Raw genomic sequence first — 230686 nt, forward strand, 5'->3', positions numbered from 1 at the left:
CAAAGGGATCAGACTGTAAATCTGACGGCTCTGCCTTCGAAGGTTCGAATCCTTCTCCCTCCACCATCATTCAGAAAGCCCGGCCTTGCGCCGGGTTTTCGCTTTCTTGCCCACTCACACTTTCCGCCCTTGTCAGATCTGACAGTTGCAATTGCATCCCACCTTGCTCATCGTGGCATCATCAACATCAGAGTGTTCACATCATGTTTGAAGTCTGGGATGAGCATGGCCACGCAACAGGTCTGACACTGCAGGCACTCAAAATCAGAATCAGCAACGACTATCAGGGCGATCTGATGGTGCGCTACAGCAACAAGCTGGGACTCCCCACGACTCTTTTTCTGACGGTTCACAAGGGAGTGGCCTACCAGCGCTTTAAAGCGGGCTCGCCAAGACTGGACTGGGAGTGGCTGGCTGGGGCTGGTAATGGCCATACACCCCGCGATTTTATGAGTGAGCAGTTCCCCTTATTTCAGTTCTCCCTCGACAACAACTGACTCTTCATACCGTTCGCTTAACCCCCTCAGCTCCCCGATGATTTGCTGTAATTGGGCACGAAATCCGGTCAGCTCATCAGCACAAGATGAGGACCCGAGCTGGCGGATCTTCTCTTCCAGTCGCCATGCCTCTTCAGCCAGCTGCGGCGCCATCATCATGCTGATGGTCCCCGCCTGACGATGCACCCAATTCGCCAGTGCCTTGTCATCCTGTGGCTGCTGCACCATCGCTTGCTCAAGCTCTTGGCGAAATAGCGGAAACATCTGCCGTAACTTGTCACCTTGGCCAAAAAATGCCTCCATGGCCGCGACATCAATCAAGGATGGCGATGGCAGGATACGCCACTTTTGCAGCATCTGACGCAAACCATCCAGCAGCACCGGCTTGCCCAGCAAATCATCCATGCCGGCGGCAAAGCAGCGTTCAGCCTGCTCAGGCATGACATTGGCCGTCATGGCAATGATCAGCAAGCGCTTCTTATCCTCCCCAGCCCGTACCCTGCGCGTGAACTCATAGCCATCCATCACCGGCATCTGACAGTCACAGAGCACCAGATCATAGGGATACTGCGCGACCATCTCGAGGGCTTGCTGGCCGTGCTCAGCCAGTTCGCAGTTCAGCTTGAGCTGCCCGAGCTGGCGTATCACCAGCTGCTGGTTAAGGGGATTATCTTCCACCAGCAGTATCCGACAGGGCAGCATGGACCCACGCGCAGCGCTATTGGGCATCAATTGTGAGGCGGTCTCATCGCTCAAGACCAGCTGGCGATAGCAGACTTCCCGCACTGCATGCCAGGTCATGGGATTGCTGTTGAGAATGTAACCCTTCTCATCACTGCGATAGCCAAGAGGGGTTGCCAGCGGCAGCACCCGGATAACGCCCTCAGCCGCCAGGTCATGGTCACTGAAACGCAACTGAGCATTATCAGGGGGCGACGTTCGCGTGACTCCCAGCGCGTCAAGATGCAGTAACAGGGTGTGACACAGCTTATCGTCATGCAGTTCAATGCTGGCTTGCAGGCCATTGAGACGGAGATCCGGCTCTCGCTTTACCAGAACAGGCAACGTGACTGTCAAGGTGATAAAAGTGCCGAGCCCCGGGGCACTCTCCAGCCGGATCTCGCCCCCCATCAAGGTGGCCAGGGTCTGGCAGATACTCAGCCCCAAGCCAGTACCACCATAACTGCGGGTGGTAGAGCTCTCCGCCTGCTCAAAGGCATTAAAGATCCGGTCACGCGCTTCGGGTGTCATGCCGATGCCACTGTCGCGCACACCGAAGCGCAATTGCTGTTGTCCCTCCCCCTGTGCCAGCAGTTGCACCGAAATCTCGATAAAGCCCCGCTCGGTAAATTTGATGGCATTGCTGACAAAGTTGAAGAGGATCTGACGCAAACGCAGCTCATCGCCGCTTACCCGGGCCGCAACACCGGCATCAGCCCACAAGTAGACACGCAACCCCTTGCGGTGTATCTCGCTCACCGTCATGGTCAACACACTGTCGATCAGCTCACGGAGGAGAAACGGGGTTTGCTCGAGCTGCATCTTGCCTGCCTCCAGCTTGGCATAGTCGAGCACATTGTCGATCAGTGCATGCAGTCCTAGGGCACCGCGGTTGATGATCTCGACCATCTGGCGCTGCTCCTGAGTCAGCTCGGTGAAGGTGAGCTGCTCCGCCATGCCGACGATACCATTCATGGGGGTGCGAATTTCGTGGCTCATGGTGGCCAGAAACTCCCCTTTCATGGTCGCCGCCGATTCCGCCCGCTCTTTCGCTCTGGCCAGTGCCAGCTCCACCTGCCGACGTCTGGTAATTTCCTGACGAAGGCGCCAATACGCAATGCAGATAACCAGTATAAAGAGGGTTATACCCGACCCCAGCGGGATAAGTGTGCGCATCAGTTGCTGCCATGACACCCCCTCGCTGTAGTTCAAAGCCAACCAAGTATTGCGGATCTGCCGTCGCTCCTTGTCGCTCATGCTGGCCAGCACCCGATTGACCAAAGGCAAGAGAGGGGTATAGGGCTCACGTACCGCTACCACCAGCTCATCCTTGAAGGGCGAAGGAGCCGCAATATTAAGCTGGTCTTCAAACTGATCCGCAATGAGTCGCGAGACTACCACCAGGTTGCCGATATAGGCATCCCCCTCACCAGCCGCAACTGCCGCCAACCCTTCACTGGCGTTGCTTGTCACCTTAATCGTCACATCCGGCAACAGCGCCTTGATCTGTGGAATTAACATACCGTCGGTCAATAGCAGTCGCTTGCCTGTCAGGTCCGTGATATCTCCTATGGTGGGCGTACCGCTTGCCGTCACCAATACCATGGGAAATGATGCGAAAGGCTGGCTGGCATGCCAACCCATCAACCTGTCGATGATGCGGGTTGGCAGCACAACAAGATCGACATCATGATGCAGCAACTGTTGTTGAAGATCAGGCCAGCTCTGAACCGGAACCCTGCTGTAAGCCAAGCCAAGCTTCTCTTGCAGCAGCGCCAGATAGTCAACTACCATTCCAACCAGATTGCCATCCCTGTCACGATAGTAGAAAGGCATCCAATTGGGACTCAATCCTAACTTCAATGGTGGCAGAGCCGACAACCATGCTCGCTCATCAGGGCGCAGCAAAAAATTACTGTGCCCCATAAAGTTGGGGACCAGGTTCTCCCCCAACCAGCGCTTCTCAAGCTCGCTGCGGGTCTCGACCGTCAACGCCTGAATGGCAGTATTAAGCTGGGTAGAAAGCGTTTGATTCTGGCTGGCAACAGCAAGATGAAGGGTCTCCATCAACAGGGGAGACTGTGCAACAACCGCCAGCGCAGGGTGACGCTTGATAAACAGGTTGGCTACATACAGATTGCCGATATAGACATCCGCTCGCCCTTGCTCCACCGCCTGCAGTGCGCTGCGAGTATCTACGAAGAGCCGCGGTATGACCTTCGGATAGTGCAGCTTGACCAGCGTCTCGGTCATAAAGCCCTTTTCGATGGCAATGCTCGCAGACTGTAACCGGCTCACGTCGCGAAAGAGGGCGCTGTCCTGACGCACAACTACCACGGTCGGTGAGGTGTAATAGGGCAAACTGTAGGTGACACATGGGCGTCCCCCAGCATTAAAAGCATCGAGCAAGAGATCAATCTTGCCACGGCAAATATCCGCATACATGGCATCCCAGTCAGGGTAGGCATGCCAGGCAATCCGGTAATCCAGTTTTTTAGCTAATTGCTCCATTAATTCCACGCTGAATCCAGCGGCAACCTTACCATCCCATCGCTGAAATGGAGCCCATCCTCCTGCTAATATACCGACTTCAATAGTGGCAACCTCAGGCGGCTCAGAAGCCTGTAACACAGGGGTAAAGAATAAAGAAAATCCAAAAATAATGGTAATTTGACTGAGCAATGACTTTATTGAGCAACATATCGACATAGTGGTTTACATATTTTTACAAATCAGTGTATGCATATAAAAAACAGGGATCGTACGGTAGTATATCAATGTCAGCTTTGATAGCCTTAATTTTACTAATCGCATCAAGAGAGACTCACTTATGACCTTTAGGATTATACTTTCCGATGATCATCCATTGATTTTAGCTGGTATCCGTAGCCTGATTGAAAAAATAACCCCACGCTGTGATGTCGTAGCAGAGGCATATAGGGTTTCTGATTTGTATATTTTATTAAGGCAACAGCCATGTGACTTGCTGATAACGGATTTCAGCATGCCGGGTGATAGTCGCAGTGATGGCCTCGTAATGGTACAGCAATTACGCAGAGAGTATCCCAATTTGGCGATCATTGTACTGACACAACTCCACAACAATGCAATATTACAGGCTCTGCTTCAATGTGGGATTAGTGGCCTGATATTAAAAAAATCTGTTATCACTGAGTTATCAGAAGCCATTCGCCAAGTGCTGCTTGGCCACACTTATATAGGTAAGTCTGTTAAAACCCTGCTGACTGAGGCCGGCATATCTCGTCACACCGATCTCACCCCGCTTACACCAAAAGAGAGCGAGGTAGTGCGTTTGCTGGCCAGTGGCATGTCGGTCACCCAGGTAGCAGAACACTTGAATCGCAGTGTGAAGACCATCAGTACACAGAAAAAGAGCGCCATGATGCGCCTAGGCTTGCAAAGCGATAGTGAACTGTTTTTTTATGCACAAAATAACGGTTTAGTTTAATATTACATACCACCAACAGGTATTGTTGCATCGACAATTAATGTCACAATGCCTTTATATGTAGCTCCTGGTCGCTTCCTCATTTCATCAACTTTAGACTGTTCTATTTCAAATAAGAAAAAATCATTGGCACTTTCTTTACTATTCTTAAATGGCACTTTCACGGATGGACTTAAAATAAACTTCCCATATGCATTATTACGTGAAATAACAATTGGTACTCTATGGCTACCAGAGCGATCTCTTATTTCACATTGCCCGCCCCCCACATGTGTATACTGGCACATCAAACCGATCCAGAAAGGCGTATCACTTGATATTCTCACAGGTAACCTTGAGTTTAATACTGTAGGCAATGTGGAATTCCACCAGCCTTTAGGTGGCGTCAAGACAACTGTATTACTACCATGAGGAAACTCTACTTTCATTTGATTTCTTACAACTAAAGATATATCCATTTCGATAATTGATGGTGCTCTATATGCCGAATTACCAAGATCAAGATCTTTGTTTGATGAACCAATAGTAAGTGTCACTCTTCCTTGGTATCGACCATTCGGAATAGTATCTATGTTATCAGCAGAAAGTTTATAACCAAAATAATATTTACTTATTATCGCATTGATCCTTTTAATTGGGTTTGGATATATTTTCGTGTAACATGAACCCCCATTTTTTTGAGCGTTGGCCGCGATTGAATAAAATACTGTTTTGGTGCTACTCGCGGTATCTCGATCAACTAGGGAACAGTTCGAGTTAGGATGCGCCTGATATGCATCACCAATATCCACCCCTACATTTTTTAGAGTATAGCCGGTATGAGTAAAGGAGAATTTCATGTTCACTTTACTGCCTGTGGGACTAGTCAGTGTGACAGATTTTTCTCTAGGGAAGCTATGGAAAAAAAATCGGTCCCATGCATTACTACCTCTAAATATTGGTTTGTCAATATCTGCATCCACAGCAACCACTCTAGACACATTATCATCACAGAAATAAGATAGTGGTAGTTTTATACAAGGGTCTGTAATTCTAAATTCATTTTTTCCAGGGTTATCCCGTGATTGTGAGTATTCTGCATTGACCTTCAAAACGACGGAATGCGCCATCGTAAATGGCATCATAAATATAAATATAAAAATTAATGTTTTAATCATATTTAACTGAACTCAATTTTGTTTCTAAACTATGACAGGCTAGATCACCTAAAAATAGTATTCTGCTATTTATTGGTAAAGTGGGGACATCGACAACAGTCTCACACTGGCTAATGCCGTTTATCTCCATTTTCAAGATTGGATTGCGGGCGCTCATCTCAACGGCAAAAAAACCATCCACTTCACTCATGGTTCTACCTGCATGATTGACAACCATTGCCCCCTTCAAAGGAGCCCCCTTCTCATCCAACAGACGACCAATGACTGTTACCGTCTTCATGACGTGAACCTGATGATAGGCCACCCCCCCCTTGTTGAGGTGATAAGGCAACACGTTGGGGCGAATGCTCACCGAGGGGGCATCATGGCCAGCCAGATCCAGCTCAACAGCACCGCTGCGATAGGCTGCTACGGGTATTAGGTTGCGCCCTGGCCGCAACTTTAAATTACCACCCTGATCGTCATCGGCACGCAAGATCAGATCAGGCATATCGGACTCCAGATCCACTATCATGCCCGCCTCATACCCCTGAGATTGGCCGGTCATGGTCAGACTGCCCTCATCACCAAACGCCAGGGTGCTGTCAAGATTGAGCCCACCGCTCAGAGTACGGTTATAGGAGGAAGACAGCAGGTAGGCATCACCACTGACCAGATCCCCCTGAAACCTGGCATAGCCTGCTGTGCCGACGCCATAACTGTCAGTTGTCAGATTTACCCCGACGCTCTGCAGGGCCCCCCACTCCAGTAACTGCTGGTAACTGAGAGATCCGTTACGCTCTTGCCCGCCGGAACGGGAGGTTCGACTACCTATACCGACAGCCAATTGACTACGTTCTCCACCCAAGTTCATGCTTAGAGAGAGCATACTCCCCCTGTCCCTCGCGTTATCGGTACTGATGCTACCTGGCCGGTCAAATACCGTCAGGTTCCAGCTCACCGTCTGACCGAGTAGCTCGCCGTTGTAACGCCAGCCCAGATCAACCCCCAACCCACGCTCCGCCTGATGTGCCAAATATAGGTTGGCAAAGTGTCGCTCGTCGAGCCGCTGCTGCAACGATATATTGCTCTGCTTGAGGTCGTGACTCCCCTCCCAAACTGGCCCTTTCTGGTGCTGCTGCTGGTGGCTGAGCACCAAGCTACCCTCGCCATAGTGATACAAGGCCTGCAGATCGAAGCCGCTTCCAAGTTCCTGTGTCGACATCAGGTTACCAAACAGCCGCCACTGATCATTCAGGCTCCAGTCGGCAGAAAGGCCGTGCTGCCAGCGCTGGTCGATATACTGGCTGGATGCCCCGACGATCACGGAGGGAGTGAGCAAATAATTGAGCATGATACCGCTACTTAGAGGACTGGGAGTGTCCTCTTCCAAGTTGCTGAACAGGCGGGTCTGCTGGCCAGCAAACAGGTTGAAACGCCATGCCTCATCAGGGTTTTGCCAGTTCATCGGCTTGTAGATCATCTCGCGCCGCCGTTCGGTAATCTGGCCATCTTCCAGCACACGCAGTTCCACCTCGTAGATCCCAGCAGGAAACACCTTGGTGTCCAGTGCCTGCAGCCCCGAACTCACCTGCTGCGAGTTAATGAGCTGCCCATCCCGATAGATCTCCACCATGCCGGGCCGGCTCGGGGTGACATAGACAGGAGTGGTACTGGCCTGGCCTTGCTCTATCAACAGGGTGTCGGAGTCCCCCAGCATGACACCCAACACGGTCGGGGTTCCCCCGCCAAACAGGGTAGGTTGACGCACCAAACCTTGTGCATAAGGCGAGAAGTAGCCCAACCTATAGAAGTGCCCCTTTCCTTCATGCTCGGCATAAAGTTGCTGTACATGGTGCTGCGCCACCTGCCCATTTCCTGACCGGCTCACTTCTCCCTCAAACAGCGGAGTCCATTGGCCTATGCTTCCCTGTGCAATTAGGTTGTAACGGCCACTACGCAGCTCACCTTCCTCCTGGGTCAGGTTCAACTGATGGCGCAATAGGGCGCCATAGCTGCCCCCACTGGGCAGATTGTAATAACGGTTCTGCGGCTGTCCCTTCTCGGCACCGGCCGTCAGCACCGACAACTGGGAGTTCTCTAGGCTGTACTCCAGCGCCAGCACTTCGTCAGCGCATGGATTCTGACATGGGCCCAGTCGATGGGATGCCTCCAGCGCCTTGGTCCAACGCTGACGGCTACGCTCGTCCAGCTCACTTTCATGGCTGCTGGTCAGAGCCAACAGTTGTACGCTGGTGTCTTTGCCCAGCACTATCTCGCCTTCCCCCAACAACTGCCCATCCACCAGAATGCGCACCGCCAGCGGGACGCCGAAGAAGTGATCGGCAAAGCCATCAGGCAAACCCTCTACTTGTTGCAACAGATCAAGGGGTTGTGCAACATGCCTACCCGTGGCCCAGGCAGGTGCGCAAAACACAACCAGGATCAACAGGAAAGAGAAATACTGCATGTATCTATCCCACTTCTTCTAAGCACAGACAAAAAGGCTCCCTTGATGCAGGGAGCCTCCATCAATCGGTTTATACGCCGCCTTTGGGTGCTTCTCCTTTGGGAGCTTCCGACTCAAAAATCATGTTGACCACACCTTGGTAGTTACCTGGCTTATAACCCGCGACAGGAGCATCCGCCGGGATCACTTCCAACCCGAGCAACTTGCCGGTCTTGGCATCATCCGCCTTCATAACTTCCACGGATGTTGTCCCCAACGTGACCCCACCAATTTTTACGGTCAATGCGATGTTGTCATTACCGCTGGCCATCATGGCCGGATTGGTCAAATAACCGGTAATTGCTCCGATTGTGCTTTTTACATCCAACTGCTTGGTAAGCTTGTCCAACTTTTTGGTATATGGGTTGTAAGCCAGCTTCTGCGGTACGTTCATCCAGTTGTCACCGCCTGTCGGCTGTACATAGAAAGCCTCACTCGGGATCTGAGCCGTCACTGTAACCTGATGCTCAAGACGTTCAGCAGCAATCAAATTGGCTGACACCAGCATGGCCAAAGGGACTGCTATCCATACTTTCATTACTCTCTCCTTTTTGGGAATATGAAACATCAGTGACCAATCACGATGCTTCTGCTCTTATCACCCTCTATCAATGAAAACTGATAGAGGTGATTACTCTTTTTGACTAATTGTTTAGACATGTTTGGCAACAAATGAATCTTGCTTGGCGTTGAACAGTTTTTTCCCCGTGAATCACATTCTTCAAAAAAATCCAACACTATAGTGGTATTTCCTTTATTAATGACTGTTGTCGTGGAATCCTCTTTTATAAATTGGGTATCAAATAGACTTTCTTTAGGCATGACAAAGACAATTGTGCCAAAGCCAGTCAATATATTTACACCCGCAGAAACTGCCTGCTGACTCTCTGAATCTATATTGGCCCCCAAGTCAAATCCATCCTCCTGTTTTGGCAAAACAGGAATGAAGCGAATTCTGAAGTAACGTTCCTTGTCCCGCCCCCCCATATATAATAGTCGGGTAGCCTGCATGCCATTGGCCGGAATAATCATGCGAGAGGGGCTAGCAATCAGCGGCCGAGGCCCTTCGGTCAACTCAGCCAACTCTGATGGTTTTCCCATCTCATCGTAGATGATCTCGTGGATTGCCACCTTAATAAAGGCAGTGCTATCGCCCTGATTACGAACCCGTTTTAAATAGGTACTTTGCTGGCCATTCATATAGTCATACAAAGTTCCTATATTTATTTCAGCAGAAGCAAAAACATCTTTATTAAAGAACATCAAAATAATGAATGCAGAACATATTTTTTTCATGAGCCTTCCACTAATTTTTAATGCAGCATGATTCTTAACTCTTCGATTTCGAAAAGAAAAAGCATATAACTGTATCTAGTCTATTGAAGTTCACAAATTACGTTAATAAGAGAATTCCTATTTTGATTACAGGCGCACTCTTATTATCAGATGATTCCTACAGGTCATTCTGCTATCCCTGTTGTATTATGCGCCCCTATGTCTATCAACAGGTAAGCGCCATGTTTGCGTTCAAAGAAGAGTTTTCGGTCGGTGACGTGGCATCCCTGGCAACAGCGGATATTGCCATCCCCTTCTATCAGCCGATCGTTGACCGGAACAGCCAGATCATCGGCTTTGAAGCGCTGGCCAGACGCTGGGAACCCCGCCAGCAGCGCTATCAGGGGATCGACTTTCTCTCCCTCAGCGATGAGGAGTCCCTTCATCTGGACATCGTCATGCTCAGAGCGATTCTGCGCGACCTGCCGACGCTCGCGCAGAGCAGCACCAGTCTGCTCTCAATCAACCTCAACCCGACTCTGAACAGCCCCACCTACCAGAACCTGTTGTTGCTGGTACTGATCCAGGCGCGCAAGGTAGGGCTCGACATCTGGTTCGAGGTACTCGAGCACGCCCCGCTACAGCACAAGGAGCTGGCCCTGATTGAAGTGTTGCGCAGCCACGGCGCCCATATCGTCTGCGATGACTTTGGCACCCAGGAGTGCAACTTCCAACGGGTGCTGGCGCTGCCCTACGAGATCATCAAACTGGATCGCTCCCTGTTGCTGCAAGCGACCAAGAGTAGCCATGCACTGCGGATGCTCACCGGTCTGGTAGAGTACCTGCAGCGGCTCGGCACCAAGGTGGTGTGCGAGGGAGTTGAGACCCAGCAACACATCGAGGTAGCCAACCTGCTCGGCTGTGACTATCAGCAGGGTTATGCCCATGCCATGCCATCTCCCCTCTCCCGCTGGGCCTGAGCGGCTGTTTCATTTCGGCATCCTGTCGGCTCGCGCAGCCAACAATTTCCTGCCAAATTGCATGATGACGTGGGGGCGAGTACAATCTCGCACCCCGAATATCCGGCGCATCTTCTTTCGATAACCCCGGATATGCCGTCATCGGGTCGCGCTGCATTGAGCATCCTCTCGGAGGGCATCTTGCACCGCAACTCAACCACTACGACGCCATCAGGTGGCGTTGTCCTGATTTGCAATCAGACATAAAGAGTCCGACATGTTTAAACCAGAATTGCTCTCCCCCGCAGGTTCCCTCAAGAACATGCGTTACGCCTACGCCTATGGCGCCGATGCAGTCTATGCCGGCCAGCCCCGTTACAGTCTGCGGGTGCGTAACAACGAATTCGATCACGAGAACCTTCAGCTCGGCATCAACGAGGCTCATGCCCTCGGCAAGCAGTTCTATGTGGTGGCCAACATCCAGCCCCACAACTCCAAGCTCAAGACCTTTATCCGCGACATGCGTCCGGTGGTGGAGATGAAGCCGGATGCGCTGATCATGTCAGACCCCGGTCTCATCATGATGATGCGCGAAGCTTTCCCTGATATGCCCATTCACCTCTCGGTGCAGGCCAACGCGGTCAACTGGGCCACGGTGAAGTTCTGGCATCAGATGGGCTTGACTCGGGTCATCCTCTCCCGCGAACTGTCGCTGGACGAAATCGAGGAGATCCGCATGCAGGTGCCGGAGATGGAGTTGGAAGTCTTCGTTCACGGCGCTCTGTGCATGGCCTACTCCGGCCGCTGTCTGCTCTCCGGCTATATCAACAAGCGCGACCCCAACCAGGGCACCTGCACCAACTCCTGCCGCTGGGAGTACAAGGTTCACGAAGGTAAAGAAGATGACGTGGGCCAGATCGTCCACCGTCAGGAGCCCATCGCCGTGCAGAAAGTTGACCCGACGCTGGGCCTCGGCAAGCCGAGCGATGCACTGGTGCTGCTGGAGGAGTCCAACCGCCCGGGCGAGTACATGAGCGCGTTCGAGGACGAGCACGGCACCTACATCATGAACTCCAAGGATCTGCGCGCCGTCGAACATGTCGAGCGCCTGACCAAGATGGGCGTCCATTCGCTGAAAATCGAAGGGCGCACCAAGTCTTTCTATTACTGCGCCCGTACCGCCCAGGTCTATCGCAAGGCCATCGACGATGCGGTTGCAGGCCGTCCGTTCGACCGCAGCCTGATGGGCACCCTCGAAAATCTGGCCCACCGCGGCTATACCGAGGGCTTCCTGCGCCGTCACAACCACAGCGAATACCAGAACTACGACTACGGCTACTCCGTCTCCGACACCCAGCAGTTCGTCGGCGAGATCACCGGTCGCAACGGTGACATGGTCGAGGTCGAGGTAAAGAACAAGTTCCTGGTGGGCAACAGCCTGGAGCTGATGACCCCGCAGGGCAACCTCAGCTTCAATCTGGAGCTGATGCAGAACCGCAAGGGCGAGCTGATCGACACCGCACCGGGCAACGGCCACGTGGTCTATGTGCCGGTGCCGAAGGAAGTGGACGTGAACTACGGCATCCTGCTGCGCAACCTCGGTGAGCGTCAGGATACCCGTCAGCCCCACTCGGCCGCCTGAGATGGCACTGCTCATCACCGACAAGTGCATCAACTGTGACATGTGTGATCCCGAGTGTCCGAACCAGGCCATCAGCCTGGGTGAGGAGATTTACGAGATCGACCCCAGTCGCTGCACCGAGTGCGTCGGTCACTATGAGAAGCCGACCTGTATCAGTGTCTGCCCTATCGACTGCATCATCTGGGATCCCGCTCATGTGGAAACCGAAGATCAGCTGATGGAAAAGTTTGTGCGGATGCATCGGCAGTAACCTCGGTATCAGCATCAGCAACTCACAGGCTGCATCCTCCGGGAGCCCGTCCATATGATGAAACCGCAGCGCTGCTGATGAAGAAGTTTGTACAGATGCACCGACAGTAAATGCAACAAGGCCGGGAAATCCCGGCCTTTTTTGATCCCGCCATCATCTCCATGATGGCTATTTTTTGTTTACCAACCGGTGCAATTCATCCAGTTCCCGCTGCGCCGTCAGCAAGTCGGTCTGTGCCTGCTCCAATTTGCTCTGCTTGTCGGCAATCTTGTCCGGCTTGCCACTGACTCTCGCCTCCTGCAGCTCGAGCAGACGCTCGTCCACCTTGCCACGCAGCTTGTTAACCCGCTCTTTCTGCTCCTTGAGCAGACCTTCATCGGTACAATTGGCCTTGATATTGCGTGCGGCCTGTTCCAGCCCGGCAATCTGCCCGGCGTTGTTGTGTGCTTTGGCAAACACCAGCTGGTCGTTGACGGCCTGCAGACGGGCCTTGCAACCGACCGCCTCACTGCCAAAGGCCTGACCCGCCAACAGCAGCAAGCCGGCTCCCAATACTTTCCACATCTCGATTCATCCGGTCTTGTTTGCGAGCTGACCATAAAAACCTTGATCGGCAGCAGGGTCAAGCAAGCGGGAAAAAGGTGCGACAGAAGTTGTGCGACATCACGCAATTGCCACCCTGTTGGTTCTACAATAGCGCTCTTTTCAATCGGGAGTCTGTTATGAATCAACAAATTGTGGTCATTGCCAACGGTGCCCCCTATGGCAGCGAATCCCTGTTCAACGCCCTGCGTCTCGCTATCGCCCTCAACGAACAGGGTGGTGCCAGCCTCAAGCTGTTCCTGATGTCCGATGCGGTGAGTGCAGCACTGGCCGGTCAGGCACCGGCCGAGGGGTACAACCTGCGCCAGATGCTGGAGATCCTGCTGGCGCAAGGCGTCACCATTCGCCTGTGCAAGACCTGCACCGATGCCCGTGGCATCACCGCCCTGCCGCTGATCGAGGGCATTGAGGTCGGCACCCTGCCGATGCTGGCCCAATGGACCCTGGCTGCCGACAAGGTGCTGACCTTCTGAACCATAAGGGGCTGGCCAGCGGCGAAGTCAGCCCGGTTAGCCTATCACCGACTCCTGCCGGGCACTTCGCCGACCATGATGTCGGGCGCCTGCTTCATAAAGCGCAAAGATCGCCACACAAAGCAGCGCCATCAGCACATAGAGCCACTGACCGCTCCACTGCTCGAGGATCCAGCCTCCCAGCAGCGCGCCGGCGGCCCCTCCCAACCCGGCCAGTGCGCTGGCACCAAAGTAGCTCCCCTTGAGGTGGGTAGGAGCCATCTGGTCGATCAGCACGTTGAGCAGGGGGAAGAGGATGGTCTCGCCGATGCTGAGCAGCAGAACAGCGCCAAACCAGTGGCTGCGCACCGTCGGGTCCCCCAGCGCGAAGAGCAGCTGGGCCGCCAGAAAGAGCGCCATGCCGATATGAAGCCGTACCCGCACCGGCCAGCGTGACAACAAGCGCAGCAGCGGAAACTGCAGCAGCACCACGGTCAGGGCATTGGTCGCCACCAGCAGAGCAACCAGCTCGGCCACCTGCGGCATACCGGCCCGGGTCAGGTACTGCACCAGCGGCGAGTGAAACTGGGAGTAGACCAGCACCATCAGGAGATTGGCCATCACCAGCAGCAGGAAGGCGCGATCCGCCAGCAACACCTTGATGGCATCCCGCAGTCCGGGGCCAGCAGCACCCGGCTTGCCTGTGCTGCCAGCCCGGCGAAATCCCCAGCCAAAGGCCAGCGCCAGCAGCAGATAGCTCACCACCAGAAACAGGAAGGTCTCCTGCTGGGCGTTGATCCCGAGGGTCACCCCCAGTAGCGGCCCCAACGCCGCCCCCAGGTTGAGCAGAAAATAGCGCAGGTGCAGTGCCAACTCCCGCGCCTTGGCCGAGGCCAGACTGTCGGCCATCAGCGCCTTGCCGGGGGCATCGATGAGCCCTGACGAGAGACCGCTGCCCATCACCCCGACCCCGAGCCAGAACACCTCATGGGAAAAGCCGAGCAGGCCGAAACAGATCATCGCCACCAGACAACCGGCCAGCAGTATGCTGCGCCGTCCGAAGCGATCAGAGAGCCAGCCGCCGTAAAAACTGACCAGGGTAGAGAGGGCCATCGAGCCACCCAGCAACAGGCCGATGAAGGTGGCCGATAGGTCATACTCCCGATAGAGCAGAATGGAGAGGAAGGGCCACACCATGTAGTAGCTGGTACGCACCATGAAGGTACCCAGAATGACGATCCAGACCAGCGGGGTAAATTGCCTGAAGGTGCTCCATGACATCGCTATGCTCCATGCCCCGCAGCTCTTACCACAAGATCCTGTCATAAACGGGGAAAGCATTCAGTTGTAACAGAGGGCCTCAATAGAAACAACCCTCGCTCACCAGCAAGGTGCAACCGGATGCAAAAAGGCCAGCCGATGGGCATCGGCTGGCCTTTTATCACGGGATTTCCCTCGAGCTAGCGCCAGGGGCTCTGCTGCCACAGCCGCCCCAGTCCGGCTTCCAGCGCTTGAGCGCCCTGCTGTCCCAGCTTCTGGGTCAGACTTTTAGGCTTGCGATAGCTGATGCCGATCACCTTGTGGTGGCTGGCCTGCGCCAGCAGATAGTCATCACTGGTGCAGAGGGTATCCACCAATCCCAGCCCCTTGGCCTGACTCGCCAGCCAGTGTTCACCGGTCGTGACCTGATCGATATCGAGTTGCGGGCGGTGTTCGGCCACAAAGGCCTTGAAGCGCTCGTGGATCGCCGCCAGCTCCTCGCGAAACTTCTCGCGCCCCAGATCGTCGTTCTCGCCAAACATGGTGATGGTGCGCTTGTACTGACCGGCGGTGTGCATCTCGAATTCGATATCGTGCTTTTTCAACAACTTGTTGAAGTTCGGCATCTGGGCGATCACCCCGATGGAGCCGACGATGGCAAAGGGGGCAGCCAGGATCTTGTCCGCCACGCAGGCCATCATGTAGCCGCCACTCGCCGCCACCTTGTCGATAGCCACGGTGAGCTTGATGTCACGATCGCGCAACCGCTGCAACTGGGAAGCGGCCAAGCCATAGCCATGCACCACGCCGCCACCGGATTCGAGTCGCAGCAGCACTTCGTCGCCGGGCTGGGCGACGCCAATCACCGCGCTCACCTCTTCGCGCAGGGAGGCCACCTCTTTGGCATCCATGCTGCCGTTGAAATCGAGCACAAACAGGCGACTGCGCTCATCCCCCGCCTTGGCGCGCTTCTTCTGCTCCTCTTTCTGCTGCTTTTCCATCACCTTGCGCTCGGCCTTGCTGGCAAGCGCGCTCTTGAGGGCAAATTGCCCCTGCTCCAGCTCGCTCGAAAGATCGGTCACCACCAGCTCACCCTTGCGCGCTTTCGGCTGACGAGTGCTCACAATCATCAGGATGATGGCGCCGATGGCCAGCAGGAAGGTCACTGTCTTGGCCAAAAACAGGCCATATTCGGTCAGAAATGTCACGATGGACTCCAGAATGGATCGGTTTTCGTCACATTCTAGGGAGTTTGGTGAATGCGCGCAAAAAATCGCAGCCAGTGCCCGGAAAAACCAACCTGAGCATCACAACCTCTCTATTTTCTTCACATTTTTCTTGCCGCTGGCTGGTCAAACAGGCGCGCGGATCAGTACACTTGGCGCCGATTGCCATGCACTTATGGCCGGAATTTGTTAACAGGAGTTGTCATGCTCGATTATCAGGCACCCCGCGATCTGCTCAAGGATAAAGTCATTCTGGTCACCGGTGCCGGCGACGGGATCGGCCGCGAAGCCGCCCTCACCTACGCCGCTCACGGTGCCACCGTGATCCTGCTCGGCCGCACCAGCGCCAAACTCGAAGCCGTGTATGACCAGATTGAAGCGGCCGGTTATCCGCTGCCCGCCATCGTGCCGGTGGATCTGAAAGGGGCCACCGCCGCCCACTACCGCGGCATGGCCGAAACCTTCGCCCAGCAGTTTGGCCGCCTCGACGGCGTGCTGTTCAACGCCGGTCTGCTTGGCACCCTCTCTCCGTTTGAACACATTCAGGAGAAGGAGTGGGACGAGGTGATGCAGGTCAACGTCAAATCGGAATTCCTGCTGACCCAGGCGCTGCTGCCGCTGCTGCGCCAGACTGCCAAGACGCAGGGCGATGCCTCCATCGTCTACACCTCCTCCAGCGTGGGACGCAAGGGGCGCGCCTACTGGGGCACCTATGCCATCTCCAAATTTGCCATCGAGGGGATGATGGAAGTGCTGGCCGACGAGCTTGAGAACACCGGTGTGCGGGTCAATACCCTCAATCCGGGCGGCACCCGCACCAAGATGCGCGCCAGCGCCTTCCCGGCGGAAGATCCCATGAACCTCAAGACTCCGGCCGACCTGATGCCGCTCTACCTCTACCTAATGGGGTCGGACAGCCGCGGCAAAACCGGCCAGACCTTTGTGGCTCAGCCAAAATAAACAAGTTGCGTGGCCCAGCCCAAATAAATCAATAAAATACCCAGAGTGTTGTGCGGCAGGGGTTAAATTGAATAGGGGGCACAGGCACCCTGTTCGAACCACTGACCATCCTATCTCCAATCAGGTTGAACTATGTTTCGTCCCAAGAGCACGTTTGAGCAATGGCGGATCTTTCAGGCGGTGGTCGACTGCGGCGGCTACGCCCAGGCGGCCGAGGCGCTGAACAAGAGCCAGTCCTCCCTCAATCATGCGGTTGCAAAGTTGCAGCAGAGTCTGGGGGTGCCCTTGCTGGAGGTGCGCGGCCGCAAGGCGGTGCTGACCCCAGCGGGCGAGATCTTCCTCAAGCGGGCCCGTCAGTTGAGCCAGCAGGTGGAAGAGCTGGAGAATCTGGCCAACAACCTGGAGCGGCAGTGGGAGCCGCAGATCAACCTCTATGTCTCGGCGCTGCAGCCAAGGGCTCGCCTCTATCGGGCGCTAGCCAGCTTCTACCCCCGCAGCCGGGGTTGCCGGGTCAACCTGCACGAACGCATTCACTGCCACTTCAACGCCTTGCAACCGGGGGATCTGATGCTCTCCGAGCACCTGCCCGGCGATCGCACCGGTCTGCTGCTGGACGAGGTGTGCCTGCTGCCTCTCTGCGCCGCCAGCCATCCGCTGGCACAGGAGGAGGGGCCCATCCGCAGCGATGTGCTGACCAGCCACAACCAGATCAGCCTTCATCCCCCCATTCACCGCTCGGTGGACTGGAACGATGCAGATGACACCGGCTGGAAGGCGACCCACTACCACGAAGTGCTCGCCATGCTGAGCCTCGGCCTCGGCTATGCCTGGCTGCCGCGCCATCTGGTAGAGCGGGAGCTGGCGGAAGGTTCGCTCATACAGCTGGATCTGGAGAGCGGCAACGAGCGCCACCTCTACACCTACCTGCTGACCCTCTCCCCCGAATCCCTCGGCCCAGCGACCGAGCTGCTGCTGCGCTGCCTGCGCAACGAATATCAGGGCGAATCATCGCCTCTCCCGCACGCCCAGCCCCGGCACGACAAATAACAGCCAGCCCCCCGTCAGACGTTGGGCACCCGCCAGCTGGCGGCCAGTGCCACCAGTGCCAATCCCAGCGCCACCATAAAGACCCCGTGGAAACTCCACACCTCCGCCACCACACCGGCGATGGCCCCTGCCATGATGGAGCCGGTGCGGATGCTGTTGGCAAACAGGGTGGTCGCCACCCCGGCCCGCCCCGGCATCAGATCCTGAAAATAGGACATGCCGATCCCCGCCACGATACCGATGAAGATGGCGTTGAACAGCTGCAAAGCGATCAGGGCGTATTGATCGGTGAGGGTCACCAGACCTGTGTAAAAGGCCGCGCCAGCCAGCACCGCCAGCAACATCATGGGGCGCTTGCCAAAGCGCGCCGTGTAGTAACCCGCCAGCAGCATGAAGGGGATCTCCAGCGCCGCTGCCGTGCCCATCAGGATACCGGCAAGCTTCTCATCCATCCCGAGCTCGCGAGTGATGTAGAGCGGCATATTGATGAGGTACATGCTGTTGCAGGTCCACATCAGGGTGGAGGCGATAAAGAGTGCCCGCACCGCCGGATCCCGCCAGCTGCTGACCCGCTCGATCTCTTCAGCCAGCTTGGGCAGTGGCAGAGAGGGCAGCCAGCGCCACACCACCAGCGCACAGAGCAGGTAGGCCAGTGCCGAGGCCAGGTACATCAGCTCGAAACCGTAGCCGATGGCCAGCGCGAAGGCGATGGGCGGACCTATGACCCAGGCCAGCGAAAACTGGGCCCGCATCACCGAGCTGAACATGTCAGCCCGCCGGTTGCGGCTGTCGGAGTACTCCCGCGCCAGCGCAAACAGCTGGGGACTGGCCGTGGCCGCCAGCGCCGCCAGCATCACCCCCAGACTCGCCAGCAGCCAGTAGTTGCGGTTCCAGGCAAACAGCAAGGAGAGCGCCACTCCGGCAAAACAGCAGCGCAGGATCAGTCGCTTGCGATCCCCCTTGTTGTCGGAGCGGTGGCCCAGCCACTGGCTGACCAGAATGCCCACCACAGCATTGATGGTATAGAAGAGCCCGACCAGAAAGGGGCGCACCTGCACCTCCTCGGCCAGAAACAGACTTAAGGTAGGCACCTGCAGTGCCACCGCGACGCCGGTCATAAAGGTCACGGCAAGAAATGAAAGAGAGACGGGGTCAGGGCGTTTGACCGCCGCTATCGACAAGCTCATAGGTTTACCACTGATTGGAGGGACGATACGGGCTAACGAGCGGCAGCCGTATGAAAATTCGGCGCCTATCTTATGTCACTATCAAGAGCGGGCTCAAGGATGCATAAGCAGGTGTGCGCCTTGCGAGGGAGGCCGCGACCCCGTAGAGTGAAAGCCCATCCTGCCAGCACAAGGAGTTCGCATGTTTGATTTTGATCAGGAAGTAGACCGCAGTGGCACCATGAGCCTGAAATGGGACAAGTACAAGGGTCAGGATGTGCTGCCCATGTGGGTTGCCGATACCGACTTTGTCTCCCCCCCGTCCGTGATTGAGGCGTTGACCAAACGGGTTGCCCACGGCATTTTCGGCTATTCACGCCCCTCGCCGCGCCTGATCGAACTCATTATCGAACGGATGGCGACCCGCTATGGCTGGGCCATCGAGCCCGAATGGCTGGTATTCCTGCCGGGCGTGGTGCCGGGGCTCAACCTAGCCTGCAAGGCGTGGAGCCAGCATGGCCGCGGTATCATCACTCCCAAGCCGGTCTACTACCCCTTCCTGCAGGCGCCGGGCTTCAATGATCGTCCCCTGCTCACCGTGCCGATGATTGAAGAAGCCGGTCGCTGGGTGCTGGATCTTGAAGAGCTGGAGCGTCAGGCCCCCGCCGCAGATCTCCTGCTGCTCTGCAATCCCCACAACCCGGGCGGCACCATCTTCACCCGTGACGAGCTGCTGGCCATCGATGCCATCGCTGCGCGCCACAATCTGGTGATCTGCTCCGATGAAATCCACTGCGATCTGCTGCTGGATAAGAATGCCCGCCACATTCCCTACGGCGCCATCAGTGCACAAGCAGCCGAGCGCTGCGCGGTGATGATGGCCCCGAGCAAGACCTTCAATATCGCTGGTCTCTGTTGCTCCTTCGCCATTATCCCCAACGCCCGTCTGCGCTTCAGGCTGCAACAGGCGATGCGCGGCATCAGCGCCGACGTCAATCTGCTGGGCTTTGTCGCCGCCGAAGCGGCCTATGAGGGTGGCGAACAGTGGCTGACCGAGCAACTCGACTATCTGGCGGCCAATCTGGACCTGATCCAGCAGGCGGTTGCCCGCTGGCCCGGCGTCAAGCTGGCCAACCATCAGGCGACGTATCTGGCCTGGATTGATGTGAGCGGCCTTGGCCTTGCCGATCCCATCGCCTTCTTCGAGCAGGCCGGCGTTGGTCTCTCCCCCGGCGCCCAGTTTGGCGATGGTCAGTTTGTGCGGCTCAACTTCGGCTGCACCAGGACACGACTGACCGACGCACTGGCGCGGATGGAGCGGGCAATCCTCAACCACAACAAGCCCTGATCAGCCAGCAACGGGATGGGCAAGCCCCATCCCTTTTCCCCTGTGTCATCAGCCAGCGGTCAACTCAGTCAACGGTCAATTATGTCTCTACGGATCTTGCATCACCTTCTGCTCCCCCTCTGTGCACTCTCTGCGCTGCTCCCCTTTGGCAGCCAGGCGCTGACTATCGGAACGGGCCCGCTCAACGGGGTCTACTACCCGACCGGTGGCGCCATCTGCCGGGTGCTCAATGCCGGCCATGCCCTGCATGGGGACAGCTGCACCGTGCAGAGCACCCGTGGCTCGATGGCCAACCTCAAGGCACTCGACAAGGGGGACGTACAGCTGGCGCTGGTGCAGTCCGATGTGTTGCACCACGCCCTGCACGGCACCGGCCCCTTCAGCGGGCAGGGGGCCAACAATGAGCTGCGCAGCCTGTTTCGCCTCTATCAGGAGTCGCTGACCCTGCTGGCTGCCCCCAATAGCGGCATCACCACCCTGGCAGATATCGAAGGGAAGCGGGTCTATCCCGGCAACAAGGGCGCCGGTGAGCAGATCACCAGCCAGGCCCTGATGGCGGCCATGGGATGGCAACCCGGGCAGTTTGCTGCCTATCAGCTCAAATCGGACAGCGAACCGCTGGAAGGGCTGTGCGATGGCTCGCTGGATGCCGCGTTTGTGGTTGCCGGTCACCCCAGTCTGGCGGTCGGCGATCTGATCAGCCGCTGCAAGGTGCGCCTCATCCCCATCGAAGGGGAGCAGATCGACAGGCTGCTCAAGCAACACCCCTACTACCAGCGCAGCCGCATCGCCGCCAACCTCTATCCGGGGCAGACCACCGCCATCAACAACATCGGGATGAGTGCCGAACTGGTGGCGCTGGCCAGCCTGCCGGACCCCATCGTCCGTACCGTGCGCGATACCCTGCTGGCCCGAGTCAAACAGTTCAGTCGGCTGCATCCTGCCCTGAGCAAGGTGACCCCCGAGCAGTTGCAGGCGCAAACCGAGCTGCCCCTCCATGCTGGGATGTCGGATCAACCGCCAGCTCCCTTGTCACTGACCCCCGAGCAGTTAACCGCGGAACAGCTGACGCCGGAGCCGTTAACACCAGCGCCATCGGCCTCGGAGGCGGCACCAACGGCAGAGCAGGTGAGTGCCGCCAACGGGACAACTGCGCCCCTTGAAGCGCCCTCTGACGCGACCACCACCAGCAGTGCCACAGTGGCCACAGAAGCCACAGAAGCCACAGAAGCCACAGAGGTTAATCCCTTGCCCGAAGAGGCGCTCGAGGTCACCTCTGAGCTCACTGCGCCAGCCTCCGAGGGTGAGAGCGGGGCCCCTTCGGCCTCTTCTGCAGTGTCAACGGTTCCATCACCATCGGCTGCCGTGTCGACTCAGTTGCCACAGAGCGCCTCGGCGGCAACTGCGCCGCAAGAGCAGGCAGCCGAGCCGGCCAGCAGCGCGGTGAGTGGCGAAACCCCACCGCAGGATAAAACCGATATACTTCCCTCCCCTGCCACCAGCGCAGCCACACCGCTGCAACCCTGAATGGTCAGCTCCCACAAATGCATCAGGGCAGCCGAGGCTGCCCTGATTGTTTACGCGCGTTCGATAGTGACGCAATTGAGAGCGGCACAGTCTCCCCGATAGGCCTGCTCACCTTGCCGCCCCGCTACGGCTCTATCACCCGGGTCAGATAGGGATTGGGCTTCTGGATCTCCTCCTCCACCCAGTGCAGCAACTGCTTGATGGCCCGCGACAACACCTGATTCTGGCGCACCACGTAGCCCAGACTGGTACCGGGAAAGTCGCCGAGGCTGGTGACCGGCGCGGTGAGGTTGAGGCGCGGATGCAGGGAGAAGTCCGGCACGATGGCGACACCAAAGCCCGCCTCGGCCCAATCGAGCTGGGCGTCCACGCTGCCCACCTCCATGATGCGGCAAGGGGGGAGCGCCAGCAGCGGCAGGGACGGGTCGATCAGCGCCCGGGTGCGGGTGTCGTGACCGAGCAGGATCAGGGTCGGCTCGTCGAGGGGGTCGCTCTCCCCCGCCACCGCCCGCGCCTGCCAGCGGGCAAGGCCGTGCCCCAGCGCGCACCAGGTCACCTGTTGCAGCTCGGTATAGAAGAGCGGCTCGCTGCGCTTTTGCGCCATGACAAAACCCAGATCCGCCTTGCCCGCCTTGACCAGCTCGGCGGCCTGATCCGAAGTGGTGTTGAACAGGGTAAGGTCGATGCCGGGGAACTCCCGCTTGAAGCGCTGGAACGGCTGGATCAGCAGCAGGCGGGAGATGATGTCGCTGGCGGCGATGGCCAGCGTCCCCTGACTCAGCTGGTTGAGGGCATTGAGATCGGACTGGCAGAGCTGCAACTCGGCAATGGTGCGCTCGGCGCTTTGCAGCAGCCGCTCCCCCGCCTGCGTCAGGCGAAACGGGCTGCGCTCGATCAGCCGCACCCGGGTCGCCTGCTCCAGCCGCTTGATATGCAGGCTGACATTGGGCTGGGTCATGTGCAGCTCGGTGGCGGTCTGGCCAAAATGTTGTAATCGGGCCAGGGTGACAAAGGTTTGCAGCCAGTGAATATCCAGCATAAGAGTCCCTCAACCCGCGATGCGCGGGGCTTGCCAGGCAAAATCGGACGGTTTGCCGCTTAATTGGCCATAATTATATGGTTCTCTTATCGGAATTATAAAGATAATTAATTTTTCTAATCCGCATCAGGCTCCTAGGATGGACGCCTAACGTCTTAGGAGAAAGAGTCATGTCGTCTATCGTAGTCGTAGGTGCTAACTGGGGTGATGAAGGCAAAGGCCGCATCGTGGATTATCTGGCAGGTCAAGCTGGCGCCAGCATTCGCTTCCAGGGCGGCAACAACGCTGGCCACACCGTGGTCAACGACCTTGGCACCTTCAAGCTGCACCAGGTTCCGAGTGGCGTATTCAACCCGGATTGCCTGGTTGTCCTCGGCCCGGGCATGGTGATCAGCCCCGAGAAACTGACCGTCGAGCTCGAGGAAGTCAAAGCCTCCGGCGTGACTCCGAAGCTGGCCATCTCTGACCGCGCAACCCTCTGCCTGCCGCTGCACGCACTCGAAGATACCCTGGAAGAGCAACGTCTGGGTGACGGCGCCTATGGCTCCACCCGTCAGGGCATCGCTCCTGCCTACGGCGATCGCGTGATGAAGAAAGCGATCCTGGTCGGCTGGCTGAAACAGCCGGACGTGCTGGTCGAGCGCATCCAGTTCATGCTGGACTGGAAACTGCCGCAGATGAAGGCTATCTACCCCTCCTTCGAATTCACCCAGACTGCCCAGGAGATGGCCGACTGGCTGCTGGAAGTCTCTGCACCCTGGATCGACGCAGTGTGCAACGTCAGCATGCCGCTCAAAGCGCTGCAGGCCGAAGGCAAGACCCTGCTGTTCGAAGCGCAGCTGGGCGCTGGCCGTGACCTGATCTACGGCGAATACCCCTGGGTGACCTCCTCCCACGTATCTGGCGCCTACGCCGGTATCGGTGGCGGTCTGCCGGGTCTGCGCCCGGAGCGCGTCATCGCTGTGGCCAAGGCATTCAGCTCCTCTGTCGGTACCGGCACCCTGCTGACCGCCATGGAGAACCAGGACGAGTTCCGCAAGATCACCAACGAGTTCGGCGCCACCACTGGCCGTCCCCGTGATGTCGGTTACTTCGATGCCGTCGCCACCAAGAACGGTGTCGAGCTGCAAGCCGCCACCGAAGTGGCACTGACCAAGCTGGACTGCCTGACCGGCCTGCCGGATCTGAAGATCTGCGTGGCCTACGAAGGTGCCCACACCGAGAACCCGATTTGGCCGCAAACTGCAGCCCTGAAGCCGGTTTACGAGCAGATGGAAAGCTGGAGCGAAGACATCACCGGTTGCCGCACCTTCGAAGAGCTGCCGCGCGCTGCCCAGCAGTACGTGCTGCGTATCGAAGAGCTGCTCGGCGTACCAGTTCCGATGGTTTCCGTCGGCCCGGGCCGTGACGAGATGATCCTGCGCTAAGCCGCATTTCTCATCGTCAAACAAAAAACCGGCATCCCTGATGCCGGTTTTTTTTATGGCTGCCGTTTACCTTCTTGCCATAAAACCACCAAAAGGCTCAATTAACTCACCAATCGACCTCACATTGAGCAGTTATGCAATAACATTCTACCCTGCCCTCGTTAAAGTGAACCCGTTACCACACGAGGAGTCACCCGATGAAATTGCTCAAACAGAGTGCCCTGTTGCCACTGCTCTGCCTGACGGCCATGCCAGCCTTTGCCATGACCCTGAAGAGCACGGATATTCACGAAGGCCAGCTGATGGCCAAACAGTTCAGCTTCAACGGCTTTGGCTGTAGCGGCGACAACCACTCGCCCCAACTTAGCTGGCAGGATCTGCCGGCAGGCACCAAGAGTGTTGCCATCACCGCCTATGACCCCGATGCCCCTACCGGCAGCGGTTGGTGGCACTGGCTGGTGGTTAACCTGCCTGCCACCCAGAGCGAACTGGCCAGCAATGCCTCCGGCAAGCTCAAGCAGGGATTGGAGATCCGCACCGACTTTGGCAGCCAGGGTTACGGCGGCCCCTGCCCGCCCGCTGGTCACGGCATGCACCGCTATCAGTTCACCGCCTGGGCCCTGCCCCATGATCTCGAGGTGAAGGCTGATACCCCGCCCGCTATGGTAGGCTACATGCTCAACAGCATGGCGCTCGGCAAAGCCACCCTGACCGCCACCTTCGTCACCCCCTAGGAGCCAACCGGATGAGCACTTCCCTGCTGCAACAGAGCCACTATCTCGGGATCCGCCAGCAGCCCCTGCACCGGGTGCTCATCTACGCCCCAACCCTCATCTGGGTCACCCAGGGGAGCAAGCAACTGTGGTGGCGCGAGCGGCGTCTGTCGTTTGACAGGGAGCGCTGGCTGCTGATCCCGGCAGGCCACCAGCTCACCTTCGTCAATCAGCCGGAGCAGGGCAAGTTTCGCTCCCACGCCATCACGCTGCTCACTCCGCCGCCACCAGAATGGCTGGCCGAGTCAGCCCCTTACCACGCCGATCTGGAGGAACCCACCGTCAAGGTCACCCCCGGGCTCGCCTTCTGCTTTGAACTCATCAGCACCATGGCCGAACGGGGACTGAGCGAAGCAACACAGGCCGAACTGCTGCGCGGCTTCTATGCCGAGCTGCGGGCCGCCAACGCCCTCGGGTTGCTCTTTCCCGCCAGCACCATGACCCTCGCAGAGCGGCTGGCACGCTACCTGGCGGTCGAACCCGGCATCGCTCACACCCTGGAGGCGGTGGCCCCCCACTTCTCCATGAGCCGCGCCTCCATGGTGCGCAAGCTGGCCGTCGAAGGTCGCAGTTTTCGCCAGTTGCTGGCTCAGGTACGCATGAGCCACGCCCTCAACCTGTTGCAACAGGGCCTGACCCCGCTGGAGGTAGCCCTCGCCTGCGGTTATGACTCCCCCAGCCGCTTTGCCGCCCGCTTCAAACAGGAGTTTGGCCTGACGCCCCACCAATACCTGCACACTTGCCCTGCCAGATTGGCGAGCAACGGCAAGTAAAATATTACTTAAAACCAATTCTGTGTAACCTGATGTAACCCGGTGATCCCGCTCACATTGCCACCTCTTCAGAGTGTGATCTCGCGCCAGCGCTCCCTTTTCCCTTGCCATACAATGGCTACCGAACACCTTTTCACTAAAAATAAGCGTAAAAAATCTTCCTTTTAACCTACATAAACGGAATTGGAGCGAGAAATGTTTCGTAAAACTTTACTCTCGGTAGCCCTCGGCACCGCCCTGTTCGGACTGACCGCCTGCAACGATAACCAGACTGAGAGCAGCACAGTCGCCAAACCGGAGCAGGCCATCCAGTACAAGGACGTTATCGACCGTCGGGGAACACCGACCCAATTCCGCGACTTTGACAGCTACTCCAACCTCAAATACAACCCGCTGCTCGATCTGGGGGCATGGCACGGTTTCCTGCTGCCTGCCAGCGACAAGGAGTGGGGGGGCTTTACCGGCCCCATGGTCATCTCCGAGGAGTACAGCCTCTTCTTTGCCAGCGAGCTGGACAAGCTCACCCTCAGCGATGCGAGCGGCCGCCCGTTCCCGCTCACCAGCGCCCGCAAGCAGGAGGTGTACGCGATTCCGGGCGCACTGGTGCAACGCTTCGAGTTCGAGCCCTTTACGCTGGAGCTGGAGCTGCGTTATGGCGATGCCCGCACCGCCCTTATCCGCACCCGACTCATCAACCAGACCGATGCACCGCTCACCCTCAACCTCAACTGGCAGGGCGAGTTGCTCAATCAATGGGATGCCAAGGATACGATTGCCAGCAAATATCCAGGCTGGACTCGCACCATCAGCGAGAGCGACAAAGGAATCGAATTCCAGTTCGGCAAACTGCGCAGCACTTGGAACATCATGCAGAGCGGCAGCGCCCGCTATCGCATCGACCGCACCCTGCCAAGCCGCACCACCCTCGACCAGAAGACACTGGGCTACCAAAGTGACGCCAGCATTACCCTGGCCGCCAAGGGGAGCCAGGATATCTACACCCTGCAGAGCTATCTCCACTCCGCAGATGACGCCAGCCGCCATCAACAGAGCCGTCAGGCCCTGCTGGCTGACCCGGCCAGCTATTTTGCCGACTCCATCCGCCGCTGGGAGGGCTACCTTGCCAAGGGTCTCTCCAATCAGGGGATCCCCGAGTCGGAGCGTCGCATCGCCGTCAAGGCGATGGAGACCCTCAATGGCAACTGGCGCTCCCCGGCTGGCGCCATCCTCCACGACGGGGTAACCCCCTCCAATACCGCCCGCTGGTTCGACGGCGTCTGGGCCTGGGATAGCTGGAAGCACGCCTATGCCATGGCGCACTTCAACCCTGAGGTGGCCAAGAACAACGTGCGCGCCATGTATGACTATCAGGTGCAGCCGGATGATCCGGTGCGACCGCAGGATGCGGGCATGGTGATCGATGCCGTCTTCTACAACAAGCTGGCGGATCGCGGTGGCGATGGCGGCAACTGGAACGAGCGCGACACCAAGCCGCCCCTCTCCGCCTGGGCCATCTGGGAAATCTACAACGCTACCAAGGACAAGGCCTTTATCGCCGAGATGTATCCCAAGCTGCAGGCCTACCACGACTGGTGGTACCGCGCGCGGGACAACAACCGCAACGGCATCATCGAATATGGCGCCACCAAGCATGTGGAGCACAATGACGAGTACGGCAATATCACCTTCAAGGTGCAGTACTCCAACGGTATTCCCGCCGGGCTGGATCTCTCAAGCTGTACCAGTGAGGGGGATGGCTGGTATGCCTGCGCCGGTATGCCGCTCTATCAACAGGTGTTGAACGTGGGCGGTTACAGCGACATGGATATCGGTGCCCAGCACGGCGCCGGTTGGGAGTCCGGCATGGACAACGCCGCCCGCTTCGGCTTTATCGAACCGGGCCAGCTGCAACGCTATGCCGACAAGACTTATGGCGGAGATTTGGCCAAGGCACGTCAGGACTGGAACGTCGCCTTCTTTGAAAACCATCAGGACAATGGCGATTTGATCGGCTTCTCCATCGATCAGGAGTCAGTGGAGCTCAACGCCTTCCTGGCCAAGGAGAAACGCATTCTGGCAGACATGGCCGACCTGCTTGACAAGCCGGACGACGCGAGCCGCTACCGCGATGGCGCGACCCAGCTGGCTGGTTACATCAACAGCTGCATGTTCGATGAGGCATCAGGCTTCTATTACGATCGCCAGATTGCTCAGGGGGATGTTGCTGACGGCAACGGCTGCGTCGGCAAATTGCTGACCGCCCGCGGCCGTGGCCCGGAAGGGTGGAGCCCGCTCTGGGCTGAGGTCGCCGACAAGGAGAAAGCGGCGCGGGTGCGCGAGGTGATGCTCAACGCCCAGGAGTTCAACACTAGGATCCCGCTGGGCACCGCCGCGCTGACCAACCCGGCCTACGACCCCAATATCTACTGGCGAGGCCGGGTATGGCTCGATCAGTTCTACTTCGGGGTGAAGGGGCTGGAGAACTACGGCTATCGCAGCGATGCCGAGGCTCTGGTCAACAAGCTGTTCAACAACGCCGAGGGCTTGGCGGGCAGCGGCCCCATCCGCGAAAACTACAATCCGGAGACCGGCGCCATGCAGGGAGCCAGCAACTTCAGCTGGAGCTCGGCCCACCTCTACATGCTCTATCGCAACTTCCTCAAGCCACAGGAATAAGCCTCGAGAGAGGATGGCTTGATGCATCAGGTGGCCTTGTAGAGTGTTGCCATACTGATTGAGCAAACTGAGCACTCGGGAAATATTGCTCAGGCGCTTGCTGCTCCCCCGCAAAAAATGGTGATAGCGGGGGAATAAAAAACAACCCGGCACGAATGCCGGGTTATTTTTTTATCAGAGAGACGAACTCAGCTCTGACCTTGCAGCGCCTGCTGCAACTCCTCTTCGCTCCAGATGGTAATGCCAAGCTCCTGTGCCTTGGCCAGCTTGGAACCTGCCGCCTCCCCCGCGACCAGCACATCGGTCTTGGCAGATACCGAACCCGCCACCTTGGCCCCCAGCGCCTGCAATGCCGCCTTGGCGTCGTTGCGCGACAAGGTGGTCAGGGTGCCGGTCAGCACGAAGGTCTTGCCGGCAAAGGGTTGCTCCGCGGCCTCTTTCTTCTCGATGGCCGGCCAGTGGATGCCGGCAGCCAGCAAGGCTTCCAGCACCTCCACGTTGTGGGGCTGACGCAGGAAGTAGTAGACATGCTTGGCCACCACATCACCCACATCGGCCACTTCGAGCAGTTGCTCCACCGAGGCCGCGCGCAGGGCATCCAGGGTGAGGAAGTGGTTGGCAAGGTTGAGCGCAGTCGCCTCCCCCACTTCACGGATCCCCAGGGCAAACAGGAAGCGCGGCAGGGTGGTACTGCGCGCAGCATCGATAGCAGCCACCAGATTGAGGGCCGATTTTTGCCCCATCCGCTCAAGACCGGCCAGCTGGATGGCATTGAGGCTGAAGAGATCGGCGGGGGTCTTCACCAGCCCCTTGTCCACCAGCTGCTCGACAATCTTGTCGCCAAGGCCGTCCACATCCATGGCGCGACGGGCGGCGAAGTGCTTGATCGCCTCCTTGCGCTGCGCCTCGCAGAACAGGCCACCGGAGCAGCGGGCAACCGCTTCCCCTTCCAGCCGCTCCACTGCCGAACCACACACCGGGCACTCGGTCGGGAAGAGAATTTCACGCGCATCAACAGGGCGCTGTGCCTCCACCACTGCCACGATCTGCGGGATCACGTCCCCTGCCCGGCGCACGATCACGGTATCGCCGACCATCACGCCAAGGCGCTCGATCTCGTCGGCATTGTGCAAAGTGGCATTGGAGACGGTGACGCCGCCAACAAACACCGGTTTAAGCTTGGCCACCGGCGTCACGGCGCCGGTGCGACCAACCTGAAACTCGACGTTCTCAAGCTCTGTCATCTCCTCCTGCGCCGGGAACTTGTGGGCGGTCGCCCAGCGCGGGGCGCGGGCCACAAAGCCCAGCTCCTCTTGCAGAGCGATAGCATCCACCTTGTAGACCACGCCGTCGATCTCGTAAGGGAGCTCGCCACGGCGGGCCAGAATGTCGTCGTGGAACGCCTGACAACCGGCTGCCCCCTCTTTGAGCTTCACCTCGGGACTGAGCGGCAGCCCCCACTCCTTGAGCTGGGTGAGACGGCCAAAGTGGGAGTCGCCCAGTTGCTCGCCGCCAACACCGACACCGTAAGCGTAAAAGCTCAGGGGACGGCTGGCGGTGATACGTGAATCGAGCTGACGCAGGCTGCCGGCGGCGGCGTTGCGCGGGTTGACGAACACCTTCTCGCCTGCGGCCAGCGCCTTGGCGTTCATCGCCTCAAAACCGGCCTTGGGCATAAAGACTTCGCCACGCACTTCCAGCCGCTCTGGCCAGCCAGTGCCACGCAGCGCGAGCGGAATGGCCTTGATGGTGCGCACGTTCTCGGTGATCTCCTCACCGGTGGCGCCATCACCCCGGGTGGCCGCCTGCACCAGCTGACCATTTACATAGAGCAGGCTCACCGCCAGACCATCGAGCTTGGGCTCGCAGCAGAAGGTGAAACGCACGTCACGCTTGAGGCGATCGCTCATCCGTTGTTCGAACGCCAGCAACTCTTCGCTGCTAAAGACGTTATCCAGACTCAGCATGGGGATCTCGTGGCGCACCTGTTTGAAGGCGGTCAGCGGCTGACCGCCGACCCGCACACTCGGCGAAGTCGGGGTTTTCAGCTCGGGGTGGTCAGCCTCCAGCGCGATCAATTCGCGCATCAGACGGTCGTATTCGGCATCCGGCACTGTAGGGTTATCCAGCACATAGTACTGGTGACCATATTCGGTAAGCAGTTCACACAATTGACGGTGGCGGGAGAGGGTGTCGCTCATGAAAAAGTCTCGAAGTGTGATTGAACATACGGTCGGGGTAGAAACAAAAATGCGGTACCTGGGTACCGCACTTTTTCTTCACTCGACCCGCATGGCGTATTAGTCGCGACTGGCCTCGTAGGCAGCCAGCTCGTGACGGTAACGGGCAATGGTCTCGTCGCTCAGCGGGCTGCGATCCATATCGGTCAGCATGGCATCGAGATCGCTGGCCAGCTGATCGGCAGCCTGCAACATATCCTCGAAGGCAAACGCGGCATTGCTGCGCAGCGGCAGTTGCATGAACAGGGAGACACCCGGCGTGGTGAACTGCTCCATCCGGTACGGGTTGAAGGTACCCGGCTTGACCATGTTGATCATGGAGAAGAGCACTTCACCCTTGCCGTTGGGATCTTCGTGACGGTGGAAAATATCCATCTCGCCAAACTTGAAGCCCAGCGCCATCAGGGATGAGAGCAGGGTCGCACCTTGCAAGTCGTGACCCGGACGGCCCATCAGGTTGATGACATAGACATCCTGCCAGATCTTCTCGACCGGCTGGGGCGCCATGCGCGGCTCTTCAACCACAGGTGCAGGTGCCACATAGGCCGGCTCTTCATAAACAGGCTCGGGAGCCACATGACGGGGCTGCGGCTGATATTCCGGCTCGGGTGCACGCACCGGTTCGGCACGAACGGTGTCGGCGGTACGGACTGTCTCTGCACGGGCACCAAAAGTCGGGGCGGTCGCGTAAGCGGGCTCGACCAGCGGCTCGTCATCCAGCGACTGCATCATGGGCTCGCGCTGGGGACGGGAACGGTAGACCGGGGTACGACGATTGACCTGAGCTGGTTTGCGCACCGGCGCGGCGGGCGCCTCGTCGATCTCCTCGGGCAGCTGTTCGTCGAACGCTTCCTCCTCTTCATAGACAGGAGGCGGCGGAACCGGGCGGGCAGCAGGCTTGCGCACTACGGGCGGCGGCAGATCGTCCTCGTCATCTTCATCATCAAAGGCGGGGACGGCAGGGCGACGACCGAGTTCCGGCTGGCGGCTCTCTTCACTGCGCAGCTTGGGCTCGGCACGACGGCCACCACTGACCACACGTACCTGGCCGATGCCATCGCTGTCGAAGGCGTCGTTATCACGATCCCGCGACTTGGAGTCCATCCGTCCAATCGGTTTCTCTTTGATCGGTGCCTGACGATTCTTTTTGTTGCTCCACAACCCGTGAATGAGCAATGCCGCAATAGCAATACCGCCCAGGGCAACCAAGATGTAACGCAATTCCTGCATTAGCTGCTTCTCTTTCTAGTTTTGCTCAGCCAAAGCGACGGCTTCACCGATATCGACCGACACAATGCGAGAAACCCCGGGCTCTTGCATCGTGACGCCAACCAGCTGCTCAGCCATCTCCATGGAGACCTTATTATGACTGATGTAAACGAACTGTACTGTGCTCGACATCTCTTTGACAAGAGAACAGAAGCGACCGACGTTCACTTCATCGAGCGGTGCATCCACCTCATCCAGCAGACAAAAAGGTGCTGGGTTGAGTCTGAAGATGGCAAAAACCAGCGCAAGCGCGGTTAACGCCTTCTCCCCCCCGGAAAGCAGGGCAATGGTAGCATTCTTCTTACCCGGAGGTCTCGCCATGATGCTCACTCCGGCCTCCAAAAGATCATCAGAGGTGAGCTCAAGCCAGGCACTGCCCCCACCGAACACTTTCGGAAACAGGGATTTTAAATCTTCGTTGACCTTATCGAAAGTGTCCCGGAACCGTATTTGTGTCTCTTTATCAATTCTTTTAATGGCTTGGCTCAAGGTTTCCAGCGCTTGCTCGAGATCCTGACACTGATTTTCAAGATAGGTTGCCCGGGTTTTCGCCTCTTCGTACTCCTCCAGCGCCGCCAGGTTGATGGCGCCGAGCGCCTCCACTTGCCCCTCCAGGGTCTGGATCTCCTGCCGCAACTTGCTGCGATCAGCGGCGATGAGCACCGCCTGATCGAGATCGACCAGTCGAACCCCCAGCTCTTCGAACTGCTCGTGCAGCCCCTGTCGACGGGTGAGGTTGCGTTCGCGCTCAAGACGTAGGGTCGCCAGCTTCTCTTGCAACGTCACCAGCTGCTTGTGATCGGCACTTCTGGCCTGTTCCAGCTCACCGAGCTGGCGCTCCAGCTCCGCAAGCCGTTGATGGCAGGCAAGCTGCTGCGCCTCCAGATTGCGCTGCTCGGCCAGCAGGGGCGCCAGATCCGGCACTGCCTCGCTATCCGGCCCTTTCAACCCGGCCAGCTCCAGTCCGAGCCTCGCCAACTCCTCTTCGCCCAAGGTAATGAGTTGGCGCAGATTGCCCAACTCCAGTTGCAAACGCTGGCAGGTCGCTTGTTGCTGTTCGCGGCGCGCACGGGCCTCGTCGACCGCCCGCTCGCAGCGAGTCAGCAGCTCCTGCGCGAGCTGCACCCCTTGCGTCAGCGGCTCCCCCTGCTCCTGCAGCTCGGCAAGGCGCGCCTCATCGAGTTCCAGTTGTTCGCGGGCGCTGGCCAGTCGCTCTGCCTCTTCGGCCTGCTCCTGATCAAGCCGGATCAGCTCTTCGCCGAGCTGACCGAGCCGCTGCAACCGCTCCTGCCGCTGACCCTGTTGCAGACTCCAGGCTTCGCGCAGTTGTTGCCATTTCTGCTCTTGCTCGCGCAAGGTTCGCTGCGACAACTCCTGCGCACTGGCAAGCTGGGCACGCCGGGCATCGGCAGCCACAAGTTGCTCGCTCAGCTGTGCCAGCCCCGCGGCAACCTTCTCCTGCTCGGTATGCAACCGCTCACGCTCACCCAGCAGCGCCATGGTGCCAAGCGCCGCGCCATGCCCCAGATCTGCCCAGTTTGGCCCCAGCCAGTCGCCAGCAGGAGTCAGTACCGACTCACCGGCCGCAAGGCTTGGCTGGCGGGCCAATGCGGCCTCCCGGCTCTCGACCAGCCAGATGGCATTGAGGAAGGCAGGAATGTGCTCGCCGCCCAGTTGCGCCGCCAGCGTACCGGCAACCGCCGGTTGCGCCGGGCCAATCCAGAGCCCATCTTGCATCAGATCGCACTCGTCCGCCGGCGTTGCGGTGAGCCAGCGACCCAGCACCTTGTCGAGTGCCTGTGCCCACTCGGGGGCAACCTGCAGTCGATCCGCCAGGGTCGCCCCCTCCATCTGTTCGCCGAGGATCTGATCCAGGGTCGCCAGCCGCGCCTCCAGCTCCCGTTGCAGGCTCAACTGCTGGCCATGCTGCTGCTTGAGTTGTTCATGGGCGTCGACCGCCTGTGCCAGCTGCTGGGTTAGCTCGCCATTGGCCGCCCGCGTCAGCTCCAGCTCACCACTCAGGGCATCGAGGGCCGGTTGCAGATCGTCGGCCTCTGTGCCGAGGGGGCCAGCGCGTTCATCTTCCAGCTTGAGGCGGGCCAGCCGGGTCTTGGCCTGCAGCTCCTGCAGACCACCCAACCGGGTACGGGTCTGGTTGAGCTGCCCCTGCAACCCGGCCAACTGTTGCTGCCACAGCTGCTGGCGCAAGCGGGCCTGTTCCAGCTGCTCGCTGGCGTGCTGGCGGGCCTCCTGCTGCTCGGTGAGCAACTGCTCACACTGCTCCAGCCGGGCGCTCTCCTGCTCGGCGCGCAATACCCCTTCGGTCAGTTGATCCTGCTGGCTGGCAAGCTGCGCCTTGCGGGTAGCAATCCGCTCACCGAGCGCCTCTGCACGGGCCTGCCAGTCGCGCCCCAGTTCACTCTGGTGCAGTTGCTGTTGCTCGAGACGGGCGATGGCCTGCCCGCCGAGAAAAATCTGTTGCTGGCGGCTCGCCTGTTCGGCTTGCGCCTCTTGTCTGGCGACCGACAGGGTGACGTGGCGCCCCTCATCAGCGGTGCGCTTGGCATCGAGCGCCGCCAGCGCCTGCTCGGCCTGCGCCAGTTCGGTTTTAGCCTCGCCAAGGCGCGTCTCCAGCGCCCACAACTCGGAGCCAATCAGCTCGGCACGAGCGGCGCGCGAACGACTCTTGAGCTGTTTATAGCGCTCGGCCGTTTCGGCCTGGGCTTTGAGGTGGTCAAGGCGCGAACCCAGCTCGCCGCGAATATCGCCGAGGCGCTCCAGGTTCTCCTGAGTGTGGCGAATGCGCTGCTCGGTCTCGCGGCGCCGCTCCTTGTAGCGGGAAACCCCGGCGGCCTCTTCCATAAAGAGCTTGAGATCGGCCGGACGTGACTCCACCAGTCGGCTGACGGTGCCCTGTTCGATGATGGCGTAGCTGCGGGGGCCAAGACCGGTGCCGAGGAAGAGGTCGGTCACATCCTTGCGGCGGCACTTCTGGCCGTTGATCTGATAGTGGTTGGAGCCGTCGCGCAGCACTTCGCGGCGCACCGAGATCTCGGTAAAGCGGCCGAACTCGCCGGGCACCCGGTTATGGGGATTGTCGAACACCAGCTCCACCGAGGCGCGCCCGTGCGCACTGCGATTGATGGAGCCGTTGAAGATGACATCGGTCATGTTCTCGCCGCGCAGATGGCGAGCGGAGCTCTCCCCCAGCACCCAGCGCACCGCGTCGATGACGTTGGATTTGCCACAGCCATTGGGGCCCACCACGGCGGTCATGTCTGCCGACAGTTCGATGCGGGTCGGCTCGACGAACGACTTGAAGCCGGCGAGTTTGATCAGTTTCAGACGCATGGCGACCTGTATCAGTGGCTAAATAAAGAGGATGCGGGCAGGTGACTTTACCAAATCCAGACCCGGCTTTGTTTGTAATATGCAGGCATCATCCCCATTCATGCCCGATTTTTGGTCGCCACGGCACGAAATAAGGAATAGTCGGCGACTTTACCAAATCAAAGGCTTGTTTGTAATATGCTGGCAGTTCTCCCATGCATAGATGGAGCTCACATGAGCCAATCACCCCATATGGTCAAAGATTCAATCAGCGGTGCAGACTACTTTCTGCGCGGTTTTTCCCTCATTCGCCAACCGGGCATCCGCACCTTTGTGCTGATCCCCCTGCTGGTCAACTTCGTGCTGTTTGCCGGGGCCTTCTATGCCCTGCTGCTGCAACTGGACGGCCTGTTCGCCTGGCTCCACCAGCAGATCCCCGCCTGGCTCGACTGGCTGGACTACCTGCTGTGGCCCATCGCTCTCATCACCATACTGGTGGTCTTCTCCTTTATCTTCAGCTCGGTTGCCAACTGGGTAGCCGCCCCCTTCAACGGCCTGCTGGCGGAGAAGGTGGAGCAGATCCTCACCGGTCAGCCCGCCAATGACGGCAGCATGCTGGATATCGTCAAGGATGTGCCACGCACCTTCGGCCGCGAATGGACCAAGCTGAAGTATTACCTGCCCAAGGCCATTGGCTGCCTGATCCTGTTCCTGATCCCTGTGGTGGGCCAGACCCTGGCGCCGGTGCTCTGGTTCCTGTTCAGCGCCTGGATGATGGCGATCCAGTATGTGGATTATCCGTTCGACAACCACAAGATCGACTTCATCACCATGCGCGACGCCTTGAAGCAGCGCCGCGGCAAGTGTCTGAGCTTCGGCGCTTTGGTGACCCTCTTCTCCGCCATTCCGGTGGTGAACCTCTTCGTGATGCCGGTCGCCATCTGTGGCGCCACCGCCATGTGGGTCGATCACTACCGGCAGGAGCAGTTGGGACGCTAACCCTTGAACATTGATTAGAAAAAGGCACCCGAAACGGTGCCTTTTTCGCATTTAGCATGAATTAAATTAATGCATGCATTCGATAGCTTGTCCGATATGACACGAGTTGGTAGGATTCTGGCCTTTCTCGTTCCCTGGGATAACTCATGTTACATGCACTCTTCTTGGTGGGCCTGGTGGCCGAAGGGATGACCGGCGCGCTGGCCGCGGGTCGGCGACGGATGGATCTGTTTGGTGTGGTGATCATCGCCTCGGCGACGGCCATCGGTGGTGGCACCATCCGCGATGTGCTGCTGGGCCACTATCCGCTGCTCTGGATTGAGCATCCGGAATACGTGCTGCTGGTTGCCGCAGCCGCGATGGCGGGTGTGGTCTCCGCCCCCCTGATGCGCTACCTCGGCAAGCTGTTCATGGCCCTTGATGCCCTGGGACTGGTGGTCTTCTCCATCTTCGGTGCGGCCCGGGCGCTGGATATGGGCCACGGCGCCGGTATTGCCTGCATCATGGCGGTGGTGACCGGGGTCTTTGGCGGTGTGCTGCGGGATCTGCTCTGTCAGCGAATTCCGCTGGTGTTTCGTCGCGAGCTCTATGCAGCCATTTCGCTGATCACCGCAGCGCTTTACTGTCTGGCGCTGGACCAGGGCTTGCCGACCAACTGGGCCGCGTTCGGTTCCATCGGGATCGGCTTTGTACTGCGGCTGCTGGCGGTTCGCTTCAAGTGGGGTCTACCCACCTTCAACTACCAATACGCGACCCACTGAGTACGCCAGCTTCTGGCGAGGCGGGTTGGATTGCGAGCAACAAAAAAGCGCCCGAGCGGCGCTTTTTTCATGGACGGTCTGCGACTCAGTTAATCCCTTCCGAGCTGAAGAAGGTCGCCTTGTCGGCGATAAAGCGGATCTTGATGTTCTTCCCTTCCCCACCCCAGAGGCAGCTGGTGGTGCCCAGCGCATCGTCACAACGCTCCGCCTTGCCCAAAATGGTGCTGGCCTCGGCGTAACTCATCCCCATCTTCAACTGGTCGTAATTTTCACGGTTGAGCTTGCTGCAACCGGTCAACAACAGGGCAATCAGGCCGCCAATCACTATCTTTTTCATCGCAATCTCCTCTCTGGTGGGAAGAGCTTGGCAGTTTGCCAACCCCTTTACCAGCTGCGCACCGGGCCGGTATCGAGGTGAACGAAGTTGTCACGGGGATAGTAACCAACCCCACCCACCTTGAGCTGGAGCGCCGCCTTGCGCAGATGGGCCAGCTGTACGCCGGGGATCCGCACATCCACCGCCTGCCCCAGGGTGTGGTAGCTGTGCTTGGCCACGCCGCGGCTCTTGTGGCGCTTCTGACGATTGGTCGCCGGGGCGCGATAGCCGGAGATCAGCTGAATTTCACTGCGCCGCCCCAGCTTGTGCTGCAACAGAAACAGCTGATCAAACAGCTTCTTGTCGATGTTGAACACTTCGTTGCGCCGGTAATCGCGGAAGATGTGGTTGAGCTCGGCCAACCCGTCGCTCAGATAGTGGCCATTTTCCCAATAGCTGGCGCGCACCCGCTCGCCGGTATTGAGATTGAAGAAACTGAGTTCACGCCCGGTGGTACTGCGGCTGGCCAGTGCAGGGAAGGAGATCAGCGAGCTGCCCAACAGGCAACCGGCTCCCAGCAACAGGCGACGTCGACTTATCTCTTGTTCCAGCATAAGGGGTTCGTCCATCGCAGATTCAAGCGAAAATAGTTGAATAAGATCACTGATTGAATGTGATACAGGCGCTTGAAACTACCCTCCGGCGGGGGGCCCTGTCAAACCGCAATCGCCCATAGAAAAGCCCGGCACAGGCCGGGCTTTTCACTCTGTGGCAGGGATCACAGCAGGCGACTCTGGAAGCTGACCCGATCAAATCCGTAGATGTCGTTGCGCAGTTGCTGACGACCATTTTCGTCGATCCAACTGCTCCAGTAGACGGTAAAGACCGGGATCGGCGTGGTGAGCGGCAACCATTTGGTCTGGCTCTCCTTGAGGATATTGGCCACCTTGTCCGGCTGATAGCGGGAATCTGCCAGCAACAGCTCGGCCAGATCGTCCGCATGTTCCACCCGGATGCAGCCCGAACTGAAGGCGCGTGCCCCCTGCTCGAACAGCGCCTTGCGCGGGGTGGAGTGCAGATAGATGGCGTCATTGTTGGGCAGGTAGAACTTGTAGCGCCCCAGGGCATTGTGATCACCCGGCTTTTGCCGCAGGCGATAGGGGAAACCGGCGGCCAGCGCCTGATGCCACCCCTCTTCGGTGAACTGCACCGGATTACCCTCGCTGTCGATCACCTCGAACTGCTCGCGACTCAGATAGGCGGGATCGCGACCCAGCTTGGGCAGGATGTCCTTGCTCAGGATGGAGCGCGGCACATGCCAGGAGGGATTGAGCACGATGGAGCGAATTTCGCTGGCGAGGATGGGCGTGGCGCGCTGCTCCTTGCCGACGATGACCCGGCTGGTGAATACCTCGTTGCCGGACTCCACCACGCTCAGACGGTAGTCGGGAATATTGACCAGCACGTACCGGCCACCGGCGAGCTGATCCACCAGATCGCGACGCCACAGGTTGCGCAGCAGCAGGCTGGCGCGCACTTGCGGGCCGGTATTGAGCCAGGAGCGGGTCTGACGACCGATAATGCCGTCCGCGGTGAGACCGTGACGACGCTGGAACTGCTTGATGGCCTGCTCGGTATCACCATCGTAAATCTGATCACCATGGCTCGGGGCGCTGTCGCCCAGCTCGTTGAGCATGGCGCGGATTTGGCCGAGCTCGGCGGAGCTCTCTCCGGCACGCAGGGTCGGCATATCGAGGGTTGGCCACTTGCTGGCCATCGGCATCGCCAGCAGTTTGTGCACCTTGGCCCGCACCGCCTCGTATTCCGCCACCTGAGGGCGCAGGGATTTCACCTGGGTGAGCAGGTCATCATCGCTGGGTGGGGTCACTACAGGGCGGTTCAAATCGAGCTTGAGGGTCTTCATCTGCTCGCGCGAGACCAGATCCATACCCCGCCAGGCGTGCTGGAAACGGCTCAACTTGGTAAAAATGTCGTCATAGATGGCACCACGCTTGTCTGCAGGGGTGGCCTGCAGACGCTTCCACAGCGTGAAAAAATCGGGATGCAGCTGGGCAAGCACAGCCTCTTGCAACTGCTGCTCCAGCTCGACACGGGCCTGTTCGGCCTGACTGCCCTGATACCAGTCGTGTCCGGTTTCACTGGCCGACACCACAACTTGTGCTTCGGTCGCATGTACCGCGCCAGCGGGCAAACATCCCAGCCACACCAGATTGGCAAGGGCCAGCCAATACTTCATCCCCATGGGTACCTCAAAACGGTTTGTTCACTCTGTCGGGCCTGACAAGCTGACCCGATGCTCAGGCCGCTCATGATGCGTGAACGGCCAATACTTTGCTAGCGCCCGGGGGCATAACGCTGCCAGATAATGTCATACGCATCTGTCTCCTTGAACCGCGCCAACGCCTGATTGAATTGTTGCAAGAACTGCGGCGAAAAGCTGCGCTTGCCCAACATAAAGAAGCTCGGCGATTCAGATACCACCATGGGGTGACTGGTGAACAGACCGCTCATCCCCTCCTTGTTAAGGGCGCTGGGGGTAGCCAGCATGTCACCGAGGAAACCGTCGATCCGCCCGCGGGCCAGTTTCTCAAAATTTTGCTGGTCGCTCACCGCACTCACCTGTTTGGCATAGCGAGCGAGCAGCAACATCACTTCCTCACCATAGAAGTACTCTTTGGTAACGCCGAGAGAGTAACCACTGGCCAGCCAGCTCGTCAGATCCTGTTCGGGATAGTGGCTGCCCTTGCGGATCCACAGCAAGGTGCGCCCCGGGTTGTAGGAGTCGGAAAACCAGGCATAACGAGCGCGCTCATCATTGATATTCGCCTCCATCGCCATGTCTATCTCACCATATTCCATTTCGTGCAGTACCCGCTTCCAGGGCAGCTCCACATAATGGACCTTGCAGTGCATGGAAGTGAGCACAGCCGTCAGCACCTCGGCGGCATAACCGCGCACCTCTTGCGGTGAATCGGCTTCGTAATAATGGTAGGGGGGCCAGTTATCGTAACCGACCTGAATGGGCTCGGGACACAGGGCCTTGGCCAATGCCATTGGCGCCCATAATCCAAGCAACAGACAGCAAGAGATCCACTTCATATGTCATCCTTGACGAATAAGTGAGTCATCATAAATCGCCCCCTGCAAAATGGCGATAGAGGCCAGATGACTATCGCATCCGCTAGAAAATGACGCAGCAAAGCACGTCTATTTGCCAATTGCTCCGCCGGAGCGCCACTGGCAACCTGCACCCCGCGAGACCTGTTTAACCGGGAAACAGCAACGTTTGGAACAGGGGTAAAAAGGGGTTAATATGTGACCAAATATTTTTTTGTGATCCACTATGCTTTTTTTGCAATTGGATTAGCATATGCGCGACATCGGCCTACCCATTCTGTCAGGCATAGAGAGTGATATGACGTACAAAAAGTTCGGTTTTTTGACTGCCATTCTGGCGTTAAGCGGTTTTTATCTTTACACCCTCTATCTGGCTGCTCACCCCAACGTGAGCCTGGCCTACAAACTCTATTATCTGGAAGGCAAAACCCGCTTCTGGGAACACAACTCCAGCATGACCTATCAGCCGGGTAACGAGCTCAATCTGACCAAGCCGAGCCGCTTTCTCTCCAGCGAAGGCTGGGCCAAGAAGCCGAGCGATGAAGGTACCCTGCTCAGCGGTCAGGGCGGCCTCTATTTTGTGCTGCCCAAGCAGGCGGCCAATCCGGATCAGTTGACCGTACAGGCCCGCATCAACAGCCCGGAAGCCGGAGCCCTGTTGAAAGTAGCGCTGGGTCACGACTTCACCACCACGGTGAAACTGGCCAAAGCGGGCATCAACGAAATCCGCCTCAGTCTGCCCGGTGACTCGCTCACGGCAGATCCCAAGCACCCCAATTTTCTGGCGCTCTCGGCACCTACTCCCATCAATGTGCAGTCGGTACGTTTGACCGTAGCCCAGTGATCCTTGCCCCGAATACCATTTTATAAAAACAACTATCCCAAATAAGGACGTTCTTATGTCGCATCCAGATTTTCGACTCTCTCTGGTCGTTCCCGTTTACAACGAGGAAGAGAGCATCGATGCCTTCATCAACGCGATAGACAACGAACTGGCCCTGCTGAAAGACCAGCTTGAAATTGTATTCGTCAACGATGGCAGCCGTGACCGCACCCGTGAAGTGGTCGAGCAGGCCATCGCCCGCGATCCGCGCGTGACCCTGGTCAACCTGGCACGCAACTTCGGTAAAGAAGCGGCCCTGACCGCAGGTCTGCATCAGGCCAAAGGGGATGCCATCGTGCCGATGGACGTGGATCTACAAGATCCTCCTGCCCTGATCCTGGAGTTCGTCAAACTGTGGCAGACCGGTGACTATGACACCGTCTACGGCATCCGCGTCGATCGCAGCGCCGATACCCCGATGAAGCGCCTGACTGCCGGTGGCTTCTACCGCTTCTTCAACGCCCTCTCCACCAGCACCAAGCTGCCGGAGAACGCCGGTGACTTCCGCCTGATCGACCGTCGCGTGGTCGAGGCGATCAAGCTGCTGCCGGAGCGCAACCGCTTTATGAAGGGGCTGTTTGCCTGGGCCGGTTTCCGTGCCGTTGGCGTCCCCTACGAGCGCCCGGCTCGTCACGCCGGTGAAACCAAGTTCAACTACTGGAAACTGTGGAACTTCGCCCTCGACGGTCTGCTCAGCTTCTCCAGCTGGCCGCTGCGGGTCTGGAGCTATGTGGGTGTCAGCGTCTCGCTGGTGGCCTTCCTCTATATCCTGAAAATCATCACCCAGGTGATCTTCTTCGGCATCGACGTGCCCGGTTACGCCTCCCTGATGTCCGTGGTGCTGTTCCTCGGCGGTATCCAGCTGTTGTCACTCGGCATCATCGGCGAGTACATCGGCCGCATGTTCGTGGAAGTGAAACAGCGCCCGGTCTACCTCATTGAAGGGGTCTATGGCCAGTATGCCAAGCAGGATGCGGCCAAACCGCAGAGCGCTGACAGCAACCCGCAAGAGCAGCAGGAGCAGGCGCCTCAATGATCTCCCGCGAGGAATTCTGGCGGCTGGTACGTTTCGGTTTTGTCGGCGGGGGGGCTACTCTCGTCGACCTTGGCACCTCCATCGCACTGTTTCATACCTGGCCCACCATCTCGGAGCACCTAGTTACCACGCTGGCTTTTGCCATCGCATTCTGGTTCTCCTTCTTTGGTCACCGCTACATTACCTTCCAGAAGCAGGGAGCCGCCAGCAAGTTTCTGCTGGTCGCCCTCTTCTCGCTGGCGGTGCGTAACCTGATCCTGAGCGGCCTGCTGTTTACGGGGCTCTCCGGTCTGCTGCCGGTGGTCATCGCCACCCTGACCGTTACCGTCCTCACTTACGTTCTCTCTCGCGTCTGGGTTTTTGCCTGATGAATGATATGACCAATACTGCCCCGCTAACCGGGGCTGCACTCCCGTATCGCCCGTCACTGCGCATCAGCGGTCGTGACTGGCTGATGATCATCGCCGCCTTCATGCTGAGCCGGGTGGCGCTGTATGGCATGGGCTACTTCGGTGTCCAGCTCTATGGCTCCCCCGACATCGGCCCGCTGCAGGCCTATTGTCAGTTCGACTGCGTCTGGTTCCAGCGCATCATCGAAAACGGCTACGACCTCTACCCCCGCTGGCTGAGCAAGGGCAATGCGGCCAACTGGGCCTTTATGCCGCTCTACCCGATGGTCTCCGGTGCCATCTCCAACCTGTTCAATGTCGAGAGCCTGATCGGCCTCATCATTGTTACAAATCTCTCCTTCTTCGCCAGCTTGCCGCTGATGCTGCTGGTGTTGCGTCAGCTCAAGCTGGGGGACGATACCGCCCGCTTCGGCGTCTGGCTGCTCGCCTTCTCCCCCTTCTCCGCCTACTTCGTCTCCGGTTATACCGAGTCGACCTTTATGGCGCTGATGCTGGGGATGTTCCTGTTCGCCTATCGGGAGCAGTGGCTGATGGTGGCCGTGCTGGGGGTCTGTATCTCCGCCACCCGCAACCTGGGGGTAATGATGGTCTTCCCGGTGCTGATCCTGGCGCTGCAGGCTTACGGCTGGCGGGAATTTTTCCGCTTCACCGAGCGCGCCTTCAAGGTGGTCTTCACCCTCTGGATGATCCCCTTTGGCCTGTTTGCCTATATGGTCTATCTCTATCACCTGACCGGCGATGCCTTCGCCTTCAAGCACATTCAGGTGGCCTGGGGTCGCTACATGGACAGCCCGCTGGACTGGTGGCTGAGTGGTTTCGAGCTGGGCGGCCGCAAGGCTTACCTCTCCATCATGGTGATCTTCGGCTGGTGCCTGAACGGCTACCTGTTCAGCCAGAAACGCTGGGCTGAAGCGACTCTGATGTTCATCTGCTGCACCATCCCGCTGATGACCGGCCTCAACGCCATGCCACGCTACATGTTCGGGCTCTACCCTACCCTGCTGGCCATCATTCTGCTGACCCATCGCTGGCCCGCCATCCGCCCTGCTGTGCTATGCATCAGCGGCATGGTGGCCTCCTTCATCGCGGTGGCCTTCGTCAACTTCAAGTTCTTCACCGTCTGATGTGACGACAAAGCCTGATACACCAAATGCCGGTCACCTGACCGGCATTTTTTATGGGCGCTATTTTTATCGACAGAGCGTCCCATCTCCTCTCCGTCACACTTTCCTCGGCTTGAAAACGTAACCATTTGAACTGATGTCACAAATCGGCATTTTGCCGATCCAAGGCGCGCTTTGCTGCTCCTAGAATGGGCCCTTGTCCGAACTGCCCTGCTCAAGGAATGGCTTATGCGTCGTGCTCATCACTTATCCCCTCTCTGGCTCGCCCTGCTGGCCGCCCCTCTGTTCACCCAACAGGCGATGGCTGCCCCCGAGGTTCGCCTCTATGTAGATGGTCAACCGGTGGCGGCCCCGATCGCGCTGGACAAGGGCACGGTGGAGCTGACTCACCCTCTTGCCAAGGGGAGCCACCAGATCCGCATCAGCGACGCAGACAACAGTTGCGGTACCAGCTTTGGCCCGAGCGAGAGCAAGCCGCTCCCCTTCGGCACCGCCCAGCCCATGGACAAATGCAGCAAGGATCAGAGCTTTACCCTGCGGGTGATGCTGGCCGGGGAGTATCAGTTCACCTTCAACCCGGATACCCCCAGCCTCAAGGTGCTGCGGGCGACCAAGAAGAGCGAATTCAAACGACAGCCACCAGAAGAGCCCTGCATCAGCTGGGATGGCGGCCCGGTCACGGTATCCCTGAAAGGGGTTTGGCCCGAGGGTACCCGACTGAGGGATGCCTACTCGAAACAGGAGGCGGTGGTCAAACAGGGCAAGCTGACCCTGAGCCCGAGCAAAGAGAGCGGCGGCCTGCTGCTGCTCGAGCCGGTCAAGGCAGCCAAGCCAGCACCGTTCAGCTGGGATCAGGCGAGCGTCTATTTCCTGCTGACCGACCGCTTCCACAATGGTGACCCCGCCAACGACCACAGCTTCGGCCGCCAGAAGGATGGTCAAGACGAGGTGGCCACCTGGCACGGCGGCGACTTCAAGGGGCTGACCGAGAAGCTCGACTACATCAAGAGCCTCGGCATGAACGCCATCTGGATCACCCCCATGGTGGAGCAGGTTCACGGCTTTATCGGCGGTGGTGAGCAGGGCAACTTCCCCTTCTACGCCTACCACGGCTACTGGGCGCTCGACTTCACCAAGATTGACCCCAACTACGGCGATGAAGAGAGCCTGAAAACCCTGGTGGACGAGGCCCACAAGCGCGGCATGCGGATCATCCTCGACGTGGTGATGAACCACGCCGGTTACGCCACCCTCGCCGACTTGCAGGATTTGGGGCTCACCGAGCTGACCCAGAACAGCGGCAAACTGCCGACCGTCTGGAACCAGTGGCGCCCGAGCGGTGGCCTCAACTGGCATGGTTACAACCAGTTCATCGACTATCAATCACCCGCGTGGAACAAGTGGTGGAGTGGTGACTGGGTGCGCGCCGGTCTGCCCGGCTACCCGCAGCCCGGCACCGACGATGTCACCGGCTCGGTGGCGGGGCTGCCGGACTTTCTGACCGAATCGACCAAACCGGTAGGGCTGCCGCCGTTGTTGGCCGCGAAAAAAGACACCCTCGCCAAGGCGCTGCCCGACGCTACCGTGAGCGACTACCTGATCGCTTGGCACACCGACTGGGTGCGCCGCTTTGGCATCGACGGCTTCCGCGCCGACACCGTCAAGCATCTGGAGCCCGAGGTGTGGGCCAAGCTCAAGCAGGCGGGCACCGCTGCACTCAAGGAGTGGAAGACCAACAACCCGGGCAAGGCCCTCGACGATCTGCCCTTCTACATGGTGGGCGAGGTGTGGGATCACGGGGTGGCCAAGGATTTCTGGTATCAGAACGGTTTCGATTCCCTGATCAACTTCGACTATCAGCGCGAGTTCGCCCTGCCCCAGGCCCAGTGCATGGCCAGCGCCGAGCCCACCTATGCCAGCTACGCCAGCCGCATCAATCAGGATCCCGAGTTCAACGTGTTGAGCTACATCAGCTCCCACGACACCAAGCTGTTCTTTGGCGACTATCAGGATGTGCCGCTACAGCGCCGGGTCGCCAACAGCTTTATGCTGCTGCCAGGCGGTATCCAGCTCTACTATGGCGACGAGTCCGGCCGGGGGCTGGCCAAGGATGGGGGGGTGTTCGATCAGGCGTTGCGCTCGGACATGAACTGGCAGGAGCTGGCCAGCGGCGACAAGGCTGAGCTAGTCAAGCACTGGCAGCAACTGGGCCAGTTCCGCGCAGCCCATCCGGCCATTGCGGCAGGCAGCCACCAGAAACTCTCTGATGCTCCCTACGCCTTTGTGCGGGAGAAGGGGGATGACAAGGTGGTGGTGGTCTTTGCCGGTCGGCAGAAGTAACTCTTGAGCCACATTGACCAGCAACAGAGAGGGGAGCCACTGGCTCCCCTCTCTCGTTTATCTATCTACCAAGGCTCACTGTGACAGGCGCGCCGCCACCGGCCACTGCAGGCGCGCTTTGACCAACATCTCTTGCCACAGGGGCCAGGCCAGCAGCGCCTGATGATAGGTTCCGGCCTGACCGGGCAACAGGATGCCGTAGCTGGCCAGCCGATAGGCCATCACCGCATAGAAGGCGTCGATAATGCCCGCCTCGCCAAAGTAGAAGGGGCCACGCGCCTGCGACCAGATCTCCTGCAAGCGAGCCAGCTCGCCGACCGCCTCCACCGGGGGATCGATACGGGTTGGCGCCCCAAGAAAGAAGGGGAGCAGAGAACGGATCTGCCGAAATCCGGCGTGCAACTCGGCACAGAGGCTGCGAGCCTGTGCCCGCTCGGCAAGCGAAACAGGATAGAGCTGGCGGTCGGGACAGAGCTCGTGAACATATTCGGCAATGGCCAGCGAGTCATGAACCCGCACGCCATCGTGTTCGAGCCAGGGCACCAGACCGGCCGGTGCCAGCCGCTTGAGCCGCGCCAGCGACTTGGCATCCTCCAGATCGAACACCTGCTCCTGCCACGTCAGCCCGCTCATGGCGAGCACCAGTGCCGCCCGCATCGCCCAGGTGGAGCCGGTGCCCACCGCCAATACCAAGGATCCCATCTGCTGCCTCCTGCATGAGTTGCCTGCGACCGGCCGATCTGCCCTTGATGGCAAAACATCCGATGGTCGCTTCACATTTGCACACCGGCGGGTTTGACCCTCTTGGTGAGCGATGCTAGTTTGATTTTTCAAAACAATCAGTTAGCAACAATGTGAGCCATTAACCGAAATATGGACAGCCAATTTACCATCGTCATCGCAGATGACCACCCCCTGTTTCGGGGCGCCCTTTACCAAGCGGTGCACATGGCCATCAACGACGCTCAATTGCTGGAAGCGGACTCCATCGACAGCTTGACCAGCCTGCTCGGCGAGCATCCCGAAGTTGACCTGTTGCTGCTCGATCTCAAGATGCCGGGGGCCAATGGCTTCGAGGGGCTGGCCCACCTGCGTGGCCAATATCCCGACCTGCCCATCGTGGTGGTCTCCGCCTCGGAAGATGCGGCCATCATCCAGCAGGTGTTGCGGCTCGGGGCGCTCGGCTTCATTCCCAAGTCGGTACCGATGAAGGAGCTGGTCAACGCCCTCAATACGGTGATCGGGGGGGATAACTGGGTGCCGGAAGGCATCTCGCTTCATCCCGAATCGGAAGATGGCCCCGATTTCGCCAGCAAGCTGGCCAGCCTCACCCCCCAGCAATACAAGGTGCTGATCATGCTGCGCGATGGCAGCCTCAACAAACAGATCGCCTGGGAGCTCAACGTCTCCGAGGCCACCATCAAGGCCCATATCACCGCCATCTTCAGAAAACTGGGGGTCAAAAACCGCACTCAGGCAGTCATCGCCCTGCAACAGCTCGATATCAAGGAGAGCTGAAACCCGCGCGCAGTGACACGCGCGAGACGACATAGCCAGCCATGCTGGCTATTTGTTGCTCGACAATTAGCACGATCGTACTTTATGCTGCCAGCGCCAACGAGGAGAGAGTGATGAGCAAAGGGCGCCTGACCCGGGAAAACATTTTGCAGACAGCCTTTGAGCAAGCGAGCCAGCAAGGGCTGGAGAGCCTGACCATCGGCTCGCTGGCCAGCGCCTGCGAGATGTCGAAAAGCGGCCTGTTTGCCCACTTTCAATCCCGAGACAATCTGCAGATCGCCGTGCTGGAGTACGCCGCCGAGGTATTTCGGCTGCGGGTGATCCAACCGGTACGTCAGCAGGAGCACCAGAGCCAGCACGACAAGCTGATCGCTCTGCTGCGCGCCTGGCAGGCGTGGAACCACTGCTTTGCCGGACGCTGCATGTTCCTCGACGCCTGGACCTCGGTGCAGGATGGCCATGAGCAAAAGAGCCAGGTGCAGCAAGCCGCCCGGCAACTGGTGCGCTTCTGGCTCGACTATCTGGCCCGTCAGGTGGTGCAGGGTCAGGCCGCAGGCGAGTGGCGACGCGAGATGGATCCCTGGCGCGCCGTTTATCGCCTCTATGGCCTCTATCTGGCGGATCAGGTGTTCAACGATCTCGAACTGTGTCAGGATCCGGCTCGCCACTTCTGGCCCGAAGTGGATGCTCTGCTCGCCAGCTGGCGCTGATGTTTTAGCATCCGTTCAACAAGACTTTTTAAAAACCGACAAAAAAGCACGACCGTTCGCACATAAAAACCACAGGATGACCATGAGCAGCAAGATCTACTTCAACACCCGCCGCTTCAGCCCGAGCAAATGGCTGCTGGGGATCGGCACCCGGTTGCACCACAGACTCGCCCCCACCCATGCCAAGCGCACCGCCAGCAAGTTGCTGCTCACCCCCCAGCGCAACCAGCGCGGTGGCCACGAACCAGCCGGTCTGGTGAAGCAGGCCGTCCATACCAGCGAAGGGGTATTGATGAGCTATCGGCTCGGTCAGGGGCCGCTGTGGCTGCTGATGCACGGCTGGTCCGGCAGCGCCAGCCAGTTCTATCCGCTGATGAGCCATATCGCCGCGCAGGGTTTCACCGCAATTGCCTACGATCATCCGGCCCACGGCCAGAGCGCGGGCAACACTGGTCACCTGCCCCGTTTCGTGCGCGCCTTCGACGAGCTGGCGACCAAGCTGGCCAGCGAAGCAGGCCCGCTGCACGGGGTCATCGCCCACAGCATGGGAGGCGCCGTCACCCTCTCCAGCCGTCAGCCGGGTATCGATACCCTGCCGCTGCTGTTGATTTCGCCGGTGCTCGACTATGTGCCCCAGCTCTACGGCATGGTGGCGCGCTCCGGCTACTCCATCCGGTTGTTCGATGCGGTGGTCAAGGAAATTGAGCAAGAGTACCAGCACCCCTTGAGCACGGTCGATCCGCTGGGTCGCCTCGCCAGTCGCAGCGGTGCGGCAATGATCGTGCATGACGAGGAGGACAGATTCGCCCCCCATAGCGACTCCTTGCGGGCCAGTCAGGATGGTCATACCCGGCTGGTGAGCACCCGGGGTCTGGGCCACGGTCGCATCCTCGCCAGCGCCCCGGTATTCGCCGCCTTCGATCAGCTGGCGCGGCCGGAAAATCCTCACCGCGCCCTTTGACATGGGGCCATGAAAAAACGGGCGAGCGCCCGTTTTTATATTTGATACAGCGCCTTATAGTTAACTTGTCAGTGGGAACATTCTTGTCAGTACACAATAAGGCGCCAGCATATGGCCAGACCCAATACAGCGTTGTTGCTCACCGGTGGCGGTGCTCGCGCCGCCTATCAGGTCGGTGCCCTCAAGGCGATTGCGGAGCTCTACCCGCGCAATCTCGGCATCCCTTTTCCCATCCTCTGTGGCACCTCGGCGGGGGCCATCAATGTCACTGCACTGGCCTGCTACGCCTCCTGCTTCCATCTGGGAGTGCGCAAGCTGGAGTGGGTCTGGCGCCGCTTCGAGACTCACCACATCTTCGATTTTCACCCGGGGCGCCTGCTGTGGCGGTTGTTGTACGAGGGGTCGGCGGGGCTGATCAACCCCCACACCAACCACGCCTTTCACCTCTTTGACAACGCGCCGCTGCACCGCCTGCTGGATCAGCTCATCGACTATCATCGGATCGATGATAACATCCTCTACGGCAGTCTGGAGGCGCTCGCCATCACGGCGTCGGATTACGATGACGGCCTCTCCACCACCTTCTTTCAGGGGCGTGCCGACCACCATCCGTGGGAGCGGGCCAGACGGCGCGGGGTGCGCACAGTGCTTACATCTGAGCATCTGCTCGCCTCCTCGGCGCTCCCCTTCGTCTTTCCGGCCACCCGGATCGGCGAGAAGTTCTACGGCGACGGATCCATCCACCAGCTGAGCCCGCTCAGCCCCGCCATCCATCTGGGGGGTGAACGGATCCTTCTGATCGCCCTGGATCCGCCAGCGCACTCGGCACCGACCCATCACCACGGCCACCTCACCAGCTCCAATATTGCCAGCCATCTGCTCGATACGGTCTTTACTGACACCCTCAACTCCGATCTGGAGCGGCTGTGGCGCATCAACCAGACTCTGGATCTGATCCCGGAGCGGGAGCGCAACCGCCTCAAGCTGAAGCGGGTGGAGACCTGTGTGCTGAAACCGAGTCAGGATCTCGACACCATCGCACTGGCCTATCTGCGCAAACTGCCGCTAAAGTTGCGCCGGCTGTTGCGGGTGCTGGGCGTGAAGGGGGATGAGACCAGCAGTCTGGCCAGCTTTTTGATGTTCTATCCGGGTTACTGCCAGCAGTTGATCAAGCTGGGCTATCAGGACACCCTGAGGGAGCGGGAGCGGGTCGTCGCCTTCCTCGATATCGAAGGGCTACCAAAAGAGCGGGAGTAAAGGGGGCGGCCGATGAGTGCAAGGGGACTCAGCGCCCCTCCAGCAAACGCTGCTCAGCCTGTTCCATCGCCACCACGGTACCAAACAGGATCAGCCGATCGCCAGCCGCCAGCACCAGCTCGGGTCTGGGCTCCAGACTCTGATCCCCGCGCTGCACCTCCTTGATCCGCACCTCATCAAGCGGCAACTCGCGCACTTCACGGCCTACCGCCCACGCCTGATCGTGCAGCAGCAGCGGGTGGAGACGTTCAAGCAGCTGATCCTCCTCCAGATTGCTGGCACTCTGATCCCCCCAGTAGAAGCCGTGCAGGAAGCGATACTGGCTGCTGCGCTCCAGCTCCATCCGACGGATCACCCGGCCAATTGGGATATCGCAATTGAGCAGCAGGTGGGAGACCAGCATCAGGGCTCCCTCCTGGGATTCGGGAATCACCTCGAAAGCCCCTGCCTGCTTGTACTGCTCCAGAAAACTGTCATCCCGGGTACGCACCAGCACTTTGAGATCCCCCGCCAGTTCGCGGATCAGTGCCAGCATAGCCTCCACCCGCTTGCGGTCATCGAAGGTGATGATCACCAGCCGCGCCCGCAACAAGCCGGCGGCCAGCAGAATATCGCGGCGACTGGCATCGCCGAAGGCCACCTGCTCCCCCGCCAGCTTGGCTTCGCTCACCCGCTCCGGGTCGAGGTCTAGGGCCAGAAAGGGGATCTCCTCGATCTTGAGAAAGCGGGCACAGGTCTGCCCCGCCCGGCCAAACCCGGCGATGATGACATGCTGGTTTTTGCTCAGGCCCGACTGTGCCACCTCGGAGCGGGTCAGCAGCGCCGGATCGGTGAGGCTACGGGCCAGCGAATGGGCCTGGGTCACCAGCCAGGGGGTCATGGCGATGGAGATGATGCCGATACCGATGAGCAGTGAGACCAGCTGCTGATCCAGCAAGCCGTGGTGCAGTGCCAGTGCCAGCAGCACGAAGCCAAACTCTCCCACCTGACTGAGCATGATACCGGCGGCCATGCTGTCGCGCTTTCGTTCCCCCATCAGCCGCCCGGCCAGCAGTACCAGCAGGGATTTGCACAGTACCAGCAGCACCACGCAGATCAGTACCTGCCACCAAGCCCGCGCCACCAGCTCCCACTCCATGGCCATGCCGATGGTGATAAAGAAGAGCCCCATCAGCACATCGCGAAAGGGCTTGATGTCCACCTCCAGCTGATGACGGTAGTGGGACTCCCCCAGCATCATCCCCGCCAGAAACGCCCCCAGCGCCATCGACAGCCCCAGCGAATGGGTCATGTAGGCGGCCAGCAGCGCCACCAGCAGGGCACTCAGCACGAACAACTCGTCGGAGCGAGCTCGCGCCACCTCGTGAAACAGCAGCGGCAGCAACCACTTGCCCACCGCCAGCAGAGTAAAGAGAGCAAACAGCCCCTTGAGGGTGGCCCAGGCGATCTCGGCGGCCAGGGCGCTGCCCTGCACTTCCGGCTGGGCGAGGATCGGGATCATCACCAGCAGGGGCACCACCGCCAGATCCTGAAACAGCAGCACGCTCACCCCCAGCTGGGCGCGGCGGGTATGGAGCTGCTTCTGCTCGCCGAGCTGCTTGATCACCACTGCCGTGGAGGAGAGTGCCAACGTTCCCGCCACCACCAGCGACTGGGCCAGACCCAACCCCCACCACCAGCCGATTGCGAAAAAGATCAGTGACGTGAGCAGCACCTGCAACATCCCGACCCCCAGCACCAACCGGCGCATCGCCAGCAATTTCGGCAGGGAGAACTCCAGCCCCAACGAGAACATCAGAAAGACGATCCCGAGCTCGGCAATGGTCTGCATGATCGACTGGCCGGTGATCACCGCCAGCCCGTGGGGGCCGAGCAAGACGCCGGCAATCAGGTAAGCGAGGATGACCGGCAAGCCGAGGCGCCGGAAAGTTGCCACCAGCAGGACGGCGGCGAACAGCAGGATCAACAGGTCGGTGTACAAATTTTCCTCTCCTTTTATCGACTTAAGCTTAGTCAGCCGATCTGGCGGGCAGGAAAGATATATTGGGCATGCCAATTGCAGGGAGGAGACAGTAGTCAGGTGTTACAGATGGAAGACCATGGAAAATACGTCGTCACTTAATGGCTTTAGCCATGGCATCGAGCAGTGGGTTCGCCAGATGGAGCGGCTCACGCCGTTTCCCAGCATTGAACGCAACCAGTTGCTCGAGCAGTTGTTGGGGCAGAGCGATCTCGGCGGTTTGCTGACAACTTTTGCCGATCGTGCGGCAAGAATTGTCAGGATCCACGGTCTCTACCTCGATTGTGGCCAGCCCCATGTGCTGATCCAGCACCCGCCGCTGGCCACCCTCAACCTGCACAACTATCCGTTCGAGCTGCGCGGTCAGCATGGCCAGCTGCTCGGCCAGCTCCACTACGAGCTGGAACATCCGCTGAGCGGCAGCCAGCAACGGGTCCTGATGCAATACCATCAGCTGCTCTGCCTGCTGCTGCCCCTCTATCTGCGGCTGGAAAAACTGGATCAGCTGGTCCGGCTCGATCACCTGACCGGCCTTGGCAACCGCTCCTACTTTGACGAGGCCATCGGTCGCGCCATCGAGCAGCACAGCCGAGAGCCCCACGGTCTGGTGCTGGTGCTGCTGGATCTCGATCGCTTCAAGCAGATCAATGACACCTGGGGTCATCCGGTGGGGGATCTGGTGCTGAGCCGCTTCGCCCAGCTGCTCAAGGGGTGTATCCGCAGCACGGATCAAGCCTTCCGGCTCGGGGGAGATGAATTTGCCCTGCTGCTGCAACCGGCCGAACCCGAGGCGTGGCGCCCGGTCTGGCTGCGACTGCAGCATATGTTGATGACCAACAAGGAGCTCAGCACCTTCTCGGTCGGATGCAGCCTTGGCGCCGCCAGCTGGCAATCCGGGGTCGATGTGCCGAGCCTCTACGAGGCGGCCGACAGCCACCTCTACGCCCGCAAGAAAGCAGGCAAGGCCAGCCCTAACGAATAATCCCGAACTCTTCTTTGCTCCGGCACATGCGCGCCATGTGACCGGAGCTTCTTTTTTTGAGGTTACGCCGAGATCACCTCAGGCAAGATCCTGCTCGGGCATGATGGGGGCGGCACCGCTTCCCTGCCAGTGGCAGACCAGACCAGTTCCCTCAGCCATAAAGCCGTCGCAGACAAAGAGCCCCACCACCGCCGCCACCTGCTCGCCATAGTAGAGGATGGGGATGCGCCCCCGCTGCCACGAAGGCACGCCATACTCCTGCAGCAACTTTTTCATCCGCCGACTGCCGCTCCGCCCCACCGGTTTGAGGGGGATCCCGGGCGTCACCTGAAAACGCACCGAGAGCGGCTCATCCGCTCGGGGGGAGCGCAGCAGATCCTCGCCGTGCTCCGCCATGCGCACCACCAGCTCGCCCAACCCGTCCGGCAGGGTCAGCGGCTCGCCCACGGTCAGCGGCAATACCTGATGACAGGGTTGCAGGTCAGGGCTCACCAGATAGAGCCGCTCCTGATAACGGCGGCAGCTCTGGCGCCCCCAGTTGAGCTGGGGATTGGCATCGCCGCGCGCCAGCGCTACCTCCTGCCAGAGCCGGGCAAGCTGCTCACGGGATGGCATCTCCCCCCCCTGACGGCGGATCCAGTAGCGCAGCAGGTTGTTGCGCCGGGTGGGTGAAAGGGCGTGCAGCGGGCCGATATGGAGTGCCTCCCCCTCGCCCGCCAGCTGCCAGTCGCTCTCGGCAAGCTCCTCCAGCAGCGCCTCCTGCTCGGCGCACAGGGCCATGCTGCGCGCAGCGGTCTGGGCCATGGCGGGCCAGCGCGCCTTGAGCTGGGGGATAAGCGTCTGGCGCAAAAAGTTGCGGTCATAGCTCACATCCTGATTGCTCTCATCCTCCACCCAGCCAAAGGGGAGGCTCGCTGCCGCCTCGGCCAGCTCGGCGCGACTCATATTGAGCAGCGGCCGCAGCAACAGGCCGCCAGCAAAGGGCTGGCTTGGCAAGATCCCCGCCAAGCCGCGCAGACCGGCGCCGCGCTTGAGGGCCAGCAGCAGGGTCTCCAGCTGATCGTCCTGATGGTGGGCGGTGAGCAGCCACTCCCCCTCCCGCATCCGGGCGGTCAGCCGCTGATAACGGGCGGTGCGAGCCTGCGCCTCCAGACTCTCGCCATTGCCACGGGCCAGAGTCACTCGCTCGACCAGCAGCTCCACCGCCAATTGCTGACACACGGCGTCACAATGAGCGACCCACTCATCGGCATGGGGACTGAGGCCGTGGTGCACGTGCAGGGCGCGAAGTGACAGGCTGTGCTCGCGGGCATACTGTGCCGCCAGCACCAGCAGCAGGGTAGAGTCGAGGCCGCCACTGAAGGCTACCAGCAGACCGGTGGAACCTTCTGGTGCTGGCATAGTCAGACAAAAGCGAGAATAAAGATGAGAAATCATAGGCTTCCCCAAAACGGACCGGCCGATCTTAGCAGAGTCGGGCTTATCAAGCTGCAACCCTGCTGCTAGAGTGAGGCTCGCCCGCCCTCTCCACCAGGCTGGCCGCAAGGCGGTCGCACAACTGATTGGAGCAAGGAAGATGGGCAGGGAAGCAAACAATCCGAATTGGAATCAAACAAGATGAACAATAAGAAAAGCTTACTGGCCGGCCTGATTGGACTGGCACTGCTGGCTGGCTGCAGTCAGGCACCGCAAGACTCCCCCAAACACTCCGGGCTGGCGCTGGCCAATATGGACCCCCAGGTCAAACCCGGCGATGACTTCTTCCGCTACGTCAATGGCAAGTGGCTCGCCACCGCCAAGATCCCCGACGATCGCCCCGCCGATGGCGCCTTCTACATGCTGCGGGACAAATCCCTCGCCGATGTGCGGGTGCTGGTCGAGGGGCTGGCCAAGCAGGAGGCCGCCACCGGCACGCCGACCCAGCAGATCCGCGATCTCTACGCCAGCTATCTGGATCAGGCAGGCCGTGACGCCAAGGGGCTCACCCCGCTGGCGCCGGCGCTGGCCGATATCGACCGGATCGGTGATCAGGCAGCACTGGCCCGTGCCTTTGCCCAGTCGGGCCGCATGGGCGGCGGCGCGCCGTTTGGCATCTGGATCGACGCCGATGCCAAGTCCCCCGACCGCTATGCGGTCTACCTCTATCAAGGTGGACTGGGGCTGCCGGATCGGGACTACTACCTCAAGCAGGATATCGAGAGTCAGGCCCTGCGCCAGAAGTACCAGCAGCATATCGCCGCCATGCTGAGCCGCCTCGGGGAATCTGACCCGAGCGGCAAGGCCAAACGGATTCTGGCCCTCGAAACCCGGCTCGCCACCATCCAGTGGGACAACGTCGCCCTGCGAGATCGGGAGAAGAACTACAACAAGCGCCCCGCCAGCGAACTGGCACGGCTCGCCCCCCACCTCGACTGGCAGGCCTATCTGAACGCCGCGGGCATTGCTTCCCAGCCGGAGCTCATTATCGGTCAGCCGACCTATCTGAGCGCGCTGGATCAGGTGATGGCCCAGACCCCCATCGCCGACTGGCAGGCCTACCTCAAGTGGCAACTGCTGACCGACTACGCCCCCTATCTCGACAGCGAGACCGACCGCGCCAACTTCGCCTTCTACGGCACCACATTGAGCGGCACGCCCAAGCAGCGCGCCAGCTGGGAGCGGGCGCTCGGGGTGCTGAACGATCATCTGGGTGAAGCGGTCGGCCAGCTCTATGTGGCCCGCTACTTCCCGCCAGCGGCCAAGGAGCGGATGGAGCAGCTGGTGGAGAACCTGCGCACCGCCTACGGCCAGAGCATCAAGGAGCTCGACTGGATGTCGCCCGAGACCAAGGCGCAGGCCCTCGAGAAGCTGGCCAAGTTCCGCCCCAAGATCGGCTACCCCGACAAGTGGAAGGATTACAGCGCCATCGCCATCAAACCGGATGATCTGGTGGGCAACCTGCAACGCTCGCAAGCCTTTGAATATGCAGACAGTCTGGCGCGCCTCGGCAAGCCGGTCGACCGGGACGAGTGGCACATGTCGCCGCAAACAGTGAACGCCTACTACAACCCGAGCAACAACGAGATCGTCTTCCCTGCGGCCATTTTGCAGCCCCCCTTCTTCGACATGACGGCGGATGACGCTGTCAACTACGGCGCCATCGGCGGGGTGATCGGCCACGAGATGGGCCACGGTTTTGATGATCAGGGGGCCAAATCCGACGGCGACGGCATGATGCGCGACTGGTGGACACCGCAAGATCTCAAGGAGTTCCGCTTCCGCACCAGCCGTCTGGTGGCCCAGTACAACCGCTTCGAGCCCATCAACGGCCAGTTCGTCAACGGCCAGTTTACCCTGGGGGAGAACATCGGTGATCTCGGTGGTCTCACCATCGCCCACAAGGCCTACGAGCTGTCGCTGGATGGCAAGGAGGCACCGGTGCTGGACGGCTTCACCGGCGAACAGCGCTTCTTCCTCGGCTGGGCGCAGGTGTGGAAGGGGATGTATCGCCCCGAGCTGATGCAGATGCTGCTGCGCTCCGACCCCCACTCGCCCCCCGAGTACCGGGTCAACGGCGTGGTGCCGAACATTCCCGCCTTCTACGAGGCATTCAACATCCAGCCGGGGGACAAGCTCTATCTGCCACCCCAGAAGCGGGTGAAGATCTGGTAACAGCATCAGGGCGGGCTCCCCGGGAGCCCGCCCTCAACAGACAGCAAGAGGTTGCAAGATGAACAGAGCATTGATCATGGCAGGGCTGCTGGCCCTGCCGCTGGCGGCGCAAGCACAAGCCGAAGAGGGATTTAACAAGCAACTGACCCTGCCCTCCGGGCAGGTGATCCGGGTGGCGCAGGGGGTCGGTGAACCTGCCTCCATCGGCAGCTATGACGTGCGACTCTATTCGGGTCAGAACGCCCAGTTTCCACTGGATGAGTTTCAGGATGGCAAGGTGATGGCTCGCAACGGCTTTATCCGGGAGCTGAAACTGGTCGATTTGAATGGCGACAAGCAGCCCGAGCTGGTGGTCATCATCGAGAGCGCCGGCAGCGGCAGCTATCAGGATGCCGATGCCTACACCGTCAGCCCGCAAGGGGAGCTGGAGATCTTCAATCAGGTCAAGGAGCTGGAGCCCAAAGAGGATGTGGTCAAGGCGCTCAAAAGCCCGCAAGACTAAGCCCTCTCCCCGAATCTGAAATATAAAAAGCCCTGATGATCAGGGCTTTGTTGTTTCTGCTGTTGGTACAAACAGCTCAGAGGCGGGTCGCCCGGATGGAGACCTGCGGCAGCGCCATCTCGTGCTGGGCAGCAACCAGTTGCAGCTCGTAGGCCCCCGCCAGCCAGGTCCGGGCCAGTACCGCATCCACGCTGGCGTTGGTAAGTTCGAACGCCGCTACCGGGGTACAACCGGCCAGCAGATTGGCCAGCATGGTGGCGCTCAGCAGATCCCCCACCCCGATGGGATGGCGGGCAAAAGGGTAGAGCGGGCGGGAAAGATGAAAGGTCCCCTCCTCGCACACCAGCAGCATCTCGAAGCGGTCCATGGCAAAACCGGCCTTGCCCAGATGCTTGACCATCACCAGCTTGACCCCTTGCGCGCGCAGCTGCTGGCACGCCTCGATGGCCTCCGGCACATTGCGGATATCGCGGCCGGTGAGCTGTTCCAGCTCCAGCAGATTGGGGGCCAGCATATCGGCGCAGGCCAGTGCCCGGTTTTTCAGAAAATCGGCGACGCCGGGTGCCACTATGCAGCCCTTGTCGGGGTGACCCATCACGGGGTCACAAAAGTAGAGGGCGGCCGGATTGATCGCCTTGAGCCGAGCCACCGCCGCCAGGATCTCCTCCCCCTGTTCGGCCGAGCCGAGGTAGCCGCTCAGCAGCGCATCGCACTCGGCCAGCACACCGATCTCCGCCAGGCCGTTTACCAGCTGACGGATATGGCCGCCGGGCATCACCATCCCCTGCCAGCCTTCACGGTATTGGGTGTGGTTGGAGAACTGCACCGTGTTCATCGGCCACACCTCGATCCCGAGGCGACGCATGGGAAAAACGGCGGCGCTGTTGCCGGCACAGCCAAAGACTACGTGGGATTGAATGGAGAGCACTCGCTTCATGGTTGGCGACTCACGCAATAAGAACAGGAATTCCGGAGGGAAAAACGGGCCTTGCGGCCCGTTGTTGTCACTTTCGACTGTTGTCACTGTCGATTAACGCAGCACCTTGACGGTGTAGCTGCCATCGGCCTGACGATAGAGGCCGTGGATGTCGGTCTCGAAGCCCGGGTAGTGGGCGCCGATCTCGCACAGCATCTCGAGGAACTCGAGCACCGGCAGAGAATCCTGGGTCACCATCTCGCCCGGCAGTACCAGCGGTACTCCCGGCGGGTACGGCAGGATCATGTTGGCGCTGATGCGGTCAACCATGTCACGCAACGGCACCTCTTCCAGATTGCCCGCCAGCTCTTGCTGCCATGCAGCATGCGGGGTCATCTTCATCTCCGGCAGCACGTCGAACGCCTTGAACATCAGCTCCGGCAGACGGTATTTGCAGGTCAGATCGTGGATGCTCTGGGCCAGCTCCTGAATGCGCATCCCTTCGTAGAAGCTAGGGTCTTCACGATAGAGGCTCGGCAGTATGTTCTTGATGGTCAGGTTCAGATCGTAACCACGCTTGAACTCGGTCAGGGCGCGCAGCAGCTGCATCGCCTTGGACTGATCGATACCGATGGAGAAAAGGAACAGCATGTTGTAAGGACCGGTCTTCTCGACCACGATGCCGCGCTCGTCCAGGAACTTGGAGACCAGTGAAGCAGGAATACCCTTCTCCAGCAGCTTGCCATCACGACCCATGCCCGGGGTTAGCAGGGTGACCTTGATCGGATCCAGGTACATGTGGTTGTCATCGATGTCCTTGAAACCGTGCCAGTCATCTTTCGGATCCAGCTTCCAACACTCGACGGTGTCGATGTTGTCCGGCTGCCATACGTCGAAGAACCAGCCTTCGCTCTGATCACGCAGACGCTTGATCTCTTTGCGGAAGGAGATGGCGCGATCGATGGAGTCCTTGATCAGACGCTTGCCGGTGTTGCCACGCATCATGGCAGCGGAGATCTCGGTCGATGCCACGATGCCGTACTGCGGCGAGGTAGATGTGTGCATCATGAAGGCTTCGTTGAAGGTCTCTTCCTCCACGTCACCCTTGATGTGGATCATCGAGGCCTGGGAGAAGGCCGCCAGCAGCTTGTGGGTGGACTGGGTTTCATAGAACACCTTGCCCGGCATCGCTTCGCCGCTCATGCCGCACTTGCCTTCGTAGATCGGGCTGAAGTTGGTGTAAGGCACCCAGGCACTGTCGAAGTGGATGTAAGGAGTATCCAGCGCTTCCTTGATGAAGCCGGTGTTGTAGAGCAGGCCATCATAGGTGGAGTTGGTGACGACGGCGTAACGGGGAGCCTGGGCACCCGGCGTCGCAGCGACTTTGGCAGCGATGGTGTCGCGGCTGAATTCGCTCTGCGGGATACCGCCCAGAATGCCGTAGGCGTTACGGGTCGGACGAAAGTAGATCGGGGTCACGTCGTTCATCATCATCAGGTGAGTGAGCGACTTGTGGCAGTTGCGGTCAACCAGCACAGTGCTGCCAGCCGGCGCGGAGAACATGCCGACGATCTTGTTGGCAGTGGAGGTGCCGTTGGTGACGATATAGGAGCGATCGGCGTTGAAGGTACGGGCGATGTACTCTTCGGCTTCCTTGTGCGGACCGGAGTGATCCAGCAGGGAGCCCAGCTCCGGCATGGAGATGGAGACGTCAGCCTTGAACGCGTTCGGGCCGTAGAAGTCATAGAAGATGCTGCCGGCCGGGCTCATCTGGAAGGCGGTACCGCCCATGTGACCCGGAGTACAGAAAGTGTATTTACCCTCTTCCACGTACTTGAACAGTGCCTTGGTGAACGGCGGCAGGATGGCGTCCTGATACTCCTGAGTGGCTTGACCCATCTTGAGGGCGATGTCATCGGCCATGCCGAGACGGTACTCGAAGAAGTGCACGTTCAGACGCAGGTCGGTCAGGTGAATATCGAGGGTGGACTGGTCGTTGGCGAAGGCGAAGATCGGCAGCTTCTCGTTGCGATCGTGGATCTCCTTGCACAGGCCCAGAGAGTATTTGTCCCAGTCGAAGATGGCGCCGCAAACACGGGGGTTCTTCTCAATCAGTTTCAGCAGGTCGGCGACGTCGACCGGATAAACAACCTCGAAACCCTTGCGCTCGAGGGAGGCTTGCAGCTGGCGAATGGGTTCTTCTTTAAAGAAAACGCCGAGGTGGTTGAGGATGGCAATGATATTCATCGTAATGCTCCACACGTAAAGGGGCGCTCTCCATCAGGGATGGTGAGTGAAGAGCGCTCGGAAGATAAAAGGGGAAATCAGTTGCTGGGTTGTTCGTTCAGCAGGGCATCGTGCTGACGCAGACCCAGTTTTTTGGCGTAGAACATCAGGATGATGAGCGACACCACGAAGGTAGCTGTGAGGTTGGAACCCTTGGCACCCATCAGGGCTACCAGACAGAAGACGCAGGCCACACCGGAGAAGATCATCGCGCCGATGCTGCGGGAGGTCATGCCCTCGAAGCGGATCAGGTTAATGCTGGAGTAGAAGTAGGGCAGCATGGTCAGCAGCACAGCATCTGTGGTCAGCACGTTGAAGAGATCGGCAGCATGAGCGGACTGGGAGGTGAAGGCGGTCAGGCCAACCATCAGGGCAGTCATCTTCAGGGAGCCCAGGATCAGACCCTTCTTGGCTACGCCGTTCTTGTCCACTTCGCCATAGATTTTCGGGAAGTTGCCGTCATTGGCGGCACGCTTGCCCGCCTCGCCCACCAGCATCATCCAGGAGCCCAGCGAGGTGAAGCAGGCCAGGGCGGTGAAGGCAGAGACAAACGGTGCAGACCAGCTACCGAAGATGGCGGAAGAGGCCATGGCAAACGGGGCGCCGGAGGCTGCCACTTCACCGGCCGGGAACATGCCGCTGATCACCTGGGTAGAGAGGATGTAGATAACACCGGCAATACCGGTACCCAGCATGGTAGCGAGCGGTACGGTGCGCTTGGGGTTCTTCACCATGCCGGAAGAGACGGCGGCAGATTCAACACCGACGAAGGACCAGAGGCAGATCAGCACGGCGCTGATGACCGCATGCAGGTCGCTACCGCTGGTGGTGTTCCAGTTCTGGCTGTAAACAGTGGCATCAAAATGACCCCAGCCCATCACCGCAGTACCGACAACCGGCAGCAGGATCAGCACCAGACCCAGAGTACAGAGTCGGCTCACCCAGCTACCGCCAAGCAGGTTGACGAAGGTGAAGATCCAGACGGCAGCGATGGTGGCTGCGGCGGCCGGAATGGGGCTGTTGAGAATGGGGAAGAAGACCGAGAGGTAGGAGACGCCGGTAATGGCGATGGCCAGGTTACCGATCCAGTTGGCATGGTAATAAAGCACACCGGTCTGGAAACCGAACACCGGAGAGATCTCGCCAGCGTAAGCAATGGGGCCACCCTCTTGCGGGTTCTTGGTAGCAAGGCGGGCGAAGACAAAGGCGAGGCCCATGGCGCCTACCAGACAGATTGCCCAGCTAAAGACAGAGATGGAGCCGATGGTGGCCAGTGCCGAAGGCAGCAGTGCGATACCGCTCCCCATCATGTTGCCGGCCACCACACCTGTACAGGCGATAAGGCCAATCTTCTTGCTCGTATCTAGGGACATAAGATCTCCGGTTCTATAAAAGGTCGGGTCGTCACATACACATTTGGCGGAACGCCCCGCCAAAGAATGGGCACAGACTAGGCCTCTCATCCCCGGAAAACATAAAGACCAGCTAACGGATAAAAATATGAGGCAACTTTTTTCGCCGCCTCGTCACTTTTGATAAAAACCATTTAAAAACAGTAAATTGACATCACATCACACAGCCTTCTTGATAAAACCTTGATATCCGGCCAACCCGTTTTTGTCCCTTGATAACTCCCTTATCTCGCCGTCTTGATATTTTTGGTCAGATAAACCCGGGATAAAGCAGCGCCCATTGCGCCCCCCTGCCCTTGCGGCCATTTGGAAGCCCTGCTGATCATCACCCTGAGTGGACACTCACCTCCTGTTCGCCCCTCAGCTCGGCTCATCACAATCCAAACTCAGAGGTAAAGCGCAACGGCGATAACCGGTAAGCAATGAGAAATGGGTCGAGACAGACAGCTTATCCCGCCGCCAACAACGAGCAGATGTCACAAGCTGCGCGCGGCGTGAAGCCGAACAAACGCGAGTGCAGCGAATGCCGCGGGCAAGACAAAGGCAAGTGGGGATAGTGGGGAGCGGCGGGGGATAAATCGGGCCACACCAGAGCAACTATCCCCGGTGACAAACAAGCAGGATTGAAACAAGCAGAAACAGCACAGGCCGCCCGAAGGCAGCCTGTGGATGGGGTCGGCAACCGCACCGACCGGGGGAAAACCAACACTACGGAGTTAGAAGAGCTTCACCTTGCTCTGGCCCAGCGCATTGAACAGGGCCGGGGTGAGGCTCTCCATATTGCTGTAGAAACCGAGCTGCTGGCAGAGCAGATAGGTCTGCTCGGTCGCCTCCATCAGGAAGGCCTGACTGTAGGCATCACCCGCCGCCTCGGGGCGACCGTCCAGCTCCGCCAGCTTGCCCTGCAGTATGTAATAGAGCACAGAGCGGCCGCGACTCGCCGCCTTCTCCAGCAGATAGTTGGCCTGCTGTTGCTGGCCGTTGAGGATCGCCTGCAGGGTCAACGCCTCCCACACCCGAGCAGGGAGAGCGCCGCTGTTTTGCACCACGCGGGCGAGATGGGTGCCAATCTCCTGCAGCCGCTCGCTCTCGGATTTGCCCGCAAGGGTGGCCAGCGCCTCGCCTGCCAGATAGCGCTCCGCCAGCAGCAGCGGCTGATCCGGATGGACAATCAGCGCCTGCTCCAGCAGATCAATCCCACGCTTGAGGGCGACCGGATCCCGGCTGTTGATGTAGTACTGCGCCTCCATCATCGCCATCAGGGAGGCATCATCGGTCGGCCAGCCCATCCCCGGCTCGGCATCGGGTTGGTCGAGGGCGCGCAGCAGATCCTGGCTGCTGGCCTGCAACACACCGTGCACACTGTGGCGACTGAGCTGGTACTGATGGCTGAACAGCACCCGGTTGGTATTGATATTGCGATACTCCAGATCGAGATAGGTGCCACGGGGCTGGCGGGTGACCCGCACACTCAGCTCCTTGCCGGGCATGATGCCCCCCATCAGAGTGGTGGCGCCGTACTGCACCCGCAGCGGCGTAGCCACGGCCACCTCCCCCATCAGGGCGCGGGTAATGCCATCGGCGAGGCGCACGTTCTCGTTGTTGTCATCCATGCCGGAGTGAAAGCGGAACACCAGCAGATTGGGATCCAGCATGGCATGCACCTGGGGGCTGGTGTGCTGGTAGCTGAGCATGCTGACAATGGCGATCAGCACGATGGCAACGAAGATATCGAAACTCACCATCTTCCAGCGGCTGCGAGCATCCTTGGCATGGGTGGAGATGGCGCGGGTCAGGGGCCCGGCGGGAAAAGGGGCGACATTGGGCTGTGCATCATCATCCTGCTCAGCCGCGGGCGGGCTCAGATCGGAGAGCGTCGGGTTGTCGGAGAGAGCGGTATTGACCGCGGGCACGGGTTGCTCGTCCGCCATCACCACGGAAACCACCTGCAGCGGCCGCACCGGTGCCACCAGCTTGTAGCCGCGCTTGGGTACGGTGACGATATAGTCGGTCGCATCGGTGCGACCATCTTTGAGGATCTTGCGCAGTTCGAAGATGGACTGGGTCACAACCTGATCGGTCACCTCGGCGCCATCCCACACCTCGTTGATCAGGGCATCGCGGCCAAACACGGTGCCGGCATTATGGGCCAGAAACCGCAACAGGTTGACCAGTCTGGGTTCGAGGTAGACCTCGCGGTCGGGGCGACACAGCATGTTGTCGTCAACGCTCAGGGTCCAGTCGTGGATCTCAAAAACCGATTCGCTCATGATTCACTCGCTGCAGATGGTGACAATGCACGATGAGAGAGACGCAAAACCCGGGCTGACTGAACGGAACAAGGCGCTATCACCACAGGTGACAGATAAAAAGAGAACCGAAGCAATCACATCTCTGAGAGTCAGTCTGGCCAGGCCATCCTGTTTACGTCTGAAGGGCATCCTTGCGGGCATTCCGACCACCGGGATCGGAAGGGATCACTTTAAGCAAAACGGGAGCTGGATCCCACTTTTTTTGGCTATAAATCGCCGTTGAGTTGATCCGACACCGCACTTTTCGGCAAATAGCGTGCCAACTAGTATTCATATGAACATCACATATACCGGAATCAAAAAGCCCTGAACATCAGGGCTTTCTCATTTCTTCGACTATCGGGGAGACGTTACTTCGCCAGCGGGAGCGCATCCTGCTGACGACTGCGGCGCAGATGACGCCGCCACAACGAGAAGCTGCCGTAGCCAAGACTGAGCACCACCGCATAGAGGACCTGAGTGGCGAGCGCCACCAGCACCAGGGCGCAGAGCAGCACGCTTATCCCTGCCAGCCCCTTGCCCACCCCGCCGAGCAGGCGCCAGCCCGCCGCCATGCAGAGCAGGTAGACCAGCACGAAGTTACCGTTGGCGTAGCGGATCAGCTCATCGAGGGGCAGTCGCAACCAGATGATAAGGGTGATGCAGAGCAGGCAGATAAGCAGTACCAGACCGAGCGCCCGCAGCGGCGCACCCCGAGCGGTAAGCACCGCCAGCGAGGGGGGCAGCTTGCCTTCACGCGCCATGCTCCAGATAAGCCTCGCAAAGCCCTGAATGTAGATGTTGATGCTGGCAAAGCAGGAGAGGTAGCCAAGCACCGCCACCAGCCACTTGGCGGTGGGGCCTAACAGCAGGGAGAGCAGGGCCGGAATGGCGGTGGCGTTGGTCGCCTCATCGCCGTAGAGGCCGTATTTGAGCACCACCAGCGAGTGGATCCAGTAGATAAGCCCCGCCAGCAGCACCCCGCCGAGCAGGGCGATGGGGTAGTCCCGCTCCGGCCGCTTGAACTCCTCCCCCATGTGGGCGAAGGCTTCCAGCCCGACGAAACACCAGAACATCACCGCCAGCGCGGTGGCCATAGGGGGCCACTCATCCGCGCTCGGCAGCGGCCGGGCCGCATCGCGCCAGCTCACCTCTCCCTTGAACCAGATCAGCAGGGTGAGCCCCAGAATAGCCAGAGCTATCAACAGTTGCAGGTTGCCGGAGGAGCGCGCCCCGCGCAGCCCCAGCAGGAATACCCCGAGCAGGGTCAGCAGCTGGATGGCCCAGAGGGTCCACTCCCCCATCTCGAACAGGGCGTGCCAGAAACCGGCGGCAATCATCAGGGCTGCGGGCAGCCCCACCGGCAGCACAGCCAGGAAGAGGAAGGCGGAGAAACGCTCGGCGCCGTTGCCAAAGGCGAGGCCAATCAGGTGCGGCGCGCCGCCCGCATGGGGATAGCGACGACCGAGGCGAGCGAAGGTAAAGGCGATGGGCAGCACCAGCGCAATCAGCAGCAACCAGGCCCAGAGCGAGGCCCCCCCCGCCAGCGAGGCGGCAGTCGCCGGTACCACGAAGATCCCGGTGCCAAGCAGCGAGGTGGCGAGCAGCCCCATCCCCTGCCAGAGCCCGAGATCCTTTTTCAACCCAGACATATCCTTTTGTCCCGACTAGAAAAACATCCCGCCATGTTAGGCCTGCTCCGCCCCTTTGTTAAGCACGATGGTTAATCGCGGCTGCGAGAATATGCAGCCTTTTATTCGGGCTCGGGCCCAGCTTGCAGGGATTCGGCCAGAAAATCCCCCAACAGGGTGATCTTGAGTACCTGCCGCCGCGCCGCCGGATAGATGAAGTAGAGGGTCTTGGCCGGGCTCTGATAGTGGCCAAGCAGCGGCAGCAGACGCCCCGCAGCGATATGGTCACGCACCTGTTCGGCCGGCTGCAAGGTGATGCCAGCCCCCGAGAGCGCCGCCGTCAACAAGGCTGGCCAGTGATTGATGCGCAGGCGCGAGGCGACCCGCACCTCCTCGCTCTGGCCATCCTCACCGACAAACTGCCAGCGCTCGTGCTCGCCCCAGTTGCCGTGCAGACACTGGTGGCGAGCGAGATCGGCCGGATGACGGGGCACGCCGTGGCGATTGAGGTAGTCGGGGGCCGCGCAGAGGCGGTAGTGCTGGGTCAGCAGCGGACGGGCGATCAGCGCCTCATCCTGCGGGCGCAGGGTGCGGATGGCGGCGTCGAACCCCTCCTCCACCAGATCGACCCAGCGCGGGGTGAGCTGCAGATCCAGATCCAGCTTGGGGTAGCGGTCGAGAAAAGCGGGCAGCAGCGGCACCAGCCGGTGGTGGCCAAAGCTGAGGGGAGCGGCGATGCGCAGCCGTCCGGCCGGCTCGGCCAGCAGGTTCTGGGTGAGCGACTCGGTCAGTGCCAGCTCCTCCAGCACCCGCTGGCAGCGAGCCAAAAACAGCTGGCCCAGCTCGGTGAGAGTCTGCTGGCGGGTGGTCTTGTGAAACAGCTTGCCCCCCAGCCACTGCTCCAGCCCCAGCACATGCTTGCCCACCATCTGGGCGCTGATCCCCTCTTCGCTCGCCACCGCGCTGTAGGAGCCGAGATCCACTACCCGGGTGAAGATTCGCATGCTGGTCAATCGGTCCACAACCCCTCCTTTTTGCCCGTTTCAAGGCCGTTTGTCCCGCGACAGGGCCCCTATTCACAACCAAAAGTTTAGTAATAAATGGATTTTAGCCAATTTATTCAACTTTTAGTTACCAATACAGTGATGCCGTCCCTCCCCCACAGGATAAATTCCCATGAAAAGCACCTATCTGGCCGCATTACTGGTCGGTCTGCTGGCCAGCGGCGCCAGTCAGGCTGCCGAGAGCAGCTTTATCAGCAACCACGATCATGCCCCTGCCTCAGCAACTCAAGCCCGGCCCGATATCTTTCGGGTCAGCCTGCTCGGCACCGGCACTCCGGTACCCCAGATCAGTCGTGGCGGTTACAGCACTCTGGTCGAGGCGGGCAACCAGAAGCTGGTGTTCGATTTTGGCCGCAACTCCGCCACTCGCCTGTGGCAGCTGCATATCCCCATCGGCCGGGTCAACGCCTTCTTCCTCACCCACTTTCACTCCGACCACACCAACGGGCTGGCGGATCTCTGGCTGACCGGCTGGCTGCAACCGGCCTATGGCCAGCGCCACGCGCCGATGGAACTCTACGGCCCCAAAGGCACCACAGCTCTCGCCCGTGGCTTGCAGCAGGCCTACGCCACCGACATCGCCACCCGGGTCAAGGATGAGGGTACGCCGCTGGATGGGGTGGAGATCAACAGCCACGAGGTTACCGCCGGGGTGGTCTACAACCATGACGGGGTCAAGGTAACCGCCTTTGACAACGACCACGGGGTCAACATCAAGCCGTCATTCGGCTATCGCATCGACTATCACGGCCATAGCGTGGTGCTCTCCGGCGATACCCGCTACAGCCCCGAAGTGGTGAAGCAGGCCAAAGGGGCCGATCTGCTGGTGCACTGCGTCTCCATGACCTCTGCCGAGCAGATGAAGGCCAACCCCGGCTACAAGGCGATCGCCGGTCACCTCGCCTCCCCTGAGCAGGCGGCCCGGGTAATGAACGAAGCCAAACCGGCGCTGACCGTGTTCAGCCATATCGGCCTCAACGGCAAGATCAGGGTCAAAGATCTGGCGCAGGATCTGCGCGCCCGCTACTCGGGCCCCTTTGTCATCGGCAACGACCTGATGCAGATTGATCTGCCTACCACGGCCTCCGGCAAGGGCTATGCCCTCTGGCAGTCGGAAAATATCGACAATGCCCAATCCTGAATCCCGGCCATAAAAAAGCCGCCTCTTGCGAGGCGGCTTCTTCATTCAACTTGGTAACCGGAGTTATCAGGCAATCAGCTTGTAGATGATACCGGACATGGCGATCAGGCCGATGATGGTCACGAAGCCGTTGCTGATGTTGCCAGCGTATTTGCGCATGGCCGGAACCTTGGTGATGGCGTACATCGGCATCAGGAACAGCAGCATTGCGATGATCGGGCCGCCCAGGTCTTCAATCATGCCGAGGATGCTCGGGTTGATGGTAGCAATGGCCCAGGTGGTCAGGATCATGAACACGGCAGTGACTTTGTTCAGCTGCTTGGTGTCAACGTTCTTGCCCTTCTCGCGCAGCGCCTTGGCCATCAGGCCGTTCATGCCCTCTTGCGCCCCCAGGTAGTGACCCAGGAAGGATTTACTGATGGCAACCATGGCGATCAGCGGAGCCACAGTACCGATAACCGGGTTATCGAAGTGGTTGGCCAGGTAGGACAGGATGGAGATGTTCTGTTCTTTGGCAGCAGCCAGGTCAGCCGGGGAGAGGCTCAGTACGCAGCTGAATACGAAGAACATAACGGTCATCACCATCATGACGTGGGCGCCCAGCAGGATGTTGCTGCACTTCTTCTCGGCACCTTCACCGTAACGACCTTTGTTGTCCACCGCGAAGGAGGAGATGATCGGGGAGTGGTTGAAGGAGAACACCATTACCGGGATAGCCAGCCACAGGGTCTTGATGAAGTCACCGTTGAAGGCGTCGGACAGGGCCGGAGCTTCAGTGATGATGGCACCGTTCCAGTGCGGGATCAGGTAGAACGCCAGACCCATCAGGGTGAGCACGAACGGGAATACCAGCACGCTCATCGCTTTGACGATAACCTGGCCGCCCAGACGAACAACCGCCATCAGACCGAGGATCAGGGCTAGTGACAGAACGGCACGGGGAGGTGCAGACATGCCCAGCTGGTGAACAATCACGCTCTCGACGGTGTTGGTGATGGCGACTGAATACATCAGCACGATCGGGTAGATGGCAAAGAAGTAGAGCAGGGTGATGAATTTGCCTGCGGTCTTGCCGAAGTGCTCTTCTACTACTTCAGTGATGTCGCCATCACGGGTAGAGCCGGACAGCACGAAGCGGGTCAGACCACGGTGAGCAAAGAAAGTCAGCGGCAGCGCCAGGATCAACATGGCAACCAGCGGCCACAGGCCACCTACACCGGCGTTGATTGGCAGGAAGAGCACACCGGCACCGATCGCGGTACCGTACAGACCCAGCATCCAGACCACATCGGCCTTGTTGACGCCGCGGGAGGTGTTGCTGGCTAAACGACCATCAGCTGCAATATTCATGTCAGACATACGTTGTTCCTGTCATCTAGGAAAATGGGATTCTTGTTTGGTCGGGCCTTGGCCCGGTTCCATCTCCCTGGAACGCCTGCTGTCCGTCCTTGATATTAACCTCTCGCCCCCCGGCAACCTGGCCATCACTCCTTGTGACAACAGGATTGCAACAAACAACAGTGCGAGATTTTGACCCTGAGGGTCGGCGCCCGTCTCACTTAACAACCGATTAACGTGCGCCACTCTTGATGGGCTGACTTTAATTAAATGCCCTTATTAATCACAGCGTTTTTTTGAATTAATCAACCAAAGTTTGATTTTGGTCGCCTTTCGGACGACCAAGATCACACTCAAAGCGCCTTATTGTAAGTTTTTTTTAACAATTCAACTTAGTTTCACTGGAATCAATGGCCTGCGAGCAGCTACATATTTGCAACAAGCCACCCGTTTAGCGCGGATTGTGTGCAGCACGGCCTTGGCGTACCCTTGTGACTCACGCCTTTTTGTTGATTGATGATGACCATTACCCGTACCGATCTCGCCGAACTGGCAGTGTTTGCCGCCGTCGCCCGTCACCGCAGTTTCAGCAAGGCCGCCCTCGAACTCGGGGTCTCCGCCTCTGCCCTCAGCCACAGCCTGAAGGGGTTGGAAGCAAGGCTGGGGGTGCGGCTGCTCAACCGCAGTACCCGCGCCGTGGTGCCGACCGAAGCGGGCCAGCGGCTGCTCAAGCAACTGCTCCCCACCCTCAATACCCTGGAAGAGGCGCTTTGCGAGCTGGCCCGCAACAGCGATGAACCGGTGGGTCGACTCAAGCTCTGCGCCCCCCGCGGCGCCATCGACAGCCTGCTGGCACCTGTGCTGATCGACTATCTGGCCCGTTATCCGCGGATGCAGGTGGAGGTAGTGGAGCAGGAGCTGATGCCCCGGCTGATTGAAGATGGTTACGATGCCGCGCTCTTTTATGGCGATCTGCTGCCCAAGGAGATGATCGGCATCCCCCTCGGCCCACCCCAGCGTTATCTGGTGGTGGGCTCCCCGGCCTATCTGGCGGAGCACGGTACGCCGGAGCACCCGAGCGAGCTGAGCCGCCACGCCTGCATCGGCTATCGCCTCACCCCGCACCACCACTATCGCTGGGCCTTTGCCGCCGATGGCACCATGCTGGAGATCGAAGTGACCGGGCCGCTCACCACCAGCACCCCGGCCCTCTATCTGGGCGCCGCCGAGGCGGGGCTGGGGCTCGCCTACTGTCTGGAAGAGGAGGTAAGCCAGAAGGTCGCGGAGGGGAAACTGCTCACCGTGCTGGAGCCCTGGTGCCCCACCTTTGCCGGCTTCTATCTCTTCTATCCCAGTCGGCATCAGCTGGGCAGCGGCCTGCGCATCCTGATCGACATGCTCAAGGCCCACTACCAAAACCCCGGATTAGTGAGTAATACTCAGCAATTCATCAAGTGAAACCCTAATTATCACCAAATAAGTATTAATCTAGACTAGCTGTTCGATAATCGAACTCCCCGAGAGAACAGATATGTCTGCCTATTTAACACTGCGGCAAAGGGCCATGACCCGTCGCTTCTGGGCTTACGCCCTCCCCTCCATTCTTGCCATGCTGGTCTCGGGGGCCTACTACCTCATCGACGGCATCTTCGTCGGCCACTATGTCGGTGCCGCTGGCCTCGCCGGGATCAACCTGGTCTATCCGGTCATCATGGTGCTGATCGGCCTGGCCGCCATGATCAGCATGGGGGCGGCCACCGCCATCTCCTTCCAGCAAGGGGCGAAAAACGACACGCTGGCCCGTCAGGCACTGGTCAACGCCCTCTGGCTGCTGGCCGGTCTCGGGGTAGTTGCGCCGGTGCTGCTCTATTACACCCACACCGATATCCTGCTGGGACTGGGGATTGAACAGGGCACCGAGACCTGGAAACAGGCGAGTGACTACCTCACCTGGATTGGCGGCGGTACCCTGCTGCTGGCCAGCAATCTGGCGGTCCCCTATCTGCTGCGCAACGATGGCCGCCCGAAACTGGCCATGGTGCTGGTGAGCAGCGGCGCCGTGCTCAATATCATCCTCAACTACATCATGGTGGGTCGGCTGGGGCTGGGATTGATCGGTACCGCGCAGGCCACCCTGATGGCAGAGGGTGCGGTGAGCCTGATCGGCCTTGGCTACTTCTTTACCCCCTGGGCGCGGCTGCGCCTCAGCTGGCGGGATCTGGTGCCCAACCTTCCCGCCATGCCGCACCTGCTCTTTACCGGCCTGCCGAGCCTGATTGCCCAGTTCAACCTCGGCCTGCTGCTGATGCTGCACAACAGCCAGCTGATGGTGTATGGCAATGTGAAGGATCTGGCGGGCTTTACCGTGGCCGGTTACACCGAAGCGGTCTTTATCGTCATTCTGCAGGGGCTGGCGTTCGGCATTCAGCCGCTCATCAGCAAGGCGGCGGGGGCCAAGCGCCATCGCAACCTCAAGTACCTGATGGAGATGGGGCTCAAGTTCACCTTTATCTACGGCATGCTAGTGTGGCTCACCATCCAGCTGCTGCCGGGACAGGTCGCCATGCTCTATACCGGCGACAAGGATCCCGAGCTGCTGGCCGCTGCCATCAGCAGCCTGATCCTCAACCTCGGCGCCATTCCGCTGGAGGGGATCATCATGTTCGGCATCGTGCTGCTGCAATCCATGGCGCGTACCCGTCAGGCGCTGGTCATCTCCATCGCCAAAACCGTGTTGCTGCTGCCGCTCATCTTCCTGCTGCCGCAACTGTGGGGTCGTGATGGGGTGCTGATGGCCCAGCCCGCCACCGTGCTGCTGCTCACCCTGCCGCTCTGCTGGCTGCTGTGGCGCGAGTGGCTGCGCCTGAAAATGGCCTGCGCGCCAAAAGCCAAACAGCGCCCACAACCGGCCCGCGCACGCGCCGCCGTCCAGCTGGCCCGTTAAGGCCACCAATCCCGCAAAACAATAAAAAACCGACATCCATTGATGCCGGTTTTTGCTATATGGGCGGGTCTGCCTGCTCTTACACAGGGATTCAGGCCAACACCGCTGCCACACTTATGCCAATACTTCTGGCCTGAGCTGGGCCATCAGCCCCGGGTTGTCGGAGTAATCCACCGGGATCGCCACCACAGCTGGCCCCTCCACTGCCAGCGCGGCCCGCAGAGTGGCGCGCAGCTCGTCGGCCGAACGCACCGCGAAACCGGCCGCCCCGAACGATTCGGCATAGCGTTTGAAGTCGATGGGGCCAAAAGAGACGCCGGAGGTGCGGCAATACTTCTGCTGCTCCTGCATCGCGACCATGTTGTAGCCGTTATCGACCCAGATGATGTGAACGATATTGCTCTTGAGCCGCACCGCCGTCTCCAGCTCCATGCTCGACTGCATAAAGCTGCCATCCCCCGATACCGAGATCACCTTCTCACCCGGCCGCACCAGCGCCGCACCGATGGCCCACGGCAGTGCCACCCCCATGGTCTGCTGACCATTGGAGATCAGCACCTGACGGGCGCGGAAGCTGTAGAGGTAGCGGGCAATCCAGATATGGAAGCTGCCCATGTCGACGCAGAGTGTCATGTCGTCGCGCACCAGATCCTGCAGCTCGCGCACGATACGCAAGGGGTGAACCGGATTGCCGTGCAGATCGTCGGCCCGCATCGCCAGTCGCAGTCGCTGCTGGCGTACCCCTTGCAGCAGCCGATCCACCTCGGGGGGACGGATTTTCGGATTGCCCATGATGCGGGTCAGCTGCAACAGGTTGGCGCGGATCGACCCCACCAGCTCGGCGGTCGGGCAGTAGCTGCTGTCGATATCGGCAGGCAGTACGTCGATATGGAGGATGCGCCGCTCCCTGTCGCCATTCCACAGCACGGGGTCGTACTCGATGGGGCTGTAGCCGATGCAGATCACCAGATCGGCCCCTGCCAGCAGCTGATCCCCAGGCTGGTTGTTAAAGAGCCCCACCCGTCCGGCAAAGTCATCGAAGTGGCAGCTGTCCACCACCCCCGCAGCCTGATAGGTACCGGTCACCGGCAGCCGCGCCTTGTCGAGGAAGGCACGCACTGCCTCGGCATTTTCCGGCCGGCTGGCCATCAGGCCGAGCAGTACCACCGGATTCTCGGCGTTGCGCAGCAGGGTCAATGCCTGCTCCATATTCTGCTCATCGGCGCAGCCCGGCTCCGGCACCTCGTGGGGCACCAGCACATTTCCCTGCACCGGCTTGTTGATGATATCCATCGGCAGGCTGACAAAGGCCGCCCCCGGCCGTCCCAGCTCGGCGGCGCGAAAGGCGTTGGCCATCACTTCCGAGATTGCCGCCCCGCTGTTGACCTGGGCGCTGAACTTGGTGACCGGACGGCAGAGGTTGACCGTATCCATGCTCTGATGAGTGAGTTTGAGGCCATCGGCACGGCGCACCGCACCGCCCAGCGCCACCATGGGGTCCCCCTCCGAGGTGGCAGTCGCCAACCCGGTAATGAGGTTGGAGCAGCCGGGGCCCGAGGTGACCAGCGCCACCCCCGCCTTGCCGGTGAGACGCCCCACGGCGGCCGCCATAAAGGCGGCGTTCGCCTCGTGGCGCACCACTATGGTCTCGATAGGGGAGTCCTCCAGCGCATCGAACACCCGGTCAATCTTGGCGCCGGGAATACCGAACACCTGCTTGACCTCTTGCGCCTCCAGATGACGAACCACCAGCTCGGCACCGCACTTCCACTGTCTGTTTTCCATGATATTGCTCCTTGTCTATCAGCCTTCGGCGGCCTGAATGGCGCGATCGATATCGGCAGGGTTGAGGTCGGCCTGCCGGAAAGCGGGATCCGATGGCAGGGCCAGATTGAGGTGACGCACCACAGAAAGTCGCAGGGTGCCGTGGGCCATGGTGTAGTCGAGCAGATGGCCACCCCCCTTGCGATCGGCGGTGATCATGTGCTCGTGAAAGCCCGCTACATTGACCCCCTGCACGAACGGCGGGCAGCGAAAGCCCACCAGGGTTCCCGCCACCGCGGCAAAGCGGAACAGCGGTTGCTGTTCGATGGCTTCCAGCATGGGGCGATAGGGGGGCTCCTGACGCGGCACGGTACGTACCTTAGCCGTCTCAAACTGGCCGTCGAGGCGCAGGGCGACGAAGACGTTGTCAGAGCCCACCAGCCGATCCACCCACTGGTGGATCTCGTCACGGCTCAGGGGATGGTCGAAGCGACGCTCCAGACAGGGGCGAAAATGGGTCATCACCGCAAAGGGGGTCTTCTGACCGGCGCGGGCGGGCCGGGCCGAGCCATCGGAGCGCAACTGGTGGATCTGCCGCTCGAAGGCGATTAGCTCGCCATCGAGGTGGTTGAAGGTGCCGAGGCCAAAGTCGCCGTGGCGCAGCAGCTCGCTCATGGTGGTCTCCCCTTCGTAGACCCCCGCCAGCAGGGCGCTCATCAGGGAACTCTGGTAGATCTCGCCACCGTCATGCTGCCTGCGCCAGCGGGAAAACTGCTGGCTCACTTCGAGGGCACAGCTGCACCCGGCACTGTCAGATGTTGCAATATGTTCCATTCGGGTTTCACCTCCACCGTGAATCCTGTTAGCGTTCGGATCCAATGGTGACTTGGTTCACATTTCAACACCAATACGCTGATCCCATGACTTTGAGACTCAATCGATATGGAACTTCGTACGCTCCGCTACTTCATGGCCGTTGTTGAAAAGCAGAATTTCACCCGCGCAGCCGAATCACTCAACATGGCCCAGCCGCCGCTGAGCCAGCAGATCCGCAAGCTGGAAGAGACCCTGGGCACCCCGCTGCTGCGCCGTTTGACCCGCAGTGTCGAGCTGACCGAGGCGGGCGAGAGCCTCTATCGGGATGCGGCGCAGATCCTGGCGCTGGCCGATGCGGCAAAACTGAAGGTAAAGCGGATTGCCCGGGGCGAGCAGGGGGCACTGCGGATCGGCTTTGCCGGGTCCACCGTGCTCCACCCCGCGGTGCTGACCCTGCTGCACGACTATCGGGAGCGCTACCCCGAGGTGGCCCTCAGCCCGCAGGAGGGCACCATGCCGGCATTGGTGGAGGCGCTACGCAACGATCGGCTGGATGCGGCCATCTTGCGGCTCCCCTGCCGCGGTAGCGAGGGCTTTGCCCACCACCTTATCGAGCAGGAGCCGCTGCTGATCGCCCTGCCGACCAGCCATCCCAAGGCCAAGCCGGGCCCCTTGCCACTGGCCAGCCTGAAGGACGAGAGTTTTATTCTGTTTCCCCACGCCATCGGGCCCGGGCTCTATGACGGCATCGTGGGTCTCTGCCGGGAGGCGGGGTTCGAGCCTATATTGGGGCCCGAATGCCCGCAGGTGATCTCTACCGTCGGCATGGTGCAGGCGGGCTTTGGCGTGACTCTGGTGCCCAGCTCGGTGGCGGCGCTGCGCCCGCTCGGGGTCAGTTATCACCCCATTGAGGGCAACGGCATGATGACCAGCATCAGTCTGGCAACACGGCCACACCCAAGCAGTGCCGTGCTGCGGCACTTTATCGCCCAGATCCGTGCCGCCCAGATACAACAAGGCCTCCAGAAGGAGGCCCTGTTGAACAAGCTTGAACCGGTTTGATGGCCAGCTTGCCTGATGCGACGGCTTATTTGACGGTACTGCTTATTTGACAGTCACGCGGGCAAACTTGCGCTTGCCGACCTGATAGACGGCGGTACCGGCACCGATGAGTGCCTTGCCATCTTCCAGCTTCTCGCCATCAACCTTGACCGCACCCTGCTTGATCATCCGCAGCGCTTCGGAGGTGGTGGCCACCAGATCGGCCTCTTTCAGCAGGTTGGCAATGGCCAGACCTTCGCCTTCCAGAGCCAGCTCGACTTCCGGCATTTCGTCCGGAATGGCGTTCTTGGAGAAACGCTGGGTGAAATCTTCGTGGGCCGCTTCGGCCGCCGCTTCGTCGTGATAACGGGCGATGATCTCTTTGGCCAGCCAGATCTTCACGTCGCGCGGGTTGAGAGTACCGGCAGCGATGCCTGCCTTGAACTCTTCAATTTCGGCCAGCGGACGGAAGGAGAGCAGCTCGTAGTAGTTCCACATCAGATCGTCGGTGATGGACATGATCTTGCCGAACATCTCGCCCGGAGCGTCGTGGACGCCGATGTAGTTGCCTGCGGACTTGGACATCTTCTTGACGCCATCCAGACCCACCAGCAGCGGCATCATCAGCACGCACTGGGTCGCCATGCCGGCATCTTTTTGCAGCTCGCGGCCCATCAGCAGGTTGAACTTCTGGTCGGTACCACCCAGCTCGACATCCGCCTTCAGCGCGACCGAGTCATAGCCTTGCAGCAGCGGATAGAGGAATTCGTGAATCGCGATGGATTGGCCGCCGGTGTAGCGCTTTTTGAAGTCGTCACGCTCCATCATGCGGGCCACGGTCTGCTTGGCCGCCAGCTTGATCATGCCGGTCGCACCCAGCTCGCTCAGCCAGGTCGAGTTGTACTCGATGCGGGTCTTGGCCGGGTCGAGGATCTTGAACGCCTGCTCCGCATAGGTGAGGGCGTTATGCTTGATAGCCTCTTCGGAGAGCGGCGGACGGGTGGCGTTCTTGCCGGAGGGATCTCCCACCATGGCAGTGAAGTCACCGATCAGCAGGATCACTTCATGGCCCAGATCCTGGAAGGTCTTCAGCTTGTTGAGGATCACGGTATGACCCAGGTGAATGTCGGGGGCGGTCGGGTCCATGCCCAACTTGATGCGCAGCGGGCGCCCTTCCTTCAACTTGGCGACAAGTTCTTCTTCAACCAGAATTTCTTCCGCTCCGCGCTTGATCTCGGCTAGCGCCACCTCGAGCTGGGACATTTTTTGACTCTCCATCACGATTCCACAGGGCCAAACATATTACTGGAATGGCGGGCCAATTGGAAAGGCTGTAAAATCCGTCCATTCTGCCCGACTTCATCTGCTTCTCATGGTTATTTGGCACGCCTTCAACGCACTCCCCCACTGGCACCGCAAGATGGTGCTGATCTTGAGCATCATGATCATGATGCTGGCTGCCTGGCCAAGCGAACAGGCGGTGGCAACACGAGTCGATGAAAACGGCAACGAAATTGCCCTGCGGGAACCGGCCAACGACAACGCGCTAAACAACGAGCTGCCAGCCGAGGCCGCCCAGCCCGTTACCCCGCCCAAGCCGCGCTATATCACCAAGCAGGTGAAGGTGCGCCGTGGCGACAACATGGGGGTGATCTTCCAGCGCATTGGCCTGAGCACCACGGATCTGCACCTGATCGACCAGCTCGAGGGCAGCGATCCCCTGCGGATGCTGCAACCGGGGCAGGAGCTCACCTTCAAGCTCACCGAAAACGGCGAGCTGCACAGCCTCTATTACCCCCACAGTCTGGAGCAGGCGCTCAAGGTGAGCCGCAAGGAGGAGACCTTCGTCGCCCGCAGCGTCAAGATCGCCCTCGACACCCGTGAACAGGTGACCAAGGGGGAGATCCGCTCCAGCTTCTGGAGCTCCGCCGTCGAGGCGGGCATGACCGAGGATCAGATCATGGACTTGGCCGCCATCTTCGGCTGGGACATCGACTTTGCGCAGGACTTGCAGCCGGGGGACAGCTTCCGGGTGGTCTACGAGGACAAGTTCCGCGATGACGAGCGGGTTGCCTCCGGCGATATTCTGGCCGCCGAATTCGTCAACCAGGGCACTGCCTACCGCGCCGTGCTCAATGAAGATGGCAACTACTACACCCCGGAAGGCAAAGCGATGCGCAAGAGCTTCCTGCGCGCGCCGGTCAACTTCAAATACATCAGCTCCAACTTCAACCCGCGCCGCCTCCATCCGGTGACCGGCAAGATCCGCCCCCACAACGGCATCGACTATGTGGCGCCGGTGGGCACCCCCATCATGGCGGCAGGCTCCGGCAACGTGGTGGCGGCGGGTTACAACCAGTTCAACGGCAACTACGTCTTTATCAAACATGCCGGCAACTATGTGACCAAGTACCTGCACCTCTCCAAGCGCACCGTCAACAAGGGGCAGCGGGTCAAGCAGGGGCAGACCATCGGTCTGTTGGGTGGCACCGGTCGCGTCACCGGCCCCCATCTGCACTACGAGTTCGTGGTGGGCGGCGTACACAAAAACCCGCGCACCCTCAATCTGCCGCAGGCGGAGTCCCTGAGCGGACGCGAGCTGGCCAACTTCAGAAAACTGGCGACACCGCAACTGGCCAAGCTCGACAGCCCCGAGCTGCAGCTGGCCCAGAACAAGCGGGAGAGTCGCGGCAACTAAAGCCTTCAGGGCTGGCGGGGGAGCGGCCCCGTTAGCCCTTTTATTTTGCCTGCGCATGGCTCTGCGCCATGCTGCATCGGTGTCGGGAAGCGGACTATCCCGACCAGCGAGTGAGGAGAGCCAATGGCTGAACGCTATATCGGATTGATGTCAGGCACCAGCATGGACGGCATCGACGCTGTACTGGTGGTGATCGACGGGGATCAACTGCGGGTCGAGGCGGCCCTCAGCCACCCCTGGCCCACCGCCGACGAGCTGCATGAGCTCTGCACCCCGAGCGACAACGAGATCGATCGGATGGGGGTGGCCGACAATCTGGTGGCGCGCGAATTTGCCGCCGCCACCCACGCCCTGCTGGCCAAGACGGGCCTCACGCCCGCCGATATTCGCGCCATTGGCAGTCACGGCCAGACCATCCGCCATCGCCCCCAGCTTGGCTTTACCCTGCAGATCGGCAACGCGGCCCTGCTGGCGGCGCTGACCGGCATCGATGTCATCGCCGACTTTCGCACCATGGACATGGCCCTCGGCGGTCAGGGGGCGCCGCTGGTGCCCGCCTTCCATCAGGCCTTCTTTGCCCGCCCCGGCGCCCTGCGGGTAGTATTGAACCTCGGCGGCATCGCCAATATCTCGGTGCTGCCGGGCCATGCCAACGGGGTCTATGGCTTCGATACCGGCCCGGCCAACACCCTGCTCGACGGCTGGTATCGCCGCCATCACCCCAAGGGGGCCGGTTACGATGCCGGCGGCCAGTGGGCAGCCAGCGGCCAGCTCATCCCCGAACTGCTGGAGCAGCTCTTGGCTCACCCCTACTTCGCCGCCCCCCATCCCAAGAGCACCGGACGGGAGATGTTCACCCTCGATTGGCTCGATGGTGAGCTGGCTGGCCGCCCCTATGCTCCGGCGGATGTGCAGCGCACCCTGCAGGCGCTCACCTGCCACAGCATCGCCCGCCAGCTGCCTGCGACTCCCGAGGCGTTCGGGGCCAGCCAACCCAAGACCGAGCTCTTTGTCTGCGGCGGCGGCGCCCATAACGCCCCGCTGCTGAGCGAATTGGCCGGCCTGCTGCCCGGCTGGCGCATCGCCAGCACTGCCGAACTGGGCATTGCGCCCGACTGGATGGAAGGCGCAGCCTTTGCCTGGCTGGCGGAGCGCTTTATCAAGCACAAACCCGGCAACCTGCCCGCCGTCACCGGCGCCAGCCGTCCGGCTGTGTTGGGTGCTCTCTACCCCGCACCCTAGATATCCCCCAGATATGCAAATGACGACAGCACCGATATGGGGCTGTCGTCATGTCACATCATGAACAGTGGCACTTTGGCCAACACCCGTTGTTACATGGCATTGGTGGACTCAAAAATTTTGTCGGCGGACGCTTCGACAAAGCCCGGATAGAGCACGCCATCTGGCTGCGGGTAGCGCAGGGCGAACTCGTAGAAGCAGCTCGGGATGGTACGCACCCCATCGCTGAACGGCACCTCTGCTTTGTCAGCCATGGTGGAGGATTGCTCCAGCATCACCTGCGGATCCCCTTTCACCTCGCCACCCACGCTGTTGAGCACAAAACCCGCCGCCTTCAGCGCCGCATTGACCTGATGGATGGTGTCGAAATCCTTCAACTTGTTGATATTGACCGTGAAGTGGTTGGCACGATAACCCCAGGCTGCCATCCAGGCCGCATACTCGCTCTCCGCCAGCAGAGTCTGATAATCGGCATAGGAGACCTGCCAGGGGGCGCCGGTGTAGAGAAATGCCGGGGTATCGGTCAGATGATCAGGCACCTGATCGGCCAGCTTGTGGATGATGGCCTGGGCAGCCGAAGAGAGCTCTTCCACCTTCAGCTCACTGATAAACACCTTGGGAGCGTCCGGATCCTGATGCTCGAAGTGCTTGGCGTAGAGCTTCTTGGCCTTGAAGACGTACTCGCCCTTCTGCTCGTAACCGAGCGCGAGAAAGTGGGCGGCCAGCTTCTCCAGCCCCAGCTTGGGCAGGTTGTAGGTACGAAACGCCACGTGATCGTTGACGATGGGCTCGCCGCCACCCAGCAGGGTGTGCACCTTGAGGGCGCTCGGGGTCACCTTGATGTAGTTGTCCCACAGATGGCTGAACAGGGTGTCGATATCCTTTTGCATCTCTCTTTCCTTTGATTGCGGGTACAGATGGGGGCACCGCTGGATGCCCCGTGTCGTTATTAGAAGCGCAGGCCGGGCGACAGTTGATCCGGCATCGCGGCTTTGCTGTCTTCGACAGAGGCAACCGGATACGCACAGTAGTCAGCAGCGTAGTAGGCGCTTGCTCTGTGGTTGCCGGAGGCGCCGATGCCACCAAACGGCGCGGCACTGGAGGCGCCGGTGATGGGCTTGTTCCAGTTGACGATACCGGCGCGGATCCGCTTGAAGAAGTGGTGCCAGTCCGCCTCCTTGTCCCCCAGCAGACCGGCCGAGAGACCGTAGCGGGTGGCGTTGCCCTGATCGATGGCAGCATCGAAATCATCGTAACGAATGAGTTGCAGCAGCGGGCCGAAGTACTCTTCGTCAGGCAGCTCGCTGACTGAGGTCACGTCGATAATACCCGGGGAGACAAAGCCTGTGCCCGCTTCCAGGTGCTTGAGGGTAAGCAGGCTCTCGCCACCGAGGCGCTGCAGGTTGGCTTGCGCCTCGACCATGCCCAGTGCTGCCTTCTCGCTAATCATCGAGCCCATGAACGGCTGCTCGGCAGCGTCGTAGAGGCCGACCTTGATCTGGCTGACCACCTCGATCAGTCGATTGACCAGGGCATCGCCCCGCTCACCGCGCTCGACAAACAGACGGCGGGAACAGGTGCAACGTTGACCCGAGGTGATAAATGCCGACTGGACGATGGCATGGACGGCGCCATCGATGTCGCTCACATCTTTCACGATCAGCGGGTTGTTACCGCCCATCTCCAGCGCCAGAATTTTGCCCGGCTGGCCGGCAAACTGTTGATGGAGGAAATGGCCGGTGCGGGAGGAGCCGGTAAAGAAGAGGCCGTCGATATCGGGATTGCCCGCCAGCGCCTTGCCGGTCTCGACCTCCCCTTGCACCAGATTGAGCACCCCCTTGGGCAATCCGGCCTGCTGCCACACCTTGACCATGGCCTCGGCCACCATGGGGGTCAGCTCGGAGGGTTTGAACACCACGGCGTTACCCGCGATCAGGGCCGGGACTATATGGCCGTTGGGCAGATGGCCCGGGAAGTTGTAGGGGCCGAACACCGCCACCACGCCGTGGGGCTTGTGACGGACAAACGCCTTGGCGCCCGGCATGGCATTTTCAACGGTGCCAGTGCGCTCGTCATGGGCGCGGATGGAGATGGCGATCTTGCCCTGCATGGCGGCCACTTCGGTGCGGGTCTCCCACAGCGGTTTGCCGGTTTCGCGGGCGATGGTCAGCGCCAGCGCCTCTTTCTGCTCGCCCAGCAGGTCGGCATAGCGACGCACTATGGTAAGACGATCCTCAAGGCTCATGTCCGCCCAATGGTAGAAAGCAGCGCGAGCAGCCTTGACGGCGGCATCCACTTGCGCTGCGCTGGCGGCCTCCCCTTGCCAGATCACCTGATTCTTGGCCGGGTCCTTTGACTCGAACGGCTTGCCTTCACCGGCAAGCCATTTACCGTCGATAAATTGTACTGACTGGCTCATCCATTCACTCCCTGTCGCTGGCAGACAGCCTCGGCTGCCTGTCTGATAATCGGTTTGCTTGTCCTGTCTGTCTCAGTCGAGGTCAACCACCCGCACCATGTCGCCATCCTGCACCTTGAGTGCCGCCGCCATCTTCGGCGGAATGATGGCTTCGTGCTTGTCGAGATCGACCCGGATATTGCCGTAGCAGGCGCGGTAATGCTCGAAACGGCTGTTGCAGATAAGATGGGTCTTGCCACCGATGGGCTCGCCCACCAGCACCCGCAGCTTCTTGCTGCGGCGCACGCTACGGATATTCTTCACGTCGCACTCGACGGTGGGGCCCGCATCGAAAATATCGACGTAGCCACGGTTCACGAAGCCCTCATCCTGCAGCATCTTGATGGCCGGTCGGGTCTTCTCGTGGGTCTGGCCAATGACGGCTCGCGCCTCTTTGCTCAGCAAATTGACGTAGATGGGGTACTTGGGCATCAGTTCGGCGATAAAGCGCTTCTTGCCGATGCCGGTCAGATAGTCGACGGTGGGAAAATCCATCGAGAAGAAATGGGTTTGTAGCCACTCGTAGAAGGGGCTGTGACCGTTGGCATCGGAGACGCCGCGCATTTCGGCGAAGACGGTCTCGTCAAACAGCTCGGGGTGCTCGGCCATAAACAGAAAGCGGTGCTTGGAGAGCAAGCGACCATTGAGCCCCTCGCGGGCACATTCGCGCAAGAACAAGGTGCAGAGCTCGGAGTTGCCGGTGTAGTCGTTGGAGAGAGTCAGGGTTTCAACGACGTTGTAGATACCGAGCTTGGGTGATGAGTGCACCACCTTGCCGATGTGATAGTTGTAAAACGGCTGGGAGAGACCCACTGCGGCATCGATAGCGCAGGTGCCCACCATCTCACCGGTCTCTAAATCCTCGGCCACGAAAAAGTAGAGGCAATCCCCCTTGCCGGCGGGCTTGTCGGAAAAAGTCTGGGTAGAGGCATCGATCTTGCGCTGCAGCAGTTCATCGTTGACGGGCAACGAGGTCATGCCGGTGCCGGACTCGATGGCGCAGGTCTTGAGCCCGGCAAAATCTTTTTGCTCGATGGGACGGATAACCAACATAAATGACAACTCCCTTTCATTGACGACAGGTGGGGTCCCGGCTCCTGCCGGGAGAGCTCCCCACCTCAATTTGGAATCAGGCGTTAACCACCTGGGCAACCGCCTTCTCGAAGCGGGCCAGCCCTTCCTTGATGTCCGCTTCCGGGATCACCAGTGAAGGGGCAAAACGAACCACGTTGGTACCAGCCACCAGTGCCATCAGCCCTTGGTCGATGGAGGCCAGCAGGAAGTCGCGGGAACGCCCCTTGAAGTCCTCGCTCAGAGCGGCGCCCAGCAACAGCCCCTTGCCACGCACTTCGCTAAAACAGTGGTATTTGGCGTTTATCGCCTCAAGCCCATCTCGGAACAGCTGTTCGCGCCGCTTGACCCCGTCCAGTACCTCGGGAGTATTGATCACGTCGATCACTGCCTCGGCGACCGCACAGGCCAGCGGGTTACCGCCGTAGGTAGAGCCGTGAGTGCCCACTTTCAGGTAAGAAGCGATTTCGTCGGTGGTCAGCATGGCGCCGATGGGGAAACCGCCCCCCAGCGCCTTGGCGCTGGTGAGGATGTCCGGCGTGACGCCGAGCCCCATATAGGCATAGAGATCACCGGTCCGGCCGACCCCTGACTGCACTTCGTCATACACCAGCAGGGCATTGTGTTTGTCGCACAGCTCGCGCACTCCTTTGGCAAACTCGTCGGTAGGACGAATGATGCCACCCTCCCCTTGCAGCGGCTCCATCACCACGGCGCAGGTGTTGTCGGAGATCACCTCGGCTAGTGCCGCCAGATCGTTGTAGGGAACATGGGTAATGTCACCGGGCTTGGGACCGAAGCCATCGGAGTAGGCAGCCTGGCCACCGACGCTGACGGTAAAGAAGGTACGACCGTGGAAGCCCTGATTGAAGGCGATGATCTGGGTCTTCTGCTCGCCAAACTTCTCGATGGCGTAGCGGCGAGCCAACTTGAGGGCAGCTTCATTCGCTTCGGCGCCGGAGTTGCAAAAGTAGACCTTGTCGGCAAAGGTGGCCGCGACCAGCTTCTTGGCCAGACGCAGGGCCGGTTCGTTGGTCATTACGTTGGAGAGGTGCCACAGCTTCTCGCCCTGGGTTTTCAGAGCCTCGACCAGCTTGGGATGACAGTGACCCAGGCCATTGACGGCGATACCACCGGCGAAGTCGACATACTCGCGCCCCTCCTGATCCCAGACACGTGACCCTTCACCACGCACCGGGATGATCTTGGCTGGCGCATAGTTGGGAACCATCACTTCATCAAACACTTCACGTGTCACTGCCAACAACTCTGACATATAGCTCTCCTTCAGATTCGGCGACAGAATAATCCACCGCCTAAAAGTTAAATCCGTGTAAACGTGACGGGATTATCACAGAAATAAAGTAAAAAGTCTGTAACAAGACGACCTATGAGGAACAATGTTCGATTGACCTTGAGATTTTAGGCAACCGCATTGCATAACGACTCAGGGGGGCTTGGCAAGAGATAATTTGGGCTGGAAGGGGGCTGAATAAAGTGTCAGAGAAATATTTTTTACCTTCTTTCAAACTTGAGAAGATGATCACAAATTTTTATGAACAGGACAGAAAATTGGCCAGCAGCAAATGGCCCTGTTCGCTCAAAATACTCTCCGGATGGAACTGAACACCCTCGACAGGAAGTGTCTTATGGCGTAATCCCATGATTTCGTCAAACGAGCCATCGGCATGCTCGCTCCAGGCGGTGACCTCGAAGCAGTCGGGCAGCGTGTCGCGCTCCACCACTAGTGAGTGATAACGGGTCACCCGCAAGGGATCCTTTAGACCGCAGAAGACCCCTTCGCCGCGATGGCGGATGAGCGAGGTTTTGCCGTGCATTACCTGACGGGCACGCACTACGCGGGCGCCGAAGGCCTGCGCCAGCGACTGATGACCGAGACAGACGCCGAGAATGGGCAGCTTGCCAGCGAAGTGGCTGATGGCGTCGAGAGAGATCCCCGCCTCATTGGGCGTACAGGGACCGGGAGAGATCACCAGAAAACGGGGGGAGAGCAGCGCTATGGCATCAAGCGTCAGTTCATCATTGCGCTTGACCACAACCTCTTGTCCCAGGGCGCCGAAATATTGCACCAGATTCCAGGTAAAAGAGTCGTAGTTATCGATCAACAACAGCATGAGATAACCAACAGTGGAGAATTAACGATCGAGATAACGACCCTGTTCCATTTCCCGTTCACGCTGACACTCGGCCAGATAGATGGCGGCAGCGATGGCAGCAGTCTTGTGATGTTTATCGATGGCATTGGAGACCATCAATTGCAGGGTATTGAGGTTTTTCGCCTTGCGGAACTTGCGCAGCCAGTGACCTTTATCACTCAGCTCTTCAATCGAAATATTTGGTTGAACAGACATGCGTACTCTTGGGGATATAACCCGGGTTGAAATAAAGAATTAAACAAAATACAACGTGGGAAAATAAAGAAAGCCAGGCAAATACCCAGCTCTCTTCTACTACACCTTCCCAGTATGTCAGGCTCGAGGAACGAAGCCGACTACATCATATACGCTGGTCAGGGTTTTTTCAGCTCTTTCACGCGCCTTTTGTGCCCCTTCGGCAAGAATCGCAATCAGATGGGCCTCATCCTGACGCAACTCGTGGAAACGAGCCTGGATCGGTTCCAGCAGCGCAACCACGGCTTCGGCGGTCTCGGTCTTGAGGTGACCATACATCTTGCCTTCGAAGTGCTGCTCCAGCTCGGGGATGGAGCGGCCAGTCACGCCGGACATCAGGGTCAGCAGGTTGGAGACACCCGGTTTGTTTTCCGGGTCGAAACGCACCACCGCCGGCTCGTCGGAGTCAGTCACCGCACGCTTGATCTTCTTGACGATCTGCTTGGGATCTTCCAGCAGGCCGATGAAGTTGGCCTCGTTGTCATCCGACTTGGACATCTTCTTGGTCGGATCCTGCAGGCTCATCACCCGCGCCCCTTCGGTCGGAATGAAGGGCTCCGGCATGGTGAACACTTCACCATAGAGGTTGTTGAAACGGGTACAGATGTCGCGGGTCAGCTCCAGATGCTGCTTCTGGTCGTTGCCGACCGGCACCTGATTGGCCTGATAGAGCAGGATATCGGCTGCCATCAGCACCGGATAACCGAACAGGCCGACGTTGACGTTGTTCTCGAAACGGGCGGACTTGTCCTTGAACTGGGTCATGCGCGACAACTCACCCATCTGGGTATAGCAGTTGAGGATCCAGCCCAGCTCGGCGTGCTGCGGCACGTGAGACTGGATGAAGACAGTGCTCTTCTTGGGATCGATACCGACCGCTAGATAGAGGGCGGCTGCGTCCAGACAAGCCTTGCGCAGGGCAGCCGGGTCCTGACGAGTGGTGATGGCGTGCAGGTCGACGATGCAGTAGAGGCAGTCGAACTCATCCTGCATGTTGACCCACTGACGCAGGGCCCCCATGTAGTTGCCGATGGTCAGTTGACCGGAGGGTTGCGCCCCGCTCAATACGATTGGTTTAGTCATGAGAGTGTTAATCCTTGTTATTCAGCCAGCCCAGCTGCGCTATTAGACCAAAAGTGCATCGAGCTGGGCAAACTGCTCGAATACCCAGTCTGGATGGGAGTCGGCAATGGGGCGGCCATAGTTGTAACCGTAGGTCAGGCCCACCACCTTCATGCCGGCCGCCTTGGCCGCCAGCACGTCATTTTCGGAGTCGCCCACCATTAGAGTGCGAGCCGGGCTCACCCCCAACTCCTGGCAAGCGTGCAGCAATGGCTCCGGGCTCGGCTTCTTGACTGGCACGCAGTTGCCGCCAAGCCAAAGTTCGAAACAATCGCTGATGCCAAGGGCATCGAGGATGGGTGCCACGAAATCACTCGGCTTGTTGGTGACGATCGCCTGCTTGTAACCCAGGGTTTGCAGGCGACGCAGACTCTGGGCAACCCCTTCATACATAGCCAGCCCTTGCAGCAGGCAGGCGTTGTAGTGCTGGAAAAAGATCGGTCTGGCCTTGGCAAACAGCTCGGGGTCAGCCTCGCGATAGGCGAGCGCCCGCTGGATCAGCTTGTCGGCACCATTGCCGACCCAGGTACGGATCACAACTTCATCAGCCTGTGCCAGACCGAGGTCTGCCAGAGTCAGATTGACTGCCAGCGCCAGCTGGGCGGCACTGTCAATCAGGGTGCCGTCCAGATCGAACAGCACCAAATCAAATGCGCGCTCAGCGTGTGACATGAGCCAGCTCCGCACGCATCTTGTCGATCACCGCCTTGTAGTCAGGCTGGCTGAAAATGGCAGAGCCGGCGACAAACATGTCGGCGCCCGCTTCGGCGATTTCACGGATATTGTCGACCTTCACCCCGCCATCGATCTCGAGGCGGATATCGCGGCCGCTCTCGTCGATCAGACGACGCACCTGACGCAGCTTGTCGAGGGTGCCGGGGATAAAGCTCTGGCCACCGAAGCCCGGGTTGACCGACATCAGCAGGATCACATCCAGCTTGTCCATCACATACTCGAGGCAGGAGAGCGAGGTAGCAGGATTCAGAACCAGACCCGCCTGGCAGCCCATCTCCTTGATCAGGCCCAAAGAGCGATCAACGTGATCGGACGCTTCCGGATGGAAGGTGATGAGGGAAGCACCGGCCTTGGCAAAATCGGGAATGATGCGATCCACCGGCTTGACCATCAGGTGCACGTCGATGGGGGCCTCGATACCGTAGTCACGCAGCGCCTGACAGACCATGGGGCCAATGGTCAGGTTGGGGACATAGTGGTTGTCCATCACGTCGAAGTGAACCACGTCGGCACCTGCAGCCAGTACCTTGGCTACATCGTCACCCAGACGGGCAAAATCGGCAGAGAGGATCGAGGGGGCAATCAGAAAGTCTTTCATCAGCATCATCCATTGGCAGCCAGGGAGAAAAAGCGGCGCAATTTTAACGTAAAAGGCGGGCGAAAACGACTCGAATGCGGGGTAAATGGGGCAATCGCCTCCCCTCCCCCAGCCACCTAGGTTTTGGGGCATCGGCACGGGCCTAGGCGCGCCCATAAAAAAACGGCGCCCCTGGGCGCCGCATGGTCTGTTACGTCAGCGGCAGCAGTTCACTGTCGCTGGGATAGTAACCCTGCTCAGGTTCGATTCCGGGGGGATAGAGCGCCAGCAACTCGGCCACCTTGTTGCGGGTGCCGCCGTTGCGACTGATGGTGCGCTTGACCAGGATCTCGTCGAGGCGGGCACCGCGATAAAGCTCACGAGTCAGCTCGATATCATGGTTGCTGATCAGCACCGGCACCCCTTTGTGAGCGGCTGTGTGACGGGCCAGTCGCGCCAGGATCGCCTGATCATCCAGGGTAAACCCGCCGGAGGCATAGGTGGTGAAGCTCGCCGTAGTGGAGAGCGGCGCATAGGGTGGATCACAATAGATAACCCAATCCTCTTCGGCACGCTTGATGGCGTCGGCGTAGCTCTCGCAGATAAAGGTCGCCTTCTGCGCCTTTTCGGCAAAGGCCCACAGCTCTTTTTCCGGGAAATAGGGCTTCTTGTAGGAACCGAACGGCACGTTGAAGCCGCCCTTCTTGTTGTAGCGGCACAGTCCGTTGAAACCGTGACGGTTGAGAAACAGGAACAAGAGTGCCCGCTCGAAGGTGGTCTCGGTCTGATTGAACTGGGTACGCAGCCGATAATAGGCCGCCTTGTGGTTGTGCTCTGCCACAAACAGCTTGCGCGCCTCGGCAATGAAACTGTCCGGCGTCAGCTTGAGGTGGTTGTACAGGCAGATCAGATCCGGATTGATGTCGTTGAGCACATACGCGTCGTAGTCGGTGTTGAGAAACACAGACCCGGCCCCGACGAAGGGCTCCAGCAACACACGCCCGGCCGGCAGGCGCTCGGCAATCTCTTCAACCAGGGAGTATTTTCCCCCGGCCCATTTTAAAAAAGCGCGTGTTTTTTTCATGGAAATCCGGTGTGTAAGAAGGCAAGACCCAAAAAGGGGGACGATTCTACCCCCTTATCCGGTATCAAGGCTATTGCTTCAGCTCTTTTTGTACCTGTGCAAACGACTTGGGCCAGGGCTGGCCTTTCAGCAAGGCTGGCGGAAGCTTGCGAATGGCACTCTTGGCCTGGGTCAGACCGGCATAATCTCCTTGCAGCACCACATACCAGGGACTGCCACGGAATTTGGTCTGATAGACCCATACCTTGCCCGCCAGACTATGCTCGGCGACAAATTGATCCACCGCCTTGGTGTTGCTCGCCCCCATCAGCTGAACGCTGTAGTGGTTGCGCGGCTTCTTGTTCAAGGTGGCGACCGGTGTCAGGGCCACTTTGGGTGCTGGCGCGGCAACCGGCTCGTTGCTGGCTGTTTTGGTGGTAGCAGCAGGCGTTGCGGTTGTCGCCGGATTCAGTACTTTGGCGGTACTGGCTGGCACCGTGGTTGCGATTGCACCACTGGGGGCTGTGCCACTCGGGTTCTTGCCGGTCAGCTCGTCCACCACGTCAGTAGGCAGAGCGCCGCTCACCTTGGGTTCGGTCATCAGCTTTTGCACGACCTCGTCAGAGATCACCACCCGACGCCCTTCGTAATTGGTTGATTCGGTGGTCACGGTTTCGCTCTCCACCGATTTGGGAAGCACTTTCGCCTCCGGCTGCCAATCTTTCACTACCCCGTTGGGATTGTTGGCTGCATCGCGGTTTTGCGCGCCTTGTGCAGCGGCATCGGTATTCGAACCGCCTGCGGTGAGGGGATCGCCTCCCGCTACCGGGATCGGCAATGCCGTGTTCTGCGCCGGATCCTGCAGCGCCGGTTTGCTTTCATTGTCAAACAGCGCAGGCAGCAGGTAGCTCAACGCCAGCAGGCCGCCAGCGACCAGCGCGATAGCGGTGGCAATCTTCTTGACGGGCAACTCCGCCTGACGCTTCTTGGGCCTTCTGTCGGTCATGATATCCTCCAGTAACTGCATGATGGTGGACGGATGTCCGTTCGCCGTTTTCAGGATCTCCTCCACTTGCGGCTTGGGCAAGAGGGTCGCCGGGATCTTGAGCTCTTTGGCTTTTTCATACAAGAAGATGCGCTGCTCCGGCGGGCTCAGTGGCGGCACTTCCAGCTCAAGGGCTGGCATGGCTCGCCCTTTGAGCTGCGGCCGTTGGGTACGACACCAGACGTCACTGCCCGAGACGATAATGGCCAGCTGATGGGGCGCCGCCAGGGTATCGTTATGACGGATGATCGCCCACAACTCTCCCAGCAGGTCGGCCGGCAACTGGTCGGCCCGCTCTATCAGTAGCAACAGGGTGGCAGGCTTGCTCCCCTCCAGCATGCGAAAGAAGCTCTCCGCCAGCGCATCCTGTGGATTGAACAGCGGGCGCGCCACCACCTGTGGCAGCAACAGCTGGCGCACATCCACCATCTTCATGGCAGGCGTACCAATCAGGCTTACCACCCGCACTTTTTCCGGCAACACGCCGAGCAGGGATTCGCACAGGGTACCGCGACCACAACCGGGTTTACCGGAGAGAAAAATGAAAGGGTGATTGAATTCAATCAGATGCAGCAGCCGGTCAACCAGCTGCCGCTGGGAAGGAAGTTTTAGCAGTTTATTCGTCACGACCAGACTCGATCACCGCCAGCAACTCGGCATCGGACACATCCCCCACCACCTGCGCATGGCCGATGCCAACCGGCAACACCAGACGCAGCTTGCCTTCCAGCACCTTCTTGTCACGGCGCATATGGCGAATAAAGGCGGCGAAATCCATCTCGGCAGGCGCATGAATGGGCAGATTGGCGGCCAGCAGCAGGGCGCGCACTCGCGCAACGTCCGCTTCGCTCATATCGCCACGTGCCTGCGCAGTCCAGGCAGCCAGCATGGTGCCGGCGGACACTGCTTCACCGTGCAGCCAGTTGCCATACCCCTGCTCGGCCTCGATGGCATGACCAAAGGTGTGGCCCAGATTGAGCAGCGCACGGACGCCGTGCTCGGTCTCATCCTGACCGACCACATCGGCTTTGATCTCGCAGCAGCGTTTGATGGCGTAGGCCAGCGCGGCAGGTTCCAGCTGTTGCAGACGCACCATGTTCTGCTCCAGCCAACTGAAGAAATCAGCATCCCAAATGATGCCGTACTTGATCACCTCGGCCATCCCTGCGGCAAATTCGCGGGCTGGCAAGGTACTCAGACATTCGGTATCGATAACAACTTGTTTGGGCTGATAAAAAGCCCCAATCATGTTCTTGCCGAGGAGGTGGTTGACCGCGGTTTTACCGCCAACAGAGGAGTCAACCTGGGAGAGCAGAGTGGTCGGGATCTGGATAAAAGGAATGCCACGTTGATAGCTTGCTGCCGCAAAGCCCACCACATCCCCGATCACGCCGCCCCCCAGAGCGATCAGTGTCGTATCGCGCCCATGGTTGGTTTCAAGCAGAGCAGACATGATCTGCTCAAAGGTCGCCAGGTTCTTGTACGCCTCGCCGTCGGGCAGAACAAGGTGTTCCACCTGAAAATCCGCCAGCAGGGAAGTCACTTTCTCAAGATAGAGCGGGGCGACGACCGTATTGGTCACTATCATCACCCGCCTGCCCTTGATGCTTGCTGCCAGCACCTCGGGGTGCTGTAGCAAACCGGCAGCTATCTCGATGGGATAGCTGCGCTCACCCAGTTCAACCTTCAACCGTTCCATGGACGTCCTCTTGATTACATACCGATCAGCTTCACAATCTGATTGGCAACGATCTTTGCGCTTTGATCATCTGTCTGGATAACAAAGTCAGCCACTTCTTCATACAGGGCGTTGCGCTCTTGTGCCAGACGTTCCAGCACCTCACGCGGCGGCTCTTCAGTCTGTAGCAGAGGACGGCGTTTGTCTCGCTGTGTACGCGCCAACTGCTTTTCAATGGTGGTTTCGAGGTAGACCACGATGCCACGAGCAGACAACTTGTTGCGGGTTTCCCGGCTCTTGATGGCTCCACCACCGGTTGCCAGCACGATACCCTGCTGCTCAGACAATTCGCTGATCACCTTCTCTTCGCGAATACGGAAACCCTCTTCGCCTTCAACATCAAACACCCAGCCGATATCAGCACCACTGCGGCGCTCAATCTCATGATCTGAGTCGAAAAACTCCATATGCAGTTGTTCTGCCAGATGTCTACCTATGGTGCTCTTGCCCGCACCCATGGGACCTATCAGGAAAATATTGCGTTTCTCAGCCATGTTTTTTCGTTAGTAATTACAAACTGTACGACCCCGATAAATACTGGATCGGGGTACCTATGAACCTTATCTTGCGATGGATCAGGAGGGGGATTATCTCAATAGATATCGGGACTGGCAACCGCAGCCCTTACGCCCCAGCCTCATTGGGGCGTAAGGTTATATGTGTTTTACCTTCACATGTAAAGCCTTCAGAAGGCGTCGGTGACTATCTTGGGGGTCACGAAAATAAGCAGTTCACGCTTTTTGTTCTCGCTGGTGGTCTTGCGGAACAGGGCGCCCAATCCGGGGATATCACCCAGCAAGGGCACCTTGGTCACATCGCTTTTGATAGTCTGCTGATAGATGCCGCCCAGCACCAGTGTCTCGCCATTGTTAACCAGTACCTGCGTCGTGATGGACTGGGCGTTGATGGAGACTGCATCACCGGTACCGGTCGGTACGGTTTCGCCCTTGGTATCCTGGGTCACGGTCAGGTCGAGGATCACCCGGTTGTCAGGGGTGATCTGCGGCGTGACTTTCAAGCTCAGTACCGCCTTCTTGAAGGTGACCGAGGTTGCACCACTGGAAGAGGACTCCACATAGGGGATCTCGGTACCCTGTTCGATCAACGCCGGTTTCTGGTTCGCAGTGGTCACCCGCGGACTGGCGATAATCTCGGCCTTGCTCTCTTTTTCCAGCGCAGACAATTCAAGGTCAAGCAGGGTTCCATCGGCCAGACGGGCAACCTGGAATGCCAAGGTACCGGCAGCATTGGTCACCGGCAGATTGACGTTCATCCGATTATCGACCGAGGGTCTGGTAATCGTTGAACTACCGTCGTTATTACCGGACGAATCATTCCCTTCAATAGAGCCTGAAGTGCTGTTGCCGTGACCATCGTTCTTGGTCACTCCCCAACGTACCCCGAGCGCTTCATCGAAACCGTCATCGATGGTCACCATACGCGCTTCGATCACCACCTGCTTGACCGGGATATCCAGAATATCCAGCATCCGCTTGATACTGCTGATAACCTCAGCCGTATCCTTCACAACCAGCACGTTGGTCCGTTCATCCACACTCACCGCGCCACGTGGCGATAGCAACTTGGTACTCTCGGATGAGAGCAGAGCAGCCACTTCGGATGCTTTTGCATAGTTGATCTGCATATATTCGGTATATAACTGGGCCAAATCAGCCACCTGATTCCGGCTCTCCAGCTGCTGTTTCTCCCGTGCCGCAATCTCTTCAGCCGGAGCAACCAGCAGGATGTTGTTATCAAGCCGCTTATCCAGACCGCGCACTTTTAAAATGATGTCGAGCGCCTGCTCCCAGGGCACGCCATCCAGACGTAGTGTCAGATTGCCTGCCACAGAATCGGTAGTAACCAGATTGAGGTTGTTGAAGTCAGCGATAAGCTGCAACACGGTTCTAACCGGGATATCCTGGAAGTTCAATGAGATGGGCTTGCCCTGATACTGCTTTGAAGACGCAGATGCCGCCGTGCGTTTTTTCACTTCGATAATGAACAGTTTATCAGCCTGATCGTAACGGTAATCAAACTGGCCATTAACCGACAGCTCAAACAGGGTATCGTTGCCCTGCCGGGACACCTCAACCTGAGAGACCGGTGTCGCAAAATCCTGCACATTGATCAGATTAAGCAAACCATCAGGCACGCGAGTACCATGAAACTTGGCCAGCACAGTTTGACCGCGGCTGCTCACATCGACGGCAGCCGAGCTGTTGTCAAGTGTGACCAGAAACTCCCCCTGACCATCCTTGCCACGACGAAAATCCACCCCGGTCACCGAGTTGAAATAGGCTCCACCGCCACTGTTCTGATAGCTGCCGAGCAGTGGTTTGCTGGCAGCAGGCGTCGCAACAGGAGGGGTTACCGGTGCAACAGGCATTGACTTGGCAACAACCTGAGAATTGAGCAGTGCCGAAGGAGCTGGAGTGGCCACCATGGCTGAGGAAGCCGTTGCGGCAGGTGCAATCAGGGCGCTTTCGCCATTAATCAGAGCTGATGAGGTCCCTTCACCAAGGGAAACCAGCAATTTATTACCCTGTTGCTGCACCTGATAGGGAGCCAGCTGATCGAGAGCGATCTTGATATCAAGGCCTGCCCCCTTCCCTTCCACCTTGATGTTGTCTACTCCCTGACGCTGAATAGGCAGCGGGTTCACCTTGAGTGCGCCCACAGCACCGGGGACATGCAACAGGAGCTGGTTAGGTTGATAGGAGAGACGATCGGTAAAGCCACTCACAGGCTCGCTGAAGCTGAGCTCCAGTTGCAACTGGTCTGCCAGCAATGGATTAACTTTTATCTCTTGCAAGGTTGCCACTGCCCACGCCTGACCAAAGGCACTGGCGCAAAACAGCAAAGCCACTTTTGTTACACTGTCTATGGTTGTTCTCATTGCTGTTCGTCCCTGATTATTGTTTTTCTTGCATATTGGCCATCGCCAACTGGGTTTCTCTTGTTACCCAGCACCCCTTCCCGTCCGGAATGGTTTCCAGTAAATCCACTGCCGTAGGAGTAATCTTGATGACTCTACCCTGATCGAGCCCCATATACTGGTTGAGCCCGACCCGTATTGATTTTCCATCAGGTGTGCTGATCAGGGCCCACAACTGCCCGGCCTTTCCCAAGGAGCCGTGCATTGACAAGCTGGCGAGAGAGTAGTTTTCCAATACCTCTTTTTCTCTGTCCATCATAACCTGTGCGCAATCAGGCTTCACCTGGGCACTATTCGCGCGCCCGACACTTGCTTCTGGTTGCGGCATCATGAAGGGGCTACGCAGATCGCGTTGTTGATAGTGCATGGGGGAAAACGGCTTCAACTGGGGTAAGGGTTCAATAGGTACAGGGGGTCTTGCCTTGGTTTCGGCAATATAGGAATCCATCTCCTCCTGACCACCACAGGCCGTCAGCAAGAGGGCAGGTAACAACCAGCAGATGCGTCTCATTGTTTCTGCTCCACTGTTTTACCGTTGTACTTGTAGGTTTTGGCCAGCATCGACATAGCAATCAGGTCTCCCTCATCCTTGCTCTGACTCAAGGTAAAGGAGTCGAGTATGACGATACGAGGCAGGGCTGCCATATCTGCCGTAAACTTGCCGATCTGATGATAATTACCTACCACCTCGATCCGCATGGGCAATTCGGTAGAAAACTCGTGCTTGACCTCAGGTTCCCAGTTGATGCGATTGAGTTTCAAGCCATTATCGGTGGCAATAAAACTGATATCGTCCAGCAAACCGGCGACCTCATGGGTATTGGGCAACTGCTTGAGCTGGGTATCGACCAGTTGCTCGAGCTGGATCATTTGTGCCTTGTAGGCGCCCAAATTGGCTGCCAGCATCGCCTTGCTTTCAAACTGGCCTTTAAGCTCCGTCTCTCTGGCGCTCTCTTTGGTCAGATTGCCTAAGGAATTGGCAATCACGTAGTAATAAATAGCGCCACCAGTCAACACACAGCACAGCAGGATAAAGACAGCTTTCGCCCATTTTGGCCAGCTCGCGATGTCATTCAGATCAAGCTCGTTGAGTTGCTGAAGGTTCATTTGCTCTCCTTGGCCATATCCCCGGCAGCCGCGGTATTATTGGCAATCAGGAACATCATCGAGAATTGACTCAACGATACCGGCGCGACCTCCGCTGCAAAAATGGTGCTTATTTTCGACTGTCCCAGCCAGCCGGAACCATCGATTCGACGCATCATGCTGGCAACTCGACCATAAGCTTCTGTCTTGCCGTTGACATCGATAATATTGTTCTGCAACGAGAGGGTATTGAGGTAAACCCCATTGGGTACCAGAGAGGGCAACTGGTTGAAAAGACGAACGGGCACATTTCGACGCATTTGGAGATGTTCGATGAGTTGCATCCGATCGATCAGCTCCTTGCGACGTTCTTTAAGCAGGCGGATTTCTCCCAGTTGTGCATCCAGGATGGTCATCTCCTGAACCAGACGCTGATTACGCTGCTGCTGGGCGGCAATCTGACGCTCGACCAGCCAGTTGGCAAAGAGGCTCAGTGCGACAGTGACCAACACGAAAAGCCCGAGCAGGGCACCAAACTGTTTCTTTTGCCGCTGAGCACGAGCCTCGCGCCAGGGGAGAAGGTTTATATTTGACATGGTGTAAAACTCCTCAGAGCCAACCCGAATGCCGTCATATATTTAGCGCCATGTACCAGCTCGGCCTCTCCTTTCGGTTTGCCAAACAGGGCGAACAGATCCGGGTGCAACACCTCGCAATTGACCTCTTCTTTTACCTGTACCAACAAACCGGGTAGCAGACTGCCTCCCCCCGTCAGCACCAGTTTTGCGATGTCGCGATAACCGGATGAACTGCAAAACAGCTGGATATTGCGCCGCACTTGCTGCAGCAGCGAGTTGATGTGGGGCATCAGCACATCCAGCTCATGGTCAACAGGCAAGGTACCTTTGGTTTTAGCCTGCTCAGCCTCATCCAGCGTCATGCCATAAAAGGAGGAGAGCGCCTGGCTGTACTGATCGCCGCCGAAGTTTTGCAAGCGGGAGTAGATCACCTCTCCCTTGACCAGCGCCGCGAAGGTCATGGCACTGGCACCGATGTCGATCACCCCGATCGGTCGCTCACTCTCCTGCAACTCGGGCAAACAGGCCACAACGGCCCGCCCCAAGGCATGGGCTCCCACATCCACTACCTTGACGGCAATGCCAGCCTCAGCGAGAGCGCTGACCCGGCCATTGACGCTCTCAGTACGGGCTGCGCTCAACAGGACATCCTGACGATCTTCACTGGCGCTGGTGTCCAGCACCTCAAAATCGAGGCTGACTTCATCGAGGGGAAAGGGAATTATCTGTTCGGCCTCCAGCTGCACCTGACTCTCCAGCTCCTTGTCACCAAGGCGAGCATCAATCTGGATGACCTTGGTGATCACATTGGAACCAGTCACCGCTGTCGCGGCATAATCGCTGTGGCCAGAGATAAGGCGCTTGAGGGTTTTCAAAGATGGGCTGACCCGCTCGATATCCTGTAGCTGGTAATCAACCAGCGTACCTTTCGGGGTGGCGACCTCGGCAACAGATTCAATATGAAGCTTGCCGGGACGACCAGTGAGGGTAACGGCCTTGATGGTCTGGCTACCGAAATCAATGCCCACCAGGGGGAGGAGGGATCCCTTATTAAATAGCCCAAACATATACACATCCATGCGTTATTGGGTTTTATACCTGAATTGAGTGTAGGACACTCTAATCAGATGAGAGCTTGATCCATCCTAAATGCTCTAACTATCAATGTCATAAAGTTTATACCGAAAAGTGACCCACCTCGCTTTCTTGAGATAAAGGGAGGCACCTTGGTTATTGCTCACTGTAGTGCTAACCTCTCGCATCCTGTCGATGGGTGACTTGCCACAGGAAAACCTCGAATTCCAGATGGCAAAAGGGCTATACTCTGCGCCCGTTGGCTAAATTTAAGACGATTGGTAGTTCTTCCATGCTGAAATGGCTCGTTCGCCTGTTTATTGTCATGATGCTGGGTGCTGTGCTGGGTGTTGCCAGCCTCATCGGTATCTACTTCTATATCAAACCCCAACTGCCCGATGTCACCGCACTGCGTGATGTCAAACTGGCAACCCCGATGAGGGTCTACAGCCGAGATGGGGAATTGATCGCCCAATATGGTGAAATCCGTCGCATTCCGTTGCGCTTGGATGAAATCCCCCAACCAATGATCGATGCCGTACTGGCAACCGAAGATGCCCGCTTCTACGAGCACCCCGGCATTGACCCCATCGGCATCATTCGCGCCGCCTCCGTCTGGGCCGTATCAGGTCATGCCCGTCAGGGTGCCAGCACCATTACCCAGCAGGTTGCACGCAACTTCTTCCTGAGCAATGAGAAAACCATCATCCGCAAGATAAAGGAGGTCTTCCTGGCCTGGCGGATCGAGCAGAATCTCTCAAAAGACGAGATCCTCGAACTGTACCTCAACAAGATCCCTCTCGGTTATCGCTCCTTCGGGATCGGTGCTGCGGCTCAGGTTTATTTTGGTAAAGAGGTCAAGGATCTGGGGCTGGACGAGATCGCCATCATTGCAGGTCTGCCCAAAGCCCCCTCCATGCTCAACCCCATCCGATCCCCCGAGCGCGCCTTTGCGCGCCGCAACGTTGTGCTTGGTCGGATGCTGGAGACCGGCAAGATCACCCAGGCCCAGTTTGACGAAGCGTCCAAAATGCCGATCAAGGCCCGTTTTCACGGCGCCGAAGTGACCCTGCACGCTCCCTATCTGGGTGAAATGGTACGCCAGAAGATGGTAGAGCAGTTTGGTGAAGATGCCTACACCATGGGCCTGCACGTCTACACTACCGTCTCTGCCGAACGCCAAAGGGCCGCCAGACAGGCTCTGCTGGATGGCGTCTTTGCCTACGATATGCGTCACGGCTATCGTGGCCCGACGGCCCAGTTGTGGAAGGCAGGCGAAACAGCTTGGGATTACGAGCAGATCGTGGCCCACCTTGGCAAGCAACCCACTTATGATCCGCTGATGGCGGCCGTAGTTACCAAGCTCGGTGACCGTAGCGCCACACTGGTACTTAAAAATGGCAAGGAAGCAGAGCTGGGCTGGAACGGCATTAAATGGGCTCGCTCCTTTATTACCGACGACCGCCAAAGCTATGCCCCGAAATCGGCACGCGATGTACTGAAAGTCGGCGCCCAGATCTGGGTGCGGGAAGAGGGCGAAGAGTTGCTGCTGGCCCAAATCCCGGACGTCAACGCCGCGCTGGTTGCCATGAACCCGAAAAATGGCGCGCTGGAAGCAGTAGTTGGCGGCTTCAGCTTCGAACTATCCAAATTCAACCGGGTCGATCAGGCGCGTCGCCAGATCGGTTCAAATATCAAGCCTTTCCTCTATGCGACCGCGCTGGAGCACGGCTATACCCTGGCGTCGCTCATCAACGATGCGCCAATCAACCAGTGGGATCCGTCAAAAGGGCCCATGTGGCAGCCCAAGAACTCCCCGGCCGTTTATGATGGCCCCACCCCGCTGCGTCTGGGTTTGGCCAAGTCCAAGAACGTGATGTCGGTTCGACTGATGCGCGCCATCGGTCTGGATACCTATATCGACGGTCTGACACGCTTTGGCTTCCCCCGCGACTTCATCTCGCCCCATGAGTCACTGGCGCTGGGCGCAGCCGAATTTACCCCCCTCGAGGTGGTGCGTGGTTACTCGGTACTGGCCAACGGTGGCTTCCTGGTGACCCCATACTTCATCGACAAAGTCACCGACAGCCTGGAGAACACCCTCTATCAGGCCAATCCTGCCATTGCCTGCAACAATTGCGAACAGCAGACGGCGTCCGAGCAGAGCACACTGCCGGAGCCAACTGTTGATGGCGCAGCACAAGATGGCACGCAGACCCCTCTCGCGCCAACCATCGCCCCGCATACCATCAGTGCCCAGAGCGCGTTCCTGATCACCGACACCTTGAGCACAGCCATCTGGGGTGGCAACGGCTGGCGTGGTACCGGCTGGCGTGCAGCCCGTGACCTGAAACGTCACGATATCTCCGGCAAAACCGGTACCACCAACGAATCGCGGGATGCCTGGTTCTCCGGCTATACCCCGGACATCGTAGCTACTTCCTGGATCGGTTTTGACAACCACCAGCGTGGCCTTGGCCGTGCCGAGTTTGGTGGTGGCGCTGCACAGCCTATCTGGATCGACTTCATGAAAGTCGCCCTCAAAAAGCAGCCGGAGCACAAGATGCCGGTTCCCGAAGGGATCATGACGGTGAAGATTGACAGCGAAACCGGACTGCTGGCGACCAGTGGCGGAACCGACGAATACTTCAAGGAAGGGACCGAGCCGACCCGTTACGCCGCGCCCAGTTCGGACGGCAATCAGGTCTACGGTGGCGACAACCCCGATGTGGAAGGGCCTGTCTCTACCGACGATATCTTCTAAGCTGCTCTCGCGGCAGCAACAAAACCGGCAGCCTTGGCTGCCGGTTTTTTTATTGGGCCAACTGCTTGCTCATCAGCGTGGAGATCGAGGCGGCCAGCTCGTTGAAACAGGGGCGACGTACCGAGTAGTGGCGATAGAGCAGCGAGATGGTACGACCCGGCACAGGGTCAACCACAGGACGATAGCTCACCCCTCCCTCATCATGATCGGCGGGTACGGCCAGCTTTGGCACCAGGGTCATGCCGCTACCGGCGGCCACCATGTTGCGCAGCGTCTCGAGACTAGTCCCCTTGAAGCGTTGATCCTCACCTATCCCGCCAGCGAAACAGAAGCCCATCGCCTGATCCCGCAAACAGTGGCCATCGGCCAGCATCAGCAATTTCTTGCCCTTGAGATTGCCGAGTGGCACTTGTCTGGCCTGTGCTTCGGGGTGATGGCAAGGCACCGCCAACCACATCGGCTCATGATAGAGCTGGATTGAACCAAACCCCTCCATCCCAGGCATCTCGGCCAGAATGACGCAATCCAGCTCCCCCTCTTCCAGCCGTTTGAGCAGGGTTTGGGTCTGCTCCTCATAGAGATAGAACTCCAGCTGGGGAAAACGCTCACGCAGGGTCTGGATAATGCGGGGCAACAGGTAGGGGCCCACGGTCGGAATAAAACCGATATGGATCTCCCCTGACATCGGCTCGGAGAAGTGCTGACCGATGCTCTTGAGCTCGCGCACCTCCTTGAGCACCCGACGCGCCTGATGGGCCATGGCATCGCCAGCCGGAGTAAACAGCACCTTGCGCGAGGTACGTTCGATCAGAATGACCCCGAGTTCATCTTCCAGCTTGCGCAGCTGGCCGCTCAGGGTGGGTTGACTGACAAAGCAGCGTTCAGCGGCTTTGCGAAAATGTTTTTCCTCATCCAGCGCCACCAGATATTCGAGATCGCGAAGATTCATACAGCAAGAGTCCTGCCTGGAAAATGGGCCATCAGCATGCACAATATCGTCCGGCGGGACAAGTCATCCACTTGCAGTGAGCCTCTCTGGCTGCCCCTCCAAAACAGAAAAGCCCGATCACCTCGCGGTAATCAGGCTGTTTGACTCGCCGATGGATTACACCCTGAAACGGCGCACCATATCCTGCAGTTGGGTAGCCAGGTGGTTCAACTCGTTGCACGCCTGAGCCATCTGGGTGGCACCGGCGGCCACCTCTTCGGAAGCATGACTGATATTGACCACGTTACGGTTGAGCTCCTCGCTCACCGCGCCCTGCTCTTCGGTGGCCGTTGCAATCTGGATGTTCATGTGGGAGATGCTGCTGACCGAGCCACTGATCTGGGAGATAGACTCGCCCGCTTCCCGCGCGGTAGCTACCGTGGTGTTCATCAGCTCCTGACTCTGTTGCATGGTACTGCCCGCCTGTTCGGCACGCTGCTGCAACTCGGCAATGATGGTATTGATCTGGGAGGTGGAGTCCTGGGTTCGTTTGGCCAGAGTACGCACCTCATCAGCCACCACCGCAAAACCCCGTCCCTGCTCACCGGCCCGGGCCGCTTCAATCGCCGCGTTCAATGCCAGCAGGTTGGTCTGTTCGGCAATGCCGCGGATCACCTCCAGCACCATGCCGATATTGCGGCTATCATCGCCCAGTTGGCGGATCACCACTGCAGTGCTCTCGATGGCCCCCGCCACCCGCTCGATGCGCAAAATAGAGTCATTAACAGTCTTGGCCCCAATCTCTGCTGTTTCGCTGGCCGAGGTGGCGGCACTGGCGGCATCGCTGGTGTTGCGAGAAACCTCCTGAACCGTAGCCTGCATCTCGTTCATCGCGGTTGCCAGCTGATTAAGTTCATGCTGCTGGGCACTCATGTTGGCCGCTGACTGCCTTGCTACCGAGCTCATCTCTTCGGTGGCCGAACTCAGTTGCACCACTGAGCCCGAGACTTCACTGACCAGGGTACGCAAATTGGTCTGCATCTCGCCAAACCCTTTGGCAAGAGTCCCCAGTTCATCATTGTTGAACTGTTGCATATCGATGCGGGAGGTAAGATCACCGGAGGAGACACGGCGGGTCTGCTCCAGCAGGGCCATCACCGGATTGCGGATCTGGGCGGTCAACAGCCAGGCAATCACCACCACAAAAGCCAGCGTCACCAGGCTGACAATAATGCTCATGGTTCTGGCATTGCTATACATGGCCGCAATGTCTTTCACCATCTCATCGGCAATCTCGTTATTGATCTCCCGCAAACGATAAGACTTGGCACCAACCTCTTCCAATGCGGCACGAGTCTCGTTTTTGCGCAGACTTCTGACTTTATCCAGATCGCCAGCAGCAAAGGCATTTAACAGCTGGTCATGTACCGAAAAATACTTGGCCCCCGCCGCAACCACCTGCTCATAAACCTGCTTCTCTTCACCAGTAGTGAAAGGTAAAGCACCATATTTTTGGGCTGCTTGCTCAAATTCCTGCTTGGCCTTATTGAAGGTCAGGGTGCGATCGCTTACCTCTTGCTCATCCTTGTTCAGGCCACCGATGACCTGGGCCAACTCTGAACGACGCGCATCCAGCACGGCAACATGCATCTGGCTCGCCAGACGAGTAGAAGGCAGTAAATTACCCGTGATGGTTTCGGTATCACCATAGAGCTTTGCCAGCTGGCTGATTGAAAACCAGGCCAAGCCCAGTACCAACAAGGCCAGGATGGCAAATCCGGCACTCAGTTTCTGGCCGATGGACATGTTTTTGAACATATAAGGGCTTCCTTGAAATGAGTCTTCACTCCCGCAACATCCACCGGGAATGGTCATATAGAGCATAGCCTGCACCCGGAAAACAGAAGGATTTCATACCGTTTCTGTGATTGTTTGCCTATCGGCCCTGGACACCTTTCCTGAAGCGGTCTCGTGTTCAAATAACAGCCATCATGTCATTAGAGCCAGCAGATGCGTGCTCAGAGCATCCGGCTCCCCCAGAAAATCGGCAACCCGTACAGGCGTGACCCGCCCCTTGTGCATCAGCCCAAGGGTGGGATAACCCTGACCACCCAGCCGTTTCATCCAGCCCTGGCTATCTGCCAGATGTTGCAGCAATGGGGCCTGCAGATAGGCTTGCTGGAACGCGTCTTCACTGACCCCCTGCTCTGCCGCCAGCGTGGCGAGAAATGCCGGCTCACCAATCCAGATCCCGTCCCGATAGTGGGATTGCTGGATCCGGTGCAACATGGCCAACCCATCCCCCCCCAAAGCCGTGACGGCCAAAACCGCACGGATCGGCGGCTCGGAGTCCAGCAGACACCCTTCGCGCAGCAGCAGTTCGTTAAAGTAGCGCTCGCCAAAATGCTGGCCGGTCAGCGCCTCGATCCGCTGATCATGGGGGCGCACATAATCACGCAATGCCTCGCCCATAGGCTGACGGCGACTACCCAGCCAGAGACCGCCCGCATGCAGCTCGATCTTGAGCCCAGCAATGGTGGCTGCCGCCTGCAACAGGGGGGCGGCACCGTAGCACCAGCCACAGAGCGGGTCATAGACATAATGGAGGGTGGTTTGTTGTTCGCTCATCTTCATTCTCACTTCAATCTCGGATAAAAAACCGGGCCCTTAGGCCCGGTAAAAACACAGGGAAAGCAGGCTCAGTGGCTTACCACTTCATCTCGCCGGTATTGACCTTGGCACCGATGGCCAGACCATCGTCAACCGGCAGTGCCGGATAGGCTTTCTTCAGAGCCTCAATCAGCTCACCGGAGTTTTTCGCCTTGGCCAGCTCCTGTTCGAAACGCTCTACATAGTCACGGGTAAAGGTCACAGCAGCAGTGCCTTTGGGAGCAGTGCCCAGGAAGTGGCCCGGTACCACACGCTCGGGTTTCAGGGCCAGCAGGTTATCCAGCGCCTTGACCCAGTTGCTGCGAGCCGCTTTGGTCTGGCTGTCGGCCATCCAGACATGCACCCCGTGGTAGACCGGCACACCACCAAAAGCAGTCTTGATGGAAGGGGCCCAGAGGTAGGCATTCGGGGTATTCATCTCTTTGATTTCAATCTTCTCGCCATCCAGCGTCAGGTGGCTGGCGGTCATCACTTGCGGCACGGTCAGGCTCTTCGGTGCACCCTTGCCGAGGATCGGGCTCCAGTAGCTCAGCTTGGCATCCTTGGTCTTGTTGATATGGTCAACCACATGCTGGTCGGCCAGCACTTTGACATCCGGGAACGCCGCCATGACCGGCTCCAGACCGAAGTAGAAGTCGGGGTCACCGGCACTGATATAGACAGTGGTCAGCTTCTTGCCGCTCTTCTTGATCATGTCGACCAGCGCCTGACCATTTTGCACGTCGAACTGGGCATCGATCAGGATGGCCTCTTTGTCACCGGTCACCAGTGAGGAGGAGACCGGGAAGATCGCCTTCTCGCCAGGGTTGTAGACGGTCACGCTCAGGGGGGCGGCCAGTGCGGCGCCACTCAACAGGGTGGTCGCCAGAGTCAAGTTGCGGATCAGGGTGTTGTTCATCATCTATTCCTCATTAAGTATTCGGGGGTTCATTTGATGGACACAGTGTATTGGATCACTTAAGGTGCAAATACAGCATAAAAAGCGCATCACTGTTGCACATATCGAACATATAGAGAGCCATACATGGATCGACTGACCGCATTGCAGGTCTTTGTCAGCGTAGTCGAACAGGGGAGCCTGAGCGGCGCCGGAGAGAAACTGGATATGTCGCGCGCCATGGTGTCGCGCTATCTGGCCGAGCTGGAGAGCTGGATGGGCGCCCGCCTGCTGCACCGCACCACCCGTCGTCTGAGTCTGACCGGACCGGGAGAGGAAGCGCTGAACCGGGCCCGCGCCATGCTGGCGCTCGGCGAAGAGATGGAGCAGATCGCCGTGAAGGGGGATGACGCCCCCAAGGGACAACTGCGGATCACCAGCAGCTACTCCCTGTCGGAAGCCTTGCTGGTCGGGGCTGCTAACGACTATCTGGCGCAATACCCGGGGACGGCCATCGACATTCTGCTGCTCGACAGAACCGTCAATCTGGTGGAGGAGCGGATCGATCTGGCGGTGCGCATCACCAACGACCTCGACCCCAATCTGGTGGCGCGTCGTCTCGGCACCTGCCACTCGGTAGTCTGTGCCAGCCCGGCCTATCTGGCCCGTCATCCAATGCCACACAAGGTGCAGGATTTGGCGCTGCACAACTGCCTCACCTACACCTACTTTGGCAAGAGCCTGTGGGAGTTCAATGGACCGGACGGTCCCGAGTCAGTGCCGGTCAGCGGTAACCTGAGCGCCAATATCTCCAACCTGCTTCTGGAAGCAACGCTTGAAGGTGCCGGGATCAGCCTGCAACCCCGCTACTCGGCACAACCCTATCTGGAGCGTGGGGAACTGGTGCCCCTGCTGACCGACTGGCAACCCAAGCGCCTCGGGGTCTACGGGGTGTATGCCACCCGCAAGCAGATGTCGCCACTGCTGCGCAGCTTCCTCGATTTTCTGCTGGCCCGCATGGCGGCGGATCCCATCTGGCAGGAGTAAGCACTCCGCACACCCAAACATAACGAAGGGGCCGCTGCGGGCCCCTTCTTCACTCTGATCCCTTGATCAGGCTTCAAATCCGAATGGTTCTGAGTGCGGCGCTTCCGGCTGCGCACTCTCGTCGAGGAAAATATCCCGATAAGCCACATAGATGGAGTAGTTGAGCGCCGGGATCACCACCAGCAGACCTACCAGTAACAGCACAGCGCCAAACAGCAACAACATGGCTGAGAGCAGTCCCCACCAGAAGAAGGGCCACATATTGCGCCAGCAGCCGAAGAAGCTCAGCCGTACCGCCTGGATGATGCCGATATCGTGGTGGTAGATCAGCGCCGGAGCAAAGGTGACCCCCATCAGCACGGGAATGATAAGCAGCATACCCACCAGCAATACCAGCAGCAGTTGTTGCAACTGGCTGGCTGAGACCACCATGCTCTCGGGATCCTGCGTCAGCAGCGGGAGCAGCCCCCACATGGAGAGCAGACCGAGACAGACGAGGCCCACCAGGCTGAACAGCAGCAACACCAGCAGACCGCCTAGCATCAGCGGGGTCAGCTTGTGGCGAAAACCGGCGAAGAGATCGGCAAACTGCAGCGGCTCCCCCCGATAACCCCGAGCGGCGACCGCCACCCAACCCGCGCCCCACACCATGTAGAGCAGCTGGGAGATAAGGCCACCCGCCGGCAGTTGCTCCAGCAGCATGCCCACCATAAACCAGACCAACACCATGGCCACGCTGATCCCCATACCCTTGTTGAAGATATCGAACCCGCTGCGAACCCAGAGCCAGCCACGACCTGTCGTGTACCGGGCCGGAGTGGTGCGCAAAGGGGGTAATCCGTTCATATCGTCTCCTCGGAGTGTCGGTGGCATCAGTGCCGGAAGCCGATTCTAGAGCCAGGGCGGGGGCGACTCAATGGCGAAGCGGCCCGACCACGACATAAAACCTGACGCAGCTATGCACAAAAGGGGCGTCAGCCACGCCCCGCCTCTGGCTGCCCCGACCATAACGAGGCACAATCTGCCCCCTTCCCCAGCCGCGCCTGTCGTGGCCAGCGTGCCGTGATCACCCTTTAGTGATCGACGAATGCCGGACAGGGGGTTGTCATCCCGCCATCCCGGGCGCTTTAACATCGAGTGGTATCGTCATGAGAGTTGTGTGTTGTCTGTTGTTGTTACTGGCCAGCCAGTCGGCCTTGGCCGAGGGTTTTATCAGTCGCCTGCTCAACCATCCGGTACCAGGTGGCGTTGCGGTGATCCCTCTTGGCGCGTCACCCACTGCCCCCACGGCCCGCTATCACGACAAGCCCGTGCTGGTAGTGCGCGAAGACAACCAGTGGATCGCCATCGTCGGCATCTCTCTGAAAAGCACGCCCGGCGCCCAGCAACTGACCACAGGTGATGGCCGTACTCTCGGCTTCACCGTGACCCCCAAGCACTACCGCGAGCAGCACATCAAGCTCAAGAACAGCCGTCAGGTCAATCCGCTCGCCGAGGATATGACCCGCATCAACCGAGAGCTGGCGGAGCAGACCCGGGCTTACCAGACCTTCAGCCCCAACCAGCCGAGCAACCTGCTGTTCGACAAGCCGGTCAACGGCCCCCTCTCCAGCCCGTTTGGCCTGCGTCGTTTCTTCAATGGCGAGGAGCGCAATCCCCACTCCGGCCTCGACTTCGCCGTGGACGCCGGCACCCCGATCAAGTCCCCCGCCGCCGGCAAGGTGATCCTGATCGGCAACTACTTCTTCAATGGCAATACCGTCTTTGTCGACCACGGTCAGGGGCTCATCAGCATGTTCTGCCACATGTCGAAGATCGATGTGAAGCTCGGCCAGAGCCTGCCGCGTGGCGGCATCGTCGGGCGAGTCGGTTCGACCGGCCGCGCTACCGGCCCCCATATGCACTGGAACGTCAGCCTCAACGACACCCGGGTCGATCCCGCCATCTTTATCGGTGCCTTCAAGCCCTGAATCGGCAGAGCCCGTTAACAAAACATCCTCTAACAAAACAGGCAGCCCATGGCTGCCTGTCTGCTATCTGCACGTCGAACCTGATTACCTATCCGGCCAGCGTGTGGGCGCCGGACTCCCGACGCATCGCCCGCCACATCACCAACACCAGCAATGAGCTGCACGTTGGCAATGCCAGCCAGACCCCGGGCACGCCCCACAGGGTCGAGAAACCCCACAAGAAACCGCCAATCAGCACCAGCTTGCCGCCGGTGAGCAGGGAGGCGATGCGGGCCCGATTGATGGCCTGAAAGTAGGTGGCCCCCACCAGCAGCAAGCCCTCCATCGGCAGCCCCCAGAAGTAGAGCCAGATCCCGAGGCTCGCCACCGGCAGCAGGGTGGCGTTGTCGCCGGCAAACAGATAGACCGCCGCCTCCGGCCACAGATAAAGCGGGAACATGGCGCACAGGGCGATCCCCAACGTCACTCCGAGTGCCAGGTTGCGGATCCGCAGCACCCGCCGCCAGTGACCGGCTCCTGCGTTGAAGCTGGCGATGGGCTGGATACCCATGGCGATCCCCTCGAACACCAGATAGAAGAAGGCCTCGGTGTAACTGATCACCCCGTAGGCCGCCACATGCAGCGAAGTGCCGACCGCCAGCAACGCCTTGTTGTGCAGCGCCAGCACTACCGAGAGATAGAGGTACATCAGAAAACTGGAGACCCCGAGGCGCACCGTCTCTCCCATCAGCCGCAGATCGGGGCGCAAGGTGTCCCAACTTATCCGCAGCTGGCTACGCGGTGTGAAGAAGTGCCACAGGCAAGCAAGGCCCGTCACTGCCTGGGAGAGCATGGTGGCCGTCGCCACCCCGGCCAGTCCGAACGGAAACACCACCATCAACAGATAGTCGAGCAGCACGTTGAGCAGCCCCCCGACTACCATGATGAGGGTGACAAATCCGGGGCGGCCATCGTTGCGCAGCAGCGAGCTGAACGCCATCGACAGCACCGCAAAGACGCCAAGCCAGGCGTAGGCCTGCAGGTAGGAGAGCCCGGCGGTGAAGATCTCCCCCTCCGCCCCCATCCAGGCCAGCATGGGCTCGCCATAGCGGATCCCGATAAAACTGAGCAGTGCCGAGGCCAGCAACACCATCACCAGCGCATTGCCGACGATATGGCGGGCTTTGGCCGGGTTGCCCTGCCCCAGATAGAAGGAGACCAGCGACGAGGCCCCCATGCCGATCAGCGCCCCCACCGCATAGAGCACGGCGCAGATGGGATAAGCCAGCATCAAACCGGCCATGCCATCCTGACCCAGCACATGGCCAACGAAGATGCCATCGATGGTGACATAGATACCGGTGATCAGCATGGCCGCCACGGTCGGGGTTACGTAACGCCAGAAAAGGCGAGATAGCGGGGCTGTGCCCAGATCAACAGCTGACATATTCGACTCGGTGGAGAGAAAGCGGCCGGGATCATAGCGAAACGGCAGCACGACTTCCTGTTATTTGTGTTATGAATCATTAATATAGACTGCTTTACCCGCCTCCCTGCCCTGTTTTAGGCTAGGGCCACCTCTTCTGAACGGAAACGAGCCTCATGTTGCAACGCCTGCTCACCCTCTTGCTGCTCTCCCTTATCTTGTTGCCGCCAGCCGTGCGCGCCGACGATGCCATTGCCCAGGCCGAATCCCTGTTGCAGAGCGTGCCCAAGAGCGATACCCCGGAAAACCAGAAGCTGCGGGAGAGCTACCAGCAGGCGCTGCAATTTGCCAGAGAGGCCGAGCGTTACCGGGAGCAGAGCAAAGCCTATCAGCAGATCCTTATCGATTACCCCAAGGAGTCGGCACGGCTCAAGGAGAGCCTGCACAACTATCAGCCCGCCGCTCGCCCGCCGCTGGCGAGCCTCAAGGAGGAGGCGCTGCGCCAGGCCATAGGCCTGAGCAGCAACCGCCAGCTCAACCTGCGCAAGGAGCGGCAGGGGGTGATGGATAGCCTCAACCAGCTAGAGAGTACCGGGCAGGAGTATCACCTGCGGGTGGATGATCTGCGCAAACAGCTGCAACTGACCCGCAGCCAGCTGGAGCGACTGAGCTTCAGCAGCGAATCGGATCGCCAGCAGGAGGCACAGCTGCTGCTGACCAGAATGAAAGAGCAGAGCCTCTCCGACCGGATCCAGATGCTGGAGCTGGAGCAGCTCTCTGCCCAGCAGCGCAACGATCTCGGCAAGCTGAAACTGCAGGAGCTCAATCTGGCCATCGCCGACGAGGATGAGTGGCAAGCCAGCCTGCTGACCCAGCAGAACCAGCTGCGGCGGGAGAAGACCGAGCAGGCGCTGGAGGAGAGCGAACGGCTGCGCAAGCAGCTCACCACCGACATGCCGCTGCTGCTGGAGCAGCAACAGCAGAATCAGGCGCTCTCCATCCAGCTCGGCACACTGGAAGATCAAATTGAGCGGGTGCAGGACGAGCAGCGCAGCGTCGACAAGAATTTGTTTGAACTGAATGAGCTGGTCAACTCGGTACGCGAACAGCTGGAGTGGCTGCAGATCAGTAATGCCTACGGCGAGAACCTGCGCAGCAAACTCTCCGATCTTCCTCCCCAGTTCCCCCTCGACAAGCTGGAGTCCGCCATCGTCAGCGCCCGCATGGCCAAGTACCAGTACGAGAGCGAGCAGGATGGGCTCAAGGATACCCGCCAGCTGCGCGACAAGCTGATGGCCGAAGAGGATGTGACGCTGGATCGGCCGCAGCAAGCTGTGCTCGACAACCTGCTCAAGGCCCGGCGCCAGCTGCTGACCCGGCTCAACGACGCCTCCGATACCCTCATTCAGGAGCAGACCCGTCTCAAGCTGCTCTACAGCCGCCAGAACAGCAAGATCGACGAGATCCGCGAAATAAGCGCCAGCCACCTGTTCTGGATGCCGGATGTGCGCCCCTTTACCCCACAGGTGATGCTCGGTATTCCTGCCGCGCTGACCCTGGCCTTCAACCCGGACAACTGGTTGCAACTGCCCTACGCCATCGTCGAAAACAGCCCGCTGAGCCTCACGCTGGCCGGTATTGGGCTGCTGGTGCTGGCCTGGAGCTGGTTCAAGCTGGCCCGTCACCTGAGCCTCTATTGCGACCATATTGCGCCGCGGATCGGCAAGGTAACTCAGGACAAATTCAGCCTCACCAGCCGCTTGCTGCTGCGCTCCCTGCTTGCCGCCCTCCCCTTGCCCGCCATGGTACTGATGGTGCGCGGCCTGCTCGAAGGGGCCTGGCAATACCCGTTTGCGGTGGCGGTGGCGCGCGGTCTTGGCGAGATCTGGTTTCTGCTGCTGGCGCTGGTGATGGCCCGCCATCTGACGCTGGAGCGGGGGATTTTGATCCACCACTTCCGCTGGCCCCGGGAACAGGTGCAAAAGGTATGGGGGCAGTTTCGCACCCTGCTGCTGGTGCTGATCCCGAGTTTCTTTGTGCAGGGGATGGCCAACAGCTATCAGGAGCACGCCTTCTACGACTCCCTCGGCCGGATGGCCTTCATGATCGGTGCACTCTGGCTGCTGCTCTTCTTTGCCCGCCTCAACCGGGAGCGGCTGCCACTCACCTGGGGCCAGACCGATATGACCAAGCCCCATCTGCTGCACCACTTCATCTGGAACAGCCTGATGCTGGCGCCGCTGCTGGCGGTGATCGGCGCCCTGTTTGGCTACTTCTATACCTCGCGCACCCTGCTGCGCCAGCTGGAGCTTAGCCTGCTGATGGGGCTGGGTTGCCTGCTGGTCTACTATCTAGCCAGACGCTGGATGCTGATCCAGCGCCGCCGCCTAGCCTTCGAGCGCGCCAAGAGCAAGCGGGCTGAGATCCTGGCCCAGCGCGGCCGGGAAGAGGGGCATGACGAGCTCAGCTCCGAGACCCCGGACGTGGTGGAAGAGACTGAGCTGGATCTCGATACCATCAGCGCCCAGTCGCTGGGACTGGTGCGCACCCTGCTGATGCTGGGCTTCACCATGCTGGTGGTGGTGCAATGGTCGGATCTCAACTCCGCCTTCAGCTTCCTCAGCAATATCGAGGTGTGGCAGGTGAGCAGCAAGATTGGCGGCATCGAGCAGCTCTCGGCCATCACCTTGCAGGATCTGATGCTGACCGCCTTCGTCTTCATTCTGACCGTGGTGACAGCCCGCAACCTGCCGGGGCTGATGGAGCTGACCCTGCTGCAGCACCTCAGCCTCTCCCCGGGTACCGGCTTTGCACTCACCACGATCAGCAAGTATCTGGTGATCCTCGTTGGCGCCCTCACCGGTTTCTCCATGCTCGGTATCGACTGGTCGAAGACCCAGTGGCTAGTAGCCGCCCTCTCGGTAGGGCTGGGTTTCGGCCTGCAGGAGATCTTCGCCAACTTTGTTTCCGGCCTCATCATCCTGTTCGAGAAACCAATCCGGCTCGGTGACACTGTTACTATTCGCGATCTCACCGGCACCGTAACCAAGATCAAAACCCGGGCGACCACCATAGTGGATTGGGATCGCAAGGAGATCATCGTGCCCAACAAGGCCTTTATCACCGAGCAGTTCATCAACTGGTCGCTCTCCGATGCGATAACCCGGGTCAAACTGCGGATCCGGATCGGTCTGACCCGTGATCCGAAACTGGTGCAACGTATTCTTGAGGAGGCGATCCATGCCTCTACTCTGGTACTGGAGACCCCCAGTCCGGAAGTATTCCTGATCGAATTCACCGACTCGGCGCTGATCTACGAGATCCGCCTCTACGTCAACAACATGGATCACCGGATGCCCATCACTCACGAGGTTCACTCGCTGGTGCTGGAGAAGATGCAGCAGCAGGGACTTCCCCTGCCCCATCAACAGATCGACATTCACCTGAGCCGCGGCTGATCCCCGAGGTACAAGGAGCAGAACATGCAAATTATTGCCCACCGTGGTGCCAGCGGTCTGGCACCGGAAAACACCCTCAAGGCGATGGCAAAAGCACTGACGCTGGGAGTCAGTGCCATCGAACTGGATGTACAGGCAGCAGATGACGAGTTATGGGTATTTCACGATCGGAGGCTGGAGCGTTGTACCAACGGCAAGGGGGTGCTGACTGAACAATCACGAGCCTATCTGGAGCAACTCGATGCCGGTGAGGGAGAGGTGATACCGACCCTGTGGCAAGTGATGGAGATTATCGCCGGACGCTGCGAGCTGCATATCGAGCTCAAGGGTGCCGATACCGCTGACGCAGTGGCATCCCTGACCCGAAGGGCAGAGGCCAAGCTTGGTTTTACCCCAGAGCAGTGGGTGGTTTCGTCCTTCCATCACCCGGAGCTGGCCCGATTTGCCGCCTTGCGGCCCGATATCCGCCTCGGCGCCCTGACCGCCAATCTGCCACTCAACCTGGCGCTGTTTGCTGATGAGCTGGGGGCCTGGTCACTTAACTGCGACGTGGATTTTGTCGACCGGATACTGGTGGAAGATGCACATCAACGCGGATTAAGGGTTCTAGTTTATACCGTTGATTATCATGAAGATTATGAAAAACTAGCCAGCATGGGGGTCGATGGAATCTTCACCAATCGTCCAGATCGTTTCCTGTAGCCACCTGACAAGGATACACATATGGATAAGCTCTGATTTAGGCACTAACTTTAAATAGCTGATCGGGATACAAAGAGTTCAACTTCAGCCGATAAGAACAGGCACATAACAATAACCAGTTTCCACACACTCAGACTGACGCTCACAAGGATGTAACTATGAACTTATCGATTAAAAACAAGCTGGTCCTGGCTATCGGGGTCATCATTCTGGTGATCACCGGGATACAGGTCTGGTACAACACCTCGCAACTGCGCAGCGAAACCCAGCGGCTGGTCTGGAATATCATCGACGAAAGCTCCATGGCCAACGTCAAGGGGATCTCCCGCTGGGTTGACTCCCGTATCGCCATCGTCAGCACCACCAAGGAGGCTTTCACCAAAGAGGATGAACCCATCAGCCATCTGGCCCAATCCATGAATGCAGGTGGATTCGACCTGGTCTATGCCGGTACTGCCGATGGCAAGATGATCCAGAGCAAGCCCACCAACCTCCCTGCCGGTTATGACCCCCGTCAACGCCCCTGGTACAAGGATGCAATGGCAGCTGGCAAACTGGTCATTACTGCCCCTTATGCGGATATCTCTACCGGACAACTGATTGTCACCATTGCCGAGCCGTTCCAGCGCGGCAACACTCAGGGCGTCATCGCCGGTGACGTATCCATCAGCGCCCTTATCTCGGATATTCTGGCAGTCACCACCGAGGGCACCTACGCCATTCTGGTAGACAGTAATGGCACCATCATCGCCCACCCGGATGCCTCGTTGAGTCTCAAGTCTGCCACCGCACTGGCCCCTGAATTGACTGCTTCTTACATCAACCAGATCGCCCATGACGGCATGATCAACGAGCTGGTGATCAGTGGCAAGAAAGAGGTCTTTGACTTCAACGCAATCCCCAATACCAACTGGTATTACGGCATGATGGTGGATGAGGAAACCGCCTATCAGTCGGTGCGCAGCATGGTCACCTCCTCCCTCATCCAGGGGCTTATCACCATACTGATCGTGGCTGGCTTCTCCTATGTCGCCATCAACGGCTCGCTGGCCCCCCTGAAAACCCTGGGCGAAGCGATTGCCGATCTCTCACGCGGCAACGGTGATCTGACCCGCCGCATCAAGATTGAACGTGAGGATGAAGTAGGCGCGGTTGCCAAACACGTCAACACCTTCATCGAGCGGATCCATGTGATGGTGCAGGATATCTCCAACTCCTCCGGCCAGCTCAACCAGCAGGCCAAGTCGTCCCACAGCATGGCGGAGAAGGCCAATCAGGGTCTGGCACGCCAGCAAAACGAGATCTCCCAGATCGCCACTGCGGTACACGAGATGTCGGCCACCGCAGTCGAGGTTGCCAGCAACGCGGAGCAGACCGCCGAAGCGGCCCGCAGCTCCACCAGCAGTTGCGAGCATGGCAAGCAGGTGATCGCCCGCAACCAGCGCTCCATCACCGATCTGGCCACCCAGGTGGAACAGGCCTCCAACATCATTCAGGAACTGGAGAAAAACGCTCAGGAGATCAACACCATCCTCTCCACCATTCAGGGCATCGCCGAGCAGACCAACCTGCTGGCACTCAACGCCGCCATCGAAGCGGCACGTGCCGGTGAACAGGGCCGCGGCTTTGCGGTGGTAGCCGACGAGGTGCGCGTCCTGTCACAGCGTACCCACAGCTCCACCGTCGAGATCCGCAATATGATCGAAACCCTGCAACGCAATACCCAGGGAGCGGTCAGCACCATGCACGAAGGCCAGCTGCTGGCCCAGAACAGCGTGGATGACGCCAACAACGCCACCCACGCGCTGGAGCAGATCACCACCTCGATCAACCAGATCTCCGACATGGCGACCCAGATCTCCAGCGCCGCTGAAGAGCAGCGGGCCGTCACCGACGAGGTAAGCCGCAACATTCAGGCGGTGAAAGATGTCTCGGACGAACTGGCAGTAGATGCAGACAGCTCACGCCATCTCTCTGAACAACTTAAAAATATTTCGGGTGAACTGAGCAATCAGGTCGGCATGTTCCGCATTTGAGCATGAGCAAAAGGGGCCGTACAGGCCCCTTTTATTTTTCTAAATAGCGCTTAATTTTCAGTGAGTAATCTCACATTACCCGCCAAATACCCCGCCTTGAAATCCTTGTAATTCGTCTGGAATTATCAGATCACCGCCGTGGTCACCGCAGCATTTCGGATTACCTATTTCTATCCGAATAGATAAATGCCAATAATTCTCATTAAAAAATTACAATAAAAAACTTAAAATTTTTTTCGCGAGTACCTAAAAAGAGAGGTGATTCGCATTTTATTGAAAGAAAACTACGTACAATCCAGAAGTTAAAATGCTCGTAGCTAGGTGTTCAACTGCTCAGTAACACCAAAAAATGACGATAATAACGACATTTTCATCCAGGGATTTGGGTGTTTTATAGAAAAATAACCAATAAAAAGGGAATAAAACCTAGCAGTTTGACTTGCATCAAGCCTGAATTTTTTTCATAGAGCAAAATCGTGCCCAGCAAATCTATCCCTAAGGAGGCAGATGTGGATATTATCAAGACCGATGTGGCCATCATCGGTGCTGGCGGTACCGGCTTACGCGCCGCTATCGCTATAGCCGAATCACAGCCAGACCTGGACATCGCCCTGATTTCCAAGGTTTACCCGATGCGCAGCCACACGGTTGCTGCCGAAGGCGGCGCCGCCGGTGTCGTCCGTGATGACGACTCCCTCGAAAACCACTTCAACGACACCGTCTCCGGTGGTGACTGGCTGTGCGAGCAGGACGTAGTGGAATACTTCGTCAACAACGCAACCAAAGAGATGATCCAGCTGGAGCACTGGGGTTGCCCCTGGAGCCGCAAGCCGGATGGCAAAGCCAACGTGCGTCCGTTTGGTGGCATGAAGGTTCCGCGTACCTGGTTCGCCGCAGACAAGTCAGGTTTCCATATTCTGCACACCCTGTTCCAGACCTCCGTCAAATACCCGAGCATCAAGCGCTTCGACGAGCATTTCTGCCTTGATCTGATCGTGGACGACGGCCGCGTTCAGGGCGTACTGACCTTCGACATCCAGAACGGTATCACCCGCTTCATCCAGGCCAAATCCGTGATCGTGGCAACCGGCGGCGCTGGCCGTGTCTATCGCTACAACACCAACGGTGGCATCGTCACCGGCGACGGCATGGCACTGGCCTACCGTCACGGCGTACCGCTGCGTGATATGGAGTTCGTCCAGTATCACCCGACCGGTCTGCCGGGCACCGGTATCCTGATGACCGAAGGTTGTCGTGGTGAGGGTGGCGTTCTGCTGAACAAGGATGGCTACCGCTACCTGCAAGACTACGGCTTGGGCCCGGAAACCCCGATCGGCCAGCCGAAGAGCAAATACATGGAGCTGGGTCCGCGCGACCGTGTTTCCCAGGCATTCTGGCAAGAGCAGCAGAAAGGTCGCGTCATTCAGGGCCCGATGGGCGATGTGGTTCACCTCGACCTACGTCACCTTGGCGAGAAGTACCTGAAAGAGCGTCTGCCGTTCATCTGCGAACTGGCCAAAGCCTACGTCAACGTGGATCCGGCCAAAGAGCCTATCCCGGTACGTCCGACTGCCCACTACACCATGGGTGGTATCGAGACTGACAACAAGTGTGCCACCCGTCTGCCCGGCCTCTACGCCGCGGGCGAATGTGCCTCCGTCGGTCTGCACGGTGCCAACCGTCTGGGTTCCAACTCCCTGTCCGAGATCGTGGTATTCGGCAAGCTGGCCGGTGAGCAGGCAGGTGAGTTTGCCAAGACTCAGAAGCATGGCAATACCGAAGCGCTGGCCGCCAAGGCCGAGGCGCTCATCAAGCAGCACCTCTCCCTGATGGACATAGACGGTACCGAAAACCCGGCCGATATCCGCAACGAGCTGGGCATGTCCATGGAAGCCGGTGTCGGTATCTACCGTACCGAAGAGCTGATGCAGGGCACCATCGACAAGATCAACGAGCTGAAAGCCCGTTACAAGAAGGTCAAGATCAACGACAAGTCCTCTGTCTTTAACACCGATCTGCTGTACGCCATCGAACTGGGCTACATGCTGGACGTGGCTGAAGCCATGGCGCACTCCGCCATCAATCGTAAAGAGTCCCGCGGTTCACACCAGCGTCTGGATGGTTACGAAGAGCGCGATGACGTGAACTTCCTCAAGCACACGCTCTCGTTCTACAAAAATGGCGAAACGCCCTCCATCGATTACTCCGATGTGAAGATCACTAAGTCCCAGCCGGCAAAACGCGTGTACGGCTCCGAGGGTGAGAAACAAGACGAGGCTAAGAAGAATGGCTGAGATGATTGAAATTGAGATCCTGCGCTACCGTCCGGAACAGGATAACGAGCCCTGGATGCAAACCTTTCAGGTGCCATACCAGAGAGAGATGTCTCTGCTGGACGCCCTGCAGTACATCAAGGATCACCTGGACTCTACCCTGAGCTTCCGCTGGTCCTGCCGGATGGCGATCTGTGGCTCCTGCGGCATGATGGTCAACGGTGTGCCCAAGCTGGGTTGCAAGGCGTTCCTGCGCGACTATCTGCCGGGCAAGATGACCGTCGAGCCGCTCAACAACTTCCCGATCGAGCGCGATCTGGTGGTCGACATGTCCGACTTCATCGAGAAGCTGGAGAGCATCAAGCCGTACATCATCCCGAGCGAGCCGCGCAGCCTGTGTGATGGCGAGTACATCCAGACTCCGGCCCAGATGGCGCAGTACAAGCAGTTCTCCCAGTGCATCAACTGTGGTCTCTGCTACGCGGCCTGCCCGCAGTACGGCATCAACAAGAAGTTCACCGGTCCGGCGGCACTGGCTCTGGCCTATCGCTACAACGTCGACAACCGTGATGCCGGCGCCAAAGAACGTATGCGCATCATCAGCCAGGACGAAGGCGTCTGGGGCTGTACCTTCGTGGGCTACTGCTCCGAAGTGTGCCCGAAAGGCGTCGATCCGGCGGCGGCCATCCAGCTTGGCAAGGTCGAAAGCGCCAAGGACTACATGATCGCCATGTTCAAGCCAGATTGAGAGCAGGATTGAGACCATGAACAACACTGATAGCAAACGTAAACCTTACGTCCGCGAAATGAAGAAAGACTGGTGGCTGAAGAACGCCTTCTACACCGGTTACATGATCCGTGAAGGCACCAGTATCTTCGTCTCCATCTACGCCGTTGTGCTGATGTGGGGCCTGATGCGCCTGGTTCAGGGTCAGGAAGCGTTCAACGGCTGGCTGGAATCCCTGCAAAGCCCGATCGCCATCCTGTTCCATGTCGTCGCTCTGGCGGCGTGCCTGTTCCATGCCAAAACCTGGTTCGCCCTGGCGCCGAAAGCCATGCGTATCTTCCGTGGTGAAGACCTGGTACCGGAGAAGCCGATCGTTCTCGCCCAGTATGTGGCGCTGGCGGTGGTGTCCCTGCTTGTCCTGATCATCGTGGCCTGAGGAGAAAACAATGAGACGTTCTGACGAACCAATTTACTGGGGTCTGTTTGGTGCGGGTGGCATGGTCGTTGCCATGCTGCTGCCGGTCATTGTCCTCATCACCGGTCTGCTGGTGCCCATGGGCATCATGGACGTGGAAACCATGAGCTATGACCGCGTGCACGCGTTCGCCAGCTCCTGGTGGGGTGCCTGCATCCTGCTGGTGATCATCGCTCTGCCAGTCTGGCACGGCATGCACCGTATCTACCACGGTCTGCACGATCTGGGGATCCACACCACCAAGCTGCACCACTATGTGTTCTATGGCTTTGCCTTCCTGGTATCTGCCATTAGCGTCGGCTTGCTGATGGTGCTGGTACTCCAGTAATCACATCTGACTGATTGACCAAACCGGGCCTTGTGCCCGGTTTTTTTTGCCCCGCTATCCCGCCCCTGCTTTTTATTCACTCAAACAATTCGATAAAAACCAGATTATCGTCCAATCATATGGCGATCACAGTCACATAACACCAATACATTCGTCATTTGTAGCAAACCATTTTGACCACCATCAATTTAGTGACATCCATATCAATTATAATTATTCAGATTAAATAATTATTCATATGGAGCTAGCTAATGACAGACAAAACACGCTCGGTGAGCATAGGCAGTTACCTGGCACTGGCCTTCGCCGTGGTCTTCTTCTCCGGACTGTTGCAATCCGGCGAGTGGTACGGGGTATTCGATTTCACCACGCTGAACGGCTCGTTCGGCACCATGGTCCAGAGCGTCAGCGAGAATGGTGACGGCATCAAGACCGCCATGACCGACATGCGCGGCAAGGGGGGCAACGGGGCGAGAGACGGCTTTCTGTTCGCCCTGACCCTGATCCCCACCGTGATGTTTGCTCTCGGTATGATCAATGTGCTGGAGCACTACGGCGCGCTGGAAGCGGCCCGCAAGTTGCTGACCCCGCTGCTGCGCCCGCTGATGGGGATCCCGGGCAATACCGGCCTCGCACTTATCGCCTCCCTGCAGAGTACCGATGCCGGCGCCGCCATGACCCGTCAGCTCAAGGATGAAGGGCTCATCACCAAGCGTGAAACCGACGTGTTCACCATGTTCCAGTTCTCCGCTGGTGCCACCATCGTCAACTTCTTCTCCTCCGGCGCCGTGCTGTTTACCCTGACACTGGCAGATGGCAGCCCGGCGGTCAGCTCCTCCATCGGTCTGGCTGTCATCGTGATGTTCGCCTTCAAATTTGTCGGGGCCAACCTGTTTCGGGTCTACCTCAATATGAGCGAAGGCAAGCAGACCGATAACAACACCCAGCAGACCCTCAACACTCAGGAGCAAGCCAAATGAGCCAGGCCAACATCAAGAAACCCATCGTCACCGATATCTTCGTCGAAGGGGCCAAGAAGGGCTGGGTCATCGCCACCACCTCCACCGTTCCCAACGTACTGATGGCCTTCGTCATCATCAAGGCGCTGCAGATCACCGGCGCGCTGGATGCCATGGGCGCCATTTTCTCCCCCGTCATGGCCATCTTCGGGTTGCCCGGTGAGGCGGCAGCCGTGCTGATCGGCGCCTGGATGTCGATGGGCGGTGCAGTCGGTGTGGTCATCACCCTGTTCGATCAGGGGATCCTCAACGGCACCCACATCGCCATTCTGGCGCCAGCCATCTACCTGATGGGCTCCCAGGTGCAGTACATGGGCCGCATCCTCGGCTGCATCGGTACCGAAGGGCGTTACATCCCCATCATGGTCGCCATCTCGGTACTCAACGCCTTCGGCGCCATGCTGGTGATGAACATCCTTCTCTGACCCGAACCTGATAGTGGAGCAAGCAATGACTTTTTCTCTGGATCAATACCTGACCGAACTGGCCCCGCTGATCAATCTGGATTGCGGATCCCTGCACCAGCCGGGCATTGCGGCAGTGGCCGACCTGATGGCTGCCAAATATGAGGCGATGGGCGGCTGGCAGATCAAGCGGGTCGACTGTGGCGCAGCCGGGGTGGGACTGGAGATCCGCAACCAGCCTGATGCGGCGCAGATCGATGTAATGCTGATCGGCCATATGGATACCGTCTTCCCCCTCGGTACCGCCGCTGCCCGCCCGATGAGCATCGATGGTGAGCGCGCTTACGGCCCCGGTGTCTCCGACATGAAATCCGGCCTGCTCAACATCGTCTATGCCCTGCGTGAACTGCCCCGCGAGGTGCGCGATCGCCTGAGCATCTGCGTCTGCATGAACCCGGATGAGGAGATTGGCTCCCTCCACTCCAGCGACTGGCTGGCAACGGTGGCCAAACAGGCAAAGCAGGTGCTGGTGGCCGAAGCGGCCCGCGCCGATGGCTCGCTGGTCAAGGCGCGCAAAGGGATGGCCCGTTATCGCATCGACTTCACCGGCAAGGCGGCCCACGCGGGCAACGAGCCGCAGAAGGGGCGCAGCGCCATCACCGAGCTGGGTCACTGGATCCTCGCCATCAATGCACTGACCAACTTCGAGAGCGGCACCACCCTCAACATCGGCATCGTCGAGGGGGGCAACGGCGCCAACATAGTGCCGGCCCATGCCAGCGCCGTGGTAGACGTCCGTTTCTGGGACAATCAGGAGTACCACCAGATCGACGATCATCTGCTGACCCTGGCCGAGCGTCCCCATCTGGACGGCGTCACCATCCAGCTGACCCGCGAGGCCCACAAACCGGCCATGGTGCCGTCAGAGGGCACCCAGGCACTGATGCAGCTGGTGGAGGAGTGTGGCGCCGAACTGGGGCTGCCGATCAGCTGGCAAGAGGTGGGTGGCGGCTCCGATGCCAACCTGACCGCAGCCCTCGGCATCCCCACTCTGGATGGTCTGGGCCCTATCGGTGCCGGTTTCCACAGTGACGAGGAGTATCTGGATCTGGCCAGCATAGCCCCGCGCATCGAGCTGCTGGTGAAGGTACTGACCCGTCTGGCGGCCTGACAGCCTCTCACGTAAAAAGGGCCAGCCGGTTTGTACCGGCTGGCCCTCTGTTTATCTGCTCCTCCTGAATGACAGCCCCCCTTCGCTATTACTCCATTGGTGGCAAGAAGCGGCGCATCACCTCATCCGTATGCCCCCCTTCCTGAAATGCCACCAGCGACTGATTGAGGATGTTCACCAGCTGGTGACCGCGGGGGGAGCCCTTGCTCACTAGCAGATAGAATCCCTTGCGGCTGGGCAGGGCGAGATTGAGCAACCCGCTCTCGCTGCGGTAAATGCCAAGGCTGATGCCTGCCACCAGAGGTTCGATTTCGCTTGGCAGAAAGTCGCAGCGATCCCGCTCCAGCATGTCGAGCGCCTGCTGCAACTGTTTGACCCGGCGTGGCTCCTGCGCAAGCCCGTAGGGGGTGTAGTTGTAGCCAATCACCCCGCACACCCGGGAACGATTGACCGTCTGCAGATCCGGCGGTTCGGGGTAGCGGCGCTTGAGATAGAAGAAACCGAGGTGGGTGTAGTAGAGGGGAACGCTGTAGAAGGCAAACTCGGCCCGCTCCGGCTTGTAGCTGGCATCCCAGGTCAGCTCGCACAGACCATTCTGGCGATAATCCGCCAGCTCCTGCTGCACCCGCGCCCAGGGCAGATAGCGGATCTGGTGCGAGAGCCCGCTCTGTTGCAATGCATCGAGCACCAGCGTCGTCGCCGAACCGGTCAGGCGGCTGGTATCGGGCACACCGTCCTTGCGCTCCCAGTAGGTAAAGGGGGCCCACTCGTTGCCCTCCCCCAGACAGATCTTCACTGGCGGCTCTTGCCCCCATAGCGCGGGGGACAAGATGGCCATCGCCAATCCCGCCCACCATGTTGCCACTCGTTTCATCTCCCGCTCCCGGACTGTTGATCCCTCTTGCAGCTTAGCCCAGAAGGGATTTTGCTCACTTTGCAGGGGCGCTTTCATGCCACAACGCCAGCAAATTGGCCGGAATGGCACCATAACGAAGCTGCGGTGTCTGGTGCCAATCAGCCAACTTTTGCAGGGCTTTCGCCAGATCCTGTGCAAGCGTGCGGGTCACTCTCACACCAGCTTCCAGATAGAGGCTCTTGATCTCGAAGATCCCCTGCTGGCGATGGGCCTTGGCATCCATCCTGCCCACCAGCTTGCCACGATGGAGCAAGGGCAACACGAAGTAACCGTATTGGCGCTTGGGGGCCGGGGTATAACACTCGATGCGATAGTCGAAGTTGAACAGATCCTTGGCTCGCTTGCGATCCCACACCAGCGGGTCAAACGGCGACAAGGCGGTGGTATGGGTTGCCTTGAGGGTGCCCGCCTGTGCCCTTGCCAGCTCATCGGCCAGCGAGGCGTGCACAAAGGCGCCGTGCTGCCCCCCCTCCACTCGTACCGGCAACAGTTCACCCTCGTCCGCCAGTTGATGGAGCAAGGCGTCATATTTGCCGCGCCGCAGCCGGTAGTAGTCCGCAACCCAGCCAGTTTTGACCAGCCCCAGCGCCCGGCAGCTGGCGCGCACCATATCCCGCTGCGCCTGCTCAACGCTCGGCAGATCCCGCTCGTCACGCCACTCGGGGATGACCCGTTCGGCCAGGTCATAGACACGCTGAAAGTTGCGTCGCTCCCGCACCATCAGCTGACCGGTGGTAAACAATACCTCCAGATGGCGCTTCTCCGGCTTCCAGTCCCACCAGCCATTCCCCTTGCCGGTTGTGCGCTCAAAGTCGGCCGCCCGCACCGGACCATGCTGACGAATGCGCTCGATAAGCCGGTCGATCTCCTGCTGATGGGTGGTGAGCCAGTTGGCCGAAAACTTCCAGCCCATGGCGACGGGGTCGAGCATCCGGTGGCGCAACAGCCGATAATCCTCGCGGGGCACAAAGCAGGCCTCGTGGGCCCAATATTCGAAGATCTCGCCGTCGGCCAACAGCTGCTCCAACCAACGCGGTTCATACTGGCCAAGCCGGCTGAACAGCACCAGATAGGGGCTACGGGCCACCACCGAAATAGTATCGATCTGCAGCAGCGCCATGCGGCGAATGGTGGCCAGCAGATCGGCCGGAGTCGCCTTGCTGCGACGGGGGGCGAGCAGCCCTTGCGCCGCCAGTTGCAGATGACGGGCATCTTGCAGTGACAAATGGGTAATCGACATCAACAACCGCTCCCTGGTATCTGACCATCGCGCGCCCGGCGGATGGCCAACAAAACCGTGGGAGACACCACGCTGGCATGCCTCCCCACCCTTTTTTTGCCTGCGCCGCTATGAGTGGGCCGGGGGCAAGACCAGCTGATTGACCACCAGCATGATCTCTTGATAAGTGGCCTCTACCGTCTCGGGGGTCGGCTCCAGAATAAGGTCATCGGCATAGCCGTTGATGAGCGAGGTGATCTGACGCGCCAGTCGCCGGGCATCGCCCGCCACAAACTCGCCGCTGTCGATCCCCTTTTGCAGGATCTGCTCCAGCACCTCGCGCCACGCCAGAATGATTTTGCGGTAGCTCTCGGCAAATACCGGGTCGCGCAGTGACTCGTTCCAGGCATCCAGATAGATGGCCCAGGAGGCATCCTGACTGGTCGGCAGGTTGTCCCGCACAAAGAGCGGCAACGCTTCGCGGGCCGGCAGCGGCAACAGCCACTCCCGCTGCTCGGCGATCTCCTGACTGGTGAAGCGCTCCACGGCGCAGAGGCAGAGCTCCTTCCAATCCTTGAAGTAGTGGTAGACGTGGCTGCGCGCCAGACCGGTGCGCTCGGCAATATCACGGGTTGACGATGCCGCCATCCCCTTCTCTCGAAACAGGGCCAGTACGGCCTCGATGATCATCTCTTTGCGCTGTTCTGCTGATGGGCGTGCCATCTGACCTCCTGCAATATCAATCGATCTGCTTGACTTTGAGCAGTCGCTCAAACAAACTTTGAGCACTCGCTCAAACTTAGCGTTTCCGACATCTTAGGAGATAACCCATGACAACACCAACCACTTCGGCAGCCAGTTGCGACGAGCAGGCCACGCCGTTGCCACACTCGGCCGGTCGTTCGCTGGGGGCGATTGCGCGGGCCAATCCCCTCAAGCTAGCGGGCACCTTCTCGCTGGTGGCCCTCGAAAACATCCTGCTGGTGGTCTATCCCCTATTCGCCGGCTTTGCCATCGACGCCATCGTCAAGGGCCAGTGGCTGCAGGCCTCGAGCTACGCCCTGATCGTGCTGCTGTTCTGGCTCATCGGCGCCCTGCGCCGGGCGGTCGATACCCGCACCTTTACCCATATCTATGCGGCACTGGCGGTGCCGGTGATCCTGACCCAGCGCCAGCAGCAGGAGGGGCAATCCACCATAGTGGCGAGGGTCACCCTGGCGCGGGAGTTTGTCGACTTCTTCGAGAAACATATCCCGATCCTGGCCACCAGCCTGATCTCCATCGTCGGGGCGGCCGTGATGCTGATGGTGATCGAGTTCTGGGTCGGCATCGCTTGCATGGGGGTATTGCTGCTGTTCGGCCTGCTGCTGCCCGGCTTTTCGCGCAAGAACCAGCTGCTGCACGAGCGGCTCAACGATCGGCTGGAACACGAGGTCAAACTGGTCACCCATGCCCAATCAGCCAGCCTCGCCCGCCACTACCGCGCGCTGGCCTGGATCCGCATCCGGATTTCGGATCGGGAGGCACTCGCCTTTCTGGCGGTCGGCATCAGCGCCTCCCTGCTGTTCCTGCTGGCCATCACCATGCTGATGGCCCAGCCCCAGGTCTCGGCAGGCCATGTCTATGCTGTGATGACCTACCTCTGGAACTTTGTCACCAGCCTGGATGAGGGGCCCGGCCTTGCCGATCAGCTGGCCCGGCTGAGAGACATAGGTCGCCGGGTCAACACAGCCCAACCCGATGAACTGATTTGATATTTTGTATCTGCAACCGGAGTAGAAGATGAATCCGACCACCCTTTGCCAACGAGCGTTGACCATGTGCATCAGCTGTTTCTTCCTCGCCGCCTGCGGCCCCAAGATGAGCGACTTTGAGCCCAACACCAGCTACTGGTTCAAGGAGCAACCGGCAGAGGAGAGTGCCCCGCTGGCGCAAGACCTGAAGGTCGATATCGCCATCATAGGTGGCGGCTACAGCGGCCTCTCCAGCGCCTGGCATCTGGCCAAGGCCAATCCGTCGCTCAAGATCGCCATCTTCGAGGCCAAGCAGGTGGGCAGCGGCGCCTCGGGCCGCAACGGCGGCATGGTGTTGCCGGGCTCCGAGGTGATGGATCTCTACGAGGAGGGGGAAGCGAGCAAGCGCCACTACGATCTCACCGTCGCCAGCATGCGCAAGCTGCAGGCGCTGGTCGCCTCAACCGGCGTCGAGGCCGACCTCAAGCTCGATGGCTATGTAGAGGCAATCCTCGATGAGGAGGATATCGCCGAGTACCGCGACTATGTGAAAACCGCCAATCGCCTCGGCATCCCGCTCCAGTACTGGAACGCCGATACCACAGAGGAAAAACTCGGCACCGATCGCTACGTGGGGGCGGTCTACGACCCCAATGGCGGCCAAGTACACGCCATGAAACTGGTCAATGCCCTGCGCAAGGTGGTGGAGCAGGCGGGCGTCACCATCTACGAGCAGAGCCCGGTAATGGGGATCAAGGAGGGCAAGCAGATCGAGCTCAATGTGGCCGACAAGTACAAGGTGAGCGCCGACAGCATAGTGCTGGCAACCAACGGCTATACCTCAAAACTTGGCTACTTCAGCGGACGGGTCTTTCCGGTGCACGCCCAGAGCGCCGTCACCGAGCCGCTTACCAAAAAACAGCTGGCCGCCATCCAGTGGCAGAGTCGGGTGCCCTACTACGACACCCGCAACATCCTGTTCCATCTGGTATTGACCCCGGATAACCGCATCGTCATCGGTGGCGGCAATGCCGAGTACGTCTTCAACGACGGCCTCAACTACAAAGGCGATCTCAACCGGGTCAGCGAGATGATGATGACCGAGCTGGTGACCCTCTATCCGGCCCTCAAGGGGATCAAGTTTGAACAGGTGTGGGACGGGGTTCTTGGCATGACAGGTGACAACACCGAAGCGGTGGGGGTGATGGGGGATCACAAGAACATCTACTACGCCCTCGGCTACAACGGCCACGGCATCAACCTCTCCTTCCTGTTTGGCGACATCGTGGCCAGCCTCTACCAAGGCAAGGAGCACCCCTGGTTCAACCATGCCGAGCAGAGTCTGCCGATGTGGCTGCCGCCGGAGCCGTTCAAGTCAATCGGCGTCAAATCTGCCCTGATGTACTACCAGTGGCAGGACAAGGGCTACAAGGAGTAACCGAGAGCCGAGCAAGAAACAGCCGAGTAACAGACGAAGGCACTCCTCAGGGCGTGCCTTTCTGCAATACCGCCACATCGGCATGGGGGAAGCTGAGCTCGGCCTGCCAGCGGGCGGCCAGCACCTGAAACGATGCCTCGGCAAAGAAGACAATGTGGGTCGGGTCGTGGCGATAGCGCCAGTTTTTAAACCGCTCGTCACTGAGCACCCGCTGGGTCTGCAGCACCAGCAGGCCACCGGGCTTGAGGCAATCCCACAACTGCGCCAGCACCGTGCGCGGCTCGGCGATATGCTCTATCACCTCGGTACTGGTGATGAAGTCATACTGACGCGTCAGCAACTCGGGAAAGTCGGCATAGAACTTGTCATATCCAACCATGTCGTAACCCGCCTCACGCCCCATCGCCACCAGCGCAGGGCCGGGACCGCAGCCAAAATCGAGACCACTGGCAGGTAGCGGCACTCGCGCTAGTACCTCACCAAATGCCCGCATCAGAAAAGTGCGATAACGGGGATCATCCACCCGATTGTCGTGACCGTCATAGACCGCCTTCTCCGCCGCCTCATCCAGATGATCGGCCTCATCCAGCCAAACCAGCTCGCACGCGAGGCAGCGATGATAGCGCTTGCCCGCCACCGGCAGGGGATAACTGCGATGGCTGGCACACAGGGGACAGCTGACGGTGGATGACATGGCGGTTCCTCTTTGGTGCTTCCTGTTGGATAACAGCGGCGCAGATTGCCTGCCCGCTGCCTCGCTGACAACTTTTTTTGCTCCTTAAGGGTTTCTTAAGTTTGCCCTTTTACTCTCAAACCATCGCAAGAGAAGGAGTCACCCATGACCACCGAGATCCAGGCCCCCTACCGATTGCTGCTAGCCAAGTCCCCGCAGCAGGTCATGGCGCTGCAAACCTATATCCAGGCCGCCTACACCCTCGAGTTCAACGCCCGCATCCCCCATTTCCTCCCCTGTCTGCTGGGGCTCTATCGGGCGGACGGGACGCTGGTCGGTGCCTGTGGTCTCAATCATGCCAGTGAGGGGCCTCTCTATCTGGAGCAGTATCTGGAGCAACCCATCGAGGCCGCCATCAACACCCGCCTCGGGGTCTATCCGGCACGCAACCGCATTATCGAAGTGGGCAATCTGGCCTGCAGCGAACCGGGCAATGCCCGCCTGATGTTTGCGGCGCTGTGTCGTCTGCTGTGTGAAAACGCCCTCGACTACGTGGTCTTTACCGGCACGGCCAAGCTGCGCAACAGCTTTGCCCGCCTGCAACTCAACCCGGTGGAGCTGGCCCCCGCACAGGCCCATCAGGTGGGAGCCGACGCCGATGCCTGGGGTGAGTACTACCGTTGCCAACCCAAGGTGATGGTGGGTGACATCAATCAGGGGCGCGAGGTGCTGGCCCAGAGCAGCCTGCTGCTCAATCTGCTGGCCCCCATGCCAGTGCTTTTTACCGATGCAACCCTGACCAGTGAGAAAAGGTGCGCCCAATGAGCCTGTTCGACGCCATCGCCAAACATGCCCACGAGGATCCGCAATCCCCAGCGCTGCTGAGCAGCCAGCAGCGCCTCGATTACCAGACCCTGTGGCAACAGATCCAGCGTCTGGCCAGTCAGCTGCAACAGCTCGACATCAGCCGTCTGGCGCTGCAACTGGACAACGGCCTGCCCTGGGCGCTGCTGGATCTCGCCTGCACCCGCGCCGGTATCGTGGTCATTCCGGTGCCCCACTTCTTCAGTCAGGCCCAGCAGGCCTGGTTGCTGGAGAGCAGCGGTGCCGATGCGCTGGTGGGCCCATATCATCAGGGGTGGCATGCCGCCGAGCCGCTCTCGCTGATCACCGGCGAGCTGCCGCTCTGGCGCCATACCCCGGCCAATCGACCGGCGCTGCCCAAGGGCACCGCCAAGATCACCTACACCTCCGGCACCACGGGCCAGCCCAAGGGTGTCTGCCTGTCACTGACCCAGATGATGGCGGTGAGCCATGCGCTGGCCGAGCGAGTCGCGTCAGCCAAGGTGGAAAAACACCTGACCCTGCTGCCGCTGGCGACCCTGCTTGAGAACATCACCGGCCTTTATGTGCCGCTGCTGACCGGCGCCTGCAGCCGCATTCCGTCCCTCGGTGAGCTCGGCTTCACCGGCTCCAGTTCGCTCAATCCAGCCATGCTGGGGGAGGCGCTGCTACGCTGGTCGACCCACAGTCTGGTGCTGGTGCCCGAACTGCTGCGCCTGCTGCTGGCGCTCTGCACCAGCACCCCGACGCTGGCCCAGCAGCTCAAGAGCCTGCGCTTTATTGCCGTCGGTGGCGGCAAGGTGGCCCCCGACCTGATCAAACATGCCCGCCAGCTCGGACTGCCGGTATATGAAGGTTATGGCCTCTCGGAGTGTGGCTCCGTGGTGGCGCTCAACAGCCCGGATGCTGACAAGCTCGGCAGCGTCGGCCGCCCCCTGCCCCACAGTCAGGTCACCATCGCCAGCGACGGCGAAATTATGGTGAGCGGCAGTGCCATGCTGGGCTATCTCGGCAGCAACGAACCAACTCCCAAACAGATCGCCACCGGCGAACCTTCTGCCATGCAGATCGCCACAGGCGATTTGGGTCATCTTGATGATGAGGGCTACCTCCATATCACCGGGCGCAAGAAGAATGTCCAGATCACCGCCTTTGGCCGCAACTTCTCGCCAGAGTGGGTGGAAGCCGAGGCCCAGCTCTGCCCCGCCATCGCCCGCATCGTGGTCTTTGGCGATGGTCAACCCGCCAACGTGGCGCTGATCCAGCCCCTGCCGGGCAAAGAGGCGGATCTGCCCCGCCAGATCGCAGGCCTGAACCAGCGGCTGCCCGATTATGCCCGGCTGCACCACTGGTTGCCGGTGGCGCTGGATCAACATCCCGGCCTGCTGACCGCCAACGGGCGCCCCCGTCGCAACGAGATTTACCAACACTTTTCCCGGCAAATCAGCCAATGCCTTACAGGAGAATCGTCATGAGCTTCTACCAGACTCTGCAACAAGCTACAGCCAGTGAGCGCGAGCATCTGTTCAACGCCCCCATTATCGAAGCCTGCCGCCGTGGCGATATCAGCCGTGACACCTATCTCGCCTTTCTGGCGCAGGCCTACTACCACGTGCGCCACACAGTTCCGCTGCTGATGGCAACCGGCGGCAAGCTGGGTCAGGAGTACGAGTGGGTGCGCGGCGCCATTGCCGAGTACATCGACGAGGAATATGGCCATCAGGAGTGGATCTTAAGCGATATCCGCGCCTGTGGCGGCGATGCCGAGGCGGTGCGCCACGGCCAGCCCGGGCTGCCCATCGAGCTGATGGTCGCCTTCCTCTATGACCAGATCCAGCGCGGCAACCCCATGGGCTTCTTCGGCATGGTGCAGGTACTGGAAGGCACCAGCGTCGCCATCGCCCTCACCGTCGCCGACCAGCTGAAAAAGGGTCTCGGCCTGCCACCCCAGGCGATGAGCTACCTGAGCTCCCACGGCGCCCTGGATCAGGAGCACCTCAAATTCTTTGAATCCCTGATGGATCGGGTCGAGAGCCCGGCAGATCAGGCCGCCATCATCCACGGGGCCAAGGTGGTCTACCGCCTCTATGGCGAGATGCTCTACAACCTCACCGCCACACCGTAAGTCGGCAGCAGACAGCAAAAAGGGAATCCATACCATGAACCTTGAAGGGAAACTCGTGCTGCTCACCGGCGCCAGCGGTGGCATAGGTGAGGAGCTGGCACAGGAGCTGGCCGCCCAGGGGGCCCGCCTGCTGCTGCACGGACGTCGCGGCCCGGCACTGGAGCGGCTGTGCAAGTCACTGCCTCATCCCGAGCGCCATCAGGTGGTGCTCGCCGACCTCGGCTCTGCACAGGAGCGGGCCAAGCTGTTGCAACACCCGGCGCTGGAGCATGGGATCGACATCCTGATCAACAACGCTGGCTGCAACCAGTTTGCCTGGCTGGAAGATCAGAGCTTCGAGCAGGTGGAGCGCCAACTGCTGCTCAATATCGAGGCGCCCATCCAGCTCACCCGTGCCCTGCTGCCAACCATGCGCAAGCCGGGGATCATCATGAACATGGGCTCGAGCCTGGGCAGCATCGGCTACCCCGGTTACAGCGTCTACTGCGCCAGCAAATTTGCCCTGCGCGGCTTTAGCGAAGCGCTGGGACGGGAGCTGGAGGGGAGCGGCATCAAGGTGCTGCACTTTGCCCCCCGCGCCACCCGCACCAAGCTCAACTCCGAGGCTGCCTACGAGATGAATGCAGCGCTAGGCACCCAGACCGACAGCCCGCAGGAGGTGGCCGAAGAGGCGGTCATCGCCCTGTGCAACGAAACCCGCCGCAGCTGGCTCGGCTGGCCGGAAAAACTGTTCGTGCGGCTCAATGCCATGCTGCCCGGCATTGTCGACAAGGCGCTGGCCAGACAGCTGCCGATCATCAAACGTTATGCCCGTCATCTTCAGCCAGGGACGGCTGATGCTGGCGCCAACAGCGCGCCACAACCAGACTTGTCCCGCCCGATCCCGACCAAGAAGGAGCATTAATATGAACTTTTTCCGTCAATCAGTGACCTCTTGTGCCATCGCCATCCTGCTGGGATCCACCTCAGTCATGGCCGCGGGTGATGCCCTCGTCCCCATCCAGCAACAGTGGGCCGTCTGCCAGTATCAACAGAGCGGCAAGGCGAAAGAGAGCTGCCTCGAAACCCTGAGCACCCAGGCCGAAGCGGCCAGCGCCAAGGAGCCTTTTCGCGCCGATCTGCTGATCTGGTCGGCCATCGTCAAGAGCACCTGGGCGGGGGCCAAAGGGGGGCTGGGGGCACTGGGTCTGGTGAAAGAGGCCAAAGCCAAGCTGGAGCTGGCGCTCAAGCAGGATCCCAAGGCGCTGGACGGCTCTGCCTACACCAGTCTGGGCTCCCTCTACTATCAGGTGCCCGGCTGGCCGGTCGGCTTTGGCGATGACGAAAAGGCAGAGCAGCTGCTCAAGCAGGCGCTGGCCATCAATCCGGATGGCATCGACCCCAACTTCTTCTATGGCGACTTCCTGCTGGATCAGGGTCGCAAGGCCGAGGCCAAAACCTATCTCGACAAGGCGCTGGCCGCCCCGGCTCGCCCGGGCCGCGAAGTGGCCGACGAAGGGCGCAGAATGGAGATCCGCGATCGGCTGGCCAAGCTATAAAATCCTGATGGATCAAAGAACTATTTAAACTCTGCCCACCAGCTTGCATACTGGTGGGCAGGGTTGTTTATGCCACGGCACGCCCTGGCGCTGAGCCAGATCGCCACACCCAACAAACAGGGAGAAAAGAATGCGGATCCTGCTGGTGGAAGATGATGTGATGCTGGGGGATGGTATGCAGGATGCACTGCGCCATAGCGGCTACACGGTGGACTGGCTGCAACAGGGGTTGCCCGCTCTGGCAGCCCTCAAGAGCGACGAGTTCGCCGCCCTGATCCTCGATCTCAACCTGCCCGACATCGATGGCCTCAGCCTGCTGCGCAAGTTGCGGCGTGAAGGCCACCAGTTGCCGGTGCTGATCCTCACCGCCCGCGATGCGCTGGACGATCGGGTGGTCGGCCTTGATGCCGGCTCCGACGACTACATGGTCAAGCCCTTCGCCCTGCAGGAGCTCAACGCCCGCCTGCGCGCCCTGGTTCGTCGCAGCAAGGGGCAGGCTCAGGCGGTACTGGAGTATGGCGACATCCTCATCTATCCCGAATCCCAGCAGGTCACCTATCAGGGGGAAGCGGTCAAACTCACCCCCCATGAATACAAGTTGCTGCAGGAGCTGATCAGCCAGAGCGGCCGGGTGCTGAGCAAGGATCAGCTGCAACAGAGCCTCTACGGCTGGGATGAAGGGGCCGAGAGCAACGCGGTAGAGGTGCATATCCACCATCTGCGCAAGAAGTTCTACAGCGACCTCATCCGCAATATTCGCGGGGTCGGCTACATCATTCCCCAGCTCGAACAGCCAAGCCGGACACCCGCACGATGAAACGTCCCCGCTCCATTCGCCGCTTTCTGCTCACCGGTATCCTGACGCTGGTGAGCCTGAGTCTTACCATCAGCGCCTTTATCGGCTACATGGAGGCGAGCCACGAAATGGAGGAGCTGTTTGATGCCCGCCTCGCCCAGTCGGCCCGCATCACCAATCAGCTGCTTGCTCGCTACATGGCCCAGCAGGGGCAACTGCCCGCCAACGGCACCGTCTATCAGGAGTGGGAGGCGCAAAATCCCGATGAGTGGCAAAAAGACCCCAGTCTCAACCTGACCGGCGAGGATCGGGAGATCACCCCCTACGGCCACGAGTTCGAACGCAATCTCTACTTCCAGCTGCTCGATGAAAAGGGCGGCTTGCTGCTGCGCGCCCCCAGCGCCCCGGATCAGCCGCTGGTCACCCTGGCCATCGGCTTCGACACGGTCGAAAAAGATAATCACCAGTGGCGCACCTTCACTCTCTACAACCAGCAGGAGCAGACCTGGCTGGTGGTGGCCGAGCGGGACGACGAGCGCAGCGAACTGGCCAGCAAGATGGCCACCCTCACCATGCTGCCGCTGCTGATCACCCTGCCCTTCCTGCTGGCCCTGCTCTGGTGGCTCATCACCCGCGGGCTGGCCCCCCTGCGTCAGCTGGCCCAGGCCATCAGTGAACGTCACCCCGCCAACCTGAGCCCGCTCAGCCTCAAGATAAGCGCTCAGGAGCTGACCCCCCTCACCAACGAGATCAACCGGCTGATGCAGGCGCTGGCGGAGACCATAGAGCGGGAGAAACAGTTTACCAACGAGGCGGCCCACGAGCTGCGCACCCCGCTGGCGGTGCTGCGGATCCACAGTGAAAATGCCCTGGCTGCCGAAGATGAAGTGAGCCGCCAGCAATCCCTGCACAAGATGCTGCAGGCCCTCGACCGCAGCGATCGGCTGATCCGCCAACTGCTGACCCAGGCTCGTATCGACAACCAACAGGGGCTGGTATTGACCGAGCTGGAGGTGGGCCACCTGCTGCAAGGCACCCTGGCGACCCTGGCCCCCATCGCGCTCAAGAAGGATCAGCAGCTGTCGCTGGAGTGTGAAGTGCCGCAGCTGGTGATGGGGCAGGCCACCCTGCTCGAACTGCTGTTTAGCAACCTGATCGACAATGCGCTGCGCTACACCCAGCCGGAGGGCGAGATCAGGGTGCGGGTTCAGCGAGAGGGCAATCGGGTGAGGGTGGATGTGAGCGACAATGGCCCCGGCATTCCCGCCAGCGCCTTGCCCCGGTTGTATGAACGCTTCTTTCGGGTCAATCCCCAGCAGGGGGATGGCGTGGGTCTCGGCATGGCCATCGTCTCACGCATCGCCCAGTTGCACGGCGCCGACCTCGATGTCCACAACCGGCCGAAAGGGGGGCTGGAGGTGAGCGTGCTGCTCCCGCTGCCGCCGGCAAGATAAGCGATAAGTAAAGAGCCCGCGATGCGGGCTCTTTACTTTCAATGACAATCTGGCTGCACGGTAAAGGTTCGACTGGAGTCCACCGGGCCCAGCTCCGCCAGCAGACGTCGGCCCAGCAGCACCGGATAGATCATCTTGCTGCGATCCCGCAGGGTGAACCACTCCTCATACACCTTGTCCCCCAGACAGATGGACATGGTCACCGTTGGCCGCTGCTCCATGCCGCCCGCCCCACGCACCGTCACGCTGCGTTCGACCCGCCGTTCGAACTGCTGCTTGACCAGTTTGCCGCTGTCGGCATCGGTCACCACCAACATGAAGCGCACCCAGGGCTTGCCATCCCGTTTGAATCTGGTGATAGAGCGTGCATCGAGGGAAGAGGTGAGCGCCCCGGTGTCGAGTTTCATCTTCACCGCCACGCCGGTGGGCAAAATAAGTCCCTTCTCGATCCAGCCATAGCTGGTCGGGGTCTCTGCCAGCGCACTGCCACACAGTGCCAGCATCAGGGTGATCCCCACCATCATCTTGCCCATTTTACTGCCCTGCCTTGTCAATCCTGCGCCCAGATCTACCACAGTCCCATTGTGGGTCAATCCGATTTATTTCAGCTACTTGGATAATATCTGGCGGGTCAGGAGAGAGACGACAAAGAGTGGCCGAATGGCGGCCCAAGCGGGCGGGAATATCGCAGGAGAGCAAGGCACCGAACGGTGCTGGATGAAACTGGTGGTTAACCTCAGGTTGTGACGCCAAAGGCTACCACAACAATGAGCGAATTATCAGTCTTGTTCTGAAGGGATTTTTGCCTACACTGTTGTAAACCGGAGGGCCTGAAAACCACCGGTTTTTTTGCGCCTGCCGAAAATTTGCCACTGCAAAAGTGACTTTCAACAAGGCTCAATAAGGAATTTGTAATGCGTATCGAAGAAGACTTGAAGCTCGGTTTCAAGGATGTCCTGTTCCGCCCCAAGCGCTCTACTCTCAAGAGCCGTTCCCAAGTAAGCCTGACCCGTCAGTTCACCTTCAAACACACTCAGACCCAATGGCAAGGCGTACCCGTTATCGCCGCCAACATGGATACCGTCGGCAGCTTTGCCATGGCACGCACGCTGGCCGGTTTCGAGATGATGACCGCGGTACACAAGCACTACAGCCTTGAGCAGTGGCAAGCTTTCGTCAACGAGACCGACCCGGCGCTGCTGGGCCATGTGATGGTCTCCACCGGCACCTCGGCTGAAGATTTCGCCAAGACCCGCCAGATCCTCGCCATGTCCGAAGCGCTGCGCTTCATCTGTGTCGACGTGGCCAACGGCTACTCCGAACACTTCGTCGAGTTCGTGCGCAAAATTCGTGAAGCCTGCCCCAACCACGTCATTCTGGCGGGCAACGTGGTGACTGGCGAGATGGTCGAAGAGCTGATCCTCTCCGGCGCCGACATCGTCAAAGTCGGCATCGGCCCGGGCTCGGTCTGCACCACTCGAGTCAAGACCGGCGTCGGCTATCCGCAGCTATCCGCCATCATCGAGTGTGCCGATGCGGCCCACGGCCTCGGCGGCCAGATCGTCGGTGACGGCGGCTGCACCTGCCCGGGCGACGTCGCCAAAGCCTTCGGCGGCGGCGCCGACTTCGTGATGCTGGGCGGCATGCTGGCAGCCCACGAGGAGTGCGGTGGCGAGATCGTCGATGTAGACGGTGAGCCTTTCATGAAGTTCTACGGCATGAGCTCCTCCAGCGCCATGGACAAGCACGCTGGCGGCGTCGCCGAATACCGCGCCTCCGAGGGTAAAACCGTGCTGCTGCCCTACCGCGGCCCGGTCGAGAACGCCGTGCGCGACATTCTGGGCGGCGTTCGCTCCACCTGTACCTACGTGGGTGCCAGCCAGCTGAAAGAGCTCACCAAGCGCACCACCTTTATCCGGGTACGCGAGCAAGAGAACAACGTCTACGGCAAGGAGTAACCTGCCACAGACCGCCGTCACGCGCTGACGGTTAGAAGCCAGTCAACCGGTGTGCTACCCTGCGCACCGGTTTTTTTGCATCTGGGATCCCGAGCCATGACCACTCACCTGCCCCCGTTTGACTGGGATATCTTCTGCTGCGTCGTCGACAACTTCGGCGACATCGGTGTCACCTGGCGACTTGCCCGCCAGCTAAAGCGGGAGGGGAATATAGCGGCACATGGCGATGAGGTTCAGGTGCGGCTTTGGGTGGACGATCTGGCAAGTTTCGCCCGCATCTGCCCCGGGCTCGACCCGGCGCAGGATGGTCAGTGGGTCGATGGGATCTATATCCAGCACTGGCATGATACCCTGCCGACCGACATGACCCCGGCCAGGGTAGTGATCGAGGCCTTTGCCTGCGAGCTGCCCGCCCCCTTCATTGAACGAATGGCCGAACTGATGGCGAGCCAACCCAAGCCCCCCTGCTGGATCAATCTGGAGTACCTCTCGGCGGAGAGCTGGGTCGAGGATTGCCACGGCCTCGCCTCGCCCCAGCGGGTTGGCAACCAGAGCCTCAACAAATACTTCTTCTTCCCGGGTTTTACCGCTAAAACCGGCGGCCTTTTATGCGAGCACGACCTCATCGCCGAACGGGAGCAGTGGCAGCAAGATGATGCGGGACTGGCAGCCTACTGGGCCAGCCTCGGTTTGCCGCCCAGACAAGAGCACGAGCTGCGGGTCAGCCTCTTTACCTACGAGAGCGAGGCGCTGAACAGTCTGGTCGAGAGCTGGTGCCAGAGCGCCACGCCCGTCACCCTGCTGCTGCCGCTGGGCCGCTCGCTGCAGGATGTGCTGCGCGGCGCAGGCCTTGAAGGGGCCATCACCACCGCCAAGGCGGGGGATCTGCTCCACTCTGGCAACCTCACCATCAAGCTGCTGCCGATGACCGATCAGGCCGGTTACGATCGGCTACTGTGGAGCTGCGATCTCAATCTGGTACGCGGGGAGGACTCCTTCGTGCGGGCCCAGTGGGCAGCCCGTCCTTTCCTCTGGCACATCTACCAGCAGGAAGAGGATGCTCATCTGGTCAAGCTGGAGCAGTTCCTTGACCACTACTTATCTGACTTGTCAGATCTGGCCGATCTGCCCGCCGAGTGCGCCCAATGGCTGCGCCGGTTCAATCTGGCCCTCAATCGTGGCGAAGATTGCCGCGAACTTTGGGCCCAATGGCCCCGATATAGCGCTATTTGGCAGCAACATGGGCGAAGCTGGTCACAGAAGTTGCTCCGGGACGGGGATCTCGTCACGCGGTTGGTGAAATTTCTGGAAAGCCGTATATAATCTGGCAGTTTTTATCCGTCCGTTTCACGAACAGGAATTTTTTACATGAAAACCGCACAGGAAATCCGCGCTGGTAACGTAGTCATGATCGGCACCGAGCCGATGGTGGTTCAGAAGGCTGAATTCAACAAATCCGGCCGTAACTCCGCCGTGGTCAAAATGAAGCTGAAGGGCCTGCTGAACGGCAGCGCTACCGAGACCGTCTTCAAGGCCGACGACAAGCTGGACGTTGTTCAGCTGGAACGTAAAGAGTGCACCTACTCCTACTTCTCTGACCCCCTGTATGTCTTTATGGACACCGAGTACAACCAGTACGACGTAGAGAAAGACAACCTGGGTGACGTGCTGAACTACCTGGTAGACGGCATGGAAGATCTGTGTGAAGTGACTTTCTACAACGAGAAAGCCATCTCCGTAGAACTGCCGACCACCATCGTGCGCGAAGTTGAGTACACCGAGCCGGCTGCCCGTGGCGACACCTCCGGTAAAGTGACCAAGCCTGCCCGTCTGAAAGGCACTACCTACGAGCTGGCTGTTGCCGCTTTCGTAGAGATCGGTGACAAGATCGAAATCGATACCCGCACCGGTGAATTCAAGCGTCGCGTCAACTAATTGACCGCTTTGAATTGATTGCAAAAAAGCGAGCCTCCGGCTCGCTTTTTTATTGTCTCCGAGTTGCCATCACATCGCCCGCCTTCAGAAAATCCCGCCGCCGCCGCTAACCCAGATAACTGGGGGAGCACACTATGGCCAGATTATCCTTATCACTGCTGTTATTGACCTTGCTGGCTGGCCATGGGGCAGAGGCGAGCGAGGTTGCCCCCCCCGTTGCCGAACCTATGCCCCTCGACCATTGGCAAGCGAGCGACTGGAAAGGGCTACCCGATGCCACCCAGATCGACAAGCAGACGGTGCTGTTCGCCAAACACGACAGTGAAAACTATCTGGGGCTCGCCATTTTACTGCCCGACTGGCAGCGCAGCGGCCAGCTCTGGCAACTGACTCGCGCCCTCGGTCGACTGGGCTTTGATACCCTGCTGCTGCTGCCCTCCCCCCAGCAGACCGAACTGGACCCAGCCGCCGAGAAAAAAGCGAAAAACAGCGATGCATTTCGCAAGCAGTTTGCCGAGCGGATCAACAAGCTGGCCGATGCCAAGCTGCAGGAGGGGGGCTTCAAGCTGATCCTGGCGCAAGGTACCGGCGCCGCCTGGACCACCAACCTCATCGCCAGCGAACAGTTGCCTGCCCCCGATGCACTGGTGCTGCTCGATGGCTTCTTCCCCAATCAGCAGAGCAACCAGACCCTGGCCAAACAGGTGGCTCAGGCGGCCATCCCCACCCTGGACCTCTATCAGGAGGATGGCGGTCGCTGGCCCCTGCTGGCCGCCGAGGCCCGCAAAAGCGAGAGCCGGCGCAGCAACAAGCTCAACTATCGCCCCTACGCCCTGATGGAGCTGGAGGAGACCCCCACCCGCATTCAGGGCTGGCTCAACCATCTGGGCTGGCTCTAAACCGGCCGCTAGCGTGGCGCAATAAAGCGCGCAAGCTCACATCTGCCGGATAAAGCCCAGCCCTACCACGGCGACAATCTGGCCCTGACCGCATCCTCTTTGGCATCATGGCCTCTCGAACCTGAACAATGGCAGGAAGGCCCATGCAGCAGATTGTGTTTCTCGACAGCGATACCCTGGATGCGGGCATCACCCTGCATCATCCCGACTTTCCCCACCACTGGCAGAGTTATCCCAGCACGGCACCGGAACAGGTGGTCGAACGGCTGAAAGATGCCAGCATCGCCATCATCAACAAGGTGCGCATCGGTGCCGCCGAACTGGCCCAGCTGCCGGAGCTCAAACTCATTGCGCTCGCCGCCACCGGCAGCGACAACGTGGATCTGGAGGCGTGCCGCGCTGCCAACGTCGGGGTATGCAACATCCGCAACTACTCGGGCCCCTCGGTGCCGGAGCACGCCATGGCGCTGATGCTGGCCCTGTCGCGCAACCTCTTCTGCTGGCGCCAGTCGCTGCTGGAGGGGCGCTGGCAACAGAGCGGCCAGTTCTGCTTCTTCGATCACAACATCATGGATCTGCACGGCAAGCAGCTTGGCATCATCGGCAAAGGAACGCTCGGTCAGGCCCTCGGCGAACGGGCCAAGGGGATGGGGATGACGGTGCGTTACGCCCAGAGCCAGGTCGGCGCCAGCCACGACGAGGATCGCCTGCCGCTCGACGAGCTGCTGCAAAGCTCGGATGTGATCAGCCTGCACTGCCCGCTCACCCCCTACACCCGCAACCTGATTGGCGAGCGGGAGCTGGGCTTGATGAAACCGGGCGCCCTGCTGATCAACGTCGGCCGCGGCGGTCTGGTGGATGAAGAGTCGCTGCTGCGGGCGCTGGCCAACGGCCGCCTCGGCGGCGCCGGTTTCGATGTGGCGAGCGTCGAACCCCCGCCCCCCGACCATCCCCTGATGAAGGCACTGCAATACCCTCACTTCATCCTCACCCCCCATGTGGCCTGGGCCAGCGAGGAGTCGATGCAGCGGCTGGCCGACCAGCTTATCGACAACATCAACGCCTTTGCCGCCGGTCGCCGCCAGCACCGGCTGGTGTAACCGCACGAGCGAGTCACCGCAAAATCGAGTGACCACACCATGCAAAACGGGACCAACAGGCCCCGTTTTGCATCTTCCGCACTCACTGCGCGCACATCAATCGTCGTCATGCCATCTGTGCTTCTTATGCTTTTTGTACTTCTTGTGGTGCTTGTGATGGTGATGATCATCGTCATCATCGTAATAGCGATCCTGGCTCTTGTGGCCATCGCCGGTCTTGGCACCGATGGCCGAACCACTCGCCCCGCCGACCCCGGCGCCGATCAGCTGCCCGGTATCGCCACCAACACTCTTGCCGATGGCGGCACCGCCCAGCGCCCCCACCGCGCCGCCAAGGGCCGCTTCATTCTTGTTGCCCTTGTTGGCCGTCGCAGCCCCACCGGCCGCACCGCCCAACGCAGCCCCCACCAGCGCACCGGTATCGCCACCCAGCTCCTTGCCGATCATGGTGCCCGCCACCCCGCCCGCCCCGCCACCGAGAATGGTGTTGAGAGTTTCCGAACCGTGGGCCGCAGTGCTGCCCAGCAATAACGCCCCCAGCAGAGCCAGAGCACCGATGCCACGCGTACTCATATCCATGGATACTCCTGTCAAACCTGATTAATAATCAGCAGCACTATACAAAGAGCTATCAGGTTCGCCAGCCAGCAGAAAACAGGGATGCGACAGTCGATGGCAGTACAGTCACAGCCAATACAGGAAGAGTAGAATCAACCTATTGAATTAAAACGTGAAAATGAACATTGAACCAGACAGTCACGACAAAGTGACCGATAACCTGGCAGCCGCGTCCTGTCGAATAGTCAGCGCGCTGGGACAAAAGCTGTCAGTCAAGGGCCCCTGCCACCCCTTCAGCCAGGTGCCAGCAGTTACGGCCAGCCTCCTTGCTGCGGTAGAGGGCTGCATCAGCCCGCTCGAAGATAGGGCCGGCGGCAGGAGAATGGCAGGCGCCGCCGGCACTCAGGGTGATCGGCCCATGGTGTTCACGCCACTGTTGCTGACGCACCAGTTCAAGCAGACAACCGAGTTTCTCCGCCAACTCATCCTGTGGCTGTTGCAGCAGAGCGGCAAATTCATCCCCACCTATCCGGTAAACCGTACTCACCCCCAGCACATCAGCAAGACAGTTGGCCACCCGACACAGCACCTGATCGCCGAAGGCATGGCCCTGGCTGTCGTTGATCCCCTTGAAGTGATCGACATCAAACAGCAGCAGCCAGAAGCACGCCCCCCTCTGCTCCAGTGCCGTCTTGTGCTGCTCGAAGGCTCGTCGGTTCATGATACCGGTCAGGGGATCCCGCAACAGCGCATCCTGCCCCTTGAGAAAACTGGCCCTGACCTGATCGATCTCGTTCAGGCTACGCCGCACGAACCAGGTCTTGGGCTCACTGACAGGCGCTGAACGCTCCAGATCGCGCACGATGCCGGTCAATGAGCCCGACACCAGCTCCTGCTCCTGGCGGAAGATCCGCACCAGCAGACTCAGGCTGCAACACCAGATGGCAAACAGAGAGAGCAGTGGAAAAACCACCATCTGCAACGCATCGTAGAGGCTGTCACGAAACAGTACTGGCGGCAGATAGATGTTGAGATCCCAACCAATATCCGCCAGCTCACGCTTGATATAAGTCCCATGCCACAGCACATCCAGGCCGAGCCACTGCTGACTCTGATGCTGCTTGATGGTGTTGGTCGCCAGCAGATCCATATTGCTGCCCACTACCAGCTGATCAGTGTCACGCAAGGTCAGATAGAGTGCCGCCTGATTACTACCGACCGTGCGCTGCAGCGCCTGCTGCAGCGAGTCGAATGACATGTCAACCATCAGCAGACCCAGCAACTGCCCCTGCTCGTCCCTCACCCGTTTGATCAGGCTGAGAATCAGCTCCTGAGTATTGTATTCAGGGTAGGGGCCAAACCAGACGGGCTCGTCGCCCGGCATGGCGGTCACCTGATACCAGGGGCGCAGCGCTGCCTTATAACCTGGGGGCGCGAGCCACTCCGGGTAACTGTCGATGCGATCCGCTTTCAGGTTGTAAAAGTAGATATAGTGGTTGCCGGGCTTGATCTGATGGGCAATAGCCCAGATGGGAGAGTCGGCCGGCTCGCCGCGGGCTATCTTCTCCTTGTCTAGGGAGCCCTCCAGCACTGCCAGTTGCCGCTCATTGACCTTCACCATCTCGTGGATCAAGGACGCCTCAACGGAGGAAGCCATGTGACCGAAGCCGGATACCGTCATGTCGATATCCCGCAGATAGCTGGCAATGGCCATGATGATAGTCACGATCAGGATCAACAAGCCAAGCAGTGCGGAGAGGGGGGCCAGCACATAGTAACGCTTGTTGAGATACGAGCGGCTCACATGACATCCGAACAGGGGAAAACATAGCGGGATTGTGCGAGAGAAAGGAGAGTGAATCATTGATTAATATCACTTCAACGCCCCTTTAATGACATTTCCAATACTAACAAAACATCAAGGTTCGCAAACGAATATCAACTGACAGGAAAAACGCTAGTTACCCCGGGTTAACCCCGCTCTGCATTGCGGGTGTTATAGTCTATACCTGACGCGGCCGGCGCTGGACACACCGTCCATCACCGGCTGCAACGCCAAGCAGAACAAGGAGATGTTATGAGCAGTCCGTTTATCGAACAGATCAAAGCACGTCGTACCATCTATGCCCTGGGCAGCCAGGTGTCCCATACACCGGAACAACTGACGGCCCTGATCCAGGATGCCATCAGGCACAGCCCCTCCTCCTTCAATTCCCAGAGCTCCCGCGCCGTCATCCTGTTTGGCGCCCAGCACCATAAGCTGTGGGATATCGTCAAAGCCGAGCTGAAAAAGATCGTGCCGCCGGAGGCCTACGCCCAGAGTGAGGCCAAGGTGGATGGCAGCTTCCGCGCAGGTTTCGGCACTGTGCTGTTCTTCGAAGACACCGACGTCATCAAGGATCTGCAGCAAAAGTTTGCCCTCTATGCAGACAACTTCCCCATCTGGTCGGAACATGCCACCGGCATCGCCCAGTTTGCGGTCTGGACCACCCTGGCCCAGGAGAAGATCGGCGCCTCCCTGCAACACTACAACCCCCTCATCGACGAGGCGGTACGCAAGGAGTGGAACCTGCCAGCCAGCTGGCTGCTGCGTGCCCAGATGCCCTTTGGCAGCATCCAGCAACCGGCCGGCGACAAGACCTTCATCGACGATGCCACCCGTTTCCGCGTTTTCAAATAACGGCCAGATAGCAAAACGCCCCCGCATCTCGGGGGCGTTTTTATTGCGACATCAAGAGTTCGGATAGCGATGGTTCATACCGCAATCTGCGGTCGTCACGCACTCGCACCACAGCTCAGGCGGGCAGCGTCACCAGCAGGGATGTCTCTCCAGGTTCCACCTTCACCTCGTGCCAGCCTCAGCCGTGCTGACTACTTAGCTGTTCGATAATGGTGGCGCGCAGCAGGGCTCGCCCTTCGTCGATGCGAGTTGATCGGGAGAGTCCTTTCGCCCACATCAGCGCCAGGGTTCGACTCAGCACTGGCTCGTGCAGCGCCACGACTTTCAGCTGGGGATCGCGCAGGTTCGCGGCATAGAGTCCGGGCAGGATAGCAACTGCCAACCCTGAGCGCACCAAGCCGTAAAGCGTCTCGACATAATCTGTGGTGTATCTGGGCTTGAGCCCGGGCAACTGGCTCTGGGCCAGTCCGTTGACCTGCCGGCTGACGTTGCCTCTGGCAAAAAGGGCGATGTCGCGGCGGGTCAGCTCATGCCAGCTGATGGCCTCTTCCCCTGCCAGCGGATCCTGCTGGTTGATCACCGCCACCAGCGCATCGTCCAGCAGCGGCGTCACCTCCAGCGAGTCGGGCAACTCGCCATCCAGCACGCCAATTCCCGCATCCAGAGCCCCCTCGGCCAGCGCCTGCAACAGACCGTCGTTGGTGTGATCCTGAAACTCGACCCGCAAGCCCGGAAATTGCTGCTGCAGACGGGCGGCCGCCAGCGGAAACATCAGGGTGCAGGCCGACGGGATCAGACCGATGCGCAGGGTGCCATCGCCCCCTTCGACCATCACCTGCTGCATATCGGAAAAAGCGGCGTGGGCTACATTGAGCAGCCCTTTGGCGTGGGGCAGGATCGCCTCCCCCTGTTCGGTCAGGGTAACCGCCTGCGCGGTACGGTGAAACAGTTTACCGCCAAGCACAGATTCAATCTGGCGCAGGGCACTGCTCAGGGCGGGCTGGCTGATGGCCATCTGATTGGCCGTTTCGGTGAAGTGGCGCAGCTGGGCCAGCGTGACAAAATACTGGATCTGCTTGAGAGAGAGCGCAGGCAGACGGCGCCAGGGTTCGGACATGAAATCGACAACCGGAGAAAAACGTTTGCAGCAGCATAACCCTTTCTTATCCAGTTATAAATTCTTTGCGCTATGCACGGGCCAATCCCCTCCTTAAAGTGGGCCCATTATTCCCCTTGTCAGGCCATCTCCTTCATGTGTGAACAAGATGCATCCCTCAACTTGCGCCGCCGCGCCGTGCAGGCAGCCCTCGGCGAAGCCCCCTTCGATCTGCTGCTGACCAACGCCAACCTGATCGACATGGTGACCGGCGAGATCCGCCCCGTCGACGTGGGGTTGGTCGGCCCGCTGATCGCCAGCGTCCATCCGGTCGGCACCTTCCAGCAGGCACGCGAGACCCACGATCTGGCCGGCGCCTATCTCTCGCCCGGTCTTATCGACAGCCATGTCCATGTGGAGAGCTCCCACCTGACGCCGGAGCGCTACGCCGATGTGGTGGTCGCGCAGGGCACCACCACCATCTGCTGGGATCCCCACGAGCTGGCCAATGTGCTCGGGCTGGCGGGGGTACGCTATGCCATCGACGCCAGCCGCAATCTGCCGCTGCGGGTCATCTGCGCCGCCCCCTCCAGCGTTCCCTCGACGCCGGGTCTCGAGATGTCGGGCGCCGACTTCCACGGCCCTGAGATGGCCACCATGCTGGAGTGGCCAGAGGTGGCGGGGATCGCCGAGGTGATGGACATGCAGGGGGTGCTGGGCGGCAGCGAGCGGATGACCGGCATCCTGCACGCCGGTTTGCAGCGCAATGCCCTGATTGAGGGACATGCCCGGGGCCTCACTGGTCACCGGCTGCAAGCCTATCTGGCCGCCGGGGTCAGCTCGGATCACGAACTCACCTCGGCTGCCGATGCGCTGGAGAAGCTGCGGGCCGGGCTCACCCTCCAGCTGCGCGGCTCCCACCCCTACCTGCTGCCGGAGATCGTCGCTGCGCTGAAACAGCTGCCCCACCTCTCCTCCCAAATCACCCTCTGTACCGACGATGTGCCGCCCGACATGCTGCTGGAGAAAGGGGGCATGATTGCGCTGGTCAAGCTGCTGGCAGAGCTGGGGCTGGCGGTGCCCGACGTGCTGCGGATGGCCACCCTCAATGCCGCCATCCGGCTGCAGCGCAACGATCTGGGGCTGGTTGCTGCCGGCCGCTGCGCCGACCTGGTGGTGTTCGACAACCTCACCGATCTCAACCCGCTCTGGGTCTACAGCGGTGGTCAGCGGGTCGCCCGCCATGGCGCCATTCTCAAACCCTCCGAGCATGTCGCCGGTTGTCAGGCGCCGCGCGATACCATGCAGATCCCCCTGTGCACGCAGGAGGAGTTCATCATCCGGGTACCCGGGCTGACTGCGGGTCGGGCCCGCTTCAAGACCATCAAGGGGGCTCGCTTCACCCAGTGGAGTGAAACCGAGGTTGAGGTTCGGGATGGTCGGGTCATCGTGCCTGCGGGATTTAGCCTCATCTCGGTGCAACACCGCCATGGCCGCCATCAGGCGGGCACCCGGCTGGCGCTGCTGGAGGGGTGGGGCGAGCTGCAAGGGGCCATCGCCACCAGCTACTCCCACGACTCCCACAATCTGGTGGTGCTGGGGCGCGACCCGCAAGAGATGATGCTGGCCGCCAACACTCTGATCACCAGCGGGGGCGGCATGGCGGTCGTCCAGCAGGGTGAGGTGCTGGCCCACGTTGCCATGCCCATCGCCGGCATGCTCTCCGACCTGCCGGCCAGCGAGCTGGCCGCCAGCTTCCACGCTCTGCGCGAAGTGAGCGGCAAGGTGGTGGAGTGGGAGCCCCCCTACCGTGTCTTCAAGGCCATCGAGGGAACCTGCCTTGCCTGCAATGCGGGGCCCCATCTGACCGATCTCGGCCTCACCGATGGCCTGACCCGCGAGATTGTCGACCCCTTTATCTGCTGCTGGCCCCACGATGCCAGCCAAGCCGATTAACCTCGAGGAGAACAGCGTGAACCCTGTCGCCATTATTCTGGATACCGACCCCGGCATCGACGATGCCGTTGCCATCGCCGCCGCCCTGTTTCACCCCGGCATCGAGCTGGCGCTCATCACCACGGTCGCCGGCAACGTCGATGTCAGCAAGACCACCCGCAACGCCCTGCGCCTGCTGCACTTTTTCGGCCAAGAGGTGCCGGTGGCACAGGGGGCCAGCCAGCCCCTCGTGCGCCCCCTCGACAATGCCAGCCATATCCACGGCCACTCCGGCCTCGATGGTTACCAGTTTGCCGAACCCGGGCAACAGCCGATACCGGAGCATGCCGTCGAAGCCATGAAGGCCACCCTGCTCGCCAGCGAACAATCCATGACGCTGGTGCCCATCGGGCCGCTGACCAATATCGCCCTGCTGCTCACCCTGCACCCCGAGTGTCGGGAGAAGATCGCGCGGATCGTGTTGATGGGCGGCTCGGCCGGTCGGGGCAACCACACCCCCAATGCCGAGTTCAATATCTACGTGGATCCGGAGGCGGCTCACATCGTCTTCAGCAGCGGTCTGCCCATCGTGATGTGCGGACTCGATGTCACCAGCCGGGCCACCCTGACCGGCGAGATGATTGCGGCGCTGCCCGCCCTCAACCGCACCGGCGCCATGCTCCACGCCCTGTTCGGCCACTATCGCGGCGGCAGTATGCAGACCGGGCTCAAGATGCACGATCTCTGCGCCATTGCCTATCTGGTGCGCCCCGATCTCTTTATCACCCGGGCCTGCCATGTGGCCATCGAGACCCGGGGTGAGCACACCCTCGGCACCACCTCGGTGGATATCAACAACCGGCTCAAACGCCCGCCCAACGCCGAGGTGTGTCTCGATATCGACGTGCCCGGATTCAGGGCCTGGTGCATGGAGACCCTTGCCCGCGCCATCTGATCCCGAACCGCCAGCCCGCTGGCCCATTCACATCAAGAAGAGAGTGTTGGAAACATGCTGGAAATAATTGTCAGCACCCTGATCCTGGTCATCTGCGGCTATCTCATCGCCAAAAACTACGATGCCAAGATAGTGCTGTTTGGCGCCGGGCTGCTGCTGATGTTTGCCGCCGTCGGACTGGGCCACCCCCTGCTGCCTGCGGCGCAGAGCAGCGGCCTAAGCTGGCTTGATCCCTTCGTCCAGATCAAGCAGATCTTCATCAGCCAGATGGGCAATGTCGGCCTCACCATCATGGTGCTGTTCGGCTTCTCCAGCTACATGAGCCACATCGGCGCCAACGACGTCACCGTGATGCTGCTGACCCGCCCCTTGAGTCGCATCCGCTCCCCCTACCTGCTGGTGCCGGTGATTTTCCTATTGGGCAATCTGCTCTCGCTGGTGGTGCCAAGCGCTGCCAGTCTGGCAGTGTTGCTGATGGCGACCCTCTATCCGGTACTGAAGGCATCGAACATGTCCTCCCTCACCGCGGGGGCCGTCATTGCCACCACTGCCACCATCATGCCCAGCCCGCTGGGGGCCGATAACGTGCTGGCCGCCCAGAAGCTGGGCATCCCGCTGGTGGAGTACATCGTCTCCTACCACGCCCCCATCTCGCTGCCGACACTGGCGTTGATGGCAGTGGTGCACTACTTCTGGCAGAAGGCGATGGACAAGCGGCAGCAGTCGCGCAGCGGACTGGAGGAAAAAGAGGAATCGCTCGCCGTGCCCACCGGCTTGCCACCCGCCTACTACGGCCTCTTCCCTGTACTGCCGCTGGTGCTGGTACTGCTGTTCGGCATCTGCTTCACCCATATCTCCCTCGGGCTGGTGGAGATCACCTTCGTCTGCCTGCTGCTCACCATAGGGGTAGAACTCTTGCGCAAAGGCAATATCAAGGAGACCAGCAAGGAGTTCGCCATCTTCTTCACCGGCATGGGGACGGGTCTGGCTCAGGTGGTCTCGCTCATAGTAGCGGCCAGCATGCTGGTGGAGGGACTGAAAGCCATCGGCATCATCGATACCCTGGTCGATAGCGTGAAACACATCGACGGCGTCGGCTCCATCTTGATGTTCTTCTTCTCCGGTACGGCGGCGCTGATCGGCTTTATCAGCGGCAGTGGGCTGGCAGTCTTCTACTCCTTTATCAACATCATTCCCGAGATCACTGAGAAGGTCGGCGTCAACAGTGTCGCGGTGGCCCTGCCGATGCAGCTCACTGCCAACCTGATCCGATCCATGTCGCCGGTCGCCGCGGTGATCATCGTCATCGCCTCGATCACCGGCAGCAATCCCATCGAGATCATCAAGCGCACCTCGGTGCCCATCATCTCGGGCATCATCTGCTGCATGACCCTCTCCTACCTGCTGTTCAGCTAAACCAGCTCCATCTGCAGGCGATCAATCCGGTCGCCTGCAGACGGTTTTTTACCTCCGGTTGAAAGTGAACCCACTGCATGTAAACGCCCGGAAGATAATCGGTGGGGATCGTCTATAACTTTTGCGACCAAGAGCCACATACGCCTGAGTAACTGACCGCCAGCCATCAGGCTCAGCCCCCTAATTCAACTCCCAGAGCTCTCGTGCCGTCATTCTTGGTTGGCGCCCTGCATCGACAGCATCACCAGCAAGGACTCGCCTTTCCCTGACACCACTCTCACCTCGCGCCAGTCGCGGATCACCGCCACCACCGCCGGATTGAGCGGCGCATCGCCCCCTACCTGCACCACGGTGCAACCTGCACGCAGGGCGCTCTCGATACCGGCCGGGGCATCCTCGAACACCAAGCAACGAGCGGGCGACACGCCAAGCCGTACAGCGCCCAGCAGATAGGGCTCGGGATCGGGTTTGCCATTGATCACAGCTTCGGCCCCCACCAGCACGGCCGGCAGCGGCAAACCGGCACAATTCAGGCGGTGACGGGCAACCTGCTCACTGGCGGAGGTCACGATGGCCCAAAGCTCTGGCGGCAAATGGCGCAGCAACTCGCCAGCTCCTGCGATGGCGTCGCCGCCGGTATGCAGCATCTCCAGCTCGTCGAGCCGCGCCGCTTCCCGCTCCACATCCAGCTGCGGGGCCAGCTCCCGGATCACCTCGCGCGAACGTATACCGTGGCACATCGCCAACACTGGCTCGGGATCGAGCAGATGTTCGCGACACCAGAGCTGCCATACCTGCTCCACATCGCCTGTCGAGCAGACCAGGGTGCCATCCATATCGAGCAGCAGGGCGGATACCGACAGGGTGATCGTGTTCATGCCAGCACTCATACAGACACTCATACAGGCACCCCGGCCAGCTCGGGCAGAGAGCCAGAGAGCGCATCGGCAAAGGCCTGCTGCTGGGCGGCACGCTCATAACAGGCGAGCGCCTGCTCGGCACTGCCAGCCCACACTTGCAAGGGGCCGACCACAAACCCCTGTTGCAACAGGCTGGCGAGCAGCTCCCCAGTCTCCGGGGCCGCCAACGGCTGAGCCAGCACCAGCTTGCCCTTGATCAAAAACAGATAACGTTGGGTAGACATGATATGGCTCCTTGTTCCGGTTCAGAGGAGGGCGATTCCCCCCTTGCCGAGCCATTAGAACAAGGCGATTAGATAATTTATAATCAATAAATCGCCACTTTGGATAACCAATTGGAATGAAATTCGACTTGAGGCAACTGCAGGCGTTTGTGACGCTGGCCGAGATCGCCAACTACCGGGAAGCGGCCAATCGCCTCTTCATTACCCAACCGGCCCTCACCAAGCAGATCCAGGGGCTGGAGCAGACGCTGGGCTGCACCCTGTTCAAGCGGGGCCGCCATGGTGCCGAGCTGACGGCGCTCGGCGCCCAGCTGCTCACTCAGGCAAGCGCACTGGTCAAACACGGCAGGGAGTTTGAACGTCACGCGCTGGCAGTGGCGAGTGGCGTGGCCGGTCGGCTCAAGATTGGGTTTGGCCTGTCGAGTTTCGCGCTGGCCCCTGCGCTGGTGGCCCGCTTCAAACAGCAGGTCACGGACGTGATGGTCCATCTGCAGGATATGCCCTCCGCGATCCAGCAGGAGCAGCTGCTCTCCGGCCAGTTGCAACTTGGTTTTATGCGTCGGCCAGAGACTCCGCTGTTGCAGGAGCATCGGCTGCTGACCGACCGGCTGGTACTGGCGGTGCCAACCCGGATGACCCAGCCAGATCCGTCATCGTTTGACGTCCAGCAGGCACTGACCAGTCAACCCCTGTTGCAGATGGTGGGCTACCGTTGTCCCGGCCTAACCCGGCAGATCGCCGGGTTTCTCGGCGCCAACCGGCTGACCGGCATGGTTCAAGAGGCAGAGGATATTCAGACTCTGGTGGCATTGGTTGCGGCAGGCATAGGTAATGCCATCCTGCCGCACAGCGTCAGCTTTATCGCGGGCCCGGACGTCACCCTCTATCCCCTCTTTGGCCCCTGTTCCGAGTGGGAGATAAGTCTGGTGTGGAACCCCGCCTTTGCCGACCCGATCCGCGATCGCTTCGTGCAGCTGGTCCTCGATCCCCATCCCGCACCGCACCCAGCCACAATCGATCGCTGACCCAGCCAAAAACTCCCGCAGACGGAACCAGGAGAAGATAGCGCTCAGCAATCGAGATGAATTAATCGGGCCTTTGTGAATCAAAGCATTTCAATTAACACACCACTGATCTTCACAGGGGATGCCATCTCCTTCCCCATCCATCTTGGTACCAGGGCAGTTTTGTAAAAACCAGGTTGCCTCCTCGCAGGAGGTCATCTGGGAGCAATGCTGCCGACCATCACACTGGCGAGTAAAGGTCGCTGCCTGTGGCGTACTGAAGGTGGGACTAACCTCCTCTTGAGTAACTGGCGATGCGGGCGGCAAATAGGCAAAGAAGCGGGAATAGATGGAAAAGAGGCCGACGAGCAGCAACAGGGGGAGCAATTTACCACTCCAGCTGCTCTTGCGACGTCGATAGGGGTTACTCCGCTCTCTGGTAAAAGTGGGTCTTGGCGGCTGACTTGCCGCCCGAAATGCAGGCGCCGCCGATGATGCGGCTGATCTTGCTGCTGATGGTGCGACCGACGGCACAACACCCGCCAACGTGAGCGGGCGATCGGGGAAAAAGACCTGCAACGCCCTTGGCTTGCCATCCTGACCACTGCCGATCAGATAGGTGACACGCTCCCCCGGCTCGGGCACCCGGCCATCTGATTGCAGCGCCGTAACATGCACAAACAGCCCTGCACCGCGTGATCCATTGATTGTCTGCTCGGCGCCATTTTGCTCCGGCGTAATAAATCCAAAGCCGCGCGCCTCGTTCCAGCTCGCGATCCGTCCCTGATAACGCATCTGTCCATCCTTGTTGTTATCCATGTGAGCACTATCTTGCCCGACAATCATGTTGCCCAAAAGCGCAGCGGCCCAACAGGGATCTGCAGAGTCAATCTCAACACGGTGATCGGGCGCAGCCTGCGTTAAGGATCAAGCCAGCTGGGACACCTTGATGATCTCGGCGATGCGACCCAGCATCCGCAGCGAGGTGTGATGCTCGGTGGCATCTGCGGCGGCGCAGGCATCATCCAGAATGGTGATGGCGTAGTCGCGATCGTGACCATCCCGCGCTGCCGCCTGAATGGCCCAGCTGGTGCTCACCCCGCACAGATAGAGGTGGTCGATGTGATTGGCCCGCAGCGCAGGCTCCAGCGCCGTGCCATAGAAGGAGCTGACCCTGGGCTTGGTCAGCACCAGATCGCCGGGCTGCACATCCAGATCCGGATGAAAGTCGGTGCCGCTGTCAGCCAAGGAGAGCGCCCCCAACTGGTGAGCGCGACCAAACATGGGAGATCCCTTGGGCTGCAGCTGATAGCCGCCGTCAAAGCCCACCTTGATCAGCACTACCAGCCAGCCGTTGGCGCGGGCATGGGCCAGCGCCTGATTGGCATGCGCGATGGCATCCTGCTCCAGCACATGGGCTGCGGAGGCGGCAATGCGCCCGTCGGGGTGGGCAATATCGTTGATAAAATCGATCACCAGCAGTGCCTTGTTCATCACCTTTGCTCCTTAGCGCATTCAGCCCGTGCTATCTGGTTTCTATCTGTCAAACCAGCCCCAGTGCATATCGCAGCGCCATCTCCTTGAGCGGGCCTGCCTTGTCCGCCAGATTGAGGGCCAGATTGCGGGCCAGCTTGAGGAGGCCAATCTCGTTGCTGAACACCCCGTAGAAGAGATCCATCCCCGACTGCATCAGCAGGTTGTCGGGACGACGGCGCCGCTCGTAGCGCTCGGCCAGCACAAGTTGATGCCAGTCAGCGCCAGCACCTTGCAGCAAGTCGACCCAGCAGGCGACATCCTTGAAGCCGAGGTTGACCCCCTGCCCCGCCAGCGGGTTGATGGTGTGGGCAGCATCGCCAAGCAGCACCACCCGACCGACGTGATAGTCGTTGGCGTGGCGGCGCACCAGCGGGAAGCTCCCCTTGCCGGTGACGGTGAACCCGCCGAGCCGACTCGGGAAGTGGCGGCGCACTTCGGCGGCAAGCCCTTCGTTGCTCATGGCCGCCAGAGCGCGGATCCGGGCCGGGCTGTCATACCACACCAGAGAGCCGTGCTGGCCTGGTAATGGCAGGAAGGCGCGCGGGCCGCTCGGGGTGAACTGCTGCCAGGTGATATCTTCCTGCGCAAAATCGGTGTCGATATTGATCAGCATGCAGTGCTGGCGGTACTCGAAGCGCGATACGCCGATACCCGCCAGCTTGCGGGTGTGGGATTCGGCGCCGTCGCAAGCCAGCACCCAGCGCGCGGCCAGCTCGGAGCCGTCATCCAGAGTCAGCACAGCTTCATCCGCACTCTGGCGCAGGCTGGTCACAGCCGCCGGGGTGTGGGTCTGGATGGTAGGAAACTCTTCCATCCGCTTGAGCAGGGCGAGCTGCACGAGCCGGTTTTCGATGATGTAGCCAAGCTGGGGCAGACCGAGATCGGCGGCATTGAAGCGGGTGGCAAAGCCATCCAGCTCCCAGGTCTCCAGCCGGCGATAGGGGCAGAGCCGCATCTGCTGCAGATGGTGCCAGGCACCGGCCTGCTCCAGCAGCGCCACCGAGGCCTGACTGATGGCGGAGACCCGCAGATCCAGCGGCTGCTCCGGCGCGTAATGCTCCGGCAGTTGGGTCTCGATGACCCGCACCGAGAGACCCTGAGCCGCAAGCAGACAGGCGGTGGCGGCGCCCACCATGCCGGCACCGACGATGGCGATATCACACTGTTCCATACATGTATTCCTGAAAGGGTGCGTCCGGCGACAGCGCCCGGACGTGAACCGGATGGCAGCATGATAGCGCAAGGGCGACTGATAAACAGTGAGACAAACGGGGAATTGCTGCGTCAAATCAAGGAGAAAGCTTATTGAGCTTGCTGGCAACAGGTATCGGGTGAGCACCATTGCCAGCTGGATATTAGCTAGGCAGTATCCAGATTGCGGAGTAAAATGCGCGGTCCTTTGACCATGCCGATTTCAAAACAAGTCAAGAGAAGCAATGAGCAAGAAACTTCACATTAAAACCTGGGGTTGCCAGATGAACGAGTATGACTCGTCCAAAATGGCCGACCTGTTGGATGCCAGTAATGGCTACACCCTTACCGAAGAGCCCGAAGAGGCAGATGTCTTGCTGCTGAATACCTGCTCCATCCGCGAAAAGGCGCAGGAGAAGGTGTTCCACCAGCTGGGACGCTGGAAAAAGCTCAAGGCCAACAAGCCCGGTCTGGTGATCGGCGTGGGTGGCTGCGTTGCCTCTCAGGAGGGCGATGCCATCCGCCAGCGCGCTCCCTATGTGGATATCGTGTTCGGCCCGCAGACCCTGCATCGCCTGCCCGCCATGATCAAGGAAGTGCAAGAGGGCCGTGGTGCCCAGGTTGATATCGCCTTCCCCGAGATCGAAAAATTCGACAGTCTGCCCGAACCGCGCGCCGAAGGGGCCACCGCGTTCGTCTCCATCATGGAAGGCTGCTCCAAATACTGTACTTACTGCGTGGTGCCCTACACCCGCGGTGAAGAGGTGAGCCGCCCACTGGACGACGTGCTCTACGAAATCGCCCAGCTCGCCCAGCAGGGCGTGCGCGAAGTGAACCTGCTCGGCCAGAACGTCAACGCCTACCGCGGCCCGACCTTTGATGGCGGCATCTGTACCTTCGCCGAGTTGCTGCGTCTGGTGGCCGCCATCGACGGTATCGATCGCATTCGCTACACCACCAGCCATCCGATCGAGTTCACCGACGACATCATCGAAGTCTACAAAGACACCCCGGAAGTGGTCAGCTTCCTGCACCTGCCGGTGCAGAGCGGCTCCGACCGTATTCTGACCATGATGAAGCGCCCGCACACCATCCTGGAGTACAAATCCAAGATCCGTCGCCTGCGTGCCGCCCGTCCCGACATCACCATCAGCTCCGATTTCATCGTTGGCTTCCCGAACGAAACCGATGAGGATTTCGAGGCCACCATGAAGCTGATCGAGGATGTGGGTTTCGACATGAGCTTCAGCTTCATCTTCAGTCCGCGCCCGGGCACCCCGGCCGCCGACATGCCCGACGATGTCGACATGGAAGTGAAGAAAGCCCGTCTGGCCCGCCTGCAGCACGTCATCAACAACCAGGCGATGCAGATTGGCCGCGCCATGCTGGGCACCACCCAGCGCATCCTGGTGGAAGGGCCCTCCAAGCTCGATCCGATGCAGCTGTGCGGTCGCACCGAGAACAACCGGGTGGTCAACTTCGAAGGCCAGCACACCCTGATCGGCGGCTTTGCCGACGTGGAGATCACCGAGGTGCGTCCCAACTCCCTGCGCGGCAAGTTCATCCGCGGCGAGAGCGAGATGAACCTGCGGATCGCCACCGCACCGAGCGAAATCCTGGCCCGTCGCCCGGATAACGTACCGGACGAGCTGGGCGTGGCCGCCTTCACTCCCCATTAATCCCCTCCTCCCCATTCGCCCGGCGGATGGGGAGCGCCTTGAGACGAGGATATTTTGAGCCGACACATCTCGACCCTGAATCTGCATCTGGAGCCCGCCGACAACCAGCGCCTTGCCAGCCTGTGCGGCCCCTTCGATGACAACATCAAGCAGCTGGAGCGCCGCCTCGGCGTCGAGATCAGCTACCGTGACAGCCACTTCCAGTTGGTGGGCAAACCGGCCCAGCTGGATGCCGCCGCCGTCATCCTCAAGCACCTCTATGTGGAAACCCAGCCCCTCAAGGGTGGCAAGGTGACCGATATCACTCCCGATATGGTCCATCTGGCCATTCAGGAGTCGCGGGTGCTGGAGCAGGATGACGAACCGGCGCCTAGCATCCCCTATGGCAAGGAGGTGACGGTCAAGACCAAGCGCGGTCTCATCAAACCACGCAGCCCAAATCAGGCCCAGTACATCGCCAATATCGTGCGCCACGACATCTGCTTCGGCATCGGCCCGGCCGGTACCGGCAAGACCTATCTGGCGGTCGCGGCAGCCGTGGATGCGCTGGAGCGTCAGGAGATCCGCCGCATTCTGCTGACCCGTCCGGCGGTGGAAGCGGGTGAGAAACTGGGCTTCCTGCCCGGAGATCTCTCCCAGAAGGTGGATCCTTACCTGCGCCCGCTCTACGACGCCCTGTTCGAGATGCTGGGCTTTGAGCGGGTCGAGAAGCTGATGGAGCGCAACATCATCGAAGTGGCGCCGCTCGCCTATATGCGCGGAAGAACCCTCAATGACGCCTTTATCATTCTCGATGAGGCCCAGAACACCACCACCGAGCAGATGAAGATGTTCCTGACCCGGATCGGCTTCAACTCCAAGGCTGTGGTCACCGGTGACATCACCCAGGTAGATCTGCCGCGCAACGCCAAATCCGGCCTGCGCCACGCGCTGGAAGTGCTGCCAGGGGTCGATGGTCTGTCGTTCAACTTCTTCGAATCCAAAGACGTGGTGCGCCACCCGGTGGTGGCCCGCATCGTGCAGGCCTATGAGGCGTTCGACGCCAAACAGGCAGCCGAGAAGGTGGCCGGCCAAACAAACGCCAGCAAAGAGAGTGAGCAATGAGCGTAACCCTGGATCTGCAGCTGGCCAGTGCCAGCACTGACGGCCTGCCCACCGAAGCCCAGCTGCAAGGCTGGCTCGACGGCACCATTCTCGGCTTCCAGCAGGAGGCAGAAGTGACGGTGCGCATCGTCGACGAGGCGGAGAGCAACGAACTCAACCTCACCTATCGCGGCAAGGACAAGCCCACCAACGTGCTCTCCTTCCCGTTCGAGGCGCCACCCGGTCTGGAGCTGCCGCTGCTCGGCGATCTGGTGATCTGCCGTCAGGTGGTAGAGCGCGAGGCCGAGGAGCAGAACAAGCCCCTGATGGCCCACTGGGCCCACATGGTTGTGCACGGCAGTCTGCATCTGCTAGGTTATGACCATATCGAGGATGAGGAAGCCGAAGAGATGGAAGCGCTTGAGCGCGACATCATGCAGGAGCTCGGTTTTGCCGATCCTTATCTGAACGACGAAGAGTAAAACGCCGGACGGTCATCGTCTTGAAACAGCAGATGACCATCCTTATATAACCCGAACTATTTCAAGTGTGTTCATACGAGTAACCAAGAGAGAAAATGACCGACGATCACCCTAGTACCGGCTCGCCGAAGAAAACCTGGCTCGACAAACTCAGCCAACTCTTCCAGGGCGAGCCAAAAGACCGCAATGATTTGGTAGACGTGATAGCCGATGCCGAAGAGCGCGACCTCATCGATCAGGACACCAAGGACATGATCGAGGGGGTGCTGGAGATCGCCGATCTTCGCGTGCGCGATATCATGATCCCCCGCTCCCAGATGGTGACCATCGAGAAGTCCCAACCGGTAGATGCAATCCTGCCGGTGATCATCGAGTCCGGCCACTCCCGCTTCCCGGTGATCAACGAGGACAAGGATCATGTGGAGGGCATTCTGCTCGCCAAGGATCTGCTCCCCTTCGGGTTTGGCGGCCATCACGCCAGCGAGCCGCTGCAGCTCGAGAAAATCTTGCGCCCCACGGTGATCGTGCCGGAAAGCAAACGGGTTGACCGTCTGCTCAAGGAGTTCCGTGAAGAGCGCTACCACATGGCCATCGTGGTCGACGAATTTGGTGGCGTCTCCGGTCTGGTGACCATTGAAGACATTCTCGAGCTTATCGTCGGCGAGATAGATGACGAATTCGATGACATCGAGGATGAGCCGGACGAGATCCGCCGCATCAGCAAACGGGTCTTCTCGGTTAGTGCCCTTACCGAGATCGAGGATTTCAACGACTTCTTCGGCACCCAGTTCAGCGATGAAGAGGTGGATACTGTGGGTGGTCTGGTGATGCACGCCTTCAGTCATCTGCCCAAGAAGGGCGAGGAGATCGAGCTGGACGGCTACCTGTTCAAGGTGATGCATGCCGACCGGCGTCGTCTGCAGCAGTTGCAGGTGAAGATCCCCGAGCACCACGCGGCGGCGCAATCCGAGCCGCAATAAGCCGATCCGCTCAATGTGTGAAACAACGCCCCGACCTCGGGGCGTTGTGCTCTCTGCCACCGGCATCGAGGCTCGCCGTTGCCCCGCTTACAGGTTAAGATACCGGCCATTCGACCCAGTTGCAGACCAAGACGAGCACCATCGCCCGTGAGATTATCCCCCGTTACGTCCAAAATCCTGTTGAGCCTCGGCGCACTGGCCAGTGGTGCCATCGCTATATTGGCTTTCTCTCCCTTTGGCTACTGGCCGCTGGTGCTCCCCTCCCTGCTGGGCCTCTACGCCCTGCTGGACAAAGCCACGCCAAAGCAGGCCGCCTGGCGTGGCTTTGGCTATGCCATGGGACTCTTTTTACCTGGCCTGTGGTGGATCCACGTCAGCATGACTGAATTTGGCGGCATCCCGCTGCCGATGGCCTTCGTACTGCTGGCCGGGCTCTCCGCCTATCTGGCGCTCTACCCGACGCTCGCCTGCTGGGTTTTCGCCCGCTTCTTTGGCGGCCGTCACTGGAGCCGCTGGCTGCTCGCCTTCCCGGCACTCTGGCTGCTGGCGGACTGGCTGCGTGGCTGGGTAATGACCGGCTTCCCTTGGCTCTGGTTTGGCTACAGCCAGATCGACGGCCCGCTCAGGGGCTTCGCCCCAATCCTTGGGGTGCAGGGCATCACCCTCGCCCTGTTGCTCTCTGCCTCCGCCATCTGGCAGGTGTGGAAATCCCGCTCCCCGCTCTGGCTGGCAGTGCCCGCTCTGCTGGTAGCCGGTGCCCACGGTCTGATGCAGCTCAGCTGGGTCACCCGTGGCGAGCCGGTCAAGGTGGCGCTGGTTCAGGGCAATATCGCCCAGTCCCTCAAGTGGGATCCGGAGGCGCTAGTGCCGACGGTGCGCAAATATCAGGATCTCAGCCGCGAGAATCAGGATGCCGACATTATCATCTGGCCGGAGTCGGCCATCCCGGCCATCGAGAAGGAGATGGGGCCCTATCTGGAGAATCTGGACAAGGCGATGAAGGTGAACAACACCGGTCTGCTGGCGGGGATCATTCACTATGATTTCGAGCAAAGACGATTCTTCAATACCGTACTCGGCATGGGGGTGCAGGATGCGGATGGCAAGGAGTCCTACTTCTACGGGCACCCCAACCGTTACAACAAGTACCACCTGCTGCCCATCGGCGAGTTCGTGCCGTTTGAAGATCTGCTGCGCCCCATCGCCCCCTTCTTCAACCTGCCGATGTCCTCTTTCAGCCGGGGTGACGAAGTACAGCCGAATCTGATCGCCAAGGGGCTCAAGTTCGCCGCCGCCATCTGCTACGAGATCATCTTCCCGGAGGAGGTGCGCCGCAACGTCAATGCCGATACCGATTTCCTGCTGACCGTCTCCAACGATGCCTGGTTTGGCACCAGCATAGGCCCCTGGCAACATATGGAGATCGCCCGGATGCGCGCACTGGAGCTGGCTCGTCCGCTGCTGCGCGACACCAACACCGGCATCACTATCGTGACCGAGATCGATGGCAGCATCATCGGCCAGATCCCGCAGTTTGAAGCGGGCGTGCTGCGCAGCGAAGTGCGTCCCGCCCACGGCGAGACCCCCTACATGCGCTTTGGCAGCTGGCCCCTCTACGGCCTGACCGTGCTGCTGCTGGGTCTGGCGCTGGCGCTGCGCCCCAAGGCACACCCCTGGGCACGCGAGCTGTAATGGCCATCCGCCATCCCTGATAAACAATGAGGCGCCCGCAGGCGCCTCGTTTTTTTCATCTCCAATCAAAGCGATATACCGGAGAAGGACATAAAACCGAGGGACATCAACCCCGCCACGATAAAGGTGATGCCGATGCCCCGCAGCCCCTCGGGGACATCGGCGTATTTCAGCTTCTGGCGCAAACCGGCCATGGCGACAATAGCCAGCAGCCAGCCAAGCCCGGAGCCTGCGCTGTAGACCAGCGACTCGGCAAAATCGTAATCCCGCTGCGCCATAAACATCACCCCGCCAAAGATGGCGCAGTGCACCGTCAACAGAGGCAGATAGATGCCGAGCGCCTGATAGAGGCTTGGGAAGTACTTGTCGAGCAGCATCTCCATCACCTGCACCAACGCCGCCAACACCCCGATGTAGATGATGTAATCGAGAAATCCCAGATCGAATTCCCCGAAAAAGGTACTGCCTGCCCGCAAGATATGGCGGTAAATCAAGTTGTTGAGGGGAATGGCGATAACCATCACCACCAGGATCGTCATGCCAAGGCCAAAGGCGGTGTTGATGTTCTTCGAGACGGCCAGAAAGGTACACATCCCCAGAAAGAAGGCCAGGGCGAGGTTTTCGACAAAGATTGAGTGAATAAACAGGTTGAGGTAGTAGTCCATAGGTGTGCTCACCAGGTGTTTGCGCAAAGAGAAAGTCTGCCTCTGGCCAATGGCCAGCAGCATGGACGACACAACAGAAAGCGCGGACGCAGCACCAGACGATAGAGCGCAGGCAGCAGGTATCAGCCTGCCCGTCAGTCAATCAGGAGCGTTACAAACCGAGTGAAAAGGTGGATGGGCGCCCGCCAGCAGGGTGGGCTAGTCGCCGTGACAGAAACGATATTGCAGGTGGCGACAGCGCAGCAGCCGTCGGTGCAAATAACCGAAGTAGACCGGGAGCTGCCTGACATAGAGAAGAGGGAGAACCAGTAGCAGACCGCAGAGCAAGCCGAGGATATCGTGCTGGAACCAGGCCAGCACCATCTGATAGCGCTCGGAATGAGTGGCCCCTTCGAGTCGCCGCCCCGGCTCGAAGCCGAGTCGCCACTGGGAGGCAGGAGGAAGGCCGACACTGTTGACCAATCCCGGATCGGATTGCTCATGCAACTGCATCGAGACCTTCTGCCTGACCGACGCCTGATGAGGTGTTGCAGTGACCCCTACCGCAGCGAAAGCGGCAAACCACAGCAGGCTGGCGATAGCGAGGACCATCGCCCAGGTCGATAGTCGGCCAAAAGGCAGCAAAGAGTCAGTCCCGTTCAAACAACAAAATGATGCGGGGATGAATGTATCACAACGCCTCTTTTTCTTGAATTTGAAACCGTACTAACTGACGTAAAACGATACTAAAAACCCTCTTTCTAAGAAAGCCAGCAATTAAATACCAACATAACAAGGCGGTAGAGTCACCCCCGGGCCCACAGTAAAACGGCCACCCGAGGGTGGCCGTTGTCAGCGATGTCAACGATCAGAGCAGCAATGCTACCTGCTCAGAGACCGGCCGCCTCCAGATGCTCCACCAGCAGCTGCACACTGCGGTTGCCGCGCCACTCGTTGACGTCAAGCCGGTAGACAAGCCGCACCCGCTTGACCGAGGCATCGGGCCAGCGCTTGATATCGACGCCGAAGGCGATGGCATCCACCGCGTGGCCAGAATCGGTAGTCAGCATCATCTTGAGGTGCTTCTCCCCCACCAGCCGCTGCTGCACTAGCACGAATTCGCCGTCAAACAGCGGCTCGGGGAAGGCCTGACCCCAGGGGCCGGAGGCGCGAATAAGCTCCGCCAGCTCGAGAGTGAGCTCGTCCGGCAGCAGCTCTCCATCGGTGAGCAGCACCCCGGTCAAGAGCTCCGGCGTCACCAGCTCGCTGATGACCGCCTCAAAGGCCCGCCCGAACGCTTCGATATTGGCCTTGGGCAGGGTCAGCCCCGCCGCCATGGCGTGGCCGCCAAACTTGCCCATCAGCCCCGGGTGGCGGGTGTCGAGCAGTTCCAGCGCATCGCGCAGATGCACCCCGGGGATGGAGCGGCCAGAGCCCTTGAGCTCGCTCTCGCTGCTCTCGGCAAACGCGATGACCGGGCGGTAGTACTTCTCCTTCACCTTGGAGGCCACCAGCCCCACCACCCCCTGATGCCACTCGTTGCGGTGCAGCACTATGCCCGACGGCACCTCGCCATCGCGAAACCGGATCTGCTCCAGGGTAGCGAGGGCCTCCTGCTGCATCCCCTGCTCGATCTCCTTGCGCTCCTGATTGAGGCTGTCCATCTCGGCCGCAAGCTGGCGCGCCAGATTGAGATCATCGCAAAGCAGACAGGCGACCCCGAGGGACATGTCATCGAGGCGCCCTACTGCATTGAGGCGTGGCCCCAGTGCAAAACCGAGGTCGGAGGCAGTGAGGCGACGACCATCGCGGCCCGACACATCCACCAGCGCCTGAATGCCGGGGCGACAGCGCCCGGCCCGGATCCGCTGCAACCCCTGATGGACCAGAATGCGGTTGTTGCCATCGAGGGCCACCACGTCGGCGACCGTGCCGAGGGCCACCAGATCGAGGTAATCCGCCACATTGGGGGCGCGCAACCCTTGCCGTTCGTACCAGCCGAGCTGACGCAGATGGGTGTTGAGGGCCGCCATCAGGTAGAAGGCTACCCCCACCCCGGCCAGGGACTTGGAGGGAAAATCGCAACCGCGCTGGTTCGGGTTGACGATGGCATCGGCATCAGGCAGCTCCTGACCCGGCAAATGGTGATCGGTAACCAGTACCTGCATTCCGGCCACCTTGGCCGCCGCCACCCCGGCGATGCTGGAGATGCCGTTATCCACCGTGATCAGGAACTCGGCGCCGCGGGCCACCGCCAGCTCGACGATCTCGGGGGTGAGGCCATAACCGAACTCGAAGCGGTTGGGCACCAGAAAATCGATATGGCGCCCCCCCATGGCGCGCAGGGCCAGCACACACAGCGCCGAGCTGGTGGCGCCGTCGCAGTCGAAGTCGCCGACGATAAGGATCCGTTTCTGGGTAGTCAGGGCATCCGCCAGCAGAGGCACCGCACGCTCCATCCCATAGAGGCGCTGGGGAGGCAGCAACTGGCTGGCGCTGCGCTCGAGCAGAGCGGGATCCTCTACGCCACGGCTGGCGAAGATTTGGCGAAGCAGGGGGTGCAGGGTGGCGGGGAGATGGGAATCATCAACTCGCGGACGACGACGGATTTGCAGGGGCATCAATGTGATCCAGTATCTTGAGCAGTTGTTCCGGGCTCTGGTAGCCCCTTACCAGATCTCCATCAGAGGAGACCCAGGCAGGCAGTACCTTGACCCCCAACCACTGGCTCAGGCCAATATTCTCGATAAGGGTCTCACTACATTCCTTTTGAGGCAAATAGGCTTTGAAGGGATCATTCTGTAGCAGGGGATCCTTGCACCAGTGGGAAGCCTGTCCTGCATGTTCAATCACGGGGTAGAGCTCGACACTGACCCCGGACGCCTGCAGATGTTGCAGCGTGCCGGACAGCTGGCGACGAGCGGCATCCTGCTCACCGAAAAAGAGCGCAACCCGATGACGCTCATTACTGGCCTGGAGCACGACCGGTGTATGGGTCACCTGGGACAAGCCCAGTCGACGCTGCTCGCGCATGCCCGAGATGGTGAGGTTCTTCATGTTATGAGTCATATCCAGCATGACCCCCTGCACCACATAGTTCCCCTTGGCATCGCTGTAGAGCACCCCTTGTGAAGTGCCCAGCATATAGAGCCCGGGAATGGGGGTCTGTTCCACCAGATAAACAGAGACCCCTAACCGGGCGGTAATGGTCTGTTTCAAGGTTTGGGTATCCATCCCCGCTCTGGCAGCAAATGTGCACAAAAGCATCATTCCCAGTAGTAAATACTTCACTTGTTTACTCACGTGGTATGAATGAATCGACCCAGCAAACTACAGCAGCGCAGCTCATCATTCAACCAGCTAATTATCAAAAAATTAATATCACTTTGTACCAAAAAAATGGTTCTCCCCGATTGCCAAGGACTCATAACGCCCGCAAGCTAGTCAGGACGACAGGAATAACGCAGCTTAGCCTCTGTTTTTCCTGACAATAGTTCACCCTTTGGCCAGGGTAATCAACGCGCTATCTTGTTTAATTTCGGAGGAAATAATGAGTCTGATTCAAGAGTTCAAAGCCTTTGCCGCCCGCGGCAACGTCATCGACATGGCCGTCGGTATCATCATCGGTGCCGCCTTCGGCAAAATTGTCTCCTCTTTTGTCGGTGACGTGATCATGCCGCCCATCGGCCTGATCCTGGGCGGCGTGGACTTCAGCGACCTGGCGGTCACCTTGAAGGCTGCAGAAGGGACAACACCCGCCGTGGTCATCGCCTATGGCAAGTTCATCCAGACCATCATCGACTTTCTGATCATATCTTTCGCCATCTTCATGGGACTGAAGGCCATCAACACCCTCAAGAAAAAGCAGGAAGAGGAAGCCGCCGCCCCGGCAGGCCCGACCAAGGATCAGGAGCTGCTGACCGAGATCCGTGATCTGCTGAAATCCCAGCAAGGGAAATAAGCGCCATCTCCTGTCGTGTAGAGATAAAAAAACCGCCTGCTGGCGGTTTTTTGTTTTTGGGAGGTCAGCCACTCAGGCTCTGGGGTGGTGCTCCCCGTGCAGCGCCTTGAGACGCTCGTTGGCCACATGGGTGTAGATCTGGGTGGTGGAGAGATCCGCATGGCCCAGCAGCATCTGTACCACCCGCAGGTCGGCGCCGTGGTTGAGCAGATGGGTGGCAAAGGCGTGGCGTAAAGTGTGAGGGGATAGCTCGCCGTTAATCCCGGCCCGCAGGGCATAGAGCTTGATGCGATGCCAGAAGGTCTGGCGGGTCATCATACGAGCCTGCTTGGAGGGAAATACCACGTCCGAGCTGGTGCCTCCCAGCAGCAGGGTACGGGCCTCACGGTAGTAACGCTCCAACCAGTACATCGCCTCCTCGCCCATCGGCACCAACCGCTCCTTGTTGCCCTTGCCCACCACACGCACCAAACCCTGACGCAGGCTGACATGCTCGGCGGTGAGCCCTACCAGCTCGGAAACCCGCAGCCCGGTAGCGTAGAGCAGCTCCAGCATCGCCTTGTCCCGCAGCTCCAGCGGGTCATCCACCAGCGGCGCACTCAGTAGAGCTTCCACTTCCGTTTCGCTTAAATCTGAGGGGAGTTTTTTCGGCAGCTTGGGCCCCTCCAGCAACACGGTCGGATCATCGCTGCGCAGCTTCTCACGGTTGAGATACTGATAGAAACGGCGCAGGGACGAGAGAAAGCGGGCGGTGCTGCTGGCCGCAAACTGGTGATCGACCCGCCAGGCGAGGTAGTGCTGGATCTCGTCCATCCCCGCCAGCAGCAGCGAGCACCCCTGCTCGTCGAGCCAGAGGGAGAACTTCTCCAGATCGCTGCGATAGGAGCTGACCGTGTTGTCAGACAATCCCCGCTCCAGCCAGAGGGCGTCGAGGAAGGGTTCAATCAGGGGATGGGGGTCAGGCTTGCTCATGGTGCGCTGCAATCAGGGGATCAATGGCCCATTGTAACGCGCCAACTCCTTGGAAAGACAAGGCACTTTCATTGGAAAGATAAGGCGCGTTTGCCACGCCCCTTACCGAGCGGTGAAGGTCGAATGGCAATCTGCTAGACTGGCGCCCTCCCCTTACGTTACCCATCGTGTTGCCAACATGGCGCTGCCCACACGAGCATGCGAGAACGCGCCAAAAGCAAGCGAGAAAGCGCCAACAGAGAGAAGAGCGATGAAGATTGGTCTGTTTTACGGTTCCACCACCTGCTACACCGAGATGGCAGCCGAGAAGATCCGCGCCCTCATCGGCCCCGAGCTGGTGGATATTCACAATATCAAGGATGTCTCCCTGCGCCGGATGGAGGATTACGAGATCCTGATCCTCGGCATCTCCACCTGGGATTTTGGCGAACTGCAGGAGGACTGGGAGTCCCGCTGGGAAGATATCACCGATCTCCATCTGGAGGGACGCATCGTCGCCCTGTTTGGCCTCGGCGATCAGCTCGGTTATGGCGAATGGTTCCAGGACGCCCTCGGCATGCTGCACGATCAGCTGGTGCCAAAAGGGGTCAAGCTGGTGGGCTACTGGCCCAACGAAGGGTACGAATTCGATGCCTCCAAGGCACTGATCGACGATGGCCGTCACTTCGTCGGGCTGGCGCTGGACGATGCCAATCAGTATGACCAGACCGATCCGCGCATCGAGCAGTGGGTCGAACAGATCCTGAGCGAAATCCACGCCCTGCTCTGATCTTTTTCACTCATCTCAAGGCGGCCACTCCCTGTGGATGTGGCCGCCCGGGCGCAGTTATCGCACCGGTTTTCTCAATCGGTATCATCGCATGACGCTATAGCGACTTTTTTGTGCTGGTCTGCAACAATGGACTCGACATCCCATAACAATCAGAGCCGGATGTCGGAAGCAAACGGACAGACCAGAAAAGGATATTCTATGACCCCATTCTCCCTGTTGGCCCCCGCCATCGCCCGTGACGTGCTCGATCACGCGCTGGCACTGGGTGCCGATTTCGCCGAGCTGTTTGTCGAGCGCAAGCGCCGCAGCCAGCTCAGCCTGCTCTCCAGCCAGATAGAGAACATCAGCGGTGGCCTCGATTTCGGCATCGGCGTGCGCCTCTGTTACGGCCACAAGGTGCTCTACGGCTACACCAACCAAGCCAGCCGCGACGAGCTGCTGCGCATCGTCACCCTGCTGGCGGCCAAAGACCGCCGCGACCCCGTGGTGACCGCCACCGCCTTCGATTTCACCCGCCTGAGCGATCGCAACCCGGTGGCCCTGCCCTTGTCGGTAGACAAGCTGCTGGAGCAGAAGATCGCCTATCTGCACGCCATGGATGCGGTGGCCCGTGCCGAGAGCAGCAAGGTGAGCCAGTTCTCCGGCAACGTGCTGGGCTGGGAGCAGGAGGTGGAGATCTTCAACAGCGAAGGGGTGCAAGTCGCCGATCGCCGCCACTACAACCGCATCATGGCCCAGACCATCGCCATGGAAGGGAGCGAGCAGAGCGTCGGTTACGAGGCCCCCGGCGCCCTGATGGGGTGGGAGCATGCCGATCGCATCGATCCGCGCGATCTGGCGCTCACTGCCACCCGTCAGGCACTGGTGAAACTGGGGGCGGCCCCCTGTCCGAGCGGCACCCTGCCGGTCATCATGGAGAACGGCTTTGGCGGCGTCATCTTCCACGAGGCGTGCGGCCACCTGCTGGAGACCACTTCGGTAGCCAAGAAGGCCTCGGTGTTCCACGACAAGATGGGCCAGCTTATCGCCAATCCGGTGGTCAATGCGGTGGATGAAGGCTTGCAGAGCAACGCCTGGGGCTCCATCAACGTCGATGACGAGGGGATGGCGACCCAGCATACCCAGCTCATCAAGGACGGGGTACTGACCGGCTTTCTGGTGGACAGAATGGGCGCCCTCAAGACGGGTTACGCCCGCACCGGCTCGGGGCGGCGCGAATCCTACAAGTACGCCCCCACCTCGCGCATGCGCAACACCTATATCGAGCCGGGCAACCACAGCCTCGACGATATGCTGGCCACGGTAGAGCACGGCATCTACGCCAAGAAGATGGGGGGCGGCTCGGTACAGCCCGGCACCGGCGAGTTCAACTTCAATGTGCAGGAGGCCTACCTCATCGAGCACGGCAAAATCACCAAACCGCTCAAGTCGGCCACCCTGATCGGCACTGGCCCGCAGGTGCTGAAAGAGATCTCCATGGTGGGCCGCAATCTGGCACTGGCCGCCGGCATGTGCGGCTCGGTCTCGGGCTCGGTCCCCACCTCGGTGGGCCAGCCGGCGCTGAAAGTGGACAATATTCTGGTGGGAGGGAACGCCTGATGAGCCAGCTCGACATGAACCAACTGCTCACCCGCCTGCTCGACAAGGTGGCCGACCTCAACGCCGAGGCAGACATCATCGCCAATCAGGAGAAGGCCTTCTCCCTCAAGGCAGACAAGGGCGAGCTGGGTGAATACAAGGTCACCAGCAGCCAGCAGCTCGGCATTCGCCTGATCAAAGAGGGTCGGGTCGGCATCGCCTACTCGGAATCCCTCGATGAGCTGGCTCTGGATGCAATGCTGCAAGATGCGCTCGATGCCAGCCGCTTTGCCAAGGTGGATGCGGATCAGCGCATCTCGGTGGCCAATAGCCGGATCACCACAGATTGCGCCGAGATCAACCAGCCCGATACCACGCCGGTTGAGGAGAAGATCGCTCTGGCCCTGCGTCTGGAATCTGACATGCTGGCCATGCCCGATGTGAGCGGCGCCCCCTACAACAGCTTCTTTGAAGGGGAGAACCAGATCTGGCTCGCCAACAGTCAGGGCACCCTCTGCCAGCACGGCGAGTTCAACGTCGGCTGCTACACCTCGGCGCTGGTGGAACGGGATGGCCGCCAGTCGATGCACTCGCAGGGCCAGTATGGCCGTCGCTTCGACGAGCTCGATAGCCAGCGACTCATCGAGCAAATCTACGCCATCGCCGATGGCCTGCTGCCCGGTGAAGCTGTGCCGAGCGGTCGCTACAGCGTCATCTTCAGTACCAACTGCTTTGCCAGCCTGTTTGGCTGCTTTCAGGGCGTGCTGTCGGGCAAGTGGGCCCAGCAGGGGATCAACCCCTGGCGCAGCAAGGTCGGCCAGAGCGTGGCGTCACGCTGGCTCACTGTGGAGAGCAGGGTCTATATGCCGGGCGGCATGAACATCAAGGCGTTTGATGGCGAGGGGGCGGCCACTTCGGATCTGCTGCTGATTGGCGAAGGGGAGCTGAAAACCCTGCTCCACAACAGCGCCACCGCCCGCCACTTTGGCGTCGCCAGCAACGGCTCGGCCGCTCGCGGTGCCCGCAGCGCCCTCGATGTGACCGCTCGCCATCTGGTGTTTGGCGCGGGCCCCCACTGCGAAGCGGAAGTGCAAAGCGGCGACTATCTGGAGCTGGTCAAGCTGGACGGTCTGCATTCCGGTGCCGATGCGGTGAGCGGTGACTTCTCCTTTGGCGCGTCGGGTTTCCTCTGCCGCGATGGGGTGCGACTGCAGCCGGTGCGCGGCATCACGGTAGCAGGCAACTTCTACCGCCTGCTGGGCGAGCTGGAAGCGGTCGGTGACACCATGCACCACAACGACAGCAAGGGCTTCTACGCCCCGCTTATCCGTTTTGGTGGCCTCTCCGTCGCGGGCAAGTAAACGTCCCGACGAAACCTGCAAGTAAGAAAAAGGCGCCTGATGGCGCCTTTTTGCTCGTTATCTCGTCCACATTGATGGCATGACTCAGGGCGAGAGCGGCTCGCGATGATACTCGGCGCAGCCGCATTCGGGGCAAGTATCGAGCTGCTGGGGATGCAGCACGGTATGGCGCCAGCCACACTGGTCGCACACCATGACCCCGAGCCCCACCCAGTCACCCGCTTCGTAAACACCCTTATGCTCCAGCTCGTCGGCCAGCTCCCGCCACTCCACCTGGGCGCGGTCGGTCACATCCGCCAGCCAGGACCAGGCGGTGTCTTTGAGGGCCAACATAAAAGCAGACTCTTCCACCTGCGCACTATCGTCATGGCGCCCCTCGTCATAGTTGCCCAGATCCCGCTTCACGTACTCGGCGATGAGCGCCAGTTCGTCCTGAGTGAGGTCGCTGGCCGCCTCCAGATAGGCCTGCACCTTGGCAATCATCCGGTTGAGGCGCTCCCCCTGGAACTCTTCTGTCTCTTGCCACTGTTTTTGCAGCTCGGCAATGAAGGCTTCGTACCCTTTTTGACGTTTGTCCATGGCTCTAACTCCTCTACTAAACCCTGATCTGGCCCGGCTTAAGGCCCAAGGGACGCTGGCGGTTGTTGCCGCCGCAGGATATGGGTATTCTATTGCGATTTCCCAGCTGATTTATCTATTCATTTCACAGATCCGGATGTCACCAATGCAAGAGCAATACGTTCCCCAATCAATCGAACCAGCAGTGCAAAAGCACTGGGATGCCAAGAAAACCTTCAAGGCCGTGGAGAAGGTAGACAAGGAGAAGTTCTACTGCCTGTCCATGTTCCCCTATCCGTCTGGTCGACTACACATGGGGCACGTTCGTAACTACACCATAGGTGATGTGATCTCCCGTTATCAACGCCTCAATGGCAAGAACGTGCTGCAACCCATAGGTTGGGATGCATTCGGTCTGCCGGCCGAGAACGCAGCGATCAAAAACAATACCGCGCCGGCGCCCTGGACCTACGAAAACATCGAATACATGAAGAACCAGCTGAAGATGCTGGGTCTGGGTTATGACTGGGATCGTGAAATCGCCACCTGCAAACCAGATTACTACCGCTGGGAGCAGTGGTTCTTCACCAAGCTCTACGAGAAGGGTCTGGTCTACAAGAAGACCTCTTCCGTCAACTGGTGCCCGAACGACATGACAGTGCTGGCCAACGAACAGGTGGTCGACAACTGCTGCTGGCGCTGTGACACCCCGGTGGAACAGAAAGAGATCCCCCAGTGGTTCATCAAGATCACCGACTACGCCGAAGAGCTGCTCAACGACATCGACAATCTGGAAGGCTGGCCGGAAATGGTCAAGACCATGCAGCGCAACTGGATTGGCTGCTCCGAAGGGGTCAACATCAGCTTCGCCATCGAGGGTCAGGCTGAGCAGCTGGAGGTCTACACCACCCGTCCGGACACCTTCATGGGCGTCACCTATGTCGGTATCGCCGCCGGTCACCCGCTGGCGCTGCAAGCAGCCCAGAACAATCCGGAGCTGGCCGCCTTTATCGAAGAGTGCAAGAACACCAAGGTAGCCGAAGCCGAGCTGGCCACCATGGAGAAGAAGGGCATGGCCACCGGCCTCTATGCCATTCACCCGCTGGATGGCCGCAAGGTACCGGTCTGGGTCGCCAACTTCGTGCTGATGAACTACGGCACCGGCGCCGTGATGGCAGTTCCGGCCCACGATCAGCGTGACTTCGAATTCGCCACCAAATATGGCCTCGACATCAAGGCTGTCATCAAACCGGTTGATGGCGACGTCGACGTGAGCGAAGCGGCTTATACCGAGAAGGGCGTGCTGTTCAACTCCGGCGAGTTTGACGGTCTCGACTTCCAGGGCGCCTTCGATGCCATCGCCAGCAAGCTGGAAGGGCTCGGCAAGGGCAAGCGCACCGTCAATTACCGCCTGCGTGACTGGGGTGTCTCTCGTCAGCGCTACTGGGGTGCCCCCATCCCGATGCTGACCCTAGCTGACGGTACCGTAGTGCCGACGCCGGAAGACCAGCTGCCGGTGCTGCTGCCGGAAGATGTGGTGATGGATGGTATCCAGAGCCCGATCAAAGCCGATGCCGAGTGGGCCAAGACCACCTACAACGGTCAGGAAGCGTTCCGCGAGACCGATACCTTCGACACCTTTATGGAGTCCTCCTGGTACTACGCGCGCTACTGCTCGCCAGACTACGACAAGGGCATGCTGGATCCGGCTGCTGCCAACCACTGGCTGCCGGTGGATCAGTACATCGGCGGTATCGAGCACGCCTGTATGCACCTGCTCTACGCCCGCTTCTTCCACAAGCTGCTGCGTGACGCCGGTCTGGTCAACAGCGATGAGCCGTTCAAGCGTCTGCTCTGCCAGGGCATGGTGCTGGCCGACGCCTTCTACTACAAAGACGAGAAGGGCGGCAACGTCTGGGTCAGCCCGACTGACGTCAAGGTAGAGCGTGACGAGAAGGGTCGCATCACCAAGGCCATCGACAACGAAGGTCGTGAGGTAATGCACTCCGGCATGACCAAGATGTCCAAGTCCAAGAACAACGGCATCGACCCGCAGCTGATGGTCGAGCGTTACGGCGCCGATACCGTCCGTCTGTTCATGATGTTCGCCTCTCCGGCCGAGATGACACTGGAGTGGTCCGACTCCGGCGTAGAGGGTGCCCAGCGCTTCCTGCGTCGCCTGTGGCGCGTCACCTTCGAACACGTTTCCGGTGGCGCCGTTGCCGCACTCGATGTCGCTGCTCTCACCAACGAGCAGAAAGCGGTACGCCGTGAACTGCACAAGACCATCGCCAAGGTAAGCGATGACGTGGGTCGCCGTCAGACCTTCAACACCGCCATCGCCGCCATCATGGAGCTGATGAACAATCTGGCCAAGCTCGGCTCCGACGAGCAGGACCGCGCCCTGATGCAGGAAGCGCTGGAAGCCGTGGTGGTCATGCTCTACCCCATCACCCCGCACATCGGCTTCGAGCTGTGGAAGATGCTGGGCAAGGGCGACGACATCGATCACGCAGCCTGGCCGGTGGCCGATGAAGCGGCCATGGTCGAGACCGAGAAGCTGGTGGTGGTGCAGATCAACGGCAAGATGCGCGGCAAACTGACCGTACCGGCCGAGATCAGCCAAGCTGATGTCGAGAAGCTGGCGATGGCCGATGCCTCCGTACAGAAGTTCACCGACGGTCTGACCGTGCGCAAGGTGATCTATGTACCTGGCAAGCTGCTCAACATTGTCGCTAACTGATCGGTCGCCAACGAGCGTTGCCAATCTGTGACAGCAAACGGATGATAACGGCGGGCCCTGCGCCCGCCGCTTTCCCTTAATGCAAAGAGGATTTTCTATGGGCACCATCTTCACCCGCTGGATGGCCATCGTGCTGGCAGGTCTGCTGCTGCAAGGCTGCGGCTTTCACATGCGCGGCAACGGCATTCCGAGCGAGCTGATGACCATGAAGGTCGTGGGCGACAACAAGAGCGACTTCTACCGGATGGTCACCACCCGCCTGAAGGCCTCTGGCGTGACCCTGGCCGACAAGGAGGGCATTCCGGTGCTCACTCTGGGCGGCGTAGGCAGCACCAGTCAGGTCGCCTCGGTCAACGCGCTGGGGACGGACACCGAATATGTGCTGGGCTTTGGTACCCAGTTCACCATCTCGGTACCGGGCAAGCCGACTCAGGTCTTCCCCATCAACTTCAACCGCAGCTTCCTCAACAAGCCGGATGCAGCGCTCGCCTCTTCTCGTGAGCAGGAGCAGCTCAACCGCGAGATGCAGGAGCAGGCGGCCAATCAGGTGATCCGGCAGTTGAGTCAGGTCAGCTTCTGATGCGGATTTACCCGGAACAATTTGGTGACCACCTCAAAGCAGGGCTTCGGCCCTGCTATCTCGTTTTTGGCGACGAGCCCCTGTTGCGACTGGAGGCCATCGATGCCATCCGTCAGGTCGCCCGCAAGCAGGGTTTCGATGAGCGCCACACCTTCGTGGTAGAACAGGGGCTGGACTGGAATCAGGTCTACGATGCCTGTCAGGCCATGAGCCTCTTCTCCGCCCGCCAGATCATCGAGCTGGAGCTGCCCGCCAAGGTGGACAAGGATCTCGCTGCCCGCATCAGCGAAATTGGCAAGCAGCTTCATCCCGACCTGCTGCTGGTGCTGAGTGGCGGTCGCCTCAACCAGACCCAGATGAAGGCAGCCTGGTTCGACAAGCTCTACCAGATTGGCACCTATGTGCCGGTCAACCATCCGGAGCCCAAGTTCTTCCCGCGCTGGATGAGCGCCCGTTTTGCGCGTTTCGGCCTCAAGGCGCTGCCGGATGCCATCAACTTCATGTGCCACTCCTACGAGGGCAACCTGCTGGCCGCCAGCCAGGAGATCGAGAAGCTGACCCTGCTCTCGCCGCCCCAGCCCATCAGCGTCACCTATCTGCAAGAGACCATTATCCGCCACGCCCACTTCACCCCGTTCCAGCTGGTCGATACCCTGCTGGAGGGCAAGGTGAACCGGGCCCAGCGCATTCTGGCCGCCCTGCGGGCCGAAGGCACCGAGCCGGGGATGCTGGCCTGGACCCTCTGCCGCGAGCTGGAGCAGCTGACCGAGCTGTCGTTGGCGATGCGCAACGGCCAGCCGCTGGGTGAGCACTTCAGCCGCCTGCGCATCTGGCAGAGCCGCCAGCAGCTCATTCAGCAAGCACTGACCCGCCTGCCGTTTGCCAAGTTGCAGCAACTGTGGCAGCTGATGGCCCAGCTGGACGATGCCCAGCGCCGCTTCGATACCGAACAGGCGTGGCTGATGCTGCAGACCATTGCCCTCGGCTTTCGTGATGGCACCCCGCTGCCGCTGGTGATGGAGAGTGCGCCATGCTGAAGGCGCCTGTCGGTTTGCTTGGCGGCACCTTCGACCCTATCCATATCGGTCATCTTCGCCCGGCCATCGAGGCGCGCGATGCCCTCGGGCTGGCCGAAATGCGGCTGATCCCGAACCATATCCCGCCCCACCGTGACAATCCGTTCTGCTCCAGCGAACAGCGCCTTGCCATGGTCAAACTGGCGGCGGCGGAGAACCACCACTTTGTGGTAGATGAGCGGGAGCTGAGACGGGACAAGCCCTCTTACACCATCGATACCCTGATCGAGCTGCGTCGTGAACTGCCCGATACGCCGCTCTGTTTTCTGATGGGGATGGATTCCCTGCTGAGCCTGCCAAGCTGGCACCGCTGGCAGGAGCTGCTCGACTATGCCCATCTGGTGGTGAGCGTACGGCCGGGCTGGCAACCGGATTATCCGGCCGAGGTGGCGCAGTTGCTGGCGCTCCAGCACACCACGGATGCCAACGCGCTGCATCTGCGTCTGTCCGGCCATATCTGGCTGGCGGACAACCAGCCCATCGAACTGTCAGCCACCCGACTGCGGGCCTTGCTGGATGCGGGACAAGACACCCGCTACCTCTTGCCCGAGTCGGTTGCGCACTATATTGATCAACAGGGGCTCTACCGCGCCAACCGCCGCTAGCCTCTGTCGTAATCCCGCCTCACCCGATGGGAAACGGGAGTGACCATGATATAATCCGCCGCCCTGACGCAAACGCTGCGCGCCGGAATACAGGAGAGACTCATTGCAAGGCCAAGAATTGCATGCCTTTATCATCGACAAGATCGATGACATGAAAGGCCGCGACATCATCACCCTCGATGTACGCGGCAAATCCAGCATTACTGACACCATGATCATCTGTTCCGGCAACTCCAGTCGTCACGTCAGCGCCATTGCCCACCATCTGGCCAGCGAAGCCCGCCACGCGGGTCTGGATCTGCTGAGCGTGGAAGGACAACTGAGCGGTGAATGGGTGCTGGTAGATATGGGCTCGGTGATCGTGCATGTGATGCAGGATGAACATCGTGACTTCTACCAACTGGAAAAGCTGTGGAGCGGTGCCGCTCAAATGAATACGCAATAAGAGCACAAGTGTAACGACCATGAAGATCCAGTTGATTGCGGTGGGCACCAAGATGCCCGCCTGGGTAGAGCATGGCTTCGAAGAGTATCGTCGCCGCTTCCCCAAAGACATGCCATTTGAACTCGTCGAGATTGGCGCAGGCAAACGGGGCAAAAATGCCGACATTCCGCGCATCCTGCAGAAGGAAGGGGAAGCCATGCTGGCGGCTGCGGGGCGCTCGCGCATCGTCACCCTCGACATTCCGGGCAAGCCCTGGACCACGGAGCAGTTGGCTACCCAGCTGGAGGCGTGGAAACTCGATGGCCGCGATGTCGCGCTGCTGGTAGGCGGGCCGGAAGGCTTGTCCCCCGAGTGCAAGGCTGCAGCCGAACAGAGCTGGTCACTGTCACCGCTCACCCTGCCCCATCCGCTGGTGCGGGTGCTGGTGGCAGAGAGCCTCTACCGTGCCTGGAGCATAACGACCAATCACCCTTATCACAGAGAGTGAACCATGCCGCTCCTGCTGTTATTGCCCCCCACAAACCCGAGGTAAAGGCATGCTGAAACAACGCATCGAGATGCGCGATCACAGTGCCGAGGGCAATCTGTTCTTCCGGCGCACCCTGGTAGCCTACATCGGCATCGTCGTGCTGATGCTGGTGCTGCTGGGCAATCTCTATTATCTGCAGGTCGAGTCCTACGACACCTACCAGACGCGTTCCAACTCCAACCGCATCCGGGTAGTGCCGGTGGCGCCACCCCGGGGTCTCATCTACGACACCAACGGCGTGCTGCTGGCGGAGAACCGCCCGGTCTACAGTCTGGAAATCGTCCCGGAAGAGACTAGGGATCTTGAAAAAACCGCTGACCAGCTGATCGCCCTGCTGGGGCTGCCGGAAGGCACCAAAGAGAAGTTTCTGACCGAGGTGAAACGCCAACGTCGCTTCAAGCCGGTCCCTCTCTACGAAAAGCTGACCGAATATCAGGTGGCACTCTTCTCGGTCAACCAGCACAACTATCCGGGAGCCAGTATCGAGGCTTACCTCAAGCGCTACTACCCGTTTGGCGACACCCTGACCCATGCGCTGGGTTATGTGGCCAAGATCAACACCCGCGACGTGGAGCGTCTCGAAAAAGAGGACAAACTCGCCAACTATGCCGCCACCAAGGATATCGGCAAGCAGGGGGTGGAGAAGTATTACGAGGATGAGCTGCACGGGGTGGCGGGTTATCAGGAGGTCGAGGTCAACAACCGCGGCCGGATTGTCCGCACCCTCAAGTTCCAGCCTCCGGTTCCGGGCAAGGATATCTACCTCAATATCGACGTCCGGATGCAGCTCAAGGCCCAGCAACTGCTGGCCGGCCAGCGTGGTGCCATCGTGATGATGAACCCGAAAACCGGTGCCATCCTGGCGCTGGAGTCGAGCCCGAGCTATGACCCCAACCTGTTCGTGACAGGCATATCCAGCTCCAACTACTCGGCACTGCTCAACGATCCGGCACGGCCGCTGGTGAACCGTACCACTCAGGGGATCTATGCCCCCGCCTCCACCGTCAAACCCATGATGTCCATCATGGGCCTCAACGAGGGGGCCATTACCCCGGGCTACCGCTATTTCGGCGGCCCGAGCTTCTCCATTCCCGGCACCACCAAGAAGTTCCGTGACTGGCGCCGCTGGGGCCACGGCTGGCTCGATGTCTATCGCGCCATCGAGGTCTCGGCCGATACCTACTTCTACGATCTCGCCTATCGGGTCGGTATCGACAAGATCCACAGCTATATGACCAAGTTCGGTTTCGGTCAGTACACTGGCGTCGATCTCTATGAAGAGACCAAGGGCGTCATGCCGTCTCGCGACTGGAAGATGGCCCGCTGGCGCCAGCCCTGGTATCAGGGTGACACCATCTCGGTCGGTATCGGTCAGGGCTACTGGAGCGCGACACCGCTCCAGCTGGCCAAGGCGATCAGCATCCTGACCCAAAACGGCCACGACGTGACGCCGCACTTGCTCAAGAGCACCGCTTCGCAGGCGGGGGTGGTCGATGCCCCGGTCAACCCCAACATCGCCCTCAAGCTCAAGAGCGACAGCTACTGGAAAGTAGCCCAGGACGGCATGTGGCGCGTCAACCATGGCAGTGAAGGCAGTGGCCGTCATGCATTTGCAAAGGCCCCCTACTCGTCAGGTGGTAAATCAGGCACTGCGCAGGTAGTCGGTTTGAAGGAAAATCAGGTCTACAACATCAAGACCGTCAAGGCGGAACATCGCGATAACGCCCTGTTCGTTGCCTATGCCCCCTTTGAGGCGCCCAAAGCGGTCGTCGCACTGGTGCTGGAAAACTCCATTGGTGGTGGTGGTGGCCGGGCTGCATCGCCCATTGCACGCCAGATGCTGGATGCCTATCTGCTGCCCCCAGATCCGCAACTGCCACCGGCACCGGAAAAGCCGTCCCAACCGAGTGAGGTCGCCCCCCATGAGTAATTCAGCCCGCCAGCAGAGTATCTGGTACAAGCTGCATATCGACCTGCCCCTGCTGCTCGGTCTGTTGGCCGTTGTTGCTCTCTCCATGGTGGTGCTCTACTCAGCGTCAGGCCAGGATATGGACTCCATCGTGCGCCAACTGGTGCGCGGCGGCCTCGCCTTTGCCCTGATGATCGGCATGGCCCAGCTCCCTCCCTCCCTCTACGCCCGCTGGTCGGTGCCGCTGTTCGCCGTGGTGGTGCTGATGCTGATTGCGGTAGACGTGTTCGGCCATATCGGCAAGGGAGCCCAGCGCTGGCTCGATCTCGGCTTTATGAAGTTCCAGCCCTCCGAAGTGATGAAGCTCTCCATGCCCATCATGGTGGCGGCCTGGCTCAGCCGCCACTCGCTGCCCCCCAAGTTCAGCCATGTGGTGATCGCTCTCATCATGGTGCTGCTGCCCACCCTGCTGATCGCCGCCCAGCCGGACCTTGGCACCTCCATTCTGGTGGCCGCCTCCGGCTTCTTCGTGATCTTTCTGGCGGGGCTCAGCTGGTGGCTGATCGGTCTGGCGGTACTGCTGCTGCTTGCCTTTATGCCGGTGCTCTGGTTCTTCCTGATGCACGACTACCAGCGTCAGCGGGTGCTGATGCTGCTCGACCCAGAGAAGGATCCGCTCGGCCGCGGCTACCACATCATCCAATCCAAGATTGCCATCGGCTCCGGTGGCGTCTTCGGCAAGGGGTGGCTGCAAGGGACCCAGTCCCAGCTGGAGTTCTTGCCCGAGCGCCACACCGACTTCATCTTCGCGGTATTTAGCGAGGAGTTCGGTCTGGTGGGGGTTGCCCTGCTGCTGGTGCTCTATCTCTATGTCATCAGCCGCTGTCTGTTTATCTCGATGCAGGCCCAGAACAGCTTCGAGCGACTGCTGGGCGGCGCCATCACCCTCACCTTCTTCGTCTATGTGTTCGTCAACATGGGCATGGTGAGCGGCATCCTGCCGGTGGTGGGGGTGCCCCTGCCGCTGGTGAGCTATGGCGGCACCTCCATGGTGACCCTGATGGCCGGCTTTGGCATACTGATGTCCATCCAGACTCATAGAAGGCTGCTGGCCTGATGAGACGGGTTGGATTGCTGCTCTCGCTAGCCACCATCATGGCGACCGCCGCCGTGGCGCCGGATCGGTTGGCCCTGCTCGCCGACCAGCAGCAGGTGCCGCTGGCGGAGCTGCAAGCTGCCGTCGCCCGCGCCCAGTTACGGCAGGAGGTGCTCGACACCATCAGCAAGCCGTGGGAGGCCAAACCCTGGCATCGCTACCGGCCGCTGTTTGTTACCCCAGATCGCATCCGTGACGGCCAGCAGTTCTGGCAGCAACATGCCGAGACACTGACCCGCGCGGAGCAGACCTATCGGGTGCCCGCCTCGCTCATCGTGGCCATCATAGGGGTCGAGACCTTCTACGGTCGCCAGATGGGCCGTCATCCGGTGCTCGATAGCCTCTACACCCTGGGGTTCCACTACCCGGAGCGCAGCGACTTCTTTGCCAAGGAGTTTGCCCAGCTGGTGGTGCTGGCCAAAGAGGAAGGGTGGCAACTCGATGCCCTCAAGGGCTCCTATGCCGGCGCCATGGGGATGGGGCAGTTCATGCCCTCCAGCTACCGCCACTATGCCGTCGATTTTGACGGGGATGGCAAGCGGGATCTGTTTGCCAACCCGGTCGATGCCATCGGCAGCGTGGCCAACTATTTTGCCAGCCACCAGTGGCGCTGGGGCGAATCCGTGGTGGAACCAGCCCAGATCGGGCTAATGGCGGTCGAACCTTTGCTGAGATCTGAGCCCGAGCTCACACAACAGTGGTCAGAACTGGCGGCGGCAGGGATTGAGCTCGCCACGCCGCTGGCCCCGCAGACGCCGGTCAAGTTGCTGGCGCTTGCCCAAGCCGATGGACCGGAATACTGGGTCGCACGGCATAACTTTTACGTGATCACCCGCTACAATCGCAGCCCACTCTACGCGATGGCGGTGTATCAACTTAGCCAAGCTATTCAGGAAGCGTATGCATCTTCGTCACAAACTCCTCCCGCTCAGTCTGAGCTTGTTGCTGGCCGCCTGTAGCAGCCAGCCGGAACAGAGCGCCCCTGTCGAGCCGCCTGCACCGGTCAGCAAGCCACCCGTTATCGAGATCCCGCAAGCCACCGGCGCCATCCCACGCCCGGAGCCCCTGAGCGCGAGCGGCAACCGGGACTACTGGATTGGCAAACAGAAAAACGAGGTGTGGCGCGATATCAAGCACTATAGCGAAGAGGGTTCCGCCAGCTGGCTGTCACCGGATCTGGATGGCCAGAATACCGCCAACGGCGATGTGCTGGACAGCAAGCTGTTCAGCGCCGCCCATCGCAACCTGCCCATCCCGAGCTATGTGCGGGTCACCAATCTGGACAACGGGCTGGAGACCATAGTACGAGTCAACGATCGCGGCCCTTTCAACAGCCCTCACCTGATCGACCTCTCCTATGCGGCGGCCAAGCAGCTGGAGATGGTCGATAGCGGCACAGCTCGCGTTCGACTGGAGCTGATCAACGACACCCCGGACCAGATGGTGATCATGGAACCGATGAAGCCCATCGAGATGACCCCGACCACCCCGCCAGCAACGGCATCCAACACAGTGGCGCAAGATGGCTTCCTGGGTGAACCGACCGCCCTGGCGATGGCGACCCCCGCCGCCGAACCCGCTCCCGTCAAGGCGCCCGCGACCACGCCCGCCAAAGCGGCACCTGTCAAGCCAGCTCCCGCCAAGACCGCAGCTCCTGCCAGCAGCGGTGATGGCAAGATGATCCAGGTACTGGCCAGCGGCTCCCGGGATCGGGCCGAGGCGATGGGCAAGGTGATGACCCAGCGCCATGGTGTGCCCTACCGGATTGAAGCCCATGGCGCCATCTTCCGGGTCTTGATCGGCCCGGTGGAGGCGGATAAACAAGCCGCACTGCTGGAAAAAGTACGGCAAGGGGGACTGGAACAGGCCTTTATCGTACCCTGATCCCTCCTCTGACAGCGGCGGTGACCAATCTCCCGGCCCCGCCATCACGTCGCTTTATGGCGTGATGGCAGGGATTGATGGATAAAAAACCAGTCATGATCGCCATGTCGGACTATAACCTGCGGGCGCATCTGGTATAGTTAGGCCCGCATTTTATCCCCATCTGGCTCGCAGGAATTTCAAGATGTCCAAATTTGCCCGTTCAGTTCTTCTGGCCTCACTGATCAGCGTAACCGCTCAGGCCAATACGCCGGTGCCGACACCCACGCCGAACGCCAACCCAGTGGTGGTTCCCGCCGCGCCGGAGATCTCCGCCAAGGCCCATATCCTGATCGACTACTACTCCGGTCAGGTGCTGGCCGAGCAGAACGCCGACGAGCGTCTGCCCCCTGCCAGCCTGACCAAGATGATGACCTCCTACATCGTTGGCGACGAGCTGCACAAGGGGAACATCAAGGGCACCGACATGGTGACCATCAGCCAGAACGCCTGGTCCAAGAACTACTCAGACTCCTCCAAGATGTTTATCGAGGTGGGCAAGCAGGTCTCTGTCGATGACCTGAACAAGGGCATCATCATCCAGTCCGGCAACGATGCCTGCGTCGCCATGGCCGAACATCTGGCCGGCAGTACCGACTCCTTCGCCAGCCTGATGAATGCCTGGGCCGCCAAGCTCGGCATGAAGGACACCCAGTTCAAGAACCCCCACGGTCTGGATGAAGAGGGTCACTACAGTACAGCCCGTGATATGGCCCGCCTGGGTCAGGCACTGATCCATGATCAGCCGGAGGAGTACAAGATCTACTCCCAGAAATCCTTCGTCTTCAACGGTATCACCCAGCACAACCGCAACCGCCTGCTGTGGGATCAATCCCTGCAAGTGGATGGCATCAAGACCGGCCACGTCAGCCAGGTCGGCTATAACCTGGTCTCCTCTGCCACCAACAACGAAGGCATGCGCCTGATCGCCGTGGTACTGGGCGCCAGCAGCGAAGCCTCCCGCGCCGCCGAGAGCAAGAAACTGCTCACCTACGGCTTCCGCTTCTTCCAGAGCCTGACTCCGTACAAGGCAGGCACCGAGCTGGTCACCCAGAAGATCTGGATGGGCGACAAATCTGAAGTGAAACTGGGCGTCGACAAGGATGTCTCCGTGCTGGTCACCCGCGGTCAGGGCAACAACCTCAAGGCAGACTTCCAGCTCGACAGCGAGCTGAAAGCCCCGTTGGCCAAGGGTCAACGCGTTGGTACCGTGTTCCTGAAGCAGGGTGACAAAGAGATCAAGCAGGTACCGCTGGTCGCTCTGGAAGAGGTGCAGGAAGGTGGCTTGATGAGCCGTCTGTGGGACTACCTGGTACTGCTGGTCACCAGCTGGTTCAAGTAATCCGACGCACAATCCTCACCAAACAGCGGCGCCAACAGGCGCCGCTGCTGTCTGCGCCGGACAATGGCAGTGAATAACCCTGTAAACTGCAGGTTCCGCCTTACCCTGATTTGTGGTAAAAAGCAGCACTTCCATCCTTGTCTGACCGCTCCCGGCCTTGATCCCGGAGTGTGCGGCGCCCATATAGGGTTTAGCCGCCCCCATACAGACTTGAAATGGCGGCCTCCACGGGCCATCGGCCACTAGCCATCCAAGATGAAGTCATCATGCTGATGACGAAAAAGGTGAGTAAATGAATACCAAGTTTGATGAACTGCTGGAGTTTCCCTGCAAATTCCCGTTCAAGGTACTCGGCATCGCGGATCCTGCGTTGCCGGATATGGTGGTTGAAGTGCTGCAGCAGCACGCTCCGGGTACCTACAGCCCGACCGTCCAGCCAAGCTCCAAGGGGAACTACCACTCGGTTCGCGTGACCGTGACAGCCCAGAGCAAAGAGCACATCGAAGCGATGTACACTGCGCTTGGCAAGATCGAGCTGGTGAAATACGTACTGTAATTTCTCTCTCGCCCCGTTCTGCGGGGCGACTGTTTTTGGCCGCAGCACGCCACGAGGACACCATGTCATCCCAGATCCCCGCTCAGCACAGCCTGATAGTCAGGCAGCTGGGTCGCCGCCCCTACCAGCCGGTATGGGACGCCATGAAAGCCTTCACCGACAACCGCACCAGCGACACCCCGGACGAGTTCTGGGTGGTCGAACATGACCCCGTCTACACCCAGGGCCAGGCCGGCAAGGCCGAACACCTGCTCAATCCGGGCAATATCCCGGTGGTGCAGAGCGATCGCGGCGGTCAGGTGACCTATCACGGCCCGGGCCAGCTGGTACTCTACGTCCTGGTGGATGTCCGCCGCTGCAAATTCTCGGTGCGCGAGCTGGTGACCGCGCTGGAAACAGCCATCATCAACACCTTGGCCAAAAGCAATATCCAGGCCTATGCCAAGGCAGATGCCCCCGGGGTCTATGTGAAAAATGACCTTGGCATGGAGGCCAAACTGGCCTCGCTGGGACTGCGCATCCGCAAGGGTTGCTCGTTCCACGGGCTGGCCCTCAACATCAACATGGACATGACCCCCTTCCTGCACATCAATCCGTGCGGCTATGCGGGCATGGCCATGACCCAGACCAGCGCCCTGGGCGGCCCGCAGAGCGTGGCCGAGGCGCAATCCATTCTGGTGGCCGAACTGGCCAGCCTGATTGGCTATCAGACAATAACAAACACCGAGAGTGAATCATGAGCAAACCCGTTCGTATGGAGCCGGGCGTCAAGCTGCGCGATGGCGACAAGATGGCCCTGATCCCGGTGAAATTCATGCCGGATCCCAACGAAGAAATCCTTCGCAAGCCGGACTGGATGCGGATCAAACTCCCCCCTTCCAGCCAGAAGATCGAACACATCAAGAGCACCTTGCGCAAGAACAAGCTGCACTCGGTCTGTGAAGAGGCTTCCTGCCCCAACCTGGCGGAGTGTTTCAACCACGGCACGGCCACCTTCATGATCATGGGCGCGATCTGCACCCGTCGCTGCCCCTTCTGCGACGTGGCCCACGGCCGCCCGCTGGCACTCGATCCGGAAGAACCGAAGAAGCTGGCGCTGACCATCAAGGAGATGAACCTCAAGTATGTGGTGATCACCTCGGTGGACCGCGACGATCTGCGCGACGGCGGTGCCCAGCACTTCGCCGACTGCATCCGCGAGATCCGCGAGCACAGCCCGCAGACCCGCATCGAGATCCTGACCCCGGACTTCCGTGGCCGGATGGAGCAGGCCCTTGAGGTGTTCCGCGAAACGCCGCCGGACGTCTTCAACCACAACCTGGAAACTGCGCCGCGCATGTATCGCGTCGCTCGCCCGGGTGCCGACTACAAGTGGTCGCTGGAGCTGCTGCGCCGTATCAAGGAGATGCACCCCCATGTACCGACCAAGTCCGGTCTGATGATGGGCCTTGGCGAGACCAACGAAGAGATCGTCGAGGTGCTCAAGGATCTACGCGCTCACGGCGTCAACATGCTGACCCTGGGTCAGTATCTGCAGCCAAGCCGCCACCACCTGCCGGTCAAGCGCTACGTGCCGCCAGCAGAGTTTGACGAGCTGAAAGATGTCGCCATGGAGCTGGGCTTTACCCACGCCGCCTGCGGTCCTTTCGTGCGCTCCTCCTATCACGCGGATCTGCAAGCCAAGGGCGAAGAGGTCAAGTAACCTCGCACGATAGAGCGGCCAGTAACCGCCACCCTCGCAATGAAAAAGAGCGCCTATTGGCGCTCTTTCTGTTGGTATCACTGACCGTTGCAGCTTGATCTACTCATCAGCCGTGGTCGAAGACCCCCTGCTGATGCCAGCGTTGCAACTGGGCCAACACCCGGGTCTCTCGCGCCGTCCACTGGGGACAGGGCCCCGCCAGCTGGGTCTTGTTGGTCTGCAGCGCTTCGTCGAGGCCAAACCAGCCGGGCACGAAGCCAAGGCGGATCTCGTAGGGCTGTGGCTGTGGCTCCACCAGTTGATCACCAATCCGGCACAAGTAGTACAGCGAGCGGATGCAGTAGGCATCGAACCCCGGCTCGCGGGCGGCGCGGTATTCCCGGGTCTCGCCAAGCAGGGTCCCTACTTCCAGCAACTCGGCACCGCACTCCTCCTTCAGCTCGCGGGCCAGCGCCACATGGTGGTTTTCCCCCGCTTCAACGCCGCCGCCAGGAAACATCAGATCACCGTTGACCCGGGAGTGGACCAGCAGCAACTCGTCGCCACGGAGTACTACGGCACGTACCGTAAGGCGTTCCAGGGTATGGCCATCGGTGATCACCTCGCCATGGACAAACGAGAGGGAAAAAGGTGCGGGCCAGCAGCTGGCCGGGGATAGTGCAATCATCAGAGCCTCAGTGCCGATAGCTGCCATGTTTCAGTTGATCGACTATTTCAGCCGCTCGCACGTCGTAGGCATCCTGATCTGTTTTGCTCAGGGTGTGATAAATACCAAAACGCCTGGCAGAGACCTCTGGCGCATCCTGAAAAGACTCACTCACCTTGCCCCACAGATAGGCCAGCCCGTACTGCTTCTGGCCCATATAGAGGGTGCTGAGGGAGGTGAGCAGGCGGCTGTTTATCTTGTCACCTTCCCGATAGAGGGAGAGGCCGTGATGCATGATGGAAATAGCTTTCTCGGGGTCGCTCTTGGCGTAGGCTCCGCCAAGGGCCAGCTGAAGTTCCGGTTCGTCGAGCACCTTGTTACCTTCCAGCGCCATAAACTGCTGACGGGCCAGCTCGTTGGTGTTGTTGGTCCAGTGCCAGAGCAGCAAGTAGGGATCCTGCGAGTTGCGGGTGGCCACATCGAGCTGGGCCAACTGTTCGCCAGCCGCCAGCATCCCCTCCACCCGTGGGCTCTTCTGCTCGCGGGCATTCTTATACTCGATGTTGGTAGAGCGCTCGGCACACTTAAGATAGCGCTCAAGGTTGCGCATCAGCTCGTACTTGCGCCGATCCGTTCCCTCCTCCTTGAGATAGAAGCGGCTGCGGATCACATCGGTACGCTCGTAGCGACACCAGCCATCGTCCACCAGATCCTGACAGAGCTCGGCATGGTTGCTGCAGATATTGTGGATCCGATCGTCATTGCAGCCAGCTACGGCAAGGCCGACTGAAAGCATGATGAAGGTCTGTCGCAGGGGGAAATTGGCCATGATTCACATCTTGTTGGTAACGCGGGTTGGTAACAACTGAAGCCTCTGTCGGCCACCACCGGCTAGCAAACCGGTTACATATCCATTACAATGCGCGCGCCATATAAGGCCGCGATTGCAGAATAATATAACGAAATATAGACCCCTACACTGATCTGCATTCGACGAATTTTCTATTTACACCAACAACGTGAAATAAAGGATCTGGTCAATGACCCACGAGCACTACTTGCAAGCGTGGCAGGAGAGCCAGGAGCTCGCCGAAGCCATGCAACCCTTGATTGGTCGCCTCTACCGACAACAAGGGGTCGAGATCACCCTCTACGGCCGCCCACTGCAAAACGCCTCCACCATCGATATCCTCAAGGCCCACCGGGTCGTCCGCCGCCACCAGGGCGCTCCCCTCCCCATCCAGCAAAGCTTCCCCCTTCTTCAGGCCATCGTTGCCCTCAAACCCACCGCTGCCGAGGTAGACCTTGGCAAGCTGGCAGTCGGCTACTGGCAGGATCATCAGGATGAGGCGGGGATCGAGGACTATCTGCAAGCGCGACTGGCACCGGCCCTTGGCCGCAACCAGATGCCGCAGCCGACCGACGTGGTGCTCTACGGCTTTGGCCGTATCGGCCGCCTGCTGGCCCGCCTGCTGATCGAGCGTACCGGCGCCGCCAATCCGCTGCGCCTGCGCGCCATCGTGGTACGCGGTGGTCGCGACGGGGATCTGGAAAAACGCGCCAGCCTGCTGCGCCGCGACTCGGTACACGGTCCCTTCAATGGCTCCATCGAGGTGGATGTGGAGCGCAGCGCCATCATCGCCAACGGCACCTTCATTCAGGTGATCTACGCCAATAGCCCGGCTGACATCGACTACACAGCTTACGGCATTCACGATGCGCTGATCGTCGACAACACCGGGGTCTGGCGCGATGAGGCTGGCCTCTCCGAGCACCTGAAAGCGCGCGGTGCTGGCAAGGTGCTGCTGACCGCCCCCGGCAAGGGGGAGATGAAGAACGTGGTGTTCGGGGTCAACCATGAGGTGATAGGCCCGGATGACAAGATCATCTCCGCCGCCTCCTGCACCACCAACGCCATCACCCCGGTGCTCAAGGTGATGCAGGAGCAGTACGGCATCCGCCACGGCCACGTGGAGACGGTCCACTCCTACACCAACGATCAGAACCTCATCGACAACTATCACAAGGGGGAGCGGCGCGGTCGCAGCGCGGCCCTCAATATGGTGATGACCAGCACCGGCGCCGCCAAGGCGGTGACCAAGGCGCTGCCGGAACTCAAGGGCAAGCTGACCGGCAACGCCATCCGGGTGCCCACACCCAATGTCTCGCTGGCCATCATCAACCTGTCGCTGGAGCAGGCCACCGATCGGGAGAGCCTCAACGCCTATCTGCAGCAGATGGCGTTAAGCTCGGCCCTCCATCGCCAGATCGACTTCAGCGCCAGCACCGAGCTGGTCTCTTCCGACATGGTGGGTTCCCGTTATGCGGGCATCGTCGACTCCCAGGCGACCATCGCCGAGGGGGATCATTGTGTGCTCTACGTATGGTATGACAACGAGTTCGGGTACAGTTGTCAGGTAGTGCGGGTGATGGAGCAGATGGCTGGCGTAGTCCGCCAGGATCTGCCTGCATAGACCGATAGAGTCTACCTGCATGACCCGTCAGATCCCGCAGTTTATGGCTCAATAGTTCAAGGAGAAGGCCGGATGTCGTTTCAACAGGGTGAGTTTTTGCAAGCAATCAGGCAGATGCCCGAAGAGGTGTACGAGCGGCTCAAGACCGCAGTCGAGCTGGGCAAGTGGCCCGATGGCAAGCCCCTCACCGACGAGCAGAAGGCCACCTCCCTGCAAGCCGTGATGGCCTGGCAGGCGATGCACCTCGACAATCCCGAGCACATGAACATCGGCCGTGACGGCGAGATTGTGATGAAGAGCAAGAGCGAGCTCAAGCGTCAGTATCGCGATGAGGAAGAGATAGTGCGGGTCGACCTCAACCACTGAGCCTGACCCGGCAGGCCGCTCGTGGCGGCCACAACAGAGAGGGGAGCCATGATGGCTCCCCTCTTTTTTCCTATCGATGCCGGGTGACTCATCCCCCTCATCCCCAACCCTTCTCCCGCCAGGGGGAGAAGGGAGCAGGCTCGCACCTGCGAACAGTGAACGGGCCACCTGCCAACGCTCTTCATGGCAAGCCTTGCGGCCAACCGCACCTCGAGCTATCCCCTCTCCCGCCGGGAGAGGGTTAGGGTGAGGGCCGCATCGCTTAGGGAGTCAGCTCCCCGCGCAGGGACTGCTGCATCAGCTCGCGAATGCGGTGGGATGGCAAGTCTTGGCTCAGCAGGAAGTGCAGCTTGGTGAGTGCAGCTTCAGCGGTCATGTCAAAGCCCGAGATCACCCCAGCCCGCGACAGGGCGTTGCCGGTGGCATAGCCCCCCATATTGACCTTGCCGTGCAGGCACTGGCTCAGGTTGACGATGATGACGCCGCGGGCCGAAGCCTCGGAGAGCAGCGCCAGCATGGCCGGGTTTTGCGGCGCATTGCCGACCCCGAATGACAGCAGGATCAGCGCCTTCACCGGCTGTTGCAGGATGTTGGCGATCACCTCGCTGGAGATCCCCGGATAGAGGGTCACCACGCCGATGGGCTGGGGGGTGATGTCGTGCAGCACCAGCGGCCGCTCGGAGGGCACGCCCAGCTCGCCCGCCTCCAGCGAGATGGCGATCCCGGCATTGAGCAGCGGCGGATAGTTGGGGGAGTCGAAGGCGTGGAAGCCGTCTGCATGCACCTTCTTGCTGCGGTTGCCGCGATAGAGCTGGTTGTTGAAGAACAGCGTCACCTCGTGGATCGGGTAGTTGGCCGCGATATAGAGGGCGTTGAGCAGATTCTGCTGACCGTCGGAGCGCAACTCGGCCAACGGGATCTGGGAGCCGGTGATGATGACCGGCTTGTGCAGATCTTCCAGCATGAAGGAGAGCGCCGAGGCGGTGAACGACATGGTGTCGGTGCCGTGCAGGATCACGAAACCATCGTATTTCTCGTAGTTGTCGCGAATATCCTCGGCGATGCGCTGCCAATCCGCCGGGGTCATGTCGGAGGAGTCGATGAGGGGCGCATATTCGTGGATATGGTAATCCGGCATCTCGGGGCGGTGGAACTCGGGCATCCGCGCCAGACAGTCTTCCATAAAGCCCGCCATCGGCACGTAGCCGTGATCGGAACGCTGCATCCCAATGGTGCCGCCTGTGTAGGCAATGTAGATAGACTTCTTCACACCCTCTCCTCTTGATGAAGTGAACACCGCCGGAACATGAACCATGTCGGGGTGAACCACAATGTCAACGCCCGCCAGCGCCTCTGCGTGCAGCGGAAACCGGCGAATTATAGAGACTGGCGCCCCAAATGACAGCCGTTCCATGCACCCTTTTCGGCTTTTCTGCCCTCTACCTACATAGTGCTAAATGTCACAATAAACCACTAAAACGAGCATTAATACGACAAAGATGGAATTAAACGATGCTTTTTGCTACAATCCGCCGGATTTTACTAAAATCTCATCTGGATGCCTGAGCATTTCAGGCCCGCACAAGCCCCATCTTTCCTGGGGCGGGGAGATGTTTCCCCTTCTTTGTTGGCGCATGAGCCACACTGTTTTCATCCCGGCTGAATCTGTAAGTCTTTTGCTATGAAAGACACAGCCAATCAACATGGGAGTACTGAATGTTACAACTTGATTCCTACGCAACGCTGGTCGCTGCCACTCTGGTATTGCTGCTTGGCCGGGTGTTGGTTACCCGAGTCGGGCTGCTGCGTACCTTCAACATCCCCAAACCGGTAGCCGGCGGCCTGGTGGTCGCGCTGGTACTGCTGCTGCTGCGCTCCACCCTGCAGATGGAGCTGCAATTTGATACCAGCCTGCAAACCCCGCTGATGCTGGCCTTCTTCGCCTCCATCGGTCTCTCCGCCGATCTCGCCAGCCTGAAACGCGGCGGCAAGGCGGTGGTTACCTTCCTGATGGTGGTCACCGGCCTGCTGCTGGTGCAGAACAGTCTGGGTGTCGGTCTGGCGACCCTGCTCGGTCTGGATCCCCATATGGGGCTGCTGGCCGGCTCCATCACTCTCTCCGGCGGCCACGGCACCGGGGCGGCCTGGAGTGCCACCTTCTCCGAGAAATACGGCGTGCAATCCGCTGCCGAACTCGCCATCGCCTGCGCCACCTTCGGTCTGGTGCTGGGCGGCCTGATCGGCGGCCCGGTGGCTCGCTATCTGGTGAAGAAAGTGCAGGTGCCCGGTGAGGAGCACAATCAGGATGAGGCCCCCCAGGGCTTCGAAATGCCAGATATGGAGCGCCCCCTCACCACTTTCAGCGTTATCGAAACGCTGGCATTGATAGCCATCAGCCTCAAGGGTGGCGAGCTGCTCTCGGCCTCTCTCAAAGGGGGCGCCTTCGAGCTGCCGATCTTTGTCTGCGTACTGTTTGTCGGCGTGCTGCTGCGCAACGTCCTGACCCTGCTGAACTGGCATGAGGTGAGCGATCGCGAGGTCTCCCTGCTGGGCAACGTCAGCCTGTCGCTGTTCCTCGCCATGGCACTGATGAGCCTGAAATTGTGGGATCTGGCCAGCCTGGCCCTGCCCATCTTCATTCTGCTGGCCGCCCAGACCGTGGCAATGGCGCTCTACGCCATCTTCGTCACCTTCCGGGTCATGGGCAGCAACTATGATGCAGCCGTGCTGGCGGCAGGTCACTGCGGCTTTGGCCTCGGGGCCACCCCGACCGCCATCGCCAACATGCAGGCCATCACCCAGCGCTTCGGTCCCTCCCACCTGGCGTTTCTGGTGGTGCCCATGGTGGGCGCCTTCTTTATCGACATCATCAACGCCATGGTGATCAAGCTGTTTATGGCGATGCCATTCCTGTAATTCCCTTTCCGTCAGACGTATATGATCAGAGCCCACCTTTCGGTGGGCTCTTTGTTTGTTATCGACTCGCCAGGTGACGCAGGCAGAGCCGGGGCTCGTATCCGCCACCAGGGTGACCCGCGAGCAACCCGGAATCCCTATATCCCGCACTTCCCCGAACAACAAAAAGCCCCGCACTCGACAGAGGGCGGGGCTTTTTTATCTCAGCCGGAACAGGCCGAGAGTTGCACCTTACAGGATAAAGGTCGACACCTGCTGGTTAAGGTCAGCTGCCCGTCCCTTGAGACTCTGGGCCTGATCCAGATCGCGCATGGCGGCGGCGGTGATCTCGTCACTCACATCCTTGATGGCGGTGGTGTTCTGGGTGATCTCGCCGGTCACCTGGGTCTGCTCCTCAGCGGCAGTGGCGATCTGGCCCGCCATGTCGGAGATGAGGGAGATGGCACTGGTGATCTCTTCCAGTGCGCGCACCGCCTGATCCGCATCCTGCACGCTGTTGTCCGCCAGCCCCTGACTGGTCTGCATCAGGCTCACCGCGCGGGCGGTGGTCTGTTGCAGGGTCTCGATGGTGGACTGGATCTGCTGGGTGGAGTCCTGAGTACGGCGAGACAGCACCCGCACCTCGTCAGCCACCACCGCAAAACCACGACCCTGCTCACCAGCACGGGCCGCTTCGATGGCCGCGTTCAACGCCAGCAGGTTGGTCTGCTCGGCAATCCCCTGAATGGTGGAGAGAATGCTGGTGATCGCCTGCGCGTGACGGCTCAGCTCGCCGATCACCTCGGTCGCCTGCCCCACCTCTTCAGCCAGACCATTGATGGACTGGCGGGTCTTGTTGACCAGCATCTTGCCCTGCTCACTGCTCTGGGCAGATTGCTGGGCAGCGGCGGCGGTGTTCTCGGCGTTGCCGGCGATCTCCATGGTGGCGCTCGCCATCTCGGTGACCGCAGTGGCGACCATGGTCACCTCCTGCTGCTGACGCTGCAGCTCGTCCACCGCGGCCTGGTTGGTCACCAGACTGCGCTCGGCATCGGCGTTCAACTCGTTGGCCAGCTGACGGATATTGCCGATCAGCTGATGCTGGCTGCCGACGAAACGGTTGAAGCTGTTGGCCAGTTGGCCCACTTCGTCGTTGGCGTCGATCTTGATGCGCTGGGTCAGATCGCCGTTACCATCGGCAATACGAGCCAGTGCCTGGGAGACCTTGGTGAGCGGGCCCAGCAGCATGCTGACCAGCCAGGAGATAGCGAGGATGCTACCCACCAGCACCAGCAGCGCCATGCCCAGCTGGGTCATCAGCAGGGAGGAGAGCGGCGCTTCCAGCGCGGCCTTGTCCAGCACCAGCACCAGTTCCCAATCCGTGTCGGGGATATCGGCCGCCCACAGCAGCTTGTCTCGACCTTCGTTGTCAAAATAAGCTGGCACCAGCTCTTTGCTCGACTTGCTCTGCTCGATCAGCGCGTTGGTCAGATCGTTGTCGATCTCGCTGGCCGGTTTCATCGCCTTGGCAGCATCCTTGTAGGCGATGATGGTGCCATCCTTGTGCATCATGATGGCGAAACCGTCGGCAGGCAGCTGCATCTTGGTCACGTCTTCCACCAGCGAGGCGATGGAGAGGTCACCACCGACGACGCCGCCAGAAACCGGCTGGGCAAGGGTCACCACCATGATGTTGTAAGCCACATCGAGATAGGGTTTGGTGACAATCAGGCCACCTTTGCTCATCGCCTCCTGATACCAGCCGCGGGAGCGCGGGTCGTAGCCATCGCGGTTGATGGAGGGATCGGAGTCATTCATCTTGCCGCTGCTCTCACCGAAATAGGTGAGCTGGAAACGGCCGGAAACTTGTGCCTGTTGCAAGGCATTGAGGGGGTCGGCACCGGCCTTGTTGCCGAGCGCCTGGATCACGTCGCGACGGGCGGCGAGCCAGTCGCTGACACGCTCGGCCTGCTGGGTACCCAGCCGTTGCAACTGCTCCTGGCTGCCTTGCAGCAACAGGGACTTCTGGCTGCTATAGCTCTGCCAGGAGAGCAACAAAATCACCAACGAAAGGGCGATCACCACTGACAACAGTATCTTCTGCTTGAGTGACAGGTTTTTCATCATGTGTTCTTCTTATTGAGGTGAGGAGCGGGTTTTTCCCTGAATTGCACAACACTACACGTAGTCATTAGCGACCCGAATGGCCAAAACTGAACCTGAAAATGGGTCTGCGGGCGATATTTTCTACCGAGGTGGAGAAAAGTGCACCAGAAATTGACGGCATGAGCCGCACAAGCCAAGGCAACCCTGTTTATTCCTTCCACAATTGGCTAGAATATCCCGTTTTTAAATCACATCGACCCTGAGAGTTTTCACGATGTTCGAAGTTAATCCCGTATTAAATAAACTTAAGGAGCTGTCTGAGCGGACCGAGCTTCTTAGGGGGTACCTTTGACTATGACGCCAAGAAAGAGCGTCTAGAAGAGGTCAACGCCGAGCTGGAACAGCCGGACGTATGGAATGAACCCGAGCGCGCACAGGCGCTGGGCAAAGAGCGCGTCGCGCTGGAAAACGTGGTCGGCACCATCGACACCCTGACCCAGGGCGTGGATGACGTCGAGATGCTGGTGAGCCTGGCCGTGGAAGGGGAAGACGAAGAGACCTTCAACGAAGCCATCGCCGAATCCGAACAGCTGGAAGCCAAGCTGGTGGACCTCGAGTTCCGCCGTATGTTCTCCGGCCAGCACGACGGCTCCGACTGCTATATCGATATTCAATCCGGCTCCGGTGGTACCGAAGCGCAGGATTGGGCCAACATGGTGCTGCGCATGTACCTGCGCTGGGGCGATGCCCACGGCTACAAGCCCGAGCTGATTGAATGCTCCGAAGGCGACGTGGCTGGTATCAAATCCGCCACCATCAAGTTCACCGGCGAATATGCATTCGGCTGGCTGCGTACCGAAACCGGCGTACACCGTCTGGTTCGCAAGTCTCCGTTCGATTCCGGTGGCCGCCGTCACACCTCCTTCTGTTCTGTGTTCGTCTACCCCGAGATCGACGACGATATCGATATCGAGATCAACCCGGCGGATCTGCGGATCGACGTCTACCGTGCCTCCGGTGCCGGTGGTCAGCACGTTAACCGAACCGAATCCGCGGTACGTATTACCCACGTTCCGACCGGTGTCGTGGTACAGTGCCAGAACGACCGTTCCCAGCACAAAAACAAAGACCAGTGTATGAAGCAGCTGAAAGCCAAGCTCTACGAGCTGGAAATTCAGAAGCAGAACGCTGAGAAACAAGCCCTGGAAGAGACCAAGTCTGATATCGGTTGGGGCAGCCAGATCCGTTCCTATGTGCTGGATGACTCCCGTATCAAGGATCTGCGCACCGGCGTCGAAACCCGTAATACCCAATCGGTGCTCGACGGTGACTTGGACAAGTTTATCGAAGCCAGCCTGAAATCAGGTCTGTAAACAAGCAGGAATCACCATGTCTGAACAAACCATCACTCCGGAAGTCGACCAAACTCTCGAACTCAACAACGAGATGACCGAGCGTCGTTCCAAGCTGGCCGCCCTGCGCGCCCAGGGTAATCCTTTCCCCAACGACTTCCGTCGCGACAGCCTCTCTGGCGATCTGCACGCAGAGTTCGACGACAAAAGCGCCGAGGAGCTGACGAGCCTGGGTAAACGGGTGAAGATTGCCGGTCGCATCATGACCCGCCGGATCATGGGCAAGGCTTCTTTCGCCACCCTGCAGGACATGGCCGGCAAGATCCAGGTCTACGTCACCCGTGACGACCTGCCGGAAGGTTTCTACAACGAGCAGTTCAAGAAGTGGGATCTGGGCGACATCGTGGGTGTCGAAGGTACCCTGTTCAAGACCCAGACCGGTGAGCTCTCCGTTCACGTTTCCGATATCCGCCTGCTGACCAAGGCACTGCGTCCGCTGCCCGAGAAGCACAAGGGCCTGACCGACCAGGAAGCTCGCTGCCGCCAGCGCTACCTGGATCTGATCGCCAACGAAGAGTCCCGCAAGACCTTCATGATCCGCACCCAGGTGGTTGCCGGTATCCGCAAGTTCTTCAACGAAAAGCGCTTCATGGAAGTGGAAACCCCGATGATGCAAGTCATCCCTGGTGGTGCCTCCGCGCGTCCGTTCGTCACTCACCACAATGCGCTGGACATCGACATGTACCTGCGTATCGCTCCGGAGCTCTATCTGAAGCGTCTGGTGGTCGGTGGTTTCGAGCGTGTCTACGAGATCAACCGCAACTTCCGTAACGAAGGTATCTCGGTTCGTCACAACCCCGAGTTCACCATGATCGAGTTCTACATGGCCTACGCCGACTACATCGATCTGATGGACCTGACCGAAGAGCTGCTGCGCACCCTGGCGCAAGACATTCTGGGCAACACCAAGATCCGTTACGCCAAAGAGGGCGAAGAGGGCCTGACCATCGATTTCGGTCAGCCGTTCCAGCGCCTCACCATGGTCGAGTCCATCCTGAAGTTCAACCCGGACGTAACTCTGGACGATCTGGCTACCCTGGAGAGCGCCAAGGCCGTTGCCAAGCGTCTGCACATCGAGCTGATGAAGGGATGGGAGCTGGGCCACGTGATCACCGCGATCTTCGAAGAGACCGTGGAGCACATGCTGCTGCAACCGACCTTCATCACCGAGTACCCGGCTGCCGTTTCTCCGCTGGCTCGCCGCAACGACGTGAACCCGGACGTAACCGACCGCTTCGAATTCTTCATCGGTGGCCGCGAGCTGGCCAACGGCTTCTCCGAGCTGAACGATGCAGAAGATCAGGCCAAGCGCTTCCAGGATCAGGTTGATCAGAAAGAAGCTGGCGACGACGAAGCCATGTTCTACGACGCAGACTTCGTCACCGCACTGGAACACGGCCTGCCGCCGACGGCCGGTCAGGGTATCGGTATCGACCGTCTGGTCATGCTGTTCACCAACAGCCACACCATCCGTGACGTTATTCTGTTCCCTGCCCTGCGTCCGCAGAAGTAAGGCCCACAGAAGCCAGCTAAATCCCTTGGGTCAATCCCGAGCGTGATAGCCCATAAAAACGCCCCGCGACTGCGGGGCGTTTTTTTATAATGCTCACAACAATTGACGAATGCTTACCGCTTATGAGGCTGGCGGTAGCAGCCACTCTCCCTGCCACAAGGTGACGGCCTGACCGGCCATCAGTACCCGCGCCTCCTGCAGTTCAAGCCGCAACTCACCACCACGGGCCGAAATCTGACGGGCCCGCAGTTGCCGTTTACCAAGCCGTTCGGCCCAGAAGGGCACCAGAGCGCAGTGGTTGGAACCAGTGACCGGATCCTCATCGACGCCCACCCAAGGGGCGAAATAGCGGGAGACAAAGTCATGGTTCGGGTCGTTTGAGGGCGCCGTCACTATCACCCCCCGTCCCGGCAAAGCACCCAGAGCATGAAAATCTGGCAAAAGCGCACGGATTTCCTCTTCACTTGCCAGTTCCAGCAAGAACTTGGCCCCGGCCGCCAGGGTTTGTCTTGGTTGGCAGCCGAGCGCGGCAGCATAGGCGAGGTCCAGAGTCAGTGGAGTCAATGCGACACGCGGAAAATCGAGCCAAATCCACTCATCTTCGCGCTGGGCCAGCAGCTCACCACTACGGGTCTCGAAGCGGATAGTCTCGTGTGCAGCTACCGCCCCTGTCTGCCACAACACATGAGCAGCCGCCAAGGTGCCATGACCGCAGAGATCAACCTCGACTTTCGGCGTGAACCAGCGCAACTGATAATGGGCTCTGCCAAGTTGTACCAGAAAGGCTGTCTCGGAGAGGTTGAACTCGGCCGCCATCGCCAGCTGGCTGGCATCCGGCAGGGCGGGTCCCAATACAACCACTGCGGGGTTGCCACCAAGGGGCTGCCGACTGAACGCATTGACATGAAACAATCTGATATTGGACATGGCACTTCCTGTGTTATCAAGTGGCTCTCATTTAACGCCCTTTATACCACGCCCCTCTTTTGCTGCGGGAACAGGCGTACCTCTGCCCCTTTAATGCATTAATAGAATAAAGAAGACATTTTTATTCTTTGTTGTTATCCAACACGCCCTTTAATCTGGCCAAAAATCAGACCATGGAAGACGCGTGTGATGCAATTGAAGGATTCCCCATTCAACCTCTCCCCCCTCTCTGACGAGCAGCAACGTCAGCTGGGCCAGGTACTCTCGACTCTCAATACCCAGCAACTGGCCTGGGTGAGCGGATATCTCTACGGCCTCTCCCAGACCGGTCAGCAGAGCGTTGCAACCAGCGCCGCCGTGGCTGCACCCAGCGGCAGCCTGACCATTATCTACGGCTCCCAGACCGGCAACGCCAAAGGTGTCGCCACTGCCATCAAGGCGCAGGCAGAGGCCCTCGGCCTACCCGTCACCCTAGCGTCGATGGCCGACTACAAACCCAAGCAGCTCAAGAAAGAGAGCCACCTGCTGGTGGTAGTGAGCACTTACGGGGAGGGTGAACCGCCGGAGAGCGCCGTCGATCTGTTCGAGCAGCTTAAAAAAGGCAAGGTTGGCAAACTGGACGGCCTCAAGTTCGCGGTGCTGGGGCTGGGTGACAGCTCCTACGAATTTTTCTGCCAGACCGGCAAAGATTTTGACAACTTCCTCGCCACCGCTGGAGCCGAGCGCATTTATGAGCTCGCCAGCCTTGATGTGGATTATCAGGATGCAGCCAAGGCGTGGGGCGAACAGGCACTCAACGCCATCACCGCAACCCTCTCTACCGGAGCGGCCAGCAGCAGCGTAGCCAGCGCGGTGCAGCAGGCGGTTGGCCACAGCCAGTACAGCAAGGAGAACCCCTTCCCTGCACGCCTGTCGGTCAATCAGAAGATCACTGGCCGGGATTCCACCAAGGATATCCGCCATATCGAGATCAATCTGGCCGACTCCGGCATTACCTATCAGCCGGGTGATGCCCTCGGTGTCTGGTTCGACAATGACGCCGAACTGGTGGGCGAAGTGCTGGCCCTGACCGGCCTCTCTGGCGATGAAGCCACGGCCCACGGCACCTTGCGCGCGGCCCTGACCAGTCACTTCGAACTGACCCGGCTGCACGGCGGCTTTATCACAGGGCTCGCTGACATATCGGATAATGCGGCGCTGAAAGATCTGGCTGGCGACAAGGCCCAGGTCAATGCACTGGTCGCCTCTGCCCAAGTGGTGGATGTACTGAAACGCTTCCCGACCGCGCTCACGGCCGAGCAGCTGGTTGGCCTGCTGCGCCCCCTCACCCCGCGCCTCTACTCCATCGCCTCCGCCCAGAGCGAAGTGGAAGAGGAGGTGCACCTGACCGTCGGCGTGGTGCGTTACCCGCAGGAAGATGGCACTGTGCGCTCTGGCGCCGCCTCCTCCTATCTGGCGGATCGGCTGATTGAGGATGGCGAGGTGCGGGTGTTTGTCGAGCACAACGACAACTTCCGCCTGCCTGCCAACCCAGATACCCCCGTCATCATGGTGGGCCCGGGCACCGGCATCGCCCCGTTCCGCGCCTTTATGCAGGAGCGGGAAGCTCAGGGCGCGGAAGGCAAGAACTGGCTCTTCTTCGGCAACCCCCACTTTACCCAGGATTTCCTCTATCAGGTGGAGTGGCAGCGTTATGTGAAATCGGGGCTGCTGTCGAAGATCTCGCTAGCCTTCAGCCGGGATCAGGCCAACAAGATTTATGTGCAGGACCGCCTGCGCGAGGCAGGGCTTGAGCTCTACCAGTGGCTGGAAGCAGGCGCTCACTTCTATGTGTGTGGCGACGCCAACAAAATGGCCAAGGATGTGCAGGAGGCCCTGCTGGATGTAATTGCCGAACACGGCCACAAGAGCCGTGAGGAAGCAGAAGAGTATTTGAGCGAATTGCGTCGTGCCAAACGTTATCAAAGGGATGTCTATTGATGAGCAAACAACCTCTTTCTCACCCAAAAGCGGGACCGGTCGAAGGGCCGCTGGCCGACAACGAACGCCTCAAGCGCGAGAGCAACTTCTTGCGTGGCACCATAGAGCAGGATCTGCAGGACCCGCTCACCGGCGGCTTTAACGGCGACAACTTCCAGCTGATCCGCTTTCACGGCATGTATCAGCAGGATGACCGTGACATCCGCCCGGAGCGCGCCGCCCAGAAGCTGGAACCGCTGCACAACGTCATGCTGCGTGCCCGCCTGCCGGGTGGGATCATCACCCCGGCCCAGTGGCAAATCATCGACAAGTTCGCCGAAGAGCACAGCCTGTACGGCAGCATCCGCCTTACCACCCGACAGACCTTCCAGTTCCACGGGGTATTGAAGCGCGACATCAAGCTGATGCACCAGACCCTCAACAGCACCGGCATCGACTCCATCGCCACCGCAGGCGATGTAAACCGCAACGTGCTCTGCACCAGCAACCCGGTGGAGTCCGAGCTGCATCAGGAGGCCTACGAGTGGGCCAAGAAGATCTCCGAGCACCTGCTGCCCAAGACCCACGCCTACGTGGAGATCTGGCTGGACGGCGAGAAGCTGGGGGGTGACGAAGAGCCGATCCTGGGTTCCAACTACCTGCCGCGCAAGTTCAAGACCACTGTGGTGATCCCGCCTCACAACGACGTGGATATCCACGCCAACGATCTCAACTTCGTGGCCATTGCCGAGCATGGCAAGCTGGTTGGCTTCAACGTGCTGGTGGGCGGGGGCCTCGCCATGACCCACGGCGACACCAGCACCTACCCGCGCAAGGCGAGCGACTTTGGCTTTATTCCGCTCTCCCACGTGCTGGAGGTGGCGGCCGCCGTGGTCAGCACCCAGCGCGACTGGGGCAACCGGGTCAACCGCAAGAACGCCAAGACCAAGTACACCCTCGAGCGCGTCGGTGTCGAGGCCTTCAAGGCCGAGGTGGAGAGCCGCGCCGGCATCCAGTTCGGGCCGGTTCGCCCCTATGAGTTCACCAGCCGGGGCGATCGCTTCGGTTGGGTCGAGGGGATCGACGGCAAGCACCACCTCACCCTGTTTATCGAGAATGGCCGCCTGCTGGACTTCCCGGGCAAGCCGCTCAAAACCGGCATGCTGGAGATCGCCAAGGTGCATCAGGGGGATTTTCGCCTGACCGCCAACCAGAACCTGATCATCGCCGGGGTACCTGCCAGCGAGAAGGCCCGCATCGAGGGGCTGGCGCGCCAGTACGGCCTGCTGGATGACGGCGTGAGCGAGCAGCGCAAGCAGTCCATGGCTTGTGTGGCCCTGCCCACCTGCCCGCTGGCGATGGCCGAGGCGGAGCGCATGCTGCCAGCGTTTGTCACCGACATCGAGGGCTTGCTCACCAAGCATGGGCTGGCGGATGACGCCATCATCTTCCGGGTCACCGGCTGCCCCAACGGCTGCGGCCGCGCCATGCTGGCGGAAGTGGGTCTGGTGGGCAAGGCGCCCGGCCGCTACAACCTCCATCTGGGGGGCAATCTGGAGGGGACCCGCATTCCGCGCCTCTATCAGGAGAACATCACCGAGCCGCAGATTTTGGCCGAACTCGACGCGTTGATCGGCCGCTGGGCCACCGAGCGAAATCAGGGTGAGTGCTTCGGCGACTTCGTGATCCGGGTTGGGGTAATTGCCCCCGTTATCGACTCTGCGAGAGACTTCTATGCCGCTTAATCAGCCGCTTAATGTCACTGAAGATGGCCGCCTTGACCTGCAGGCGCTGCTGGCCCTCGGCCGTGAGGAGCAAGTCGAGGCACTCGCGCCCCTCAACCGGGAGCTGGATACCATGAGTGCCCCCGAGCGGGTGCGCTGGGCCCTGGCCAATCTGCCGGGGGAGCATGTGCTCTCATCCAGTTTCGGCATTCAGGCGGCGCTGATGCTCCATCTGGTAAGCCGCGAGCGGGCCGACGTGCCCGTGGTGCTGACCGATACCGGTTATCTGTTCCCCGAAACCTACCGTTTCATCGACGAGCTGACCGAGCGCCTCGCGCTCAACCTGAAGATCTACCGGGCCGAGCTCAGCCCAGCCTGGCAGGAGGCGCGATTTGGCCTCTTGTGGGAGCAGGGCGTGGAGGGGATCACCCGCTACAACCAGCTCAACAAGGTGGAGCCGATGGACCGCGCCCTGCGTGAGCTGGGGGCCCAGACCTGGTTCTCCGGCCTGCGCCGGGAGCAATCCGGTAGCCGTGGCAAGCTGCCGGTGCTGGGCATCCAGCGCGGCCGCTTCAAGTTCCTGCCGGTGATCGACTGGAGCAACAAGGATGTCTTCTACTACTTCAAGGAGTTCGACCTCCCCTATCACCCGCTGTGGGAGCAGGGCTACCTCTCGGTGGGCGATGTCCACACCACCGCCAAGTGGGAGCCGGGCATGAGCGAGGAGCAGACCCGCTTCTTCGGCCTCAAGCGCGAGTGCGGTTTGCACGAGGAAAATGGCGAGAACGACGGCTCAGGCATCTGAGCCAGGCTGTCCACCCGCACGGCTTTCATAAAAAAACGCCCGGCAACAGCCGGGCGTTTTAATTTGCGCAAAAGGGTGGCATTCCACCCCTCATTACTTGGCGGCGCGCGCCTGGGTCAGCCAGTCGTTCACCAGCACCTCGTGGCCCTTGAGCCAGGCGTCGGCGTGACGCTCCACATCCGCCGGCTTGTTCTGCCCCTTGTTCATCAGGCCGTTCTGCACGTTGATGTCATTGAGCGGAAGCTTGACGATGGAGAACAGCCTGGCGGCTGCCGGGTTGGCCTCGGCGAACTGCTTGTTGGCCACTATATGCATGGTGTTGACCGGGAAGCCATAGTTCTTGCCGTTCGGCAGCCGGGTCTTGGCCGCATCAGGGCCGTCGGCGGGCACCTCCAGCCACACCACGTCCTTGCCCGGCACCAGCTCGCTGCTGAGCCAGTAGGGGGTCCAGGTGTAGTAGAGCACCGGCTTGCCGGCCTGGTAACGGGCACGGGTATCGGCGATCAGCGCCGCGTAGTTGCCCTGCTTGTGAGTGACGGTCGGGGTCAGGCCAAACCCGGCCAGATGACGGTTGATCGCCTCTTCGCAGCCCCAGCCCGGATTGCAACCCACCAGGTCGGCCTTGCCGTCGCCATCGCCGTCAAACAGCGCCGCCAGCTTGGGATCCTTGAGCTGACCCAGATTGGTGATGCCGTTGCGAGTCGCGGTCTGCTTGTCGATGAGATAGCCCTGGGCGGCCCCGGCCACATAGGTGCCCTCACGGAAGAACACCTTGTCGCCGCCAGCCTGCTCATACTTGTTGTTTTGCAGCGGTATCCAGTTGAAGGCGAGGAAGGTGCCATCCCCCTGCGCCACCGAGGCGTAGGCCACGTTGTAATCCACCTCCTGGGCCGGCTGGACGTCATAGCCGAGGCGCGCCATCAGCTTGCTGACCAACAGGGTCTGAAAACTCTCCTCCGGCAACGAGCTCTGCAGGGGCTGGACGCGCACTCCCTCCCCCGGCAGCTCGGTGCTGGCCATGGCGAGCGGGCCGAGCAGTTGGGAGCTCAACAGCAGGGAACCCAGGGTCAGCGTCTTGGTAATGAGCCTCATGCATTTACTCCTTTGTAATCGATAGGCTTGTCGCGGCCGAGCAGGCGCAGCAGCAGGGCGGCGGGGCCGCGCTGATACCAGCGGCCGGTACGACTGCGATCCGGCTGTCCCATCGCCTGGGTCAGGCGGTCGAGCACGATAGCCAGCAATACGATGCCGAGGCCGCCGATGGAGGCGAGCCCCATGTCGAGCCGGCCGATGCCGCGCAGCACCATCTGGCCGAGGCCCCCCACCGCAATCATGGAGGCGATCACCACCATGGAGAGTGCCAGCATCAGGGTCTGGTTGACCCCGGCCATGATGGTGGGCATGGCGAGCGGCAGTTGTACCTTGAACAGCAGCTGAGAGGGGCTGGCACCGAACGAGTGGGCCGCCTCAACCAGATCCGCAGGCACCTGGCGAATGCCCAGCATGGTCAGCCGGATCATCGGCGGCAGCGCGAAGATGACGGTCACCACCACCCCGGGCACGTTGCCGATACCGAACAGCATGACGATGGGGATGAGGTAGACGAAGGCCGGGGTAGTCTGCATCGCATCCAGCAGCGGCCGGGTCCAGCGCGACAGTCGCTCGCTCCTCGCCAGCAGGATGCCGACCGGCAGCCCGATCAGCACGCAGAAGAACAGCGAGGTCAGCACCAGCGACAGGGTCACCATGGCATCGGACCAGGCGCCGATAAGGCCCACCACCACTAGCGAGAACAGGGTTCCCAGCGCCATGCGAGCGTTCACCAGTTGCCAGGCGATCAGGGTCAGCAGACCGATCATCAGGGTGGAAGGTACCGTCTGCAGCAGATGGGTCATGCCGCCCAGCGCCAGCTCCACCGGTGCACGGATCAGCTGAAACACGGGACGCAGGTTGTCCACCAGCCAGCCGATGCCATCCTCGACCCAGCTGTCCAGTGGCACCAACGCCTGCTGGAAGGGATCCAGCCAGTCGACGGCAGCTGTGGTATCCACCGTCTCGATCTGGTTCTGCCAGTCGGTGGCGGCGGTGGCGGTATCACTCCAGGGATCGGCCACCTCGGTGGCACTAGAAGCCGTGGCGCCCCAAGGGTCGGCCGCCACCTCATCGGCACGCAGGGCGGGGCTCGCCAGCAGCACCAGGGCCAGCAGCCCGCTCAGTAAAAAATTGGGATTCATCAGCTTCATGCCGGGGTACTCCTGTCCAGGGTGTTCAGCAGGTTGGCCTTGGAGATGAGGCCCAGATAAGTGCCATCCTCCTCGACCACGGGCACCTGACAGGGGGCGGCCGCCACCTGGCTGATCAGTTCGTTGAGGGCGGTGTCCGCCATAATGGGCCGGATGTCCGCCAGCAGCGCCTGCTCCAGGCTGCCTTTGGCCCTGACTGCATGACCGAGCGACTCCACCGAGACGACCCCGATGAAGCGACGCCGGCGATCCACCACGTAACCGAACTCCCGCTCCTGCTCCTTGAGCTGGCGCAGGGCGTTGCCCGGCCCGTCGGTGGTGTGCTTCTTGATGAGCGGCATCTGCTTGCGGCTGGCCACGTCGCGGGCGCTGAACACGTTGGCCAGATCCACCCCGCGAAAGAAGGCGCGCACATAGTCATTGGCGGGCTGGTTGAGGATCTCGTCCGGGGTGCCGACCTGCACCAGCTGGCCGTCCTGCATGATGGCGATGCGATCGCCGATACGCATCGCCTCGTCCAGATCGTGAGAGATGAAGACGATGGTGCGCTGCTGGCTGGCCTGCAGCTTGAGCAGCTCGTCCTGCATCTCGGTGCGGATCAGCGGATCCAGCGCCGAAAAAGCCTCGTCCATCAGCAGGATGTCAGGGTCGTTGGCGAGTGCGCGGGCCAGGCCGACCCGCTGCTTCATGCCGCCGGAGAGGGCATCGGGGAAGGCATCGATCCACTGACCCAACCCCACCTGATGGAGCGCCTGGCGGGCGCTCTGCTGGCGCTCCGCCAGCGGCACACCGGCCAGCTCCAGCCCGAAGGCGGTGTTTTCCAGCACGCTCAGGTGCGGCATCAGGGCGAAGGACTGGAATACCATGCTGATCTTCTTGCGCCGCACCTGACGCAGCTCGCCGTCGGAGATGGCGGCGATGTCCTCGCCATCGATCAGTACCTGGCCGCGGGTCGGCTCGATCAGCCGGTTGAAGAGACGCACCAGGGTGGATTTGCCCGAGCCGGAGAGGCCCATCACCACGAAGATCTCCCCTTCGTCGATGGCCAGATTGACATCCTGGACCCCCAGGGTCTGCCCGGTTTTTTGCAGGATGCTGGCGCGGTCATGCCCTTTCGCCAGCAATTTGAACGCTTTTTCCGGCTGATCGCCGAAGATTTTGTAGAGTGATTTAACCTCGAGTTTGACTGTCATACTGTCCTTTTTTCATGGTCGACATCTTGGTGATTAACCTGCCGAACGCGAGCCAACTGCTTTTTACACTAAGCAATAAACACCCAAAACAAAAGGACCAATAGAGTCCCCAAAGGCAAACCACAAAATAAACAATTGATTTTAAAAAGTTATTTTTATCAATAAAAACCGAACAAAGCCTGGTCTTATCCATAAAATCTTCCATATAAAACGAAGATGCACTGGGAAAAATCATTCAAAAACAATCAAAAAAGCGCAAGAAAATGCAGGTTAATGACGGTAACTGTGTGACGCGCCATCCAGATAATCAACAGCGACCAAATGATTACACATCTAACTATTTATTGGTCACAATGAGGACAGATTGGGGGACAAGAAAAGGAGCAGAGGAGGGGCAGAGCAGAGGATGAAGGTGCGTTCACACGCCGCGATGAGATCGCCCTGCCACCTCTGGACAATCGGCCTGCTGGCACGGAGCTTCTGGCAAATAGCCCGTACGAAAAAAGCCCCTTGTGCAACACAAGGGGCTATCAGCCAGAGCGGTAACGCCGCCCGTCAACGCCGCTGCCAGGTTTCGAAACAGTAGAAGTGGGGATTCTTCTCGTCAGGCTGATGTGACTCGCGCTCGATGCACGACCAGTCGCCCTCGTCGAAGGCCGGAAAGCGGGTATCACCCTCCACCGCCAGATCGATGCGGGTCAGATAGAGCCTGTCGGCCCGTGGCAGCAGCTGGCCGTAGAGATGACCGCCTCCGATCACCATCAGCTCGGCCACGTCACTGCCGGCCAGCAGCGCCAGCGCCGCGTCCACCGAGTCGATCACCTCCACGCCGTCGGCCCGGTAGTCGGGGTTGCGGCTGATCACCAGATTGCGCCGTCCGGGTAGCGGTCGACCGATGGATTCGAAGGTTTTGCGCCCCATCAATACCGGTTTACCGAGGGTGACACGCTTGAAGTGGGCCAGATCGGCAGGCAGATGCCAGGGCATCTGGTTGTCCTTGCCGATCACCCTGTCGTGGGCCATGGCGGCAATCATGGAAATCTTCATGGGGCCTCTCACCGTCTGTCAGATTATGGGGCGGTTACGGTACACGACCAGAGAGGGGATCGCCAAACCGAAACTGAGGGCACCGACGATAAAGAGCGCCTTGAGGCCGTTCTCCACCGCACTCTGGATCAACTCCATGGTCACGCCGTTGATGTTGAGCTCTACCACCGCAATCATGGTCTTGAAGGCATAACTGCCCGGGATCATCGGAATGATGGAGGCAACGCTGAACACCGGACGCGGCGCCAGCAGACGGCGCGACCAGTAGACGCAGACAAAGCCGACCGTGGTGGCCGCCGCCAGCGTCGCCCACTCGATGGGCATACCATAGTGGATCAGCAAGGTACGCAGGCTGTGGGCCAGCGCGCCGCCCATGGCGCAGTACTTCAGCATCCGTGGTGGCACATTGAACAGCATGGCAAACCCCACCGCCGGAATGGAGGACCAGAAGGCATCCTTGGCCAGTAGCCAGAGCAAATCCATCATACTTTCCACCCCCAGATACCGGTGACCGACATGGCCAAAATGATACCTATGGCGGCGCTGATAGTCAGCAGGGTCGCGGTCCCCCAACGGGCCAGCCCCATGTTGAAGTAGCCCTTCACCATGTCTGAGACCGCATTGATCAGCGGAAAGCCCGGCACCAGCAGCAGCACGCTGGCCGCCATGGCGAGATAAGGCTGGTCACCCCAGTTAAAGAAGGTGGCGCTGGAGGAGAGCAAGGTGGCGATAAAGCCGGTAGCGGTAAAGTTGATGAGCGGGCTATGGTGATGGCGGGCCATCAGCTGGCGCACCCGCATCGCCACGGCAGACGAGAAACAGGTCACCAGGAAGATGGGCCAGTCACCGCCAAACAGCAGGCTAAAGGCACCACATGAGAGCCCCACCATGGGGACCACCAGCCAGGGGTGATAGTGAAAGGGGGCGATGGCCTCGAGCCGCTGGCGCACTTCACGGGCACCGATCAGCTCTTTCTCCGCCATGATGCAGATCCGCTGGATCTCGCACACCACCTGCATGTTGATGCCATGCTCGCGCACCCGCCGAGTGGTGGTGACACAGCTGCCCTGATAGAGACTGGTGAGCACAATGGCGCTCGACGAGATAGCCATTTCGACACTCTCCAACCCCAGCGCCATCCCCAGTCGCACCGTGGTCTGTTCGATGATCCGGCTCTCCGCCCCGAACTGGGCCAACAACTGACCCACCTTGACGATAATGCGGGTGATCTCTGTCTGTTGCTCCCGCGACAACACCCGTCTTGGTGTGATACTTCTCATAATCCCTTCGAGTCGTAGCAATAAAAATTTCGGCCATATTAGCCTAACTTTTACCGTTATTCATCCACCTCAATCACAACCTGACTAATAATTTATTACAAGAAGGATAAAAGAGATTACATCACAAATACATTACGACCAACATTAAAAACCATAACAATCAGGTCGTCAGCAATTCCCTTTATTATGACCTCACCGATTTGGCTGAAATATCAACCAAGGAGTTTCTTGCAGATTATTTACGACGTCGATAGTCCGCCAGACGGATTATTTTACCACTGCCATCGTTTTCAGGCGGAGGCTCTCCCTCTTCTCTGAACTGGATCATTTCGCTGCGCATCAGATAAAAGGATTCCCGCATCATGTTGGCAATCCGGATACAGCTGTCTAGATTGTTTTTAGCCAGCCGACGCTGACCATCAATCTTGAACTGCAATCCGCGCAGACGGCGCTGCTGATCGGGGCTCGCACGGGCCATCAACTGGTCGATCTGCTGCTCCAGGATCGCATCCAGCCGGGAAGGCTCTCTCGCGGCCAACTCCTTCAGGGTGTCAAAATCAGGCAACTCCATATGCCCTCCTTGGCGACTATTGCTGGCAACACACTGCGGTACCACACCATCACGTCCCAGCCATATGAATCTGTATATACGACGCGGCTAAAAAGGGTTCAATCCATCCACTGGGGACTAAACCGGACAATGGTCACTACGAGGGTGTCTATCTATTTTAATTGTGTTTGGAAACAAGCGATTGTTTTTAATTCAGGCGAGATAAACACTTATACATTTTAGGTTGTGATTTTCTGTTTTTTATTGCAAATAAAAATCCGGGTGGCCTTATTTTGCTTCATTCGACACTTTATTCTTCCCTCACCGACCCGCGTCATCTCCTGACGGTTTAACATATCCCACTGATTATGTTATTTTAATTGCCACTTTTATCGGACATTCAAGAGCAGACCATGAGCAAGGCAAAAATCGGTATCGTCACCGTCAGCGATCGCGCCAGCGCGGGTATCTATGAAGACCTCTCCGGCAAGGCCATCATCGACACCCTGAACGCCTATCTGACCTCGGAGTGGGAACCTGTCTATCAGGTGATCCCCGATGAACAGGATCAGATTGAAGCGACCCTGATCCGGCTGGCGGATGAAGAGCAGTGTTGTCTCATCGTCACCACAGGCGGCACCGGCCCGGCCAAGCGGGATGTCACGCCGGAAGCGACCGAAGCGGTGTGTGATCGCATGATGCCGGGCTTTGGCGAGCTGATGCGGGCCGAATCCCTCAAGTTTGTGCCGACCGCCATTCTGTCGCGCCAGACAGCCGGACTGCGCGACGACACCCTGATCGTCAATCTGCCGGGCAAGCCCAAATCGATCCGCGAGTGTCTGGATGCAGTATTCCCCGCCATCCCCTACTGCATCGATTTGATGGAAGGGCCGTATCTCGAGTGCGATGAAACTGTCATCAAGCCATTTCGGCCGAAAAAATAGCAAAGCCGACCATAAAAAATAATGGCGAGCCACGGCTCGCCATTATTTTTAGCTCATCTGTTCGTGCAGACAAAATGCATCGATTATTTACGGCCGAATACTTTTACGCCCGCTTTGCTGCGCTCTGAATTACCGTACACTTCGATCTTTTTCACACAACGACGCGAACCCAGTGATTTCCACTCGGTCTCTTTATCACTGCTCATCTCCCGATCGAAGCGAATGGTTTTGGTACGATCACCACCATAGGTCACCACCACCCGATCCAGGGTCAAATCACGTTCCGCCTTCACCTTGATATATTTGGTCTGACGGCAAATCACCAAAGGAATTGTCGCACCATGATCACCGGCCCCCAGCAAAATAGTCCGCCCCAGCGTGAACTGATCATCGCCAGCATGGCTGGCTGACGCCACCACCAGCAAGACACCACCCAGCAGGGTGCGCGCGGAAAAACGGGAATTCCAGATAGACATCAGGGACATAACACCTCCAATAAAAAACGGAGTGCAATAATACGGACCGAACCATAACGGAAGCTGTACCCGAACGCGCATTTGCGGCGAAAGAGGGGCGATTGCCTGAGAAAATGGAGGAATTTGCCGGTAAAAATGTGAAGGGCCGCATATTGCGGCCCTGACTGCATATGAGCGCTCAACGCTCCATGATCTGGGTCACATCTTCTTTATTGATCATCACCTCACGCCCTTCATGATCGTAATAGCGATACATACCGGTACTCTCGTCCAGCTTGGGCTTGCTCTCTGTGGTGATCATCTTGCCATCCTTGGTGCTCATGATGTATTGGGAGCTGCATGCTACCAGCCCCAGGGCGCACACCAGGATCATCATCAGTTTTTTCATAGGCGCACTCTTCTCCTTTCACCCTCACCACGAGGGTGTCATATCCAGCCTACTCCAATCCGGCAGGCAGTCGGAAACTTGCACAATAAAGTGAGATCACCATCAAAAATCAGTTACTTGCGACCACCCGGTTTGCCACTGCTACCGGTACCGGAACCACAGCCAAGTGCCAGCCGATCTGCCGCGACTCTGGCCTGCACCAGACCATAGCCATAGCTGTTGTCCCGTCCGACAGCCCCCAGATCCTGGGCGCTGCTGCGCAGGGTCTGGCGCAGTTGATCATTGCTGCACTCCAGCCGCTGTGACCAGGCCAGGGTGGCGACCCCGACCACATGAGGGGTCGCCATCGAGGTACCGCTGTAGCTGGCGTAACCACTCGGCACGGTCGACAGCACAGCAACACCGGGGGCCGCCAGCTCCACCTGATCGTTGCGTTGCGAGAAATAAGCCAACTGCTTGCTGCCATCGATAGCAGCCACGCTCACCACACTGCTGTAAGAGGCGGGATAGGACTTGCTGGTGTTGCCCGCATTGCCCGCCGCCGCCACACTCAACACATTCTGGCTGTAAGCCTGATTGAACGCCTGCTCTTCCGTCTTGCTGGGCACATTGCCCCCTAGGCTCATGTTGATGACCATGCGAGTAAAGCCACGACTGCTCATCCCCTGCTTGCAGGCATTGAGAGCCCCCACCAGGTTGGAGGTATAGGCCCAGCCGTTGGCGCCAAACACCTTGATGATGTGCAGCGGGACACTCTGATTCGGCAAGACACCGACCACGCCCATGTCGTTCCCCCCAATGGCGGCTATGGTGCCTGCCACGTGGGTGCCGTGACCGTTTTCGTCACTGCTCCAGCTGCCTGTACCTGCGTTGTCACTACCCTGCACCTGCGCCCCATGGGGCAGATCCGGGTGATTGCCGCTATAGCCAGAGTCAATGATACACACCAGCACCTCTCCGGCCATACCATCGCTCAGTTGTGGCGCCTGTACCATGGGAATGCCATAAGGCAGGGTCTCGGCACTGGCATAACGCTTGGCATCCGGCTCCACCCACAGCACGTTGGGGTTGCGCGCCAGCGCTGTCGCTGCAGCAGCTGGCAACCAGAGCGCCAGCGCATGCTGCTCGGGCAGTTGCAGGGCCAGCTCGCCCCCCATCCCTTTGCTTTGGGCCAGCACAGCGGCCTCCGCCCCCGGCTTGAGTTGCACCAGATAACGAGCCCGTTCGGCAGCCATTACCCCCTGTGTCAGTACGCCTGCCACCAGCAGGCCTGTCCATATCCGTCTCATCAGTCACTCCTTCCATCGACCTGATAGCCACCAGCAAAGTGTAGTGGCAGGCTGGCGCAGGCCCGAGCGGATACAAAAAGGCCGGACATCTGTCCGGCCTCTTCTTTGAAGCGCAAGAGCGCAATCATGACTTGGCGGGCTGGCGCTCACCGGTCACGGTCGGGTTCTTGGGATCGGAACTCCACTCATACCAACCGCCGTCGTAGACGCTGATCCGTTTCCAGTCCATCAGCCAGGCGTAGAAGAAGGCCTCGGAGGCGCGCCAGCCGGTACCGCAGTAGAATGCGGCCTGCTGAGTTGGCTCGATATTCCACTGCTCCCACATGGCGAGGATCTCGCGGGCCGGCTTCATGGTGCCGTCCGGGTTGTGGAAGTCGCTCATGCTGTTGGCATCCACCCCGCCATGACCCCACTTGGCCCCCGGAATATCGCCCTTCGGCTTGATGTAGCTGTAACCTGAGGTGTTGCCGACAAACTCGTCCCAGGTACGCACGCTGACCAGTGCGCTATCGGGCTGCTTGAGCAGCTCTTTTGCCTGACTTAACGTGGTGTAGTACTCGGGGTGAGCGGGAATGGCCACGCCAAACTCCTTCACCGGCTCATATTTGTTGGGCAAACCCGTTTCGGTACGTAGGTGCTGGATAAACCAGGCATCCAGACCACCGTCCAGCAGGCGCACATCTTCCACCCCCGCATACATCATCAGATGCGCGGCACGGGCAGCCGCCATGGTGTTGCGACCATAGAGGATGACGGTGGTGTCGTGACGGATGCCGTTATCCAGCAGCAGCTTCTTGAGCGCTTCGTCAGAGACCTTGTTCCACAGCGGCTCCTCCTCGAGGCTGTTGGTATCGATATAACCTGCCCCCGGGATGTGGCTGATGAGGTAGGCCTTGGGTGAACCCCAATCCACTTCAAACAGCTTCCAGTCGCCCTTGGGCGCCGCGGCAACTGGCTTGCCCTCTTGCAGATCCGCCAACCAGCGCGGATAGACCAGCTGCTGCCAGCGTGCCAACGACTCGCGCGGTGCGGCTTGCCACCCTTGCAGCTCGAACAGCTGCTTGATCCCCTGCTTGCGCAGCAGACGGGCCACCTCGGCCACTTCGCGGGACGCACCGTAGAGGGCAACCGGACGATCGGCTTTCAGCCCCTTGATCTCGAGCGCCTTTGGCCACTCTTCATCGCTGTATTTCCACTCGGCAGAGAGGTTCTCGGCGCCCGCCACATGACCGCCCTGCTTCTCCCCTTCCATCGGCCACCCCTGATAGAAGTAGCTGGCGCGGGTATCCAGGATGACAGCCTGTTTGGCCTTGGCATCGGCCAGCGAGAGCGGTGGCAACTCCCCTGCCACGGCGGGCAGGGCACACCAGAGCAGTAAGGTCGCCAGCGCGGCCTGCAGGAAGCGAAGATGTCGTTTCATGGTGATCTCTCGATTCATAGTGAACAAGGTTAAAAAATGGAGCGACCCAGCCGCTCGGCCAGCAGCTCCAGCGCCGCCGTGCCCGCCAGCGAGTTGCCGGCTTTGTTGAGCTCGGGCGACCAGACACAGACGCAGAGCTCGCCCGGGATCAGGGCGATGATACCGCCGCCGACCCCCGATTTGCCCGGCATGCCGACCCGATAGGCAAAATCGCCCGCCTCATCATAGAGACCGCAGGTGGCGAGCAGGGCGTTGACCTGTTTGGTGGTGCGGGCGGGCAGCAGCGGTACGCTCTCGCCCAGTGGCGCACCACGGTTGGCCAGATAGATGAATGCCCGCGCCAGATCGACGCAGCTCATGCGGATGGCACAGGCATTGAAGTAGCTTTGCAGCACCTTGTCCACTTCGTTTTCGAAGTTGCCATAGGCCTTCATCAGATAGGCGATGGCGGCGTTGCGGGCAGAGTGCTGATATTCGGAGCGGGCGACCACCTGATCCGCCATGATGGCCGGATTGCCGGAAAGACGGCGCACCAGCTCGAGGGTACGCTGACGCGGCGCAGTGAGGCGGGTCTCAAGCAGATCGCTCACCACCAGCGCCCCGGCATTAATAAAGGGGTTGCGGGGGATCCCCTGCTCGAACTCGAGCTGCACCAGCGAGTTGAAGGGCTGGCCGGAGGGCTCCTTGCCAACCCGGGCCCAAATCTCCTCCTCCTTATAGAGGGTGAGTGCCAGGGTCAGGCTCAGGGCCTTGGAGATACTCTGGATGGAGAAGGGTTCAAAAGCGTCACCGGCGGTGAACAGCTCCCCTTCGACGGTACAGACTGCGATACCAAACCGATCGGCCGGTACCTGAGCCAGTGCCGGAATGTAGTCGGCCACCTTGCCTTGTCCCAGCAACGGGCGCACCTCTTCAAGGATGCTGGCCAGTAATTCGGATGACAACACCATAAGCAATAAGCGATTCCATGACTAAAACAGCGGTGGAGATCCCATCCCCACTGACAAAAATCCCGCCAGCGGCGGGATTTTTCAGTTACCCACAACAAGGCGCCAGATGCGGCAGCCTTGTATCAGGCCGGTTCACCGTACCAGAGGTCGAACAGCTCGGTAACGACCACGGCTTCCATCCCCTTGCCTTCCAGCCAGGATTTGACGGCAGCGCGGTCTTCTTCGGTACACTTGCCCAGTTGCTGGGTGCAGATCATCCCTTCCCAGGCCAGGTGACCGGAGCCGGCAAAAGCCAGTTTACGGGGTTCAACAACCTCATCGATCATCGCATCGACTACCGCATCGATGGTCTCTTCGGCAGTGCCGACCGGGAAGTTGAAACTGATGTCGAAACCCATTTCCTGGAATTCATCGACGCGCAGTTTCTTGCGCAGGCGGCGGCTACGATTGGCCATGATAGCTCCTCAAGTTAGTTGATACGCTAGGTGTGTTGACGTGCCAGCTTAGCTGACACGCTTGAAAATCAGATCCCAAACCCCGTGGCCCAGACGGTGGCCGCGTTGTTCAAATTTGGTCAGCGGACGCCAGTCCGGACGGGGCACCCAGTTGCCGGTGGCGGAGGTGTTCTCGTAACCCTCGGCGGCACTCATCACTTCCAGCATGTGCTCGGCATAGTTTTCCCAGTCGGTCGCCATGTGGAACACGCCACCGATGGCCAGCTTCTGACGAATATCCTGGGCAAATGCAGGCTGTACGATGCGACGCTTGTGGTGACGGCTCTTGTGCCAGGGATCCGGGAAGAAGAGCTGCAGGCAGGAGAGTGAACCGTTCGGGATCATGTGCTCCAGCACTTCCACCGCATCGTGGCAGATCACTTTCAGATTGGTGACGCCCGCTTCCTGAGCGGTGCCCAGACAGGCACCCACGCCCGGGGAGTGCACTTCGATGCCGATGAAGTTCTTCTCGGGGGCATTCTTGGCCATCTCCACCAGAGAGGCGCCCATACCAAAGCCGATCTCCAGCACCACAGGTGCTTCACGGCCAAACAGTGCGACCAGATCGAGCTGCTTTGGCTCGAAATCGATGCCCATGACCGGCCAGAGCTCTTCCAGGGCCTTCTCCTGCCCTTTGGTCAGGCGGCCTTCGCGACGGACAAAGCTGCGGATCTTGCGCATGAACTTGCCGTCTTCGTTAAATACATCTTGGGTCACAGGCATAATGGTCTCGTTATTTCATCAATCCGGGTAATACATCTTGTGTCCGATCCCGAGCGGGACCGCTCGCGGCTCATCATTTCATCGACCCGCGAAAACAGGGGAGCGAATTATCCCAAGATAGGCCCAAGGCGCAAGTGTTTCGCGAAACAAATCCCTCATCTCTCACCATTTCATTGACAACAGTTGACAAATGCCGACCCGTTCACAGAATCGGTCACGCGTCGAGTACATGCTGCCTGCGCAAATAAAACCATACACAACAAAGGATTGCAGTATGAAATACAGAGCATTGGCGTTTGCCATCACCACTTTGCTTGCGGGATGCGACACATCAACAAATGACTCACAAACCCCTGCTGCCGCCGAGCAGGCCTATGAGTATCTGGTGCAGTTGAGCTCAACCGCAGAAGGGATTGGCGCGCGCCCCACGGGGACAGAGGCAGAAACTCGTGCCGCGGCATGGATCCAGGACCATCTGACCGGTTGGGGCTACGATGTGCAACGCCAACCCTTCACCTACACCAAAAGCGGCGCCAGTAAAAACTCCCAAAACCTGATCGCTGAGCTCAAGGGCACAAGTGACAAGGTGATCCTGATCGGCGCCCACTACGACAGTACGGGCGACAAGAAAGGTTCTGAAGGAGCCACCGACAACGGCGCTGGCGTCGCAGCCCTGCTGGCAGTGGCTGAGGCGCTTAAAGGACAAACCTTGCCCTACACGGTTCGCTTTGCATTCTTCGGGGCGGAGGAGAACGGTCTCAACGGCTCCAAAGCCTATGCCGCCAGCCTCGACAGCACCGCCGTCGCCAAGCTGCTGGCGATGGTGAACTACGACACCATCGCCGGGGGCGACATCGTCTACGTCCACTCAGCCCACTCGGACGTCGCCGAATACAACTGCACAGATCCGAGCCGCTACAGCTTCGATCCCAAGGTGCGGGATCGCCTGCTTACCCTCTCCAAACAGACTGCGACCCCGTTTGCCATTCATCCCAGCTACAGCGGTTATCCGGAAGGGGAGACTGGCAGCTGGTCAGATCACGCTCCCTTTGCCTGCCTGGGGGTGCCGATCGCCTACGTTGAAGCGACCAACTTCACCATCAACGGCGCTGATGGCTATGACGGCTACTCCCAAAGCACCAATCCAGCGCTGTGGGACTGCTATGACGCCACCACCAAGAGCGCCTGCGATCGTGACAGCGAAACCCAGTGGGGAAAAATCTGGCACACCCAGTACGACCGCCTCGACAAGATGGCGGAACTATTCCCTGGCAGAGTAGAAAGCCAACTTGGCGCCAACACCGACCTGATGATCCGCTTCCTCAAGGAACCAGGTTTGTAAGGTCAGTTGCTTGTCCACAAAACAAGATCGCCCTAACTCATTTCAATTCATGGGAGCCACACGGGCAGGTAAAATTCGGGCAGGTGCCAAACCTGCCCTTTTTTGGCGATTTTTGTGACAATCATTGCCTCATTTCTGAAATCTGATACAAACGGATAACCTGGCGGTCGAATGGAGCGACCGCCCATATGCCGAGAGAATTGTCTATGCAGCCGTTTTTTGCCCAGCGCTTCGAGAAGGTTGAACCTTCCTTTATCCGTGAAATCCTCAAAGTTGCCGCCAATCCGGAGATCATCTCCTTCGCCGGTGGCCTGCCCAATCCCCACCTGTTTCCGGTCAAGGCGATCGATCAGGCCTGTCAGGATGTGCTGCGCGAACAGGGGGCTGCTGCCCTGCAATATGCGGCGACCGAAGGCTTCGCCCCGCTGCGCCAATATATTGCCGACCGCTATCTGGCCCGCCACGGCATGCAGATCAATCCGGACAACATCCTGATCACCAGCGGCTCCCAGCAGGCGCTGGATCTGCTGGGCAAGGTGCTGATCGACAAGGGTCAGGATCTCATCATCGAAGAGCCGGGTTACCTTGGCGCCATTCAGGCTTTCTCTGTCTATCAACCCACCTTCAAGCCGATCACCCTTGAAGAAGAGGGTCTGGATCTGGCGGCGCTGGATGCGCTGCTGGCAAGCGGATCCAATGCCAAGCTGCTCTACGGCGTGCCCAACTTCCAGAACCCGAGCGGTGTCTCCTACAACCGTGCCAACCGCGAGGCACTGGCCGAGCGACTGGTGCGCCACGAGCTGTTGATGGTGGAAGATGATCCCTACGGCGAGCTGCGCTTCGAAGGGGAGCATCTCCCCCCCATTGCCAAGCTGGCGCCAAACAATACTGTGCTGCTCGGCTCGTTTTCCAAAACCGTGGTGCCCGCCTTCCGTCTGGGCTGGATGCTGGTGCCGGAGTGGCTACGCAAGAAGGTGACCATCGCCAAGCAGGCCACCGATCTGCACAGCAACGCCTTCAGCCAGCAGGTGCTGCACCGCTTCCTGACCGACAATTCACTGGATGCCCATCTGGAGAAGATCAAGGAGGTCTATGGCCGCCAGCGTGCCGCCATGGAGGCTGCACTGGCCCGTCACTGCCCGCCCGGCGTCAGCTACACCCGACCGGAAGGGGGCATGTTCCTCTGGCTGACTCTGCCAGCCCACATCAGTGCCATGGCGCTGTTTGACGAGGCGATCAAGGAGAAGGTAGCCTTCGTGCCCGGCGCCCCCTTCTATGTACGCCCCGAAATCAAGAACACCCTGCGCCTGAGCTTCTCCTGCGTCGATGAGGCGACCATCGAGGAGGGGGTCAAGCGGCTGGCCCGCGCCCTCCAGCGGATGCTCTGAACGCCCAAGCCAAACCGTATTAACAAAAAACCAGCGAGCGCTCGCTGGTTTTTTTTATGCTCCCCATTCACCCGTTCAGCCAAACAGGGTCTTGCAAAACTGCTTCATCGGAATGGGGCGGCCGTAGCGATATCCTTGCAGATAGTCAACGTGGCGAGCCCGCAGGTAGTCCGCCTGCGACTGCTTCTCGACCCCCTCCGCGATCAGGATCAATTCAAGTCGCTTCGCCAGATCAATCACGTTTTCAACGATATGGCTGGAGAGTGCATTCGTACCGATCATCTCTACAAAGCTACGGTCAATCTTGATTGCATCGACCTGAAACTGCTGCAGATAGGTCAGACTGGAGTGACCGGTGCCAAAGTCATCGATAGCGATCAACACGCCCAGTTTGCGCAATTCGGCAAACATCCGGGCGGTTGTCTCATCAGCCACCAGCAGCTCCCGCTCCGTCAGCTCCAACCCCAAATCAACGGGATTGTCCTTAAACGCGTCGAGAAAGGCCTTGCAGTCAGCCAACAGGTCGAGATCCTGGAAGTGCTTGGCGCTGATATTGAAGCAAAAATGAAACTTTGCCGGCAGCTTGCGGGCATAAGGGGAGAAGTGGTCACGCACCTCGGCCATCAACAGGCTGGTCATGGGCACGATCAGGCCGCTATCTTCCGCCAGCGGGATAAAGCGATCCGGCGAGATCATCCCCTGCTTGGGATGCTGCCAGCGCATCAGCACCTCACAGCCACGCCACTGCTCATCCTCACCGGAGACCACCGGCTGCAGGTAGGGGATAAACTCCTCCTCGATCAACGCCCGCTTGAGCTCCTCCGCTGGTGAGCTGCTACGCCCCATCAGCCTGAAGGTGCCGAATCCAATCAGCAGCGCCAGCAGTGGAGAGAGGATCAAGGTATCTCTGGAGTAGCGCCATGCGTGGCTCAAGTAATCATGCACCGTGATCCGGGTGACGACCTGATAGGGGAAATCGGCCGAAGCGAGGGCAATATAACCCTCTTCTGCCGGAGAGGGCGCCGCCCCGAACTGACCTGAGCCAAACAGTGCCCTCTGCCCCACCACCAGAGCCATCGGGGAGTTCTTGCTGGAGATCTCCAGGGTATTGCGCAGGTAGTAGCCATCCACACCGATCAGCACACTCCCCTTGTCCGTTTCGTGGCGCAGCACGATCAGGGGGCGATCCGGTGTGACCTCATTGCCTGGCAGCAGTTGCAGCCTGCCATCCACATAACTGTCAGGGTTGAAGGGGCCATCGTAGTCACCATAGAGCGAGGTGCAATAGATACGATTTCCTATAGCCAGATTGGCAGAGCGGACATCAGGCACAGTGGCCACCTGTTCGCGCAGCAGTTGTGCCGCCTCCTTGCAGGAGTGACCAAGCATCCCCTCCACATTGATGGCCGCTTGCCGGGCATGGCCGATGGAGCGATCAAACATCATCCGGGCATGCTGCAAGCGTGAATCGGAATCATGCTCTATCTCGGTCACTGTCTGCCAGATAACGGCAACAACCCCCAGCAGCAGGATCCCGCCCCCCATCAGTAGTGCCACCAGAATCCTCGAGTAAAGCTGGCGAAGTTTCAAACGACGAAATGGCATGGCGGCCTCTTTGATGCTCGGATGGTGGGTGACAGCCCCGATGGACAGGCGAAAGGGTCGCCATAATAGCGATTGAACAACAAATGTCCACCCGACAAAAATCAATCAATTCAAACTATTGTTCAACAATATGTCGCAAGAAGAGGATAGAGTTAACATCAGTCGAATGAACAAAACGTGTCAAACTCGTCCACTTGTTGAAGGAGGACGACGCCATTAGAGTAGAGCAAACGGCAGCAGGAGCGTGCAACGATGAAGATTCTGATTACCGGAGGAACCGGCTTTATCGGCCGCAAGCTGGTTGCCCATCTCAAGGTCAATCACGAGGTCGTGGTATTGAGCAGGCAGGGGAGCCGCGCCTACTCCCTGCTCGGTCACGATATCAAGGTATTGGATAACCTTGACCGGCTCGATGACCTCAATGACGTGGACGCAGTGATCAATCTGGCGGGTGAACCCATCGCCGCCGGACGCTGGAGCGAATCGCGTAAACAGCTGCTCTGCGACAGCCGCTGGCTGCTGACCGAGCAGCTGGTGGATCTCATCAAGCTCTCCACAACGCCGCCCAAGGTGCTGATCAACGCCTCCGCCATCGGCTGGTATGGCAGACAGGGCACCGAAACCCTCGACGAGCAGTGCCGCTCTCCCAACGACGAGTTCACCCACCAACTCTGCCAACAGTGGGAGACCCTGGCACTGGAAGCACAAAGCAAGCAGACCCGGGTCTGTATCGTGCGGATCGGGCTGGTGCTCGGCATGGATGGGGGAGCGCTACCCAAAATGCTCCCCCCATACCGACTCGGACTCGGCGGCCCCATGGGGTCGGGCAGCCAGATGATGAGCTGGATCCATGTGCAGGATCTGGTGCGCGCCATCCTGTTCATACTGGAGCACGAAGAGTGCAGCGGCATCTTCAACGGCACTGCGCCCCATCCGGTCAGCAACCGGGAGTTCAGTGAGACTCTGGCCGCGACCCTGCACCGTCCACACCTCTTCTTCGTCCCGGCGCCGCTGTTGCAACTGGTGATGGGGGAGGCGGCAGATCTGCTGCTGACCGGACAAAAGGTGATACCAACAAGGCTGCAACAGGCCGGTTTTCACTTCAGCTATCCCGAGCTGCCGAGCGCCCTCACCAATCTTCTGCGTGAGCCCCGCTAACTACTAACAACAGCTCACAGCGTCCGCTCGTCAGCACCTCGTATAGCAAGCAGCCCGACCAATGGCCAGGCTGCTTGTTTATTGTGGATACTCGATTGCACTTGGTCGCATCGGCTCGCGCTGGCGGGATTACAACAGTCCCTGACCCAGCCCCCGCAGCCGATCGCTCAGGGTGCCAGCCAGCAGCTGGCGCTGCATCCCCTGCCCCGCCAGCGTCACCAACAGCGCCCCCAGAGTCGGCAGACCGAGCCAGATGGCCCAGTGGAACTGCCACAACCCCTCGAACCACCACCACTGCAGGCCAAAGGAACAGAGCTCCACCACCATGGCGGCGCAGAGCCCCGCCAGCGCACCACTGGCCACCAGCTCCCAACGCAGCATCTTTTTCAGCAGTTCGCTGCTGGCACCCAGGGTGCGCATCAGCAGCAGTTCGCGCCGACGCTGAGCCATGCTGGCCTGGGTCTGGGTCAGCAGCACCAGCAGCGCGGCCACTGTCACCAGCCCCAGCATCAGCGCCAGTGCCCGGCTCACCTGCTCCGATACCTGAGTGAGCCGCGCAATCAGGTCATCCACATCGATAAGGCTCACCGTGGGGTGACGGCGGATCAACTCCACCTCGGCAGTGCGCCCCGCCTCGGGCAGCCGGTAGCTGCCAAGCCAGGTACGGGAGAAGGGTGCCAGCAGATCCTCGGAGAAGATCATGTAGAAGTTGGGCCGCATATTGTCCCACTTGATGCTGCGCAGACTGGTGACCCTGGCGCCGAAGCTGCGCCCCTCGATGGTAAAGGCGAGCATGTCCCCCAGCTTGATATCGAGTCGCTTGGCCAACTCGCTATCCACCGACACCTCGCCGGACCCGGCAAGCCACTTCCCGGCCACCAGCTTGTTGTCGGTTGGCAGGGTAGCCGTGGTGGTGAAGTTGAGCTCCCGATCTACCCCCTCGCGGCCACTGCTGGCCCCCTCGCCCACCGCCTCACCGGCAATATGGGTCAGCCTGCCGCGCACCATGGGATAGAAATCGGAGGTGGTGGCCCCGGCCGCCGCCAGTTCGCTCAGGATCCCCTCCCGTTCGTTCTCGGCCACATTGACCAGAAAACGGTTGGGCGCATCGACGGGGAGACGGGCCGAAAACTCATCCAGCAGATCGACCCTGGCCGCCCAGAGCAAGCCAAACAGCATCAATGCCAGCGCAAAGCCCGCCAACTGAAACAGGCCGCTGCTGCGCTCGCGCGACAGGTGGGCCAGAGCCAGCCGCAAGGCATGAGGCCCGTTCACTCTTGCTCCCAGCCGCAACATCAGCGCCGCCAGCAGGGCCAGCAGCCCCATCAGCAAGCCCATGCCCCCCACCAGCCCCAGCGCCAGCCGCACATCGGCGGTAAAGCCCCAGACCAGCGCAAACAGCCCGAGCAGACCGACCGGCAGGGCCAGCCAGGGGGGAATCCCCGCCTCCAGCTCGCGACGCAACACCCGTAGCGGCGGCACCTTCAGCAGCCGCAAGAAGGGCACAAAAGCGAGCAGCAGGGTGATAAAGAGCGCCACTGCCACGCCCAGCACAAAGGGGCGCCAAGAGGGGGGCGGCAGATCCGGCGGCAGCAGGTCCCCCAGCAGTTGCAAGGTGATCCACTGCATGGCAGTGCCCGCCACCAGACCCAGCAACGCGCCGATCAGCGTCAACGACAGCAGCAGGGTTCCCATCAGTTGCCAGAGCGAGCGACGGGATGCCCCCAGGGTTTTGAGCAGCGCCACCATATTGGTCTGGCGCTCGGCAAAGTGGCGCACAGCGATCCCCATCGCCAACGCCCCCAGCAATACCCCGCTTAGCGAGGCAAGCCGGAAGAAACGCTCGGCATTGGCCAGCGAGCGGCCAACTTGGGATTCGCTGTCATCCGGTTTGATCCACTTCTGTCCGGCCTGCAATTGCGGCAGCAGCCATTGCTCGTAACGGGCCAGCGACTCTCTCGACCCCTTGAACAGATAGCGCCACTGCTGGCGACTGCCGGGGAGCAGGGCGCCGGTCGCCTCGATATCGGCACTGTGGATCAGTGCACGCGGCGCCAACAGGAAGGGACTGAAGCCCTGATCCGGCTCCTCGCCAAGCAGGCCTGCCACCTTGAGCACCGTATTGCCCACCTCCAGCTCATCCCCCGTTTTAGCCTTGAGCAGCTGCATCACCCGGGCGGAGAGCCAGATCTCGCCGGGAGCCGGGGCGCGGGCAGGTTCCAGAGTGAGCTTGCCGTAGAAAGGGAAACCATTGGGCACAGCCCGAATGGAGGCAAGCTGCAGCGCGTCGCCGTGAAACAGCATGCTGTTGAAGCTGACGGTGGTCTGCACCGCCAAGCCATCCAGTTTCGCTCGGGCCAGCCAGCCATCCGGCAGAGCGGCCGCGGTGCGCAGCACCCGATCCGCCCCGATAAAGTCGCGGCCCGACGCCTTGAGTCCGGCATCGAGCCGATCCGCCACCAATGCCACACTCAAGACGCACGCCACGCTCAGGGCCAGCGCCAGCACAAACCAGCGCAGCTCGCCGCTAAATCCTTCCCGGCGAAGCAGTCGCCATCCCAATCGCCACTGCATCATCCCTTGCATCTCCCGCTTGACCCGCAGCTCACCCCGTTACACCACATCATGGGCCACCTCGCGATCCAGTCTGCCCGCCGTCATGACCAGTTGCCGCTGGCAACGCTCGGCCAGCTGATGATCATGGGTCACCACCACTAGCGTGGTGCCGTGCTTGCGATTGAGTTCAAACAGCAGCTCGATCACCTTCTCGCCGGTCTTGCTGTCGAGGTTGCCGGTCGGCTCGTCCGCCAGCAGCAGGCTTGGACGGGTCATAAAGGCGCGGGCGATGGCTACCCGCTGCTGCTCACCGCCGGAAAGCCGTGGCGGCAGATGGTGCAACCGCTCGCCAAGTCCGACCGCAGCCAGCAGCTCGCGGGCTCTTGGTTCGCAATCCCGCTCACCGCGCAGCTCGGCGGGCAGCATCACATTCTCGAGCGCCGTCATGGTCGGGAGCAGCAGGAACGACTGGAACACAAAGCCGATCTGCTCGGCGCGCAACCGGGCCCGCCCCTCTTCATCCAGCTCACCGAGAGATTTGCCGAGGATTTCGATGTCTCCCTGACTCGGCAGATCGAGCCCGGCCAGCAGCCCCAGCAAGGTGGACTTGCCGGAGCCGGAGGCGCCAACCAGGGCCACCGTCTCGCCGCTATTGACTTGCAGATCGATCCCTTCAAGGATGGTGAGGCTTTCCTGGCCGAGGCGAACCGATTTGCCGAGGCCCTTGACGACAATAATGGGGGTTGAACTCATGCTCTGTATCCTTTGTTCCAATCCCTTGATGACAATCCATAGCGGGAGTTGAATTGATGGTGCGTATTCTGTTTGCCTTGTTCGTTGGCCTTGGCAGCCTGCTCTCGTCGGCTCAGGCCCAGACCCTGCTGGTGCTGGGAGATAGCCTGAGTGCCGGGTATCAGATGCAGGTTGAGCAGAGCTGGCCTGCCCTGCTCAACCAGAAATGGCAGGAAGAGGGGGGCAAACACACCCTGCTCAATGCCAGCATCAGCGGTGAAACGACCCAAGGGGCGCTGGCCCGTCTGCCCGCTCTGCTGAAGGAGCACAAACCGGACTGGCTGCTGATCGAACTGGGGGGCAACGATGGCCTGCGTGGCTTCGCACCGACCATTACCCGCCAAAATCTGGCCAGCATGATCGCGCTCGCCAAGGCGCAGCAGACCCGTGTGGTGTTGACCCAAATCCAGCTGCCCCGCAACTACGGTGCCCGCTATCTGCGCCAGTTCGAACAGATCTTTCCCGAGCTGGCTCAAGCTAACGATCTGCCGCTGCTGCCCTTCTTTATGGATGATATTGCGCTGCGCCCTGAACTTATGATGAACGATGGTATTCATCCCACCCCGGCGGCCCAGCCCAAGATCCGCGACAAGGTAGCCGGTTTTATTGAGCCCCTTATGGAGCCATAAGAAACATCTCCCCCTGTTTAACTCAGCAGCAGGCTGTTCATCAGGGCCCGCAGTTTGAGCGGTTTGACCGGTTTGCTGATGTAGCCATACCCTCGCTCACGGATCTGCACCTGCAACTCGCTCTTGCGATCGGCGCTGATGACGATGCCCTCCAACTCGTCACCACACACCTGTTGCAGCGCAGCCAGCGCCTCCAGCCCGGTCTTGCCATCGTCGAGGTGATAGTCGGAGAGCACCAATCTCGGCACAAACCCGTCTGCCACCAGCGCTTCGGCTTCGGCCAGATCGACGGCGCAACGCACCTCGCAGCCCCAACGGCTGAGCAAAGTGCTCATGGCAGTCAGAATATCCCGCTCATTGTCGATGCAGAGCACAGCTACGCCTTCCAGCTGGCTATCGCGTACTACAGGCGCCACCAACTGTTGAGGGACAACCGGTCGGGTGGCCAGATTGAGGGTCACCGCAAAGACCGATCCCTTGCCCGGCCAGCTTTGCAGGGTGAGCTGATGGCCAAGCACCTGCGAGATGCCGCGGGCGATGGCGAGCCCCAGACCCAGCCCCTGCTCCTTGGCGGTACGGGAGTGATCGAGACGGGAGAACTCGTCAAAAATAGCCTCCTGCTTGTCCTGCGGGATACCGGGGCCGTTGTCCCACACCTCGATGCAGATCTTGCTTCCTGACCTGCGACAACCGAGCAGCACCCGCCCCCCCGGATTGTAGCGAAACGCATTGGTCAGGAAATTCTGCAACACCCGGCGCAGCAGCCGCACATCGCTATGCACCGCATGCTTGCTCTCCACCACCGAGAAGTGGATCCCCCCCGCCTGTGCCAATACCCCAAATTCCGCCTTGAGGTTGTCGAACAAGTCATGCAGGGCGAAGTCGAGTTTCCTGGCTTTGAATTTGCCCGCTTCAAGCCGCGAGATATCGAGCAGATCGCTAATGAGATCCTCGGTCGCCCCCAGCGCATCGTCGATATGGTAGGCGATACGTGCCGGTTCCCCCTCGGCGGGCAACATCTCCAGCAGGGAGGAGGTAAACAGCTTGGCCGCATTGAGGGGCTGGGTCAGATCGTGGCTGACCGCCGCCAGAAAGCGACTCTTGGAGTGGTTGGCCCGCTCCACCTGCTGGTTCACCAGCAATAGTTGACGGTTGAGCTCGGAGAGCTCACGGGTGCGCTCGGCCACCCGTGCCTCCAGATGTTCGTTCGCTTCGCGCAGCACCCGTTCGGCATCGCGAAACGGGGTGATGTCAGTAAAGGTCATGACAAAACCACCGGCGGGCATGGGGTTGCCCTGCATCTCGATTACTCGCCCATCCGGGCGCTCCCGCGCCGAGATATGGGCGCTGCCCCGCTTCATAAAGGCGACCCGCCGCGCCACATGATCCTCGATATCGCCGGGGCCACAGAGCCCCTGCTGCGCGTTGTAGCGGATGATCTCTTCAATGGGGCGCCCTGCCTGAATAAGCCCGGGCGGATAGTGGAACAGCTCGATGTAACGGCGGTTCCAGGCCACCAGCCGAAGCTCCCTGTCCACCACCGAGATCCCCTGCCCGATATGCTCGATCGCACCCTGCAGCAGGCCGCGGTTGAAGCGAAAAACGTCGGAGGCTTCATCGACGATGGTGGCGATCTCCTCGAGCTGCATGTTGCGCCCCTGCAGGGCAGAGGCGAGCACCAGCCGTGCCGATGAGGTACCAAACACCCCCGCCAGCAGCCGCTCGGTGTGAGCGATAAGCTCGGCCGAAGCCTGCATCTGGGGCGCCAGGGTGCCGCCCCGCTCACCGGCGAAACGACCAAAGGCGCGTTTGACCCGGCTTGAGCCGACAAAGCGGGCCGCCAGCATCTCCAGCTCCTTGACCGAGACCCGCGCCTGATAGAGGGCGGCGGTATCGCGACTCGGCTTGCCGACAAAGTTGGCCGCCTGCAGCCGCTCGCTCACCGCAGGGCGCGACAGCAGCGAGCCCGCCACATAACCGAGCAGGTTGAATAGCAGGCTCAGGAAGATGCACCAGGCTCCGAGACTCAGCTCGCGAAATGCGGGCCAGTCCGGCGGTGCCAGCAGTTCGGTCAGCGGTGAACCGGCCAGCAGCCCGCTCTCCACCAGCAGGGTGACGAACCAGAGGCTCACCCCGAGGCTCAACCCAAGATAGACCCCCTTGCGATTGCCGTGACGCCAGTAAAGACCGAGCAGCAGGGCTGGCGCAAACTGGGCCACCGCGCCAAAAGAGAGATAGCCGATGCGCGACAAGCTGGTGAGATCGCCGAGCCAAAGGTAGAGCCCCCAGGCCGCCAGCAAGATCAGCAGGATGGCGCCACGGCGCACCTGCAACAGCAGCCGTACCAGCCGCTCGTCACGCCCCTGCCGCCAGAAGCGGCGCAGCAGCACCGGCAGCACCAGATCGTTGCTCACCATGATCGCCAACGCGATGGTGCAGACGATCACCATGCCAGTGGCCGCCGAGGTGCCGCCGAGAAACGCCAGCATCGCCATGCCATCGAACCCGAGTGCCATCGGCAAACTGATCACATAGGTGTCGGAGGCCATGTCGGCACCCACCCACTGCTTGCCCGCCAGCGCCAGCGGCCAGATAAAGAGCCCCATCACGAACAGGTAGAGCGGGAAGATCCAGCGCGCCCAGTGCAGATCCTGCCCCTGATTGTTCTCCACCACAGTCACATGAAACTGGCGCGGCAGGCAGATGACGGCGCACATCGCCAGCACCGTATAGATGGCAAGCTCCAGCAGGTTGCCGGGGCTCACCGCCACCACCTGTGCAAAAAAGTCGCGGGTCACCTGCTCGTGAGCCTCGCCCGGTTTGCTCAGGATCAGCCAGAGGGCGAAGCCCCCCACCGCGATAAAGGCCAGCAATTTGACCACCGATTCGAAGGCGATGGCCACCACCATCCCCCTGTGGTGCTCGGTGGCATCGAGATGGCGGGTGCCGAACAGGATGCTGAACAGCGCCAGCAGCAGGGTAACCCCGAGCGCCAACTCGCTGGTATTGCTGGTCGGGCTGATGCCGCCACTGTTGACCATCAGCAGATCCAGCCCGGTGACGATGGCTTTGAGCTGCAATACCAGATAGGGGAGGATCCCCATGATGGCGATGAGGGCGATCACCATGGCGAGCCGCTGGGATTTGCCGTAACGGGCGGCGATAAAGTCGGCGATGGAGGTGATGTGCTCGCGCTTGGCCACCAGAATAAGGCGCGCCAGCAGCCGCCAGCCAAACAGAAAGACCAGCATGGGGCCAAGGTAGATGGGCACCGGCGACCAGGGGGATTCACTCGCCTGCCCCACGGTGCCGAAGAAGGTCCAGGAGGTGCAGTAGACCGCCAGCGACAGGCTGTAGAGCAGCGGTTGCCCCTTGAGACGGTGCCGTTTGTGCTTGTCTGCCACGAAGGCGATCAGAAACAGCAGCCCCAGATAGGTGAGCGACAATCCGATCAGCAGCCATCCCTGGTGCATCGATAACTCCTTGTCCATGTTGAGTTTTTGTATACAACCTCGCCAGTCTAGAGAGGCTGCTGCCAAAAGTCATCCCCTTCGGACAGATTGAAATTATCGTTTTTCAATAAGTTTAGCCTTGACTCTATATCGCAAAACGATAAACACTAGCGTCTGTTTATTGATAAACAATAATTTCATGCGCGCACGCTCCATCTTTTTTCTCTTTCAAGCAAGAGGTGAAACGATGAAACACCATACGCTCGGACACATCAGCGACCTTATCGAATGGTGCCTGCTGCTGACCCTGCTGGCAGCACCGTTCATGGCCCTAATCTTTCTGTCACATTCCATCTGGAGATAAACGATGAAACACAACAAGCTCGAACGAATGAGCGGCCTAATCGAGTGGGTTCTGCTATTTGCACTGGTGGCCACCCCACTTATGACCGTCATGGGAGCCTGGTCACACCTGTTGGGTGGCAACGACTATCTGCATCAGGAGCTGGTCGATGCCCTGGCAGTGAATGACGGTTCCACACTCAGTAATGTCCCACTGAACATGCCCTCACCAGTAGTGACCACTACGGCCCCCTCGATTGCCGACTACCCCCTCAATATGGGTACCCGCCTGCTGGCGACCTTGGTCATGCTGCTGCCTGATGTAGTTTTCATGCTCATCCTGTGGCAACTGCTCCAGCTGTTTCGTGGCTATCGATGCGCCATGCTGTTCACCTTCGACCAGATCCGTCGTTACAAAATGATCGGACTGCTGCTGTGTGCCAGTTTCATCGCCGAGATCATCACCACGCCACTGCTGGATATAGCGCTCACTCTGCAAGGCCCTGAACTGCACGGCACCATCAATATCAGCTCCTCAAACTTTCAGCTGCTGCTGGGTGGATTGATCGTCTCGGCGCTGGCACTGGTCATGCGCGAGGCCAAACTGCTGGCCGATGAACAGCAACTGACGGTGTGAGGAACATATGCCCATTATCATCCGCCTCGATGCCCTGCTGGCCGAGCGCAAAATGACCGCCCGCGAACTGGCCCAGCGCATCGACATCACCGAGGCCAACCTCTCGATCCTCAAGAATGGCCACGCCAAGGCGGTGCGCTTCTCCACTCTGGAGGCCATCTGCCGTGAACTCAATTGCCAGCCCGGCGATCTGCTGGGCTACGAGCAGGAGCACTAACCCCTTATGAGTCGTCATATCACCCTGTTTGCCCTGTGGCTGCTGCCGCTGTGGGCCTGCGCTGGCAATGACGCGAGCGGCCCCCGCTATCTTATCGAGCGGGGCGCCAGCGCCAATGTGCTGCAAGTGCGCCTCACCATGCAGGGCAAGCCCCCTTTTACCCTGCTCCCCGCTCGTCAGTTGCCGGGCAGTGCCACGCCGGTTTCCCCCGCGCTGGTCTGCCTTGCAGACAACCAGCCGGTTGCCCTCAACCAGCCCTTCTCCTGCAAAGAGGTTGGCTGGCAGATCACGCTCACACCGGCTCCGACAGTGGGTGCGGATGCCTCGGCCCAACAGTCGCTTCTGTTCGCTCCCAACCAGTGGCTATTGACCGAATGGGGTAACTTTGTGCGCCAGCAGGGGAGCCGCCAAGGGAAGGTATGTCTGCCGGATGGCAGCTGCCAACCGTTACCGGATGTCAACCAGCCACCGCTGATCTTGCCATTTGGTCTGCAAACTGTGCCCGTCACCAAGCCGGATCCGCGGCTGGTGCTGAGCCATGACGAGACCGCCAATCAGCTCGATCTGCCGGCCTTGCAGCAGCAACTGAATGAGATCATCGACTATCTGGCCTTCCAGCTCGATGTGGATCCACCCACTCACCCGTGGCAACTGGTGTGGCTGGGGCGGGATGTGGCGACCCGCTCTCTCGGCGGCACCGCCGGAGATCAGGTGTTTGTCGCCAACTACCCCACCGAGGCTGGCAAACCGACGCCACAGGCCCCCTTGCGCCTGCTGCGCACCTCGGCCCACGAGGCGGTGCATATCCTGAGCGCTCGCCACTCTGCTCCACAACCCACCTGGGTCAACGAGAGCCTCGCCGAGTACCTCGCCATCAAGGCGCTACGCCGCTTTCGGCTGCATCAAGTCACGGCGGTCAACGAGCTGGCCGAGTGGGGCAAACAGCTGCCCCATAGCGATAGCGGTCTCTATCGGGCGGCCCGCGAGGTGATGGCTGGCGATCGCTCCTACTACCCGCTCTTTTACGTCAAGGGGAGCGCCTTCTGGGAAGCGCTGGAGCGGGAGCTGCAACACAATGACGTGACGCTGGCCCAACTGCTGCCCCAACTGGGCTGGCTGCCGGATAGTCGCTTTGATGCCGCCTCCAATGAACTACTTGCCGGCACCATCGGCTCGAACACCTGGCGCCGCCTCAGCCGCCTCTATCTGGGCGAGCAGCAGTAACAGCGCAACCGCGACAACGAAAAAGGGAGAGCCGTGGCTCTCCCTTTTGTTAGGTGATGATTCAAATAGACAAATATCAGGCTAGAGCCCTCTCCTGCGCAGAGGGCGCAAAGGGGCGCAGCCGCAGGAAGAACA

The 230686-nt window shown here is 59.8% G+C and carries 202 protein-coding genes (1 of these 202 cut by a window edge); 105 read left to right on the forward strand and 97 right to left on the reverse strand.

The window, feature by feature from the left end; translation table 11 throughout:
- The first annotated feature begins 203 nt into the window (after window positions 1-203).
- A complete protein-coding gene (locus G5229_RS05575) occupies window positions 204-497 on the forward strand; it encodes a hypothetical protein (protein WP_216953101.1) in 294 nt (97 codons plus the stop codon).
- Here G5229_RS05575 and G5229_RS05580 read toward each other — a convergent pair.
- On the reverse strand, window positions 468-3926 hold the full coding sequence (locus G5229_RS05580; RefSeq protein ID WP_421208757.1) for an ATP-binding protein: 3459 nt from the start codon (window positions 3924-3926) through the stop codon (window positions 468-470). The two genes, G5229_RS05575 and G5229_RS05580, sit on opposite strands and share 30 nt — an antisense overlap.
- A gap of 121 nt (window positions 3927-4047) precedes the next feature.
- Here G5229_RS05580 and G5229_RS05585 point away from each other — a divergent pair, with 121 nt between their 5' ends.
- Complete coding sequence (locus G5229_RS05585; protein WP_421208758.1) at window positions 4048-4686, forward strand: response regulator; 639 nt, start codon at window positions 4048-4050, stop codon at window positions 4684-4686.
- A gap of 2 nt (window positions 4687-4688) precedes the next feature.
- On the opposite strand, the gene G5229_RS05590 is transcribed toward G5229_RS05585, so the two are convergent.
- The 4 genes from G5229_RS05590 to G5229_RS05605 all read right to left on the reverse strand — a co-directional run bounded on the left by G5229_RS05590 (window position 4689) and on the right by G5229_RS05605 (window position 9627).
- Window positions 4689-5843 (reverse strand): hypothetical protein, encoded by a 1155-nt coding sequence (locus tag G5229_RS05590; RefSeq protein ID WP_421208759.1) that lies wholly within the window; start codon window positions 5841-5843, stop codon window positions 4689-4691.
- Complete coding sequence (locus tag G5229_RS05595) at window positions 5836-8292, reverse strand: TcfC E-set like domain-containing protein (RefSeq protein WP_421205244.1); 2457 nt, start codon at window positions 8290-8292, stop codon at window positions 5836-5838. Before G5229_RS05595 ends, G5229_RS05590 begins: the two co-directional genes overlap by 8 nt.
- Before the next feature lie 70 nt (window positions 8293-8362).
- Entirely contained in the window at window positions 8363-8869 is a 507-nt protein-coding gene (locus G5229_RS05600; RefSeq protein WP_421205242.1) for a CS1 type fimbrial major subunit, read from the reverse strand.
- A 29-nt stretch (window positions 8870-8898) separates the two neighbouring features.
- Window positions 8899-9627, reverse strand: coding sequence for a hypothetical protein (locus G5229_RS05605; protein ID WP_421205240.1), 729 nt, complete (start codon window positions 9625-9627; stop codon window positions 8899-8901).
- 221 nt (window positions 9628-9848) lie between these two features.
- Here G5229_RS05605 and G5229_RS05610 point away from each other — a divergent pair, with 221 nt between their 5' ends.
- The 3 genes from G5229_RS05610 (at window position 9849) to G5229_RS05620 (ending at window position 12457) form a co-directional block, all read left to right on the forward strand.
- Window positions 9849-10586 (forward strand): EAL domain-containing protein, encoded by a 738-nt coding sequence (locus G5229_RS05610; protein WP_421205238.1) that lies wholly within the window; start codon window positions 9849-9851, stop codon window positions 10584-10586.
- A 256-nt stretch (window positions 10587-10842) separates the two neighbouring features.
- Window positions 10843-12207, forward strand: a complete 1365-nt coding sequence (gene yegQ, locus G5229_RS05615; protein WP_421205236.1) for a tRNA 5-hydroxyuridine modification protein YegQ — start codon at window positions 10843-10845, stop codon at window positions 12205-12207.
- Between the two features lies 1 nt (window position 12208).
- Window positions 12209-12457 carry a YfhL family 4Fe-4S dicluster ferredoxin gene (locus G5229_RS05620; RefSeq protein WP_005334896.1) on the forward strand — a complete coding sequence of 83 codons (249 nt, stop codon included), beginning with the start codon at window positions 12209-12211 and terminating at the stop codon, window positions 12455-12457.
- A gap of 168 nt (window positions 12458-12625) precedes the next feature.
- Here G5229_RS05620 and G5229_RS05625 read toward each other — a convergent pair whose 3' ends face one another.
- Window positions 12626-13021, reverse strand: coding sequence for a DUF1090 domain-containing protein (locus G5229_RS05625; protein ID WP_421208760.1), 396 nt, complete (start codon window positions 13019-13021; stop codon window positions 12626-12628).
- Window positions 13022-13179: 158 nt separating this feature from the next.
- Here G5229_RS05625 and G5229_RS05630 point away from each other — a divergent pair, with 158 nt between their 5' ends.
- Window positions 13180-13533 carry a DsrE/DsrF/TusD sulfur relay family protein gene (locus G5229_RS05630; RefSeq protein WP_005334901.1) on the forward strand — a complete coding sequence of 118 codons (354 nt, stop codon included), beginning with the start codon at window positions 13180-13182 and terminating at the stop codon, window positions 13531-13533.
- A 36-nt stretch (window positions 13534-13569) separates the two neighbouring features.
- Here G5229_RS05630 and G5229_RS05635 read toward each other — a convergent pair whose 3' ends face one another.
- Window positions 13570-14793 (reverse strand): MFS transporter, encoded by a 1224-nt coding sequence (locus G5229_RS05635; RefSeq protein WP_421208761.1) that lies wholly within the window; start codon window positions 14791-14793, stop codon window positions 13570-13572.
- A 179-nt stretch (window positions 14794-14972) separates the two neighbouring features.
- On the reverse strand, window positions 14973-15980 hold the full coding sequence (gene sohB, locus G5229_RS05640) for a protease SohB (protein ID WP_005347779.1): 1008 nt from the start codon (window positions 15978-15980) through the stop codon (window positions 14973-14975).
- A 222-nt stretch (window positions 15981-16202) separates the two neighbouring features.
- On the opposite strand from sohB, the gene G5229_RS05645 reads away from it, so the two are divergent.
- Both G5229_RS05645 and G5229_RS05650 read left to right on the forward strand, forming a co-directional pair.
- A complete protein-coding gene (locus G5229_RS05645; protein ID WP_040069067.1) occupies window positions 16203-16958 on the forward strand; it encodes a YciK family oxidoreductase in 756 nt (251 codons plus the stop codon).
- 132 nt (window positions 16959-17090) lie between these two features.
- Window positions 17091-18005 carry a LysR family transcriptional regulator gene (locus G5229_RS05650; protein WP_216953095.1) on the forward strand — a complete coding sequence of 305 codons (915 nt, stop codon included), beginning with the start codon at window positions 17091-17093 and terminating at the stop codon, window positions 18003-18005.
- 14 nt (window positions 18006-18019) lie between these two features.
- Here G5229_RS05650 and G5229_RS05655 read toward each other — a convergent pair whose 3' ends face one another.
- Entirely contained in the window at window positions 18020-19192 is a 1173-nt protein-coding gene (locus G5229_RS05655; protein WP_181223005.1) for an MFS transporter, read from the reverse strand.
- 181 nt (window positions 19193-19373) lie between these two features.
- Between G5229_RS05655 and G5229_RS05660 the strand changes: the two genes are divergently transcribed.
- Together G5229_RS05660 and G5229_RS05665 are read left to right on the forward strand one after the other, a co-directional pair.
- On the forward strand, window positions 19374-20519 hold the full coding sequence (locus tag G5229_RS05660) for a MalY/PatB family protein (protein ID WP_368177546.1): 1146 nt from the start codon (window positions 19374-19376) through the stop codon (window positions 20517-20519).
- A gap of 81 nt (window positions 20520-20600) precedes the next feature.
- A complete protein-coding gene (locus G5229_RS05665; RefSeq protein WP_421208762.1) occupies window positions 20601-22046 on the forward strand; it encodes a TAXI family TRAP transporter solute-binding subunit in 1446 nt (481 codons plus the stop codon).
- Window positions 22047-22170: 124 nt separating this feature from the next.
- On the opposite strand, the gene G5229_RS05670 is transcribed toward G5229_RS05665, so the two are convergent.
- The gene (locus G5229_RS05670) at window positions 22171-23085 is read right to left on the reverse strand and encodes a LysR family transcriptional regulator (RefSeq protein WP_042658174.1); all 915 of its coding nucleotides are present in this window, start codon (window positions 23083-23085) and stop codon (window positions 22171-22173) included.
- A 170-nt stretch (window positions 23086-23255) separates the two neighbouring features.
- Between G5229_RS05670 and G5229_RS05675 the strand changes: the two genes are divergently transcribed.
- The 4 genes from G5229_RS05675 to ygjK all read left to right on the forward strand — a co-directional run bounded on the left by G5229_RS05675 (window position 23256) and on the right by ygjK (window position 28734).
- Window positions 23256-24512 carry an adenylosuccinate synthetase gene (locus tag G5229_RS05675; protein WP_005347796.1) on the forward strand — a complete coding sequence of 419 codons (1257 nt, stop codon included), beginning with the start codon at window positions 23256-23258 and terminating at the stop codon, window positions 24510-24512.
- Window positions 24513-24709: 197 nt separating this feature from the next.
- Window positions 24710-25246 carry a YbhB/YbcL family Raf kinase inhibitor-like protein gene (locus G5229_RS05680; protein ID WP_069526371.1) on the forward strand — a complete coding sequence of 179 codons (537 nt, stop codon included), beginning with the start codon at window positions 24710-24712 and terminating at the stop codon, window positions 25244-25246.
- Window positions 25247-25257: 11 nt separating this feature from the next.
- Window positions 25258-26058 carry a helix-turn-helix transcriptional regulator gene (locus tag G5229_RS05685; protein ID WP_421208763.1) on the forward strand — a complete coding sequence of 267 codons (801 nt, stop codon included), beginning with the start codon at window positions 25258-25260 and terminating at the stop codon, window positions 26056-26058.
- Window positions 26059-26253: 195 nt separating this feature from the next.
- Window positions 26254-28734: an alpha-glucosidase gene (gene ygjK, locus G5229_RS05690; protein WP_421208764.1), complete on the forward strand. Its 2481-nt coding sequence runs from the start codon at window positions 26254-26256 to the stop codon at window positions 28732-28734.
- Between the two features lie 188 nt (window positions 28735-28922).
- Here ygjK and ligA read toward each other — a convergent pair whose 3' ends face one another.
- The 3 genes from ligA to G5229_RS05705 form a co-directional block, all read right to left on the reverse strand.
- Window positions 28923-30935 carry an NAD-dependent DNA ligase LigA gene (ligA, locus tag G5229_RS05695; protein WP_421208765.1) on the reverse strand — a complete coding sequence of 671 codons (2013 nt, stop codon included), beginning with the start codon at window positions 30933-30935 and terminating at the stop codon, window positions 28923-28925.
- Between the two features lie 99 nt (window positions 30936-31034).
- Entirely contained in the window at window positions 31035-32204 is a 1170-nt protein-coding gene (zipA, locus tag G5229_RS05700) for a cell division protein ZipA (protein ID WP_160881598.1), read from the reverse strand.
- 15 nt (window positions 32205-32219) lie between these two features.
- Window positions 32220-35594: an AAA family ATPase gene (locus G5229_RS05705; protein WP_421208766.1), complete on the reverse strand. Its 3375-nt coding sequence runs from the start codon at window positions 35592-35594 to the stop codon at window positions 32220-32222.
- Window positions 35595-35807: 213 nt separating this feature from the next.
- Between G5229_RS05705 and cysZ the strand changes: the two genes are divergently transcribed.
- Complete coding sequence (gene cysZ / locus G5229_RS05710) at window positions 35808-36572, forward strand: sulfate transporter CysZ (RefSeq protein ID WP_421208767.1); 765 nt, start codon at window positions 35808-35810, stop codon at window positions 36570-36572.
- 146 nt (window positions 36573-36718) lie between these two features.
- The gene (locus G5229_RS05715) at window positions 36719-37333 is read left to right on the forward strand and encodes a trimeric intracellular cation channel family protein (protein ID WP_005338456.1); all 615 of its coding nucleotides are present in this window, start codon (window positions 36719-36721) and stop codon (window positions 37331-37333) included.
- An 85-nt stretch (window positions 37334-37418) separates the two neighbouring features.
- Here the strand turns inward: G5229_RS05715 and G5229_RS05720 are convergent, their stop codons facing one another.
- From G5229_RS05720 to G5229_RS05735, 4 genes are all read right to left on the reverse strand, one after another.
- Window positions 37419-37670 carry a lipoprotein gene (locus G5229_RS05720; protein WP_005338457.1) on the reverse strand — a complete coding sequence of 84 codons (252 nt, stop codon included), beginning with the start codon at window positions 37668-37670 and terminating at the stop codon, window positions 37419-37421.
- Between the two features lie 47 nt (window positions 37671-37717).
- Window positions 37718-38263 carry a DUF882 domain-containing protein gene (locus G5229_RS05725; RefSeq protein ID WP_005338458.1) on the reverse strand — a complete coding sequence of 182 codons (546 nt, stop codon included), beginning with the start codon at window positions 38261-38263 and terminating at the stop codon, window positions 37718-37720.
- 164 nt (window positions 38264-38427) lie between these two features.
- The gene (locus tag G5229_RS05730; protein ID WP_421208768.1) at window positions 38428-39912 is read right to left on the reverse strand and encodes a L,D-transpeptidase family protein; all 1485 of its coding nucleotides are present in this window, start codon (window positions 39910-39912) and stop codon (window positions 38428-38430) included.
- A 92-nt stretch (window positions 39913-40004) separates the two neighbouring features.
- Complete coding sequence (locus tag G5229_RS05735) at window positions 40005-40769, reverse strand: substrate-binding periplasmic protein (protein ID WP_421208769.1); 765 nt, start codon at window positions 40767-40769, stop codon at window positions 40005-40007.
- Between the two features lie 316 nt (window positions 40770-41085).
- Between G5229_RS05735 and G5229_RS05740 the strand changes: the two genes are divergently transcribed.
- From G5229_RS05740 to G5229_RS05760, 5 genes are all read left to right on the forward strand, one after another.
- Window positions 41086-41631 carry a hypothetical protein gene (locus tag G5229_RS05740; protein WP_216953084.1) on the forward strand — a complete coding sequence of 182 codons (546 nt, stop codon included), beginning with the start codon at window positions 41086-41088 and terminating at the stop codon, window positions 41629-41631.
- Between the two features lie 55 nt (window positions 41632-41686).
- Complete coding sequence (locus G5229_RS05745) at window positions 41687-42706, forward strand: glycosyltransferase family 2 protein (RefSeq protein ID WP_421208770.1); 1020 nt, start codon at window positions 41687-41689, stop codon at window positions 42704-42706.
- The gene (locus G5229_RS05750; protein WP_058056732.1) at window positions 42703-43074 is read left to right on the forward strand and encodes a GtrA family protein; all 372 of its coding nucleotides are present in this window, start codon (window positions 42703-42705) and stop codon (window positions 43072-43074) included. Before G5229_RS05745 ends, G5229_RS05750 begins: the two co-directional genes overlap by 4 nt.
- Window positions 43074-44240 (forward strand): hypothetical protein, encoded by a 1167-nt coding sequence (locus tag G5229_RS05755; protein ID WP_040066657.1) that lies wholly within the window; start codon window positions 43074-43076, stop codon window positions 44238-44240. Before G5229_RS05750 ends, G5229_RS05755 begins: the two co-directional genes overlap by 1 nt.
- Before the next feature lie 228 nt (window positions 44241-44468).
- Window positions 44469-46580 carry an alpha-amylase gene (locus tag G5229_RS05760; RefSeq protein WP_421208771.1) on the forward strand — a complete coding sequence of 704 codons (2112 nt, stop codon included), beginning with the start codon at window positions 44469-44471 and terminating at the stop codon, window positions 46578-46580.
- A gap of 75 nt (window positions 46581-46655) precedes the next feature.
- Here the strand turns inward: G5229_RS05760 and G5229_RS05765 are convergent, their stop codons facing one another.
- Window positions 46656-47282, reverse strand: coding sequence for a glutathione S-transferase N-terminal domain-containing protein (locus G5229_RS05765; RefSeq protein WP_252655947.1), 627 nt, complete (start codon window positions 47280-47282; stop codon window positions 46656-46658).
- A gap of 171 nt (window positions 47283-47453) precedes the next feature.
- Here G5229_RS05765 and G5229_RS05770 point away from each other — a divergent pair, with 171 nt between their 5' ends.
- The 4 genes from G5229_RS05770 (at window position 47454) to G5229_RS05785 (ending at window position 51026) form a co-directional block, all read left to right on the forward strand.
- Entirely contained in the window at window positions 47454-48098 is a 645-nt protein-coding gene (locus G5229_RS05770; protein ID WP_005338467.1) for a response regulator, read from the forward strand.
- Between the two features lie 113 nt (window positions 48099-48211).
- The gene (locus G5229_RS05775) at window positions 48212-48808 is read left to right on the forward strand and encodes a TetR/AcrR family transcriptional regulator (protein WP_113738954.1); all 597 of its coding nucleotides are present in this window, start codon (window positions 48212-48214) and stop codon (window positions 48806-48808) included.
- Between the two features lie 82 nt (window positions 48809-48890).
- On the forward strand, window positions 48891-49769 hold the full coding sequence (locus tag G5229_RS05780) for an alpha/beta hydrolase (RefSeq protein ID WP_270904695.1): 879 nt from the start codon (window positions 48891-48893) through the stop codon (window positions 49767-49769).
- A 111-nt stretch (window positions 49770-49880) separates the two neighbouring features.
- The gene (locus G5229_RS05785; RefSeq protein WP_421208772.1) at window positions 49881-51026 is read left to right on the forward strand and encodes a patatin-like phospholipase family protein; all 1146 of its coding nucleotides are present in this window, start codon (window positions 49881-49883) and stop codon (window positions 51024-51026) included.
- Window positions 51027-51054: 28 nt separating this feature from the next.
- On the opposite strand, the gene G5229_RS05790 is transcribed toward G5229_RS05785, so the two are convergent.
- A complete protein-coding gene (locus tag G5229_RS05790) occupies window positions 51055-53007 on the reverse strand; it encodes a cation:proton antiporter (protein ID WP_421208773.1) in 1953 nt (650 codons plus the stop codon).
- Window positions 53008-53125: 118 nt separating this feature from the next.
- On the opposite strand from G5229_RS05790, the gene G5229_RS05795 reads away from it, so the two are divergent.
- Window positions 53126-54028, forward strand: coding sequence for a GGDEF domain-containing protein (locus G5229_RS05795; RefSeq protein WP_421208774.1), 903 nt, complete (start codon window positions 53126-53128; stop codon window positions 54026-54028).
- Window positions 54029-54106: 78 nt separating this feature from the next.
- Here the strand turns inward: G5229_RS05795 and tilS are convergent, their stop codons facing one another.
- Window positions 54107-55465 carry a tRNA lysidine(34) synthetase TilS gene (gene tilS, locus G5229_RS05800; protein WP_421208775.1) on the reverse strand — a complete coding sequence of 453 codons (1359 nt, stop codon included), beginning with the start codon at window positions 55463-55465 and terminating at the stop codon, window positions 54107-54109.
- Between the two features lie 180 nt (window positions 55466-55645).
- On the opposite strand from tilS, the gene G5229_RS05805 reads away from it, so the two are divergent.
- The gene (locus tag G5229_RS05805; RefSeq protein WP_421208776.1) at window positions 55646-57679 is read left to right on the forward strand and encodes a M13 family metallopeptidase; all 2034 of its coding nucleotides are present in this window, start codon (window positions 55646-55648) and stop codon (window positions 57677-57679) included.
- A 58-nt stretch (window positions 57680-57737) separates the two neighbouring features.
- Complete coding sequence (locus G5229_RS05810; RefSeq protein WP_421208777.1) at window positions 57738-58181, forward strand: PliI family lysozyme inhibitor of I-type lysozyme; 444 nt, start codon at window positions 57738-57740, stop codon at window positions 58179-58181.
- Between the two features lie 76 nt (window positions 58182-58257).
- Here G5229_RS05810 and pdxY read toward each other — a convergent pair whose 3' ends face one another.
- The 6 genes from pdxY to G5229_RS05840 all read right to left on the reverse strand — a co-directional run bounded on the left by pdxY (window position 58258) and on the right by G5229_RS05840 (window position 67739).
- A complete protein-coding gene (gene pdxY, locus G5229_RS05815) occupies window positions 58258-59118 on the reverse strand; it encodes a pyridoxal kinase PdxY (RefSeq protein ID WP_047435702.1) in 861 nt (286 codons plus the stop codon).
- A 93-nt stretch (window positions 59119-59211) separates the two neighbouring features.
- Window positions 59212-61344: a lysine decarboxylase CadA gene (locus G5229_RS05820; RefSeq protein ID WP_150997088.1), complete on the reverse strand. Its 2133-nt coding sequence runs from the start codon at window positions 61342-61344 to the stop codon at window positions 59212-59214.
- Window positions 61345-61421: 77 nt separating this feature from the next.
- Window positions 61422-62756 (reverse strand): cadaverine/lysine antiporter, encoded by a 1335-nt coding sequence (gene cadB, locus G5229_RS05825; RefSeq protein ID WP_100646560.1) that lies wholly within the window; start codon window positions 62754-62756, stop codon window positions 61422-61424.
- Between the two features lie 755 nt (window positions 62757-63511).
- Window positions 63512-65065, reverse strand: coding sequence for a lysine decarboxylation/transport transcriptional activator CadC (gene cadC, locus G5229_RS05830; protein WP_216949495.1), 1554 nt, complete (start codon window positions 65063-65065; stop codon window positions 63512-63514).
- Between the two features lie 392 nt (window positions 65066-65457).
- The gene (gene yjeH / locus G5229_RS05835; protein ID WP_216949496.1) at window positions 65458-66738 is read right to left on the reverse strand and encodes an L-methionine/branched-chain amino acid transporter; all 1281 of its coding nucleotides are present in this window, start codon (window positions 66736-66738) and stop codon (window positions 65458-65460) included.
- Between the two features lie 101 nt (window positions 66739-66839).
- Window positions 66840-67739, reverse strand: a complete 900-nt coding sequence (locus tag G5229_RS05840) for a LysR family transcriptional regulator (protein WP_216949497.1) — start codon at window positions 67737-67739, stop codon at window positions 66840-66842.
- Between the two features lie 154 nt (window positions 67740-67893).
- Between G5229_RS05840 and G5229_RS05845 the strand changes: the two genes are divergently transcribed.
- Window positions 67894-68922, forward strand: coding sequence for an MBL fold metallo-hydrolase (locus G5229_RS05845; RefSeq protein WP_216949498.1), 1029 nt, complete (start codon window positions 67894-67896; stop codon window positions 68920-68922).
- Window positions 68923-68988: 66 nt separating this feature from the next.
- Here G5229_RS05845 and G5229_RS05850 read toward each other — a convergent pair whose 3' ends face one another.
- Entirely contained in the window at window positions 68989-70281 is a 1293-nt protein-coding gene (locus G5229_RS05850; RefSeq protein ID WP_005338498.1) for an HAAAP family serine/threonine permease, read from the reverse strand.
- A gap of 498 nt (window positions 70282-70779) precedes the next feature.
- Here G5229_RS05850 and G5229_RS05855 point away from each other — a divergent pair, with 498 nt between their 5' ends.
- Both G5229_RS05855 and G5229_RS05860 read left to right on the forward strand, forming a co-directional pair.
- The gene (locus G5229_RS05855; protein WP_042055187.1) at window positions 70780-71718 is read left to right on the forward strand and encodes a LysR family transcriptional regulator; all 939 of its coding nucleotides are present in this window, start codon (window positions 70780-70782) and stop codon (window positions 71716-71718) included.
- A 73-nt stretch (window positions 71719-71791) separates the two neighbouring features.
- A complete protein-coding gene (locus tag G5229_RS05860) occupies window positions 71792-73204 on the forward strand; it encodes an MATE family efflux transporter (RefSeq protein WP_421208778.1) in 1413 nt (470 codons plus the stop codon).
- 114 nt (window positions 73205-73318) lie between these two features.
- On the opposite strand, the gene alsS is transcribed toward G5229_RS05860, so the two are convergent.
- Together alsS and budA are read right to left on the reverse strand one after the other, a co-directional pair.
- Window positions 73319-74989 (reverse strand): acetolactate synthase AlsS, encoded by a 1671-nt coding sequence (gene alsS, locus G5229_RS05865; RefSeq protein WP_421208779.1) that lies wholly within the window; start codon window positions 74987-74989, stop codon window positions 73319-73321.
- An 18-nt stretch (window positions 74990-75007) separates the two neighbouring features.
- Window positions 75008-75802, reverse strand: a complete 795-nt coding sequence (gene budA / locus G5229_RS05870) for an acetolactate decarboxylase (protein ID WP_421208780.1) — start codon at window positions 75800-75802, stop codon at window positions 75008-75010.
- A gap of 108 nt (window positions 75803-75910) precedes the next feature.
- On the opposite strand from budA, the gene G5229_RS05875 reads away from it, so the two are divergent.
- On the forward strand, window positions 75911-76846 hold the full coding sequence (locus tag G5229_RS05875) for a LysR family transcriptional regulator (RefSeq protein WP_421205194.1): 936 nt from the start codon (window positions 75911-75913) through the stop codon (window positions 76844-76846).
- 42 nt (window positions 76847-76888) lie between these two features.
- Here the strand turns inward: G5229_RS05875 and tyrS are convergent, their stop codons facing one another.
- Window positions 76889-78088: a tyrosine--tRNA ligase gene (gene tyrS, locus G5229_RS05880; protein ID WP_019445249.1), complete on the reverse strand. Its 1200-nt coding sequence runs from the start codon at window positions 78086-78088 to the stop codon at window positions 76889-76891.
- A 109-nt stretch (window positions 78089-78197) separates the two neighbouring features.
- Here tyrS and G5229_RS05885 point away from each other — a divergent pair, with 109 nt between their 5' ends.
- Complete coding sequence (locus G5229_RS05885) at window positions 78198-79523, forward strand: peptidoglycan DD-metalloendopeptidase family protein (protein WP_421208781.1); 1326 nt, start codon at window positions 78198-78200, stop codon at window positions 79521-79523.
- Window positions 79524-79646: 123 nt separating this feature from the next.
- Window positions 79647-80765 carry an anhydro-N-acetylmuramic acid kinase gene (locus G5229_RS05890; RefSeq protein ID WP_421208782.1) on the forward strand — a complete coding sequence of 373 codons (1119 nt, stop codon included), beginning with the start codon at window positions 79647-79649 and terminating at the stop codon, window positions 80763-80765.
- Window positions 80766-80857: 92 nt separating this feature from the next.
- Here G5229_RS05890 and G5229_RS05895 read toward each other — a convergent pair whose 3' ends face one another.
- The 18 genes from G5229_RS05895 to tapM all read right to left on the reverse strand — a co-directional run bounded on the left by G5229_RS05895 (window position 80858) and on the right by tapM (window position 98654).
- Window positions 80858-81655 (reverse strand): DUF1338 domain-containing protein, encoded by a 798-nt coding sequence (locus G5229_RS05895; protein ID WP_421208783.1) that lies wholly within the window; start codon window positions 81653-81655, stop codon window positions 80858-80860.
- Between the two features lie 59 nt (window positions 81656-81714).
- Entirely contained in the window at window positions 81715-83184 is a 1470-nt protein-coding gene (gene astD / locus G5229_RS05900) for a succinylglutamate-semialdehyde dehydrogenase (RefSeq protein ID WP_421208784.1), read from the reverse strand.
- Window positions 83185-83256: 72 nt separating this feature from the next.
- A complete protein-coding gene (gene astA, locus G5229_RS05905; RefSeq protein ID WP_005334994.1) occupies window positions 83257-84276 on the reverse strand; it encodes an arginine N-succinyltransferase in 1020 nt (339 codons plus the stop codon).
- Window positions 84277-84352: 76 nt separating this feature from the next.
- Entirely contained in the window at window positions 84353-85570 is a 1218-nt protein-coding gene (locus G5229_RS05910) for an aspartate aminotransferase family protein (RefSeq protein WP_216953066.1), read from the reverse strand.
- 277 nt (window positions 85571-85847) lie between these two features.
- Entirely contained in the window at window positions 85848-86429 is a 582-nt protein-coding gene (locus G5229_RS05915) for an aminodeoxychorismate synthase component II (protein WP_421208785.1), read from the reverse strand.
- 21 nt (window positions 86430-86450) lie between these two features.
- The gene (locus G5229_RS05920) at window positions 86451-86666 is read right to left on the reverse strand and encodes a hypothetical protein (RefSeq protein WP_216953064.1); all 216 of its coding nucleotides are present in this window, start codon (window positions 86664-86666) and stop codon (window positions 86451-86453) included.
- Window positions 86667-86783: 117 nt separating this feature from the next.
- The gene (trpS, locus tag G5229_RS05925) at window positions 86784-87788 is read right to left on the reverse strand and encodes a tryptophan--tRNA ligase (RefSeq protein ID WP_005362251.1); all 1005 of its coding nucleotides are present in this window, start codon (window positions 87786-87788) and stop codon (window positions 86784-86786) included.
- 42 nt (window positions 87789-87830) lie between these two features.
- Window positions 87831-88499, reverse strand: a complete 669-nt coding sequence (locus G5229_RS05930) for a phosphoglycolate phosphatase (protein ID WP_421202772.1) — start codon at window positions 88497-88499, stop codon at window positions 87831-87833.
- Window positions 88486-89160 carry a ribulose-phosphate 3-epimerase gene (gene rpe / locus G5229_RS05935; RefSeq protein ID WP_005335006.1) on the reverse strand — a complete coding sequence of 225 codons (675 nt, stop codon included), beginning with the start codon at window positions 89158-89160 and terminating at the stop codon, window positions 88486-88488. Before rpe ends, G5229_RS05930 begins: the two co-directional genes overlap by 14 nt.
- 190 nt (window positions 89161-89350) lie before the next feature.
- Window positions 89351-90223, reverse strand: coding sequence for a Dam family site-specific DNA-(adenine-N6)-methyltransferase (locus G5229_RS05940; protein WP_005335008.1), 873 nt, complete (start codon window positions 90221-90223; stop codon window positions 89351-89353).
- Between the two features lie 70 nt (window positions 90224-90293).
- The gene (locus tag G5229_RS05945; RefSeq protein ID WP_421208786.1) at window positions 90294-91874 is read right to left on the reverse strand and encodes an SPOR domain-containing protein; all 1581 of its coding nucleotides are present in this window, start codon (window positions 91872-91874) and stop codon (window positions 90294-90296) included.
- Window positions 91864-92946 carry a 3-dehydroquinate synthase gene (aroB, locus tag G5229_RS05950; RefSeq protein WP_421208787.1) on the reverse strand — a complete coding sequence of 361 codons (1083 nt, stop codon included), beginning with the start codon at window positions 92944-92946 and terminating at the stop codon, window positions 91864-91866. The genes G5229_RS05945 and aroB overlap by 11 nt, the downstream gene beginning before the upstream one ends.
- A 14-nt stretch (window positions 92947-92960) precedes the next feature.
- Entirely contained in the window at window positions 92961-93479 is a 519-nt protein-coding gene (gene aroK / locus G5229_RS05955; RefSeq protein WP_005347909.1) for a shikimate kinase AroK, read from the reverse strand.
- Window positions 93480-93670: 191 nt separating this feature from the next.
- The gene (locus G5229_RS05960; RefSeq protein ID WP_323912610.1) at window positions 93671-95884 is read right to left on the reverse strand and encodes a type IV pilus secretin PilQ family protein; all 2214 of its coding nucleotides are present in this window, start codon (window positions 95882-95884) and stop codon (window positions 93671-93673) included.
- A 16-nt stretch (window positions 95885-95900) separates the two neighbouring features.
- The gene (locus G5229_RS05965; protein WP_216953060.1) at window positions 95901-96434 is read right to left on the reverse strand and encodes a pilus assembly protein PilP; all 534 of its coding nucleotides are present in this window, start codon (window positions 96432-96434) and stop codon (window positions 95901-95903) included.
- Window positions 96431-97030, reverse strand: a complete 600-nt coding sequence (gene tapO, locus G5229_RS05970; RefSeq protein ID WP_216953059.1) for a PilO family type IV pilus biogenesis protein TapO — start codon at window positions 97028-97030, stop codon at window positions 96431-96433. Before tapO ends, G5229_RS05965 begins: the two co-directional genes overlap by 4 nt.
- Window positions 97027-97605 (reverse strand): PilN family type IV pilus biogenesis protein TapN, encoded by a 579-nt coding sequence (gene tapN, locus G5229_RS05975; RefSeq protein ID WP_216953058.1) that lies wholly within the window; start codon window positions 97603-97605, stop codon window positions 97027-97029. The genes tapO and tapN overlap by 4 nt, the downstream gene beginning before the upstream one ends.
- Window positions 97593-98654, reverse strand: coding sequence for a PilM family type IVa pilus assembly protein TapM (gene tapM, locus G5229_RS05980; RefSeq protein WP_323137627.1), 1062 nt, complete (start codon window positions 98652-98654; stop codon window positions 97593-97595). The genes tapN and tapM overlap by 13 nt, the downstream gene beginning before the upstream one ends.
- A gap of 299 nt (window positions 98655-98953) precedes the next feature.
- On the opposite strand from tapM, the gene G5229_RS05985 reads away from it, so the two are divergent.
- Complete coding sequence (locus G5229_RS05985) at window positions 98954-101425, forward strand: penicillin-binding protein 1A (protein ID WP_257687016.1); 2472 nt, start codon at window positions 98954-98956, stop codon at window positions 101423-101425.
- Between the two features lie 49 nt (window positions 101426-101474).
- Here G5229_RS05985 and oxyR read toward each other — a convergent pair whose 3' ends face one another.
- The 4 genes from oxyR to G5229_RS06005 form a co-directional block, all read right to left on the reverse strand.
- Complete coding sequence (gene oxyR, locus G5229_RS05990) at window positions 101475-102374, reverse strand: DNA-binding transcriptional regulator OxyR (protein ID WP_257687017.1); 900 nt, start codon at window positions 102372-102374, stop codon at window positions 101475-101477.
- Between the two features lie 156 nt (window positions 102375-102530).
- Complete coding sequence (locus G5229_RS05995; protein WP_216953054.1) at window positions 102531-104171, reverse strand: methyl-accepting chemotaxis protein; 1641 nt, start codon at window positions 104169-104171, stop codon at window positions 102531-102533.
- A gap of 171 nt (window positions 104172-104342) precedes the next feature.
- On the reverse strand, window positions 104343-104987 hold the full coding sequence (locus G5229_RS06000; protein WP_216953053.1) for a DsbA family protein: 645 nt from the start codon (window positions 104985-104987) through the stop codon (window positions 104343-104345).
- A 73-nt stretch (window positions 104988-105060) separates the two neighbouring features.
- Complete coding sequence (locus tag G5229_RS06005; RefSeq protein WP_026035063.1) at window positions 105061-105921, reverse strand: Vmh family MBL fold metallo-hydrolase; 861 nt, start codon at window positions 105919-105921, stop codon at window positions 105061-105063.
- A gap of 126 nt (window positions 105922-106047) precedes the next feature.
- Here G5229_RS06005 and G5229_RS06010 point away from each other — a divergent pair, with 126 nt between their 5' ends.
- Entirely contained in the window at window positions 106048-106947 is a 900-nt protein-coding gene (locus tag G5229_RS06010; RefSeq protein WP_167573451.1) for a LysR family transcriptional regulator, read from the forward strand.
- 66 nt (window positions 106948-107013) lie between these two features.
- Here the strand turns inward: G5229_RS06010 and G5229_RS06015 are convergent, their stop codons facing one another.
- Window positions 107014-107793, reverse strand: coding sequence for a BPSS1780 family membrane protein (locus G5229_RS06015; RefSeq protein ID WP_005362278.1), 780 nt, complete (start codon window positions 107791-107793; stop codon window positions 107014-107016).
- A gap of 302 nt (window positions 107794-108095) precedes the next feature.
- Here G5229_RS06015 and G5229_RS06020 point away from each other — a divergent pair, with 302 nt between their 5' ends.
- The gene (locus G5229_RS06020) at window positions 108096-108917 is read left to right on the forward strand and encodes a peptidoglycan DD-metalloendopeptidase family protein (protein WP_216978206.1); all 822 of its coding nucleotides are present in this window, start codon (window positions 108096-108098) and stop codon (window positions 108915-108917) included.
- An 88-nt stretch (window positions 108918-109005) separates the two neighbouring features.
- On the opposite strand, the gene G5229_RS06025 is transcribed toward G5229_RS06020, so the two are convergent.
- Complete coding sequence (locus tag G5229_RS06025; RefSeq protein ID WP_279488254.1) at window positions 109006-110343, reverse strand: MATE family efflux transporter; 1338 nt, start codon at window positions 110341-110343, stop codon at window positions 109006-109008.
- 155 nt (window positions 110344-110498) lie between these two features.
- On the opposite strand from G5229_RS06025, the gene mscM reads away from it, so the two are divergent.
- The 10 genes from mscM (at window position 110499) to G5229_RS06075 (ending at window position 122915) form a co-directional block, all read left to right on the forward strand.
- Entirely contained in the window at window positions 110499-113780 is a 3282-nt protein-coding gene (mscM, locus tag G5229_RS06030) for a miniconductance mechanosensitive channel MscM (RefSeq protein ID WP_421208788.1), read from the forward strand.
- A 24-nt stretch (window positions 113781-113804) separates the two neighbouring features.
- Window positions 113805-114482: a glycerophosphodiester phosphodiesterase gene (locus G5229_RS06035; RefSeq protein ID WP_421208789.1), complete on the forward strand. Its 678-nt coding sequence runs from the start codon at window positions 113805-113807 to the stop codon at window positions 114480-114482.
- 158 nt (window positions 114483-114640) lie between these two features.
- Window positions 114641-116518, forward strand: coding sequence for a methyl-accepting chemotaxis protein (locus G5229_RS06040; RefSeq protein WP_421208790.1), 1878 nt, complete (start codon window positions 114641-114643; stop codon window positions 116516-116518).
- A gap of 509 nt (window positions 116519-117027) precedes the next feature.
- Window positions 117028-118812 carry a fumarate reductase (quinol) flavoprotein subunit gene (frdA, locus tag G5229_RS06045; protein ID WP_047437968.1) on the forward strand — a complete coding sequence of 595 codons (1785 nt, stop codon included), beginning with the start codon at window positions 117028-117030 and terminating at the stop codon, window positions 118810-118812.
- Window positions 118805-119539, forward strand: coding sequence for a succinate dehydrogenase/fumarate reductase iron-sulfur subunit (locus G5229_RS06050; RefSeq protein ID WP_005335057.1), 735 nt, complete (start codon window positions 118805-118807; stop codon window positions 119537-119539). The genes frdA and G5229_RS06050 overlap by 8 nt, the downstream gene beginning before the upstream one ends.
- 16 nt (window positions 119540-119555) lie before the next feature.
- Window positions 119556-119954: a hypothetical protein gene (locus tag G5229_RS06055; RefSeq protein WP_005335058.1), complete on the forward strand. Its 399-nt coding sequence runs from the start codon at window positions 119556-119558 to the stop codon at window positions 119952-119954.
- 10 nt (window positions 119955-119964) lie between these two features.
- A complete protein-coding gene (gene frdD, locus G5229_RS06060; RefSeq protein ID WP_005335059.1) occupies window positions 119965-120321 on the forward strand; it encodes a fumarate reductase subunit FrdD in 357 nt (118 codons plus the stop codon).
- Window positions 120322-120572: 251 nt separating this feature from the next.
- The gene (locus G5229_RS06065; protein ID WP_005335061.1) at window positions 120573-121301 is read left to right on the forward strand and encodes a nucleoside recognition domain-containing protein; all 729 of its coding nucleotides are present in this window, start codon (window positions 120573-120575) and stop codon (window positions 121299-121301) included.
- Window positions 121298-121765: a YjiG family protein gene (locus G5229_RS06070; RefSeq protein ID WP_005335063.1), complete on the forward strand. Its 468-nt coding sequence runs from the start codon at window positions 121298-121300 to the stop codon at window positions 121763-121765. The genes G5229_RS06065 and G5229_RS06070 overlap by 4 nt, the downstream gene beginning before the upstream one ends.
- Window positions 121766-121790: 25 nt before the next feature.
- A complete protein-coding gene (locus G5229_RS06075) occupies window positions 121791-122915 on the forward strand; it encodes a M20 family metallopeptidase (RefSeq protein ID WP_128835120.1) in 1125 nt (374 codons plus the stop codon).
- Between the two features lie 88 nt (window positions 122916-123003).
- On the opposite strand, the gene G5229_RS06080 is transcribed toward G5229_RS06075, so the two are convergent.
- From G5229_RS06080 to G5229_RS06090, 3 genes are all read right to left on the reverse strand, one after another.
- Entirely contained in the window at window positions 123004-123753 is a 750-nt protein-coding gene (locus G5229_RS06080) for a substrate-binding periplasmic protein (protein WP_103250772.1), read from the reverse strand.
- A gap of 91 nt (window positions 123754-123844) precedes the next feature.
- Window positions 123845-125071: a winged helix-turn-helix domain-containing protein gene (locus G5229_RS06085; RefSeq protein WP_421208791.1), complete on the reverse strand. Its 1227-nt coding sequence runs from the start codon at window positions 125069-125071 to the stop codon at window positions 123845-123847.
- A 108-nt stretch (window positions 125072-125179) separates the two neighbouring features.
- Window positions 125180-125773 (reverse strand): TetR/AcrR family transcriptional regulator, encoded by a 594-nt coding sequence (locus tag G5229_RS06090; protein WP_151286109.1) that lies wholly within the window; start codon window positions 125771-125773, stop codon window positions 125180-125182.
- Window positions 125774-125880: 107 nt separating this feature from the next.
- On the opposite strand from G5229_RS06090, the gene G5229_RS06095 reads away from it, so the two are divergent.
- Window positions 125881-126804 carry an ABC transporter six-transmembrane domain-containing protein gene (locus tag G5229_RS06095; RefSeq protein WP_421208792.1) on the forward strand — a complete coding sequence of 308 codons (924 nt, stop codon included), beginning with the start codon at window positions 125881-125883 and terminating at the stop codon, window positions 126802-126804.
- A gap of 28 nt (window positions 126805-126832) precedes the next feature.
- Window positions 126833-128221: an NAD(P)/FAD-dependent oxidoreductase gene (locus tag G5229_RS06100; RefSeq protein WP_421208793.1), complete on the forward strand. Its 1389-nt coding sequence runs from the start codon at window positions 126833-126835 to the stop codon at window positions 128219-128221.
- A 46-nt stretch (window positions 128222-128267) separates the two neighbouring features.
- On the opposite strand, the gene G5229_RS06105 is transcribed toward G5229_RS06100, so the two are convergent.
- Window positions 128268-128915 (reverse strand): class I SAM-dependent methyltransferase, encoded by a 648-nt coding sequence (locus G5229_RS06105; protein WP_159157454.1) that lies wholly within the window; start codon window positions 128913-128915, stop codon window positions 128268-128270.
- 144 nt (window positions 128916-129059) lie between these two features.
- On the opposite strand from G5229_RS06105, the gene G5229_RS06110 reads away from it, so the two are divergent.
- The 7 genes from G5229_RS06110 (at window position 129060) to G5229_RS06140 (ending at window position 135650) form a co-directional block, all read left to right on the forward strand.
- Window positions 129060-129719, forward strand: coding sequence for a thermostable hemolysin (locus G5229_RS06110; RefSeq protein ID WP_421208794.1), 660 nt, complete (start codon window positions 129060-129062; stop codon window positions 129717-129719).
- Complete coding sequence (locus tag G5229_RS06115) at window positions 129716-131212, forward strand: AMP-dependent synthetase/ligase (RefSeq protein ID WP_421208795.1); 1497 nt, start codon at window positions 129716-129718, stop codon at window positions 131210-131212. The genes G5229_RS06110 and G5229_RS06115 overlap by 4 nt, the downstream gene beginning before the upstream one ends.
- Window positions 131209-131862, forward strand: coding sequence for a TenA family transcriptional regulator (locus G5229_RS06120; protein ID WP_123172521.1), 654 nt, complete (start codon window positions 131209-131211; stop codon window positions 131860-131862). The genes G5229_RS06115 and G5229_RS06120 overlap by 4 nt, the downstream gene beginning before the upstream one ends.
- A 34-nt stretch (window positions 131863-131896) precedes the next feature.
- The gene (locus G5229_RS06125; protein ID WP_216950293.1) at window positions 131897-132766 is read left to right on the forward strand and encodes an SDR family oxidoreductase; all 870 of its coding nucleotides are present in this window, start codon (window positions 131897-131899) and stop codon (window positions 132764-132766) included.
- Window position 132767: 1 nt separating this feature from the next.
- Entirely contained in the window at window positions 132768-133400 is a 633-nt protein-coding gene (locus G5229_RS06130; protein ID WP_216950292.1) for a tetratricopeptide repeat protein, read from the forward strand.
- A 130-nt stretch (window positions 133401-133530) separates the two neighbouring features.
- A complete protein-coding gene (locus G5229_RS06135; protein WP_005335091.1) occupies window positions 133531-134217 on the forward strand; it encodes a response regulator in 687 nt (228 codons plus the stop codon).
- Window positions 134214-135650: an ATP-binding protein gene (locus tag G5229_RS06140; protein WP_216950291.1), complete on the forward strand. Its 1437-nt coding sequence runs from the start codon at window positions 134214-134216 to the stop codon at window positions 135648-135650. Before G5229_RS06135 ends, G5229_RS06140 begins: the two co-directional genes overlap by 4 nt.
- A 38-nt stretch (window positions 135651-135688) precedes the next feature.
- On the opposite strand, the gene G5229_RS06145 is transcribed toward G5229_RS06140, so the two are convergent.
- Window positions 135689-136183 carry an ATP-dependent zinc protease gene (locus G5229_RS06145; RefSeq protein ID WP_081990717.1) on the reverse strand — a complete coding sequence of 165 codons (495 nt, stop codon included), beginning with the start codon at window positions 136181-136183 and terminating at the stop codon, window positions 135689-135691.
- A gap of 381 nt (window positions 136184-136564) precedes the next feature.
- Between G5229_RS06145 and G5229_RS06150 the strand changes: the two genes are divergently transcribed.
- From G5229_RS06150 to G5229_RS06170, 5 genes are all read left to right on the forward strand, one after another.
- Window positions 136565-137608 (forward strand): GMP reductase, encoded by a 1044-nt coding sequence (locus G5229_RS06150; RefSeq protein ID WP_005348017.1) that lies wholly within the window; start codon window positions 136565-136567, stop codon window positions 137606-137608.
- A 96-nt stretch (window positions 137609-137704) separates the two neighbouring features.
- The gene (gene earP / locus G5229_RS06155; protein ID WP_421208796.1) at window positions 137705-138931 is read left to right on the forward strand and encodes an elongation factor P maturation arginine rhamnosyltransferase EarP; all 1227 of its coding nucleotides are present in this window, start codon (window positions 137705-137707) and stop codon (window positions 138929-138931) included.
- 45 nt (window positions 138932-138976) lie between these two features.
- The gene (gene efp / locus G5229_RS06160) at window positions 138977-139543 is read left to right on the forward strand and encodes an elongation factor P (protein ID WP_005335100.1); all 567 of its coding nucleotides are present in this window, start codon (window positions 138977-138979) and stop codon (window positions 139541-139543) included.
- A gap of 134 nt (window positions 139544-139677) precedes the next feature.
- Window positions 139678-140442: a DUF3530 family protein gene (locus G5229_RS06165; RefSeq protein ID WP_421208797.1), complete on the forward strand. Its 765-nt coding sequence runs from the start codon at window positions 139678-139680 to the stop codon at window positions 140440-140442.
- A 143-nt stretch (window positions 140443-140585) separates the two neighbouring features.
- Window positions 140586-141542, forward strand: coding sequence for a D-2-hydroxyacid dehydrogenase (locus G5229_RS06170; RefSeq protein ID WP_421208798.1), 957 nt, complete (start codon window positions 140586-140588; stop codon window positions 141540-141542).
- Window positions 141543-141638: 96 nt separating this feature from the next.
- Here G5229_RS06170 and G5229_RS06175 read toward each other — a convergent pair whose 3' ends face one another.
- Together G5229_RS06175 and G5229_RS06180 are read right to left on the reverse strand one after the other, a co-directional pair.
- The gene (locus tag G5229_RS06175; RefSeq protein ID WP_421208799.1) at window positions 141639-142121 is read right to left on the reverse strand and encodes a YMGG-like glycine zipper-containing protein; all 483 of its coding nucleotides are present in this window, start codon (window positions 142119-142121) and stop codon (window positions 141639-141641) included.
- A 247-nt stretch (window positions 142122-142368) separates the two neighbouring features.
- A complete protein-coding gene (locus G5229_RS06180) occupies window positions 142369-143904 on the reverse strand; it encodes a diguanylate cyclase domain-containing protein (protein WP_421208800.1) in 1536 nt (511 codons plus the stop codon).
- 273 nt (window positions 143905-144177) lie between these two features.
- On the opposite strand from G5229_RS06180, the gene G5229_RS06185 reads away from it, so the two are divergent.
- Window positions 144178-144780 carry a nitroreductase family protein gene (locus tag G5229_RS06185; protein WP_216953036.1) on the forward strand — a complete coding sequence of 201 codons (603 nt, stop codon included), beginning with the start codon at window positions 144178-144180 and terminating at the stop codon, window positions 144778-144780.
- Between the two features lie 178 nt (window positions 144781-144958).
- Here the strand turns inward: G5229_RS06185 and G5229_RS06190 are convergent, their stop codons facing one another.
- A complete protein-coding gene (locus tag G5229_RS06190) occupies window positions 144959-145897 on the reverse strand; it encodes a LysR family transcriptional regulator (protein WP_216953035.1) in 939 nt (312 codons plus the stop codon).
- A gap of 135 nt (window positions 145898-146032) precedes the next feature.
- Here G5229_RS06190 and G5229_RS06195 point away from each other — a divergent pair, with 135 nt between their 5' ends.
- Genes G5229_RS06195 through dcuC form a run of 3 tightly spaced genes read left to right on the forward strand, consistent with a single transcriptional unit; the run spans window position 146033 to window position 150182 of the window.
- The gene (locus G5229_RS06195) at window positions 146033-147832 is read left to right on the forward strand and encodes an adenine deaminase (protein ID WP_421208801.1); all 1800 of its coding nucleotides are present in this window, start codon (window positions 146033-146035) and stop codon (window positions 147830-147832) included.
- A 16-nt stretch (window positions 147833-147848) separates the two neighbouring features.
- A complete protein-coding gene (rihC, locus tag G5229_RS06200) occupies window positions 147849-148766 on the forward strand; it encodes a ribonucleoside hydrolase RihC (protein WP_421208802.1) in 918 nt (305 codons plus the stop codon).
- A gap of 54 nt (window positions 148767-148820) precedes the next feature.
- Window positions 148821-150182: a C4-dicarboxylate transporter DcuC gene (gene dcuC / locus G5229_RS06205; RefSeq protein ID WP_227342077.1), complete on the forward strand. Its 1362-nt coding sequence runs from the start codon at window positions 148821-148823 to the stop codon at window positions 150180-150182.
- Window positions 150183-150391: 209 nt separating this feature from the next.
- On the opposite strand, the gene G5229_RS06210 is transcribed toward dcuC, so the two are convergent.
- Both G5229_RS06210 and G5229_RS06215 read right to left on the reverse strand, forming a co-directional pair.
- A complete protein-coding gene (locus G5229_RS06210) occupies window positions 150392-151060 on the reverse strand; it encodes an HAD-IA family hydrolase (protein ID WP_216953031.1) in 669 nt (222 codons plus the stop codon).
- Between the two features lie 20 nt (window positions 151061-151080).
- Window positions 151081-151326, reverse strand: coding sequence for a hypothetical protein (locus G5229_RS06215; RefSeq protein WP_139463531.1), 246 nt, complete (start codon window positions 151324-151326; stop codon window positions 151081-151083).
- 116 nt (window positions 151327-151442) lie between these two features.
- Here G5229_RS06215 and G5229_RS06220 point away from each other — a divergent pair, with 116 nt between their 5' ends.
- Window positions 151443-152351, forward strand: coding sequence for a LysR family transcriptional regulator (locus G5229_RS06220; RefSeq protein WP_421208803.1), 909 nt, complete (start codon window positions 151443-151445; stop codon window positions 152349-152351).
- Window positions 152352-152441: 90 nt separating this feature from the next.
- Here the strand turns inward: G5229_RS06220 and G5229_RS06225 are convergent, their stop codons facing one another.
- The 3 genes from G5229_RS06225 to G5229_RS06235 all read right to left on the reverse strand — a co-directional run bounded on the left by G5229_RS06225 (window position 152442) and on the right by G5229_RS06235 (window position 155037).
- On the reverse strand, window positions 152442-153125 hold the full coding sequence (locus G5229_RS06225; RefSeq protein WP_421208852.1) for a cold shock domain-containing protein: 684 nt from the start codon (window positions 153123-153125) through the stop codon (window positions 152442-152444).
- A 132-nt stretch (window positions 153126-153257) separates the two neighbouring features.
- On the reverse strand, window positions 153258-153824 hold the full coding sequence (locus tag G5229_RS06230; RefSeq protein WP_204383909.1) for a cysteine hydrolase family protein: 567 nt from the start codon (window positions 153822-153824) through the stop codon (window positions 153258-153260).
- Window positions 153825-153873: 49 nt separating this feature from the next.
- Complete coding sequence (locus G5229_RS06235; protein ID WP_204383911.1) at window positions 153874-155037, reverse strand: FAD-dependent oxidoreductase; 1164 nt, start codon at window positions 155035-155037, stop codon at window positions 153874-153876.
- Between the two features lie 265 nt (window positions 155038-155302).
- Here G5229_RS06235 and miaB point away from each other — a divergent pair, with 265 nt between their 5' ends.
- The 5 genes from miaB to lnt all read left to right on the forward strand — a co-directional run bounded on the left by miaB (window position 155303) and on the right by lnt (window position 160973).
- Complete coding sequence (miaB, locus tag G5229_RS06240; protein WP_005335132.1) at window positions 155303-156736, forward strand: tRNA (N6-isopentenyl adenosine(37)-C2)-methylthiotransferase MiaB; 1434 nt, start codon at window positions 155303-155305, stop codon at window positions 156734-156736.
- A gap of 54 nt (window positions 156737-156790) precedes the next feature.
- Window positions 156791-157840 (forward strand): PhoH family protein, encoded by a 1050-nt coding sequence (locus G5229_RS06245; protein ID WP_005362369.1) that lies wholly within the window; start codon window positions 156791-156793, stop codon window positions 157838-157840.
- Window positions 157837-158301, forward strand: coding sequence for an rRNA maturation RNase YbeY (gene ybeY / locus G5229_RS06250; protein ID WP_101529543.1), 465 nt, complete (start codon window positions 157837-157839; stop codon window positions 158299-158301). Before G5229_RS06245 ends, ybeY begins: the two co-directional genes overlap by 4 nt.
- 95 nt (window positions 158302-158396) lie before the next feature.
- The gene (corC, locus tag G5229_RS06255) at window positions 158397-159281 is read left to right on the forward strand and encodes a CNNM family magnesium/cobalt transport protein CorC (RefSeq protein WP_203118663.1); all 885 of its coding nucleotides are present in this window, start codon (window positions 158397-158399) and stop codon (window positions 159279-159281) included.
- A gap of 147 nt (window positions 159282-159428) precedes the next feature.
- A complete protein-coding gene (gene lnt, locus G5229_RS06260; RefSeq protein ID WP_421208804.1) occupies window positions 159429-160973 on the forward strand; it encodes an apolipoprotein N-acyltransferase in 1545 nt (514 codons plus the stop codon).
- A 65-nt stretch (window positions 160974-161038) separates the two neighbouring features.
- Here the strand turns inward: lnt and nqrE are convergent, their stop codons facing one another.
- The 4 genes from nqrE to G5229_RS06280 all read right to left on the reverse strand — a co-directional run bounded on the left by nqrE (window position 161039) and on the right by G5229_RS06280 (window position 164851).
- Window positions 161039-161638: an NADH:ubiquinone reductase (Na(+)-transporting) subunit E gene (gene nqrE, locus G5229_RS06265; protein WP_421208805.1), complete on the reverse strand. Its 600-nt coding sequence runs from the start codon at window positions 161636-161638 to the stop codon at window positions 161039-161041.
- A 198-nt stretch (window positions 161639-161836) separates the two neighbouring features.
- On the reverse strand, window positions 161837-162229 hold the full coding sequence (locus G5229_RS06270; RefSeq protein ID WP_254204248.1) for a hypothetical protein: 393 nt from the start codon (window positions 162227-162229) through the stop codon (window positions 161837-161839).
- A 278-nt stretch (window positions 162230-162507) separates the two neighbouring features.
- Window positions 162508-164238, reverse strand: a complete 1731-nt coding sequence (recJ, locus tag G5229_RS06275; RefSeq protein WP_257691310.1) for a single-stranded-DNA-specific exonuclease RecJ — start codon at window positions 164236-164238, stop codon at window positions 162508-162510.
- Entirely contained in the window at window positions 164204-164851 is a 648-nt protein-coding gene (locus tag G5229_RS06280) for a disulfide isomerase DsbC N-terminal domain-containing protein (protein WP_216953024.1), read from the reverse strand. The genes recJ and G5229_RS06280 overlap by 35 nt, the downstream gene beginning before the upstream one ends.
- Window positions 164852-165167: 316 nt before the next feature.
- On the opposite strand from G5229_RS06280, the gene mscL reads away from it, so the two are divergent.
- The gene (gene mscL / locus G5229_RS06285) at window positions 165168-165578 is read left to right on the forward strand and encodes a large-conductance mechanosensitive channel protein MscL (protein ID WP_042054731.1); all 411 of its coding nucleotides are present in this window, start codon (window positions 165168-165170) and stop codon (window positions 165576-165578) included.
- A 72-nt stretch (window positions 165579-165650) separates the two neighbouring features.
- Here mscL and xerD read toward each other — a convergent pair whose 3' ends face one another.
- A complete protein-coding gene (gene xerD, locus G5229_RS06290) occupies window positions 165651-166550 on the reverse strand; it encodes a site-specific tyrosine recombinase XerD (RefSeq protein WP_421208806.1) in 900 nt (299 codons plus the stop codon).
- A 250-nt stretch (window positions 166551-166800) separates the two neighbouring features.
- Between xerD and fldB the strand changes: the two genes are divergently transcribed.
- From fldB to G5229_RS06305, 3 genes are all read left to right on the forward strand, one after another.
- Entirely contained in the window at window positions 166801-167319 is a 519-nt protein-coding gene (fldB, locus tag G5229_RS06295; protein ID WP_042082737.1) for a flavodoxin FldB, read from the forward strand.
- A 201-nt stretch (window positions 167320-167520) separates the two neighbouring features.
- A complete protein-coding gene (locus tag G5229_RS06300) occupies window positions 167521-168921 on the forward strand; it encodes a TldD/PmbA family protein (protein ID WP_421208807.1) in 1401 nt (466 codons plus the stop codon).
- The gene (locus G5229_RS06305) at window positions 168921-170261 is read left to right on the forward strand and encodes a TldD/PmbA family protein (protein ID WP_421208808.1); all 1341 of its coding nucleotides are present in this window, start codon (window positions 168921-168923) and stop codon (window positions 170259-170261) included. The genes G5229_RS06300 and G5229_RS06305 overlap by 1 nt, the downstream gene beginning before the upstream one ends.
- Before the next feature lie 84 nt (window positions 170262-170345).
- Here the strand turns inward: G5229_RS06305 and G5229_RS06310 are convergent, their stop codons facing one another.
- Window positions 170346-170840, reverse strand: coding sequence for a zinc ribbon-containing protein (locus tag G5229_RS06310; RefSeq protein ID WP_005335155.1), 495 nt, complete (start codon window positions 170838-170840; stop codon window positions 170346-170348).
- 145 nt (window positions 170841-170985) lie between these two features.
- Here G5229_RS06310 and leuS point away from each other — a divergent pair, with 145 nt between their 5' ends.
- From leuS to lipA, 14 genes are all read left to right on the forward strand, one after another.
- Window positions 170986-173562: a leucine--tRNA ligase gene (gene leuS / locus G5229_RS06315; RefSeq protein WP_421208809.1), complete on the forward strand. Its 2577-nt coding sequence runs from the start codon at window positions 170986-170988 to the stop codon at window positions 173560-173562.
- Between the two features lie 97 nt (window positions 173563-173659).
- Window positions 173660-174142, forward strand: a complete 483-nt coding sequence (gene lptE / locus G5229_RS06320; protein ID WP_005335160.1) for an LPS assembly lipoprotein LptE — start codon at window positions 173660-173662, stop codon at window positions 174140-174142.
- Window positions 174142-175179: a DNA polymerase III subunit delta gene (holA, locus tag G5229_RS06325; protein ID WP_075115452.1), complete on the forward strand. Its 1038-nt coding sequence runs from the start codon at window positions 174142-174144 to the stop codon at window positions 175177-175179. The genes lptE and holA overlap by 1 nt, the downstream gene beginning before the upstream one ends.
- Window positions 175173-175823, forward strand: coding sequence for a nicotinate-nucleotide adenylyltransferase (gene nadD / locus G5229_RS06330; RefSeq protein WP_421208810.1), 651 nt, complete (start codon window positions 175173-175175; stop codon window positions 175821-175823). The genes holA and nadD overlap by 7 nt, the downstream gene beginning before the upstream one ends.
- A gap of 103 nt (window positions 175824-175926) precedes the next feature.
- The gene (gene rsfS / locus G5229_RS06335) at window positions 175927-176268 is read left to right on the forward strand and encodes a ribosome silencing factor (RefSeq protein WP_005335165.1); all 342 of its coding nucleotides are present in this window, start codon (window positions 175927-175929) and stop codon (window positions 176266-176268) included.
- A gap of 19 nt (window positions 176269-176287) precedes the next feature.
- Window positions 176288-176755 (forward strand): 23S rRNA (pseudouridine(1915)-N(3))-methyltransferase RlmH, encoded by a 468-nt coding sequence (gene rlmH, locus G5229_RS06340; RefSeq protein WP_005335166.1) that lies wholly within the window; start codon window positions 176288-176290, stop codon window positions 176753-176755.
- A gap of 49 nt (window positions 176756-176804) precedes the next feature.
- Window positions 176805-178727, forward strand: coding sequence for a penicillin-binding protein 2 (gene mrdA / locus G5229_RS06345; RefSeq protein ID WP_421208811.1), 1923 nt, complete (start codon window positions 176805-176807; stop codon window positions 178725-178727).
- Window positions 178720-179823 carry a rod shape-determining protein RodA gene (rodA, locus tag G5229_RS06350; RefSeq protein WP_421208812.1) on the forward strand — a complete coding sequence of 368 codons (1104 nt, stop codon included), beginning with the start codon at window positions 178720-178722 and terminating at the stop codon, window positions 179821-179823. The genes mrdA and rodA overlap by 8 nt, the downstream gene beginning before the upstream one ends.
- Window positions 179823-180821, forward strand: coding sequence for a lytic murein transglycosylase B (mltB, locus tag G5229_RS06355; RefSeq protein WP_421208813.1), 999 nt, complete (start codon window positions 179823-179825; stop codon window positions 180819-180821). The genes rodA and mltB overlap by 1 nt, the downstream gene beginning before the upstream one ends.
- Window positions 180763-181746 carry a septal ring lytic transglycosylase RlpA family protein gene (locus G5229_RS06360; protein ID WP_421208814.1) on the forward strand — a complete coding sequence of 328 codons (984 nt, stop codon included), beginning with the start codon at window positions 180763-180765 and terminating at the stop codon, window positions 181744-181746. Before mltB ends, G5229_RS06360 begins: the two co-directional genes overlap by 59 nt.
- A 184-nt stretch (window positions 181747-181930) precedes the next feature.
- Complete coding sequence (locus G5229_RS06365) at window positions 181931-183127, forward strand: D-alanyl-D-alanine carboxypeptidase family protein (RefSeq protein WP_216953014.1); 1197 nt, start codon at window positions 181931-181933, stop codon at window positions 183125-183127.
- A 292-nt stretch (window positions 183128-183419) separates the two neighbouring features.
- Window positions 183420-183683: a DUF493 family protein YbeD gene (gene ybeD, locus G5229_RS06370; protein WP_005348100.1), complete on the forward strand. Its 264-nt coding sequence runs from the start codon at window positions 183420-183422 to the stop codon at window positions 183681-183683.
- Between the two features lie 62 nt (window positions 183684-183745).
- Complete coding sequence (gene lipB / locus G5229_RS06375; protein ID WP_216953013.1) at window positions 183746-184423, forward strand: lipoyl(octanoyl) transferase LipB; 678 nt, start codon at window positions 183746-183748, stop codon at window positions 184421-184423.
- Complete coding sequence (gene lipA / locus G5229_RS06380; protein ID WP_139740976.1) at window positions 184420-185385, forward strand: lipoyl synthase; 966 nt, start codon at window positions 184420-184422, stop codon at window positions 185383-185385. Before lipB ends, lipA begins: the two co-directional genes overlap by 4 nt.
- 106 nt (window positions 185386-185491) lie before the next feature.
- On the opposite strand, the gene G5229_RS06385 is transcribed toward lipA, so the two are convergent.
- Together G5229_RS06385 and G5229_RS06390 are read right to left on the reverse strand one after the other, a co-directional pair.
- On the reverse strand, window positions 185492-186052 hold the full coding sequence (locus G5229_RS06385) for an NUDIX domain-containing protein (protein WP_227342061.1): 561 nt from the start codon (window positions 186050-186052) through the stop codon (window positions 185492-185494).
- A 7-nt stretch (window positions 186053-186059) separates the two neighbouring features.
- Entirely contained in the window at window positions 186060-186860 is an 801-nt protein-coding gene (locus G5229_RS06390; protein WP_227342060.1) for a DUF2989 domain-containing protein, read from the reverse strand.
- 211 nt (window positions 186861-187071) lie between these two features.
- Between G5229_RS06390 and G5229_RS06395 the strand changes: the two genes are divergently transcribed.
- Both G5229_RS06395 and G5229_RS06400 read left to right on the forward strand, forming a co-directional pair.
- Window positions 187072-188505 carry a glyceraldehyde-3-phosphate dehydrogenase gene (locus G5229_RS06395; protein WP_421205092.1) on the forward strand — a complete coding sequence of 478 codons (1434 nt, stop codon included), beginning with the start codon at window positions 187072-187074 and terminating at the stop codon, window positions 188503-188505.
- A gap of 72 nt (window positions 188506-188577) precedes the next feature.
- Window positions 188578-188871 carry a YeaC family protein gene (locus tag G5229_RS06400; protein ID WP_005335194.1) on the forward strand — a complete coding sequence of 98 codons (294 nt, stop codon included), beginning with the start codon at window positions 188578-188580 and terminating at the stop codon, window positions 188869-188871.
- A 262-nt stretch (window positions 188872-189133) separates the two neighbouring features.
- Here the strand turns inward: G5229_RS06400 and ansA are convergent, their stop codons facing one another.
- Window positions 189134-190141 (reverse strand): asparaginase, encoded by a 1008-nt coding sequence (ansA, locus tag G5229_RS06405; protein ID WP_005335195.1) that lies wholly within the window; start codon window positions 190139-190141, stop codon window positions 189134-189136.
- A gap of 446 nt (window positions 190142-190587) precedes the next feature.
- Between ansA and gltS the strand changes: the two genes are divergently transcribed.
- Window positions 190588-191787: a sodium/glutamate symporter gene (gene gltS / locus G5229_RS06410; protein WP_108614086.1), complete on the forward strand. Its 1200-nt coding sequence runs from the start codon at window positions 190588-190590 to the stop codon at window positions 191785-191787.
- 231 nt (window positions 191788-192018) lie between these two features.
- On the opposite strand, the gene G5229_RS06415 is transcribed toward gltS, so the two are convergent.
- Window positions 192019-193890 carry a methyl-accepting chemotaxis protein gene (locus tag G5229_RS06415; protein ID WP_319920118.1) on the reverse strand — a complete coding sequence of 624 codons (1872 nt, stop codon included), beginning with the start codon at window positions 193888-193890 and terminating at the stop codon, window positions 192019-192021.
- A gap of 256 nt (window positions 193891-194146) precedes the next feature.
- Between G5229_RS06415 and prfB the strand changes: the two genes are divergently transcribed.
- Together prfB and lysS are read left to right on the forward strand one after the other, a co-directional pair.
- A protein-coding gene (gene prfB, locus G5229_RS06420; protein WP_100645262.1) for a peptide chain release factor 2 occupies window positions 194147-195245 on the forward strand; the annotation gives its coding sequence in 2 pieces (ribosomal slippage) (window positions 194147-194221 and window positions 194223-195245; 1098 coding nt in all).
- Between the two features lie 16 nt (window positions 195246-195261).
- Window positions 195262-196797: a lysine--tRNA ligase gene (gene lysS, locus G5229_RS06425; RefSeq protein WP_421205090.1), complete on the forward strand. Its 1536-nt coding sequence runs from the start codon at window positions 195262-195264 to the stop codon at window positions 196795-196797.
- 120 nt (window positions 196798-196917) lie between these two features.
- On the opposite strand, the gene G5229_RS06430 is transcribed toward lysS, so the two are convergent.
- On the reverse strand, window positions 196918-197724 hold the full coding sequence (locus tag G5229_RS06430) for a PhzF family phenazine biosynthesis protein (RefSeq protein WP_421208815.1): 807 nt from the start codon (window positions 197722-197724) through the stop codon (window positions 196918-196920).
- 189 nt (window positions 197725-197913) lie between these two features.
- Between G5229_RS06430 and G5229_RS06435 the strand changes: the two genes are divergently transcribed.
- Genes G5229_RS06435 through G5229_RS06445 form a run of 3 tightly spaced genes read left to right on the forward strand, consistent with a single transcriptional unit; the run spans window position 197914 to window position 202212 of the window.
- The gene (locus G5229_RS06435; RefSeq protein ID WP_421208816.1) at window positions 197914-199704 is read left to right on the forward strand and encodes an assimilatory sulfite reductase (NADPH) flavoprotein subunit; all 1791 of its coding nucleotides are present in this window, start codon (window positions 197914-197916) and stop codon (window positions 199702-199704) included.
- On the forward strand, window positions 199704-201428 hold the full coding sequence (gene cysI / locus G5229_RS06440; RefSeq protein WP_421208817.1) for an assimilatory sulfite reductase (NADPH) hemoprotein subunit: 1725 nt from the start codon (window positions 199704-199706) through the stop codon (window positions 201426-201428). Before G5229_RS06435 ends, cysI begins: the two co-directional genes overlap by 1 nt.
- The gene (locus G5229_RS06445; RefSeq protein WP_115521878.1) at window positions 201418-202212 is read left to right on the forward strand and encodes a phosphoadenylyl-sulfate reductase; all 795 of its coding nucleotides are present in this window, start codon (window positions 201418-201420) and stop codon (window positions 202210-202212) included. The genes cysI and G5229_RS06445 overlap by 11 nt, the downstream gene beginning before the upstream one ends.
- Before the next feature lie 93 nt (window positions 202213-202305).
- On the opposite strand, the gene proX is transcribed toward G5229_RS06445, so the two are convergent.
- The 7 genes from proX to G5229_RS06480 form a co-directional block, all read right to left on the reverse strand.
- On the reverse strand, window positions 202306-203304 hold the full coding sequence (gene proX / locus G5229_RS06450; RefSeq protein WP_421208818.1) for a glycine betaine/L-proline ABC transporter substrate-binding protein ProX: 999 nt from the start codon (window positions 203302-203304) through the stop codon (window positions 202306-202308).
- Window positions 203301-204455, reverse strand: coding sequence for a glycine betaine/L-proline ABC transporter permease ProW (gene proW / locus G5229_RS06455; protein WP_337072470.1), 1155 nt, complete (start codon window positions 204453-204455; stop codon window positions 203301-203303). Before proW ends, proX begins: the two co-directional genes overlap by 4 nt.
- Entirely contained in the window at window positions 204452-205648 is a 1197-nt protein-coding gene (gene proV / locus G5229_RS06460) for a glycine betaine/L-proline ABC transporter ATP-binding protein ProV (protein WP_216953005.1), read from the reverse strand. The genes proW and proV overlap by 4 nt, the downstream gene beginning before the upstream one ends.
- 555 nt (window positions 205649-206203) lie before the next feature.
- Window positions 206204-206695, reverse strand: a complete 492-nt coding sequence (gene folA / locus G5229_RS06465; RefSeq protein ID WP_421205079.1) for a type 3 dihydrofolate reductase — start codon at window positions 206693-206695, stop codon at window positions 206204-206206.
- An 18-nt stretch (window positions 206696-206713) separates the two neighbouring features.
- Window positions 206714-207181 carry a threonine/serine exporter family protein gene (locus tag G5229_RS06470; protein WP_026035076.1) on the reverse strand — a complete coding sequence of 156 codons (468 nt, stop codon included), beginning with the start codon at window positions 207179-207181 and terminating at the stop codon, window positions 206714-206716.
- Complete coding sequence (locus tag G5229_RS06475; RefSeq protein ID WP_421208819.1) at window positions 207178-207975, reverse strand: threonine/serine exporter family protein; 798 nt, start codon at window positions 207973-207975, stop codon at window positions 207178-207180. The genes G5229_RS06470 and G5229_RS06475 overlap by 4 nt, the downstream gene beginning before the upstream one ends.
- A gap of 235 nt (window positions 207976-208210) precedes the next feature.
- Entirely contained in the window at window positions 208211-208546 is a 336-nt protein-coding gene (locus G5229_RS06480) for a DUF3135 domain-containing protein (RefSeq protein ID WP_421205075.1), read from the reverse strand.
- A 392-nt stretch (window positions 208547-208938) separates the two neighbouring features.
- On the opposite strand from G5229_RS06480, the gene mog reads away from it, so the two are divergent.
- Window positions 208939-209469 (forward strand): molybdopterin adenylyltransferase, encoded by a 531-nt coding sequence (gene mog / locus G5229_RS06485; protein ID WP_005354170.1) that lies wholly within the window; start codon window positions 208939-208941, stop codon window positions 209467-209469.
- A gap of 83 nt (window positions 209470-209552) precedes the next feature.
- On the opposite strand, the gene G5229_RS06490 is transcribed toward mog, so the two are convergent.
- The 7 genes from G5229_RS06490 to trmB all read right to left on the reverse strand — a co-directional run bounded on the left by G5229_RS06490 (window position 209553) and on the right by trmB (window position 215209).
- On the reverse strand, window positions 209553-209954 hold the full coding sequence (locus tag G5229_RS06490) for a DUF2541 family protein (protein ID WP_129503427.1): 402 nt from the start codon (window positions 209952-209954) through the stop codon (window positions 209553-209555).
- 169 nt (window positions 209955-210123) lie between these two features.
- A complete protein-coding gene (locus G5229_RS06495) occupies window positions 210124-210333 on the reverse strand; it encodes a YgdI/YgdR family lipoprotein (RefSeq protein ID WP_129503426.1) in 210 nt (69 codons plus the stop codon).
- 113 nt (window positions 210334-210446) lie between these two features.
- Window positions 210447-211622 (reverse strand): S8 family peptidase, encoded by a 1176-nt coding sequence (locus G5229_RS06500; protein WP_421208820.1) that lies wholly within the window; start codon window positions 211620-211622, stop codon window positions 210447-210449.
- 124 nt (window positions 211623-211746) lie between these two features.
- Window positions 211747-213042, reverse strand: a complete 1296-nt coding sequence (locus G5229_RS06505) for a sulfurtransferase (protein ID WP_139730845.1) — start codon at window positions 213040-213042, stop codon at window positions 211747-211749.
- Window positions 213043-213071: 29 nt separating this feature from the next.
- The gene (gene glsB, locus G5229_RS06510; protein ID WP_421208821.1) at window positions 213072-213992 is read right to left on the reverse strand and encodes a glutaminase B; all 921 of its coding nucleotides are present in this window, start codon (window positions 213990-213992) and stop codon (window positions 213072-213074) included.
- A 122-nt stretch (window positions 213993-214114) separates the two neighbouring features.
- On the reverse strand, window positions 214115-214447 hold the full coding sequence (locus G5229_RS06515; RefSeq protein ID WP_005348158.1) for a YggL family protein: 333 nt from the start codon (window positions 214445-214447) through the stop codon (window positions 214115-214117).
- Between the two features lie 48 nt (window positions 214448-214495).
- Entirely contained in the window at window positions 214496-215209 is a 714-nt protein-coding gene (gene trmB / locus G5229_RS06520; protein WP_005335228.1) for a tRNA (guanosine(46)-N7)-methyltransferase TrmB, read from the reverse strand.
- Window positions 215210-215483: 274 nt separating this feature from the next.
- Here trmB and G5229_RS06525 point away from each other — a divergent pair, with 274 nt between their 5' ends.
- Window positions 215484-216551 carry a M28 family metallopeptidase gene (locus tag G5229_RS06525; RefSeq protein ID WP_144714311.1) on the forward strand — a complete coding sequence of 356 codons (1068 nt, stop codon included), beginning with the start codon at window positions 215484-215486 and terminating at the stop codon, window positions 216549-216551.
- A 206-nt stretch (window positions 216552-216757) separates the two neighbouring features.
- Window positions 216758-217939, forward strand: a complete 1182-nt coding sequence (locus G5229_RS06530; protein ID WP_421208822.1) for a PLP-dependent aminotransferase family protein — start codon at window positions 216758-216760, stop codon at window positions 217937-217939.
- A 75-nt stretch (window positions 217940-218014) separates the two neighbouring features.
- Here G5229_RS06530 and G5229_RS06535 read toward each other — a convergent pair whose 3' ends face one another.
- Window positions 218015-219544 carry an EAL domain-containing protein gene (locus G5229_RS06535; protein WP_421208823.1) on the reverse strand — a complete coding sequence of 510 codons (1530 nt, stop codon included), beginning with the start codon at window positions 219542-219544 and terminating at the stop codon, window positions 218015-218017.
- Between the two features lie 252 nt (window positions 219545-219796).
- Between G5229_RS06535 and G5229_RS06540 the strand changes: the two genes are divergently transcribed.
- Window positions 219797-220702: a TIGR01777 family oxidoreductase gene (locus G5229_RS06540; protein ID WP_421208824.1), complete on the forward strand. Its 906-nt coding sequence runs from the start codon at window positions 219797-219799 to the stop codon at window positions 220700-220702.
- A 129-nt stretch (window positions 220703-220831) separates the two neighbouring features.
- Here G5229_RS06540 and G5229_RS06545 read toward each other — a convergent pair whose 3' ends face one another.
- Both G5229_RS06545 and G5229_RS06550 read right to left on the reverse strand, forming a co-directional pair.
- Window positions 220832-223279, reverse strand: a complete 2448-nt coding sequence (locus G5229_RS06545; protein WP_421208825.1) for an ABC transporter permease — start codon at window positions 223277-223279, stop codon at window positions 220832-220834.
- Between the two features lie 36 nt (window positions 223280-223315).
- Window positions 223316-224011, reverse strand: a complete 696-nt coding sequence (locus tag G5229_RS06550) for an ABC transporter ATP-binding protein (protein ID WP_019446439.1) — start codon at window positions 224009-224011, stop codon at window positions 223316-223318.
- A gap of 56 nt (window positions 224012-224067) precedes the next feature.
- Between G5229_RS06550 and G5229_RS06555 the strand changes: the two genes are divergently transcribed.
- Window positions 224068-224679: an arylesterase gene (locus tag G5229_RS06555; RefSeq protein WP_421208826.1), complete on the forward strand. Its 612-nt coding sequence runs from the start codon at window positions 224068-224070 to the stop codon at window positions 224677-224679.
- A 17-nt stretch (window positions 224680-224696) separates the two neighbouring features.
- Here G5229_RS06555 and G5229_RS06560 read toward each other — a convergent pair whose 3' ends face one another.
- Window positions 224697-228152 carry a NahK/ErcS family hybrid sensor histidine kinase/response regulator gene (locus tag G5229_RS06560; RefSeq protein ID WP_421208827.1) on the reverse strand — a complete coding sequence of 1152 codons (3456 nt, stop codon included), beginning with the start codon at window positions 228150-228152 and terminating at the stop codon, window positions 224697-224699.
- Window positions 228153-228498: 346 nt separating this feature from the next.
- Between G5229_RS06560 and G5229_RS06565 the strand changes: the two genes are divergently transcribed.
- The 3 genes from G5229_RS06565 to G5229_RS06575 are packed head-to-tail and all read left to right on the forward strand — an operon-like array spanning window position 228499 to window position 230551.
- On the forward strand, window positions 228499-229110 hold the full coding sequence (locus G5229_RS06565) for a DUF2975 domain-containing protein (protein WP_421208828.1): 612 nt from the start codon (window positions 228499-228501) through the stop codon (window positions 229108-229110).
- A 7-nt stretch (window positions 229111-229117) separates the two neighbouring features.
- Entirely contained in the window at window positions 229118-229327 is a 210-nt protein-coding gene (locus G5229_RS06570) for a helix-turn-helix domain-containing protein (protein WP_201949611.1), read from the forward strand.
- 6 nt (window positions 229328-229333) lie between these two features.
- A complete protein-coding gene (locus tag G5229_RS06575) occupies window positions 229334-230551 on the forward strand; it encodes a hypothetical protein (RefSeq protein WP_421208829.1) in 1218 nt (405 codons plus the stop codon).
- Window positions 230552-230627: 76 nt separating this feature from the next.
- Here the strand turns inward: G5229_RS06575 and G5229_RS06580 are convergent, their stop codons facing one another.
- Window positions 230628-230686, reverse strand: partial view of a 3-phenylpropionate MFS transporter gene (locus G5229_RS06580; protein ID WP_421208830.1) — the 3' portion only. Its footprint extends 1096 nt past the window's final position; the window shows 59 of its 1155 coding nt (coding positions 1097-1155); the start codon falls outside the window, past its right edge — the gene reads right to left on this strand; its stop codon occupies window positions 230628-230630.

The organism is Aeromonas sp. 602396, from assembly GCF_049173735.1.
GTDB lineage: Bacteria > Pseudomonadota > Gammaproteobacteria > Enterobacterales > Aeromonadaceae > Aeromonas > Aeromonas veronii_A.

Coding starts and splice junctions, on each gene's coding strand:
- G5229_RS05890 (WP_421208782.1), top strand. CDS start 79,647: ATGGCTGAACGCTATATCGGATTGATGTCAGGCACCAGCATGGACGGC.
- G5229_RS06235 (WP_204383911.1), bottom strand. CDS start 155,037: ATGGAACAGTGTGATATCGCCATCGTCGGTGCCGGCATGGTGGGCGCC.
- proV (WP_216953005.1), bottom strand. CDS start 205,648: ATGACAGTCAAACTCGAGGTTAAATCACTCTACAAAATCTTCGGCGAT.
- G5229_RS06305 (WP_421208808.1), top strand. CDS start 168,921: ATGAGCCAGCTCGACATGAACCAACTGCTCACCCGCCTGCTCGACAAG.
- G5229_RS05770 (WP_005338467.1), top strand. CDS start 47,454: ATGGACAGCCAATTTACCATCGTCATCGCAGATGACCACCCCCTGTTT.
- G5229_RS06490 (WP_129503427.1), bottom strand. CDS start 209,954: ATGTCCCTGATGTCTATCTGGAATTCCCGTTTTTCCGCGCGCACCCTG.
- G5229_RS06540 (WP_421208824.1), top strand. CDS start 219,797: ATGAAGATTCTGATTACCGGAGGAACCGGCTTTATCGGCCGCAAGCTG.
- rodA (WP_421208812.1), top strand. CDS start 178,720: ATGAGTAATTCAGCCCGCCAGCAGAGTATCTGGTACAAGCTGCATATC.
- G5229_RS06085 (WP_421208791.1), bottom strand. CDS start 125,071: ATGTCGATTACCCATTTGTCACTGCAAGATGCCCGTCATCTGCAACTG.
- G5229_RS06435 (WP_421208816.1), top strand. CDS start 197,914: ATGCAATTGAAGGATTCCCCATTCAACCTCTCCCCCCTCTCTGACGAG.
- G5229_RS05780 (WP_270904695.1), top strand. CDS start 48,891: ATGAGCAGCAAGATCTACTTCAACACCCGCCGCTTCAGCCCGAGCAAA.
- G5229_RS05595 (WP_421205244.1), bottom strand. CDS start 8,292: ATGCAGTATTTCTCTTTCCTGTTGATCCTGGTTGTGTTTTGCGCACCT.
- G5229_RS05670 (WP_042658174.1), bottom strand. CDS start 23,085: ATGCTGGATATTCACTGGCTGCAAACCTTTGTCACCCTGGCCCGATTA.
- mltB (WP_421208813.1), top strand. CDS start 179,823: ATGAGACGGGTTGGATTGCTGCTCTCGCTAGCCACCATCATGGCGACC.
- G5229_RS05600 (WP_421205242.1), bottom strand. CDS start 8,869: ATGAAAGTATGGATAGCAGTCCCTTTGGCCATGCTGGTGTCAGCCAAT.
- G5229_RS06035 (WP_421208789.1), top strand. CDS start 113,805: ATGCAAATTATTGCCCACCGTGGTGCCAGCGGTCTGGCACCGGAAAAC.
- G5229_RS05965 (WP_216953060.1), bottom strand. CDS start 96,434: ATGAGACGCATCTGCTGGTTGTTACCTGCCCTCTTGCTGACGGCCTGT.
- G5229_RS05720 (WP_005338457.1), bottom strand. CDS start 37,670: ATGAAAAAGATAGTGATTGGCGGCCTGATTGCCCTGTTGTTGACCGGT.
- G5229_RS06560 (WP_421208827.1), bottom strand. CDS start 228,152: ATGCACCAGGGATGGCTGCTGATCGGATTGTCGCTCACCTATCTGGGG.
- G5229_RS06095 (WP_421208792.1), top strand. CDS start 125,881: ATGACAACACCAACCACTTCGGCAGCCAGTTGCGACGAGCAGGCCACG.
- astA (WP_005334994.1), bottom strand. CDS start 84,276: ATGTTGGTTATCCGTCCCATCGAGCAAAAAGATTTTGCCGGGCTCAAG.
- efp (WP_005335100.1), top strand. CDS start 138,977: ATGAAAACCGCACAGGAAATCCGCGCTGGTAACGTAGTCATGATCGGC.
- G5229_RS06415 (WP_319920118.1), bottom strand. CDS start 193,890: ATGAAAAACCTGTCACTCAAGCAGAAGATACTGTTGTCAGTGGTGATC.
- G5229_RS06175 (WP_421208799.1), bottom strand. CDS start 142,121: ATGGATATGAGTACGCGTGGCATCGGTGCTCTGGCTCTGCTGGGGGCG.
- G5229_RS05735 (WP_421208769.1), bottom strand. CDS start 40,769: ATGAAGTGGATCTCTTGCTGTCTGTTGCTTGGATTATGGGCGCCAATG.
- G5229_RS05610 (WP_421205238.1), top strand. CDS start 9,849: ATGTTTGCGTTCAAAGAAGAGTTTTCGGTCGGTGACGTGGCATCCCTG.
- G5229_RS06390 (WP_227342060.1), bottom strand. CDS start 186,860: ATGGCCAATTTCCCCCTGCGACAGACCTTCATCATGCTTTCAGTCGGC.
- G5229_RS06385 (WP_227342061.1), bottom strand. CDS start 186,052: ATGATTGCACTATCCCCGGCCAGCTGCTGGCCCGCACCTTTTTCCCTC.
- cysZ (WP_421208767.1), top strand. CDS start 35,808: ATGAGCCAATCACCCCATATGGTCAAAGATTCAATCAGCGGTGCAGAC.
- G5229_RS05785 (WP_421208772.1), top strand. CDS start 49,881: ATGGCCAGACCCAATACAGCGTTGTTGCTCACCGGTGGCGGTGCTCGC.
- G5229_RS05575 (WP_216953101.1), top strand. CDS start 204: ATGTTTGAAGTCTGGGATGAGCATGGCCACGCAACAGGTCTGACACTG.
- G5229_RS05745 (WP_421208770.1), top strand. CDS start 41,687: ATGTCGCATCCAGATTTTCGACTCTCTCTGGTCGTTCCCGTTTACAAC.
- G5229_RS06025 (WP_279488254.1), bottom strand. CDS start 110,343: ATGTCAGCTGTTGATCTGGGCACAGCCCCGCTATCTCGCCTTTTCTGG.
- G5229_RS06445 (WP_115521878.1), top strand. CDS start 201,418: ATGCCGCTTAATCAGCCGCTTAATGTCACTGAAGATGGCCGCCTTGAC.
- G5229_RS06105 (WP_159157454.1), bottom strand. CDS start 128,915: ATGTCATCCACCGTCAGCTGTCCCCTGTGTGCCAGCCATCGCAGTTAT.
- G5229_RS06515 (WP_005348158.1), bottom strand. CDS start 214,447: ATGGCCAATCGTAGCCGCCGCCTGCGCAAGAAACTGCGCGTCGATGAA.
- G5229_RS05630 (WP_005334901.1), top strand. CDS start 13,180: ATGAATCAACAAATTGTGGTCATTGCCAACGGTGCCCCCTATGGCAGC.
- lysS (WP_421205090.1), top strand. CDS start 195,262: ATGTCTGAACAAACCATCACTCCGGAAGTCGACCAAACTCTCGAACTC.
- G5229_RS06070 (WP_005335063.1), top strand. CDS start 121,298: ATGAGCCAGGCCAACATCAAGAAACCCATCGTCACCGATATCTTCGTC.
- G5229_RS05590 (WP_421208759.1), bottom strand. CDS start 5,843: ATGATTAAAACATTAATTTTTATATTTATATTTATGATGCCATTTACG.
- G5229_RS06565 (WP_421208828.1), top strand. CDS start 228,499: ATGAAACACAACAAGCTCGAACGAATGAGCGGCCTAATCGAGTGGGTT.
- lptE (WP_005335160.1), top strand. CDS start 173,660: ATGGGCACCATCTTCACCCGCTGGATGGCCATCGTGCTGGCAGGTCTG.
- G5229_RS06210 (WP_216953031.1), bottom strand. CDS start 151,060: ATGAACACGATCACCCTGTCGGTATCCGCCCTGCTGCTCGATATGGAT.
- G5229_RS06475 (WP_421208819.1), bottom strand. CDS start 207,975: ATGAGAAGTATCACACCAAGACGGGTGTTGTCGCGGGAGCAACAGACA.
- G5229_RS05675 (WP_005347796.1), top strand. CDS start 23,256: ATGTCGTCTATCGTAGTCGTAGGTGCTAACTGGGGTGATGAAGGCAAA.
- G5229_RS05725 (WP_005338458.1), bottom strand. CDS start 38,263: ATGCTGGAACAAGAGATAAGTCGACGTCGCCTGTTGCTGGGAGCCGGT.
- G5229_RS05820 (WP_150997088.1), bottom strand. CDS start 61,344: ATGAATATCATTGCCATCCTCAACCACCTCGGCGTTTTCTTTAAAGAA.
- G5229_RS06090 (WP_151286109.1), bottom strand. CDS start 125,773: ATGGCACGCCCATCAGCAGAACAGCGCAAAGAGATGATCATCGAGGCC.
- G5229_RS05650 (WP_216953095.1), top strand. CDS start 17,091: ATGTTTCGTCCCAAGAGCACGTTTGAGCAATGGCGGATCTTTCAGGCG.
- G5229_RS06555 (WP_421208826.1), top strand. CDS start 224,068: ATGGTGCGTATTCTGTTTGCCTTGTTCGTTGGCCTTGGCAGCCTGCTC.
- G5229_RS06545 (WP_421208825.1), bottom strand. CDS start 223,279: ATGATGCAGTGGCGATTGGGATGGCGACTGCTTCGCCGGGAAGGATTT.
- G5229_RS06145 (WP_081990717.1), bottom strand. CDS start 136,183: ATGGGCAAGATGATGGTGGGGATCACCCTGATGCTGGCACTGTGTGGC.
- lipA (WP_139740976.1), top strand. CDS start 184,420: ATGAGCAAACCCGTTCGTATGGAGCCGGGCGTCAAGCTGCGCGATGGC.
- ygjK (WP_421208764.1), top strand. CDS start 26,254: ATGTTTCGTAAAACTTTACTCTCGGTAGCCCTCGGCACCGCCCTGTTC.
- glsB (WP_421208821.1), bottom strand. CDS start 213,992: ATGGTGTTGTCATCCGAATTACTGGCCAGCATCCTTGAAGAGGTGCGC.
- nqrE (WP_421208805.1), bottom strand. CDS start 161,638: ATGGACTACTACCTCAACCTGTTTATTCACTCAATCTTTGTCGAAAAC.
- G5229_RS05875 (WP_421205194.1), top strand. CDS start 75,911: ATGGAACTTCGTACGCTCCGCTACTTCATGGCCGTTGTTGAAAAGCAG.
- G5229_RS05665 (WP_421208762.1), top strand. CDS start 20,601: ATGTCTCTACGGATCTTGCATCACCTTCTGCTCCCCCTCTGTGCACTC.
- G5229_RS06530 (WP_421208822.1), top strand. CDS start 216,758: ATGCAGCCGTTTTTTGCCCAGCGCTTCGAGAAGGTTGAACCTTCCTTT.
- G5229_RS06080 (WP_103250772.1), bottom strand. CDS start 123,753: ATGGCCATCTTGTCCCCCGCGCTATGGGGGCAAGAGCCGCCAGTGAAG.
- G5229_RS05585 (WP_421208758.1), top strand. CDS start 4,048: ATGACCTTTAGGATTATACTTTCCGATGATCATCCATTGATTTTAGCT.
- G5229_RS05915 (WP_421208785.1), bottom strand. CDS start 86,429: ATGCTGTTGTTGATCGATAACTACGACTCTTTTACCTGGAATCTGGTG.
- G5229_RS05685 (WP_421208763.1), top strand. CDS start 25,258: ATGAGCACTTCCCTGCTGCAACAGAGCCACTATCTCGGGATCCGCCAG.
- G5229_RS05775 (WP_113738954.1), top strand. CDS start 48,212: ATGAGCAAAGGGCGCCTGACCCGGGAAAACATTTTGCAGACAGCCTTT.
- G5229_RS06400 (WP_005335194.1), top strand. CDS start 188,578: ATGTCGTTTCAACAGGGTGAGTTTTTGCAAGCAATCAGGCAGATGCCC.
- miaB (WP_005335132.1), top strand. CDS start 155,303: ATGAGCAAGAAACTTCACATTAAAACCTGGGGTTGCCAGATGAACGAG.
- G5229_RS05740 (WP_216953084.1), top strand. CDS start 41,086: ATGACGTACAAAAAGTTCGGTTTTTTGACTGCCATTCTGGCGTTAAGC.
- G5229_RS06170 (WP_421208798.1), top strand. CDS start 140,586: ATGCAGCAGATTGTGTTTCTCGACAGCGATACCCTGGATGCGGGCATC.
- G5229_RS06360 (WP_421208814.1), top strand. CDS start 180,763: ATGCATCTTCGTCACAAACTCCTCCCGCTCAGTCTGAGCTTGTTGCTG.
- G5229_RS06535 (WP_421208823.1), bottom strand. CDS start 219,544: ATGCCATTTCGTCGTTTGAAACTTCGCCAGCTTTACTCGAGGATTCTG.
- G5229_RS06230 (WP_204383909.1), bottom strand. CDS start 153,824: ATGAACAAGGCACTGCTGGTGATCGATTTTATCAACGATATTGCCCAC.
- leuS (WP_421208809.1), top strand. CDS start 170,986: ATGCAAGAGCAATACGTTCCCCAATCAATCGAACCAGCAGTGCAAAAG.
- G5229_RS06125 (WP_216950293.1), top strand. CDS start 131,897: ATGAACCTTGAAGGGAAACTCGTGCTGCTCACCGGCGCCAGCGGTGGC.
- G5229_RS05985 (WP_257687016.1), top strand. CDS start 98,954: ATGCTGAAATGGCTCGTTCGCCTGTTTATTGTCATGATGCTGGGTGCT.
- G5229_RS05995 (WP_216953054.1), bottom strand. CDS start 104,171: ATGTTCAAAAACATGTCCATCGGCCAGAAACTGAGTGCCGGATTTGCC.
- G5229_RS05930 (WP_421202772.1), bottom strand. CDS start 88,499: ATGTCACACGCTGAGCGCGCATTTGATTTGGTGCTGTTCGATCTGGAC.
- G5229_RS06120 (WP_123172521.1), top strand. CDS start 131,209: ATGAGCTTCTACCAGACTCTGCAACAAGCTACAGCCAGTGAGCGCGAG.
- xerD (WP_421208806.1), bottom strand. CDS start 166,550: ATGAGCAAGCCTGACCCCCATCCCCTGATTGAACCCTTCCTCGACGCC.
- G5229_RS06130 (WP_216950292.1), top strand. CDS start 132,768: ATGAACTTTTTCCGTCAATCAGTGACCTCTTGTGCCATCGCCATCCTG.
- yegQ (WP_421205236.1), top strand. CDS start 10,843: ATGTTTAAACCAGAATTGCTCTCCCCCGCAGGTTCCCTCAAGAACATG.
- G5229_RS05885 (WP_421208781.1), top strand. CDS start 78,198: ATGGTTATTTGGCACGCCTTCAACGCACTCCCCCACTGGCACCGCAAG.
- G5229_RS06495 (WP_129503426.1), bottom strand. CDS start 210,333: ATGAAAAAACTGATGATGATCCTGGTGTGCGCCCTGGGGCTGGTAGCA.
- G5229_RS05580 (WP_421208757.1), bottom strand. CDS start 3,926: ATGTCGATATGTTGCTCAATAAAGTCATTGCTCAGTCAAATTACCATT.
- G5229_RS05845 (WP_216949498.1), top strand. CDS start 67,894: ATGAAAAGCACCTATCTGGCCGCATTACTGGTCGGTCTGCTGGCCAGC.
- tyrS (WP_019445249.1), bottom strand. CDS start 78,088: ATGTCCCAGCTCGAGGTGGCGCTAGCCGAGATCAAGCGCGGAGCGGAA.
- G5229_RS06550 (WP_019446439.1), bottom strand. CDS start 224,011: ATGAGTTCAACCCCCATTATTGTCGTCAAGGGCCTCGGCAAATCGGTT.
- G5229_RS05810 (WP_421208777.1), top strand. CDS start 57,738: ATGAACAGAGCATTGATCATGGCAGGGCTGCTGGCCCTGCCGCTGGCG.
- rpe (WP_005335006.1), bottom strand. CDS start 89,160: ATGAAAGACTTTCTGATTGCCCCCTCGATCCTCTCTGCCGATTTTGCC.
- tilS (WP_421208775.1), bottom strand. CDS start 55,465: ATGATTTCTCATCTTTATTCTCGCTTTTGTCTGACTATGCCAGCACCA.
- mscM (WP_421208788.1), top strand. CDS start 110,499: ATGTTGCAACGCCTGCTCACCCTCTTGCTGCTCTCCCTTATCTTGTTG.
- lipB (WP_216953013.1), top strand. CDS start 183,746: ATGTCATCCCAGATCCCCGCTCAGCACAGCCTGATAGTCAGGCAGCTG.
- corC (WP_203118663.1), top strand. CDS start 158,397: ATGACCGACGATCACCCTAGTACCGGCTCGCCGAAGAAAACCTGGCTC.
- pdxY (WP_047435702.1), bottom strand. CDS start 59,118: ATGAAGCGAGTGCTCTCCATTCAATCCCACGTAGTCTTTGGCTGTGCC.
- G5229_RS06065 (WP_005335061.1), top strand. CDS start 120,573: ATGACAGACAAAACACGCTCGGTGAGCATAGGCAGTTACCTGGCACTG.
- G5229_RS06115 (WP_421208795.1), top strand. CDS start 129,716: ATGAGCCTGTTCGACGCCATCGCCAAACATGCCCACGAGGATCCGCAA.
- G5229_RS05860 (WP_421208778.1), top strand. CDS start 71,792: ATGTCTGCCTATTTAACACTGCGGCAAAGGGCCATGACCCGTCGCTTC.
- G5229_RS06215 (WP_139463531.1), bottom strand. CDS start 151,326: ATGTCTACCCAACGTTATCTGTTTTTGATCAAGGGCAAGCTGGTGCTG.
- G5229_RS06000 (WP_216953053.1), bottom strand. CDS start 104,987: ATGAAGATGAGCGAACAACAAACCACCCTCCATTATGTCTATGACCCG.
- G5229_RS05755 (WP_040066657.1), top strand. CDS start 43,074: ATGAATGATATGACCAATACTGCCCCGCTAACCGGGGCTGCACTCCCG.
- folA (WP_421205079.1), bottom strand. CDS start 206,695: ATGAAGATTTCCATGATTGCCGCCATGGCCCACGACAGGGTGATCGGC.
- earP (WP_421208796.1), top strand. CDS start 137,705: ATGACCACTCACCTGCCCCCGTTTGACTGGGATATCTTCTGCTGCGTC.
- proW (WP_337072470.1), bottom strand. CDS start 204,455: ATGAAGCTGATGAATCCCAATTTTTTACTGAGCGGGCTGCTGGCCCTG.
- G5229_RS06220 (WP_421208803.1), top strand. CDS start 151,443: ATGAAATTCGACTTGAGGCAACTGCAGGCGTTTGTGACGCTGGCCGAG.
- G5229_RS06575 (WP_421208829.1), top strand. CDS start 229,334: ATGAGTCGTCATATCACCCTGTTTGCCCTGTGGCTGCTGCCGCTGTGG.
- trmB (WP_005335228.1), bottom strand. CDS start 215,209: ATGCCTGTGACCCAAGATGTATTTAACGAAGACGGCAAGTTCATGCGC.
- G5229_RS05960 (WP_323912610.1), bottom strand. CDS start 95,884: ATGAGAACAACCATAGACAGTGTAACAAAAGTGGCTTTGCTGTTTTGC.
- G5229_RS05680 (WP_069526371.1), top strand. CDS start 24,710: ATGAAATTGCTCAAACAGAGTGCCCTGTTGCCACTGCTCTGCCTGACG.
- G5229_RS06150 (WP_005348017.1), top strand. CDS start 136,565: ATGCGTATCGAAGAAGACTTGAAGCTCGGTTTCAAGGATGTCCTGTTC.
- mscL (WP_042054731.1), top strand. CDS start 165,168: ATGAGTCTGATTCAAGAGTTCAAAGCCTTTGCCGCCCGCGGCAACGTC.
- dcuC (WP_227342077.1), top strand. CDS start 148,821: ATGCTGGAAATAATTGTCAGCACCCTGATCCTGGTCATCTGCGGCTAT.
- G5229_RS05850 (WP_005338498.1), bottom strand. CDS start 70,281: ATGTCTGACATGAATATTGCAGCTGATGGTCGTTTAGCCAGCAACACC.
- holA (WP_075115452.1), top strand. CDS start 174,142: ATGCGGATTTACCCGGAACAATTTGGTGACCACCTCAAAGCAGGGCTT.
- G5229_RS06310 (WP_005335155.1), bottom strand. CDS start 170,840: ATGGACAAACGTCAAAAAGGGTACGAAGCCTTCATTGCCGAGCTGCAA.
- G5229_RS06270 (WP_254204248.1), bottom strand. CDS start 162,229: ATGGTCCTCGCTATCGCCAGCCTGCTGTGGTTTGCCGCTTTCGCTGCG.
- G5229_RS05765 (WP_252655947.1), bottom strand. CDS start 47,282: ATGGGATCCTTGGTATTGGCGGTGGGCACCGGCTCCACCTGGGCGATG.
- recJ (WP_257691310.1), bottom strand. CDS start 164,238: ATGCCCCTGCAAATCCGTCGTCGTCCGCGAGTTGATGATTCCCATCTC.
- G5229_RS05920 (WP_216953064.1), bottom strand. CDS start 86,666: ATGTCTGTTCAACCAAATATTTCGATTGAAGAGCTGAGTGATAAAGGT.
- G5229_RS06075 (WP_128835120.1), top strand. CDS start 121,791: ATGACTTTTTCTCTGGATCAATACCTGACCGAACTGGCCCCGCTGATC.
- aroK (WP_005347909.1), bottom strand. CDS start 93,479: ATGGCTGAGAAACGCAATATTTTCCTGATAGGTCCCATGGGTGCGGGC.
- astD (WP_421208784.1), bottom strand. CDS start 83,184: ATGAGCCAGTCAGTACAATTTATCGACGGTAAATGGCTTGCCGGTGAA.
- oxyR (WP_257687017.1), bottom strand. CDS start 102,374: ATGAATCTTCGCGATCTCGAATATCTGGTGGCGCTGGATGAGGAAAAA.
- G5229_RS06050 (WP_005335057.1), top strand. CDS start 118,805: ATGGCTGAGATGATTGAAATTGAGATCCTGCGCTACCGTCCGGAACAG.
- G5229_RS05855 (WP_042055187.1), top strand. CDS start 70,780: ATGACCATTACCCGTACCGATCTCGCCGAACTGGCAGTGTTTGCCGCC.
- G5229_RS05655 (WP_181223005.1), bottom strand. CDS start 19,192: ATGAGCTTGTCGATAGCGGCGGTCAAACGCCCTGACCCCGTCTCTCTT.
- G5229_RS05805 (WP_421208776.1), top strand. CDS start 55,646: ATGAACAATAAGAAAAGCTTACTGGCCGGCCTGATTGGACTGGCACTG.
- ybeY (WP_101529543.1), top strand. CDS start 157,837: ATGAGCGTAACCCTGGATCTGCAGCTGGCCAGTGCCAGCACTGACGGC.
- proX (WP_421208818.1), bottom strand. CDS start 203,304: ATGAGGCTCATTACCAAGACGCTGACCCTGGGTTCCCTGCTGTTGAGC.
- G5229_RS06110 (WP_421208794.1), top strand. CDS start 129,060: ATGACCACCGAGATCCAGGCCCCCTACCGATTGCTGCTAGCCAAGTCC.
- G5229_RS06185 (WP_216953036.1), top strand. CDS start 144,178: ATGAGCAGTCCGTTTATCGAACAGATCAAAGCACGTCGTACCATCTAT.
- G5229_RS06525 (WP_144714311.1), top strand. CDS start 215,484: ATGAAATACAGAGCATTGGCGTTTGCCATCACCACTTTGCTTGCGGGA.
- budA (WP_421208780.1), bottom strand. CDS start 75,802: ATGGAACATATTGCAACATCTGACAGTGCCGGGTGCAGCTGTGCCCTC.
- G5229_RS05750 (WP_058056732.1), top strand. CDS start 42,703: ATGATCTCCCGCGAGGAATTCTGGCGGCTGGTACGTTTCGGTTTTGTC.
- G5229_RS06040 (WP_421208790.1), top strand. CDS start 114,641: ATGAACTTATCGATTAAAAACAAGCTGGTCCTGGCTATCGGGGTCATC.
- G5229_RS06280 (WP_216953024.1), bottom strand. CDS start 164,851: ATGGATACCCAAACCTTGAAACAGACCATTACCGCCCGGTTAGGGGTC.
- G5229_RS06480 (WP_421205075.1), bottom strand. CDS start 208,546: ATGGAGTTGCCTGATTTTGACACCCTGAAGGAGTTGGCCGCGAGAGAG.
- G5229_RS06470 (WP_026035076.1), bottom strand. CDS start 207,181: ATGATGGATTTGCTCTGGCTACTGGCCAAGGATGCCTTCTGGTCCTCC.
- G5229_RS05940 (WP_005335008.1), bottom strand. CDS start 90,223: ATGAAAAAAACACGCGCTTTTTTAAAATGGGCCGGGGGAAAATACTCC.
- G5229_RS05605 (WP_421205240.1), bottom strand. CDS start 9,627: ATGAAAAAAATATGTTCTGCATTCATTATTTTGATGTTCTTTAATAAA.
- G5229_RS05645 (WP_040069067.1), top strand. CDS start 16,203: ATGCTCGATTATCAGGCACCCCGCGATCTGCTCAAGGATAAAGTCATT.
- G5229_RS06395 (WP_421205092.1), top strand. CDS start 187,072: ATGACCCACGAGCACTACTTGCAAGCGTGGCAGGAGAGCCAGGAGCTC.
- G5229_RS05705 (WP_421208766.1), bottom strand. CDS start 35,594: ATGCGTCTGAAACTGATCAAACTCGCCGGCTTCAAGTCGTTCGTCGAG.
- G5229_RS06300 (WP_421208807.1), top strand. CDS start 167,521: ATGACCCCATTCTCCCTGTTGGCCCCCGCCATCGCCCGTGACGTGCTC.
- aroB (WP_421208787.1), bottom strand. CDS start 92,946: ATGGAACGGTTGAAGGTTGAACTGGGTGAGCGCAGCTATCCCATCGAG.
- tapN (WP_216953058.1), bottom strand. CDS start 97,605: ATGTCAAATATAAACCTTCTCCCCTGGCGCGAGGCTCGTGCTCAGCGG.
- G5229_RS05620 (WP_005334896.1), top strand. CDS start 12,209: ATGGCACTGCTCATCACCGACAAGTGCATCAACTGTGACATGTGTGAT.
- mog (WP_005354170.1), top strand. CDS start 208,939: ATGAGCAAGGCAAAAATCGGTATCGTCACCGTCAGCGATCGCGCCAGC.
- G5229_RS05895 (WP_421208783.1), bottom strand. CDS start 81,655: ATGCAAAAGGATATCGACACCCTGTTCAGCCATCTGTGGGACAACTAC.
- G5229_RS06165 (WP_421208797.1), top strand. CDS start 139,678: ATGGCCAGATTATCCTTATCACTGCTGTTATTGACCTTGCTGGCTGGC.
- G5229_RS05635 (WP_421208761.1), bottom strand. CDS start 14,793: ATGTCATGGAGCACCTTCAGGCAATTTACCCCGCTGGTCTGGATCGTC.
- rlmH (WP_005335166.1), top strand. CDS start 176,288: ATGAAGATCCAGTTGATTGCGGTGGGCACCAAGATGCCCGCCTGGGTA.
- G5229_RS06010 (WP_167573451.1), top strand. CDS start 106,048: ATGGATCGACTGACCGCATTGCAGGTCTTTGTCAGCGTAGTCGAACAG.
- cysI (WP_421208817.1), top strand. CDS start 199,704: ATGAGCAAACAACCTCTTTCTCACCCAAAAGCGGGACCGGTCGAAGGG.
- trpS (WP_005362251.1), bottom strand. CDS start 87,788: ATGACTAAACCAATCGTATTGAGCGGGGCGCAACCCTCCGGTCAACTG.
- yjeH (WP_216949496.1), bottom strand. CDS start 66,738: ATGTCTGGGTTGAAAAAGGATCTCGGGCTCTGGCAGGGGATGGGGCTG.
- cadB (WP_100646560.1), bottom strand. CDS start 62,756: ATGTCCCTAGATACGAGCAAGAAGATTGGCCTTATCGCCTGTACAGGT.
- nadD (WP_421208810.1), top strand. CDS start 175,173: ATGCTGAAGGCGCCTGTCGGTTTGCTTGGCGGCACCTTCGACCCTATC.
- G5229_RS05795 (WP_421208774.1), top strand. CDS start 53,126: ATGGAAAATACGTCGTCACTTAATGGCTTTAGCCATGGCATCGAGCAG.
- G5229_RS06195 (WP_421208801.1), top strand. CDS start 146,033: ATGTGTGAACAAGATGCATCCCTCAACTTGCGCCGCCGCGCCGTGCAG.
- frdD (WP_005335059.1), top strand. CDS start 119,965: ATGAGACGTTCTGACGAACCAATTTACTGGGGTCTGTTTGGTGCGGGT.
- G5229_RS06190 (WP_216953035.1), bottom strand. CDS start 145,897: ATGTCCGAACCCTGGCGCCGTCTGCCTGCGCTCTCTCTCAAGCAGATC.
- fldB (WP_042082737.1), top strand. CDS start 166,801: ATGAAGATTGGTCTGTTTTACGGTTCCACCACCTGCTACACCGAGATG.
- tapO (WP_216953059.1), bottom strand. CDS start 97,030: ATGAACCTTCAGCAACTCAACGAGCTTGATCTGAATGACATCGCGAGC.
- ybeD (WP_005348100.1), top strand. CDS start 183,420: ATGAATACCAAGTTTGATGAACTGCTGGAGTTTCCCTGCAAATTCCCG.
- G5229_RS05625 (WP_421208760.1), bottom strand. CDS start 13,021: ATGTGGAAAGTATTGGGAGCCGGCTTGCTGCTGTTGGCGGGTCAGGCC.
- G5229_RS06500 (WP_421208820.1), bottom strand. CDS start 211,622: ATGAGACGGATATGGACAGGCCTGCTGGTGGCAGGCGTACTGACACAG.
- cadC (WP_216949495.1), bottom strand. CDS start 65,065: ATGAGCGAATCGGTTTTTGAGATCCACGACTGGACCCTGAGCGTTGAC.
- G5229_RS06140 (WP_216950291.1), top strand. CDS start 134,214: ATGAAACGTCCCCGCTCCATTCGCCGCTTTCTGCTCACCGGTATCCTG.
- G5229_RS06570 (WP_201949611.1), top strand. CDS start 229,118: ATGCCCATTATCATCCGCCTCGATGCCCTGCTGGCCGAGCGCAAAATG.
- gltS (WP_108614086.1), top strand. CDS start 190,588: ATGTTACAACTTGATTCCTACGCAACGCTGGTCGCTGCCACTCTGGTA.
- zipA (WP_160881598.1), bottom strand. CDS start 32,204: ATGCAGGAATTGCGTTACATCTTGGTTGCCCTGGGCGGTATTGCTATT.
- mrdA (WP_421208811.1), top strand. CDS start 176,805: ATGCTGAAACAACGCATCGAGATGCGCGATCACAGTGCCGAGGGCAAT.
- G5229_RS06055 (WP_005335058.1), top strand. CDS start 119,556: ATGAACAACACTGATAGCAAACGTAAACCTTACGTCCGCGAAATGAAG.
- G5229_RS06225 (WP_421208852.1), bottom strand. CDS start 153,125: ATGCGTTATCAGGGACGGATCGCGAGCTGGAACGAGGCGCGCGGCTTT.
- G5229_RS05715 (WP_005338456.1), top strand. CDS start 36,719: ATGTTACATGCACTCTTCTTGGTGGGCCTGGTGGCCGAAGGGATGACC.
- G5229_RS05760 (WP_421208771.1), top strand. CDS start 44,469: ATGCGTCGTGCTCATCACTTATCCCCTCTCTGGCTCGCCCTGCTGGCC.
- G5229_RS06430 (WP_421208815.1), bottom strand. CDS start 197,724: ATGTCCAATATCAGATTGTTTCATGTCAATGCGTTCAGTCGGCAGCCC.
- G5229_RS06135 (WP_005335091.1), top strand. CDS start 133,531: ATGCGGATCCTGCTGGTGGAAGATGATGTGATGCTGGGGGATGGTATG.
- G5229_RS06020 (WP_216978206.1), top strand. CDS start 108,096: ATGAGAGTTGTGTGTTGTCTGTTGTTGTTACTGGCCAGCCAGTCGGCC.
- G5229_RS06005 (WP_026035063.1), bottom strand. CDS start 105,921: ATGAACAACACCCTGATCCGCAACTTGACTCTGGCGACCACCCTGTTG.
- alsS (WP_421208779.1), bottom strand. CDS start 74,989: ATGGAAAACAGACAGTGGAAGTGCGGTGCCGAGCTGGTGGTTCGTCAT.
- G5229_RS05660 (WP_368177546.1), top strand. CDS start 19,374: ATGTTTGATTTTGATCAGGAAGTAGACCGCAGTGGCACCATGAGCCTG.
- G5229_RS05910 (WP_216953066.1), bottom strand. CDS start 85,570: ATGTCAGAGTTGTTGGCAGTGACACGTGAAGTGTTTGATGAAGTGATG.
- G5229_RS05730 (WP_421208768.1), bottom strand. CDS start 39,912: ATGGGGATGAAGTATTGGCTGGCCCTTGCCAATCTGGTGTGGCTGGGA.
- G5229_RS06365 (WP_216953014.1), top strand. CDS start 181,931: ATGTCCAAATTTGCCCGTTCAGTTCTTCTGGCCTCACTGATCAGCGTA.
- tapM (WP_323137627.1), bottom strand. CDS start 98,654: ATGTTTGGGCTATTTAATAAGGGATCCCTCCTCCCCCTGGTGGGCATT.
- G5229_RS06505 (WP_139730845.1), bottom strand. CDS start 213,042: ATGAAACGACATCTTCGCTTCCTGCAGGCCGCGCTGGCGACCTTACTG.
- G5229_RS06015 (WP_005362278.1), bottom strand. CDS start 107,793: ATGAACGGATTACCCCCTTTGCGCACCACTCCGGCCCGGTACACGACA.
- ligA (WP_421208765.1), bottom strand. CDS start 30,935: ATGAGCGACACCCTCTCCCGCCACCGTCAATTGTGTGAACTGCTTACC.
- G5229_RS06100 (WP_421208793.1), top strand. CDS start 126,833: ATGAATCCGACCACCCTTTGCCAACGAGCGTTGACCATGTGCATCAGC.